Origin of the sequence: Pseudomonas sp. A-RE-19 (genome assembly GCF_019956555.1) — a bacterium.
Taxonomy (GTDB): Bacteria; Pseudomonadota; Gammaproteobacteria; order Pseudomonadales; family Pseudomonadaceae; genus Aquipseudomonas.
The window spans coordinates 113,115-342,292 of the sequence record NZ_JAHBDQ010000011.1 but is presented as its reverse complement, the minus strand read 5'-3'; the positions used below and the strand labels follow the sequence as shown (position 1 = coordinate 342,292).

Genomic DNA, 229,178 nt, shown 5'->3' with positions numbered 1-229,178 from the left:
TTTTTCCTCGGTTTTTTGTATCTTTTTCCACTGCGCTCGTGGCCTTTCCTGTCGCGTCTTGAGTTTGTCGCTTAGACGCTTTTGCGTCGAAACCGACCAAACAATCACGCTTTTCCTACTGATGGCTACACTCCTGAGAGGCTCGCCCACGCACCGTTCGGCTGTCGCAAGGAGGCTTGATGAATGATGAACTGCAACACCTGAAAAATCTTGGCAAGACGTCGGCGCAATGGCTGCATGCCGTGGGCATCCACAGTGCCTCGGACTTGCGTCGACTGGGAGCTGTGGATGCTTATCGGGCCGTGCGCACGCGCGGTTTTCGGGCGTCCAAGGTGTTGTTGTATGCGATTGAAGGCGCGCTGATGGATGTTCACTGGAACGACATTCCCGCCGAACGCAAGGAAGCCTTGAATAGGCAGCTGGACGCCATCTCCTCACGCCACAAGATTTGAACAGGTGATTTCGCTTGAGCACACCGCCCGAAGACCAATGATTGCAGGGCTTTCACCCAAGGAATGGGTGAGTAGCACAGAAACTGAAAATCAGCGGTTGACTTGATAATGAGAATCGATATTATTACCGCATCCGGTCGCGAGACTGGTCGATATTCTGAAAAGCCCTTGGTTCGGACTCTCAGATTATCTCCTCATCAGGCTAATCACGGTTATTTGACCCGGCTCTTGCCGGGTCTTTTTTTGCCTGTGGAAAACTCGCCCGGCTTTATTGATCTGACTGTTTGCCGAACTGTTTACGCATTTGCGCGCAGTAATCCTGCGCCGGCGTAGCAGGTGCATACCAGACGTAATCAGCCATGGCCGACGTGACCTCAGCGCCCTGCTCTGCCAGCATCAATACCGTGGGTGCCTCGGGCTCCCCCAAGTCCTGCACATGAATCGGCACCCCGACATCCTTGCGCGCGTGGTACACGCCGGCAAACAGCAGTGAAGGTGTCGGTGCGGCCAGTAATTGCTCGGCCATCCGCCGATCACGTTGCTGCTGGACGGCCAGCATCGCGGGCATCTGCGACTTAGGCAGCAAGCCGCAGTGGGAGTCGCTGATCTGGGCCAGCAACTCATCCCTGACTGATGAAGCGTTGGAGCGCGAACCGTTCAATGTCGGTGGTTTGGCATAGACCATACGGATTTCAGACGCGTCCATATTGGCCGCCAGCAACGGGTACGGCTGGGTCAGGGCAAAACGAACGATTGGCCCGTACAGACTCCAGTCCCAACCCGGTTGCCAGGCCAACGCACCGGACAAGTCGGTCGGCAGCGGTGAAGAATGCCGAACGTCATCGACACGATGTTGTTGATCCGGCGTGAGCATTTCCAACAACAGACTGCCTTGGGGCCGCCGCTCACCCAGCGCCTGCAATAACCACAATTGCAGTTGATGATGATCGCGATTGTCATGCTGTTCGCCGACGATCAACCGCGAAGGCTTGGCTAACCGTGCAAGCAGTTCCTGCGCCGTCAAGGTTTGACCGCTGCGCAGGTCCCGGATTTCACCGCTGACCGGCGGTGGCACCGACACATGCTGGCAGGCGCTCAATAACAGCGCAGCCAGAATCACCCTCACACGCATATTCTCACCTCAATGAAATGCTCAGCGGGCGATGATCAGCGGATGCCCACGCTCCGGGTGCGGCTGCACCAATACTTCCAGCCCGAACACGGCCTTGAGCGGCTCCGGGCGCAATACCTGCTCCGGCGTATCCAGCGCCACGGGATGCCCGCCTTCGAGCAGCAACAGACGATCACAATAACGTGCCGCCAAATTCAGATCATGCAGAATCACCAGCACTGCCGCGCCGCGATCGGCAAACTCACGCACCGCTTGCAGCGTGGTGTGCTGATGCAGCGGGTCGAGCATCGATGTTGGCTCATCGAGCAACAGCGTTTGCCCCGCCTCCCCCGGCCACAGCTGCGCCAGAACTCGTGCCAGATGCACCCGCTGACGCTCGCCGCCGGACAGTGCCAGATAGCTGCGACCACTCAGGTGCCGCGCATCGGCCGCGTGCAGCGCGGCGGCGACAATTTCGTCATCGCGGACCCGGCCGCTTTGAAAAGGCAGACGGCCCATGCCGACCACTTCTTCGACGCGAAAGGCAAAGTCCAGGGTCGACACCTGCGGCAACACCGCCAAACGTTGGGCTCGCTGCGCCCCGGCCCAATGCCTCAGCTCGCGCTCATCGAGCCAGACACTGCCGTGGTCCGCGTGCAATTCGCCGCAGAGGGCGCCAAGCAATGTGCTTTTGCCGGCACCGTTGGGGCCCAGCACGCCGAGGACTTCGCCCGGTTTGAGTTCAAGGGTGATGTGGGTGAGAACAATCTTTCGACCGCGCCGGATTTGCAGGTCCTGTGTTCGCAACATCAGGCGCGCCCTCTGAGCAGTAGATACAGAAAGAACGGTGCGCCGATGAAAGCCGTGACGATCCCGATCGGCAACTCGGCCGGCGCCAGGGCCAGTCGCGCCACCAGATCGGCAAACAACAAGAGACTGGCCCCCGACAATACCGACGCCGGCAACAGCACACGATGATCGGGGCCGGCCAGCAACCGCACCAGATGCGGCACCACCAGACCGACAAACCCGATCATCCCCGCCGCCGCGACCGCCGCGCCGACACCAAGGGCTGTGCAGAACACCAATTCGCGCTTGAGGCCTTCGACGTCGATCCCCAGATGACCAGCCTCCGACTCCCCCAGCAACAATGCATTCAAGGCCTTGGCCCGACGCGGCAACCACAGCGCCACACCGGCGCTCACCAGCAGTAACGGCCAAAGTCGCGAATAACTGGCGCCGTTAAGGCTGCCCAGGTTCCAGAACGTCAGGGTGCGCAGGGTCGCGTCATCCGCCAGATAGGTGAATAGCCCTACCGTCGAACCGGCCAGGGCAGTCAATGCGATACCCGCCAGCAGCATGGTGGCGACGTTGGTCTGGCCATTGCGCCGCCCCAGTCGATAGACCAGTGCTGTCACACCCAACCCGCCGAGAAACGCGCACACCGACAACAGATAAGGGCCGAAGGATTCTGGCAGACCGCCGAACACCGAACCGCCGACAATCGCGATGGCTGCGCCCAATGCCGCGCCACTGGACACCCCCACCAACCCCGGATCGGCCAGAGGGTTGCGAAACAAGCCCTGCATCGCCACGCCGGATAGCGCCAAAACGCCGCCCACCGCCAGGCCCAGCAAGGTTCGCGGCAAGCGGATCTGCCCGAGGATCAGCTCGGCCTGCTCCAGCCCGTCGGGCGCGATGGGCAACCCGATCAGCCGCAACGCCGCGCGCAATGTGTCGAGCAACGGCAAACTCACCGGCCCCAGCGCCAGCGACAGCCAGATCGCCAGCAAACACAACAGGCTCAGGCCAATGAACAACGCACGGGGTTTAACCAGAAGGATCATTGGCCGGTGGTACCGGGATAGAACCCACAGAGCGCGGCAACGCAGGTATTCAGGCGCATAAACAGCTTCCTTTAAAGGTTTCCCGGGCATCGAGAGGACAGGCCAAGTATCCTCGGCATCCGGCAATCGCCCTGTGGGCGAGCAGCCATTTGATGATTGCTTGCATTTGAACGTCAAGCTCGGACATATCGGGTCACGAGCCGTGGGACTTGAGGATAGACATGAAGTTTCTTTGCGCGGGTGCCGAATTGGCCGATGCCAGCAGTCGCGGTTTCGACGTCGACGGCCAGAAGCTCCTGGCCGTGCGCCGGGGCGGTCGAGTGTATGTGTATGAAAATCGCTGCCCGCACCGTGGCGTCGGACTGGAATGGAAGCCCGACCAGTTTCTCGACCCCAGCAACAGCCTGATCCAGTGCGCCACCCATGGCGCACTGTTTCTGATCGAAGACGGCGAATGCGTGGCCGGCCCTTGCGCCGGGCAATCCCTCACGACCATCCCCTGCCGCGAAGACGAGCAAGGGATCTGGGTCACGCTCTAGGGGGCGCTCAACAGCACATCCAGCCGCCGATCGACCACCATCTCTTCGTGGGTCAAGTGCACGCCATACGCCAGCACTTCGACCCCACACGCCACTGCCTCGCGTAACGCAGCCGCGTAGGCCGGGTCGATTTCTTCGGCAGGACGCACCGAGTCGATGCCGGTCAGGTTCACGCAATACAGCTGCACGGCACGAATCCCGTCCCGGGCCAGATGAGCCAACTCCCGCAAATGCTTGGCCCCGCGCTGAGTCACCGCATCGGGAAACGCCGCCACCAACGAGCCATCGAAGCCCAGGGTGACGCTTTTGACTTCCACATAGGCGGGCCCACTCGGGTAATCGAGACGGAAATCGATGCGGCTGCTTTCCTGACCGTAGGCCACTTCGCGCTTCAGTTCGGTAAAGCCGTTCAGCTCAGTGATGACATTGGCCCGCAACGCCTCCTCGATCAAACCGTTGGCGCGCCCGGTGTTTACACAAAACAGTCGCCCCTGCGGGGTTTCGCCGACTTCCCAGGTGCCGGGCAACTTGCGTTTGGGGTCATTGGAACGGCTGAACCAGACCTGCCCGCCTTCGACCTGGCAATTAAGCATGGAGCCGGTATTGGGGCAGTGAATGGTCAGCAACTCGCCGCCAACGGTTTCGATATCGGCGAGAAAACGTTTGTAGCGACGAATCAAGCGACCTTCTTCGAGGGGAGGATGAAAACGCATCAGCCTTGCCAGCTCCGCAAACCACGAGCGATGCGCTCAACCGCTTCCTGCAAGCGTGGAAGACTTTGGGTGTAGGCAAACCGCACATGATGCCCGGCCAGATGGCGCCCGAAATCCAGACCCGGCGTGATCGCAACGTGCTCGGTTTCGAGAAAATGCTGGCAAAAAGCGAAGGCATCACCGCCGAACTTGCTGATATTGGCGTATAGGTAGAACGCGCCTTCCGGCTCCACGGCGATATCGAAGCCCAATTCCCGCAGGGCTGGCAGCAGGAAATCCCGACGTCGACCGAACTCGGCGCGGCGCTCTTCGAAAATGCGGATGGTGGCGGGTTCGAAGCAGGCCAACGCGGCGTGCTGAGCCATGCTTGGCGCGCTGATGTAGAGGTTCTGGGCGAGTTTTTCCAGCTCACCCACCGCCGCTTCAGGCGCGACCAGCCAACCCAGGCGCCAGCCCGTCATGCCGAAATACTTGGAAAAACTATTGAGCACAAATGCGCTGTCATCGATTTCCAGCACGCTGGCCGCGTCCGTGCCGTAAGTCAGGCCGTGGTAGATCTCGTCGACCACCAAATGACCGTCGCGAGCCTTGATTGCGGCAGAAAGTCCGGCCAATTCGTCGCGGGTCAGGATGGTTCCGGTCGGGTTCGCCGGCGATGCCACCAGGGCGCCGACGCTGTCATTATTCCAGTGACGCGCAATCAGCTCCGGGGTCAGCTGATAACGCACGTCCGGCCCCACCGGCACCAGTTGTCCCGCGCCTTCCACCAGCCGCAGGAAATGCCGGTTGCACGGGTAACCCGGGTCTGCCAGCAGCCAGTGTTTGCCCGGGTCCACCAGCAAGGCGGTGACCAACAGCAACGCACCTGAACCGCCGGGCGTGATGAGGATGCGCCGCGGATCGATGTTCAGCCCATAACGCTGCTGATAAAAGCCGGAAATGGCTTCACGCAGCTCGGGAATGCCACGGGCGGCGGTGTAACGGGTCTTCCCCGCTGTCAGCGCAGCCTGACCGGCCTGGATGATCGGTTCGGCCGTGATGAAGTCCGGCTCGCCGATTTCCAGATGAATCACGTCATGACCGGCCGCTTGCAGCTCGTTGGCCCGCGCCAGCAGGGCCATGACGTGAAAAGGTTCGATAGCGCGACTGCGCGCACTGTAGGACAGAGCCATTAGCCTTCCTTACAACGAGGAAAAGAATCGATTCTACTCAAGCACAGGAACGAGCGAGAACCTGATACGGTCATAGGCCTTATAACACTGGTTTCAAACGGTTCAAGCGTATGTCCCAGGTTTGACTAAAATCAATAATTGATCAGGTCTCCGGAGCCACCAGACAAGGCTTTGCAAACTTTTGCAAGCACCGCAGATCGCGGGCTCGACATCCGGGAGTAGCGCGGTCCGATTTGATCTGGTAAGTTCGCCCGCTTGCAGCCGCAGGGCCGGCAGGTGTCGGTGATGGAGCAATCCTGCGCAATGGATTACAAGAGTAGAGGCGGTCCATTTCATGCCCACCCAAGCAAAGCAACAACAGAACCAGTCGATCAGCGGCTTCGAACCCTACAAAGAAGTGAAGGGCGAAGAGTACATGGGCAAGCCCATGCGCGCTCACTTCACCAAGATCCTGAACAAGTGGAAACAGGACTTGATGCAGGAAGTCGACCGTACTGTTGATCACATGAAAGACGAAGCGGCCAACTTCCCCGACCCGGCAGACCGTGCCAGCCAGGAAGAAGAATTCAGCCTCGAATTGCGCGCCCGCGACCGCGAGCGCAAGCTGATCAAGAAAATCGACAAGACCCTGCAATTGATCGAAGACGAAGAATACGGCTGGTGCGAGTCCTGCGGCGTCGAAATCGGCGTCAAGCGACTGGAAGCCCGCCCTACCGCCGACATGTGCGTCGACTGCAAGACCCTGGCGGAAATCAAGGAAAAGCAAGTCGGCAAGTAATCCTGGCGACTTGAACGAAAAACGGAGCGTGCGAACGCTCCGTTTTTTGTTTCTGAATTTCACCTCGGCAGAAAACCTGTGGGAGCGAGCCTGCTCGCGAATGCGGTGTGTCAGGCAACGCTAATGTTGGAGCTGATGGCCCCTTCGCGAGCAGGCTCGCTCCCACAGGGACTTGCGCACGACCAGAGAAAGTAACATTCGTCCATGACTGCCACGACTTCCCCTCTCTACATCGGGCGTTTCGCTCCCACACCCAGCGGGCATCTGCACTTCGGTTCGCTCGTCGCAGCGTTGGCCTCCTACCTCGACGCCCGTTCGGTCGGCGGCCGCTGGCTGGTGCGCATGGAAGATCTCGATCCGCCACGAGAAGAGCCCGGTGCTCAGGTGGCGATTCTCAAGGCGCTGGAAAGCTACGGGTTCGAGTGGGATGGCGATATGGTCCGACAGAGTGACCGGCACGCTGCCTATGATGAAGTCATCAATCGCCTGTTCAATCAGGGGCTGGCCTACGCGTGTACCTGTTCGCGCAAGCAACTGGAGCCGTATCACGGCATCTACCCCGGGTTCTGCCGCAACGCGGGGCACGGCACCGAGAACGCGGCGATCCGCCTGCGTGTACCGGAGCTGGAATACCACTTCATCGATCGGGTGCAGGGCGAGTTCCGTCAACACCTGGGCCGGGAGGTCGGCGATTTCGTGATCCGCCGCCGCGACGGGCTCTACGCCTATCAACTGGCGGTGGTGCTGGACGACGCCTGGCAAGGCATCACCGATATCGTGCGCGGCGCCGACCTGCTGGATTCCACGCCGCGCCAACTCTATCTTCAAGAACTGCTTGGCCTGCCGCAACCGCGTTACCTGCACATCCCGCTGATTACCCAGCCGGACGGCCACAAACTCGGCAAATCCTACCGTTCGCCGCCGTTGACCGAAGATCAGGCCACGCCGCTGTTACTGCGCGCACTGCGGGCGCTGGGGCACAATCCTGTTACCGAACTGAATGACGCTACACCACGGGAAGTGCTCGATTGGGGCATCGCCCACTGGGATGCATCGCTGATCCCGCGCACACTGACACTGCCCGAAGCACAACTGCAGTGATGCCACTTGCAGTGGCGCGCCCATCCGTTACCATCGCCGCACGTTTTCGGGCACACGCATAAAAAAGAGAGGCCGGGATGTACATCTATCGCTTGGTCCTGCTCCTGGTAGTGGGGATTTATCTGTTCTCCCCAGCCATCATGGATTGGTGGATCGACGCCACTGGCGCCTGGTATCGCCCATATTTGCTCTGGCTGATTCTGATCGTCGTGACCTTCATCCTGCAGAGCCAAAAAGATGCCGATGAGCTTTAGCCTGACCCAGATGATCCTGATCAGCGCCGCGTACCTGGCGGTGCTGTTCGGTGTGGCCTGGATCAGTGAACGGGGCATGATCCCCCGGGCGATCATCCGCCACCCACTGACGTACACCCTGTCGCTGGGCGTTTACGCCAGTGCCTGGGCGTTTTACGGCACGGTGGGCCTGGCCTATCAGTACGGCTACGGTTTTCTGTCCAGCTACCTCGGGGTTTCCGGGGCGTTTCTGCTGGCACCGGTGCTTTTGTACCCGATCCTGAAAATCACCCGCACCTATCAACTCTCGTCCCTGGCCGACTTGTTTGCGTTCCGTTTCCGCAGTACCTGGGCCGGTGCGCTGACGACGATTTTCATGCTGATCGGCGTGCTGCCATTGCTGGCGTTGCAGATTCAGGCAGTGGCCGATTCCATCGGCATCCTCACCCACGAACCGGTGCAGCATCGCGTGGCCCTGAGCTTCTGCGCGCTGATTACGCTGTTCACGATTTTCTTCGGCTCGCGCCACATCGCCACCCGCGAGAAACATGAAGGCCTGGTGTTTGCGATTGCCTTCGAGTCGGTCATCAAGCTGATCGCGATTGGCGGCGTCGGCCTGTATGCGCTGTATGGCGTGTTCGACGGTCCGCAACAGCTGGAACTGTGGCTGCTGCAAAACCAGACCGCCCTCGCCGCCCTGCACACGCCCTTGCAGGAAGGCCCGTGGCGCACGCTGCTGCTGGTGTTCTTCGCCTCGGCGATCGTGATGCCGCACATGTACCACATGACCTTTACCGAAAATCTCAACCCGCGCTCGCTGGTCAGTGCGAGCTGGGGCTTGCCGCTGTTCCTGCTGCTGATGAGCCTGGCGGTGCCGCTGATTCTCTGGGCCGGGCTGAAACTCGGCGCCACGACCAATCCGGAATATTTCACGCTGGGCATCGGCATCGCCGCCAACAACAAAGCCCTGGCGCTATTGGCCTATGTCGGCGGGTTGTCGGCGGCCAGCGGCCTGATCATCGTCACCACGCTGGCGCTGTCGGGGATGGCGCTGAACCATCTGGTGCTGCCGCTCTATCAGCCGCCGGCCGAAGGCAATATCTACCGTTGGCTGAAGTGGACCCGCCGGGCGCTGATCGTCGCCATCATCATGGCCGGTTACGGTTTCTACCTGATGCTGGGCGCCGAGCAAGACCTGGCCAACCTCGGCATCGTCGCTTTTGTCGCCACGTTGCAGTTCCTGCCGGGTGTGTTGTCGGTGCTGTACTGGCCGACCGCCAACCGTCGCGGCTTCATCGCAGGTCTGCTGGCGGGAATTCTGGTGTGGCTGGTGACCATGCTGCTGCCGCTGGTGGGCAATCTGCAAGGCTTCTACATTCCGCTGCTGAACATGATCTACGTGCTGGACGACACCAGTTGGCACATGGCAGCAATTGCCTCGCTGGCCGCCAACGTGCTGATGTTCACCCTGATCTCACTGTTCACCAACGCCAGCCCCGAAGAGGCCAGCGCCGCCGAAGCCTGCGCCGTGGACAACGTGCGACGTCCGCAACGCCGCGAATTGCATGCCGCCTCGCCGCAGGAATTCGCCACGCAGCTTGCAAAACCATTGGGCGCCAAGGCTGCACAGAAAGAAGTCGAACAGGCGCTGCGCGATCTTTATCTGCCGTTCGATGAACGCCGCCCATATGCCTTGCGTCGTTTGCGTGACCGTATCGAAGCCAACCTGTCCGGCCTGATGGGGCCGAGCGTGGCGCAGGACATGGTGGAAACCTTCCTGCCCTACAAGGCCGGCGGCGAAAACTACGTCACCGAAGACATTCACTTCATCGAAAGTCGGCTTGAGGATTACCATTCGCGCCTGACCGGTCTTGCCGCCGAACTCGATGCCTTGCGCCGCTACCACCGCCAGACCCTGCAGGAATTGCCGATGGGCGTGTGCTCGCTGGCCAAGGATCAGGAAATCCTCATGTGGAACAAAGCCATGGAGGAGCTGACCGGGATTGCCGCGCAGCGGGTGGTCGGTTCGCGCCTGAGCACCATTGCCGATCCGTGGAAAGAGCTGCTGCAAGGCTTCATCAATCTGCCCGACGAGCACCTGCACAAACAGCACCTGGCCCTCGACGGCCAGACCCGCTGGCTGAACCTGCACAAAGCGGCGATCGACGAACCGCTGGCGCCGGGCAACAGCGGTTTGGTATTGCTGGTCGAAGATTTGACCGAAACCCAGATGCTCGAAGACAAACTGGTGCACTCCGAACGCCTGGCCAGCATCGGCCGACTGGCGGCCGGCGTGGCCCATGAAATCGGCAACCCGATTACCGGCATTGCCTGCCTCGCGCAAAACTTGCGTGAAGAGCGTGAGGAAGACGCCGAACTCAAGGAGATCAGCGGGCAGATTCTCGAGCAGACCAAGCGCGTGTCACGCATCGTTCAGTCGCTGATGAGCTTCGCCCACGCCGGCAGTCATCAGCACAGCGACGAGCCCGTCTGTCTGGCGGAAGTGGCCCAGGATGCCATCGGCCTGCTGGCCCTGAACCGGCGCAATTTCGAAGTACAGTTCTACAACCTGTGCGACCCCGATCACTGGGTCGAAGGCGACCCGCAGCGGCTCGCTCAGGTATTGATCAATCTGCTCTCTAACGCCCGCGACGCCTCGCCTCCAGGCAGCGCGGTGCGCGTCAAGAGCGAAGCCGGCGAACACACGGTCGATCTGATCGTCGAAGACGAAGGCAGCGGTATTCCCTCGAACATCATGGACCGACTGTTCGAACCTTTCTTCACCACCAAGGATCCTGGTGAAGGCACCGGTCTGGGCCTTGCACTGGTCTATTCCATCGTTGAAGAGCATTATGGACAAATCACCATCGACAGCCCGGCTGATGTTCAAAGCCAACGCGGCACCCGTATCCGGGTGACTTTACCGCGTCATGTCGAAGCGACGTCCGCTGTGAACTGAGACCGTCGAGAGTATCGAATCAATGCCGCACATTTTGATCGTCGAAGACGAAACAATTATCCGCTCCGCCTTGCGCCGCTTGCTGGAACGTAACCAGTACCAGGTCAGCGAAGCCGGATCCGTGCAGGAAGCACAAGAGCGTTTCAGCATCCCCACATTTGACCTGATCGTCAGCGACCTGCGCCTGCCGGGCGCGCCTGGCACCGAGTTGATCAAACTGGGCCAGGGCACTCCGGTGCTGATCATGACCAGTTACGCCAGCCTGCGTTCGGCCGTCGACTCAATGAAGATGGGCGCGGTGGATTACATCGCCAAGCCTTTCGATCACGACGAAATGCTCCAGGCCGTCGCGCGAATCCTGCGGGACCGGCAATCGGCGCAAGTCAGCGGTGAGCCGGTCGTCGGTAAAGCGACCAATGGCGCCGCGAAAAACGGTGTCGACAATAGCAATGGCGAAATCGGCATCATCGGCTCCTGCCCGCCGATGCAAGACCTGTACAGCAAGATCCGCAAAGTCGCGCCGACCGATTCCAATGTCCTGATCCAGGGCGAATCCGGTACCGGTAAAGAACTGGTAGCACGCGCCCTGCACAATCTCTCCAAGCGCGCCAAGGCACCGATGATTTCGGTGAACTGCGCGGCCATCCCGGAAAGCCTGATCGAGTCCGAACTGTTCGGCCACGAAAAAGGCGCGTTCACCGGTGCCAGCGCCGGGCGTGCCGGCCTGGTGGAAGCGGCGGATGGCGGCACCTTGTTCCTCGATGAAATCGGTGAACTGCCACTGGAAGCCCAGGCCCGCCTGTTGCGGGTGTTGCAGGAAGGTGAAATCCGCCGGGTCGGCTCGGTGCAGTCGCAGAAGGTCGATGTACGCCTGATCGCCGCGACCCACCGGGACCTCAAGAGCCTGGCGAAGATCGGCCAGTTCCGTGAAGACTTGTATTACCGCCTCCACGTAATCGCCCTGAAACTGCCGGCCCTGCGCGAACGCGGCGCGGACGTCAATGAAATAGCCAATGCATTCCTCGCGAGGCAGAGCGCTCGGGTCGGTCGCACCGATCTGAAATTCGCCGCCGATGCCGAGCAGGCGATTCGGCATTATTCGTGGCCCGGTAACGTTCGCGAACTGGAAAATGCGGTCGAGCGCGCAGTGATCCTGTGCGAAAGCCCGGAAATTTCCGCCGAGCTATTGGGCATCGACATCGAACTCAGCGATCTGGAAGACGATGACTTCATCGGCCTGGCACCGCAACAAGGCAACGGTGCCGGTAACAACAGCCATGAACCGACCGAAGACCTGTCCCTGGAAGACTACTTCCAGCATTTCGTTCTCGAGCATCAGGACCACATGACCGAAACCGAACTGGCCCGCAAACTCGGGGTCAGCCGCAAATGCTTGTGGGAACGTCGTCAGCGCCTGGGCATCCCGCGACGCAAGACCGGGGTGGCCAGCGAAAGCTGAACCGCGCCTGTCGGATGTGCGGGTAACACATGACATTGTGAAAAAACTGTTACCTCAATCTTTTCACGTAACAGAAGCCGGGGCTTACGGTAACGAAGCCCCGGTTTTTTTGGGCCTCGAAAAACACCATCAGCCTGCCTAACCCCTTGTTTTACTAGGCCTCACAAAAGTTGGCACGCACCCTGCTATATGTTTAGTACAAGAACAATAACAAGCAATGCACAAGACAATAAAAATAAGACGAATCGACTCACGCACAATAAAAACAAGACGGCGAGAGGCGTAGCTAACTGATTCTTTTGGAGAGGCGTTGTATTTGGGGCGTGCCCCACGACCAGGCCGAGAATAATAAAAACTGTCCTAAGACAGTGCCTGAACTGGTTGGATCGCAAGATCATTGCAGCACAGCGACCAAAGCAATCCGTTTGCTCTTGGCTCCCGATTGGGAGGGTCATGAAGGAAAACTTCATGACGAGGGCGCTCAACAAAAACAAGAAGCCCGAAACCAATAATAAAAATAGAGCATGCAACTACTTCTTGGGGAGCTTCGGCTCCCCTTGTGGTTTCTGCGATTCGAAAAACCTCTCAAATCTGCCCACTTTGTGGCTTGAAGCTTGCGCCTTACAGCTCATATCTGCTGTGTCCTACACCATCCCCTGACTAAATGCTAGAATCCCGGCCCATCATGCGGTCATTCTTCGTTATGGCCGAACATTCCTTCAAACAGTGCATCCCATGCTGAAGAAGCTGTTCCAGTCATTCCGTTCTCCCAAGCGTCATACGCAACACATCCGCAGCACGCCTGAAGTGCTCAACAGCGGCCAACATTCGCTGCAAAAGGCGCAATTCAGCCGTTACGCGGTCAACATCGTCGAACGCCTGCAGAACGCCGGTTACCAGGCTTACCTGGTCGGCGGCTGTGTGCGCGACATGCTGCTCGGCATCACGCCGAAAGATTTCGACGTCGCCACCAGCGCCACGCCTGAACAAGTACGCGCCGAATTCCGCAACGCGCGGATCATCGGTCGTCGCTTCAAGCTGGTGCATATCCACTTTGGTCGCGAAATCATTGAAGTCGCGACCTTTCGCGCCAATCACCCGCAAAATGACGAAGAGGAAGACAGCAACCAGTCTTCCCGCAACGAAAGCGGGCGCATCTTGCGCGATAACGTCTACGGCACCCTGGAAGAAGACGCGCAACGCCGCGACTTCACCATCAACGCCCTGTATTACGACCCGGTCAGCGAGCGCATCCTCGACTACGCCAATGGCGTACACGACATCCGTAATCACCTGATCCGCCTGATCGGCGATCCGAAGCAACGCTACCAGGAAGACCCGGTGCGGATGCTGCGGGCCGTGCGGTTCGCTGCCAAGCTGAATTTCGGCATCGAAAAACACAGCGCCGTGCCGATCCGCGAACTGGCGCCGATGCTGCGCGAGATCCCGTCGGCCCGTCTGTTCGAGGAAGTGCTCAAGCTGTTCCTCTCCGGCCATGCCGCGGACACCTTCGAGATGCTGGTCGACCTGCAGTTGTTCGACCCGTTGTTCCCGGCCAGTGCGGCAGCGCTGGAGTACAACCCGACCTACACCCACACGCTGATCAGCGAAGCGTTGATCAACACGGACCTGCGGATCAAGCAGAACAAACCGGTCACCCCGGCGTTCCTGTTTGCCGCCCTGCTCTGGCCTGCCCTGCCGGCTCGCGTGTTGCGCCTGCAAGAGCGCGGCATGCCGCCGATTCCGGCGATGCAGGAAGCCGCTCATGAGCTGATCGCCGAACAGTGTCAGCGCATCGCCATTCCGAAACGCTTCACCATGCCGATTCGCGAGATCTGGGACATGCAGGAGCGCCTGCCACGGCGCAGCGGCAAACGCGCCGACCTGTTGCTCGACAACCCGCGATTCCGTGCCGGTTATGACTTCCTGCTGCTGCGTGAAAGCGCAGGCGAACAGACCGATGGCCTGGGCGAATGGTGGACCGATTATCAGGACGCCAACGACAGCGAACGCCGGGACATGATCCGCGACCTCAGCGGCAAGGACGACGGTACCGGCGCTCCGCGCAAACGTCGCCGCAGCGGCGGTGCCAAGCGCAAACGCGCGGCCGGCGCACCGAGCGCCACGGGCGAGTAAGCCATGGAACGCATCTACATCGGCATGGGCAGCAATCTGGCTGACCCCGCCGAACAGTTGCGCAGCGCTATCGAGGCGTTGTCGCAGTTGCCGCAGACCCAACTGGTCGGCGTTTCAGCGTTTTATCAAAGCGACTCGCTGCTGCCCGGCCAACCGCGTTACACCAACGCGGTCGCCGCCCTCGACAGCAGCCTCGCACCGCTGGACCTGCTTGATGCACTGCAAGCCATCGAGAACGGGCAAGGCCGTGAGCGCCTTGAACGCTGGGGCCCACGCACACTGGATCTGGACATCGTGCTGTTCGGTGATCGCCTGATCGACGAGCCGCGCCTCAAAGTCCCCCACTACCACCTGCAGGAACGGGCCTTTGTGCTGTATCCGCTGGCCGAGCTGGCACCGGCGGATCTGCGCCTGGCCGATGGCCGCACCCTCACAGCATTACTCGCCGCCTGCCCGTTCGTCGGGTTGGAACGCATTTCTCACGCCTGACAAATACTCCTTGTGGGAGCGAGCCTGCTCGCGATAACGGACTGGTATTCAACAATGATGTTGACTGAATGACCGCTATCGCGAGCAGGCTCGCTCCCACATTGGTTTTTTGTCGGACAACAATCTGCAAATCATCCTTGCCAACCTGCTGAATCGCATCAGTAACGTCGGTAACACCCCACACGTAACAATGCGGTAACACACGCAATTGACTTCCCGGGTTCTCCTCACGACTATAGGCGTCCCGCTGCCGCCAACGCGGCGCCAAAGGGCGCAATCCAGGCCTTACAAGCACCACGAAAGAAGGTGCGCCTGTATAAATGACGAATCACGCGCGTTACTCGCAGTAGTTTCCACAGCGCCTGTAATGAGGATTTTTTTCATGCCAGCCATCACCCTGACCACGCTCCAGAGCCTCAAGCAGAAAGGTGAAAAGATCACCATGCTGACCTGCTATGACGCGACCTTCGCCCACGCCTGCAATGAGGCCGGGGTCGAAGTGCTGCTGGTGGGCGACTCCCTCGGCATGGTTTTGCAAGGTCACGACAGCACCCTGCCGGTGACCACAGCTGAAATGGCCTACCACGTGGCAGCCGTCAAACGCGGCAACGCCGATGCCCTGATCCTCGCCGACCTGCCCTTCATGGCCTACGCCACCCTCGAACAAACCATGACCAACAGCGCCCTGTTGATGCAGGCCGGTGCGCACATGGTCAAGGTTGAAGGCGCATTGTGGCTCGCGGACTCGATCCGTCTGCTGGCCGAACGTGGCATCCCGGTGTGCGCGCACATGGGGCTGACACCGCAATCGGTCAACATCCTCGGTGGCTATAAAGTCCAGGGCCGCAACGAAAACCAGGCGCGGCAGATGCGTGCCGACGCGATTGCCCTGGAACAGGCCGGTGCGGCGATGTTGCTGCTCGAATGCGTGCCTAGCGAGCTGGCCGAAGAAATCACTCAGGCAGTGAAGATCCCGGTGATCGGTATTGGCGCCGGCAATGGCACCGACGGCCAGGTGCTGGTACTGCACGACATGCTGGGCTTGTCCATTACCGGCCGCGTGCCAAAATTCGTAAAAAACTTCATGACTGGCCAACCCAGCATCCAGGCTGCCCTGAGCGCTTACGTCACTGAAGTCAAAGCGGCGACTTTCCCAGGTATCGAACACGGATTCTCTGCATGAACACCGTAAAAACCGTACGCGAACTGCGGGCCGCCGTGGCCCGTGCCCGTAGCGAAGGCAAGCGCATCGGCTTCGTGCCGACCATGGGCAACCTGCACAGCGGGCATATCGCGCTGATTACCAAAGCCACCCAACGGGTGGATTTCGTGGTCGCGAGCATTTTCGTCAACCCGCTGCAATTCGGCGCCGGCGAAGACCTCGACAAGTACCCGCGGACCCTGGCCGCCGATCAGGAGAAACTGCTCCAGGCCGGGTGCCATCTGCTGTTCGCGCCAACCGTCGAAGAAATGTACCCCGACGGCATGGCCGGTCAGACCCGCGTCAGTGTTCCGCAACTGTCCGAAGGCCTGTGCGGCGCCAGCCGTCCGGGGCATTTCGAAGGAGTGGCGACCGTAGTCAGCAAGCTGTTCAACATGGTCCAGCCGGACCTGGCGATCTTCGGCCAGAAAGACTTCCAGCAACTGGCGGTAATTCGCGCCCTGGTGCACGACTTGAACATGCCGATCCAGATCATCGGCGAACCCACCGTGCGTGCCGCCGACGGCTTGGCGCTGTCGTCGCGTAATGGTTTCCTCAGCGAAGAACAGCGGGCCATCGCGCCAGTGGTCTATCGCACCCTGACCCATATTGCCGATGCGATCAAACAGGGTGAGCGGGATTACCCGACGCTGCTCAACGAGCAGATCAAGCAACTCGAAGCCGCCGGTCTGCGGGCGGATTATCTGGAAATTCGCCATGCGCTGACGTTGCGTCCGGCGACGGCGGAAGATCGGGATCTGGTGATTCTGGTGGCGGCGTTCCTGGGCACGACGCGGTTGATTGACAACCTGCATCTGAATCTCGACGCCTCCGCCTGAACACCGCAAAACAAATGTGGGAGCGAGCCTGCTCGCGATAAGGGAATGACATTCAACATCTGAGTTGGCTGGCAGTCCGCCATCGCGAGCAGGCTCGCTCCCACATTGGATCTGCGACAGCTCTTACATCGTATTGCTGCCACTAAAGCCTTCGGGCAAACTGCCCGCCGTTCGATTCCGACCTGGGGAAACACTCATGCACGCCATCATGCTCAAGGCCAAACTGCATCGCGCCGAAGTCACCCATGCTGTACTCGATTACGAAGGCTCCTGCGCCATCGACGGCGAATGGCTGGACCTGTCCGGCATCCGTGAGTACGAACAGATCCAGATCTATAACGTCGACAACGGCGAACGCTTCACCACCTACGCAATTCGTGGCGAAGAAGGTTCGCGCATGATTTCGGTCAACGGTGCCGCGGCGCACAAGGCCAAGGTCGGTGACCGTGTGATCATCTGCGCTTACGCTCATTACAGCGAAGCCGAACTGCTCAATTTCAAGCCACGCATGCTCTACATGGCACCGGGTAACGAGCTGAGCCACACCAGTAATGCCATTCCGGTTCAGGTCGCCTGATCGAGTCGCCCCCCCCTCAGCCTTCCGTTTGTCGGACCGCTCCCTGTTTAAATGTTAAAAAAGTACCGGGAGCAGGTCAGACAAAGTCAAGACAGATTGCAGCGCGAGGTTTACTGTATTCGCCCTGCGCCAAAAATCGTGTCGACGCAGTTGACCGGACGCCCACCCGCGGCTCTCCGGGATTTTTCGTGTTAAAAAGGCCGTTCAAGTAAAAAGGAAAACCGCAGCGATGGCGTACTACCGCACCCCTCACGACGTTACCGCTCTGCCCGCCTGGCAAGCGCTGAATGACCACCGCCAAGCCATGCAGGATTTCAGCATGCGCGAAGCCTTTAATGCCGATCCGCAGCGCTTTACCCAATTCACCCTCAGCAGCTGCGGCCTGTTTCTCGACTACTCCAAGAACCTGATCAACGCCGAGACCCGCAATCTGCTGGTGGGCCTGGCCAACGAAGTCGACCTCAAGGGCGCGATCAAAGCGCTGTTCGAGGGCGAAATCGTCAACTCTTCCGAAGGCCGTCCCGCCCTGCACACCGCACTGCGCCGCCCGGTGGGCGACAAGCTGTCGGTCAACGGCGTCAACGTGATGCCCGACGTGCACAAGGTGCTGAACCAGATCACCGACCTCGTGGGCCGCATCCACGACGGTTTGTGGCGCGGTTACACCGAGAAGCCGATCACCGACGTGGTGAACATCGGCATCGGTGGTTCGTTCCTCGGCCCCGAGCTGGTGTCCGAAGCGCTGCTGTCCTACGCCCAGAAAGGCGTGCGCTGCCATTACCTGGCGAACATCGACGGCAGTGAGTTCCACGAACTGACCATGAAGCTGCGCGCCGAGACCACGCTGTTCATCGTCTCGTCGAAATCCTTCAACACCCTCGAAACCCTGAAAAACGCTCAGGCCGCACGCGCCTGGTACCTGGCGCAGGGCGGTTCGGAAGCCGAGCTGTATCGTCACTTCATCGCCGTTTCCAGCAACAACGCGGCAGCGGTGGCGTTCGGTATTCGCGAAGAAAACATCTTCCCGATGTGGGACTGGGTCGGCGGGCGTTACTCGCTGTGGTCGGCTATCGGTCTGCCGATTGCCCTGGCCATCGGCATGTCGAACTTCAAGGAACTGCTGTCCGGTGCCTACACCATGGACCAGCATTTCCAGAGCGCGCCATTCGAACAGAACATGCCGGTGCTGCTGGCGCTGCTCGGTGTCTGGTACGGCAACTTCTGGGGTGCGCAAAGCCACGCGATCCTGCCGTACGACCACTACCTGCGCAACATCACCAAGCACTTGCAACAGCTGGACATGGAATCCAACGGCAAGAGCGTGCGTCAGGACGGCACGCCAGTGTCCACCGATACCGGCCCGGTCATCTGGGGCGGCGTCGGCTGCAACGGTCAGCACGCTTACCACCAGTTGTTGCACCAGGGCACCCAACTGATCCCGGCCGACTTTATCGTGCCGATCGTCAGCTTCAACCCGGTGTCCGACCACCACCAGTGGCTGTACGCCAACTGCCTGTCCCAAAGCCAGGCACTGATGCTCGGCAAGACCCGCACCGAGGCCGAAGCCGAGCTGCGTGACAAGGGCATGAGCGAGGACGAAGTGCAGAAGCTGGCGGCACACAAGGTGATCCCGGGCAACCGTCCGAGCAACACCCTGGTGGTCGAACGCATCAGCCCGCGTCGTCTTGGCGCGCTGGTGGCGCTGTACGAACACAAAGTCTTCGTGCAAAGCGTGGTCTGGGGCATCAATGCCTTCGACCAGTGGGGCGTGGAATTGGGTAAAGAGCTGGGCAAAGGCGTCTATAACCGTCTGGTCGGCAGCGAAGAAGCCCCGGCCGATGATGCCTCCACCCAAGGCCTGATCAACTACTTCCGCGGTCGTCACCGCGGTTGATTTGACGCCACACCCTTGTGGGAGCGAGCCTGCTCGCGATAGCGGTCTGACATTCAAATTAATGTTGAATGTTTTGCCGCCATCGCGAGCAGGCTCGCTCCCACATTGGTTTGCGTTGGTCACAAACTTTTCGGCCGGCACCTTCCACACCGATCGGCAGCTGACTTGAACCCTTCCCCCACTCGGCGCATCTTTATTACTTGTCGCAACAAGAATAAGGAACCGTCATGTTCGATATCAGCACGTTCCCCAAAGCCGATGCCGTCCGCCGGGCCGCACAGTTAAGTCAAGACGACTATCAACGCCTGTACCGCCAATCCATCGAGCACCCCAGCACCTTCTGGGCCGAACAGGCCACACGCTTTCTTGATTGGAGCGCGCCGTGGCAAACCGTCCAGCGTTACGACCTGAAAACCGGTGAGGCGAGCTGGTTCGCCGGCGGGAAGTTAAACGTCAGTTACAACTGTATCGATCGTCACCTGGAAAAACGCGGCGATCAAACCGCGATCATCTGGGAAGGCGATGACCCCGCCGAATCTGCCCGGATCACCTACAAAAAACTCCATCACAACGTCTGTCGACTGGCCAACGTGCTTAAAAGCCGTGGCGTGAAAAAAGGCGACCGCGTGTGCATCTACATGCCGATGATCCCCGAAGCCGCCTACGCCATGCTCGCTTGTGCGCGGATAGGCGCGATTCATTCGGTGGTATTCGGCGGATTCTCCCCGGATTCGCTGCGTGACCGGATCCTCGATGCCGATTGCCGCACCGTGATCACCGCCGACGAAGGCGTGCGTGGCGGTAAATTCGTGCCACTCAAAAAGAACGTCGACACAGCACTGCAAAGCTGTCCCAACGTGAACACCGTGATCGTGGTCGAACGTACCCAAGGCCAGATTAACTGGGTCGACGATCGGGACATCTGGTACCACCAGGCCTTGCGCGACGTCAGCGACGACTGCCCGCCGGAGCCGATGGACGCCGAAGACCCGCTGTTCATCCTCTACACCTCCGGCAGCACCGGCAAACCCAAAGGCGTGCTGCACACCACCGGCGGCTATCTGTTGCAAGCGGCCATGACCTTCAAGTACGTGCTCGACTACCGCGACGGTGAGGTTTTCTGGTGCACCGCCGATGTCGGCTGGGTCACCGGCCACAGCTACATCGTCTATGGCCCGTTGGCCAACGGGGCGACCACGCTGATCTTCGAAGGCGTGCCGAACTACCCCAGTACCTCGCGCTTCTGGCAGGTGATCGACAAGCACCATGTGAATATTTTCTACACCGCACCAACCGCGCTGCGTGCACTTATGCGTGAAGGCCCCGAGCCCTTGAAGGAAACGTCCCGCGAGAGCCTGCGCTTACTCGGCACCGTCGGTGAGCCGATCAACCCGGAAGCCTGGGAATGGTATTTCAATACGGTCGGCGAGCAGCGCTGCCCGATTGTCGATACCTGGTGGCAGACCGAAACCGGCGGCATCATGATCAGCCCGCTGGTCAGCACTCAACGGCTCAAACCCGGTTGCGCCACCCAACCCATGTTCGGTGTGCAACCGGTATTGCTCGATGAACATGGCAAGGAAATCAAAGGCGCCGGCAGCGGCATACTGGCCATCAAGTCCAGTTGGCCGGCGCAGATCCGCAGCGTCTACAGCGACCCGAAACGGATGATCGAAACCTACTTCAAGCCCTACCCCGGCTACTACTTCACCGGCGACGGCGCACGCCGTGACGAAGACGGCGACTACTGGATCACCGGGCGCATCGACGACGTGATCAACGTCTCCGGGCACCGTATCGGCACGGCCGAAGTGGAAAGCGCGCTGGTGCTGCACGACAGCATCGCCGAAGCCGCCGTGGTCGGTTACCCCCACGACGTCAAAGGCCAGGGCATCTATGCCTTCGTCACCCCCATGAATGGCACCGAACCCAACGACGAACTGAAGAAACAATTGCTGGCGCATGTCAGCAAGGAAATCGGCAGCTTCGCCAAACCGGACTTGATCCATTGGGCCCCGGCCCTGCCGAAAACCCGTTCGGGCAAGATCATGCGACGGATCTTGCGCAAGATCGCCTGCAACGAACTGGACAGCCTGGGCGACACCTCCACCCTCGCCGACCCGAGCGTGGTGCAAGGGCTGATCGATCAACGCCTGAACCAATGAGCTCGTGTTGTGCATCCCTTGTAGGAGCGAGGCTTGCCCGCGAAGACGGCGGCACAGTTAACATTAATGTCGCCTGACACACCGCTTTCGCGGGCAAGCCTCGCTCCTACAGGTTCTTCATCGTCCAAGCTGTTAAACTCCCGCGCCCCCCATTCCCTCCTGCAAGGCGCCCAGCATGTCTTCCTTGAATCAGGCGCTGCGCGCCGCCCTCGATCATCGTCAGGACCTGCTCGCCGAGCTGCATCAGCAAGGCACCGATTGCTATCGCCTGTTCCACGGCAGCCAGGAAGGCGCCGGCGGCCTGACCATCGATCGCTACGGCCCGCAACTGCTGGTGCAGAGTTTTCACCAGGCACTGGAGCGTGACGCCCTGCTGCAACTGCACGAGACCGTCAATCAACACCTGGGCCTCGACACCCTGCTGGTCTACAACGACCGCTCCCGCGGCAACTCACGCATCGACCGCGAAGACACCGTCTACCGCGCCGACGAGGCCGCCCTGCAAGATTTGATCGGCCACGAATGGGGTCTGAACTATCGGGTTCGCGGGCGCCACGCCGGCCAGGACCCGTTGCTGTTTCTCGACCTGCGCAACGCTCGCGGCTGGGTCAAGACGCACAGCAAAAACAAAAGTGTGCTGAACCTGTTTGCCTACACCTGCGGTGTCGGCCTCAGTGCCGCGGCCGGTGGGGCGAGCGAGGTGTGCAACCTGGATTTTGCCGAAGGCAATCTGGCGGTCGGTCGTGAGAACGGTCTGCTCAATCCGCAATTGCCGACGATGCAATTCATCCAGTCCGATTATTTCCCGGCGATTCGTCAATTGGCCGGTCTGCCGATCAGCCAGCGCCGCGGGCAGAAACTGCCGAGCTATCAACGTCTGGACCCGCGTCAGTACGATCTGGTGCTGCTTGACCCTCCGGCCTGGGCCAAGAGTGCGTTCGGCACGGTCGACCTGTTGCGCGACTATCAGAGCCTGCTCAAACCAGCGCTGCTGACCACCGCCGACGATGGCGTGCTGATCTGCTGCAACAACCTGGCGAAGGTCAGCATGGACGATTGGCGCGAGCAGGTTTTGCGCTGTGCGGAGAAGGCCGGGCGCCCGGTGCGTGAGTGGAGCGTGCTGACGCCGGGCAGCGATTTCCCGTCGATGGATCAGCAGCCGCCACTGAAAACGCTGATCCTGCAGCTCTGAAAATCCGCACCGATAATCAGACAAGTCCTATAAAGCGTGGTTGCTTCGGAACCGTAAACGCATGCCATACTCCAAGGCACTCCGATTACGACAGATGAAGCCGCACATGCCCAAAGGATTGATTCGCGCTATCGGCGCCTTGTTGACTGCCCTGGCTCTTTACAGCCTGTTGGGTTTTCTGATTTTGCCGGGCATCGCATTGCGGGTTGCCAATCAACAATTGGCCAACTACGCCACGACGCCCGCCACGATCCAGCGCATCGAACTCAACCCGTTCAGCCTCGAAGTCACCCTTTGGGGCCTGGTCATCGGCGAGCCGGGCAAGGAACAAGTGGGCTTCGAACGCCTCTACGCGAATCTGCAGATCGACAGCCTGTGGACCAAGGCGCTGCACCTGTCCGATATCGAACTGGACAAACCCAAGACTGAAATCCTCTTCGGCAAGGACGGCAAACTCAACCTGCTCGGGCTGTTCAAAATCCCCGCCAGCGAGCCGACCCCGACCGACCCGAACGCCAAACCGTTCCCGCTGCGCGTGGAGCGGATCAAACTGGCCAGTGGCTCCGTACATTTCGAGGATGCACGGCCCAGCGAACCCATCGAATTTCTCTACGACAAACTCGATTTCGAACTGAAGAACCTCAGCACCCTGCCCGAAGACAGTGCCGACATGACGTTGGTGGCCGTCGGCCCGGGAGGTGGGCAGCTCAACTGGACCGGTAACTTCAGCCTGATACCGATCGCCTCCGAAGGTAAGCTGAAAATCACCGATGGCAAGATGAAGTCCTTTTGGCCCTACGTGCGCGATGCTGTGCCACTCGTGCTCGAAGACGGCGTCGTCAACCTCAGCACCGACTACAAACTCAACCTGGACAAGCAAACCGAACTGCTGCTGAACAATGTCGCCGTCAGCGTCGCGCCTTTCGCCATCAAGGCTCCGGACGGTCGACCACTGGCGAAGCTCGAACGGCTGGACATCAGCGACACCACCGTGGATCTGGCCAAACAGCAAGTGGTGGTTGGCAAGATCCGCAGCCAGAAACTGGAAACCTGGGCCGCCCTCGAAGCCGATGGGCAACTCGATTGGCAAAAACTGTTCGCCAGCCAGCCATCCAAAGCGACCGCAAAAGCCAATGCCGAGCCGACCAGCGCACCAGCGGCGGCCGATTCGCCGAAGCCTGAACCGACTGCGCCAGGCAAGCCCTGGCAGGTGCTGCTCAAAGACGTGCAACTGCGCAATTATCAAGTGCACCTGGCCGACCGCAAGGCACAACCGGAGGTGGCGCTGGAGCTGGGCCCGCTGAACCTCGACCTGCAAAATTTCGACAGCCTCAATGGCTCGCCTTTCAACCTCAAGCTCGACACCGGCGTGGGCAAGCAAGGCAAGATCACAGCGGACGGCGTGGTCAATCTGGCCCCGATCAGCGCCAAACTGAATGTGCAGACCAGGGACATCGACCTGCGCGTCGCCCAGTCCTACATCAACCCGTTCATTCGCCTTGAACTGCGCAGCGGCATGCTGGGCAGTGATCTGGCGGTCGACCTGAAAAGCACCGATCCGTTGGCGTTCAGCGTCACCGGCCGCGCCCAGGTCGATCAACTGCACACCCTCGACACCCTGAAAACCCGCGACTTCCTCAAGTGGCAACAGTTGGTGCTCGAAGGCCTGAACTATCAGCACGGCGACAGCCTGTCGATCGACAAGGTCAACCTGTTCCAGCCCTATGCGCGCTTCATGATCAACGATGACCGCACCACCAACATCGATGATCTGCTGATCCCGCAACCGGCCGACTCCGGCGCCACAACCGCCCCGGCCAAACCGGCAGCCGGAAAAGCAAAACCGCTGGGCATCCACATTGGCGGTATTGCCATCAATGACGGTTCGGCAAACTTCGCCGACTTCAGCCTGACCCCGAACTTCGCCACGGCCATTCAACAGCTCAACGGACAGATCGGCCCCATCGACAGCCGGCAGGCAAAACCGGCCGGTGTCGACGTCAAAGGCAAGGTTGACCGTTATGCACCGGTGACTATCAAGGGTACGGTCAACCCGTTCGACCCGATGGCCAGCCTGGACATCGCCACCAGTTTCAAACGCGTGGAACTGACCACCCTGACACCTTATTCCGGCAAATTCGCCGGTTACCGTATCCGCAAGGGCCGGCTCAATCTCGACCTGCATTACAAGATCACCAACGGCCAGCTCCTGGCCGAAAACAAAGTGGTGGTCGAGCAGTTGCAACTGGGTGAAAAGGTCGACAGCCCGGACGCCGTGAGCCTGCCGCTGAAACTGGCGATTGCCTTGCTCAAGGATGTCGACGGCAAGATCTCCATCGAGCTGCCCGTGAGCGGCGACCTGAACAACCCGCAGTTCAGCGTCATGCCGATTATCTGGCAGACCCTGCGCAACCTGATCGTGAAAGCCGCCGCAGCGCCATTCAAAATGATTGGCGGTCTGGTCAGCGGCGGTGGTTCGGAAGATCTGGGCAGTGTGGCGTTCGCACCGGGTTCAAGTGACCTGAGCAAAGACGCCGAAGCGGCGCTGGACAAACTCTCCCAAGCGCTCAAGGAACGTCCGGCCCTGCGCCTGGAAATCGAAGGCACCGCCGCCAAGAGCAGCGATGGCCCACTGATTGCCGAGCAACGCCTGGAGCGGGAATACCAGTACAACTACTACAAAATGCTCCAGCGCCGTGGTGACAAGGTGCCGGCCCAGGCCTCATTGCTGCAAGTGCCGGACAGCGAAAAAGGCCCGCTGCTTGAAGGGATCTACCGCACACGCCTGAAGACCCAGCCTCCAGCCGAATGGAAAGATCTGGGCAAGGAAGAACGCAGCAAAAAAATGCGCGAAGGCGTGATCGAGTTCTGGAGTTCCAGCGAAGTACTGTTGCGTCAACTGGGCCAGGAACGGGCCAGTAGCATCAAGGATTATCTGGTGGACAAGGGTCAATTGGCCGATGACCGCGTGTACTTCGTCGACGCCAGCCTCGGTGAGGCAGAAAGCGATGGCCGCGTTATTACCCCCTTGCATCTGGATGCCGAGTGATGGGCGCGCGCTGGCTTCTGAATCTGGCCCTGATGCTGGCTGCCGGTCAGGCAGCGGCGGCCGATACCTTACGCTGTGGCAGTCAATTGATCAGCGTAGGGGACAGGTCCGGCGAAGTGCTGCAGAAATGCGGAGAGCCCATTGCCCGCGACGTGTTGGGCTACAAGCGTAGCGCCAATCGGCGCGAAGAGTTTCAGGTCGAGGAATGGACCTACGGGCCCAACAGCGGGATGTACCAGTACCTGCGCTTTGAGGGGAATCGGTTGGTTCAAATCACCAGCAAGCGTGGGAATTGAATCCACCACAATCCAATGTGGGAGCGAGCCTGCTCGCGATAGCGGTCTTATATTCGACGTGTGTGTCGAATGGAAGTCAGCAATCGCGAGCAGGCTCGCTCCCACAGTTGTTTTTGCGTTGTTCCCAATAGAACAGGCCCCGACACGAATGCCGGGGCCTGTTATGGCCACGTCCTTGTGGACTTTCGCATGAACTCTCAAGTCGCGGCAGACGTATGACTCGGCCCGCCTACCGCGCCTTCTCCCGGTCCAGGCGAGAAGCCTTGCCTTACTCGGCTTTCAGGCCGTCAGCGGATACCGCTTTGACGCCTTTGATTTTCTTGGCGATAGCCACCGCGATTGCTTTTTGAGCGTCAGTCACCGCAACGGTGGACGACAGCGATACTACGCCTTTGTTGGTTTCGACTTTGATGTCGGTGCCTGGAATGCCTTTTTCGGTCACCAGGTCTGCTTTGACTTTGGTCGTGATCCAGGTATCGGAAGTAGCCTCTTTGGCTTTGGTCACTTCACCGGAGGCCAGCACCATAGGGGACTGGGTGGTTTGGGTGGTCTGCGCCATTGCAGCGTTGGCCATGGTCAGGGTCAGCGCGGTAGCAGTAGCAGCAGCAATAGCGAACTTCTTCATACGAGTAACTCCTGTTTTTCTGGAAAGTCTGCTGCGTGTCTTGTCAGCAGGGTTATCAGGGATAGTGCGAACGCTGTGCCAACTGCCAGTCAAAAATTAAATCCTTGTAAATCAATTACTTAATCAAAAACGTAATTTTCGGAATCATGCAAAATGCATGACTTCGAAATTATCTACATGCAACTTGCGGGTTTTAACACAGGCCTAAGGCCATGAATTGTCGGGGGTTTTCTTGATTATTGAGTCGCGCCCCAAATGACGAGCAAAAAAATGCCCCGCGTCGTGAAACGCGGGGCATTGGCAGAATGACAATGGATCAGGCGCCAGAAGCGCCGGTGCAGCCTTTAGGCGCGTATTCCTGATCGACCGTCGTTGCACACGTCCAGCCACCGGCGAGTGTGCGTGTAAGCGTAATGGTTTTGCTCAGCACCGGCCCCGGTGCGTTGAGAATCGTGCAGCCGATAGTGCCCGCACCGGAAGAGGCGGTACCCGATGCCGTAATTGTGCAATTACCCGTGGTCGCCGTACCACCAATCAGATCAAGAGTAGGGTTGGTGCCTTGGTTGATGATGTCTTCGAAAGGCACCTTCAGTGCCGATATTTCCGCAAGGCCGGCGGTAACCTTCGCCCGCGCCTGGTACTTCGAATACTGCGGCAACGCAAACGTCGCCAGAATCCCGATGATCGCCACCACGATCAGCAACTCGATCAAGGTAAAACCTTTTTGATTGTTCATAGACAGGCTCCATGCATGAGTCGGAATCTCATGATCTGAATAAGGCACAGCACAGGTCATGCCAAGCCGCGCGCGCCCTTGCCTGCTGGGCGCGAGATCACGGTAAAGACCTTTCCTACTCCAAGGATCCGCACTATCTGACACTTTTTGTCACCTCATGCAGGCTGGTTTGGTTCCGCTGCTTGACTAGGCTATAAGTCATTAACTGTCCGCGTCCGGTAACCCAATGAATGACATTGCCCTTAGCGGTCTCGCCAAGCAATTGGTACTGGCCGAGCTGATCACCGACCAAGGTGCGCAACAGGCGTATCAGCAAGCCCAACGCAATCGAATCTCGCTGGTCAGCTATCTGGTGCAGAACAAATTGCTGAAGAGCTGGCAGATCGCTGAAGTGGCCTCGGAGCATTTCGGCATGGCCTTGCTGGACCTCAACTGCCTGGACAAGGAAACCCAACCTCGTGGGCTGGTCAGTGAGAAGCTGATCCGTCAGCACCACGCCCTGCCCCTCTGGCGGCGTGGCAACAAGCTGTTCGTGGGGATTTCCGACCCGACCAATCATCAAGCCATCAATGACATCCAGTTCAGTACCGGGCTGAGCACCGAAGCCATTCTGGTGGAAGAAGACAAGCTCAACGACGCCATCGAGAAATTCTTCGACCACCACTCCACCGGCCTGGAAGACATGGCCGATGTCGACCTCGACGGGCTGGACATCGAGTCGGTCGATGAGCAGAAACAGGATTCCATCGCAGGCCAGGATGCCGATGACGCACCCGTGGTGCGCTTCGTCCATAAGATGTTGCTCGATGCGATCAAGAGCGGCTCTTCCGACTTGCATTTCGAGCCCTACGAGAAAAGCTACCGGGTGCGGATGCGCACCGATGGCATGCTGCGGGAGGTCGCCAAGCCGCCGACGCAACTGGCCAATCGCATTGCTTCGCGGCTGAAGGTCATGGCCAGCCTCGATATTTCCGAACGACGCAAACCCCAGGACGGGCGAATCAAGATGCGTCTGTCCAAGACCAAGTCCATCGACTTTCGGGTCAACACCCTGCCCACGCTGTGGGGGGAGAAGGTGGTGATCCGGATCCTCGATCCGTCCAGCGCACAAATGGGCATCGACGCCCTCGGCTACGAGCCCGAGCAGAAAGACCTGTACATGGCCGCCCTCAAGCAGCCACAGGGGATGATCCTGGTGACCGGTCCCACCGGCTCAGGCAAGACCGTGTCGCTCTACACCGGTCTGAACATCCTCAATACCGTCGACATCAACATCTCCACTGCCGAAGACCCGGTAGAAATCAACATGGAAGGCATCAATCAGGTCAACGTCAATCCCAGGCAGGGAATGGATTTCGCCCAGGCGTTGCGCTCGTTTCTGCGTCAGGACCCGGACGTGATCATGGTCGGCGAAATCCGCGACCTCGAAACCGCCGAAATCGCCATCAAGGCTGCCCAGACCGGGCACATGGTGCTTTCCACCCTGCACACCAACAGCGCCGCGCAAACCCTGACCCGCCTGCACAACATGGGGATTCAGGGGTTCAACATCGCGACCTCGGTCAGCCTGATCATCGCCCAGCGCCTGGCGCGCAAACTGTGCCACTGCAAGAAACCCATCGACATCCCCCGCGAGGCACTGCTCAAGGAAGGTTTCCCCGAGGAACGGATCGGCTCATTCACGATCTATGAACCGGTCGGTTGTGATCAGTGCAACGGCGGTTACAAAGGGCGAGTAGGGATTTATGAAGTGGTAAAGAACACCCCAGACCTGCAACGGCTGATCATGGCCGAAGGCAATTCACTGGAAATCGACATCCAGATGCGTAAGGACGGCTTCAACGACCTGCGTACTTCGGGCCTGCTCAAGGCCATGCAAGGCATCACCAGCCTTGAAGAAATCAACCGGGTCACCAAGGACTGAACATGGCGGTCAAAGCAGCGAAAATCAGCGTGTATGCCTGGGAGGGTACGGACCGCAAGGGCACGAAAGTGAACGGTGAGTTGACCGGGCAAACCCCCGCGCTGATCAAGGCCCAGTTGCGCAAACAAGGCATCAACCCGGGCAAGGTGCGGAAAAAATCCACGTCCATTTTCAGCATGGGCAAACGCATCAAGGCCCTGGACATTGCCCTGTTTACCCGGCAAATGGCGACGATGATGAAAGCTGGCGTGCCGTTGCTGCAATCGTTCGAAATTATCGGTGAAGGCTTTGATAACCCGAACATGCGCAAGCTGGTGGACGAAGTGAAACAGGAAGTCGCGTCCGGTAACAGCTTCGCCGCTTCCCTGCGCAAAAAGCCCCAGTATTTCGATGAACTGTACTGCAACCTGGTGGATGCCGGCGAGCAGGCCGGCGCCCTGGATACCCTGCTGGAACGGGTGGCGACCTATAAGGAAAAGAGCGAAAGCCTCAAGGCCAAGATCAAGAAAGCCATGACCTACCCGCTGGCCGTGGTGTTTGTCGCGATCATTGTGACCGGGATTCTGCTGGTCAAGGTTGTGCCGCAATTCGAGTCGGTGTTCTCGGGATTCGGCGCCGAACTGCCGGCATTTACCGTGATGGTGATCGGCTTGTCGGAATTCCTGCAGGCCTGGTGGTGGATGATACTCGGTGCCCTGGTTGCGGCGATCTTCGGCGTACGCCAAGCCTTTAAAAAGTCGCAAGGCTTTCGGGACAAGATGGACACCTGGCTGCTGAAACTGCCGTTGGTGGGTTCGCTGATGTACAAGTCCGCCGTCGCTCGTTACGCCCGCACGCTGTCGACAACATTCGCTGCCGGGGTGCCACTGGTCGAAGCCCTGGATTCAGTGGCTGGCGCCACCGGCAACATCGTTTTCAAGCGTGCGGTCCTGCGTATCAAGCAAGACGTTTCGACCGGCATGCAGCTGAATTTTTCCATGCGCACCTCCGGCATCTTTCCGAACATGGCGATCCAGATGACCGCCATTGGCGAAGAGTCCGGTGCACTGGACGACATGCTCGACAAGGTCGCAAGCTTCTACGAGGCCGAGGTGGACAACATGGTCGATAACCTGACCAGTCTGATGGAGCCGTTCATTATGGTGGTGCTCGGGGTTATCGTCGGCGGCCTGGTGGTTGCGATGTACCTGCCTATCTTTCAACTCGGCTCAGCGATCTGATATGTCCTTGAACGAATTTCTGAGCCTCAACCCGCGGGCCTTCGTGATCACAGCATTGGTGATCGGCTTGCTGATCGGCAGTTTTCTCAACGTGGTGGTCTGGCGCCTCCCGAAAATGCTTGAGCGCGAGTGGCGCCTGCAGGCCCATGACGTACTGGACTTGCCACCCGAAGCGCCTGGCCCGGCTTACAACCTGATACTGCCCCACTCCGAGTGTCCCCACTGTGGCCATCGGATTCGCGCATGGGAAAACATTCCCGTGCTCAGTTATCTGTTTTTACGCGGGCGGTGCTCGAACTGCACGGCGCCGATCAGCAAACGTTACCCACTGACCGAACTGGCCTGCGGCTTGCTGTCGGCGCTCATTGCCTGGCATTTCGGTTTCGGCTGGCAAGCCTGCATGGTACTGGTGCTGAGTTGGGGGCTGTTGGCCATGAGCCTGATCGACGCCGAACATCAGCTGTTGCCGGATATGCTGGTGCTGCCGTTAATGTGGCTGGGGTTGATCGTCAACAGCTTCGGGCTTTTCGTATCGCTGCATGACGCGCTCTGGGGCGCAGTAGCTGGCTATATGGCGCTGTGGACGGTGTTCTGGCTGTTCAAGCTGATCACCGGCAAGGACGGCATCGGCTACGGTGACTTCAAGTTATTGGCGATGCTCGGCGCCTGGGGCGGCTGGCAGATCCTGCCGCAGACCATCCTGCTCTCATCGTTGCTGGGCGCCGTTATCGGGGTGATTTTGCTGCGCCTGCGGGATGCAAAAACCTCGACACCGCTGCCCTTTGGTCCCTATCTGGCCATTGCCGGCTGGATTGCCTTGCTCTGGGGTGGTCAAATAACCGGCTTCTATTGGCAGTTTGTCGGTTTGAAATGAATACCCCTGTGGAAAAACCCTGGATTCTCGGCCTGACCGGCGGCATCGGCAGCGGCAAAAGCGCGGCCGCCCAACACTTCATCGACCTGGGCGTGCACGTGGTGGACGCCGATCATGCGGCGCGCTGGGTGGTGGAACCCGGTCGCCCGGCACTGGCGAAAATCGCCGAGCACTTTGGCCCCGGCGTGTTGCAAGCCGACGGCCAACTGGATCGTGCGGCCCTGCGCAAGCTGATCTTCGAGGTGCCGGAGGAACGCCGCTGGCTCGAAGCGCTGTTGCATCCGCTGATCGCCGAAGAAATCGCCCACCATCTGGCCAAGGCACAATCGCCTTACGCGATTCTGGTTTCGCCGCTGCTGATCGAATCCGGGCAGTACGCCATGACCCAACGGGTCCTGGTGATCGACGCCCCGGAACAGCTACAGATCGAACGCACCCTGCAGCGTGACCAGACCAGCGAACAACAGGTCCAGGCGATCCTCAAGGCCCAGTCCAGCCGACAGGACCGCGTGAGCCATGCCGACGATGTGGTGGTCAACGACCGCGACCTCGCCTGGCTGCACAGCGAGGTCGAACGCCTGCATCACTTTTACCTTACTTTGCGTGGAGGCCAGTCATGAGCCAAACCCCAACCGTCGAATGCCCAACCTGCGGCGCCCCTGTCGAATGGAGCCCCGAGAGCAAGTTCCGGCCATTCTGCTCGGACCGGTGCAAACTGATCGACCTGGGCGCCTGGGCGTCGGAAGAACACAAGATCCCGGTGAGCCCGGATGCCGAAGACGAACTGTTCAGCGAAGACTTCGACCCGCGTCACTGATCCCGACCATCAAGGCCGCATAAAGCCGTAGTCCTGGCCCTCGTCGAGGTTCTCGGCGAGAAACCGCAACTCATCGGCCAGGTCTTCGACATTGCGTACCGCCTTGCTCTGCTGCACCACCGCACTGAGCAAGGCGCGCAGGCTGAGTCCTGGATCAAAACCCACCTCTTGCGCCACATCCAGACTCTGACGCAACTCCTGCCTTGCCCACTCGTAGACACTCATTTCGATGCTCCTGAAGGTTTTCCGGAGCATGGATTCGTCAACGATTTTTGGATTTGATGTGGATCAAGATTTGGGATCGTCGTCTTTCCAGGGCGCCGAAAGATAGCGCGTGCGATTGAACGTCTCCAGCCACTCTGGGCAAAACACCACCAAAGCGCTGACCACCATGCCATTGATAAAAGCTTCCGGAAAAATCAGCAGCCATAGATAACCGACAAAGTCCTCCAGCCAATACGGCATCGCAAAACGCTCATCGAACCATAGCAACCACAGCGCAAGCAGCAGGCACAGCAACGCCGACAGCGCTGCCGCAAAGAAACCGGAAACGAAGATATACACAAAGGGATTACGTGGTTGCGCGCGTTCCACCAGCATCGCGCAACACTCGGTGACCAGCACCGGCAGCAGAATCAGTAGTGCGCCGTTGACCCCGACAGCGGCCAGATCCTGACGTCCGAGCAGCACCAGCCCGAGCTGCGCCACCAGCCCACCGACAATCGCCAGGGGCCAATCCAGCAATAACGTCACCGCCGTCATGCCGATGAAGTGATAGGACACGCCGGTATCGAAATCCCGTCGCACCAACCACAACATGAACAGCGCGAACACCGTGCCGAACAACAGATGCTGGCGGCGGCTGTCGCTGAACAACTCGACCCAGGGCGCCCGACAGACTGCCCAGATCATCACCGGCACGTAAATCAGCCAACCCACGGTGAGGCTTTGCGGTGACAACAGTTCGGCACCGATCATGGGCGAACCTTCTCCGGCATCCGGCCCCCTATAAGCGCGAGACTGAGTGACCATACTGTTCTATATTTCACGCCTTTCTCCCCTCGTGACTGCCCTCAGTCTACACCGGCGATTCTGACTGCCCGTGTCGCGTTTCTACACTGGCATGGCGATACCAATGCTCACGCTGGTGATCTATGAACGCAAAGAGGGTAGCCGGGGCGTCAGGCCCAATGCCGTGGATCGTTCATCACCGCGTCATGTTCGGCGAACAGCTTGGGCAGTTCGACCTTGAGAAAGGCCACCCAGGTCCGAACCTTGGCATCGAGAAAACGCCGCGACGGATACAACGCATAGACATTGCGTTGACGGGGGCGCCACGCTGGCAGCAGGCGCAGTAACGTGCCGTCGCTCAACGGGCGCGTTGCGGCATAGAACGGAATCAGGCTGATGCCCATGCCGGCCTCTGACGCCTTGACCATTGATTCGGCGACGTTGCACTGAAAGGTCTTGGCCGGGCGGACGGCATACTCCTCATGGTCGTCCTTGAACACCCATTGATCGCTGTACAACGGGTCGAGCATGCGCAAGCACTGATGATCGTTCAGCGCCTGCGGTGTGTCCGGCACGCCCCGGCGCTGCAGATAATCCGGGGAGGCACAAGGCACGCTGTAAATCTGCCCGATGGCCTGGGCGACCAATTGCGAATCGGCCAGTTCGTGGGCAATCGAAATCACCACGTCATGCCCGTCCTCCATTGGATCGGGATTGCGCTGCGACAGGGTCAGCTCGAACACCACATCGGGGTACAGCTCGCTGTAGCGGGCGATCAACGGCGTGATCAGCACGCCCAGGCCATTCATGCTGTGCACCCGCAACCGTCCACTGGGTTTGAGATGGGCGCCGCGCGCTTCTGCCGTTGCCTCCTCCATGTCTTCGAGTATATGCCGGCTGCGCAGCAAGAATCGCTCACCGGCCTCGGTCAGGCTCAACCTGCGGGTGGTGCGTTGCAGCAGGCGTGCTTGCACATACTGCTCCAGGTCCGCCACCAATCGCGACACTTGCGCGGTCGACAAATCCAACGCATCGGCGGCGGCGGTAAAACTTGCGCTGTCCACCACGCGGACGAACACCCGCAAGTTATTGAGCAGATCCATAAGCCCTCCAGGGGCGGTGACTGTTACGTTTCATGTAAGGCTGCATCTGGCGCTGGCCCCTTTATCGGTCGCGGGCAAAGCCTAGAATTGAGCCATCGGAATCAACACGGAGTAGGGAAAAATGAAAACCTTGATCAGCCTGTTTCTGACCCTCGCCGCCACCTCGGCCATGGCCGCCGGTAACGAGCCAACCGCTGCCACCTCGTACAACCCGGCGCAGCCGCTGGACATCGCCAAGGTGGTTTCAGTGACGAACACCGCCACCGCCTGCGGGGTCGTGCCAGCGACCATGGAGTACGTCGATCATCAGGGCCAGAGCCATCGCGTGACGTATGAGGTCATGGGTAATTGCACCACTGATCTGTGATCGCGGGCTCATAACAGCTTCCACGTGTAGCTGAGGATCAGGCGGTTTTCGTCGATATCACTGCGGTAGTTGGAGCGCGCCATGACGTTGCGCACGCGGATCCCGAGGCCTTTGAGGCTGCCGCTTTGTAATACGTAGCCAAGATCGAGATCGCGTTCGCGGTCCTTGCCTTCAAACCCTTTGCCGGTATCGACGTTATTGCCAGTGATGTAACGCACGGTACTGGTCAGCCCCGGCATACCGAGGGCCGCGAAATCGTAGTCATAGCGCGCCTGCCAGGAACGTTCATCGGTGTAGGCGAACTCGTAGGTTGGCACCTCGTTGCCCAGCGGTGAGATGTTGGCAAACACCCGCGGGAAGGGGCTGTCGCCGAACATGCCCTGATAGCCGACATAAAACGTGTGGCCGCCGCGCTTGGCCGACAGCAAGGAGAAGAACGCCTGGTTGTCGATGTTGCCCAGTAATTTTTTGCCGTCTTCGCGCGAGTCGTAATAGCCAAGGTTGGCGCCCAGGATCCAGTCGCCCAACGGCTCGCTGTGCTTGAAGCCGAGAAAGCGCTGGTTGTAGATATCTTCCAGTTGTCCGAACCAGGCGCTGACCGAACTGCGCTTGTCATTGAAGGCGTAGTCGGCGCCGGCGAAGTTGAAGCCATCGCTGCTGACCTGACGCTGCGGTACATGACCGAGCATGGCTTGCATCTTTTCGTCGCCAGCCTCGTTGCGCAGGCTGGTCGAACTCAAGTGGCCACCCTGCAAGGTCAGGCCATCGATCTCACTGGAACTGATACTTGCACCCTGATAACTGGGCGGCAGCAGACGGATATCGCTGAAGGCCAGCACCGGCAGGTTGGGTTGCAACTCACCCACTTTCAACTCGGTCCTGGAGTAACGCACCTTCAGCGCACCTTCCAGACGGCTGTAATCATTCGCCGCACGTCCGTCATCGCGCACCGGCAGCAAACCGGTATTGACCCGATCCGGGCTGCTGTCCAGCTTGAGGCCAAGCAAGCCAATGACATCCACACCAAAACCGACCGGGCCCTGGGTATAACCGGATTTGACGTTGAGGATAAAGCCCTGCGCCCACTCTTCGGCCTTCGACTGCTTATTGGCCCCGACGATGTCGGAAAAGTCCCGGCTGAAGTAGTAATTGCGCGCTTGCAAGGTGGCGGTGGTGTCTTCGATGAAGCCGCCCTCGGCGGCCATCACGCCGCCGGAAAAACCCGAAGCGACAGCCAGGGACAACACTGAACCGGTTGCTGGAAGAATCTGTTTCATCGCTGTTCTCTTATTGTTATTGATTGGCAGATTGAAGTGCTCCACCCGCAGCGGATTCGCCGCGACACGGCATGACGCCGCGCCGTCTCCTGCCCGGTTCAAGCGCTGGTCGGCGCCAACGTCCGGGCAACACCTTTGGCGCTGCGCTGATTGCTGATGGCGAACACGGTCATGGCGAGAGCCGCCACCGCACCGGGCAAGGCAAAGGCCATGAAGTTCAGTTGCAGCGGCAGGCTGATCCCCAGCAAGGCGCCGCCCAGCAGTGGGCCGACGATGGCGCCGTTGCGACCGATACCCGACGCCCAGCCCAAACCGGTGGAGCGAATGGTCATGGAGTAGAACTGCGCGGCGCAGGCGTACAACAGAATCTGCGAGCCGATAGTAGTGGCGCCGGCAAGGGCGATCAGCAGGTACAACACCGGCATCGGACTGTTGAAGCCCAGCAAGGTGATCGATACCGCAGCAATCACGAAGAACACCGCCAACACACGCGGCAGGTTGAGCCTGTCACCCAGTACGCCACCGCCGACCGCGCCGAAAATGGCGCCGAAATTAAGCACCAGCAGGAACGACAGACTCGAGCCCAGGCTGTAACCGGCGTTGGCCATCAGTTTCGGTAGCCAGGAACTCAAGGCGTAAACCATCAGCAAGCAGCAGAAAAACGCCAGCCACAGCATCAGCGTGCGCAACGCACGACCTTCGCGGAACAGCTGCAGCACCGGGGTGCCGGTGCCCTTCACTTCACTCATGTGCAATTGATCACTGGCGTGCGCAACATAAGCCGGGTCAACCCGTTCCAGAATGTTGCGCGCCTCTTGATTGCGCCCCTGACGCAGCATGAAACCCACCGACTCGGGCAGGAAGTACATGATCAACGGCAATAACAGCAACGGCAGCAATGCCACGTAAAACACTGACTGCCAGCCGAAACTCGGGATCAGCACGATACCGAGCCCCGCCGAGAGCATGCCGCCCACCGAATAGCCGCTGAACATGATCGCCACCAGCGTGCTGCGGATTTTCTTCGGCGCGTACTCGTTCATCAATGCCACGACGTTGGGCATCACTCCGCCAATGCCCAGACCGGCAATGAACCGGCAGAGGCCAAACTCGGTGGGGTTACGGGCAAATCCATTGAGCACGGTAAAACCGCTGAAAAGCATCACGCACAGGGTGATGGCTTTTTTGCGGCCGATCTTGTCCGACAGTGGGCCGAAAAACAGCGCGCCGAACATCATCCCGAACAGTGCATAACTTCCCAGCGCGCCGGCTTGCAGGGGACTGAGCCCCCAGTCTTTCATCAGCATCGGCAACACCACGCCGTAGATCACCAAATCGTAACCGTCGAAAATGATGATCAGGGCACACCAGAACAACACCATCCAGTGAAAGCGGTTGAATCGTGCGTTGTCGATAACCTCATGTACGTCAATCTTGCGCATGGCATCTGTCTCTTGTTGTTGTTTTTTTAAGAGTCGGTAAAGCGGCTAACGTCCGTACAGCCGAGGGTAGAGAGGCCGGGTACGGGGCAATATCCGCTTTGCGCAGATCGTTATCCGTTTTGTGCAAGGCCCTGAACCGGGCGCTGGGAGGGGGGCGGCGAACATGCGTTCGTCCTGGTGCTCGCCGACGAGGTCTGCGGCGCAGACTGCATGGCGAACGGATCACGCTGCAGGCGTGTGTCACGCAAATGACACAGTTCCATTGCGGGCAGTCACGAGAAGCGGCAAACGGCCAACGCACGTCTATGCTGGACATACCGAACGCGCGCATTGGCCACTATCGACAGGAGATCATCAATGGATCCCACGCCCATTCTCGAAAAGGTTTTTTCCCGAAACCTGCTCGATGTGCTGATTCGTGCAGGACTGATTGCCGTTCTGGTGATGTTCTGCTTTCGGATATTCAGCCCGTTCCTTGATCTGATGCTCTGGTCGGTGATCCTGGCGATCACCCTCTACCCATTGCAAGTCAAGTTCAAAAGCACGCTGGCAAATAAAGACGGGTTCACCGCGACGCTGATTGTATTGATCGCCATCATTATTCTTATGGTGCCTGTTTATCTGTTGGGAGCCTCGATTGCGGAATCGGTGGACAGGGTCATAACCATGGTCAAAACCGACAGCTTCCAAATTCCGCCGCCCTCCGATACGGTAGCCAGTTGGCCACTCGTGGGAAAACCTCTTTATAACTTATGGGCGCAAGCCATCGCTGACCTGCCCCAACTGATACAGAGATTCATACCGCAGATCAAAGGCGTCAGCCTCTCCCTGCTAAGCAAACTTGCAGGTGTCGCCATGGGGCTCCTTTTATTCGTCTTCGCCCTGATTATTGCCGGTATTTTTTTAGCGTATGGTGAAAGCGGCCACCGCAGCGCGGTGCACATCGTTTCGCGCTTCTGCGGTCCGGCCAAGGGGCCGAAAATCGCCGATCTGTGCACCGCCACCATTCGGGCAGTGGCGTTGGGGGTAGTCGGCATCGCCCTCATCCAGATGCTGTTGGTGGGCATCGGCTTTGTGTTCATGGGCATCCCCGGTGCCGGGCTTCTCGCCTTGGCGGTGCTGCTGCTTGGCATCATGCAATTACCGGCGACCCTGATTACCATTCCGGTCATCGTCTTTGTGTTCGTGAACCAAGGTGCCAGTACGGCGACCATTGTGTTTGCCATCTATGTCTTCGTCGCAGGATTGGTCGATAACGTCCTCAAACCGCTGTTACTGGGTCGGGGTGTCGATGTACCGATGCCTGTGGTGCTGATCGGTGCCTTGGGCGGCATGGTCACGGGCGGTATCCTCGGTCTGTTTATCGGCCCTGTGATACTCGCAGTCGGCTATCAGCTGTTCTGGGAATGGGTCGATCAAGTGCAAGATCCCGGGCCGGACAACCAGGGACAGACCTGACACGACGGCAGAGGATATTCCCATGCTGTTGAATCTACTGGCCGGTCTTCCCGTGATGGTGTTCTGCCTGATAATGCAGGCCATTTTCGTGACTATATGCCTGCGTCAATACGTGTATTTCAGGCATTCCCGACCACCTGAAACGCAATGGCTGAATATCCTGTTGTTGTCGATGGTCATGCTGCTGATGCTGTTCAGTAATTTCGTGCAGATCGCCATCTGGGCCGCGCTGTTCATGCTGCTCAACGAATTCGACGAGTTCACCACCGCGCTGTATCACTCGGCGGTCAATTTCGCCACGCTCGGCTACGGCGACATCGTCATGTCCGCTCGCTGGCGTCTGCTTGGCCCATTGGAGGCCGCCAACGGAATTCTGATGTTTGGTGTCTCCACCTCGGTGATGACTGCGGCGGTGATGGATGTCATAAAGCTCAACGTGGACAGGCTACAAAAACGTGAACGTCCATAGGCATGCGCCGATCATGGCAGGGCCTTCTCCAGCGCCTCACGCAATTGTGCCGCCGTGGCGTATTCGTACTCACCCACCAATTGACCGTTCCTGAGCTGCAGCCACAGCACTTTATCCACGGGCCCGGGGTAGCGCGGCGCCACGCGACCATCACGGTCAAGCATCACTCGGTAGGAATAATCGCGCATGGCCGGTACAGCGAACATTTTCGCGATCAGTCGAGGCATGCGCTGGATGTCCGCGACAAATACCGCGTGCCGAGCCTCCAGGTAGCCCTTGGGCTGGCCCTGCAGCGCCGCGTCGACCAGTTTGGCGGCGTCCATGCTGCGCGCCACCAGCAGCGTCTGAGTCTGATTATCGAGCGTGAAGGCCTGATCGAACTGATCAAGTAAGGTCCACGGCGCCAGGTGCTCGCCAACCTCCAGCGCCTGGGCCCAAAGAGGCAGAAGACTGAGCAATAACACCGGCCAATATTTCACGTTCTACTCCTCATGCGAGCGCAAATGCGTAATGGCCATCAGTCTACACCGCCCGTTCCGAGTGCCCAGTGCTCCTGTTTACCGTTTCACGCTTTCTGCTTGTCGCAAATGAACGCTAAGCTTGGGCCTATGGATGACTCAGATTATTTACGCCTGCTGACCATTGCGGCCGAGCAAGCCAACACGTTCCTTTCCAATGCCCGCAAATGGGAGCGTGAGCGTTGGGTTTGCCAGCGCCTGCTGCAAGGTCTGAACATTCCCTATCGCGTCGACGAATTTGCCCCCGCCGGAGAACCGCCGGACGTGCTGTTTCGCGACGCGAATTTCGAGGTGTTTTTCGTGCTCGACGAGGGCAGGCGCCTCAACGACGAATGGCGCGATGAGCTGCAACGCCGACGCAGTGCGTTTTCCTTGAGCCAGCTGGTGCGTCGCGAGGCCAAACCCCGGCGCATTCCGGCCAATGAGTTTCTGCTGAGACTGGCACCGACCTTGCGCAAAAAAGCCCACAACTACAAAGAACGCGGCATGGACCTGGGGGACCTGGACATCATCGCCTTCGCCAGCCTCAAACGCGAAGTGCTGGACCTCAACAGTCACTTTCCACCGCCCACCGAATATTTGCGTCAAGGCTGGCGCTCCTTGTCGCTGGTCGGCCCGACTTTCGCCCGAGTGCTATTCGCCCACCCGGACGCCCCGGATTTTCTGCGCGGTAACCTGGGTCGCAGTATTGTTTTCGACGTCGGGATCAGCCTGTGAGTCCATTGCGGGAGCTGATCGCCGAGTGTTACAACGTGGAATCATTCACCTGGACGATCCGGTGAGCGTCGAGCCCCTGCCGGCCAGCGTTTATGCTCTGTTCAATGCGGGCCAGCTCGTGACATCGCGCCATTCTGTAGCTTCTACACATTCAGTAACGTCTACCTGACGAGGCCCAATATGACCAGCCGCCTGAACCCGGACGACCAGAAGCATGTCGAAGAGTACCTGCAACTGTCCCAGCACCAAGTCGAGCGCCGGCCTTTCCGGCCGTGGATGCTCCTGGTGGTGGTGTTGGCAGTGACCATTGGTCTCGGTCTGTTGAGCCGACTGATCAGTTACCTGACGCTATGAGCTGCATCGCGCTCGCTCGGGTAACTGCACCGATTTCTTTTAGCCTTGCGAGATATCCCCATGACTCATCGTATTGTCATCGTTGGCGGCGGCGCCGGCGGTCTGGAGTTGGCTACCCGTCTGGGTAAGACTCTGGGCAAGCGCGGCACGGCCAGTGTAATGCTGGTCGACGCGAACCTGACCCACATCTGGAAACCGCTGTTGCACGAAGTGGCGGCAGGTTCCCTGAACTCTTCCGAAGACGAACTCAACTATGTTGCCCAGGCGAAATGGAACCACTTCGAGTTCCAGCTGGGGCGCATGAGCGGACTCGATCGCACACAGAAAAAAATCCAGTTGGCCGCCACCTATGATGAGGCCGGTCTGGAACTGGTGCCGGCGCGCGAAGTGTCTTACGACTCGCTGGTGATTTCCGTCGGCAGCACCACCAACGATTTCGGCACGCAAGGCGCGGCGCAGCACTGCCTGTTCCTCGATACCCGCAAACAGGCCGAGCGCTTCCATCAGCAACTGCTCAATCACTATCTGCGCGCCCACGCCGGGCAGACCGACAAGGTCGAACAGATCAGCGTAGCCATCGTCGGCGCCGGGGCCACCGGGGTCGAACTGGCGGCAGAACTGCACAACGCCGCCCATGAACTCGCGGCCTATGGCCTGGACCGAATCAAACCGGAAAACATGCACATCACCCTGATCGAAGCCGGACCACGGGTGTTGCCAGCCCTGCCGGAACGGATCGGCGGGCCTGTGCATAAAACCCTGGAGAAACTCGGGGTCAACGTCATGACCAATGCCGTAGTCAGCGAGGTGACGGCAGACAGCTTGATAACCGCCGATGGCAAAGTGATCAGTGCAAGCCTGAAAGTCTGGGCCGCCGGGATTCGTGCACCGGGTTTCCTCAAGGACATCGATGGTCTGGAAACCAACCGCATCAACCAGCTGCAAGTGTTGCCGACCCTGCAAACAACCCGCGACGAGAACATCTTCGCCTTCGGTGACTGTGCGGCTTGCCCACAGCCGGGCACTGATCGCAATGTGCCGCCGCGCGCTCAGGCAGCGCACCAGCAGGCATCGTTGCTGGCCAAATCGCTGAAACTGCGGATCGAAGGCAAAACCCTGCCGGAGTACAAGTACACCGACTACGGCTCGCTGATCTCGCTGTCGCGTTTTTCGGCTGTGGGTAACTTGATGGGCAACCTCACCGGTAGCGTGATGCTCGAGGGCTGGCTGGCACGGATGTTTTACGTGTCGCTGTACCGCATGCACCAGATGGCGCTATACGGCGCGTTCCGCACGGCAATGCTGATGCTGGGCAGCAAGATTGGGCGCGGGACTGAGCCGCGACTGAAGCTGCACTAAGATTTTCGGCGTTATTCAGGGCCTCTTCGCGGGCAAGCCTCGCTCCTACAGCGGATCTGTGGGAGCGAGGCTTGCCCGCTAAGCCCGCCTCGGTCCAACTTCCAGACACTTCTGTGTCTCACTGTATCTCCCCACTGATTCCATCCCTTCACTTACAAAGCCCCCCTTGCGCGACACAGTAGCGATACACCATGCCCGCTAAATGGCCACACCCGAGCAAGGCACTGCCTGCTTCGGTCATCGCCGCACTTGCGTGGCGTCCTTCATCGAGCGGTTGTGTCGTGCAACCCAGGAGATTTGTAATGTCCCGTACCACTACTCTCAGCAAAAACACCGTTGGCCTGCTCGGCGCTGTCCTGGCCGGTGGCATGATGTTGTCCGGTTCCGTATTCGCTTCGCAGCCTCTGACTCAGGGCTACCTGCTGGCCTCGGCTGAACAGGCCGTGAAGACGCCTGAAGGTAAATGTGGCGAAGGCAAATGCGGTGATGCCTCAATGGCCAAAACCGATACCGATGGGGACGGCAAAGTATCCCGCGCGGAATTCCTGAAAGTGGCCCCCAAGGCCGACTTCGACAAGATCGACACCAACCATGACGGTCAAATCGACGAACAAGAGGCTTTCAATAACGTGAAAGCGAACTACGAAGCCAATGGCAAAAAAATGCCGAAGGGCTTGTTCGAGCACCTGAAAGACAATAGCTAAGTCTCTCAAGACCAGGCCCTGCTTCTCCATCGAGAAGCGGGGCTTATTGCATTTACGGCGGACAAAAAAAATCCCCGTATCTTTCGATACGAGGATTTTTAATATGGTCGGGGTAAGGGGATTCGAACTCCTGACATCCTGCTCCCAAAGCAGGCGCGCTACCGGACTGCGCTATACCCCGGTAAAAAAAAGGCACCCTTTGAAAGGCGCCTTCTTCGATCAGCGCTTTTGGCCTCTGATCTTAAGATTCGATTCCAGCGTTAACTGGTTTCAAAAATGGTGGGTCGTGTGGGATTCGAACCTACGACCAATTGGTTAAAAGCCAACTGCTCTACCAACTGAGCTAACGACCCAAAAATGGTCGGGGTAAGGGGATTCGAACTCCTGACATCCTGCTCCCAAAGCAGGCGCGCTACCGGACTGCGCTATACCCCGGTTTGAAATTGGCTCCGTGACCAGGACTCGAACCTGGGACCCAATGATTAACAGTCATTTGCTCTACCGACTGAGCTATCACGGAACTACATATTTCAATTTACAACAGTGAAGCTTTACTGCGTTCTCTTCGACTCGTTCGCATCGCTGCGTTCGTGTGTCTGAGGCGCGCTATTCTACAATCTTCAACACCTCTGTCAACCCCCTAAATTGCTTTCAAGACAATGATTTGCAACTTATTTTCAGATTCCTGCTTGGGGAGCGGAAACCCTTGGGGTGACTTACTGCGGGGCGCACTTTACAAGCCTTTTCCTTTGAGTTCAACAGCCTGGCGAAAAAAAGGCCTCGCGATGCGAGGCCCTCTTTTATTGCACTGCCGCCTAGCGTCAGACGAAAACGATTTCGTCGTTTTCCACGACACCTTTGGCGGTATCGCCGGGCATGAACCGACCCGACAGAATCAGCTGCGCCAGCGGGTTCTCGATCCAGCGCTGGATCGCTCGTTTGAGCGGCCGTGCGCCGTATACCGGGTCGTAACCGACAGCGATCAGCTTATCCATCGCCTCCGGACTCAGCTCAAGCTTCAGCTCGCGCTCTGTCAGGCGGCTACGCAGGCGACCCAACTGGATCTCGGTAATGCCGGCGATCTGATCCCGAGCCAACGGCTCAAAGATCACCACTTCATCGACCCGGTTGATGAACTCCGGCCGGAAGTGCGTGGAAATCGCATCCATCACCGCCGCGCGTTGCGCCTCACGATCACCGACCAGTTCCTGGATCTGCACCGACCCCAGGTTGGAAGTCATGACGATCACGGTATTTTTGAAATCCACCGTACGGCCATGGCTGTCGGTCAAGCGGCCATCTTCAAGCACTTGCAGCAAGATGTTGAAGACGTCCGGGTGGGCCTTCTCGACCTCGTCCAGGAGGATTACCGAGTAAGGCTTGCGACGCACTGCCTCGGTCAGGTAACCGCCCTCTTCATACCCTACATAGCCTGGTGGCGCGCCGATCAAGCGAGCAACGGAATGTTTCTCCATGAACTCGGACATGTCGATCCGCACCATCGCCTCTTCGGTATCGAACAGGAACTCGGCCAGCGCCTTGCACAACTCGGTTTTACCGACACCGGTCGGGCCGAGGAACATGAACGAGCCGCTCGGGCGATTCGGGTCGGACAACCCGGCGCGGGAACGCCGCACCGCGTTGGAGACCGCGATCACCGCTTCGTCCTGGCCGATCACACGTTGGTGTAACAGGCTTTCCATCTTCATCAGCTTTTCGCGCTCGCCTTCGAGCATTTTCGACACCGGAATGCCGGTCCACTTCGACACGACCTCAGCGATCTCTTCTTCAGTCACCTTGCTGCGCAGCAACTGGTTTTCGCTTTTGCCGTGCTGGTCGACCATTTGCAGGCTGCGCTCCAGGTCCGGGATCACCCCGTATTGCAGCTCGGCCATGCGATTCAGGTCGCCTTTACGGCGCGCGGCTTCCAGTTCCTGACGAGACTGTTCGATTTTCTGCTGGATCTGCGCAGAACCCTGTACTTCGGCTTTCTCCGAGTTCCAGATTTCTTCGAGGTCCGAATATTCACGCTCGTGACGAGCGATTTCTTCCTGCAGTTTTTCCAGACGTTTCTTCGCCGCGTCGTCGCTTTCTTTCTTCAGCGCCTGGGATTCCACCTTCAGCTGAATCAGACGACGCTCCAGACGGTCCAGCACTTCCGGCTTGGAGTCGATCTCCATGCGGATGCGGCTGGCGGCTTCGTCGATCAGGTCGATGGCCTTGTCCGGCAACTGACGGTCGGTGATGTAGCGATGACTGAGCTTGGCCGCGGCGATGATTGCGCCGTCGGTGATCGCCACCTTGTGGTGAACCTCGTAACGTTCTTTCAAGCCACGCAGGATGGCGATGGTGTCTTCTTCACTCGGCTCATCCACCAGGACTTTCTGGAAGCGCCGCTCGAGGGCCGCGTCCTTCTCTATATATTGGCGATACTCGTTAAGCGTGGTCGCGCCGACGCAGTGCAGCTCACCGCGGGCCAATGCCGGTTTGAGCATGTTGCCAGCGTCCATCGAGCCTTCGCCTTTACCGGCGCCGACCATGGTGTGCAGTTCGTCGATGAACAGAATGATCTGCCCTTCCTGCTTGGACAGTTCGTTGAGCAGAGACTTGAGGCGTTCTTCAAACTCGCCGCGGTATTTGGCGCCGGCAATCAGCGCCCCCATGTCCAGAGACAGCAGGCGCTTGCCTCTCAGGCCATCCGGCACTTCGCCGTTGATGATGCGCTGGGCCAGACCTTCGGCGATGGCGGTTTTACCCACCCCAGGTTCACCGATCAGCACCGGGTTGTTCTTGGTGCGGCGTTGCAGGACCTGAATGGTGCGGCGAATTTCGTCGTCACGGCCAATCACCGGATCGAGCTTGCCCTCTTCGGCGCGCTTGGTCAGGTCGATGGTGTACTTGTCCAGTGCCTGGCGTGATTCTTCGTGGTTGGCATCATTGACTGCCTCACCGCCACGCAGGTTGTTGATCGCGTTTTCCAGGGCTTTCTTGCTCACGCCCTGGCCCAGCAACAATTTGCCGAGCTTGCTGTTCTCGTCCATCGCGGCGAGCAGCACCAGTTCGCTGGAGATGAACTGGTCGCCCTTCTGCTGGGCCAGACGATCGGCCTGATTGAGCAGGCGCGCCAGATCCTGCGACATGTTCACATCGCCGGTGGGATTCTGGATTTTCGGTAGCTGATCGAGTGCTTTGGTCAGCTCTTTACGCAGGCTGTTGACGTCGAAACCCACCTGCATCAGCAGGGGTTTGATCGAACCACCCTGTTGCTCAAGCATGGCCTGCATCAAATGCGCCGGTTCAATGGCCGGATGATCGAGGCCGACGGCCAGGGATTGGGCGTCGGACAAGGCTAACTGCAACTTGCTGGTTAAACGGTCTATACGCATGGGTCACCTTCCTTTTGAGCAGGCCGGACCTATAAACATCCTGAATGAAGAAGCCTGCCAGATACCTCACTAGATGTGGTCGATTCTGGAAGATTCAAGCGTCGTACAGTTGATGTAGATCAGAGAAGTCTAGCGTTCGATCCAGACTAAAGAGGCAAACCGGCCGGTGCGTGGACTGCGGCGGTAAGAAAAGAAACGTGGATCGTTCACGGTGCAGAACCCGCCGCCGTAGACAGCCGTTACACCGCGAGCGGCCAGACGCAAACGCGCCAGCTCATAGATGTCGGCCATGAACTTGCCGGCATTCTGGCTCGGCACAAAGGCTTTGGCGGCTTCAGGCAATTGCTGGACGAAGGTTTCGCGCACTTCCGGGCCGACTTCAAAGGCTTGTGGGCCAATGGCCGGGCCGAGCCAGACCAGCACTTCGGCAGGTGGCACGGCCAGACTGTCGAGGGTTGCTTCGAGCACACCCGCTGCCAATCCGCGCCAACCGGCATGGGCTGCCGCAACGCGGGTGCCGGCACGGTCGCAAAACAGCGCGGGCAAACAATCGGCGGTCATCGCCGCGCAGGCGATTCCGGGTGTTGTCGTCCAGCTGGCGTCAGCGGTGGCCGTAATGCCTGGGTCAGCATGGGCCACGACAATGCCGTGAACCTGCTTTAACCAGGCGGGCTGAATAGCGAAGTGATCGGTGAGGCGACGGCGGTTTTCGGCGACAGCTTCGGGGCTGTCGTCGACATGATCGCCCAGGTTGAGGCTGTCGAACGGCGCCAGACTGACGCCGCCCGCACGGGTGGTGACGCAGGCTTTCACCCCGGCAGGCGCAGGCCAGTCGGGAATCAGCCAGTCACTCATCCGATGAACGCCTCGCGGTCTTGCTTGAGCAGCGACAGCAACCAGACGAAGTCGTCGGGCAGTGGCGATTCCCAGCTCATGCGTTTACCGGTGGTCGGATGGTCCAGCTCCAGGAACCGCGCATGCAGCGCCTGACGCGGGAAATTCTTCAGGGACTCGACCATGGTCACACTGGCGGCCGGCGGAATACGGAAACGACCGCCGTAGGCAGGATCTCCGACCAACGGGTAGTTGATGTGCGCCATGTGCACGCGAATCTGGTGAGTACGACCGGTTTCCAGCTTCACCCGCACATGAGTGTGGGAGCGGAAACGCTCGAGCACGCGGTAATGGCTGACGGCTTGCTTGCCACCTTCCATCACGGCCATGCGCTGGCGTTGCTGGCCGTGACGACCGATCGGCGCGTTGATCTTGCCGCCGGCCGTCACCACCCCGATCACGATGCATTCGTAGATCCGGCTGACGCTACGGCTCTGCAATTGCGTGACAAGCTGTGTCTGCGCCTGAATGGTCTTGGCCACCACCATCAGACCAGTGGTGTCCTTGTCGAGGCGATGAACGATACCGGCGCGGGGCACATTGATGATGTCCGGCACGTGGTGCAGCAAGGCGTTGAGCAAGGTGCCATCGGCGTGACCGGCGGCAGGATGCACCACCAGGCCCGCAGGCTTGTTGATCACCAGGATGTCGTCGTCTTCATAGACGATGTCCAGGGCAATGTCTTGAGCGATCCATTCGCCCTGAGCTTCCTGCTCGGCGGTAAGCTCAAGAATGGCGCCACCATGAACGATGTCTCGCGGGCGGATAACCGCCCCATCCACAGTCAGGCGGCCGTCTTTGATCCAGGCGGAAAGGCGCGAGCGCGAGTGCTCAGCGAATAATTGTGCGGCGACTTGATCGAGGCGTTGGCCGCCCAATTCGGACGGCACCTCTGCGCGAAGTTCAATTTTATCGGACATGCTCAGACTAGGCGTCGGCACAGCCTTTGGTTTCGGCTGCGCGCTTGTGGTTAAATACGGCGTCTTTTGCCCCGAGGCTTTTCAACGGGGCGCTCATCATAACAGGACGGCCCCGCCCAAGACAGCGGCCGTCATAGGGACGCAAGCCGCCATGCAAGTGAAACACCTGCTGCTGATCGCCATCCTCGCATTGACCGCTGCTTGCTCATCGAAGGAAGTCGTAGACGAAAACCTGAGCGAAGTCGAGCTGTACCAGCAGGCTCAGCACGATCTGGACAACAATAGCTACACCAGCGCCACAGCCAAGCTGAAGGCCCTGGAGTCGCGTTATCCGTTCGGTCGCTATGCCGATCAGGCTCAACTCGAGCTCATCTACGCCAACTACAAGAACTCCGAGCCTGAGGCTGCCAAGTCCGCGGCCGAGCGTTTCATTCGTCTGCACCCGCAGCACCCGAACGTCGATTACGCCTACTACCTCAAGGGCCTGACCTCCTTCGACCAGGACGTCGGCCTGCTGGCGCGCTTCCTGCCGCTGGACATGACCAAGCGTGACCCGGGTGCCGCTCGCGACTCCTACAACGAGTTCGCCCAGCTGACCAGCCGCTTCCCGAACAGCCGTTACTCGCCGGATGCCAAGCAGCGCATGATCTACCTGCGCAACCTGCTGGCTTCCTACGAGATTCACGTTGCCGACTATTACCTGACCCGTCAGGCCTATGTCGCCGCCGCGAACCGTGGTCGTTACGTGGTGGAAAACTTCCAGGAAACCCCATCGGTCGGTGACGGCCTGGCGGTGATGACTGAAGCCTACCAGCGTCTGCACCTGGACGAACTGGCCGCGACCAGTCTCGAAACCCTGAAGCTCAACTACCCGAACCACCCAAGCCTGGTGGACGGTCAGTTCGTGCCATCGGTGGCCGAAGCCGACAACCGTTCGTGGCTGAGCAAGGCCACCCTGGGCCTGATCGAATCCCGTCCGCCGCTGCCGCCAGGCGAAACCCGCGCCAACCAGGACGTGCAGAAGCAGTTCCAGGATGCCAAGGACGCGATTCCGAGCGAGCTCAAGCCTAAAGATGAAAACGGCGATACGATCAAAGAAGAGGAACATGATTCCGAAGCCAACAACACCGACCGCTCGTGGTTCAGCTACATGACCTTCGGCGTGTTCGACTGACGCTGACGTGTTGTGCCGAAAAGGCGCCTTTCGAGGCGCCTTTTTTATTACCGGATTTCAGGGCTGAACGTATTGCGCTGTGCGCCCGACCCGTCCTTGGCTAAACTGCCAATTCATTCGTCAAAAAGCAGCTCACCATGCTTCGTTTATTGTTCTGGATCGCCCTGATTGCCGCTGCGGTATGGTTCTGGCGCAAGTTCAAGGGTTCGGCTTCGGTCGCCAACACGCCGCGCGAGCAAGACGCTGCGCCCATGGTTCGCTGTGCTCATTGCGGCGTACACCTGCCCCGCGACCGCGCGCTGAGCCTTCAACAACAGTGGTATTGCAGCCAGGCTCACCTTGAGCAAGGCCCCGGCTCCAGTGATCGCTGAGACGCCCAGTCCCGGCCACAAACAGGCCCAGCGACTGCTGCGCCTCTATCACCTCTACCGCTTAAGCATCGGCATCACCCTGGTTCTGTTGATCTCCAGCAACATGGACAACCAATTGCTGAAGTTCGCCGATGACGATCTGCTGCGCAACGGCAGTTGGTTGTACCTGGTGCTGAATATCTTGCTGGTGGTCTTTCTGGAGAACACCTGGCGCCCGGCGCAGTTATTCAGCCTGGCGCTGGTCGATGTCCTGCTGTTATGCGGCCTGTTCTATGCCGCTGGCGGCATGCCCAGCGCCATCGGCAACCTGTTGATCGTGTCGGTGGTCATCAGCAACACCCTGCTGCGCGGGCGCATCGGCCTGCTGATTGCGGCAGTGGGTGCCCTCGGCATCGTGGGTTTGAGCTTCCTTCTGAGCTTCAGCCACCCCATCAGCCCTAACGATTACCTGCAAATCGGCACCCTCGGCGCCCTGTGTTTTGCCGCGGCATTGCTGGTACAAGGCTTGATCCGAAGACTGGAAGTCAGCGAAACCCTGGCCGAGCAGCGGGCCAGCGAAGTGCTCGGCCTCGAAGCCCTCAACGCACTGATCCTGCAACGCATGCGAACGGGCATTCTGGTGCTCGACGACCAACGGCGCGTGCAACTGGCCAATCACAGCGCCTTGACCTTGCTGGGGCAGGAAAACCTGGATGGCCAGTTGATCGACGATCATTCGATGCCGTTGGTCAAGCGGCTCCAATTATGGTTCAACAATCCGACTTTGCGCCCGCAAAGCCTGAAAATCGCCAGCAATGGCCTGGAACTGCAACCGAGCTTCATTGCCCTGAACCAAAGCCCGCATCACCAGACGCTGGTTTTTCTTGAAGACCTCGCCCAAATCGCTCAACAGGCCCAGCAACTGAAACTCGCCGCCCTCGGTCGCCTGACGGCCGGTATTGCCCATGAGATCCGCAATCCACTGGGCGCCATTAGTCATGCCGCCCAGTTACTGCAGGAATCCGAGGAACTGAACGGCGCGGATCGGCGTCTGACACAGATTATTCAAGACCACTCTCAGCGAATGAATCGGGTAATTGAAAACGTCCTGCAACTGTCCCGCCGCCAGCAAACCGTGCCGCAACGGCTTGATTTGAAGCCGTGGCTGGAGCACTTCGTCGCCGAAACCCGCGAAGAGGCGACCGAGCATCAGCAGATTCACCTGCGCATCGGCTCGGGAAACTTCAAAACCCTGATGGACCCGAATCAGCTGACCCAGATTCTCGACAATCTGTTACACAATGCCTGGCGCCACAGCGCCCTGAACCACGATCGGGCGCAGGTCTGGCTCGAGTTGTTTATTGACCCGACCAGCCAGTTGCCGACCCTTGAAGTCCTGGACGACGGCCCTGGCGTGGCGCCGGAGCAGCGCGCGCACTTGTTCGAACCGTTCTTCACCACCAGTAGCCAGGGCACTGGCCTGGGGCTTTATCTGTCCCGTGAGCTGTGCGAAAGCAATCAAGCCCGCCTAGACTTCAAACCACGCCAAGGCGGCGGCTGCTTTCGCATCACCTTTGCTCACGGACGGAAACAAAGTTGAACATGAGCCCACGGCAAAAAATCCTGATCGTCGACGACGAACCGGATATCCGCGAACTCCTGGAAATCACCCTGGGACGGATGAAACTCGACACCTTCAGCGCCCGCAACCTCGCAGAAGCGCAAGCACTGCTGGCACGGGAGACATTCGACCTGTGCCTGACCGACATGCGCCTGCCCGACGGCACCGGTCTGGCGCTGGTGCAGCACATCCAGCAATGCTATGCACAAGTGCCGGTAGCAATGATTACGGCCTACGGTAGCCTGGAGACAGCCATCAACGCGCTCAAGGCTGGCGCCTTCGACTTTCTGACCAAACCGGTCGACCTCACCCGCCTGCGCGAACTGGTGATCAGCGCACTGAGTTTACCTGCGCCAGGCGGCGCCAGCAGCACCATCGACCGTCGGCTGCTGGGTGATTCATTGCCCATGCGCAGCCTGCGCAAACAAATTGACAAGCTGGCCCGCAGCCAGGCCCCGGTGTACATCAGCGGCGAGTCCGGCAGCGGCAAAGAGTTGGTCGCCCGACTGATCCATGACCAAGGCCCACGCGCCACTCGACCATTCGTACCGGTGAACTGTGGGGCGATTCCGTCTGAATTGATGGAAAGCGAATTTTTCGGCTATCGCAAAGGCAGTTTCACCGGCGCCATCGAAGACAAACCCGGGCTGTTCCAGGCCGCTCAGGGCGGCACTTTGTTCCTTGATGAAGTGGCTGACTTGCCGCTGGCGATGCAGGTCAAACTGCTACGGGCGATTCAGGAGAAAGCCGTTCGCAGCATTGGCGGTCAGCAGGAAACCGTGGTTGATGTGCGCATTCTCTGCGCGACGCACAAGGACCTCAATGCCGAAGTCGCCGCCGAACGCTTTCGACAGGATTTGTACTACCGCCTCAATGTGATCGAGTTACGGGTGCCGCCCTTGCGCGAACGCCGCGACGACATTGAGCTTCTGGCCAACAATATGCTCAAGCGACTGGCGACCGGTACTGGCCAACCCGCAGCAAAACTCCACCCGCAAGCCCTCGATGCACTGAAAAATTATCGGTTTCCAGGGAACGTGCGGGAATTGGAGAACATGCTCGAACGAGCCCACACCTTGTGCGAGAACAAACAGATCGAAGCCAGCGACCTGCGCCTGGCTGAAGGTAACTGCAACCCGGACGGCGACGTGCCGGACCTGACGCAGATCGACAACCTGGAAGCCTACCTGGAAAACGTCGAACGCAAACTCATCCTCCAGGCCCTGGAAGAAACCCGCTGGAACCGCACGGCGGCGGCTCAGCGGTTGAATCTGTCGTTTCGGTCGATGCGTTACAGGCTCAAGAAACTGGGTTTGGATTGAGGGCCTCTTCGCGGGCAAGCCTCGCTCCTACAGGTTTTATGTGTGCCGCATGATTTGCGGCACGACACATACTTGCAGGAGCGAGGCTTGCCCGCGAAGGCGATCTGACCGACAACAAAGATAGTTCGGTCAGAACCGCCCGACTGGCGCATACGGCGCAGGGTCGATAATCGGCGCCCGCCCCAGCATCACATCCGCAAACAACTGACACGACGCAGGTGCCAGCACCAACCCGTTGCGGTAATGCCCGCAGTTGAGCCAGAGCCCGTCAAAGCCCGGCACCCGACCGATATAGGGAATCCCTTCCGGCGACCCCGGTCGCAACCCGGCCCAATGCCCGACCACTTCGGCATCCGCCAGCGCCGGAATCAATTCCACCGCCGACGCCTTCAGGCTTTCCAGCGCAGTGTCGGTCGGTGTCTTGTCGAAGCCTTCATGCTCCAGCGTACTGCCGATCAGAATGTGCCCATCGCGCCGAGGAATGGCATAACGCCCTTTGGCCAGAACCATGCTTGGGAGGAAATCCGCCGCGCACTTGTAGAGAATCATCTGGCCTTTGACCGGCTCGACCGGCAGGTCCAGGCCCAGGCTTTTCAGCAACTCTCCACTCCAGGCCCCCGCGGTCAAAACCACCTCATCCCCCGTGATCGCCCCCATCGAGGTCTGTACCCCGACCACCGCAGCGCCTTCACGGATAAACCCGCTGACCTCGCACTGCTCGTGAATCGTCACGTTCGGCAGCGCCAGTAACGCGGCCTTCAGGGATTTCACCAGCCGTGGATTACGCACGTTGGCCACATCGGCCATGTAGATCGCCCGCGAAAAACCGGCACCCAGTACCGGCACCGCATTGTGTGCCGCAGAGATATCCACAGCCCGCAAAGGACGATTTTCCCGTTTGGCCCAGGCGAGCGCCTCGGCCTCGTCATCCAGGTCCAGCCAGTACAACCCGGTGGTATGAACTTCAGGATCGACACCGGTGCTCGCGAACAAGCGCTCCGCCAGTTGTGGATAAAAATCCTGGGACCAATGAGCCAGTGCAGTGACCGCCGGGCTGTAGCGCCAAGGGTAGAGCGGCGAAACGATCCCGCCACCGGCCCATGACGACTCTTGACCGACATTCGAGCGATCCAGCAGCACAACGCTCTGTACTTCGGACGCGAGATTGAAGGCCGTGAGCAGGCCAATCACCCCGCCGCCGACAATCACTATTTGCTGTTGACTGCTCATGTTCTGATCCAAATGTTAAAGAGACAGAGGGCGCAAAAGGCACCCGAAAAAGAAACTCAGCGACCCCAGCAACTCTTGGTGGTCTGGCCAGCCGTCGCATTGACCATGCTTCTGACGCCCGTGTTGGTAAGCGTGAAATCACCGCACTTGTCACTCGCCATGCTCGATCCGGCCTTGCGTGTAGCCGTCAGCAGGAAGGTCTGATCGGTCAGGGTCGGGGTGATGGTGTAGAAGTCATTGCCCGCACTCAGGCCGGTAGCGTTGGTGTAGACGTTATTCTTCGAATAGAAACGCTCCAGAATCTGCGCCTGCTCGGAAAGCAGCCCGGCCACTTCGGTGCGGCGGCCCTTATTTACGTACTCGGTGAGACTCGGGTAGCCAATGGTGATGACGATCCCGATGATCGCAATCACGATCATGATTTCGATCAGGGTAAAACCTCGGTTGGATCTGCGCATGCCTCACTCTCACTTACTGTATTTGTCGCCACATGATGCGACGGCTGCCGCCGCCGGATTTTTCCACCAGCGTGCTGACGCTGCCGCTGGAGTCATTCACAACCTTGCGAGTCGCGCCGTTGACGATGGCATTCAAGGTCGGAATGCCGCCGGTAAAGACCACCCCGCTGGACACCGTATCGGTGCTGTCGACCACTCCGTCGGCATTGGTGTCGAGCACTGCATAATTGAGCATCTTACCGCTGAATGCGTCGAGTTCGACCAGTTTGCCAGTGCCGAAGCCGGCGCAGGGGTCCGTGGTATCCAGACTGGCCGTGGTGAAAATGATCCTCCCGAGTACCAGATTGGCCTGGTTGATCACCCGCTCCCCCGTCAGCACGTTGTTGTAGACCAGCGGCAAGTACCAGCCTTTCACTGCCGGGTAAGTCACTTCGTTCTGGCTGGTGGTGATGAATTGCCCGGTGCTGCCCGAGAACACGCCGGTCACCGCCTGCGCCTGCAAACTGGAAGTAGTGATTTGCCCGGTGCCCCCCTCCGCATCCCATACCGCGTAGAACGCCTGTAAATCCTTATTGGTCTTATCGGCAGTTTCATTGAATTTGCCGGTGCCGAAAAACACTTCCTTGCCGCCCAATGCATGATCGGCCAGCAACGGTTGCGCGGTGATCGGCTGGGTCGCACCACCGGCAGTGGTGAACAACGGCTTGCCGGAAAACGCTACGCCCCAGGTGTCAGTGGTGGTGCCACTCAAATCGAACTTCCACAACCGTCCTTTGAGATCACCACCATAGGCGGCCTGCACCACATTCTGCGAATTGACCCTGAGCTTCACCGACGACAGGCCATTGGTGGTTTCGGTGCTGTCGACCACGATTTTCTTGATCAACGTGCCGTCGCGAATATCCACCACATACAGCGCTGCCACCCCGGAGTTGCTGCCATAGCCGTTGGAGATGAACGCGGCCCAGCGACCATCGGCCAAGCGTGCCACTTCCGGGCGCGCATAGGCATAACCCAGATCATTGAAATCGTTCGCCGCACTGGCCGTGGCCGGCGCACTGATTTCCCACAACGCCCTGATCACGTTACCGGCCGAGGCGTCGAACAGTTGCAGCGCATAAAAGGTTTTGCCGCCCGCGCCTGTTCCACCGATGGCCAGGGTTTTCCAGGCGCTGTCGAGTTGGGCATCGAACACGCCGAGCTGACCATCGACCAGATATTTGTGGCTCACACCATTGATGTAAGTGGGGTCAGCGATGTAGCGCAGTGATGGCAGCGCACTGGAGGGCATATAGGCGTAGCGCCTGACTCCGTTGGCCGAATTGATGACGCTTACAAAACCGTCGTTGGCATTCACCACCAGGCTGGAGCTCATGTTGGCGGCTTTGGTGGTCAGGTAGGCGCTGTAGGTGGTATCCCCCGCCAGATCGGACGCAGTTTTGTCCGTGGGGGCGGCGAGCACGAGAGGCGAATTGATGATGTCGCCAAGCAACACGCTGCGCGTTTTCAATCCGGTTTTGTTGGTGCCTTTGCTCCACTCCACCAGATCGCCGCCCGTGATCCCGATGGGCAAGTTCTGGCTGAGGGATGTCTGCTGGGCCGGGGAGAAATTGCTGTAGGCCAGGGTGACGACGGCGTTGGTCAGGGTATTCCAGGACTGGTAAGTCGGCGCCGTGGCACCGGGCACGATGGTGGTATCGGTCGTCCACAGCACCGCGGCTGTGTTTACCGCGCCCGCCGAGGTGAAGCCAAAGGACTTGATGGTGCCGCGCCAGTCCTTGGGGTCGTAGCTGGTCTGGAAGTAGCTCGTGTTGCTGCTCAGGGTCGTGCCGCTGGCAATGCCGCTGCCACCTGACCCGGCCTTGGCGGTGATGTCGCTCAGGGCCGAGGACAGCGCATTGTTGAGTCCCGCGCCGTCAGTCGCCTGGTAGTACTTGCCCTGGCCATAGGTCGCTGCGTCCGCCAACATCTGGTTTGCTGCGGTGAAACCCACGGTATAGGTATTCATGTTCTGCCGGGAAAAATCCAGGGCATCCCAGCTTTTGCCCGCGGCATCGGTCCCCGTGGAGCGCATGTCGATGTCGAAGGCAAACTTGGCAATGTCATCCAGGTAAAAGGTATCGCCCTCATCGTCACCGAAAGGATCGGCGCCATCGTTACTGCTGATACCGTCCCAGTTCGGTAACCGGATGCCACCCAGCGGATCGTCAGTCGGAAAGGTATGGTCAAAGGTCGGCAAACCACCGGTGATTACCACGCCGTAATTTCTCTGGCAGCGATACTGAATCGGACTGGTGTAGGTGGTAGGCGTCGAGTTGTTGTATGGCGCCATGCCACGGAAGTAGCGGGTGATCTCGTAATAGGCTTCAGCCAGCGGCGTATTGGCTTGCGCGCTCAGCCCGTCGATTCCGGCGATCAGATCGTTGTAGTTGGCATCGGCCTGAGCCTGGGTCACGGTACCGCTGACAGCCGACAAATCACTGACCGAACGGGAAATGTAACCGCCGTCATTCTTATGGTTGCCGACCGCCAGGTTGAACGTTGCCAGGCCAATGCGCAGCGAACGGTTGCCGGTCACCAACGCCTTGGAAACGTTGCGCGCCACATTCATCCGGTAATCATTGGGGATCGAGCCATCGGTGAAATCCCGGTCGGAATTGTTGGCCAGGCTAATCAGATACGACAAGTATTTCGCCGAATAAAGAGTGTCCTCGCTCCCCACCGGATCGGGAAGCTTGAGGCAAAGCGAATCCAGACCGAGAAGGCTGTTTCTATAAAAACCGTACCATCCCGCCTTCGAACATGTCCCATGATTCAAACTCGACAGGGCAATATTGTTATCGGTCATGTCAAGGTCCCGACCTTTCAAGCACGAGCCATTCGAGAGGCAAATCGTCACCGGAGTACGTGCGATCGTCGGGTCGAAGCCTGCCGCCCACATAATGCTGTTCATACTTCCCGAGTCGTCGAGTAACAGCATCACGTTGGGCGCCACGGCGGCGGCGTTCAACAGCGGTGAATCCGAGGGCGTGAAGGCGTAAGTCGGCGCAGCCAGATAAAGGCTCAACACCGCGCCGCAGAACAACTGCAGCAACCAACGGCGCCAGCCTGTGCGGGTCTCAGTACTTCGCATAGATACTCTCCACCACACTGCGCGAGTTGCCCACGATGCCCACGGCTGTCACCCGGTATAGCGTTGCCGATGTATTGCTCGGCACGTTCACGGCAGTCAGGGTGGTGCCGATGTTCTGCACCCCGTAAAAGCCGTTGCCGGAGGCGATCCAGGTCACCCCCGAGATGGAATTGAACCCGGCGGCGGTGATGATCGATGCCTCGGCCGGTGGCGCGCATTGGCTGGTACCGCTGCAAACCGGCAATGCATAGGTATTCAGTTGCACCGCGCTTTCGCCAACGCGCAACGCGGCCTCCGCACCTTGGAACGACTGGTTGCGCAGGGTCACGCTGCCGGCCATTTTTTCCTGCAACGTAGCGCTCTGCATCGACGAAAGACCGATTAACGTCAGCACCAGGAGAAACACCAGGCTGACCAGCAATGCCATGCCGCGCTGAGCGTGAGGGGTCATGGGAGCAATACTCATCGGCCCTCTCCTCATGGCAACCGGTTGCGCAAGGCGGCAACCACGTTGAAGGTTTGATTGCGTACCCGGTTGTTCGGGTCGGTGAGGGTCAGCGTGAGCCGCACACTGCGAATTCGCGCCGGATCGGACGGGTTGCTGCTGTAGCTGGAGGCGGCTGTATCGGTGGCCGAGCTGGCGAGGCCGAAGCTCACGCCGAAGGCACTGACGTTGTTCACCAGCACCTGCTGCGTCGGCGTGCCGGCACCGGAGCCCATCAGCAATTGGTTGTTGCTGAAGCTGTAGACCAACCGCCGGATCGGAAATGCCATCTGCCCCGACGTCGGAATGCGCGCACCCGAGTAGGCCGTCGCGGTGTTGCGGCAATCGGAAATGACCGTCCAGGTCGGCACCCCGCCACCGCCGCCGACATCGGCGGTGACCAGCGTCAATTTAAGATTGGCATTGTCCCAACCGATCGGTGTGATCTGGCCGGCGTTGAAATCCCCTGCCGAGCTGGCGTCGGTGATCGTCCCAAGGCAACCGAACATGCCGACCATGCGGATTTCCTGAATCATCTTGCTCAGGACGAACCGTGCATCTTCCTGCATGCCGGCGGCGGTGTTCTGGCTAACGTAGGTGTTTTTAGCCGCGATGAAAATCTGTGCCACCCCCAGAACCACGATCAGGCTCAACGCCAGGGCGATCAACAACTCAACCAGGCCGAAGCCTTTGCTGGCTATGGTCATGGTGTCGTCACCGGATCGATGGCAGCGCGACTGGTGAGAATGAAACTGCGACGCGAGTCGGCGGTATTGGCGCCGCGTGAGTCATCCCAGGTGATGGTGATGGTGTACACCCGCTGGTTCAGGGTGATGCTGCCGGTTGCCGAGGCGCCACCGAAATTGACGATATTGGTTGTGAAGTCGTAGAGGTCCTGATCCCGGGCCACGCTCAGGTTGCCCGAGGTCGGTGGCGTGACGGTGTAATCGGCGCCTGAGTTGGCCCGGATACGGTCCATCATGTCGTAGGCGATAAAACTCGCCTGACTGGTCATCCGCGAGCTGTCGGTATACTTCAGCGCATTGAGCTGAATCGCTGCTGCGCCCAACAACCCCACAGCCAGAACCAACAACGCGACCAGTACCTCGATCAGCGTCATGCCCTCCTGTGCACGCTTGCTCCAACCCCTCATCCGCAACTTCCACCCAATAGAATTCGTCCGTTCAAACACACATTCAGCGTCCTGCTCTGCGCCCCCAATACATAACTGATCACGACCGCCGTGGATGGCGCCGCCAAACCACCCAGATTGTTGAAATCAATAGCCGTCACCCCTGAGGTTAGCGTCAGAGTGGCGTCACTGCTCATCGCTGGAACAACCCGCAATATATTGGCCGGATTGCCAGTACCGTCATAAACGGTCAATTCACCGGTCCAGACACTGCCACCGGCTGTCGGGCGAAGCCGGGTGGTAATGCCCCGGTCGATCGCCTCAAGCCGTGCGTAATTGAGCGCGCGTTGCAGGTCGCCGACCTCGGTATCGGCCTTGGTGCTTTGCACCGAGCGGGTAAACGCCGGAACGGCCAAGGTGATCAGGATCAGAAATACCCCAAGCGTGATCAGCAGCTCGATCAGCGTGAAACCTTTTGTACGATGATCCATCGATGCGCTCCGTTGCCGTCGGCTATACCTGCTTCTACACGCTAGAACATTCGACCGGCGGATGTACGGTTGTTTTGCCATTACTCGCGCAGGGATCGCGCGGGCTGCAGCACTCCAGGGAGGGAAATGACATGCATCAGCAAGGTTTCAGCCTGATCGAACTGCTCATCGGACTGACAATTGTCGGGATTGTTCTGCAACTGGTCAGCCCGGGGCTCAAAGCACTGACAGAATCGAACCATCGGCAACAGGCTGCCGAGTCGCTGATCAGTGGGATCCGACACGCCAGAACCCTGGCCATCACCCACAACCAGAGCGTGGTCATTCATGGCATCAACGGCGACTGGAGCCAAGGCTGGCGGATCATTCTGGACATCAGCGGCAAAGGTCCGGAGGACAGCAGCAATCCGCTACTGGTCGAGCGCGCGAGTGATGCGCGGACGCCGATTGTCGGCAATTGGTGGGTCAGGCGTTTTGTGCGGTTCAGCAGTCTGGGGGAACCGCTGATGCCCGACGGGGCATTTCAGGCAGGGAGACTGCACATTTGCGCGGCTCGCGAGCCAGTCAGCCAGCTCCAGGTAGTGCTGGCGGCGAGCGGTCGAGTGCGCCTGGCCAACGATAAGGCTGAGCAGGCGCTGTGTCGAAAGGCGAAAAGTGTTACAGCAGCGAACGCACACGCAGCTCTTTAGGCATGGAGAAGGTGATGTTCTCCTCGCGGCCGGCCAGTTCATCGGCCCCGGTGGCGCCCCAGGCCTGCAATTGCTGGATCACGCCACGCACCAGCACTTCCGGGGCGGAGGCACCGGCGGTGATGCCAATACGCTCGACACCGTCGAACCAGCTTTTTTGCAGGTCTTCGGCGCCATCGATCAGATAGGCCGGGGTGGCCATGCGTTCGGCCAGCTCACGCAGACGATTGGAGTTGGAACTGTTCGGGCTACCGACCACCAACACCACATCGCATTCGTCCGCCAGCTGCTTGACGGCGTCCTGACGGTTTTGCGTGGCATAGCAGATATCGTCCTTGCGTGGACCGCCGATGGCCGGAAAGCGCGTACGCAAGGCGTCGATAACACGACTGGTATCGTCCATGGACAGGGTAGTCTGGGTGACGAAGGCCAGTTTCTCAGGGTTGTTCACCTGCAACGCGGCGACGTCTTTCTCGTCCTCGACCAGATAGATCGCGCCACCATTGCTGCCATCGTACTGGCCCATGGTGCCTTCGACTTCCGGGTGACCGGCGTGGCCGATGAGAATGCATTCACGACCGTCGCGGCTGTAACGCGCGACTTCGATGTGCACCTTGGTTACCAGCGGGCAGGTCGCGTCGAACACTTTCAGGCCACGGCCTGCGGCTTCGGTACGCACGGCTTGAGAAACGCCGTGGGCGCTGAAGATCACGATCACATCGTCCGGCACCTGATCCAGTTCCTCGACGAAGATCGCCCCGCGGGCGCGCAGGTCTTCGACGACGAATTTGTTGTGGACCACTTCGTGGCGCACGTAGATCGGTGGCCCGAAGACTTCCAGGGCGCGGTTGACGATTTCGATCGCCCGGTCCACACCGGCGCAGAAGCCACGGGGGTTGGCGAGTTTGATTTGCATGCTGTGCCTCGTGTCTTGCGCGCAAGAAGTTAGAACATTGCAGGAGCAGAGCTTGCTCGCGAAAGCGGGGTGTCAGTCAACATTGATGCTGAATGTGATGACGCCTTCGCGAGCAAGCTCTGCTCCTACAGGTGACCGTATTCGGCCTGTTACAGCGCTTTGACGTTGATGATCTCGACGTCAAAGGTCAAGGCTTTACCGGCCAGCGGATGGTTGAAGTCGATGGTCACCTCGGCGTCATCGAATTCTTTCACCACACCGGGCAGCTCAGTATTGGCCGCATCATTGAAGATCACCAGCAAGCCAGGCGACAGCTCCATATCCTTGAACTGCGAGCGCGGGATGATCTGTACGTTTTGCGGGTTGGGCTGACCAAAGGCGTTTTCCGGCTCGATGGTCAGGGTGCGCTTGTCGCCGGCCTTGAAGCCGAACAGCGCTGCTTCGAAACCTGGCAACAGGTTGCCGTCGCCAACCTTGAAGGTCGCCGGGGCTTTGTCGAAGGTGCTGTCGACGGTGTCGCCATTCTCCAGGCGCAATGCAAAGTGCAGGGTGACTTCCGTGTTCTGGCCGATGCGTTGCTCAGCCAATACCTGTTCAGTCATGAACGGCTTCTCCGGTCTTTTTACTTTTGAACATATCCAGTGCAAGCATCACGGCACCGACAGTAATTGCGCTGTCGGCAAAGTTGAACGCCGGGAAATACCAGCGGGTCTGCCAATGCACCAGAATGAAATCGATCACATGGCCCAGGGCAATGCGGTCGTACAGGTTACCCAGCGCACCACCCAGCACCAGCGCCAAGGCGACCGCCAGCCAGGTTTCGTTGCGCCCCAGGCGTTTGAGCCAGACCACCAGCACCGCACTGACCACCACCGCGATCAGGGCGAACAGCCAGCGCTGCCAGCCGGAGCTGTCTGCCAGGAAACTGAACGCCGCGCCTGTGTTGTAGGCCAGGGTCCAGCTGAAGTAATCGGGGATCACCACGATTTGCTGGTACATGCTCAGCGAGCTTTCGAAGTAGAACTTGCTGGCCTGGTCGATGACCAGGACCAGCAAACTCAACCAGAGCCAGCTCAGCCGTCCGAAACGGCCAGCAGCATTAGGCATAGTGACGAACCTCGCCAGCGCCGCTGATGTTATCGACGCAACGACCGCAGATTTCCGGATGCTCCGGGTTCACGCCAACGTCTTCACGGCAGTGCCAGCAACGGGCGCACTTGGCATGGCTCGACTTGACCACTTGCAGTTTCAGACCGCCGACTTCGGTGACCACGGCATCGGCCGGCGCCTGAACGAACGGCGCAACGGTAGCGGTCGACGTGATCAGCACGAAGCGCAGTTCGTTGCTCAGCTTGGCCAGGTCGGCGCTCAGCGCCTCTTCGGCGAACAGCGTCACTTCGGCTTGCAGGTTGCCACCGACGGCCTTGGCCGCGCGCTGGATTTCCATTTCCTTGTTGACCGCCACCTTCACCGCCATGATCCGCTCCCAGTAGGCGCGGTCCAGCTCGAAGCTTTCCGGCAATTCGGTCAGGCCTTCGTACCAGGTGTTGAGCATCACAGACTCGTTACGCTCGCCTGGCAGGTACTGCCACAGCTCGTCGGCGGTAAACGCCAGGATCGGCGCGATCCAGCGCACCAGCGCTTCGCTGATGTGGTACAGCGCGGTTTGCGCCGAACGACGGGCCTTGCTGTTGGCGCCAGTGGTGTACTGACGGTCCTTGATGATGTCGAGGTAGAAACCGCCCAGCTCCTGCACGCAGAAGTTGTGGATCTTGGAGTAGACGTTCCAGAAGCGGTATTCGCCGTAGTGCTCTTGCAGCTCGCGTTGCAGCAGCAGGGTGCGATCCACGGCCCAACGGTCCAGCGCCAGCATTTCTTCGGCCGGCAGGATGTCGGTGGCCGGGTTGAAACCGGTCAGGTTGGAAAGCAGGAAGCGCGCGGTGTTACGGATGCGCCGGTAGGCGTCCGCACTGCGTTGCAGGATCTGCTCGGAAACCGCCATTTCACCCGAGTAGTCGGTAGAAGCGACCCACAGACGCATGATATCGGCGCCCAGGGTGTCGTTGACCTTCTGCGGCGCGATTACGTTGCCCAGGGACTTGGACATCTTGCGACCGGACTCATCAACGGTAAAACCGTGGGTCAGCAGCTCGCGGTATGGGGCATGGTCGTCGATGGCGCAACCGGTCAGCAACGACGAGTGGAACCAGCCGCGGTGTTGGTCCGAGCCTTCCAGGTACAGGTCGGCACGCGGACCGGTTTCGTGGCCCATCGGGTGCGAACCGCGCAGGACGTGCCAGTGCGTGGTGCCCGAGTCGAACCAGACGTCCAGGGTGTCGCTGATCTTGTCGTACAGCGGCGCCTCTTCACCGAGCAACTCGGCGGCATCCATCTTGAACCAGGCTTCGATGCCTTCGACTTCGACGCGCTGGGCAACGATTTCCATCAGCTCGACGGTGCGTGGGTGCAGCTCACCGCTTTCCTTGTTCAGGAAGAACGGGATCGGCACGCCCCAGTTGCGCTGGCGGGAGATGCACCAGTCAGGACGGTTGGCGATCATCGAGTGCAGACGCGCCTGGCCCCAGGCCGGAACGAATTTGGTCTCTTCAATGGCTTTGATCGCCCGCTTGCGCAGGGTTTCGCCGGTTGCAGGCTCTTTGTCCATGCCGATGAACCACTGCGCGGTGGCGCGGTAGATCAGCGGAGTTTTGTGACGCCAGCAGTGCATGTAGCTGTGTTCGATAATGGTGGTATGCAGCAACGCACCGACTTCGGTCAGCTTGTCGACGATGGCCGGGTTGGCTTTCCAGATGAACTGGCCGCCAAAGAACTCCAGCGATGTCGCGTACACGCCGTTGCTTTGCACCGGATTGAGGATGTCGTCGTTGACCATGCCATAGGCTTTGCAGGTCACGAAGTCGTCTACGCCATAGGCTGGCGCGGAGTGAACCACGCCGGTGCCCGCGCTCAGTTCGACGTATTCAGCCAGGTAAACCGGCGACAGACGATCGTAGAACGGGTGACGGAAGTTGATCAGTTCCAGTGCTTTACCGGTGGTGGTCGCAACGACCGAACCTTCCAGGCTGTAACGGGCCAGGCACGACTCGACCAGCTCTTCAGCCAGTACCAGCAGTTTGTCGCCGACGTCGACCAGGGCGTAGTTGAATTCCGGGTGGACGTTCAGTGCCTGGTTGGCCGGGATGGTCCACGGGGTGGTGGTCCAGATCACGATCGAGGCGGGTTTGCCCAGCGATGGAAGACCGAACGCGGCGGCCAGTTTGGCTTCGTCGGCGATCGGGAACGCCACGTCGATGGTCGCGGATTTTTTGTTCTCGTACTCGACTTCCGCTTCAGCCAGGGCCGAACCGCAGTCAAAGCACCAGTTCACAGGCTTCAGGCCTTTGAACACGAAGCCGCCCTTGACGATTTCCGCCAGGGCGCGGATTTCACCGGCCTCGTTTTTGAAGTCCATGGTCTTGTACGGGTTGGCGAAGTCGCCCAACACGCCCAGACGGATGAATTCGGACTTCTGGCCTTCGATCTGCTCGGTGGCGTAGGCACGGCACAGTTCGCGGGTCTTGTCCGCGCCCAGGTTCTTGCCGTGGGTCACTTCGACTTTGTGCTCGATCGGCAGACCGTGGCAGTCCCAGCCCGGCACATAAGGCGCGTCGAAACCCGACAGGGTTTTCGAGCGGATGATCATGTCCTTGAGGATTTTGTTCAGCGCATGACCGATGTGAATCGTGCCGTTGGCGTACGGAGGACCGTCGTGCAGGACGAACTTCGGACGATCCTTGCCAATCTCGCGCAACTTACCGTACAGGCCAATGCTGTCCCAGCGCTGCAGAATCTGCGGTTCGCGCTGAGGCAGGCCGGCCTTCATTGGGAAGGCGGTGTCCGGAAGGTTTAGCGTGGCTTTATAGTCGGTCATTTAAGGCTCTTCATTAGCGATTGGCGCTAGGTGCGACAGGGCACGGGCGGCGGCGACATCCGCATTGATCGCCGTCTTAAGCGCCTCCAGAGAGGCGAAACGCTGCTCTTCACGCAGCTTATGGTGGAAAACCACCGTCAAACGCCGGTCATACAGATCGCCGGCAAAATCTAAAAGGTGCACTTCGAGGTGGGCTTTGCCATCCCCTTCGACCGTTGGCCGCACGCCGATATTGGCGACGCCTGGCCAGGTCTTGCCGTCGATGTCGACGTTGACCAGATAAACCCCGGACAGCGGCACACGACGACGCTTGAGTTGTATGTTGGCGGTCGGCGTACCGAGCTGGCGCGCCAGCTTCTGGCCGTGCAGGACTCGCCCGGCAATCCGGTACGGACGACCGAGTAACCGCTCGGCCAAGGCAAAATCCGCAGCGGCCAGGGCGTTACGTACCTGAGTGCTGCTGACCCGAATGCCGTCCAGTACGACGGTCTGCGCCGCTTCGACGGTAAACCCCTGAAGGACGCCAGCCTGTTGCAGGAAATCGAAATCCCCTAGCCGGTCGCAGCCGAAACGGAAATCGTCGCCAACTTCCAGATGCTGCACACCGAGGCCGTCCACCAGAATAGTATCGACGAATTCACTGGCACTGAGCTTGCTCAGCCGCTGGTTGAATGCCAGGCACAGCACCCGGTCGACACCTTCTTCGGCCAGCAACTGCAGCTTATCCCGCAGGCGGGCCAGACGGGCCGGGGCGGTGTCCGGGGCGAAGAACTCTCGCGGCTGCGGCTCGAAAATCACCACGCAGCTGGGCACGCCCAACTCGAGCGCACGCTCACGCAGCCGGGCCAGGATAGCCTGGTGACCACGGTGAACACCGTCAAAGTTGCCAATAGTGGCGACACAGCCCCGATGCTGGGGGCGCAGGTTGTGGAGGCCTCGAACCAGCTGCATAACGCGCTTCTTGCTCATAAAGTGGTCGATTATAACCACACCCGGCGGCCGACGACAGGCAACACCGTAACCCAAAGTGATCGAGCCGACAAAACCGCCGGCCCGCCCGTGTTTATCGAGGCAAAAGCCTCAGCTCAACGCTTTGCGATTGAAGTCGCGCAAACGGAAGCCCATCAACAGCAACATGCCGAAATACGCCACCACGCCGGCGACCACCAACGCGCCCAGGCGCAACAAGCGCTCAAGCATATTCCCCTGCCCCCAGGCCGGCATAAAGTGCATCACGCCCAGCAATACCGCGGACATTACCGCCACCGCCACCAGCAGCTTGAAGCCGAACTTCGCCCAGCCCGGCTGCGGCTGATACATCTGCTGCTTGCGCAGTTGATAGAACAGCAGCCCGGCATTGATGCAGGCGCCAGCGCTGATGGCCAGGGCCAGACCGGCGTGAGCCAATGGACCGATCAACACCAGGTTGAACAACTGGGTAACGATCAGGGTGAAAATCGCAATCTTTACCGGAGTCCGGATGTTCTGTTGCGCATAAAACCCCGGCGCCAGCACTTTGATCACGATAATTCCCAGCAAGCCGACGGAATAAGCGATTAACGCACGCTGAGTCATGGTCGCGTCGAAAGCGCTGAACTGACCGTACTGGAACAGCGAAACCGTCAGCGGCTCAGCCAGGATCCCCAGCGCAAGGGAGCACGGCAATACCAGCATGAAGCACAGGCGCAGCCCCCAATCGAGAATCCGCGAGTACTCGTGGCGATCCTGGCTGGCATAAGTCTTGGCCAGGGTCGGCAGCAGAATCGTGCCCAGCGCTACACCCAGCACGCCGGATGGCAATTCCATCAGGCGGTCGGCGTAATACATCCAGGACACGGAGCCGGCCACCAGAAACGAGGCAAATATGGTGTTGATGATCAGCGAAATCTGGCTCACCGAAACGCCGATAATCGCTGGCAACATCTGTTTCATGACCCGCCAGACACCGCTATCGCGCAGGTTCAGGCGCGGCAGCACCAACATGCCGATTTTTTTCAGGTGCGGCAGCTGAAACAGCAATTGCGCCAGACCGCCCACCAGAACGGCCCAGCCCAGCGCCATTACAGGCGGATCGAAGTACGGTGTCAGGAACACCGCAAAGATGATCATGCTGACATTGAGCAGGGTCGGCACGAAGGCCGGCACCGAGAAGCGGTTCCAGGTGTTGAGGATCGCTCCGGCCAACGAAGACAGGGAGATCAGCAATATATAAGGAAAAGTGACCCGTAGCAGGTCGGAGGTCAGCTCGAATTTTTCCGGGGTAGTGGCGAAACCCGGCGCCGTGGCCCAGATAACCCAAGGCGCGGCGAGCATGCCCAATCCAGTGACCAGCGCCAGCACCAGCGTCAGCAGGCCCGAGACATAGGCAATAAACGTTCGCGTCGCCTCCTCGCCTTTCTGGCTTTTATATTCGGCCAGAATCGGCACGAAAGCCTGGGAAAACGCCCCTTCGGCGAAGATCCGCCGCAGCAGATTGGGCAGTTTGAAGGCGATAAAGAAGGCGTCGGTCGCCATCCCGGCGCCAAATGCACGCGCGACAAGGGTGTCACGAACAAACCCCAACACCCGGGAAAGCATCGTGATAGAGCTGACAGCGGCCAACGATTTGAGCAGATTCATTGAAAGAGTTTTTGCCTGTCGATAAACAGCAGGCGAACAACGCGCCCACTTATGCGATACTCCGCGCCGCAACAGCACAGAGCCAAAGCTCGCGAGTTTACAGGTCGCACGCCGGAAAGAAATATCCCGGCGCTCCATACCTGCCACTTAGCGGATCGTTTCAACCGCCCTTGACAAGACATCAACTCATCGGCATGATTCGCGGCCTATTTTGTTTGCTATTTCCTAAAAAGTCTTTCGAGGAGCTCGACGGTGGCCAACACACCTTCCGCCAAAAAACGTGCAAAACAGGCTGAGAAGCGTCGCAGCCACAACGCCAGCCTGCGTTCCATGGTTCGTACCTACATCAAGAATGTAGTTAAAGCCATTGACGCAAAAGACGCTGCCAAAGCTCAAGCTGCTTACGTTCTGGCTGTGCCAGTTATCGACCGTATGGCCGATAAAGGCATCATCCACAAGAACAAAGCTGCTCGTCATAAGAGCCGCCTGAATGGCCACGTAAAGGCCCTGAACGTTGCCGCTGCTGCCTAAGCGACACGCTCATTAAAAAACCGACCTCAGGGTCGGTTTTTTATTGCCTGCGCTTTATCAAATACACCGCAAAAAATGTGGGAGCGAGCCTGCTCGCGATAACGGCCCGACATTCAGCACCCACGTTGGCTGTATGTCCGCTATCGCGAGCAGGCTCGCTCCCACATTTGGATCTTCGCTAACTTACTGAGCGTGCGTCCACGGCAGAATCGGGATAGCCGTCACCGCATTCTGCGGGCTACCTTCGATCAAGCGATCACTGTAGACCAGATACACCAGCGTATTGCGCTTCTTATCGAGGAATCGCACCACCTGCATGGTCTTGAATACCAGCGAGGTGCGCTCCTTGAACACCTCCTCACCATCCTTGAGCTCGCCCTTGAAGTTGATTGGCCCAACCTGACGGCACGCGATAGAGGCCTCAGCGCGATCTTCGGCCAAGCCCAGACCACCCTTCACACCGCCCGTCTTGGCGCGCGACAGGTAGCAGGTCACGCCATCCACTTTCGGATCATCAAATGCCTCGACAACGATACGGTCGTTCGGGCCGACGAACTTGAACACCGTCGACACCTGGCCAATTTCCTCGGCCGAGACCAGCAGCGGCATCGCCAACAACAAGCCCAACAATCCTTTTGCCACACGCATTCAGGTATTCCTTCAGACCAGAATCAGGTTATCGCGGTGAACCAGTTCCGGCTCAGCCATGTACCCCAACAGACCGATAATCGCCTCAGACGACTGACCGATAATTTTTTGTGCCTCGAGAGCACTGTAGTTAGCCAGGCCGCGGGCGATTTCACGACCGTCCGGCGCCACGCAGACCACCATTTCGCCACGACGGAAACTGCCCTGGACCAGTTTGACACCCACCGGCAGCAAACTTTTGTTGCCCTGGGACAACGCCGTCACTGCCCCCGCATCCAGCACCAGCGTGCCTCGGGTTTGCAGATGCCCGGCCAGCCACTGCTTGCGCGCTGCCAGCATACCGCGCTCAGGTGACAGCAAGGTGCCGATGCGCTCGCCCGCTTTGAGACGATCCAGCACCCGCTCCAGACGCCCACCCACGATGATGGTGTGCGCACCGGAACGGGCCGCCAGACGCGCGGCACGCAATTTGGTCTGCATGCCGCCACGACCCAGCGCACCACCCGTGCCACCCGCGACCGCATCCAGCGCCGGATCATCGGCACGCGCCTCGTAAATCAGTTTGGCGTCGGGATTGTTGCGCGGATCAGCGTCGAACATGCCGTCGCGATCAGTGAGGATCACCAGCAAATCGGCTTCGACCAGGTTCGCCACCAGCGCCGCCAACGTGTCGTTGTCGCCGAAACGGATTTCGTCGGTGACCACAGTGTCGTTCTCGTTGATCACCGGAATCACCTTGAGCTCGACCAGCGCGCGCAAGGTACTGCGAGCATTGAGGTAGCGCTTGCGATCGGACAAATCATCGTGAGTCAGGAGAATCTGCGCGGTATGCCGGCCATGCTCGGCGAAGCTCGACTCCCAGGCCTGCACCAACCCCATCTGACCGATGGCGGCAGCCGCCTGCAACTCGTGCATCGCACTGGGTCGCACCGTCCAGCCCAGACGACTCATGCCCGCCGCCACTGCCCCGGAGGACACCAGCACCAGCTCGACGCCCGCTTCGTGCAGGGCAACCATCTGCTCGACCCAGACACCCATTGCCGCGCGATCCAGGCCTTTGCCGTCCGCCGTCAGCAAAGCGCTGCCGATCTTCACGACCCAACGCTGCGCACCTGTCACCTTGCTCCGCATCATCTTCAACCTTAGCTTGAGGGCAGCGCGACCTGGCACTGCCCGTGACGTTATTCGTGGTTCTTCGTGACCAACAGTCGACTTCCAGATACTAAAACGCCGCTCCAGTGAGCGGCGCTTAAGTTTATCGCAACGAATCAGTCACGCACGTAAATGATTTCCGGACCGTCTTCGTCATCCACATCTTCTTCGTCCCAATCGTCATCACCGATGTCATGGACCGACTTCACGCCGCTGCGACGCAGGGCACGCTGATCGTCCAGCGCCTGCAACTGGGCGCGCGCTTCATCTTCGATGCGCTGATCGAGCTCGGCCAGCTCTTCCTTGTAGGCCGGGTCGTTAGCCAGACGATCGGCACGATCTTCCAGATAACGCATGATGTCATGGCAAAGACGCTCGGTGCCTTGCTTGGCGATCGCGGAGATCACGTAGACCGGACCGGTCCACTCCAGACGATCAACGATTTCCTTGACGCGAGCGTCGTGCTCTTCTTCAAGGATCTGGTCGCATTTGTTCAGCACCAGCCAGCGATCACGCTCAGCCAGGGACGGGCTGAACTTGGTCAGCTCGCTGACGATTACTTCAGCGGCATCCGGGGCACTGGTGTCATCCAGCGGCGCCATATCGACGAGGTGCAGCAGCAGACGGGTACGCGACAAGTGCTTGAGGAAACGAATCCCCAGGCCTGCGCCGTCGGATGCACCTTCGATCAGGCCCGGAATGTCCGCAACCACGAAACTCTTCCAGCGATCGACGCTGACCACACCCAGGTTCGGCACCAGAGTGGTGAACGGGTAGTCGGCGACTTTCGGCTTGGCGGCCGATACCGAGCGAATGAAGGTACTTTTGCCGGCGTTCGGCAAACCGAGCAGACCGACGTCCGCCAGCACTTTCATTTCCAGCTTCAGGTCACGCTGCTCGCCCGGCTTGCCTGGCGTAGTCTGGCGTGGCGCGCGGTTGGTACTGGATTTGAAACGGGTGTTACCCAAACCGTGCCAACCACCGTGAGCCACCAGCAACTTTTGACCGGCCTTGGTCAGGTCGCCGATCACTTCCTGAGTCGCGGAATCGATGACAGTAGTGCCGACCGGAACGCGCAGCACCAGCTCCTCACCTTTCTTGCCGGTGCAGTCAGTGCTGCCGCCGTTGGAACCGCGCTCGGCATCGAAGTGCCGGGTGTAACGGTAGTCCACCAGGGTGTTGAGGTTTTCGTCGGCGATCATGTAGACCGAGCCACCGTCACCACCGTCACCGCCGTTCGGGCCGCCGTTTTCAATGAATTTTTCGCGACGGAAGCTCATGCAACCGTTGCCGCCGTCCCCGGCCTTCACTCGAATCGATACTTCATCAACAAACTTCATAACAAAACGCCTCTCGCCATACGGACGAGCCGAAAAAACCTAGACATAAGACTCTTGCAAAAATGAGCGCAGCGACCTCAATCAACGACCGCCAATACAGCGCTGGAGCCCATCACAAACAGCTTTGCAAGAGACTCACCCCACAAACGAAAAAGCCCCGTCGCAAGACAGGGCTTTTCCAGCAACTACGTAATTATGCCGCGACGACGTCAGTCTTCGGGACAATGCTTACGTAACGACGACCGAAGGCGCCCTTTACTTCGAACTTGATCACGCCGTCGATTTTAGCGAACAGAGTGTGATCCTTGCCCATGCCAACGCCGTAGCCAGCGTGGAATTGGGTGCCGCGCTGACGCACGATGATGTTGCCCGGAATGATAACCTGGCCGCCATACATCTTCACGCCAAGGCGTTTGGCTTCTGAGTCGCGACCGTTACGGGTACTACCACCAGCTTTTTTGTGTGCCATGAGTTCAATTCTCCTAGTGAGGAATTAGGCTGAAATTAAGCCTGAATACCGGTGATTTTGATCTCGGTGTACCACTGGCGGTGGCCCATACGCTTCATGTGGTGCTTACGGCGACGGAACTTGATGATGCGGACTTTATCGTGACGACCTTGGGAGATCACTTCAGCCACAACGGTAGCGCCAGGAACAACTGGAGCGCCGATATTCACGTCGTCGCCATTGGCAACCAACAGAACGCGATCAAAAGTAACGGATTCGCCGGTAGCGATTTCCAGTTTTTCGATCTTCAGGTATTCACCTGGAGCAACTTTGTACTGCTTGCCACCAGTAACGATTACTGCATAAGACATGGTATTTCTCCGATAATCCTGCTCACCCAGCTCTTTATAAGAAGAGGTATTGGCTGGCATGGCTGCATAAGGCTGGAAGGCCTGTTTGCAATTGCGTAAGGCAGGTGCTGCCCAGGAAGTTCAGGGTGCGCGATTGTACGCAAGCTGCTTGAGCGTTGCAAGTGGCCGTCCATCGTACCTTGACAGGCCCGGACGTGGGTCCTAGCATGCCGCGCAACCCTTCTGGAGCAACTGTCGCTGATGCAACCCCAAGCTTTCTACCGCGCGGTGGCGGACGATTTTAGCGCCGTCGACGGCATCATCAAGAAACAGCTGACTTCCCGAGTGCCGCTGGTATCAAAAATCGGCGACTACATTACCTCGGCTGGCGGTAAACGTCTGCGTCCATTGCTCGTGCTGCTGTGCGGCAAGGCATTGGGCCGCGAAGGCGATGACCTGCGCCTGCTGGCCGCGACCATCGAGTTCCTGCACACCGCCACCCTGCTGCACGACGACGTGGTCGACATGTCCGGCATGCGCCGTGGCCGATCGACCGCCAACGCCATGTGGGGCAACGCCCCGAGCGTGCTGGTGGGCGACTTCCTGTATTCGCGCTCCTTCGAAATGATGGTTGAACTGGGCTCCATGCCAGTGATGAAGATCCTTTCGCAAGCCACGCGCATTATCGCCGAAGGCGAAGTGTTGCAGCTGTCGAAGGTCCGCGACGCCAGCACCACTGAAGAAACCTACATGGAAGTCATCCGCGGCAAAACCGCGATGCTCTTCGAAGCCTCGACCCACAGTGCCGCGGCCCTGGCCGGTGCCTCGCCGGAACAGAGCGAAGCGCTGCGTACCTTCGGCGATCACCTGGGGGTGGCCTTCCAGTTGGTTGACGACCTGCTGGACTACCGTGGCGATGCCGAGACCCTGGGCAAGAACGTCGGTGACGATCTGGCTGAGGGCAAGCCGACTCTGCCGCTGATCTACACCATGCGCGAAGGCACTCCGGAGCAGGCCGCACTGGTTCGTCAGGCGATCCAGAAAGGTGGCATCGAAGACCTGGAAAGCATTCGCGAAGCCGTCGAAGCGTCCGGCTCGCTGGATTACACCGCGCAACTGGCTCGCGACTACGTTGCGCGTGCGATCAAGTGTCTGGAAGCCCTGCCTGCCAGCGAATACCGCGATGCGTTGGTGGAATTGAGCGAATTTGCGGTCGCCCGTACGCACTGATATTCACAGCAAGATCAAAAGATCGCAGCCTTCGGCAGCTCCTACAGGGTTTTGTGTACACCCGTAGGAGCTGCCGAAGGCAGCGATCTTTTGATCTTTTGCTGTCAGCCCCCTCCAGCAACAAAACCCTATATAATGTGCGCTTTTTAGCCATCCTGAATCCAAGGAGCTTTAGTGAGCACGTTGCCACCCTGCCCAAAATGCAATTCCGAATACACCTACGAAGACGGCGCACAGCTGATCTGCCCGGAGTGCGCCCATGAGTGGTCCGCCAGCGGCGAAGCCGAAGCAACCTCCGATGACACCGTGAAAAAGGATTCGGTCGGCAATGTCCTGCAGGACGGCGATACCATCACCGTGATCAAGGACCTCAAAGTCAAAGGCACGTCGCTGGTGGTCAAGGTTGGCACCAAGGTCAAGAACATCCGCCTGTGCGATGGCGACCACGACATCGACTGCAAGATCGACGGCATCGGCCCGATGAAGCTCAAGTCCGAGTTCGTCAGAAAAGTCTGAGCCTGCTGTATTCCATCCCGCGCCCGGCGTGGGATGGTGCTTCCCCCTTCCCCGCATCACCCAATATTCCCGCGCAGCAGTCAAACGCCAGTCGTTTTGATGCCCAGCACCTTCCCCGCAGAAAAAACCCAAACCGCCAATAGGCCCTTGCTATTTGACGAATAAGAATTATTCTCATTGAACCCCTTCAATGGAGATGAGACTCATGACTTATTTGATCGATGCCTGGCTGGACCGCCCACACCCTTACCTCAGAATCCTGCATCGGGAAACCGGGGAAGTCTGTGCGGTGCTTGAAGAAGAAGCCTTGAATGAGCTGCAGGATCAGGGTGATCTGGACGTCAATGGTTTGAGTTCCAGCGAGCCGGTGGTGCTCAAGGAACTGGTGCGCAATCTGTTTCTGTTCTGCTATGCCCGGGCGTTGCGCCCGACGAGTGAGCTGCACCACAAGATCGAATTATGAGTAACGCTGCAAACCCTGTAGGAGCGAGGCTTGCCCGCGAAGAGGCCATAACATTCAACATCATCGTTGAATGACACACCGCCTTCGCGAGCAAGCTTCGCTCCTACAGGGACATGCGTTATAGAACGTCGAGCAATTCGACGTCGAATACCAGTACGCTGTGCGGCGGAATGCTGCCAACGCCTTGAGCGCCGTAAGCCAGTTCGCTTGGCACGTACAGACGCCATTTGCTGCCGGCGTTCATCAGTTGCAGAGCTTCGGTCCAGCCAGCGATAACGCCACCCACCGGGAATTCAGCAGGCTGACCACGATCGTAGGAGCTGTCGAATACAGTGCCGTCGATCAGGGTGCCGTGGTAGTGAGTACGCACCTGATCTTCACGGGTTGGCTTGGCGCCCTCGCCTTGAGTCAGTACTTCGAATTGCAGACCGGAAGCCAGCGTGGTGATGCCTTCACGCTTGGCGTTTTCAGCCAGGAAAGCCAGACCTTCGCCAGCAGCAGCTTCAGCCTTGGCTGCCGCTTCGGCTTGCATGATCTCGCGGATCACCTTGAAGCTGGCGGACATTTCTTCCTGACCCACACGGCTCGGCTTGCCGGCGAATGCGTCGGTCAGACCCGCCAGGATCGCGTCCAGGCTCACGCCCGGTGGCGGGTTGTCACGCAGTTGGTCGCCCAACTGACGGCCAATGCCGTAGCTGACGCGGGTTTCGTCGGTGGACAGATTTACTTCGGACATGACACTGCTCCGCTGTGCGGACGGCCCTGGAACTTGCCGTGCGTGCACAGCGCATCCCGGAGCGCCCGGAATCAAAAGGGCGAGCAGACTAGCACAGATGCCGTCACGTTTGAGCTGCGTCAGCGCTGTTACATAGAACGGAAGGTGCTTGGTAATTTCGGACTTTCCTCGGCGCTGGCACCGCACATTTCATCATGAGCCGAGGTATGTACAACGTTGAACGACTTGGGACAGGCGTGAAGCACTTCACGCGCATGCTCGACCGAGCGCAGCTTCAATGTCTCGCCGCTGGCATCGAGCACTGGATGCGCCGCGCCATGCATCCGAGCCTCCAGCACGTAGAACACGCCTTCCATCGAGATCAGGTTCAGCTCATCGATCTTTCCGGCGAGGGCATACGCATTCAACTCTTGCAGGTTCATGAGCGTACCTCACGCAGTGGCGAGCCAGGATCTCTACATGGATATGCCTCGACGCGCCAAAGCACAAGCCACAAACGACACCGCCTGTCTATTTCACACCGTTTCTTGTAGGAGCGAGGCTTGCCCGCGAAGGCGTTGTATCAGACAACACTTATGCCGACTGACACGGCCTCTTCGCGGGCAAGCCTCGCTCCTACAAAGGCGGTGCAGATCAATGCTTGGTCAGCTTGTCCAGATAGCCCATGGCAAACGCCGACACCACAAACGTCATGTGGATGACTACGTACCACTTCAAATGCTCGGGATCGACGTTCTTGGCATCCATGAAGATCCGCAGCAGGTGGATGGACGAAATCGCCACGATGGAAGCCGCGACTTTCATCTTCAACGAAGACGAATCCATGGTGCCCAGCCAATTGAGCTTTTCCTTGCTGTCGTCGATATCCAGCTGGGAAACGAAGTTCTCGTAACCGGAGATCATCACCATCACCAACAAGCCGCCCACCAACGCCATGTCGATCAGCGACAGCAGCACCAGAATCAGATCCGATTCGGCCATCGAGAACACGTTAGGGATGACGTGGAAGACTTCCTGGAAGAATTTCAGTGCCAACGCCAGCAAACCCAGGGACAAACCGAAATAGATCGGCGCCAGTAACCAGCGGGAGGCGTACATTGCATTTTCGACAAAGCGTTCCATTAAATCTCACACAAGGGGCTGGAAATGGCGGCGAGTATAACAGCCACCCGTTACACCCAGAAACCGCCGGGAAATCCGCAACCTGCGTGTGTGTGACAAAGTTTTTCTGCTAGTGTCGAGACCATGACAGGTCAGCGACATCGGACAGGAAAACTGGAAAATGGATGTGCGATTGCCTTTAACGAGTGCCGGACTTTGCCTCGCGCTGCTGCTCGGCGGTTGCTCACCCAGCGATGAGAAGCGTCAGGTCAGCCTCGAAGAAAAGACCGCACAGTTCGAAAAATCCCTGGACGCGATCAAGGATCCGAAACTCAAGGACGCCGTGGCCGAACTCGGCGGCTCGTTGCTGTTGCTCGAACGCGCACAGCTCAAGCTCGACAATAAACCGGTGGTCACCGAATACGGCGAAGACGCCCTCGCCGTGCTCAAGCATTACCCCTCACCCCAGGCGCTGGTCGACACTTACCTCAACGGTCTGTTCGTGCTGCACAAGGATTCCAGCTCGGATTACCTGACTGACTTGCAACCGGTGTTTCCCTTCAATTTCAACATTCCGGGAGCATTTCTGTTTCCACATGGCCTGGAATGGCAATCGGTGACTCTGAGCAACAAGCGCGTCATCGCCTTCCAGCCAGAATGGTCGGAAACCGATCCCGGTATTCAACTGAGCCCATCGAGCTCCAACCTGACCAACCCCGATGATTTGACGGTGACTTACCCCTTCATCGAAGGCCTGAATGTGGATAAGAAGAGCCTGCCACAACCGGTGAGCCTGCAAGGCGCAGTGGAAGTCATCGCGCCGCGCCGGCTCTACAGTTTCAACCTGACGAAAAAGGACGTTGGCCAGACTCGCACCAACGACACACTCAGCGTCACGCTGCTGAAACTGGCCGATAATTACGCCGAAATCGAATTCAGTAACAGCGCGCCACTGGCCCCCGAGGTCCGCGATACACCGCTCAACCCGGTGATCGTTCAGGCCCGGGACGTCACCGGGCAATTTCTCTCGCGCTCCGGCGCGATCAACGAAACGGCCGCGCAAATTGCGTTCTATCAAAAACAACTGGCGCAGATGCAACAGCAGAAGGCCTGGAGCGAAGCGTTCGAAAAACAGCTCGACGAGGATCAACGAGCGTTTGAAAAGCAACAGACCCGGCATTACAGCAAGGTGTACTTCAACGGGTCGATCGAGACCCTGGAAGTCAACCTGCTGGATTTTTCGGCGGTCACGGTAACCCGCAAGAACCTTGACCTGCCTGTACGTCGCTTCGACCCACACACCACGGAAAAAACCATCCAGCCCCTGGCCTTGCCCGTGGTGGTGTATGACGACCAGGCCGCTACCTGGCTCAAGGGCGCGACGCTGAGCGAGGAGCAACTGAAAAAGAGCATCAGCATCAATCAGTCGATCGATGACCCGAGCGCCGCGCGCATCGAGTTCGACCACCCCAGAAGCTTCAATGACGAACTGCTCGGCACGTCCTTCAACCCCGGTGAAAGCCCGCTGACGTTTTTTACCCAGGACGCCAAGGGCCGGCGCGATGGGCCGATCGAGCTGCCACCGGAGGCGTATCAGGTCGATCCGCTGCACGGCACCATCACTTATGATCTGAACCTGTTTCCGGAAACGCCGGCCTACGCCGTGGGCTCGATGCCACTGTTCCTGGCGACCGTCGACAAGCAAACGTACGACGCCCGCCAATTGCCCAAAGGCCTGGAGTTCAAAGGAAATGCATTGGTGGTTGATCTGAAGCGGTTCCCCGCTCAGGACTGGCGTTTTTTTACCAAGGATGACAGCGGTAATTATCTGAAAGAAATTCTTTCGGTCAGTCACGACGCGAGCGCTGAAGGCCCGGCCTTATTCGGCGTGCATTATTTCTATGGCCCCCCCACACACCTGGAAACCTATCAGCGAACCAATCTCACCACCGTGCAATATGGATTCGAGGTCAAACTCGACAAGGCTGAGCCAGACAACCTTGGTCAGTAACCCGTTCAGTGCTCCGGCCGAAACTCGAAGCCGCCGAGATTGCGGCAACGCCCCCCGTTGATCTCTCGCAACTGGGCTTGCAGATGCAGGCACCAGATTTGCGGATCATCGGCCAGCTCGTAGCCATGCAGCGTCAGACTTTCAACGATGGTATCGAGGATCGATTCAGCCACGACAGGCCCACGGAACGGCCCCTGCGCCTTGATGGCTGAAGGTTGTTCGCCGGCCATTCCGGCGGCGAAGAGCAAGGTCCACATACCCGTATCTCCCGCCAGCGGACGGATCGCACATTCGATACGGGTCACAAGGCCCAGGCATTGACGGGTGAGGCAGAGGTTGCGCGACATGGCGGCGACCCTCGGTAGATCCGGTATTCAGCCTCCACGGGAAGGCTGTCTCGATCCAGTGATTACTGTCGATATCCTTGAGCAGATAATAGAAGAAAAGTCTGGCTCGCACGCGAACCGAGACCAGAAGGTGCCGAGTGGTCACTGTGTGAATATTGACGCCAATTTGACGGCGCTTTTATTTGCACTGAACACCAAACCCTGTGGGAGCGGGCTTGCTCGCGAAGGCGGCATAACAGTCGACATAAATGTTGAATGTCAGTCAGTCTTCACGAGCAAGCCCGCTCCCACATGGGGGGTTGCGTCAGGCGGGCTTGATTTCCAGCATTGCTTCCTGTGCCAACTCCTTTTCGGCTTCCTTGAGGTCTTCCTCGCTGATCATTTCCGCGATCACCCGCAAGCGCTCCACTACCCGTGCGTTGATGCTGCCTTCAGGGAATTCGCCATTCTCATTCGGCGCACCAGCCGGCTCGCCGACCAACAGGCTCAGGGCTTCGTCGGCCTGGCGTACCGCGTAGACATGGAACTGCCCCGCGCGCACTGCCGCCAGCACCTTCTCGTCGAGCATCAGCGTGGCGACGTTGGCGTGAGGAATGATCGCCCCTTGTTCACCGGTCAGCCCACGGGCTTCGCAGAGTCGGAAGAAGCCTTCGATCTTCTCGTTGACGCCCCCCACCGCCTGCACTTCACCGAACTGGTTGATCGAACCGGTAATCGCAAAGCACTGCTTGAGCGGGGTTTTCGACAAGGCCGAGATCAGCGTGCACGCCTCTCCCAGGGAGGCACTGTCGCCGTCGACATAACCGTAGGACTGTTCCAGGGCGATACTCGCGGAAATCGCCAGCGGGAATTCCTGGGCATAACGGCTGCCCAGATACCCGGTGAGGATCATCACGCCTTTGGAGTGGATCGGCTGGCCAAGGTTGACCTCGCGCTCAATGTCGACGATACCGCTGCCGCCCGGATAAACCGTGGCGGAAATCCGCGCCGGAATACCAAAAGCCGAGTCGCCGACTTCCAGTACCGTCAGCCCGTTGCACTTGCCAACAGCCGCGCCGTCGGTATCGATCAGAATGATCCCGGCCAGCATGTCATCGAGAATCCGCGCCGAAACGCGTCCGGTACGGGTGGCCTTGGCCTTGAGTGCACGCTCGATGTGCCCGGCGTCGGTCATCTCGTCACCCGCCAGGTCGCGAATGAAATCCGCCTCGCTGACCAGCTGGAACAGATCGCCAATCCGCGCCGACAAACGCCCTTGATGTTCGGCCAGACGCGCGCTGTAAGTCGCCAGACGCGCCACCGCATCGGCGGTCAGCGGTGCCATGCCTTCCTCGGACGTACGGGTTTTGAGCAGCTGGGCGAACTGCTCCAGGCTCTCATCGACCATCGGGATGTCTTCGTCGAAATCCACCAGGACGCGGAACATCTCCTGGAAGTCCGGGTCGAGGTCTTGCAGCGTGTAGTAGAGCTGCCGCGCACCGATGATGACGACCTTGACCTGCAACGGAATGTTTTGCGGTGTCAGCGTCACGGTGGCCAGACGGCCCAGCTCACCCAGTGGCGATTCCATTTTCAGCTTGCGTGATTGCAGGGCGCGCTTGAGCGCATCCCAGACAAAAGGCTCGCTGAGCATTTTTTCCGCTTCGAGGATCAGGAAACCGCCATTGGCCCGGTGCAGCGCACCTGGTCGCAACTGCCGATAGGTGGTGTAGAGCGCGCCTTGGTCGGTGCTGTATTCGATGCGGCCAAACAGGTTGTCGTAGGTTGGGTGCGGCTCGAAGACCACCGGCGCACCGCCGCTGAACGGATGGCCGACCACCAGGCTCGGGGCGTATTGCTCTTCCAGCAATTTGCGGGCGATGGCGTCGGTCTTGCTGTCGTCCACCAGTTGCTCGACCACTGTCTTGAGCAGGTACACCTGCATCGCTTGCAGGTAACCGCAAACGCCCGCGTTTTCCGCGTACTTTTCCGACAGCGGCGCGAGCAATGGCTGCAAGGCCAGGGTAATGGTTTCTTCGTTGAGCTGACGCAGTTGATTACTCGACTCACGCTTCCATTGCGGCAGGCTGGCGAGCTCTTCGTTCAACCGCTCTTCCAGCCCGGAAATGTCGTCGTGGAAACGTTCACGCTCGGCTTCCGGCAACTGGGCAAATTCCGCCTCATCCAGTGCCTTGCCTTCGCTCATCGGCGTGAAGGCGATGTTGCTGCTGTCGCGATAAAGCGCGACCTCTTTTTCCAGCGCCAGACGCTCGATCACATCCAGTGCACGGTCATAACGCTGGTTGAAAGCGCGGTCGATGGCGCTTTTTTTCTGTTGATAGGACGGGTGCTCGAACACCGCCGGAAAGGTCGCCAGCAGGTTGTCGATCAAACCGTTGATGTCACCGATGAACGCCCCGGCAGTGCCCGACGGCAACTCCAGGGCGCGAGGTTCGCGAGGCTCATCGAAATTATTGACGTAGACCCAATCCGCCGGGGTCTGCAGGCGCTTGCCTTCGGCCTTGAGGTAGCGTTTGACGAATGAAAACCGGCCGGTGCCGGGTTCACCCATGACAAATACGTTGTAACCGGGGCGTGGCATGGCCACACCGAACTGCAAGGCTTCGACCGCACGTTCCTGGCCAAGCACACCGCGGAAGGGCTCCAGATCATTGGTGGTAGAGAAGCTGAACTGTTCAGCGGAAAACGGACGGGTCAGCGCTTCAGGCGCTAGACGCAAGCTGGCAGCAACAGGATCAGGCATCGGGCTTCCTTACATCAGGCGGGGCAGATAGCGGCATTCTGGCGCTGCCCATACCTCACTTGCAAGGCGCGCGCTCAGACAAAGCGTCAACCCCGGGCCGAGCAGCTCAAAATCAATGTTTTCAAGGAATGTTTGGCAAAAAATCACGGAACCCCCGGAACGTGCCTAAACTCCAAACTGCGCGGCTGGAACCAGCGGGCGTTCTCAATTGGTTACCCCGCCGCGGGAAAACTAATTGAGAACGCCCCCTGAACCGGCCCACTGGCACCATTAGGGGCCAGCACCTTGTCCATTGGTATGCACACAAAGAGAACTTAGCTATGAAACGGATTCTTCTCGGTACTCTCTTCACCGCTGTATCCATCAACGCCATGGCTCAGGCGCCAGGCGGCCCGGATTGTGGCTGGGGCAACATGCTGTTCGAAGGTCAGCGTGGTACTCCGGCTCACTTCCTGGCCTCCACCACCAACGGCACTTCCGGTAATGCAACCTTCGGTATGACCTCGGGTACCAACGGTTGCGCAACTAATGCGTCGCTGACCTACGGCGGCAAATCCTGGTTCGCCATGAATGGCATGATGAATGAGCTGTCCGAAGACATGGCCAAGGGTCAGGGCGAAGCGCTGACCACTTACGCCGTGGTACTGGGCGTGGCGCCGGAAGACCGTGCGCATTTCGCCGCGGTGACCCATCAGCACTTCCAGCAGATCTTCAGCAAAGCTGACGTGACCGCTGAAGACGTGCATACCAACACTCTGGCCGTATTGAAGAACGATCCTCGCCTGGCCAAGTACGCCACTCAAGCTTAAGCTCGACCCCGCCCCGCTCCTTTCGGGGAGCGGGTTTTGTTTTTTGGACCTGACCCCTTATGGTCTTTGTTTTCTTCGAGTTCAAGTAGCCTCTTATGCTCAAACGCCTTGCCTGGCTGGCGCTCTGTGTCTGCGCCCCGCTGTCCGCCGCGCCATACATCGACAATCAACGTTTGCAGCAACTGGCCAATGACCCCTTCTGGATTTCCCTGGGTCATTACGAAACCGCCAAGCTCGGCGGCTGGCGCAGCTATGTCAGCGACAAGAAGTTCTTCCTCGCCCCCGATGGCAACGAACACCCCGAGCATGAACTGGCGGCGACCGTGCGGGCACTGTACGCCCCGGCCAGTGCCGGTGAGCAGCACGCGCAATGTGTTTATCCGGCCCGCACCCGCTGGCTGAAGGCGCAACTCGAGCTGACCGATCTGCCGACGCCGGACTGCGCTGAGTTCAAACAATGGTTCAAGGACGTTTCACCCCACAGCGCGGTGATGATTTTCCCGGCGGCCTACCTGAACAGCCCGTCGTCGATGTTCGGCCACACCTTGCTGCGCATCGATCAGGCCGATGTGCAGAGCGACAAGACATCGCTGCTCAGTTACGCGATTAACTTTGGCGCCTACATCGAAGGCTCGGACAACAGCATTCTGTACGCCTGGAAAGGCTTGATGGGCGGCTATCCGGGTCTGTTTGCCCTGGTGCCGTATCAGGAAAAACTCTCCGAATACCGTAGCCTCGAGAACCGTGACCTGTGGGAATACCGCCTGAATCTGACCCCGCAAGAAACCGAGCGCATGGTCGAGCACGTCTGGGAACTCAAACAGATCCAGTTCGACTACTTTTTCTTCGACGAAAACTGCTCCTATCGCCTGCTTGAGCTGCTGCAAGTGGCGCGGCCGAGCCTGCATTTGACCGAACAATTCCCGTTGACCGCTATCCCTACCGACACGGTCAAAGCGGTGAAAGAAGCCGGGCTGGTGGAGTCGATCGAGTATCGACCGTCCCGTGAGCGTGAACTGCTGAGCCGTGCAGAACCGTTGAATGCTGAAGAACAAGACTGGGTGCTCAAAGTCAGTGCCGACCAGAAGCAATTGCAGGCCCCGGCGTTCAAGGCTCAACCTCGCGACCGGCAGGCGTTGATCATCGATGCGGCTTATCGTCTGGAGCGTTATCGCGCCAACGGCCAGGAACGGGACCCGCAACGGGCTCAGCGCAGTTTCGAACTGCTGCGCGCGATCAATCAAAACCCGCCCCCGGAACTGGACATTGCGCAACCTGGCTTGCCCGAGGACGGTCACGAATCGCGCACCTGGCAGGCCGGCCTCGGCACCCGTGGCGATCGCGCGTTCGGCGAATACGGCCTGCGGATGGCCTATCACGACCTCAATGACAACGCTGAGAGCTTCCCTCTCGGCGCACAGATTGAAATTCTGCAGATGAAACTGCGTCAGTACGAAGGCAATGACTGGCAGTTGCAGCAACTGGATCTGGCGACCATCCGCTCACTGACTCCGCGCAACAAACTGTTGCAGCCCTTGTCGTGGCAAGTCACTGGCGGCCTGGAGCGCGTGCCGGGCAAGCATGATGACGAAACCCTGGTCAGTCATGTCAACGGTGGCGGTGGCGGCACCTGGCAACTGGGTGACGACATGCTCGGTTTCGCCTTGGGCACCGTGCGTGTGGAGCATAACAATGACTTCGCGGGCTTCATCGCCCCGGCGGCGGGCTTTAACAGCGGCCTGCTGTGGAAAAACCCGCTGGGCAATTTCAGCCTGGAAGCCAAGGGTGATTACTTCACTAATGGCGAAGTGCGCCGTAGTGTGAGCCTGAATCAGCAGTGGGAATTGTCGCGTAATCTGGGTGTGCGCCTCAGTGCCCAACGCGAGTTCAGCCACCTGGCTTCACCCGAAAACGAAGTGATGCTTGAGGTGAAGTGGTATCACTATTGAGCTGACACATCACTACCCTGTGGGAGCGAGCCTGCTCGCGATGAGGCCATCACATTCACCATCCATGCTGCCTGCTCCACTGCAATCGCGAGCAGGCTCGCTCCCACAAGGGATTTTCGCTACCCGACAGATTAATCACTGCCCTTTCACAGACACTCGACAAATCCGCTTCTAGACTTCCCTTACAGGCCGTTGAACGGTCCAGGAGTCCAAGATGTGGCGTTGCGTGGGTATGTTGGGTTTGTTGGTGTTGATCATGGGGTGCCAGTCGACCCATGAAGATCTGATCAGCAAGGGTTATCCACCGGCATTCGCCGACGGCTTCGATGATGGTTGCAGCAGTGGCCGGCAAGCCGCCGGAGCGATCACCGGGGAATTTCGCAAAGACGTCCCGCGTTACCTCAAGGACAAGCAATACGCCGAAGGCTGGACCGATGGCTTCCGTCAGTGCCAGGCCATGCGTGATAACGAGGATCGCTACGACTACAAGGACCGCCATTGGGACGAGCGTGAACGGGCCTGGCAACAAGAGAAAGACCGGGACGCCGCGCGAGCCTATCGCTCGCAATAAGTCGTTTACAGACATTCGTCGAAACTTAAAGCCTGCGACCATGGCCCAAACCCTATTACGGGAGAACAGAATGAGTCGCGCCTTCGTCAATGAAGATAACGCCGCCGCACAAGCCGACCAGCCCGTCGAACGACAGGTCAGCGCGCAGCCCAATTACGTCACGCCCGCCGGTCTGGCGCAGCTTCAGGCGAAAGTCGCCGAGCTGCAAAACCTGCTGGATGAGGAAAGCGCCAAAGGTGAACTGGCCGATAAACAGCGCCAGGCCGACCTCGATCGCGACTGGCGCTACTTCAAGCAGCGCCTGCAAAGCGCCCAGGTGGTCGCACAGGCTTCCTCGACCAACAAAGTGCAGATTGGCAACTGGGTGACCTTTGCCGACGAACACGATCATGAGCAACGTGTGCAATTGGTCGGAGAAGACCAGGCGGATGCCGCCCATGGGTTGATCAATTGGAGCTCGCCGCTGGGGCGGGCGTTGCTCGGGGCGCAGGTGGGCGATGAGGTGTTGTGGAAGCGGCCGGCGGGGGATTTGGTGATTGAGGTGTTGACCATAGAGGCCGGGTAAGTTCGATGACGCCGCGATCTCGCCTGTAGAAGAACAAAAAACGGAGCCCGAAGGCTCCGTTTTTTCTATGCGACCAACCTGAAATCAGGCCAGTTTCTTGTGCCGTACACGGTGCGGCTGGGAAGCCGCTTCGCCGAGGCGCTTCTTGCGATCGGCTTCATACTCGGTGTAGTTGCCTTCGAAAAACACGGCTTGCGAGTCGTCTTCGTACGCCAGGATGTGAGTCGCGACTCGGTCAAGGAACCACCGATCATGGGAGATCACAATGGCGGCGCCCGGGAAGTCCAGCAGGGCTTCTTCCAGGGAACGCAGGGTTTCAACGTCGAGGTCGTTGGACGGTTCGTCGAGCAGCAGGACGTTGCCGCCCTCTTTCAGGGTCAGGGCCAGGTGCAAGCGACCACGCTCACCACCGGACAGGTCCTTGACGAACTTCTGCTGATCACCACCCTTGAAGTTGAAGCGACCCACGTAGGTGCGCGACGGGATCTCGTAGTTGCCGATGCGAATCTGGTCGGAACCGTCGGAGATCTGCTGGAACACAGTCTTGCTGCCATCCAGGTCTTCACGGCTCTGATCGACGCACGCCAGTTGCACGGTTTCGCCGACTTCGATGCTGCCCGAATCCGGCGTTTCCTTGCCCATCAGCATGCGGAACAGGGTCGATTTACCGGCACCGTTACCGCCGATCACGCCAACGATGGCGCCTTTAGGCATGGAGAACGACAGGTTGTCGATCAACACACGATCGCCGTAGCCCTTGCTGACGTTCTTGAACTCGATGACCTTGTCACCCAGGCGCGGACCGGCCGGGATGTAGATCTCGTTGGTTTCGCTGCGCTTCTGGAATTCCTGCGATTGCATTTCTTCGAAGCGTTGCAGACGAGCCTTGGATTTGGACTGGCGGGCCTTGGCGCCTTTGCGCACCCACTCCAGTTCTTCCTTCATGGCTTTTTCATGAGCCGATTGCTGCTTGGATTCGGCGGCCAGACGATCGGACTTGGCTTCGAGCCAACCCGAATAGTTGCCCTCGTACGGAATACCGGCGCCGCGGTCGAGCTCGAGGATCCAGCCGGCGACGTTATCCAGGAAGTAACGGTCGTGCGTGATCGCAACCACGGTGCCCGGGAAATCGTGCAGGAAGTGCTCCAGCCAGGCGACGGAATCGGCGTCCAGGTGGTTGGTCGGTTCGTCGAGCAGCAGCATGTCCGGCGCGGACAGCAGCAGGCGGCACAGGGCCACACGACGCTTTTCACCACCGGAAAGATGTTCAACCTTGGCATCCCAGGCCGGCAGACGCAGCGCATCGGCGGCGACTTCCAGTTGGCGATCCAGGTTGTGACCGTCGCTGGCTTGCAGGATGGCTTCGAGCTTGGCCTGTTCTGCCGCCAGTTTGTCGAAGTCGGCATCCGGTTCAGCGTAGGCCGCATAAACCTCGTCCAGGCGCGCCTGAGCGTCCTTGATCACGCTGACCGCTTCCTCGACCACTTCACGCACGGTCTTGGTCGGGTCCAGGATCGGTTCTTGCGGCAGGTAGCCAATGTTCAGGTCCGGCATCGGACGGGCTTCACCGTCGAACTCGGTATCGACGCCAGCCATGATTTTCAGCAGCGTGGACTTACCCGAACCGTTGAGACCGAGTACGCCAATCTTGGCGCCGGGGAAGAACGACAGCGAAATGTTTTTCAGGATTTCCCGCTTCGGCGGAACAACTTTGCCCAGCCGATGCATGGTGAAGACGTATTGAGCCATGGAGAACCTTGGGTCAGTGACTGATGAATGATTGGAGCGCAGGCGATGCCCGGCCAGGCCATGCGCGTCGTTCGTTTGATGGGTATCAAGGCGTGCGCGCTGAAAAAAACCTGATTCTAGGAGCTGGAACGCTCCTGCGTAACCGGCAAAGCTACCTTATTGATAGGAGGCAGTCCAGCCGAGCGGGACTGGCACTTCGCCACAACTCAAGGCATGCTAGCCGCCCTTCGGGCGTCCGGCTTATAGTGCACGTCGCGCCAGTCCAGCCAAACCGCAGGATTACAGTTTGTCCAATGTCTCTCCGCCATCGTCCGCGAGCGCACTCAATCCTGCGACCGGCTCGCCCCTGCGCGGAACCTTGAAGGGCGCGCTGGCGACTCTCGTGCTGTTGCTGCTCGCACTGCTGTTCTGGCAGCTGCTGGATCAGCTTCGCGAAACCCAGAAAAACCAGCGCCAGTACACCATCGACTACTCCGCCGATCTGGCTGCGCAAGTCAGCCTCAACATGGCGCTCAATGCCCAGATCGCCCTTAATCTGCTACCGATCATCGAACAACCGCAAAGCGCCGACGAACAGCAGGCGTTGCTGCGCAAACTGCAACAATCGCTGCCCGACCTGCGCAGCCTGGCGCTGCTCAGCCCCTCCGGAAAAATCCTCAGCGACAGCGCCGCCGACAGCCAGGACGCCAACTACCTGAGCGAACTGGTTCAGCGCAGCCGCGCCCAGGCCCACTATTTCAGCAATGCCGATGACGGTTCGGTGGTACATCTGCTCCTGCATCAGGCCAGCGGCAGCACCCGCGGCTATTGGGCCCTGCGCCTGACGCCGACGTTTTTCTCCTCACTGACCAAACAGCGCGACGTCGGCATCCGCCCCCTGTGGCTGGTGGAAAACCGCATCAATCATCAGATCATCAGCCGCGATGACGCCCAGCCCTCGGCCAAACCGGCCGTGTTGACACCCGATGAACTGGCCAACAGCGTGCTGACAGTCCCCCTGAGCAGCAGCGATTGGCAACTGCGTGGGTTGTTCGACCGGCAACGGGTGATCGAACAACTGTTGCCGGCCTTCATCGGCAAATGCCTGCTGGGCCTGGCCTTTTCCCTGTTGCCGTTCATCGCGCTGCTGAACATTCGTCGCCGTCAACGTCAATTGCATGAGGGTCGCCGACGCTATCAGGACATTTTCGAAGGCACCGGCGTTGCGCTGTGCGTGCTCGACCTGTCGGGGCTCAAAAGTATTTTCGACAAGGCTCAGCTCAATAGCAGCGGGCAATTGAAAGCCTGGCTCGAGACACCGGAGCAACGCCAGCAACTGCTGCAGGAACTGCGCATCACCGAGGTCAACCAGGTTGCCCTGCAACTGCTCAACGTCAACTCCTGCGATCAGGCCTGGAAGCTGCTGATCGACGGCTGCCCATTGGACTGCACGGCCATCGGCAATCAAGTGCTCGAAGCGGTGCTCAACCAGCAGAAACAGCTTGAGCTGGAAATCAAGCTCCAGGACGCCAATGGCCGCGACCAGCACGTGTGGCTGGTATTGCGCCTGCCGGAAGATCAGGCCGACTACAAAGCAGTGATCCTGAGCATCAGCGACATCACCAGCCGCAAGCTCATCGAGCTCTCGCTGCTGGAGCGTGAAGGGTTCTGGTCCGACGTGGTGCGTACCGTGCCGGATCATCTGTATGTGCAGGACGTGATCAGCCAGCGGATGATCTTCAGCAACCATCACCTGGGGCAGACGCTGGGTTACAACCGCACCGAACTGCACCAGATGGGCGAGTACTTCTGGGAAATCCTGCTGCACCCCGAAGACGCCGACTATTACCACCGTTCGCGCCAGTCCCAGCGTCACGCGGGTTACACCCAGTTGCTGCAATGCCAGCTGCGCTTCCGTCATCGCGACGGCAAATGGCGGCGTTTCGACATTCGCGAACAGGCCCTGGCGCGGGACAAGCACGATCAGGTCACGCGCATCATCGGCGTGGCCAAGGACATCACCGAACAGATCGAAGCCAGCGAGTCCCTGCGCGATAGCGAGCAACGCTACCGCATGCTCGCCGAAAGCATCAGCGACGTGATTTTCTCCACCGACAGCAAGATGGCGCTCAACTACGTCAGCCCCTCGGTGCAAGCCGTGCTGGGCTTCGACGCCGACTGGATATTCCAGAACGGCTGGCAATCGACCATCGCCAACCCGCAACAACTGAGCGGCATCTACAGCCTGATGGACCGGGTCAGCAAAGCGCTGGATAAACCCGATCAACTGGCGCTGCTGCGCAGCCAGGTGCAGACCCAACTGTTTTTGTTCGACTGCCTGCGGGCCGATGGACGCAAGATCCCCATCGAGTTGCGTCTGGTGCTGGTCTGGGACGAGCACGGTGCCTTCGAAGGCGTGCTCGGGGTCGGCCGCGACATCAGCCAGCAACGTCGGGCCGAGAAAGACTTGCGCATGGCGGCCACGGTATTCGAACACTCGACCTCGGCGATTCTGATCACTGACCCGGCCGGCTACATCGTCCAGGCCAACGAAGCGTTCAGTCGCGTCAGCGGTTATGCCGTGGCCCAGGTCCTCGACCAGTTGCCGAACATGCTCACCGTCGATGAGCAGCAGGAAGCCCATCTGCGCTATGTGCTCAAGCAATTGCATCAGCACAGCACCTGGGAAGGTGAAGTCTGGCTCAAGCGACGCAATGGCGAGCATTACCCGGCCTGGGTCGGGATTACGGCGGTACTCGACGATGAAGGCGATCTGGCCAGCTACGTGTGTTTCTTCAGCGACATCAGCGAACGCAAGGCCAGTGAGCAACGGATTCACCGCCTGGCCTATTACGACGCCCTGACCCACCTGCCCAACCGCACGCTGTTCCAGGATCGCCTGCACACCGCGCTGCAATCGGCTGAACGGCAGAAGTCCTGGGTGGTGCTGATGTTCCTCGACCTGGACCGTTTCAAGCCGATCAACGACTCCCTGGGCCACGCCGCCGGCGACCGCATGCTCAAGGAAATGGCCACGCGCCTGCTCGGTTGCGTCGACGATGACGACACCGTGGCACGTATGGGCGGCGATGAATTCACCTTGCTGCTGCAACCGCGGGTCAACCGGGAGATTGCGCTGAACCGGGCGATTCATGTGGCCGAACAGATCCTCGCCAGCCTGGTGAAACCGTTCGTGCTGGAAGGCCGCGAGTTCTTTGTCACCGCCAGTATCGGCATCGCCCTGAGCCCTCAGGATGGCAGCGAACTCAGTCAGCTGATGAAGAACGCCGACACCGCGATGTACCACGCCAAGGAACGCGGCAAGAACAACTTCCAGTTCTATCAGGCCGACATGAACGCCAGCGCCCTGGAGCGTCTGGAGCTGGAAAGCGACTTGCGTCATGCCCTGGAGCAAAACGAATTCGTGCTGTACTACCAGCCGCAATTCAGCGGTGACGGCAAACGCCTGACCGGCGCCGAAGCCCTGCTGCGCTGGCGCCATCCGCGACGCGGTCTGGTGCCGCCGGGGGATTTCATTCCGGTGCTCGAAGAACTCGGGCTGGTGGTGGATGTCGGCGACTGGGTAATCGGCGAAGCCTGCCGTCAGCTCAAGAGCTGGCATCAAGCCAAGGTGCGGGTGCCGAAGGTCTCGGTGAACATTTCAGCCCGGCAGTTCTCCGACGGGCAACTCGGCACGCGGATCGCCACCATCCTCAAGGAAACCGGCCTGCCGCCGGCGTGCCTGGAGCTGGAGCTGACCGAAAGTATTCTGATGCGTGAAGTCAGCGAGGCGATGCAGATCCTCGCCGGGTTGAAAAATCTGGGCCTGAGCATCGCTGTGGATGACTTCGGCACCGGCTATTCATCGCTCAACTACCTCAAGCAATTCCCCATCGACGTGCTGAAGATCGACCGCACCTTCGTTGATGGCCTGCCGTCCGGCGAGCAGGACGCACAAATCGCCCGGGCGATCATCGCCATGGCCCACAGCCTCAATCTGGCAGTGATCGCCGAAGGCGTGGAAACCCACGAGCAACTCGACTTCCTGCGTGAGCATGGTTGCGATGAGGTTCAGGGGTATCTGTTTGGACGACCGATGCCGGCGAGTCGGTTCGAGGCGCAGTTCAGCAATGATGCGTTGTTCATGTTTGACTGAGTTTTTTGGGTGCCTCAGATGACGCCATCGCGAGCAGGCTCGTTCCCACATTTGGAATGCGTTCCCCTGTGGGAGCGAGCCTGCTCGCGATGAGGCCAGCAAGATCACCGCTGATGCCCTCATGAACACCACTTGTCTGCGACATGATGTCCTTTCATATGCCATCTAAAACCCATTGGGTTAGAATGCCTCCCTTTTCTGCCCCGATCCTTGAGGACCGCCATGTTCAGCCGTGATTTGACTATTGCCAAGTTCGACGCCGACCTTTTTGCCGCCATGGAGCAAGAAGCTCAGCGCCAGGAAGAACACATTGAGCTGATCGCTTCGGAAAACTACACCAGCCCTGCAGTAATGGAAGCTCAAGGCTCGGTATTGACCAACAAGTACGCCGAAGGCTACCCGGGCAAGCGCTACTACGGTGGTTGCGAGTTCGTCGACGTGGTTGAGCAACTGGCCATCGACCGTGCCAAAGAACTGTTCGGCGCCGATTACGCCAACGTTCAGCCACACGCCGGTTCGCAAGCCAACAGCGCCGTTTACCTGGCCCTGCTGCAAGCAGGCGACACCATTCTGGGCATGAGCCTGGCCCACGGTGGTCACCTGACCCACGGTGCCAGCGTTTCCTCCTCCGGCAAGCTGTACAACGCCGTTCAGTACGGCATCGACGCCAATGGCCTGATCGACTACGACGAAGTCGAGCGTCTGGCGGTCGAGCACAAGCCAAAAATGATCGTGGCCGGTTTCTCTGCCTACTCGCAGATTCTGGACTTCCCGCGTTTCCGCGAAATCGCCGACAAGGTTGGCGCCTACCTGTTCGTCGACATGGCTCACGTGGCGGGTCTGGTCGCCGCTGGCGTCTACCCGAACCCGGTTCCTTTCGCTGACGTCGTGACCACCACCACCCACAAGACCCTGCGCGGTCCACGTGGCGGCCTGATCCTGGCTCGCGCCAACGCCGACATCGAGAAGAAGCTGAACTCCGCAGTATTCCCGGGCGCCCAGGGTGGCCCGCTGGAGCACGTGATCGCTGCCAAGGCGATCTGCTTCAAGGAAGCGCTGCAGCCTGAGTTCAAGACCTACCAGCAACAAGTGGTGAAAAACGCCCAGGCCATGGCCGGCGTATTCATCGAGCGCGGTTTCGACGTGGTGTCGGGCGGTACTCAGAACCACCTGTTCCTGCTGTCGCTGATCAAGCAGGAAATCTCCGGCAAAGACGCCGACGCCGCACTGGGCAAAGCGTTCATCACCGTGAACAAGAACTCGGTACCGAACGATCCACGCTCCCCGTTCGTCACCTCCGGTCTGCGTTTCGGTACACCGGCAGTGACCACTCGCGGCTTCAAGGAAGCAGAGTGCAAAGAGCTGGCCGGCTGGATCTGCGACATCCTGGCTGACCTGAACAACGAAGCGGTGATCGACGCCGTTCGTGAGAAGGTCAAGGCCATCTGCAAAAAGCTGCCGGTATACGGCGCTTGATTGCACCGCTAAACCGTAGCAATGAAAAAACCGGCCAGTGATGGCCGGTTTTTTTTCGTCTGCCATAGAGGCCATAAAGATCAAAAGATCGCAGCCTTCGGCAGCTCCTACAAAGGCTGCGAAATCACGGTGTACGCGGTTTATGTAGGAGCTGCCGAAGGCTGCGATCTTTTGATTTTCAAGAGGCTCACTCCACCGGTCAGACCGGTCATGCCAATTTCGCTATTCCCCCTTGTAATCCTGAAAAAATCCAGCGTAGACTGCGCCTGCACTGGACATACCGGTAAGACCACAATAATTAAGTCCTGAATCTGATGCGCTCGCGCACGGCAGCCAGGACACCGACCAGGATTCCTCCCATGCTCAGATGGTGCTCGCGTTCAATCTTCCTCCAAGTGGTTCTCGGACTGGTGCTCGGCATCGTCTGCGGGCTGACCCTTCCTGAATACTCCGCCCAGCTCAAACCGCTGGGCGACGGTTTCATCAAACTGATCAAGATGCTCATTGGCCTGATCGTGTTCTGCGTAGTGGTCAGCGGCATCAGCGGTGCCGGCGACCTCAAGAAAGTCGGCCGCATCGGCCTCAAGTCGGTGATCTACTTTGAAGTGCTGACCACCATCGCCCTGGTGATCGGTCTGGTGTTCGCCTTCAGCACCGGTATCGGCAGTGGCGCGAACATTCATCTGGAACAGCTCTCCGCCGCGGACATAGGCGACATCGCCCAGCGCGGTCAGCACATGCATACCACCACGCAGTTCCTGATGGACCTGATTCCGACTTCGGTGATCGGCGCCTTCGCCGATAACAACATCCTGCAAGTCCTGCTGTTTTCGGTGCTGTTCGGCAGTGCGTTGAATCTGGTGGGCGAAGCGGCGTCGGGTATTTCCCGGTTGATCAATGAGCTGAGCCACGTGATCTTCCGCATCATGGGCATGATCGTACGCCTGGCGCCGATCGGCGTGTTCGGGGCGATTGCCTTCACCACCAGCAAATATGGCCTGGATTCGCTGCAACACCTGGGCAGCCTGGTCGGCCTTTTTTACCTGACCTGCACGGCATTCGTGGCGCTGATTCTCGGCCTGGTAATGCGCCTTTCGGGCCTGCGGATGTGGCCTCTGCTCAAGTACCTGCGCGAAGAACTGCTGATTGTCATGGGCACCGCCTCTTCCGACGCCGTGCTGCCACAAATCATGCGCAAGCTTGAGCACCTGGGCATCGGCAGCTCCACAGTCGGGCTGGTGATTCCGACCGGGTACTCGTTCAACCTTGATGGTTTTTCGATCTACCTGACCCTGGCCATCGTGTTCATCGCCAACGCCACCGGCACGCCGCTGGCCATGACCGACTTGCTGACGATTCTGCTGGTGTCGTTGATAACCTCCAAAGGCGCCCACGGGATTCCCGGTTCGGCGCTAGTGATTCTCGCAGCGACACTGACGGCGATCCCGGCAATTCCGGTGGTCGGTCTGGTATTGGTGCTGGCGGTGGACTGGTTCATGGGCATCGGCCGGGCGCTGACCAACCTGATCGGTAACTGCGTTGCCACCGTGGCCATCGCCCGTTGGGAAAAAGACATCGATATCCAACGCGCGAACAAAGTGCTGTCGGGCCAGCAGGGTTATACCTTCCAGCCGAGAAAGCCTGTCGGCCCGGCGCATCAACAGGAATTCTGAATAATCGCCGTGCCTGCCTGAGGGCAGGCACGGTCATCAATCGTTATGGATGCTCATGGAGCGAACAGTGATCACCACATCAACCGTCGTCAATTCAGTCGTAGAAAAACTTCGGGCCGCTCTGGCCCGTGGTCAGTGGCGCTCCGGCGAGATGCTGCCAGGGCAGCGTGAGCTGGCCGAACAACTGGGCATCAGCCGCCCGAGCCTGCGTGAAGCGGTGATCGTGCTGGAAACCCTCGGGCTGGTGCGCTCCATGCCGGGCAAAGGCGTGGTGGTGCTGGAAGCCAATCTCAACGACAGCCAACGCCACGACAGCGCGGTCGCCGGGGCTAGCCTGGAAGACGTGCTGCAACTGCGTTACACCCTCGAGCCATTCATTGTCGGCCTGGTGGCGCAGTCGATCAGCAGCAAGGAAGTCGGGCAACTGCGCCTGACCCTGATGGACATGCGCGAAGCGCTCGAGGCCAATGACAGCGAAGCCGGCGTGAACGCGTACATCGCATTCCACGAAGAGCTGTTCACGTTGACCTCGAACCCGATTTTCCAAAGCGTGGTGCAACAGACCAGTAATGCCCTCAAGCAAAGCGCCGATGTGCTGCGCAATTCGCCGGAGCACCTGGCGGAACGCCTTGAAGAAAACGAAGCCGTGGTGCGCGCCATTCGCAGCAAGAACAGCGCCCAGGCCAGCGCCGAGATGCGTCGGCACATCCTTCGGGAAGGCCAACGGATGGGCATCGAATTGAACATCCCGGACGACCACCTCGCCAGTTGACCCCCCCTCTTCGAACTGGAGACAGGCCATGAACAGCTTCGCCTCACCACAGATATTCACTGCCCTGCCCTTCTCTCGAACGGACACCGGGAAGCCGCCAGCGGATGATCTCTATTCACGGATCTTCGACGCCATTCTCGAACAGCGCATCCATGCAGCCAGTCGTTTTACCGAAGACAGCCTGGCGCAGATGTTCAGCGCTCGACGCAGTGACATTCGTGGCGTGCTGACGCAGCTGTCCCATCAGCAGATCATTACACTTCGGACCCATCATCGTCCCCGAGTCGCCGCGCCCGATGCCGAGCAGATTCGACAGACGCTGCATGCGCGACGACTGACCGAAACCACGCTGGTTCGACTGGCCTGCCAGCAACCTCGTCCGCAAGACTTGAAACGCCTGCGTGCCCTGATCAATAGCGAACGCCAATGCACGACGCGTGGTCCGGCCATTCGATTATCAGGGGAATTTCATCTGCAACTGGCCGAAATGGCGGGGAACGCACCGCTGGCGCATTTTCTCGGCAGCCTGGTGCCGCTGACTTCGTTGGCGATTGCACAGTATGACGCTCAGACCGGTGATTATTGCGGCTGGCAGGCGCATAGGGAGATTGTCGACGCAGTGGAGCGTGAGGATGTTACGACGGCCGAGAGATTGATGACCCGGCACCTGGATAATCTTGAGGAAGCACTGCTGAATTCTGGATCGGTAATCAGCCAGAATCGTGTTGCCGGTTAGATCGCCATCGCGAGCAGGCTCGCTCCCACATTTGAAATGCATCCCCCTGTGGGAGCGAGCCTGCTCGCGAAAGCGGCATCAGGCTCGCTGAAAATATCGGGGCTTATTCTGCCGCGACCCGCGCAAACCCCTCACGAATCTTCTCTTCCGGCAAATCATCGGCAATGAACACGATCACGCTTTCGCGCGTGTCATCGTCCGCCCATTCGGTATCCCAGTCGAAACCGTACAACTTCAGCACGCCCTGAAACACCATGCGTCGCGGCTCACCAAGAATGTTCAAAACACCTTTGTAACGCAGCAGTTGCTTGCCATGGTCTTCCAGCAGTTCGTTCATGAACTCACTGAGCTTGTCGATATCCAGCGGTTTGTCGGTACGCAGCACCAGGCTGGAAATTCGGTCGATGGACGGTGCCTTGCTCACTGGACGCAGACTGACGCCACCGCCGAGATCGGCATTGAGGTTGAAGCCGCGCACGTCGAGCAGTTCGGCCAGATCAATCTTGCCGTGCTCGACCACGCGAATCGGCGCGCGGCGATTGATGCGGCTCAGACGCTCGCTGAGGGCGGTGAAGGTCGGCTCGTCCACCAGATCCCGTTTACTCACCAGCAAGCGGTCGGCAAAACCGATCTGCGCCTGGGCGATGGTCTGGGTCAGGTGGTGTTCGGCATGCTTGGCGTCGACCAGGGTGATGATGCCATCGAGGATGTAGCGCTCGCGCAGCTCTTCGTCGATGAAGAAGGTTTGCGCTACAGGGGCAGGATCAGCCAGACCGGTGCATTCGATCACCAGGCGATCGAAGGCGATTTCGCCGCTGTCCAGGCGCTCGAGCAGCAGGTACAGCGCCTTGGTCAAATCGGTGTGAATGGTGCAGCAGACGCAGCCGTTGGACAGCGTCATCACTTGCACCGGCTCGTCACCCAATAGCTGGGTGTCGATGCCGGCGTCACTGAATTCGTTTTCGATCACGGCGATTTTCAGTCCGTGCTCGGCTTTGAGCAGGTGGCGCAGCAGTGTGGTCTTGCCGGCGCCTAGAAAGCCGCTGAGGATCGTTACCGGAATGGGAGAGGACAAACGGGTTCTCCTGTTTCACAAAGTTAAAAAACAACACAAAACAAATGTGGAAGCGGGCTTGCTCGCGAAGAGGTCGTGTCAGTCGACATTAATGTTGAATGACACACCGCTTTCGCGAGCAAGCCCGCTCCCACAGGGATTGCATCAGCCAGGCTGTTGCATCAACAGCACTTCGGCCCACCCTTGCCACCGTAACGAGCCTCTTGGCGCTCCCGAAAGAACGCCTCGTAGCTCATCACCGGTTTGTCCGGGTGTTTGGTTTGCATATGCTCGACGTAGTTGTCGTAGTCGGGCATGCCGACCATCAGGCGCGCGGCCTGACCGAGGTATTTACCGAGGCGACTCAGGTCATTGAACATGGTGCAATCCTCAATTACGCGTCCGGCTGAGCCTGGAACGGCGATTCTTTATCCGTACGTTCTTTGGTACCCCAGGAGGCAATGCCGACCTTGAGCGCATAGAACAGGATGCTGAATACCACGAACAGGAACAGCGCGGTCAGCGTTGCATTGGTGTAGGCGTTGTAGATCACGTGCTGCATCTGCTCGATGCTCTTGGCCGGGGCCAGAATCTGCCCATTGGCCAATGCATCGCTGTATTTCTTGGCCAGCGACAGGAAACCGATGGCCGGGTTGGCGTCGAACAGCTTGATGAAGCCTGCGGTGGTGGTGCAGATCAGCAGCCACACCGCTGGCAGCATGGTGACCCAAATGTAGCGTTGGCGTTTCATTTTGATCAGCACGACGGTCGCCAGCATCAGCGCGATACCGGCCAGCATCTGGTTGGAGATACCGAACAGCGGCCACAAGGTGTTGATGCCACCCAGCGGGTCGATCACGCCCTGATACAGCAGGTAACCCCACATCGCCACGCAACCGGCGGTTGCGATGAGGTTGGCGGTCCAGGATTCAGTGCGTCTGAGCGCCGGCACGAAGGAGCCGAGCAAGTCCTGCAGCATGAAACGTCCGGCGCGGGTACCGGCGTCGACGGCGGTCAGGATGAACAGCGCTTCGAACAGGATCGCGAAGTGGTACCAGAACGCCATGGTGTTTTCACCCGGCAGGACACTGTGCAGGATCTGTGCGATACCAACCGCCAGGGTCGGCGCACCGCCGGCACGCGCCAGGACGGTGGTTTCACCGATGTCCCTGGCCACCGCTTGCAGCGCTTCCGGGGTAATCGCGAAGCCCCAGCCGCTAACCGCTTGTGCCACCGCCACCACGTCACCACCGACGATTGCCGCCGGACTGTTCATGGCGAAATACACGCCCGGCTCGATCACCGAAGCAGCGACCATCGCCATGATCGCCACAAAGGACTCCATCAACATGCCGCCGTAACCGATGTAACGGGCGTTGACTTCGTTATCCAGCAATTTCGGTGTGGTACCGGACGCAATCAGCGCATGGAAACCCGAGACCGCGCCACAGGCGATGGTGATGAACAGGAATGGAAACAGACCGCCCTTCCACACCGGCCCGGTGCCGTCGATGAACTGGGTCAATGCCGGCATTTTCAGCTCGGGCATGGTGATCAGGATGCCGATGGCCAGCGCAACGATGGTGCCGATCTTGAGGAACGTTGACAGGTAGTCACGGGGAGCGAGAATCAGCCACACCGGCAGTACCGCCGCGACGAAACCGTAGCCGATCAGCATCCAGGTGATCTGGACCCCAGTGAAGCTGAACGCCTTGGCCCAGACCGGGTCAGCGGCAATCTGCCCGCCCAGCCAGATCGAACCCAGCAACAACGCCACACCGATAACCGAGATTTCACCGATGCGGCCCGGGCGGATGTAGCGCATGTAAATGCCCATGAACATCGCGATCGGGATGGTCGCCATCACCGTGAAAATACCCCACGGGCTTTCGGCCAGGGCCTTGACCACGATCAGCGCCAGCACCGCGAGGATGATGATCATGATCAGGAAGCAGCCAAACAGCGCGATGGTCCCGGGGATGCGGCCCATTTCCTCACGAACCATATCGCCCAGGGAGCGGCCGTTGCGGCGGGTGGACATGAACAGCACCATGAAGTCCTGAACCGCACCGGCCAGCACCACCCCGGCAATCAGCCACAACGTACCGGGCAGGTAGCCCATCTGCGCCGCCAATACCGGCCCGACCAGCGGCCCCGCGCCAGCGATGGCTGCGAAGTGGTGGCCGAAGAGAATGTGTTTGTTGGTCGGCACGTAGTCCAGACCGTCATTGTTGAGCACGGCGGGTGTAGCCCGACGCGGATCGAGTTGCATCACATTGTTAGCGATGAACAGACTGTAGTAACGGTAGGCAACCAGATAAATGGCCACGGCAGCGACCACGATCCACAAGGCGTTGATCGCCTCGCCTCGGCGCAATGCCACGACCCCCAGGGCGCACGCTCCCAGGATTGCCAGCAGCAGCCAGGGTATGTGGCGTAGCAGGCTATTATTATTTTTCATTTTATGATTCCAGCCAGAGTGGACAAGAAAGACAGCCGTCTCGAGTTTAGCGCTACTGGCCTCAAAGACCACCCCCAACGTTGGTCTAGACCCTGTCTTGCTGGCAGGCTTTAACAATGCGGGTCTATAGTCAGCGGACATTCAGAGGATTGCACCATGAGTGAACACCTTGCTGATCGCCGCCGCTTCAAACGTATTGCGTTCGATGCCCGATCCGAGCTGAGCCAAGGAGAATTCATCTGGCCGGTGAAGTTGATCGACTTGTCGCTCAAGGGGCTGCTTATCGAGAAGCCCGAGCCGTGGCTGGGTAATCCAGACTGGCATTTCCTGGTTGATATTCATCTTAACGAGGACGTCGAGATCAAGATGGATGTGATGTTGACCCACGATGACCATGGTCAACTCGGGTTTGTCTGCAAACACATCAGCCTGGAATCGATTGAACGCCTGCGGCGGTTGATCGAGTTCAACCTGGGCGATCCGCGGGAGCTGGAGCGTGAACTGGGCGCACTGATCGAAATCTGATCGCTTTTGTAGGAGCTGCCGAAGGCTGCGATCTTTTGATCCTGGTGCCTTCAAATATGCTGAACATCAAGATCAAAAGATCGCAGCCTTCGGCAGCTCCTACGGGGGATTGTGATTATTCAAACAATGCGTCGAGCGCCTGTTCCAGGCGGGTCACGGCAATAATCTGCAACCCCGGCGGCGCCTCTTTCGGCGCGTTGCCCTTAGGCACGATGGCGCGCTTGAAGCCGTGCTTGGCCGCCTCTTTCAAGCGTTCCTGGCCACTTGGCACCGGGCGCACTTCACCCGACAAGCCGACTTCGCCGAACACCAGCAGATCATGGGGCAACGGCCGGTTGCGCAAACTGGACATGACCGCCGCCATCAAGGCCAGGTCAGATGCCGTTTCCAGCACCTTCACCCCACCGACCACGTTGAGGAACACATCCTGATCGTGAGTCGGGATGCCGCCATGGCGATGCAAAACCGCCAACAGCATGGCCAGTCGATTCTGATCCAGACCGAGCGTTACCCGGCGTGGGTTGGCCAGATGGCTGTCGTCCACCAGCGCCTGGACTTCCACCAGCATAGGTCGGGTGCCTTCCCACGTGGCCATGACCACGCTGCCCGGGACTTCTTCCTGGGCGCGAGTCAGAAAAATCGCCGAGGGGTTGGAGACTTCTTTCAGGCCTTTGTCGGTCATGCCGAACACACCCAACTCATTCACCGCACCGAAGCGGTTTTTCACCGCTCGCAGCAGACGCAGGCGCCCATCGGATTCGCCTTCGAAATACAGAACGGTGTCGACCATGTGCTCCAGTACTCGAGGGCCGGCCAGCGCACCTTCTTTGGTGACATGGCCCACGAGGAAAATCGCCGTGCCGCTTTGTTTGGCGTAACGCACCAGCAGCGCCGCACTTTCGCGCACCTGGGAAACGCCACCCGGTGCCGATTGCAGTTGCTCGGTGAAAATCGTCTGGATCGAGTCGATCACCATCACCTTGGGCTTTTCCTGCCGGGCGGTGGCGATGATGGTTTCAATGCAGGTTTCGGTCATCACCCGCAGTTGATCCTGAGGCAAGCCCAGGCGCCGGGCACGCATGGCCACTTGCTGCTGAGACTCTTCGCCGGTGACATACAGCGCCGGCATGCTCTTGGCGAGGTTGCACAAGGTTTGCAACAAAATGGTCGACTTGCCGATCCCGGGATCACCACCGATCAACACCACCGAGCCATCCACCAGGCCACCGCCCAGAACGCGATCCAGCTCGCTGGACGCTGTGGAAAAACGCGGAATTTCTTCGACGCTGACTTCGGCCAGGGTCTTGATCTGCGCCTGCTGGCCGGTCCACCCGGTGCGACCACTGGGGGCTGCGGCACCGCCGCTCTCGACCATGGTTTCGGTCAGGGTGTTCCAGGCTCCGCACTCGCCGCACTGGCCGGCCCACTTGGGGAAGGTTGAGCCGCACTCGGTGCAGCCGTACATGCGCTTGGCCTTGGCCATCTGAACTCCCGGCAAAAACCGCGATGATAGCTCAGCTGGCGCGGATCAGCGCGGCGCCGCCGTGCGGATTTCACCGCTGGCCAGACGCGCGGCACTGTTGCCCAGCGGATCTTCGGCGTTCATGTCCGCGCCTTCGGCTTTGAGGGCGTCCAGCAACTCGACGCGCTTGAACAAGCCGGCGTACATCGCTGCAGTCTGCCCCGCGCCATTGCGCTGGTCGGGACTGCAATGGGCGGCCAGCAAGGTCTTGGCGATCTGCACTTCGCCTTTGAAAATCGCGCCCATCAACGCCGTGTTGCCGCGTTGATCCTGGGCACAGGCGTCCGCCCCGGCAGCGAGCAAACGCTCCACTGCGGCACTCTGCCCATGATAGGCGGCCAGAATCAGCGCGGTGTAACCCTTGCTGTCGCGGGTATCGAGGGAATAACCGACCTCGATGAAGGTCTCGAGCATGGGCACATCACCGCGTCGAGCGGCATCGAAATAGTAATCCTGCAATTGGGCTCTCAGCGCTGCGGAGTCCTTCGAGACTTGCGCATCAGGCCCGGCGAACACGCTGAACGACACGCACGCCAGAAACACAGACAGATAAAAACGCATGGCGAGACTCCTTGATCAGACGGGACCTCACATGAGGCCCCGCTTCAGGCAGATGGATCAGTCGACCAGTTTGGCCGCCAGTGCCTTGACCCGAGCCAGATCACCTTTGGCGACTTTGGTCACCCCGGTCCCGTATTCCGGGTCAGCCTTGTAAAGGAACGAGAGGATGATGTGCTTGCTCTCGTCATCGGTGGTGGCCAGCGAACCACCAAAGCTGTCGATCAGGTCCTGACGCTCCTTTGGGTTGAACGAGCGATACAGATCGCCGGCCTGCTTGAAGTTCTGCTCACGCTGAATCTTCGTCTGCTGCGTGCTGCCCGACAGGGCCGACTGGCTGTAACGTGCAGTTTGCGGCTCTTCACGGGGCAGCAAGCGACTTGGCTGGTAATTCACGCCCGTGCTGCTGGCGCCGGTATTCATTGCGCCATCCTGATTACCGTTGTTCACGGCAACCTTCGGTGCGTTGATCGGCAACTGCAAAGCGTTGGCCCCCAGGCGATACAGTTGAGTATCGGCGTACGAGAACACGCGTCCTTGCAATAAGCGATCTTCCGACGGCTCGATACCCGGAACCAAATTGGCCGGGGCCATGGCCACTTGTTCGGTTTCCTGGAACACATTCGCCGGATTACGGTTCAACACCATTTGTCCAACTTTTCGCTCAGGAACTCCGGGCCATATCTTGGTCGCGTCCAATGGATCGAAATCAAACTTGGACAAATCTTGAGGATTCAGAACCTGGATGTACAAGTCCCACTTCGGAAACTCTCCTTTATTGATATGAGTAACCAAATCGTTAGTCATGTGACTGTAGTCTTGACCTTGAACATGGGTGACTTCTTTAGGGTCGAGGTTTTTTATCCCCTGCAAACTTTTCCAGTGAAACTTTACATAGTGCACATCGCCTTTGGCGTTAACTAACTTGTAGGCATGCACACCATTGCCGTCCATCTCCCGATAACTGGCTGGCGTACCGGAGTTGGAATACAACTCGGTCAAGGTCCGAGTGGCTTCCGGAACATGGGAGAAGAAATCGAAACGGCGGGAATCGTCGTCAAGGTTGGTGCGAGGGTCCGGTTTGAAGGCGTGGACCATGTCCGGAAACTTGATCGCATCACGGATGAAGAAGGTCGGGAAATTGTTGCCGACCAGGTCCCAGTTGCCGTCTGCGGTGTAGAACTTGGTGGCGAAACCACGCGGGTCACGCAGGGTTTCCGGCGAATGGTTGCCGTGAACCACTGCGGAAAAACGCACAAAAACCGGTGTGCTCTGGCCACCGGCGAACACCTTGGCCTTGGTCAGGTCACTGAGATCGTCGGTCACGGTGAACGTGCCATGGGCGCCAGTGCCACGGGCGTGTACCACGCGTTCAGGAATGCGTTCACGGTCAAAACGCTGGAGTTTCTGGATCAGTTGTACGTCTTGCAACAGCACCGGCCCGGTCGCGCCGGCAGTTTGCGAGTTTTGGTTGTCGCCGACGGCGGCACCGTTGTCGCGGGTCAACGTCGCCGCGTTGACAGAGAAGGACAGCAGGCTGGCGGTCAAAACGCCAAGGGTGCGACGGAGGGGAAAAGCCCCGCGGCCAAGGGGAGTTGTCATGGAAGTTTCCTCTGGTTTTATAAGGCGCATCCAGGTGCGCTTCACAGAGGCTAGTGACCCGAAGACCAAAACATAAATAGAAATCCCGCACCGGGCCGATAGCGAAAAGGTTCTGGAAGGCCCGGTCTAGAGCGGGTATTCGCGCGCGAAGGGTGGCACTCTGTAAACTAATTGCCAGAAGATGTGTCGATAACAGCGAGCATCGTAAGGCGGTGTTTCGAGCAAGAGCCATCCTGCTGATTTACACTGCGTTCACCAACCTCATCTGTAACAAGGAAATAACCTATGGGCGTGATAAGTGAGTTCAAGGCCTTCGCGGTCAAAGGTAATGTGGTCGACATGGCCGTCGGTATCATCATCGGCGCAGCCTTCGGCAAAATCGTTACGTCGTTTGTCGGCGACGTGGTGATGCCGCCAATCGGCTTGTTGATCGGTGGGGTCGATTTCAGTGACCTGGCCATTACGCTCAAGGCCGCCGACGGTAATATCCCGGCGGTGGTGCTGGCCTACGGTAAGTTCATCCAGAGCATGATCGACTTCATCATCGTCGCCTTCGCGATTTTCATGGGCGTCAAGGCCATCAACCGTCTGAAACGCGAAGAGGCCGTTGCACCCACCCTGCCGCCGGTTCCGACCAAGGAAGAAGAGCTGTTGAGCGAGATCCGCGACCTGCTCAAGGCCCAGAACAACCGGCCCTGATGGCTGACTACCCCAGAAACGGCGCCTTCGAGGCGCCGTTTGTTTACCAGTAGTTTTCCACCGCCACTTGACCGGGTCGTCGACTGAGGCTCAAGTGCATGTCCCTCTGTTTGAGCAACTTGCGCGTGTCATCGATCATCTGCGGGTTACCGCAAAGCATCACTCGCGAATGCTCGGCCGTCAGCGCCACACCGGCCGTCCGTTCCAGCTCGCCGTTTTCTATAAGCCTGGTGATCCGCCCATTCAAGGCACCTGGATGCTGCTCGCGGGTGACAGTGGCAATGAATTGCAGCTTATGCGCGTATTCGGCCAGATAGTCGCGCTGCGCCAGCCCCGCAATCAGCGCCTGATACGCCAGCTCCCGCGCTTCGCGCACGCTGTAGACCAGAATGATGCGTTCGAATTTTTCCCAGACCTCGAAGTCCTGCAGGATCGACAGAAACGGCGCCAGGCCCGTGCCTGTGGATAACAGCCAGAGGTCACGGCCATCGACAAAGCGATCCAGCGTCAGATAACCAAAGGCCTGCCGGTCGACCAGCAACGTATCGCCGACTTCCAGCCGACTCAGTTCGCTGGTGAACTCCCCTCCTGGCACAACAATAGAGAAGAATTCGAGGAACTCGTCATGGGGTGACGAGACCATGGAATAAGCCCGCCATACCGTGCCGCCGTCGGCCTTGGTCACGCCCAGCCGGGCGAATTGTCCCCCGCGAAAACGAAAGCCTGGATCCCTGGTAGTCCGCAGGGTGAACAGATTTGGCGTCAACGGCTGAACGTCAAGCAACGTTTGGCGAGTGAATTTTTCGGCACTGGCAGTCATAGGTTGCTCCATTAACAGAATGACCTCAGTGTCCCGCAAAGCAAGCAACGTAAACACCGATGATTTGTAATGTCTTTAGAAGCGGACAATCAAACAGTCCAACAATTAGAATAAATACTTGAATGAGGAACGGTCTCACCGCAATAACAATGCTAAGAACCAGTGATGCAGTTATGCGCTTTTTCAAGAGCGAAAAAATCCAGCACGAACGTACGAATTCTCCTACACTCGTGAACGTGCCGGATCTTGGATCCAATAAGCACCACCTTAAGGAAGCCCGCCTGGAGTTATCAAATGAAAGTGTGGAAGGAGTCACAGTTAACGCAGCTTTCTTATGCCCAGAAAATAGAGACCGCGTATGAGCTGTCCCTCAATTTCGTTAAGAATCTTGGCTTTAATTTCTGTGCATTTTCAATAACATCCCAACTAAGAGGTATACCGCGCGATACGATTCACCTGAACAATTACCCCCTCGAATGGAACACAACATATGAACAGGAACATTTCAGCGAGGTCGATCCAATACTAGCCCATTGCAATCATTCCGAATTGCCGATTCTTTGGCAGGAAAATGTCTTCGCAACGGCACCTATGCAGTGGCAAACGCAAAAAAAAATGGGATTGCAGTATGGCTGGTCCCAGTCCGTTCACGACCAGAGTGGGCTTTGCAGCATGCTGAGCCTGGCCAGAAGCCATTGCCCGATCAGCGCCTATGACCTGTATAAAAATCTGGGCTATGCATTGTTCATCGGTCGTCACCTGCACCAGCTCGTCGCGAAAGATCTGCCTGTGCCCCCGAAGCCGAACACCGTGCATCTGTCATCGCGAGAAGTCGAGGTGTTGAAATATTCAGCCGACGGCAAGACGGCGTGCGAAATCGCCATCATCCTCAGCCTGAGTGAAAGCACGGTGCAGTTCCACATCCGGGGCGCCATCCGCAAACTCGGCGTCAACAACAAGATTGCCGCGGTGATCAGAGCAGCAAGAGAGGGCGTTATCTGAAACTGTCTGAATCAGGTAATCCCTACGGGCAATCCATACGAAAAAAAAGTACCATTCGCGATCCATCTTGAGTGATGCCGTGTGAAATTACGCGACGAAGTCCGCTCGGATGGTTGCGCCCGGTAACGTCCCTGAGCGTCGGGCCCCGTTGATACTCCTTCGTTGACTACCCAGAGCCCCCGCCTCATGCCTCTGCTCGAAACCCCCTTCGCTCAACTCGATCTGATCCGCCAGCCAGAACAGCAGAACGAACCGCTGCAAGCGTTCGATGCCGCAGACGAATACTTGCTCAATCATCTGGCCGGGCAACAACCGGCAGCCGATACCCGAGTGCTGGTGCTCAACGACAGCTTCGGCGCTTTGGCCGCCAGCCTGGTGGGCAAGGTCCGGGTGACCAGCAGCGGTGATTCGTTTCTGGCCTTTCAGGGACTGGAAAAAAACCTGATACGCAACGGCCAGGCGTTTGATGCGGTGCCGAGGGTGCCTGCCAGCGAAGCGTTAATCGGGCCGTTTGACCGGGTGTTGATCCGGGTACCCAAAACATTGGCCTTGCTGGAAGAGCAACTGATCCGCCTGCAGGGTCAATTGGCTCCCGGTGCTCAAGTGATTGCAGGCGCGATGGTCAAGCATCTGCCACGCGCTGCGGGCGATCTGCTGGAGCGCTACATCGGCCCGGTACAAGCCTCGCTGGCCGTGAAGAAGGCTCGGCTGCTGATCGCCACGTCCGAAGCCAAAGCCCCCGCTGCATCCCCCTACCCGACCCGCTATCGACTCGACGAGCCGGCTATCGAACTGCTCAATCACGCCAATGTGTTCTGCCGCGAAGGGCTGGACATCGGCACGCGGGCCTTTTTGCCGCACTTGCCGAAGAACCTCGGCGCGGCGCGGGTTGCCGATCTGGGGTGTGGCAATGGTGTACTGGCGATTGCCAGTGCCCTGCAAAATCCTGAGGCTCATTACACACTGGTGGATGAGTCGTTCATGGCCGTGCAATCGGCCGCTGAAAACTGGCGCGCGGCGCTGGGTGATCGTGACGTGATCGTGCGGGCCGGGGATGGTTTGGCTGAGCAGGAACCTCAATCCCTGGACGTGGTGCTGTGCAATCCGCCGTTTCACCAGCAACAAGTCGTCGGCGATTTCCTGGCCTGGCGGATGTTTCAGCAGGCGCGCGAATCATTGGTGGTGGGCGGCGCGCTGTACATCGTCGGCAATCGTCATCTGGGTTATCACAGCAAGCTGGCGCGGTTGTTCCGCGGCGTCGAGCAGGTAGCCGCCACCCCCAAGTTCGTCATTCTCAAAGCTCGCAAATAAACACGGGCAAAAAAAACCCTCCATCGCGGGAGGGTTATAAATCCGTGCAGCAAGGCAACGGGATGGGAATTTCAGTGAGTGCTCAAACCGGCGGCATTCATGAACATGCGCATCAGGGTGGCCACAATGAACAGTGCCACGACGCTGCCGGTCCAGATCATCGCCAGCCAGCCGAGTCGCTGCCAGAGCGGCTTTTTCTCGGCAGCTTCGATTTCCTGCAACGTAGGTTTGCCAGCCATCATCGCTTTCTCCTCTGGAACGGCGCCGGTATCAATCCCGCGCCGTAGTCGCTAGTGGTAACCATCTTCGTGGGTGACCTTGCCGCGGAACACGTAGTAGCTCCAGAAGGTGTAACCCAGGATGAACGGGATGATGAACAGCGTGCCCACCAGCATGAAGCCCTGGCTTTGCGGCGGTGCGGCGGCGTCCCAGATGGAGATCGACGGCGGCACGATGTTCGGCCACAGGCTGATACCCAGACCGCTATAGCCGAGGAAGATCAGCACCAGGGTCAGCAGGAATGGCGTGTAATGCGCATTGCGGGCCACCGCGCGAATCAGACCGTACATGGTCACCAACACCAGAATCGGCACCGGCAAGAACCAGAACAGGTTCGGCAGGGTAAACCAGCGTGCAGCGATCTCGGCGTGGGCCAAGGGCGTCCAGATGCTGACGATGCCAATCACCGCCAGCACCACGAAGGCCAATGGCCGTGCCAGATCATGCATCTGCTCCTGCAACTTGCCTTCGGTCTTCATGATCAACCAGGTGCAACCGAGCAGTGCATAAGCCACCACCAACGCGGCGCCGCAGAACAGGGTGAACGGCGTCAGCCAATCAAGTGAACCACCGGCAAACTGACGATTGACCACCGGCAACCCATCGATGAACGCCCCCAACGCCACACCCTGGAAGAAGGTTGCGGCGATCGAGCCACCGATGAAGGCCTTGTCCCAGAGGTGGCGCTTGTCGTCTTTGGCCTTGAAGCGGAACTCGAAGGCCACGCCACGAAAAATCAGCCCGATCAGCATAAAAATCAGCGGCAGGTACAACGCCGAGAGCACCACCGAATAGGCCAGCGGGAAGGCGCCGAACAAGGCCGCGCCGCCCAATACCAGCCAGGTTTCATTGCCGTCCCAGACCGGTGCGACGGTGTTCATCATGACGTCACGATCAGTCTTGCCCTTGATGAACGGGAAAAGAATCCCGATCCCCAGGTCGAAGCCATCCATGACCACGTACATCATGATGCCGAAGATGATGATCACGGCCCAGATCAGCGGAAGATCAATACCCATGAGTCAAATCTCCTTGTTCAGGCTGTGGTTGTGATCGCCGTCACCATTGTCGTCGGCTGCGGACAGCGGACGGGCCGGCGTGCGTTTCTGGCCAGGACCACCTTCATTGGTTTCCTTGCCTTCGTCGATCTTCGGCCCTTTGCGCACCAGCCGCATCATGTAGCCAAGACCGGCACCGAACAGCGCGAAATAGACCACAACGAACATGATCAAGGTGATGCTCATCTGCACGAAGCTGTGCCCGGAGGACGCATCCGCCGTGCGCATCAGCCCATAAACCACCCACGGCTGACGACCGATTTCTGTGGTGAACCAGCCAGCAAGGATTGCAATCAGGCCGGACGGGCCCATCCATAGCGCCAGGTACAGGAACGGACGCGAGGTATACAGTTTGTCGCGCTTGCGCAGCCACAGGCTCCACAAACCGGTGAAGATCATCAGGAAACCGAGGCCGACCATGATCCGGAACGACCAGAAGACGATGGTCGAATTCGGCCGGTCTTCAGGCGGGAACTCCTTGAGCGCCGGCACCTGTTTGTCCAGGCTGTGGGTCAGGATCATGCTGCCCAGGTACGGAATCTCGACAGCGAATCGGGTCTTCTCGGCTTTCATGTCCGGCCAGCCGAACAGAATCAGCGGCGTCGGTTCGTCGCCGACATTTTCCCAGTGGCCTTCGATCGCAGCGATTTTCGCAGGCTGATGTTCAAGCGTATTCAGTCCGTGGAAATCACCGATGACAGCCTGAATCGGGGCAACGATCAGCGCCATCCACATCGCCATCGAGAGCATGGTGCGGATCGCCGGGTTGTCCTTGCCGCGCAGCAAGTGCCAGGCTGCCGAGGAGCCGACGAAGAAGGCGGTCGCAACGAATGCCGCCGTGGCCATGTGCATCAAGCGGTACGGGAACGACGGGTTGAAGATCACTGCCAGCCAGTCCACCGGAATGACTTGCCCGTTGACGATTTCGTAGCCTTGCGGGGTCTGCATCCAGCTGTTGGACGCCAGAATCCAGAAGGTCGAGATCAGGGTGCCGATGGCGACCATGACCGTCGCGAAGAAGTGCAGCTTGCGTCCGACCTTGTTCCAGCCGAACAGCATGACGCCGAGGAAACCGGCTTCGAGGAAGAAGGCCGTGAGCACTTCATAGGTCAGCAACGGCCCGGTCACGGAACCGGCGAAGTCCGAGAAGCGGCTCCAGTTGGTGCCGAACTGATAGGCCATGACCAAACCGGAAACCACGCCCATGCCGAAATTGACGGCAAAGATCTTCGACCAGAAATGGTACAGATCGCGGTAAGTGTCGTTGTGCGTCTTCAACCACAGACCTTCGAGCACCGCCAGGTAACTCGCCAGGCCAATGGTGATGGCCGGGAACAGGATATGGAACGAAATGGTGAACGCGAACTGCATCCGGGCGAGATCAAGTGCCTCCAAACCGAACATAAGTCTTCCTCTGTCAGGTAATACCGGCTGAAGGCTTGCGGCCTACACCCACTGCCCCCACGGATATGGAGTGTGGCGAATTCGGATTCGTTCTTTTTCTACCATCATCACAACGTAGGGAATCTGGCCATCTGGCCGCCGGATCATTTCCACGAAGGGTCTTGATCTGGATCAAGCAACGTTGAAAGAGTAGTCGCATTTTTGCCGATGGACGGTGTGGTCTTTTGCCGCGTGACAGGTTGCCTCATGGGTTTGGTCATGAGCTGCAATGCATTCCCCGTGGGAGCGAGCCTGCTCGCGAAGCGGTGTGTCAGTCACATGGGTATCAACTGATACGGCGCCATCGCGAGCAGGCTCGCTCCCACAGGGGGGGGCCGCGCTTTCGAGATCGGTGTCTAGCTAACTAAATTTTTCGCACTGGCAACCTCCGGTTATAGCTTGGTGATAATCTCGCTCTTCCCCTCGCCCAGACCTGCCTTCAGATGCCCAGCCAAGCGCCCCTGCTGTTACGTCATCACCGCCCCTTTATTGCGTTCTGGCTGGCTCGGGTATTTACCGCCAGCGGTTTTCAGATGCTGACAGTGGCCATCGGCTGGAATCTGTATCAATTGACTGGCAACGTGCTCGATCTGGGTCTGGTGGGTTTGGTGGAATTTGCCCCGCGAGTGTTGTTCATGCTGCACACCGGGCATGTCGCGGACCGCTATGACCGGCGCAAGGTCGCGGCGATCTGCCAGGCCCTGCAAGCGCTGATCGCCTTGTCACTGGCCATCGGCAGCGCGACCGACCATGTCACCCGTGAAATGATCTTCATCCTCGCGTTCGTGCTCGGTGCCGCCCGTTCCTTCGAAATGCCGACCACCCAGGCCTTGCTGCCGAGCATCGTGCCCAGCGCATTGTTCCCCCGCGCGGTTGCCGCCGCACAGTCGGCCCAACAATCGGCCACCATCGTCGCCCCGGCCCTCGGCGGTTTGCTCTACGCCTTCGGCAGCGTCTGGGTGTATGGCCCGACCGTGATTCTCTACCTCATTGCCTGCCTGTTGACGCTCAATTTGCCCGCACGGCAAGCGCCGCTGAACAAAGGCAAGGCGACCCTGGATTCGCTGCTGGCAGGCATCCGCTTCATTCGCAGCCGTCCGGACATTCTCGGGGCGATTTCCCTGGACCTGTTTGCCGTCCTGCTGGGTGGCGCGACCGCGCTGCTGCCGGTGTTCGCCAAAGATATTCTGCTGACCGGTCCCTGGGGGCTGGGTTTGCTGCGTTCGGCCCCGGCGGTGGGTGCGCTGCTGATGTCGCTGTTTCTGGCGCGATTTGCCGTGGAACGCAACGTCGGGCGAGTGATGTTCACGGCCGTGGGCGTATTCGGCGTGGCGACCATCGCTTTCGGCCTGTCGACGTCGTTCTGGTTTTCCCTCGCCGTGCTGGTGGTATTGGGTGCGGCGGACATGATCAGCATGGTGATCCGCGCCTCGTTCGTGCAGCTGGAAACCCCCGACGAAATGCGCGGTCGGGTCAGTGCCGTGAATGGTTTGTTCATCGGCGCGTCGAATCAGCTAGGCGAGTTCGAGTCCGGCCTGACGGCCCACTGGTTCGGCACTGTGCCGGCAGTGGTCATGGGTGGCATCGGCACGCTGGTGGTGACCGGGGCGTGGATCAAACTGTTCCCGACCCTGGCCAACCGCGACCGCATGCATGTGCCGGTGGAAGAAGTCAGGGCATGACGCTGTCTGTCCAGAGCGCTCTCTAAACCAGCAACTCCCCCGCCACCGTCGACCGCGTGGCTTTGCCGCAGAGCTGCTCCACCAGCGTCAGCGCAAACTGCAATGCGGCGCCCGAACCCTGAGCAGTGATGCAGTTGCCATCGACCACCACCGGTTGATCCACGAAGTTACAACCTGACAGTTGATGGCTGACAGCGGGCAGGCAGGTCATGCGTCGCTGGCGCAAAACGCCAAAGGTTTGCAGCGCCAGCGCTGGAGATTCGGCAATACCGGCGAACAGGCGCCCGGCGGCGGCCTGGTCCTTGATCAATTGTTGCAGGGGTTGGTGGGCCGCCAAATGCTGCGCCCCCACGGCGCCGCCGGGCAGAACGATCAGGTCGAACGGCTGGGCCAGCAAATCCACCAACATCGCATCGGCGGTCAAGCGGGTGCCGCGAGCACACGTGAGCATGCGCCGTGCCTCGATGCTGGCCACCACCACTTCAACCTTGGCGCGGCGCAGTACATCGATCAGGGTCACGGTTTGCAGATCGTCTATGCCCTCGGCGAGGGTAATCAGGGCTCTAAAGGTCATGGGCGCGGTCCACAGGATGATCTTTAAAGCGTAGTCAGCTTTCCTGCCCCTTGTTCGAGCCCAGCCGTTACTTGATGTAAAGCTGCGTCGACATCGTGTTGCCCGGTGCGTTGATCGAGGTGTTGCTGAACGTGAAGGTGCCGTCCTGCTTGCCTGCCAGGTTGAAGATGTACAGATAGCCGACGGTTTTTTTCCCGGCGGAGCACTCGGTCAGGTTGCCGGTATCAAAAGCACAGATGGGGGTTCGGGTTCCATCCACTTCAAAACCGTCCAGCGCGACATGGGCCTCACGACCGTAGCCGACTTCCAGCACATACACCTTGATGTTTGGCCCCTTGTGGTCGCAGTGGGTCTGCGTCTGGCCGTCCGCGATATTTTCAAAACCACAGCCTGGCGATTCGACCTTGATTACCTTCACCTGGCTCAACGGTGGCGCCATGGCCGCAGAGGCTGTTTGCGCTCCGATGAAACAGGTGAGCAGCAACCCGAATGCCGCAATCACACGTTTATTCATGCAATACATATCTACCCCCAATACCAGCGCGCAGTATGGCTCACTTGGCCGTAAGGCAAAACATCGACGACGATCGCAGCCATAGCCCCACGCTGCTGGTATGATGCGCGGCTTTTTCCGACCCACAGAAAATACCCAGGCGCCTGCAGCGGCCTGTGCTTTGCTGTTGAGGTCGATACATTCACGGCGCCGGGCGCGCCACGGGGAGCAGACATGCTGGAAAGGCTGTTTCAACTCAAGGCACACAACACCAACGTGCGGACCGAGATTCTGGCGGGCGTCACGACCTTCTTGGCCATGGCCTACATTCTGTTCGTCAACCCGAGCATCCTCGGCGAGACCGGCATGGACAAGGGCGCGGTGTTCGTCGCCACCTGTCTGGCTGCCGCCATCGGTTCCACGGTGATGGGCCTGATCGCCAACTACCCGATCGCCCTCGCGCCGGGCATGGGGCTGAACGCCTTCTTCACTTACACCGTGGTCCTGCACATGGGCCACACCTGGCAAGTGGCGCTGGGCGCGGTGTTCATTTCGGCGGTGATGTTTTTCCTGCTGTCGATCTTCCGCATCCGCGAATGGATCATCAACAGCATCCCGCTGGCGCTACGTTCGGCGATTGCCGCCGGTATCGGCCTGTTCCTGGCACTGATCGCCCTGCACAACGCCGGCATCGTGGTCAGCAACCCGGCGACCATGGTCGGCCTCGGCGACCTGAAGCAACCGGCACCGATTCTCGCGACCCTGGGCTTTGCCCTGATCGTCGCCCTGGAGGCCCTGAAAGTCCGTGGAGCCGTGCTGATCGGCATTCTGTCGGTGACCATCGTCTCCATCCTGTTGGGCTTCAGCCCGTTCGGTGGCGTGATGTCGATGCCACCGTCCCTGGCCCCGACCTTTCTGCAACTGGACATCAAAGGCGCACTGGACATCGGTCTGGTCAGCGTGATCTTCGCGTTCCTGTTCGTCGACCTGTTCGACAACTCCGGCACCCTGATCGGCGTCGCCAAGCGCGCCGGCCTGATGGGCAAGGACGGCCACATGCCGAAAATGGGCCGCGCCCTGATCGCCGACAGCACTGCGGCCATGGCCGGTTCCTTGCTGGGCACCTCGACCACCACCAGCTACATCGAATCCGCGGCCGGCGTGAGCGCCGGTGGCCGCACCGGCCTGACCGCCGTTGTGGTGGCGATTCTGTTCCTGCTGGCGCTGTTCTTCTCGCCATTGGCGGCCAGCGTTCCACCCTTCGCCACCGCGCCTGCATTGCTGTTCGTCGCCGTACTGATGACTTCCGGCCTGGCCGAAATAGACTGGGACGACATCACCGTCGCCGCACCGGTCGTGGTCACTGCCCTGGCCATGCCGTTCACTTATTCCATCGCCAATGGCATCGCCTTCGGTTTCATCTCCTGGACTGGCATCAAGTTGTTGTCCGGTCGCGGCCGTGAATTGAATTCGGCGCTGGTGATTCTGTCGATTCTGTTCGTGATCAAGTTGGGTTGGTTCAACGCATGACTTTCGATTCCCAGGCTTACGCCGTTCAGCTCGAAGAAAAGGTCACGCGCCTGCGTGACCTGCTGGCCCCGTTCGGTGCGCCCGAACCTGCGGTGTTCGATTCGCCGCTGAAAAACTTCCGCCTGCGTGCCGAATTCCGCCTGTGGCGCGAAGCCGGCGAGCGCCACTACGCGATGTTTTCCCAGGAAGACAAACGCACGCCGATCCTGATCGAAGAGTTCCCGATCGCCAGCCTGCGCATCAACCAGTTGATGCCGCAGCTCAAGGCAGCATGGAAAGCCAGTGCCGCCCTGAGCCACAAGCTGTTCCAAGTGGAGTTCCTGACCACCCTGGCCGGCGATGCGATGATCACCCTGTGCTATCACCGCCCGCTGGACGAACACTGGCACGCGGCGGCGTCGAAACTGGCAGCCGAGCTGAATGTCAGCATCATCGGTCGCTCGAAGGGCAAACGCGAAGTGATCGGTCACGATTACGTGGTCGAGAAACTTGACGTCGGCGGCCGTACCTTCAGCTATCGCCAGCCGGAAGGCGCGTTCACCCAACCCAACGGCACCGTGAACCAGAAGATGCTGAACTGGGCTTACGACGCCCTCGGTGATCGTTCCGACGATTTGCTGGAGCTGTATTGCGGTAACGGCAACTTCACCCTGCCTCTCGCTACCCGTGTACGCAAAGTGCTGGCCACCGAAATCAGCAAGACCTCGGTCAACGCCGCGCTCAGCAACCTGAGTGAAAACGCGGTGGATAACGTCACGCTGGTGCGTTTGTCTGCCGAAGAACTGACCGAAGCCCTGAACGAAGTTCGCCCGTTCCGCCGCCTGCACGGCATCGACCTCAAGAGCTACGAATTCGGTAGCGTGTTCGTCGACCCGCCCCGCGCCGGCATGGACCCGGACACTTGCGAACTGACCCGACGCTTCGACAACATCCTCTACATTTCCTGCAACCCGGAAACCCTGGCCGCCAACATCGCCCAACTGCACGACACCCACCGCATTACCCAATGCGCGATGTTCGACCAGTTTCCGTGGACCCATCACATGGAATCCGGAGTGTTGTTGACCCGTCGTTGATTGCAGCCTCCACCTACAAATCAGCCGTCCACTGGACGGCTTTTTTGTGGGCGATCAAAGCGCCGCATCGGCCTTGCGCGGGCGCCCCCCCTTCTTGCCATTGGCCCGCGCAGCCTCGGCCTTCGCCGCACTGCTCTGACGACCATTGCGCGATGCGATCAACGAGGCAGCCATATCCATCAGCGGTTTGCTCGCCGAAATCAGACCGGCGATGGACACCTGCAGATCCTTGTCTTCATGACAAAGCGCGGCGCCGGCGAAACCGACTTTCAGCCCGGCGAAATCCTCGGTCTCAAAACCATCGAACTCCGGATAGTTTTTCACCGGCAACAACACACCGCTGCCATCCTCAAAACCGACGGCGAGACATGGATCAAGAAAGATCACCGTCGTCGCATTCAATCCGGCACGACGGCGCGCATCACCACGCTCGATCGCTTCGTCCAGAGCGCCTTCGGTCACGGGGTGATCGACCTGCATTTTTGCGCTTATCGTTTTCATAATTCGATCTCCACGCCTTCTGGTGCTCCCATCAGGCTCAGCAGGGTCTTGTTACTCTCAGGTTCATAGCGAGCCGAACCGATCATGTAAGTCGTGCTGGCAATCCTCTTCATCACAACCACTTCATTGCCCTGCCAATCCCATAACTGATTGTCGAGGCAGGCCGTCTGCAATTTGCTCCACCAGATGTCACGGGCTCGCCGTAAATGGGCAGGTTACCTGAGCGCCTGACGCAATCCCTCAAGCACAGCCAGAGGAGGTCGATGCGAATGAGGGACGACATCCCACAGCTCGACGCCGTTGTGCCAGAAGCTGAACGTGAAGCGTGCACTCCATTTGCCTGCATCGACGTGGACGTGTGGCGGGCAATGCTCATCACGCAACATGACCACCAGCGAAAACCCTTTGTAGCGGCATACATTCATGCTAACCCATCCGTTAGGTTATTGAGTTCGAGGATTCGCCATTCCTTGAAGAATCCGATAACTGGCACTGATCGCTTGATCAACCGGCCACGTTTGAGCCTAGCGTTCCAGGTCGATAGGGCTCTGCCGATCAAGGCAAAAAAGAGTAAGCAATCCTTTCATTACCAACATTGGCCGGTGCTGAACCCGGCCCTGTATTTATGCGCTCTAATTTGATAAATACAGACTCAGACACTTCATTTGATTCCCGGTGTAATCAATCATGCAGCGGCATTTTGACGATCTTCAATTAGGCAGCATCGAACTGTTCTGCCTGGCCGCCGATGCTGGCAGTTTTACTGCCGCGGCTCTGGTGGCGGGCGTAACCCCGGCCGCCGTCAGCCGCTCTGTATCGCGCATGGAAGAACGCCTGGGCGTGCGTTTGTTCGCGCGCACCACCCGCAGCGTCAAGCTGACGGACAGCGGCCGACGGTATTACGAGGAGTGTCGCCAGGCCCTCGCGCAGCTGGTCGAGGCCCAGCGCGAAGTCATGGGTCAGCAGCAAGAACCTTCCGGCACTTTGCGCATCAGCATCCCCACGACCTATGCCCATCATCGAATCCTGCCCTTGCTGCCCGCGTTTCGGGCGCGCTTCCCCGCCGTGAAAGTCGAGGCGCATATCAGCAATCGCAACATTGATTTCGTCGGCGAAGGCTATGACATGGCGATCCGCGTGCGGGCCATTCCGGATTCCGGACTGATTGCCAGGCCGTTGGAGGACGCCGCGCTGGTGATGATTGCCAGTCCCGACTACCTGAAGCATGCCGGTATCCCACAGACCCTGAACGACTTGGCGCACCACGAATGCATTCAGTACGAACTGCCCAGCAGTGGACGGCGGATTGCCTGGCTGTTCAACGACAACGGCGTGCCACTGGAGATCCTGGCCGAGGGCAACTACTGCTGTTCCGATGACGTATTGGGCGGCGTGACGCTGGCAAAAAACGGCGCCGGTTTGTTTCAAACCTATCGCTTTATCGTCGAAAACGAACTGGCGGACGGTTCGCTGGTGGAAGTGCTCAAGCCCTATGGCGGACGCTCCCGCCCTTTCACTCTGCTGTATCCGCAAAGCCGTCATGTGCCATTGCGGCTAAGGGCATTTATCGACTTTCTGGTTGAGCATCTGCCCCGCTGAATAGATCGCACCTGTAGGAGCCTGTCCGATCACCGCACAAATAATCCACGCCTGACACCCTCTTCAATTGACCTTATTAACCAGTTAGTACAATTTCTCCCCACAGGCTGAAACCCTCGGCCAATGCCAAAAATAATATGTGGAGAGACCCGATGCCCCCTATCGTTCTGGTGCTCAACGGCCCGAACCTGAACCTGCTCGGCACCCGTGAACCGGCGACTTATGGCCATGAAACCCTGGCGGACATTTCAGCGCTGTGCGGTCGCGCTGCCGAAGAGTTCGGCCTGACAGTTGAGTTTCGCCAGACCAACCATGAAGGCGAACTGCTCGACTGGATTCATGCCGCCCGTGGCCGTTGCGCCGGGATCGTCATCAACCCGGCCGCCTGGACTCACACCTCGGTCGCCATCCGCGATGCCCTGGTCGCCAGCGAACTGCCGGTGATCGAAGTGCATTTATCCAACGTCCATGCCCGCGAACCTTTCCGGCATCACTCCTTTGTTTCGGCCATCGCCACGGCGGTCATGTGCGGTTTCGGCAGCCACGGCTATCGTTTGGCGCTGGAGCATTTCAGCCAACGTTTGAAAGGTTAAGCGTCATGACACAGAACACCGTGGTACTGGCCGGGCTGATCGGCGCCGGCATTCAGGCTTCCCGCACCCCCGCGTTGCACGAGCACGAAGGCGATGCGCAGGGGTTGCGTTACCTGTATCGGTTGATCGATCTGGATCAATTGAAACTCGACAGCGGCGCCCTGCCCGACCTGCTGATGGCCGCTGAACGGATGAACTTCACCGGGCTGAATATCACCTTCCCGTGCAAGCAGACGATCATCCCGTTGCTTGACGAACTGTCGCCGGAGGCCCGCGGTATTGGCGCGGTGAACACGGTGGTGCTGAAGGACGGCAAACGCATCGGCCACAACACCGATTGCCTGGGTTTTGCCGAAGGTTTTCGCCGTGGTCTGAAGGACGTTGCCCGTGAGCGGGTGGTGCAAATGGGCGCCGGTGGCGCAGGCGCGGCGGTGGCCCACGCGCTATTGAGCGAAGGCGTACAACTGCTGAGCATTTTCGACGTGGATCAAAGTCGCGCTCAGTCGCTGGCGAACAACCTCAATCAGCATTTTGGTTTTGGTCGCGCCGTGGCCGGTCATGACTTGCCAGGCACGCTGGGGCAGGCTGACGGCTTGGTGAATACCACGCCAATGGGCATGAAAAAACTGCCGGGCACACCCGTGCCGGTGGAGTTGCTTCGCCCGCAGTTGTGGGTGGCGGAGATCGTTTACTTCCCGCTGGAAACCGAACTGCTGCGCAACGCCCGCGCGCTGGGTTGCCGAACCCTGGATGGCGGCAACATGGCGGTATTTCAGGCGGTGAAGGCGTTTGAACTGTTCAGCGGCGTGGTGCCGGATGCCCAGCGGATGCTGGCGCATTTTCAGAGCATGAATGGTTGAAGATCAAAAGATCGCAGCCTTCGGCAGCGCCTACACGGTAATCGGCGTTTAACCGATCCTGTAGGCGCTGCCCGCAGGCTGCGATCTTTTAAGGGACCTACAAATCAAGCCTGCAGGTATCGCAAAACCGACTCGCAGATCATCTCCCGATGACGCTGCTTGATGTTTTCATCCGGCAGGTCGATCTGAAAGATCTCACCGAAGGTATGACGGTTCGACACACGATAGAAGCAAAACGAGCTGATCAACAGGTGCACATCCAATGGATCGAGGTCGGTGCGGAATACACCTTCTTCAGAGCCACGACGCAAAATCTCGCCCAGTGAATCGAGGATGGTGTTGTTCATCGCCTTGATCGCATCGGAGCGCTTCACATACTCGGCATTGTGAATGTTCTCGATGCTGACGATACGCACGAAATCGACATTGCGATCATGGTGATCAAAGGTGAATTCGACCAATCGCCGAATCGCTTCCACCGGCGCCAGTTCGACCAGGTGCAGACGGTTTTCGGTGCTGCGGATATCCCCGTAGAGTTTCTCCAGCACCTCCACGTAGAGCTGCTCCTTACTGCCGAAGTAGTAATAGATCATGCGTTTGGAGGTGTGGATGCGCTCGGCGATCGCATCCACGCGCGCACCGGAAAGCCCCTGCTGGACGAATTCGACAATAGCCTCTTGAAGGATGTTCTCGCGGGTCTTTTCCGGGTTGTTCTTGCGACTCTTGCGAGGCTCGGCAATTGGCTTGTCGGGCGCTGCGGATAGTTCTGGAATTATTGTCATTGCGGGCTCACGGCCATCACTGCACAAGCAGGCGATTATGGGCTGCCGCGCACAGTGAAGGAAGCCACGATGCAGCGGTTTTGTGCCCGTGTTTACGATTTTCCTACAACTTTGCCTGACGTACGCCACCACTTCGCGATTTGGCCATGGCCGCCAGTCGCACGGCCACGTTGGCCGCGCCGTAACCCGCGTAGCCATTTTTGCGCTGGATGATTTCAAAGAAGAACCGCCCTTCGAACGGCTCGGTGTACACATGAAACAGCTCACCGCCCTGGGCATCGCGGTCATAGAGCACGTTGAAATAGGCCAGTTCACTGAGGAACTCATCATCGAAATCAAACCGTGCGGCGAGGTCATCGTAATAGTTGAGCGGGATGTCCAGCAGCGGCACGCCAGCGGCCTTGGCGCGGCTGACTTCGGCAAAGATGTCGTCGCAATCGAACGCGATGTGATGCACGCCGGAACCGCGATAACTCGACAGCGCGTGTGAGATGGCAGTGTTGCGGTTCTCGGAGATGTTCAGCGGCAAGCGGATCGAACTGCAACGGCTGCGCAACGCACGGCTCTTCACCAAACCATACGGGTCGGGCAACACCACTTCATCGTCGGCTTCGAAATCCAGCAGGCTCTTATAGAACAGCACCCAACTGTCGAGGCTGTCGGCAGGCAGCGCCATTGCCATGTGGTCGATGCGTTTGAGGCCACCGCTGGCCATGGCCGTCGATTGCAGATTGAAGTCGGTGCCATAGACGTCGGCGTCCTGGTCCACCAGGTAAATCAGGCTGCCATCCGGCGCACGCACCGCTGCCAGTTCAAGTTCATTGGGGCCAACGAGTCCGCGATAGGGCTGGCCCTTGTACGCAACCGCGCGGGCCAGCGCACTGGCGCTGTCCTTGACCCGCACGGCGGTGGCGCACAGCGACGGGCCGTGAGCCTCAAAAAAACTGTGGGCGAAGGAGTAAGGCTCGGAGTTGAGGATCAGGTTGATATCGCCCTGACGCAACAGGCTGACGCTCTTGGAGCGGTGTTGCCCGACCTTGACGAACCCCAGGCGCTCCAGCCAATGGGACAGCTTGGCGCCGAGGCTTTCGTCCACTGCGAATTCAAGAAACTCGATGCCGTTGTATTCGCTGGCGCTCGGGGTATCGAACAGAATGTCGCGATTGGCCGCCGGCGTAGCTTCCTGCTCCAGACGCTGACGGGTTTTCTCTTCCAGATACAGCAACGAACGCAAACCGTCGGCGGCGTTAGCCCGTGGCGGTGCGGCGCGGAAGCCGTCGTTGAAGATCTCCAGCGACAGCGGCCCGGTGTAGCCACTCTTGATGATCGGCGCGAGAAAACCCGGCAGGTCGAATTCGCCCTGGCCCGGGAAGCAGCGGAAATGCCGGCTCCACTCCAGCACGTCCATCGCCAGGATCGGCGCATCGGCCATTTGCACGAAGAAGATCTTGTCACCGGGAATTTCGGCGATGGCGCTCGGGTCGCCCTTGAGCGACAGCGTATGAAAACTGTCCAGCAACACGCCGAGGTTCGGATGATCGGCCTGGCGAACGATGTTCCACACCTGTTGCCAAGTGTTCACATGCCGGCCCCAGGCCAGCGCTTCGTAACCGATCCGCAGACCACGAGCACCGGCCCGTTCGGCCAGCAGGCGCAAGTCGTCGACCAGAATCTGCTCATCACCGATGGAGTCGGCCAAGGCGTTGCTGCACACCAGCACCAGATCGGTGCCCAGCTCCTGCATCAAATCGAACTTGCGCTCGGCCCGCTCCAGATTGCGCGGCAGCCTGTCGCGGCGGCAACCTTCGAAATCCCGAAAGGGTTGAAACAGCGTGATGGCGATCCCGAGATCGGCGCACATCTGTTTGATTTCCCGCGGGCTGCCGTCGTAGTAGAGCAGATCGTTTTCGAAAATCTCCACACCGTCAAAACCGGCGGCGGCGATGGCTTCGAGTTTTTCCGGCAGGGTACCGCTCAAGGAAACGGTGGCAATGGAACGCTGCATGTGTCGACTCCCGGTGGTGGGGACCATTTTGTTAGGGGCATTGCACGCTTTACGTAGGGGTAGCGTTTGTCTTGGGCAAATTATTGGCTTGACGAATCCACACAGCAATTCAAAGTGTACTACCCGGTTAGTTTTGCGGGCGATTATCGAACACAATGGCGGTTGGCGAATTGACGATTTTTCGTCCACTGCGCAACATCGACAGCACATTGAGTCCGGTCATGAACCCATGGACTCGGTTACCAAAGACCCTGAACACCACATAAAAATTTCAAAAAACGGGTACACGCTCATGCGCTCATTCAACGCCTTGTTTGCTTGCTCCACCGCCCTCACGCCGCACCTGGCCTCCATCCGAACCTTGCGCCCTCTCGGCCGAACCGTGCCGCTCGCTGAATAACCGTTGTCGTCTGTCCGACGAAAACACCTCAGCCGATCAATCACACCCGCGCCTGCCGCCATCGATTGATCACGCGCCCTTGAAGTCCCGACAAGCCTCGCTTGTCAGTCATTGAACGGATGGCACACACATGTTTCCTTCTCAAAGCTCTCAAACGGAAAGCTCCCGCATGGCTGCGGCCCAAGGCATCGCCACTGGCGGTATCGGCGACAAAATCCGCGGCGCCATGGCCGTCGGCAAAACCCGTTGGGGGATGCTGGCGCTGGTGTTTTTCGCCACCACCCTGAACTACATCGACCGCGCCGCCCTGGGCGTCATGCAGCCGATCCTGGCCAAGGAAATGAGCTGGACGGCGATGGATTACGCCAACATCAACTTCTGGTTTCAGGTCGGCTATGCCATCGGCTTTGTGCTGCAGGGCCGGTTGATCGACCGGGTCGGCGTCAAGCGCGTGTTCTTCTGCGCGGTGCTGCTCTGGAGCCTGGCCACCGGCGCTCATGGCCTGGCCACTTCGGCGGTGGGTTTCATGGTCTGCCGGTTCATTCTCGGCCTGACCGAAGCGGCGAATTACCCGGCTTGCGTGAAAACCACCCGGTTGTGGTTCCCCGCCGGCGAGCGCGCAGTAGCGACTGGCATCTTCAACGCCGGGACCAACGTCGGCGCGATGTTCACGCCAATGCTGTTGCCGCTGATCCTCCACGTCTGGGGCTGGCAAGCCGCGTTCCTGTGCATGTCGGCACTGGGCGGTATCTGGTTGCTGTTCTGGGGTCTGAAGTACTTCAACCCGGAAGATCATCCGAGCGTTAAACAATCGGAACTGGACTACATCCAGAAGGAAGTCGAGCCGGAACAGACCCGCGTACCGTTCTCGCGAATCCTGCGCATGCGTGGCACCTGGGCCTTCGCCCTGGCCTACTCGATGACCGCGCCGGTGTTCTGGTTCTACCTGTACTGGCTGCCGCCGTTCCTCAATCAGCAATACAACCTGGGGATCAACGTGACCCAGATGGGTATCCCGCTGATCATCATCTACCTGACAGCTGACTTCGGCAGTGTCGGCGGCGGCATCCTGTCCTCCTTCCTGATCGGTCGCGGGATCAACCCGATCAAGGCGCGGCTGATGTCCATGTTCCTGTTCGCCTGCTGCATCATTGGCGTGATCATGGCGGCCGGCTCGAGCAGCCTGTGGGTCGCGGTGTTTGCCATCTCCCTGGCCATCGGTGCGCACCAGGCCTGGACCGCGAACATCTGGAGCCTGGTGATGGACTACACGCCCAAGCACATGATGAGTACGGTGTTCGGTTTCGGCGGGATGTGCGCGGCAATCGGCGGGATGTTCATGACCCAATTGGTCGGCCACATTCTGACGATCACCAACAACAACTACACCGTGCTGTTCACCATGATTCCGGCGATGTACTTCATCGCGCTGACCTGGATGTACTTCATGGCGCCGCGCAAGATTCCGACCGTCACCGAGTAAACGCCCTTCCTCCGGCAGGCCTGATTCCAGGCCTGCCTCCCTCCTCTTGTCGACGACTCTGTTGCCAGGCTGCTGCTAACCCGCTGCAACAAATCACCGCGATCCCGATCACCGTGGTCAGGGTCGGCGTGTGAGAAAACAGCAACCAGCCCAGCAAACCGGCAAAGACAATCTGGCAATAGCCGAACGGCGCCAACAACGCGGGCGCGGCGTGACGGAAGGCCTGAGTCAGAAACAGATGCGCCGTCATCCCGCACGCCCCCAGCGCCACCATCAAAAAACCATGAGCCAGGCTTGGGACTTGCCAGAAGAACGGCACCAGCGCGCTCATCACCAACGTATTGCAGAGCCCGGCGAAAAAGTTACTGGTGGTCGGGCTATCGATTTCGCTGAGCTTGCGGGTGAGCAATTGATAGAAACAGAAAAACAGGGCCGAGCAGAACGGCAGCAACACTGCAGGCGTGAACAGTTCGCCGCCGGGATGGACAATGATCAACACCCCGATGAATCCGCAAATCACCGCCAGCCATTGGCCGCGCGTCACCTGTTCACCTAGCAGCGGCACCGACAGCGCCGTCACCAATACCGGTGCGAGAAAATTGACCGCCGTGGCTTCGGCCAACGGGATGAACAGCAAACCGGTCGTGAACAGCAAACTGGTCCCCAGCAGGCACAACGCCCGCAACAGTTGCAGTAATGGCCTTTTGGTCCGTAGGACACGCAACCCGGACTGCGGCAGAAAAATCCCCGCCATCAGTAACGTGTGAACCACATAGCGGGCCCAGACCACCATGATCACCGGATAGAACCCCGAGAGGTATTTCGACAATGCGTCGTGACTGGAAAACAGGAAGGTGGCAACGACGATCAGCAGAATCCCTTTGAAGGGCTGATTGACACCGGAAAGCGGAGTGCTGAGGGTCATGGGGTATTCCCTTGGGAACTTGAGATCAAAAGCTTCGCGGGCAAGCCTCGCTCCTACAGAATTATTGTTGGGGCTGAACTCCAATAATTTAGAACCTGGTTCCAGATTCTCACATGAGCAAAAGCGGATAGTGTTCGATCAGCGCACAGATTCGTATCGCCAAGCACAAATTAAATGTGAGAGTGGTTTAACCGAACAACTCCGACACCAGACTCGCCGCCGACAACTCCTCTGCAAACTTCAACAACAGTGGCGCCAGTTCATGCAACCGCGCCCCCGGCATCCGCGCACTCGGCCCGGCGATGCTGAGTACGCCGATCACCCGGCCATCACCCGGATGCCGCACCACCGCTGCAATCGCCGACGTGCCTACCGCTGAACTTTCCTCGACCCAGGCATAGCCCTGCTCCCTGGCCAGACGCAGGCGTTCGAGCAATTCGATGTTGGAGCGCGGTGCATTCGGCCCGAGGTCCTTGGGCCGGTCGACGCCCTGGCGCTCCACCATCGACAAGGCCTCGGCATCGCTCATGCACGCCAGCCACGCATGCCCCGACGCGGTGTAAAACAACGGTGCATCGCGGCCCATGTCCGGGTCGTAACGCAAGCCGGATCGGGCGCCCTGGGACTTGGCGATCCAAATCTGCCTCTCCCCTTCGATCACTCCAAGGCGCACCAGCTCACCGGTTTCATGGGCCAGGCGATCAAGCACCGGTTGAACGATATCCGCACCGCTACTCGACAGGTAGCGGAAACCCAGGGCCACCAACTTGGTCGACAGGTGATACCGCAAATTTTCTGGATTCTGCCGCACATAGCCCAGTCGAATCAGCTCGGCGAGCAAGCGATGGGTCGCGCTTTTCGGGATATCCAGTTGCTCTGCCAGCGTCTGCATCGGCAGGCCGCGAGAGTCACTGGTGAGGCTTTCCAATACGCTGAAAACACGTTCGATCTGACTGCCGGCCATGGGAGGTTCCACATGAAATTTGCCCGATTCTAGAAGACAACTCGCTGAATGCGAAATCTGGAACCCATGTCCGACAACCGCCCCCTTTGCACGCCAAAAGCATGTGGGTTTCACGACCCCTTACACATTTCACCCACACATTTTTGCCAGCGCGGTTATTCATAGACGAGGCGATACAGGCCCCATCAATCCATGAGAGACCGCAAACATGTTATGGAACAGAGCAAGACGCAGCGACAACGTAAATGACACCCGCAAGGGCAAGGATGCCCGCAAAACGACAGGGCAAATACTGGGCGCCTCAGTGGCCGTCGCCACCCTGGCAGGCACAGGACTGTATTCAACGATGAGTACAACGCCGGATGACGCCCCCACCCGGTCAGACACACCTCTTCAATCCGCTGCCAGGGTTGCTGAAGACCCCCAGCTGATGTTCATCCAGTCCGTACTGGGCGATACCGAAGACACCTGGAAACAACTTTTTGCGCAAACCGGCCGGCATTACCCGGACCCCACACTGACCCTGTTCAGTGAAAGCGTGACCTCGGCGTGTGGCTTCGCAAACTCGGCCAGCGGCCCGTTCTATTGCCCGACCAATCGCCAGGTGTATCTGGACCTGGCGTTCTTTCGCATCATGGCACAACAGTTTTCGGTGATCGGTGACTTCGCACAGGCCTACATCATCGCTCACGAAATCGGCCATCATGTGCAGCTTGAACTGGGGCTCTCCGAGCCTTTCGAGACAGCAATGACAGACAACCTACCTGTCATCGGCGATGGAGGCCTGGAAGTTCGAGCCGAACTGCAAGCCGATTGCCTGGCCGGCGTCTGGGCGCACCATGCACAGAAACGCCACGACTGGCTGGAACCCGGTGATGTCGACGCGGCCCTGCATGCCGCAGCCCAGTTTGGTGACGATTACCTGCAACAATCCCGCAACGCCACGATACGGCCCGAAACGTTCAGCCACGGCACTTCCGCGCAGCGGGTGAACTGGTTCAAATCCGGTTTCGTCGCCGGTCGCATCAACGCCTGCGATACCTTTGCTGCGCAGGACCGGTGATCACCTCGCGAGACGAAACAGCCAAGGTCGACGAACCCTCGTCACTCAGGACTGTCAGACGACCGGACTGGCGCCGCTCTTACTCACCAGCAACACTCATCACCATGTTCAACGAGGATTCCCCCCATGCTTTGGAAAAAAGGCCGACGCAGCGACAACGTGCTTGATGCTCGTGGCGATGATGTCGGCGGTGGGGGTGGCGGGATGCGCTTCGGTGGAGGCAAGGGCCTGAGCCTGACGGCAATCTTGTTGATCGTCGGGATCGGCTGGATCACCGGCCAGGACCCGATGCAGATCCTCGGCCAATTGACCGGGCAGATGAGCGAACAATCGGCCCCGACCACCACCCAAACCCGCAAGGCGCCGCCGGCCAATGATGAAGGGGCCGAATTCGTGCGCTCGATCCTCGGTGATACCGAAGACACCTGGGGCGCGATTTTCCAGCAGGCCGGCCGTGAATATAAAGACCCGACCCTGGTGCTGTTCAGCAACCACATCAACTCGGCCTGTGGTCTGGCGACGTCGGCGACCGGCCCCTTCTATTGCCCCGAGGATCAGAAGGTCTATCTGGACATGAGTTTCTTTCAGGAGATGTCCCAACGTTTTTCCGCCGCAGGGGATTTTGCTCAGGCCTACGTAATCGCTCACGAAGTCGGCCACCATGTGCAAACGCTGCTCGGCGTTTCGGCGAAGATTCAGACCGCTCGCCAGCAAGGCCGGCGGATGGAAGGCGACGGCGGTTTGCTGGTGCGCCAGGAACTGCAGGCCGATTGCCTGGCCGGGGTCTGGGCCAACAATGCGCAAAAACGTCTGAACTGGCTGGAACCCGGTGACATCGAAGAGGCCTTGAATGCTGCCAACGCGATCGGCGACGACCGTTTGCAACAGCAAGGTCAGGGCCGCGTGGTACCGGACTCCTTCACCCATGGCACTTCGGCCCAGCGGGTTCGCTGGTTCAAGGCCGGATTCGCACAAGGCCAGGTCGGCCAGTGCGATACCTTTGCAGCGAAGAATCTGTGATGCGTACGTGGCTGCTGGCTCTGTTGATTACCTGCGCAAGCACCCAGGCCGCCGAGCAGGAGGGCAAGGCGATCAGTTCCTCGCGTCTGCTGCTGAGCGCCGGCGAAATCGCGGTGAGCATCGGCCCGACGCCGGAAAAAATCGAACGCGTGCTGATCATCATCCATGGTCGATTGCGCAATGCAGACACCTATCGCCAAAGCGCCGAGCATGCAGCCGAGCAGGCCGGACAAAGCGCGAACACGTTGGTACTCGCCCCGCAGTTTCTCAACGAAACCGACGTTGCGAGCCATCCGGTGTCTGACAGTGTTTTACGCTGGCAAGGCAATGACTGGATGGCCGGCGGCTTATCCACCGCACCGTTTACGCTGAGTTCCTACGCCGCCCTCGACGAAATCGTCACTCGGCTGGGCGATCGACGACAGTTTCCCGATGTGAAACAAATTGTCATCGCCGGTCACTCTGGCGGCGCTCAAGTGGTTCAGCGTTATGCCTTGCTGGGTCACCCTCAACCCGCTCTCGATACGGAAGGCGTGAAAGTGCGCTATGTGATCGCCAACCCTTCGTCGTATGCCTACTTCAATGAGCAACGGCCAGTGGCGTTCAGCCATGCGGGATGCCCGAATTTCAATCGCTGGAAGTATGGGCTGGCGGATCTGCCCGCTTATGCCAATGGGCAAACGCCTGCGCAACTCGAAGAAAACTATGTCAAACGTGACATCGTTTATTTACTCGGCCAGCAGGACACTGATCCGAATCATCCGGCGCTGGATAAGAGTTGTGAGGCCAAGGCTCAGGGCGCGTCTCGACTGCTTCGTGGGCGCAACTATTTCAATTATCTGAAACGGCGCCATCCTCAAGGATTGAGTCAGCAACTGATCGAAGTGCCTGGGGTCGGGCACAATGGGGACGGGATGTTTACGTCGCCTGAGGGGCAGAAGGCGTTGTTCGGTCAGTGAGTTTTTGTGGTGCCTGATCTGACGCCTTCGCGAGCAGGCTCGCTCCCACAGTAGATCTGCGCCGGATGCAAATTTGCATTTCATGGAGATTAAAATGTGGGAGCGAGCCTGCTCGCGATGGGGCCTTCAAGCCAGCAACATTTCTCGCAACGCCACGCAATCGGCTGCATGCCAATCCGTCAATTCCGGCCACGGATTATCCGGCAGATTCACCAACACCGTCCGCGTCCCCGCCGCCCGACCGCAATCCAGATCAAAGCGGTAATCACCGACCATCACCATTTCGCTCGCCGGCACTTTCCAGGCTTCGGCCAGTTTCAGCAAACCACCGGGATGTGGTTTGGGCGGTGCTTCATCGCGGCCCAGTACATCTTCCACCGCAAAGCAGTCAGCCAGGCCGATGGCCTCCAGCGTGACATGGGCCAGCTCGCGAGCATTGCGCGTGAGAATGCCCAGACGATAACCACGTCCGGCCAACTCACGCACCAGTTCCACCGCACCCGGCGCCGGTTTCGAACCCAACGCCAGATCCCGCTCGTGCTCCAGCAGCCACGCGTGTTTGGCCGCTGCTTCATCAGCCGGCAACGCAGCGAGGTGGGTGAGGATGTCGTCTTCGGCGGGAATCGCCAACGCCACGCGAATCGCCGCGAAGTCATGCACGGCCACCGTCAGCGTGCCGTCCATATCGAACACCCAGTGCCGCACCTCGGCCAGGCTCATGCCCAATCCTTGCGATGGCGAATCAGGCCTTCCTGAGTGACCGAAGCCACCAGTTGCCCGGCACGGTTGAACACGCTGCCACGGGAGAATCCGCGCGAATTGCCGGCCCATGGACTGTCCATGGCATACAGCAACCAGTCATCGGCGCGCAGGTCGGCATGGAACCACAATGCGTGATCAAGGCTGGCGACCTGCATGTCTTTCTGCCAGACCGATTTGCCATGGGGCAGCATCGAGGTGGTCAGCAGACCGAAGTCCGAAGCGTAGGCCAGCAGGTATTTGTGCAACGCCGGGGTATCGGCCAAGGCACCGTCGGCACGGAACCAGACGTACTTGACGGGATCGGCAGGTTGCGGGTTGTAGGGGTCTTTTTCGGTCACCGGTCGGACTTCGATCGGTTTCGGGCACAGCAGTTTTTCGCGCATGTGCTCAGGAATCAGGTGCGCGCGCTGCTGGGTGAGCTCCAGCTCCGACGGCAGGTTTTCCGGGCCGACCACTTGCGGCATTTCGCTCTGGTGCTGGAAGCCTTCTTCGTCGTACTGGAACGAGGCACTGCACGTAAAAATCGGGTTGCCCTTCTGGATCGCCGTCACCCGGCGCGTACTGAAACTGCCGCCATCGCGCACCCGGTCGACCTGATACACCACCGGCAATTTGGCATCGCCCGGGCGCAGGAAATAACCGTGCATCGAATGCACATGGCGCGCCGCTTCGACGGTCTGACTGGCCGCCGACAGGGACTGGCCGAGTACCTGGCCGCCGAACAACTGACGAAAACCCAGGTCCTGGCTGCGGCCACGGAACAGGTTTTCTTCAATCGGTTCCAGGGTCAGCAGGTCTACCAGATCTTCCAACACTTGGCTCATTCAGACTCTCCTCACACAACGCAATGCCGCGCAGTCTGGGCTGCGGCGGTCGATTCAGTTTATGGCCCGGTTCAACATGAGGGCCATTGTAAACGTCCGCGCCTGCTTATCCATGCAAGGTTTGCAGCCATTGCTCACGGGTGATGCGGTACAACACGTGCGCGCGCAGCGGATGATCGGCTGCAAGCCGCGGGTGCTCGAAATCATCGGCGGGGGCATGGTGCATGCCGATCGCTTGCATGACTTTCTCAGATGGCAGATTGGTTTTGGTGGTGAATGCGACGATCTCTTGCAGCGCCAACCGATCAAACCCGCAGCGCAAAGCGGTCCACGCCGCTTCGCTGGCATAGCCCAGGCCCCAATGCTCGCGCGCCAGGCGCCAGCCGATTTCGGTAGCCGGGGTGAATGGCGCGTCGAAGCTGACCACGCCCAGGCCGGTAAAACCAATAAAGGCGCCGGTGTCTTTACGTTCCAACGCCCAGAGGCCGAAACCATGCTCGGCAAAATGCCCGCGAACCCGCCCGATCAGCGCAGCACTTTCCAGTCGACTCAACAGTGCCGGAAAATAACGCATCACCTGTGGATCGGCGCACATCGCCGCAAACGTCGGCAAATCCTCGTCACGCCACTGCCGTAACAGCAGTCGCGCGCTTTCGAGTTCCAGAATCGGCTCCATCGTGCCCCCTCTTTCATGCCCCAAGTCTACATCGCTGGTAGGATCCTTCACTCATTCCTACATGCCTTCCTGTATAAATCAGCCATGCCCCTGCCATTGATCTACCACGAAGACTACAGTCCCGAGTTCCCGGCGGATCACCGCTTCCCCATGGACAAGTTTCGCTTGCTGCGCGATCACCTGGTGGACAGTGGCCTGACCCACGACGCCGACCTGCTGCGCCCGGACCTCTGCCCCGCGGAGATTCTCGCCCTCGCCCATGACCCTGCGTATATCGAACGTTACATGGGCGGCGAATTGTCCCGTGAAGACCAGCGACGCCTCGGCCTGCCCTGGAGCGAAGCGCTGGCCCGGCGCACGGTGCGGGCGGTCGGCGGCTCACTGCTGGCGGCGGAACAGGCACTGGAGCATGGTTTGGCCTGCCATCTGGCCGGCGGCACTCACCACGCGCACTACGATCATCCCGCCGGGTTCTGCATCTTCAATGACCTGGCGGTGATCAGCCATTACCTGCTGGAAAGTGGCCGGGTGAATCGCGTGCTGATCTTCGACTGCGACGTGCATCAGGGCGATGGGACTGCACGAATCCTGCACAACACCCCGGAGGCAGTGACCGTTTCCCTGCACTGCGAAAAGAATTTTCCTGCACGCAAAGCCGAAAGTGACTGGGACATTCCGTTGCCGATGGGCATGGGCGATGCCGATTACCTGAAGGTGGTGGACGATGCACTCAACTATTTGCTGCCGCTCTACCAACCGGATCTGGTGCTGTATGACGCCGGTGTCGATGTGCATAAGGACGATGCTTTGGGCTATCTGAAACTGACAGACGAAGGCGTCGCCGCTCGCGATGAAAGCGTGATGCGTCATTGCCTGGGCCGGGATATTCCGCTGGTCGGTGTGATCGGCGGCGGCTACAGCAAGGACCGCAAGGCCTTGGCGCGTCGTCATGGAATCCTCCATCACAGCGCCCAACGGGTGTGGCAGTCATCAGGTTGTCATTGATGTGTGGGTCTTTACCCACAATGCCTGTGGAACTGCCTGTGGATAACCTGAGTGAAAGGGCCTGCAGGCCATGCGGAATATAGGCTACAGAACGGTGGTTGTTTTTTAACCAGCCTTTTGAAAACACCCATGATCCCTGTGGGAGCGAGCCTGCTCGCGATGAGGCCCTCACAGTCGATATCGATGTCGACTGATCCATCGCTATCGCGAGCAGGCTCGCTCCCACAGAGGGCAGCACTGGTAGAATGCCCGCCCTATTCCGCCAAACCGCAGCGCATTCCATGACCCAGCCCTCCACTTCCCTCCCCCCTCATGTCGCCATCATCGGCGGCGGCCCCGCCGGTTTGATGGCGGCTGAAGTGTTGAGCCAGGCCGGGATCAAGGTCGATCTGTACGACGGCATGCCTTCAGTGGGGCGAAAATTCCTCCTCGCCGGGGTCGGTGGCATGAACATCACCCACTCCGAGGCCTACCCGGCATTTCTCTCGCGCTATGCCGAACGGGCACCGCAGATTGCGCCGTTGCTACGGTCCTTCGGCGCCGACGCTTTATGCCAGTGGATTCATGACCTGGGCATCGAAACCTTTGTCGGCAGCTCTGGCCGGGTGTTTCCTACCGACATGAAAGCCGCGCCCCTGTTGCGCGCCTGGCTCAAACGCCTGCGTGATGCCGGCGTCGTTATCCACACCCGCCATCGCTGGCTCGGTTGGGATCACAACGGTGGCTTGCGCATCGACAGCCCCGAAGGCGAAAAAACCGTTCAACCCGACGCGACCCTGTTGGCCCTCGGCGGCGGCAGTTGGTCGCGTCTCGGTTCGGACGGTGCCTGGATGCTGCCGCTGGAACAGCGCGGTGTAGGACTGGCGCCGTTGCAACCGAGTAATTGCGGCTTCGAGGTGCAGGCATGGAGCGAGTTGATGGTCAGCAAATTCGCCGGCAGCCCGCTGAAAAACATCGCCATTGGCCTCAATGACGACATGCCACGACTCGGGGAATGCGTGATCACCGCCACGGGGATTGAAGGCAGTTTGATCTACGCCCTGTCGGCACCGATCCGCGAAGCGATCAATCACCACGGCGCGGCGACCATTCACCTCGACCTGTTGCCGGGCAAGCCTGTGGATAAAATCCAGTCCGCACTGAGCAAACCTCGCGGCTCCCGTTCCATGTCCAAACACCTGCACAGTCAGCTTGGCCTTGATGGCGTGAAAGCGGCGTTGTTGCGCGAGCTGACACCGGCCGACTGCTTTGCCGATCCGGCATTGCTGGCCAAAGCGATCAAGGCATTGCCGCTGACACTGGTGAAAACCCGGCCATTGGACGAAGCCATCAGCAGCGCGGGGGGCGTGATGTTCGAGTCGATGGATGAACGTCTGATGCTCAAGCAACTGCCCGGGGTGTTCTGCGCGGGGGAAATGCTCGATTGGGAAGCGCCGACCGGCGGCTATCTGCTGACCGCGTGTTTTGCCAGTGGGCGTGCGGCGGGGTTGGGGATGGTGGAGTGGTTGCGGCGCAAGGATTGAAGACCGAGGCGCGTCCTTCGCGAGCAGGCTCGCTCCCACACTGGATCGTCATGTAGCGCAGATCAAATGTGGGAGCGAGCCTGCTCGCGATAGCGGCGTATCAGACGCAGCGGGTAATCAAGGCTTACGCTTACGCGGCCCGGTATTGAACACCGGTACTTTACGCACAGGCTTGATCGACGGCTCCGGCGCCGAGGCATCACCGCTCTCGACCCATTTACCCAGGTTGCGCTTGCCGCCACTGGAGGTCTTGGGCTTCTTCGGTTTTTTCGGCTTCTTGATCACCTGACCGCTGGCATCGGTATCCGGCACGCGGTGCTCAGGCTCGAAATCCTGTTCCATCTGACGACTCAACGTCTGACGGGTCAATGTCTCGATGGCCGACAGCAAATTCACCTCATCGGCACACACCAGCGAAATAGCCTGCCCGGTTGCGCCCGCACGGCCGGTACGACCGATGCGGTGGATGTAGTCCTCCGCCACGATCGGCAGGTCGAAGTTGACCACCAACGGCAAATCTTCGATATCCAGACCACGCGCTGCCACGTCGGTGGCTACAAGGATCTGCACTTCGCTGGCCTTGAAACGATCCAGCGCCCGTTGACGGGTCGCCTGAGGTTTGTCGCCGTGGATGCCGTCAGCGTTGATGCCCAGGCCCTGGAGTTTTTCCACCAGCGCGTCTACGCCGTTACGGGTCTTGGCGAATACCAGCACCTGCTTCCACTTGCCCTTGCGCATCAAGTGAACGAACAGCTCCGGCTTGCGCTTCTTGTCCACCGTCACCACCCACTGTTTAACAGTGTTGGCTGCGACGTTGCGCGGGCTGACTTCGATGGTCAGCGGGTCGTTGAGCATTTGCCCGGCCAGGGTGCGGATGGCGTCGGAGAAGGTCGCGGAGAACAGCAGCGTCTGACGCTTCTTCGGCAGCGCCTTGTAAATGTTCCCCAGCTCTTCGGAGAAGCCCAGATCGAGCATGCGATCGGCTTCGTCCAGCACCAGGGTTTGCAACTGGTTGAACTTGAGCGCGTTCTGGCGGAACAGGTCGAGCAAGCGGCCCGGGGTCGCCACCAACAGGTCGACGCCTTTGCGCAACTTCATCATTTGCGGGTTGATGCTGACGCCGCCGTACACCGCGTACGTGCTCAACGGCAGATTCTCGGCGTACTGGCGCACGCTTTCGTGAACCTGCTCGGCCAGTTCGCGGGTCGGCACCAGGATCAGCGCACGCACGGAGTTGGCGCTGACTTTCGGCCCTTCCATGGCCAGCAATTGCAGCAGCGGCAAGGCGAAACCGGCAGTCTTGCCGGTGCCGGTCTGGGCCGCGGCCATCAGGTCGCGACCGGCCAACACCGCCGGAATCGCTTGAGTCTGAACCGGCGTCGGGGTCTGGTAGCCGAGCGTCTCGAGAGCGCGCAGCAAGGGTTCGATCAGGCCAAGGGTGGCGAAAGTCATGGGAGTACCGTAGGAAAATTCAGCGCGGTTGTGCAAAACGAGTGTGCAATGGCGCGCAGTTTACCCTAATTCGCGCGGGATTCTGTCGGCACCACTACGGCAGGCCGATCTGCACCCCGGCGCCACTGCGGCAACCCGATCAGCACCACGGCACTGATGATCACCGCCATGGCCAGCGCTTCCTCGATACCGATGCTCTCGCCGACAAACACGATACCCAGCAACACCGCCACCGCCGGGTTGACGTAGGCATAACTGGTGGCCGCTGCCGGACGCACGTGCTTCAACAGGTACATGTAGGCGTTGAAGGCGATGATCGAACCGAAGACGGTCAGGTACGCCAGCGCCGCCCAGCCTTCGATCGGCGGCAGACTTTCCAGGTGCTCGCCACTCACCGCGCTGCCGATCAACAACGCCACGCCGCCCACCAGCATTTCCACGGCACTGGCCATCGGGCCCTGAGGCAACGGCAGGTGTTTGCTCCACACCGAACCGAATGCCCAGGACGCTGCCGCGAATACCAACAACGCCGCACCCAACGGGCTCGATTGCAGGTTTGAACCGAGGTTGAGCATGGCGATGCCGATCAGCCCGAGCACAATCCCGGCCCATTCGAGACGGGTATTACGCGCGCCCCAGAAATATCCACACAGCAAGGTAAACAGCGGCACCGTCGCCACCGCCAATGCGGCAACGCCGGAGGCCACGCCCGTATGCTCGGCGACGCTCACTGCACCGTTACCGCAAGTGAGCAGCAGAATGCCGATGATCCCCGCCGCTTTCCACTGCGCCCAAGTGGGTGCCGGTGCCCCGCGCCAGCGCAGGAACGCGTACATCAACGTACCGGCGATGACGAAGCGGATACCGCCGAGCAACAACGGTGGCCAGTACTGCACGCCGATTCGAATCACCAGATAGGTCGATCCCCAAATTACGTACAGCGCGAAAAAAGCAGCGATCAGCGGTAAGGAAAAACGGCGTATGCCAGGCATGGGCAGCTCGAGAACAAGACAAGGAGAGCAGCTATTCTAGAAAGGCCACCGGCGAAAAATAAGTTACAAAACCTGTTTATAGCGCCGGTACACTTTTCAAAACACGGTGTTCAACGCTATAAACCGTGCTTTCGAAAGTCAGTCTTTTTCAGGAATGCCATGATGGACAAATACGACCGCATGCTCCTCAGCGCTCTGTTGGAAAACGGTCGTGCGTCCTACGCCGAACTGGCGCGCAAGGTGAACCTGTCCGCTCCGGCGGTGGCCGAGCGGGTGGCCAAACTTGAAGCCTGCGGGGTAATCACCGGCTACCAGGCGAAAGTCGACATGTCCAAAATCGGCCTGCCGATCCAGTGCGTCATCGAACTGCGCCTGAACCAGCACGGCAACCAGAAAGCCTACGACGAACTGATCAAAATCCCACAGCTCACCGAATGCCATCGCGTCACCGGCGACCCCTGCGTGATCATGCAAGCGGCGGTGGGCTCGATGCCGGAGCTGGAAGAGTTGATCAACCGGATCGCCACGTTCGGGTTCAGCAAGACCTCGATCGTGCTGTCCAGCGCCATCGAGAAGCGCGTGCCGTTGGGGCAGTTGGAAGGGAATGGGAAGTAGTTCTCCTGTAGGAGCTGTCGAGTGAAACGAGGCTGCGATCTTTTGACTTTTAAGATCAAGATCAAAAGATCGCAGCCTCGTTTCACTCGACAGCTCCTACAGGGGTTCAGTGGTGTTTCTGTCAGAACCCGCGATGCCGCTTCAGATGCTCATTGATCTTCGCCGCCGGCACTTTCTGCAAACTGCACAACAAATCATGGGACAACTCCCGCAGCCCGTGCTTTTGCCGCAGTTCTTGCGCCAGATGTGCCGTCAGGTTGGCGGCCATTTCCGCATCGGCCATGGCCCGGTGAGCCTTGCCGGTATCGGGCAGGCTGGCGAACGTGGTGAGGGTGCCGAGTTTGTGATTCGGCGCGGTGGGCATCAGGCGGCGGGCGAGTAACAGCGAGCAGGCAAAGTTCTGCAGGCGTGTGCGCTTGATTCGCCCGAGCTCGTAGTCCCAGAACTTCTGGTCGAACGCAGCGTTGTGGGCCAACAGCGGGGTGATGCCAACGAATTCGTTGACCTCATTCATCACCTGCTCGGCCGAGGGCGCGGTGCGCAACATGGCGTTGCTGATGCCGGTCAGTTGTTCGATGAAGGCCGGCACCCGCACGCCCGCGTTCATCAGGCTTTGGTAACGCTCGACGATGCGCCCCTGTTCAAGGATCACCACGGCAATTTCCGTGGCCCGGCAGCTGCTGCTCGGGGAGATCCCGGTGGTTTCAAAGTCGATGACTGCTATGCGTTCCAAACCTGGTTCAACTCCGTAAAAATCAATTCTTGAGCAGCAACGCGCCTTCGATCGGCACGTAACGGCTGGCGGCGCGGATCAGCGAGTTGGCCGTGAGACCCGGCACGCCATAGGCCACCGCTTGCACCCCGTGCTTGCTGATGATGCGTTCCAGCAGCATGTCGAAATCACCGTCGCCGGAGGCCAGCACCACTTCGTCGACATGGTCGGCGGCATCCATGATGTCGAGGGTAATGCCCACGTCCCAGTCGCCTTTGGCCGAACCGTCGCTGCGCTGGATGTAGGGCTTGAGCTTCACGATGAAACCGAGGTTGCGCAGGATCTGCTGAAACTGCTGCTGCTTGCTGTCGCCACGATCGATCGCATAGGCATAGGCCTCGACGATCTGCCCCTCTTTACTGACGTCAGCCCACAACGCGGCGTAGTTGAAGTGGCAACCATAGGCCTGACGCACGGTGTAATAGAGATTCTGGACATCGGCGAACACTGCGATTTTTTTCACCGTACATCCTCTTGGGCGTGCCGAAGCGCGGGCAGGATCAGGCACCAGGCCCGAAAAGTTGCCCAGTATGCCAGCCCGAAGGATTGTTCCGCGAATAATCGGCCGTGTGGCGAGGGAGCTTGCTCCCTCGCCACAGATGTATCAGACGAAGGAATCGTCGTCGCCGAAGAACGATGAGCTGTCATCGCTGTAATCGGCGTCGGCGAACCCGCCTTGATCGCTGGAGTTGTCCGCCACGCGCTGATCCTCGCCCCAGCCGTTGCCGCTGTCGCTCTGGTCGTTGACCCGCGCCGGCTCTTCCTTGATGACTTCAACCACTTCCGGTTGCTGATTGTGGTGAAACAGGCTGCTGATACCTTGCGCCAGCATCACGCCACCCGCCACGCCCGCTGCCGTTTTCAACGCGCCACCAAGGAAACCGCTGCCGACAGGTTGTTGCGGTGCGTAATTCTGTTGAGGCGGCGCCCCGAAGTTCTGCTGAGCAGCCGGCGCTCCGAAGTTTTGCTGCGGCTGCGAACTGAACGATGGCCGCCCTGGCTCACGCCAGCCGCCATTAGAAGGGGCTGCGCCTTGAGTCGGCGCAGGCTGCGCGTCACGGGGGGCACCACCGAAGATGCTCGACAAAAAGCCGCCGCTGCTGGGTGCCGGCGCCGCTGCCTGCGCCTTGGCCGATTGCAGTTCAGCCTGCAATTGCTGGACTTGTTGGGTGAGTTGCTTGTTCTGTTCGTCGAGGCTCTTGATGGCTGCCTCTTGCACCAGAATTGCCTGGGTCATGAAATAGCCCGCCGCTGGTTGGCGAGTCAGGTGTTCCTTGATCCGCGCCTCGGCTTGGGCGTCGCGCGGGGCTGAATCCGTTTCGGCCTGTTGCAGCCGGGAAAACAGTCCATCGATCAGGGTTTGTTCTTCGCTGTTCATGGCGACCTCGTAGATTGCCGGGAATATCGTCGCCCTCATCCACCGTGGATAAGGTGCTCACCAGTAATGGGGCTGATACAGGATGTTTCAATGACCTTTACCGAACGTTTACGTTTGCGCCCCTGAGGGTTTCATCGGTTAAAGTGAGGCACTGCTTTCAATCTGCGATACCGACTGATGAATTCGTTCGATGTGCTGCGTGACTCTCTGTATTTCTTCAAGCGCAATCTGAGCCAGATCGTGCAGCTGTGCCTGCCGCTGGTGATCCTCGAGGCGCTGCTGCAACAAGTGGTCGATCACTCCACCGAACCGGACAGCTTTCCCGGCATCAGTGTGATTGTCGGCTTGCTGGTGTATCCGCTGTACACCGCCGCGCTGATCCTGTTTCTCGACGCCCGCAGCCGTGGCGAATCACCGCGCATCCGCGACCTGCTGGCGACCTCTGCCACCTTGTGGCCACGTTTCGCCGTGCTGACTGCCCTCAATACCCTGCTGATCCTGATCGGCCTGTCGCTGTATTTCCTGCCGGGCATCTGGCTGATGGTGACGCTCGCATTCGCTGAATACCTGCTGGTGCTGCGCGGCCTGGCACCGCTGGCGGCGATGAAGGAAAGCCTGCGCCTGACCCGCGGGCATTTCCTGCGCATTCTGGTGTGCATTCTCTGCGTGATGGGCCCGCTGTGGGTGCTCAAGGGGGCGACGCTGGCGGTTTACCCCGACCCGCAGAACCCGGTGATTTCGCTGCTGATCGACAGCGCCCACAGCTTCCTGCAACTGTTCACCAGCGTGGTGCTGTTCCGCTTGTTCATGCTGATCGGCGATGTGCCCGAGAAATCTGATGAGCGGCTCTGACCGCTCTACCCTTGGGCTTGGGCGCTGCTCTCGGTTATGCTCGGGGTCAATTTTGTAACGCTATAAGCCGAGCCATGACCCGTCTACTGCGCTACACCCTGCTGGGCCTGCTGATTGCCATCGGCCTGATTGCATCGCTGATCTACAGCCTGACCTGGCGCCCCGAAGCCAAGGAAGCGCTGCCGGTCAGTTGCAGCGCCCAGGCGCCGACACTGGTGCCCGGGCAGGCACTGAAGGTGATGACCTGGAACGTCCAGTACCTGGCAGGCAAGCGCTACGTATTCTGGAATGATCTGGCCGCGGGGGATGACGAGAGCCCTACACCTGAAGACATGGCCTTCAGCCTCGACGAAGTGGCGCGGGTCATTCGCGACGAGCAACCGGACATCGTGCTGTTGCAGGAGCTCGATGACGGCGCCAAGGCCAGCGACTACCAGAACCAGCTCAAATTGCTTCAGGATCGGGTCACCGACTTGTATCCATGCACAGCCCAGGCCTTCGACTGGAAAGCCGACTTCGTGCCTGAACCGCACATCTTCGGCAGCGTTGGCCGGCAATTGGCAACCCTGAGCCGCTACCAGATCGAACACGCCGAACGCCTGCAATTACCGGTCGCACCGGCCAATTTCATCAGCCGTCAGTTCAAGCCGAAAAACGCCTTGCTGGTCACTTACCTGCCATTGCACAACGGCGGCCAGATGGCCGTGCTCAATACCCATCTGGACCGCGCCCCCCAGCCCGACGAAACCTTGCAAACCCAGGTGACGGCCGTGGCCAAGGTCCTCGACAAGTACGAAAGCCGCGGCACGCCATGGTTGATCGGTGGAGATTTCAACCTGTTGCCGCTGGGTCAGTATCGACGCCTGCCTGCCGAGCAACGCACGCCCTACTCCGCCGACAGCGCGCTGCATGTGCTGTGGGACAAGTACCCGATGATTCCCAACAACAACGAAGCCAGCGGTATCGATCGGGCGCAATGGCTGACCCATTACCCGAACGATCCGGGCTTGAACGGCCCGGACCGGACTGTCGACTATCTGTTTTACAGCCCACACATCAAACGCGTCGAGGCGCGGGTAAGGCAGGACGATACGTTGCGCATTTCCGATCACTTGCCGGTGATTGCGCGGTTTCTGTTGCCGGCAGCGCCCTAGATTTGCGGCGCAAGTGAAAAAGATCGCAGCCTTCGGCAGCGCCTGCATTTGAATGCGATCCCCTGTAGGAGCTGCCGAAGGCTGCGATCTTTTGATCTTCAGCTTTTACGCGGCTTGATCCGCGCAGTCGCCTCGGCCACCAGTGGATCGTCCGGCCAATAGTGTTTCGGATAACGCCCCTTCAAATCCTTCTTCACCTCGGCGTAGGTGCTGCGCCAGAAGTTCGCCAGGTCCTGCGTCACCTGCACCGGCCGCCGCGCCGGGGACAGCAGATGCAATTTCACCACCTGCCGGCCACCAGCAATGCGCGGCGTCTCGGCCAGGCCGAACAACTCTTGCAAACGCACCGCCAGAATCGGCGGTTGCTCACTGTAATCCAGGCGAATCGATGAGCCCGACGGCACACTCAAATGATGCGGCGCCAGCTCTTCGAGCCGTTGCGGCAGCGGCCACGGCAGCAGATTGTGAACGATGCTCGACAGGTCCAGATTGGCGAAGTGACTGAGCCGCGAGACTTTACCCAGATACGGCATCAACCAATGTTCGAGACTTTTGAGCAGTGCAGCGTCGCTGACATCCGGCCACTCGCTTTGCCCCTGACTGTTCAGGTCCAATTGGCGCAACAACGCCACCCGCGCTTGCCACTGACGCAGCTCCGGGGTCCAGGGCAACAGCTCCAGACCTTTGCGTCGCACCAGATTCACCAGCGCCTGGCTGCGAGCGGTTTCGTCGAGGCCGGTCAGCGGCTCACGACCAAGAATCAACTCGCCGACCTTGCGCTGACGCTCGGCCCGCAGCACGCCTTCACGCTCATCCCAATCCAGTTGATCGATGCAACGCACCTGCTCGGCCAGCACTGAATCGAACAGCGCCGGATCGAAATCCGTCGCCAGATAAATCCGTTCTTCACGTTGGCCCTGACGACTGCCCAGGTCGGCGATCACCAGCCACGGTTGTTTCATCAAGCTGTCCGCTTCGGCGAACAGCGCGGCACGACCGTTGGCCAGTCGATATTCAGCGCCACCGGCCCGTCGCTGTTGGGCGACCCGATCCGGATAAGCCAACGCCAGCAACGCGCCGAGCCAGCGCGGATGCCCGGGATCGCTGACCGGCTCCGTCGCTTTGCCACGCAGGTAACCGCGATACTGCCGCGCCAGTTGCCGGGCCCGTTGCACGCCGCCCTGCGCACCTCGAGCGGCCCGTTCTTCACCGGACAGCAGCACCAACCGACTGTGCAGGTCCGCGCCAGCGCCACGCAAGATATCCCGCTCACCGAGCAGTGCCGCGACATCGCAGGCCATGTCGGCCAGACCGAGCGCCTGACCACGCAACAGCAAATGGGCGATCCGTGGATGGGCCGGCAGTTCAGCCATCGCCTGACCGTGACGGGTCAGCGCTTCACCCTCCAGCGCGCCCAAACGTTCAAGCAGATCCTGAGCCTGTGCATAAGCCGCTGCGGGCGGGATATCCAGCCAAACCAATTGACCCGGCGTCACGCCCCAACGACCGAGTTGCAAGGCCAGCCCGGCCAGATCCGCGGAGAGAATTTCCGCACTGGCATAAGCCGCCAGTTGCTCGTGCTGATCCTGCGACCACAGGCGATAACACACGCCGGGCTCCAAACGCCCAGCCCGCCCCGCGCGCTGCGTGGCGCTGGCGCGAGAAATGCGCTGCGTGTCGAGGCGAGTCATGCCGCTGCCTGGGTCGAAACGCGGCACTCGCGCCAGACCGGCATCGATCACCACGCGCACGCCGTCGATGGTCAGACTGGTCTCGGCGATGTTGGTGGCCAGCACCACTTTGCGCTTGCCCGCGGGCGCCGGCTCAATCGCCGCACGCTGGGCCGTCAGATCCAGTTCGCCGTGCAACGGGCACAGCAACACCGGTGTGCCCTCACCCAGCGCATCGATCAATTGTTGATGCACCCGACGAATCTCCGCCTGCCCCGGCAGGAACACCAGCAGGCTGCCGGTTTCATCATTCAGCGCGTCGAGGATGGTCTGCACCACCCTGGGCTCGATAAATTCACCGGGCTGAAACGGCCGGCTCCAGCGCATCGCCACCGGGTACATGCGACCTTCGCTGCGCAGGATCGGCGCATCGTCCAGCAACCCGGCCAGGCGTTCGCCTTCCAGGGTTGCCGACATCAAGAGGATTTTCAGCGGTTGATCGTCACGAAACAGCTCCCGACCATTCAGACTCAGGGCCAACGCCAGGTCGGCGTCGAGGCTGCGCTCGTGGAACTCATCGAAAATCAGCAAGCCCACGCCTTCCAGTGCCGGGTCATCCTGCAAGCGCCGGGTGAGGATGCCTTCGGTCACCACTTCGATGCGCGTTCTGGGGCCGACTTTGCTGTCGAGACGAATGCGGTAGCCCACGGTTTCGCCGACTTTCTCGCCCAGCTCACTGGCCAACCGCTCCGCCGCCGCCCGCGCGGCCAAGCGGCGCGGTTCGAGCATCAGAATGGTCTGCCCGGCCAGCCACGGCTCGTTGAGCAAGGCCAATGGCACGCGGGTGGTTTTACCGGCGCCGGGCGGTGCTTCGAGCACGGCTTCATGCCGTGTAGCGAGGGCTTCACGCAGGGCGGGTAAAACTTCATCAATCGGCAAAGAAATCATGCTGGCTCCCAAACAGAGCCGCGAGTATAACGGCGTTCGTTGCGGTCCTAATTCATATCGACGATGCTTCGTTCCCAGATGACTCAGGAGATTTAATATGCGTGCTTCCTTTCGCTTGATCGGCGGTGTACTGGTCGCGACCTTGCTGACCCAAATGACCGCCTGCGGCTCGATTTTCTACCCGGATCGCCGCGGCCAGATCGACGGCAAGATCGACCCGGCCATCGCCGCGCTGGATGCCGTGGGCCTGCTGTTCTATATCATTCCGGGCCTGATTGCCTTTGCGGTGGACTTTGCGACTGGCGCCATCTACTTCGAGCCCGGCCGGACCGCCCAGGTGGCTCCGGAAAAACTCAAGGAAGCCATCGGTGCCGACGGCAAGGTCGATAACCACAAGTTGCAGACTATTCTGGAAAGTGAACTGGGCCGCAGCTTCCCGCTGGACGATCCACGCCTGATCCAGCACAAGGGCAGCACCCAGCAACTGGCCATGTTTGGCCTGCAGCCGGCCGCATAATTCATGCAGGAAGGAACCCTTAAAGGAAAAGCCGCACCTATGACCTCCAGCTCCGACCACGCCCGCCTGCTGCGGCTGGCGACGCGCGCCTCGGTGGCGGTGGCGTGCACGTTGATCGTCGCCAAAGCCATCGCCTGGTGGTTGAGCGGCTCGGTGAGCATGCTCGCCGGGCTGACCGACTCGGCCCTCGACGGCATCACTTCGCTGCTCAACCTGTTGGCCGTGCACTATGCCTTGCGCCCGGCCGACGACGATCATCGTTATGGGCATGGCAAGGCCGAATCATTGGCGGGCATGGCGCAGGCACTGTTCATCGGCGGCAGTGCGGTGCTGATTACCTTGCAGGCGATCGAACGGCTGAAACATCCAGAGCCGGTGGGTGCGCCGTGGCTCAGCATCGGGGTCATTGTGTTCTCCCTCGTGCTGACCGTCGCCCTGCTGATATTGCAGCATCGGGTGATCAAGGCCACCGGCTCCAACGCCGTGCGCGCCGACTCTTTGCATTACCGCTCGGACCTGCTGCTCAACGGCAGCATACTGGTGGCCCTGGTGCTGGCCGGGTTTGGCTGGCATCAAGTCGACCCTTGGTTCGGCCTGGGGATCGCCGCTTACATCCTCTGGAGCGCCATTCACATCGCCCGGGAAAGCTTTGCAGTGCTGATGGATGAAGAACTGCCACCGGATGTCAGCCGCCACATGCTTGAACTGGCCTGCAGCGTGCCGGGCGTGCTGGGTGCCCACGATCTGCGCACACGGATCTCCGGCAACCATTGGTTCGTACAGTTGCATCTGGAGTTGCCGGGGGAATTGACCCTGTCAGTCGCCCACGGCATCAGCGATCAAGCCGCCGATGCGATTCACGCCGCCTACCCGCGAGCCGAAGTGCTGGTGCACGCCGACCCGCAGGAAGTGGTGAGTCCCGCCGGGGCTCAGTAACTCACCTGATAACCGCGACTGCTCAGGCAGTTGCCCTGGGCCTGTCGGTAAGCTTGCACCACCGACGGATCCGGCTGATAGGTGACGGCGCGCGGATCGAAGCCACTCTGCTCCACGGCCCAGCGATAGCACTCGTAACCGTCCTGATTGACCTGTTCCGGCGACTGGCCGTTGGCCGGATACGCCACCACGTCGTAGCCATTGCTGACCGGTTGCGGCTGCACGGGGGGCTCGACCACGACGTAATCCTGAGTGCTCTCCTGATAGACGTAATACGCGCCGGCCGCCAGGAACAACAACGCGCCGCCGATCCACACTTCACGTGCGTAATCGGGCAAGTAGCTGACCCGGATCCCGCGCGGCGGCTGAACCACCACGTAACGCGGGCCTTGCGGGCGATACCAGTAACCGCCGGAATAGAAATAATCCTGGCCACGATACGGCACGCGGAAGTTGCGGTCCGGGAAGCGATCAATCACTTGCCCTGGGCGATATTGCGGGCCGGGGCCCCAGCCATTGCCGTGCCCATCCGGGCGACCGGGCCAGCGCCGGTCATCGTGACGCGGGCCCGAACTGCCGGTTTGCCAGTGCTGGTTGTCATTGTTGCGCCGCGGTTCGTCCTGATAGTAGCCATGCCGGGGTTCCTGGGTCTGGCGCACGGTATCGGGCCGGCCCTGAATCGGCAGATTGTTACCGGGTTGTTGCGGCGGTCGATCCTGAGCATTGGGATCGTGCAACGGTCGGCCCTGAGCATTGGGCTCATGCAACGGCCGGTTCTGCCACTGACCGCCCTGGTTCTGGCCGTTGTGCTCGAACTGACGGCTGTTGTCGCCACGAATGATTTCGTTGTTTTGCGGACGAGGCTGATTGTTACCGCCATGGCCCTGGCCATTGCCCTGATGATCCGGCCCACGTTGTCCACCATCGGGACCACGGTATTGCGGCTCATCGGCAAGCGATTGCGCAGTGACACTCACACATAGCAAACCAACACCGGCCAAACGCCAGATGCGCGACTTCATGCTTTTCCTCACTGCGGGTTAGGGCCTGTACGTAAGACTGGGAAAGCGCAGGCCGGTTCTGTTACAGGTTATCAGTCACGCCATTTATTTATTGAGGGCGAGCAACAAATTGCAGGCAATAAAAAAGGGAGACCCGTCGGCCTCCCCTTGAGAACTTCGTCCGTGCTCGACGCTTATGACGTCGGCTCACCTCACGCCGTCTTCTGGACAGTGTGTAGCTCGGGGGCCGACACATCCCCGGTGGGGGTGGCGGCCGCAGCTGGCCTGATTGGGCGAGCCGCACTGGACTGTTTGTCCGAGCAGTGATTCTGGTGATAAGAATAGGCCCGGAGCAGCGGCAGAGGATTGCGAAGATTGCTCAAATAAACATCACTTGCGCAATTTTTAACTCAGGATAGATAATCTGCCGCAATAGTTATGACAAAGGCCTGATTGATGAGCAAACTCGACCGATACGACCTGAGCATTTTGGCGGAATTACAGCGTGACGCGCGCATCTCCAATCAGGAGCTGGCCGAACGTATCGGCCTGTCGCCTTCGCCTTGCTCGCGGCGGGTCAAGCAACTGGAAGACGACGGTTACATCACCCGCCAGGTCGCCTTGCTGGACCGCAAAATGCTCGGCCTGAGCCTGACCGCCTACGTGCTGATCGGCATGGACCGCCATACACCCGAGCGTTTCGAGAACTTCGAAGCGGCCATTCGCACCTTGCCGCAAGTGCTGGAGTGCAGCTTGGTGACGGGGATGGATGCAGATTATCAGCTCAAGGTGGTGGTACCGGACATGGATCATTATCAGAAGCTACTGCTTGGGCATCTGACCCGGATTGAAGGGGTGACCAGTGTGCGGTCGAGTTTTGTGTTGAACCAGGTGCTCAACAGCACCGAGTTGCCCCTCACTCACCTGCGCAATTGAGACCCGCTTCTGTAGGAGCTGTGTAGGAGCTGTCGAGTGAAACGAGGCTGCGATCTTTTGATGTTGTTTTTAAAGAGCAAGATCAAAAGATCGCAGCCTCGTTTCAGTCGACAGCTCCTACAAGAGCGGACCCGGCGTCTGTCAGGGCGACGAATGACTGCGACACACCGACGCAGGTCAATGCCCCGTCAATCTCCCTTGGCGTATACTCGCCCCGCCCTTTTTAGCCCCACCCGCGCTGGAGATGTTCAATGGATCCTGCAGTACTCGAAGAGTGGATGATGACTGGCCTGGTCAGCATCCTGATCATTTTCATGGGATTCATCGTCTGGGATCTGGCAAAAAAATCCAAGGCAGGGCGCTTCGGCTCGTTCATTCTGTTCTTTGTACTGGGGCTGGGCGTGGCCGCATTCGTGATCAAAAGCGTGGTAATCGGTCTGATCGAATCCGGCACTCTATAAGCGCGCCGGCACTTCCTTCCACTGGCCTTGATCGAGCCCTTCGATCGTCCAGTCGCCGATTCTGACCCGCACCAGACGCAACGTCGGCAAGCCGACCGCCGCAGTCATGCGCCGTACCTGACGGTTGCGGCCTTCGCGAATCACCAATTCCAGCCAACTCGTCGGCACGCTTTTACGAAAGCGCACGGGCGGATTGCGTGGCCATAGTTGCGGTTCATCCAGTTGTCGTGCTTCGGCCGGCAATGTCATGCCATCGTTCAGCTCGACGCCATCGCGCAAGCGCTGCAACTGCTCGGCGCTCGGTTCGCCTTCCACTTGCACCCAGTACGTCTTGGCCAGTTTGTGTTTCGGGTCGGCAATCCGTGCCTGAAGCTGGCCGTCGTTGGTCAGCAGCAGCAAGCCTTCACTGTCACGGTCCAGCCGCCCTGCCGGGTAAATCCCTGGAATCTCGATGTAATCCTTGAGCGTCGCCCGCCCCTCGCCGTCGCTGAATTGCGTCAGCACATCGAAAGGCTTGTTGAACAGGATCAGTTTCGGCTCGGCCGGTGGCGCTTTGGCGACACGGCGCGGGGCTGAAGAGGATGGCGCAGGCTTCACGCCAGGGCGGCGGGAAGCGGGACGTGGAGGACGAGACATGGGAAAAGGAACATCTAACGGTCAGGGCTGCTAATGCTAGGGCGTGCCATCGATTATTTCCACCGCAGTGGAAATAATCGATGGCACGCCCTGCCCTGACCGCCAAATGACCACGACAAACCGTTAGCGGAACGGCGGTTCGTCGAAGCTGCGCAGTTTGCGCGAGTGCAGCGAGTTGAGCTCGGTGCGCAGCAGATCCACCGCTTCGATGCCGATCTTCAAATGCTGGCTGACCGCGCGTTCATAGAAGGCGTTGGCCGAACCCGGCAATTTGATTTCGCTGTGCAGGGGTTTATCCGACACACAGAGCAACGTGCCGTACGGCACCCGCAAGCGATAGCCCTGGGCGGCAATGGTGCCGCTTTCCATGTCCACCGCCACGGCGCGGGACAGGTTGATCAGCGGACGCTCCTGCGCCCAGCGCAACTCCCAATTACGGTCGTCGTAAGTCAGTACGGTGCCGGTGCGCAGACGCTTTTTCAGCTCGTCGCCCTTCTCACCGGTGATGTTGGCCGCCGCTTGCTGCAACGCCATCTGCACTTCGGCCAGCGCCGGAATCGGAATGTTCGGCGGCACGACCCGGTCGAGAATCCCGTCGCGGCGCATGTAAGCGTGAGCCAGCACGTAATCGCCAATGGTCTGCGACTGACGCAAGCCACCGCAGTGACCGATCATCAGCCAGCAATGCGGACGCAGCACCGCCAGGTGGTCGGTGATGTTCTTGGCGTTGGACGGGCCGACGCCGATGTTCACCAGGGTCACGCCATGGCCGTCGCTGGCGATCAGGTGATAGGCCGGCATCTGATAACGATGCCAGACCACGCCCGCGGCAATCGCCGAGGCTTCGCCGTGGTCCATGCTCTTTTCGATGATCACGTTGCCCGGCAACACCATGCGCACAAAACGCGGATCGTTGCGCAGTTGCTCCAGGCCATGAACGATGAACTGGTCGACGTAGCGGTGATAGTTGGTCAGCAGAATCCACGGTTGCACATGGCGCCAGTCGCTGCCGGTGTAATGCACCAGTCGGCGCAGGGAGAAGTCCACCCGCGCGGCGTCGAACAAGGCCAATGGCAGCGGGTCGGTGTTTTCCCAGTCGTACAAGCCATCGGCGATGCCATCGGTGGCGGCCGACAAATCGGTGCTCGGGAACACCCGCGCCAGTACCGCCGCGGTGACGCCGGAGCCGGCCAGTTCATCGCCCTGTTCGACCACGTACGGATAAGGAATGTTCTGCTGACTGACGCCGACTTCCACGGTCACGGTGAAGTCGTGCATCAACGGGACGAGTTGTTCCAGCAGGTATTTGCGGAAGGCGCGGGGATGGGTGACGGTGACGCTGTAGGTTCCCGGCAGTTGAACCTTGGCATAGGCGCGAGTGGTCTGTGGGACTTCGCCCTGGCAAAGGTAGGTCAGACGCAACTCGGGATAACGAAACAGAGCACGCTGCTCAGCGTCCGGCTCGACGCGATCCTTGAGATAGCGCTTGAGCGCCTGATTCAGCGCAGTGGTTGCACGCTCGTGCAGGGCAGCAAGCCGATCCACGGCTTGCTCGGCGGTTTGAACGACAATAAACGCTTCGGTCACGATCAGCTTCCTGTGTTCTGACTTGCAGACCCTCATCTTGCCTGCATCGTCGCTTCACGGGAACAGTGGCGTGTTGGTTGTACATCAATGGCGAAGCGCAGAGGTCCAATGTGTGGGAGCGAGCCTGCTCGCGATGGCTGAGTAACATCCGACATTGAAGTCGACTGTCACGCCGCTATCGCGAGCAGGCTCGCTCCCACATTGGCTCGGTGTCAATCACAACCCTTGCGGGGTCGAGCGAGCCACAATCGCTTCCACATCCAGCCCGCGTGGCAATGTTCCATACACCCGGCCGGCCGAGCCGAGGCGGCTGGCGATGAAGGCATCGCTGACCGCTGTGTTACCAGCCTCCAGCAACAACTTGGCCTGAAGGGCCAAGGCGATATCTTCGGTGAGCTGACGGGCGCGGTATTGAATGTCGCCAGTGTCCTTGAACGCCGCCTGCAATTGGCTGATGTGCGTGGCCAGACGTTTATCGCCATGACCATTGCCCAATTCGCTGAACAGCACATCGAGCACACCCGGCTCTTTCGACAGCGCGCGCAACACGTCGAGGCATTGCACGTTGCCGGAACCTTCCCACGTCGAGTTGACCGGGGCCTCACGGTACAGTCGCGGCAGGATGCTTTCCTCGACATAACCGGCGCCGCCCATGCATTCGGCAGCCTCATTGATCATCGCGGGCGCGCGCTTGCAGATCCAGTATTTGCCCACCGCCGTCACCAGCCGGGCGAATTTCGCTTCGTGGTCGTCATCCAGATGATCCAGCGCCCGGCCCATGCGCAGGCTGAGTGCGAGGGCGGCTTCGCTTTCCAGGGCCAGGTCGGCCAGCACGTTCTGCATCAAGGGTTGTTCACTGAGCAGCTTGCCGCCTACCTTGCGGTGGGCGCAGTGATGACTGGCCTGGGTCAGCGCCTGGCGCATCAGCGCGCTGGAGCCGACCATGCAATCGAAGCGGGTCATGGCGACCATTTCGATAATGGTCGGAACGCCCCGGCCCTCTTCGCCGACCATCCACGCCAGGGCCCCACGGAACTCCACCTCGCTGGAGGCGTTGGACCAGTTGCCGAGTTTGTTCTTCAGCCGCTGTATGTAGAACTGATTGCGCGTGTCGTCCGGGCGATGGCGCGGCAGCAGGAAACAGGTCAACCCTTTGTCAGTCTGGGCCAGGGTCAGGAAGGCGTCACACATCGGCGCCGAACAAAACCACTTGTGGCCCACCAGTTCATACGCCTGACCGGGACCGCTGGCACCGACCGGATAAGCCTTGGTGGTATTGGCCCGCACATCGGTGCCGCCCTGTTTCTCGGTCATGGCCATGCCGATGGTGACCCCGGCCTTGTGGGCCATGCCGACGTTGCGCGGGTCGTATTCGGTGGCGAGGATTTTCGGCAACCATTGTTCGGCAAGGTCCGGTTGCAGACGCATCGCCGGCACACTGGCGAAGGTCATGGTCAGCGGGCAACCACTGCCGGCCTCGGCCTGGCTGTGCAGGTAACTCATGGCGGCGCGGGCGACATGGGCGCCGGACTGCGGGTCGGTCCAGGGCAACGAGGTCAAACCGTGCGCGACCGCGGTACGCATCAACTCGTGATAGGCCGGGTGAAACTCCACCAGGTCGATGCGATGACCATAACGGTCATGGCTGACGAACACCGGTTTGTTCTGATTGGCCGCAAAACCCGCCTCCATCAGCGGCCCGCCGGCCAATGCGCCGTAAGCGTCGATCCGCGACTCGGCCCAACCGGCATCGAAACGCCGCGACCACTCCTGCAACGGCAGGTCGATGCGATAGAGGTTCGTGCCGTCCAGCGACGGTGGCTGGTTGGTGACTTCGTGGGTTTCGGCGAACTGATGCAGGTTCATGACGGGGCTCCTTTGGTCAGCCAAGGGACTTTCAGTTAAGCACCGCCCCGAGGTTGAACAAAGTGGCATATCTGCCTAACTGTCGGCGCTTTCGCCTTGCCCTGGACAGAGCACCCGCCGATAGAGCGCCGCCTGCAAATCTTCGAATTTCACCGGTTTGTTCAGGTAGTCGACCGAAGTGCCGCCAGGGCAGCAGGCTCGGTCCGCGCTCAGGGCAATCATGAACACGGGTAATTCGGCGTAACCCGGCAAGGCGCGGATCCGGCTGCAGATCGAGGCACCGTCCAGTGGCGGCAGCTGACAGTCGAGCAGCACCGCATCAACGGTTTCACGCTGCAAGTGATCAAGCGCAGCGATGCCACTGTCGGCGGTGCGCACCCGGAACCCCAGCTTGAGCAACATGCCACGCATCACCAATTGATTGATGCCGTTGTTATCGACCAGCAACACCGTGCAGTCCTGAGGCAATCGCAGGCCGGCGGCTTGCCGGGTGATCGAGGGCTCGGATTCCACCACCGGCAGCTCGAACTCGACATCCAACTGAAAGCGACTGCCGCGACCCGGTTCCGAGCGGTGGCTCAGGCGCCCGCCAAGCAATTCGACCAGTTGCCGACAGATCGCCAGGCCAACCCCCAGACCACCGTATTCACGGGTCATCGAGCCGTCGAGCTGGAAGAAGCGCTGATACAACGTGGCCGCCCCCAAATCGGTAAAGCCAATGCCGGTGTCGATCACCGCAAAGGACAGCGCCAGCCGCTCGGGCTCCACCGGTTTGCCCGTCACCCGTAGCGCCAACCCACCGACCCGGGTGAATTTGATCGCGTTATCCAGCAGGCATTCCAGGCATTGCGTCAGCTTGCTGCTGTCGCCGTGCAAACGATCCGGCAGCCCGGGCGTTATTTCGACCTTGAAGTCCAGCGACTTGCTCGACGCATTGCCATCGAACTGCACGCGCAGAGCCTCGACCACGCTGCGTAAACTGAACGTGGCCGGATAGACCTTGAGCTTGCCGGCCTGCAATTCGGTCAGGGTGAGGATGCCGTTGACCATGCGCATCATGTCCCGCGCCGAACCGGCGGCCGTTTGCTGATATTGCTCCAGCTCAGGGTTCATCTCGACGGTCTGCATCAGCTCCAGCGAACCGATCACACCGTTCATGGGCGTGCGCAATTCATGGGTCAGGGTGGCGAGGAATTCGTCCTTGAGCTTGTTACTGTGAGCCAGTTGCTGGTTCAGTACTTCAAGCTTTTGACCGGCATCGAACAACGTCTGTGCCTGTTGCTCACGCATGGAGTTGATGCGATCGGCCAGGGCCAGGGACAGCAGCGCCACTTCGATCGCCGAGCCGATCTGGCTGGCGTACATGGTCAGGAACACGTTCGGCAAATAACCCAGCACCATCATCGTGTTGACGATGCCACCGAGCAGGAACGCCGACCAGGCAATGATGAAATACCGCGCCACCCGCAATCCGCGCCACCAGGCGAAAATCCCGGCGGCGAAAATCACTATGGTAAAGACCAACGCCAGCATCGTCGCCAGACGCAAGGCCAGGGCGTAACTGGTCATCAATGACAACCCGACCACCAGCGCACTGAACGCAATCAGCCCCAGCAACAATCGGTCGAGCCAGCGACTGTGGGTGGCCGTCTGCAAGAAGCGGCGGGCGAACTGGCTGCCGAACAACCCTGAACAGCCGATGAAAAACGGCGTCGCGGCGTTGGCCCACCAGGGATTGTTCGGCCAGAAATACTCCACTGCCGCGCCATTGACCGACAGCTGATACAAACCGAACGAGGCGATATAGACGATGTAATAGAGGTAGCTGGTGTCGCGCACGCTGAGGAAGATGAACAGGTTGTAGACCAGCATCCCCAGCAACACGCCATAAATCAGCCCCAACACGTAGAGCCGGATCGGCTGCTCTTCGAGGTAAGCGGTGCTCGACCACAAGGTGACGGGCGCCTGAACCGACCCATCGCTTTGCAGACGCAGGTAAACGGTTTGCGCCTGCTCGGGCGTGAAGTTCAGATTGAACAGGTAGTTGTTCTGGCGGATCTCGCGACTGGCGAACGGCAACGCATCGCCGGTCTGTCGGACCAGTTGATAGTCACCGCCAGCGTCGGGCAAATAGAGATCAAGGTGATCGAGGGGCGGATAGGCCAGCTCCAGCAGCCAGGTCCGTTGCACCGCAGGGTTGGTCGGACGGTATTGCAGGTCGATTTTCAACCAGAACGCCGAACGCGAATAACCGGCGTTGAGGGTGGCTTTATCGTGGAGCTTGAAGTGTCCGGCCGCAGCTTGCGCACGAACATCAGCGATAGTCGCCTGACCGCCCGCGTCTTCATAAATCTGCATCGTTCGACCCAGGGGAAGGCTCTGGGTGAACTCGTCGAATTCGACGGCGCTCGCCAGGAGGGGCAAGCACAACAGCAACATCAGCAAATAGCGCATTTAAGCCCCAGCGTGGCCTGTCCGGTTCTGTCAGGAAGCCCCCCATTCCTTTTGAGTAGACGTAAAACCGGTATTACCTGTTATTGGTTTGGATCCACTCTAGCATAGCCGTTGGTGGCCATTGAACACCATTGAAATTTTTCCTACAAAGGCTCTAGAACAAGCGTTCCAGCTCTATATATTGAGTTAGAGCTGTAGGCTTGGTCAGGTGCCTGCGCGTGCGCCAGAAAAGATCGCAGCCTTCGGCAGCTCCTACAGGTGTACACAAAACTTTGTCGGCGCTGCCGAAGGCTGCGATCCTTTGATCTTTCCAGCACTCGCATACCGAAAAACATGTTTGGTGGTAAGCTCGCGCACCATGAATATCTACAGCTCTCGCCCCGTTGTCCTCTGTCTCTCCGGCCACGACCCAAGTGGTGGCGCCGGCTTGCAGGCAGATATCGAAGCCCTGCTCGCTCAGGGTTGCCATGCGGCTCCGGCCGTCACCGCCCTGACCGTGCAAGACACCGTCAACGTCACTGACTTTCGCGTTCTCGACCGCGAGTGGGTGCTGGCCCAGGCCAACGCTGTGCTCAACGACTCCGAAGTCGCCGCCGTCAAACTGGGCATGCTCGGTTCCCTGGAAATGGTCGACACCGTGGTCGAACTGCTCTCGGCGCACCCGCATTTGCCAGTGGTCTGCGACCCGGTGCTGCGCGCCGGTGGTGGCGGACGACTGGGCAAGGACGAAGTCGGCTACGCCATGCGCGAGCGCCTGCTGCCGCTATCGATCATTGCCACCCCCAACCTTCCCGAAGCCCGCATCCTCGCCGAACTGCCCGAAGGCACCGCGGACGAATGCGCTGAAAAACTCCTGCCGTTCGTCAAACACCTGCTGATCACCGGCGGCCATGGCGATGAACACGAAATCCACAATCGTCTGTACAGCCGCGACGGTCGCCGCGAAACCTTTACCTGCCAGCGCTTGCCCGGCAGCTATCACGGCTCCGGATGCACGCTGGCCAGCGCCCTCGCCGGTCGCCTGGCGCAGGGCGAACACCTCGTCAGTGCCGTACAGAGCGCGCTTGACTACACTTGGCGCACCCTGCGTGATGCGGAACAACTGGGCAAAGGCCAGTTCGTACCGCGCCGCCTGCCGCTGGATTTCTGTTCGTAACGCCATGAGGCTTGTCCGATGAAACTACGTGGCCTGTACGCCATTACCGACAGCCAGTTACTGGCCGGTAAATTTCTTTCGTACGTGGAGGCGGCGCTCGAAGGCGGCGTCACCCTGTTGCAGTACCGCGACAAAAGCAGCGACGAGGCCCGCCGCCTGCGTGAGGCCGAAGCCCTGCGCGACCTGTGCGAACGCTACAAGACCCAACTGATCATCAACGACGACGCCGAACTGGCCGCGCGCCTGAACGTCGGCGTACACCTGGGCCAGACCGATGGCCCGCTGATGCCGGTTCGGGCATTGCTCGGTCGCCAGGCAATCATCGGCTCGACCTGCCACGCGCAACTCGAACTCGCCGAACAAGCCGCCAAAGAAGGCGCGAGTTATGTCGCCTTCGGCCGCTTCTTCAATTCCAACACCAAGCCCGGCGCGCCGGCCTGCAGCCTCGAACTGCTCGACCAGGCCCGCAGCAAACTGCACCTGCCGATCTGCGCGATCGGCGGCATCACCCTGGACAACGCCGCCCCGCTGGTGGCCCACGGGGTCGATCTGCTGGCGGTGGTCCATGGCTTGTTTGGCGCCGACAGCACGGCTGAAGTCACGCGCCGTGCCCGCGCCTTTAACGAATTGTTCAAATCCTGATTTTTGAGAGCCCGATCATGTCTCGTTCCGAAACCCTGTTTGCCAATGCCCAAAAACACATCCCCGGTGGCGTGAACTCGCCGGTTCGCGCGTTCAAGAGCGTTGGCGGTACGCCGTTGTTCTTCAAACACGCCGAAGGCGCCTACGTCACCGACGAAGACGACAAGCGCTATGTGGATTACGTCGGTTCCTGGGGGCCGATGATTCTTGGCCACAGCCACCCGGACGTGCTGAACGCGGTGCGCAAACAGCTGGAACACGGCCTGTCCTACGGCGCCCCGACCGCGATGGAAACCGAGATGGCCGACCTGGTCTGCTCGATCGTGCCGTCGATGGAAATGGTGCGCATGGTCAGCTCCGGCACCGAAGCAACCATGAGTGCCATCCGTCTGGCCCGTGGTTTCACCGGTCGTGACAGCATCATCAAATTCGAAGGCTGCTACCACGGTCACTCCGACAGCCTGCTGGTCAAGGCCGGTTCCGGCGCCCTGACCCAAGGCGTGCCGAGCTCGGCCGGTGTACCGGCGGCATTCGCCAAACACACCCTGACGCTGCCGTTCAACGACATCGATGCGGTAGAAACCATGCTCGCCGAAGTCGGCCAGGATGTGGCATGCATCATTGTCGAGCCCGTCGCCGGCAACATGAACTGCGTACCGCCAGCGCCAGGTTTCCTCGAAGGCCTGCGGACCCTGTGCGACAAACACGGCGTGGTGCTGATTTTCGACGAAGTGATGACCGGTTTCCGCGTCGCCCTCGGCGGTGCGCAAGCCCATTACGGCGTCACGCCGGACCTGAGCACGTTCGGCAAGATCATCGGCGGCGGCATGCCGGTTGGCTGTTTCGGCGGCAAACGCAACATCATGGAGCAAATCGCACCACTGGGACCGGTCTACCAGGCAGGTACGTTGTCGGGTAACCCGCTGGCGATGGCGGCGGGCCTGACCACTCTGCGCCTGATCAGTCGTCCGGGCTTCCACGCCGAGCTGAGCGATTACACCAGCCGCCTGCTCGACGGCCTTCAACAGCGCGCCGATGCCGCCGGCATTCCGTTCGTGACCACCCAGGCCGGCGGTATGTTCGGTCTGTATTTCAGCGGCGCCGACGACATCGTGACCTTCGATGACGTGATGGCCAGCGATGCCAAGCTGTTCGGGCGGTTCTTCCACCTGATGCTCGAAGGTGGCGTGTACCTGGCGCCAAGTGCCTTCGAAGCCGGCTTCACCTCGATTGCCCACGGCGAAACCGAGCTGAAACTGACCCTGGATGCCGCCGAACGCGCATTCGCCGCACTGAAATAAAGCTGCGACGCTGACGTTGGCGATTGCCAGCGTCAGCTTTCACCTACATTCGCGCCATTTTTCCTACTCATCTGCCAATAATCCCCCGCAAAGTGGGCGATATAATCCCCGCGCAGCAGAAAAACGAGTAAAGACTTTGTAAGGTTGGCCTCGCTTATTTCATAATGCGCGCTTATTGGATCCCTCGACGGGTCCGCGCGCCCCTCAGAGGTAAGTCGATTCCCATGAACCGCACCGGCCGCACCCTTGCACTGGGCTGCCTGTTGCTCCTTCAGCCCCTGCTCGCGCTCGCACAAGCAGGCGGCAACTCGTTGTTGATCCCGGCGATGGGTCGCTGCACCCTCAATACTCAGCCACAAGACCTGACGCAAGCGCTCGCCGCCTGTCAGAAAGCGTCGGATGAAGGGGATGCGCAAGCGCAATACGAGTTGGGTGAGTTCTATTACGAAGGCAAAAACGCGCCGCGCGACCTCAATCAAGCCCTGAGCTACTTCGAAAAAGCCTCGCTGCAAGGCCACGCCCAGGCGCAATTCAAACTCGGCACCATGTTTTTTCACGGCGAAGGCGTACCGGCCAATAACGTTCAGGCCTATATCGTGCTGAAAATGGCCGCGGTCAATGGTGCCGAAGACGCGCTGGACACTGCCGACGAAGTCGCCGAAAAAATGTCCCGCGAAGATCTGGAAGTCGCTACCCAGGTGCTGGGGCAAATTTTCCGTAAATACCTGATGGAATTGCAGAGCGCCGATGGGCGTACGCCGTTTTCGCCACTTCCCTGATTTCTGTGTTGTTCTGACTGCCCCAATCGCGAGCAGGCTCGCTCCCACAGTTGATCTGCGGCCTACACAAATATTGTGTTCACAGACGATCCATTGTGGGAGCGAGCCTGCTCGCGATTGGGGCGACTCGGTCTAAGGCTTACTTCTCAGGCATCGGCATCGGAAACGGCATGACATTGCCAACCGCGCCGCGGGCTTCGCTGATTTTCGGCGTGCCGAGGCGCTCGACCTCGTCGATGCGCACGATCGAATGCATCGGCACGAAACTGCGCACAACGCCCTCGAACTGAGCCTTGAGCTTCTCTTCACTCGGATCGACGACCACTTGCGTGCGCTCGCCAAAGACGAACTCTTCCACTTCCAGGAAGCCCCACAGATCACTTTGATAAATCTGCTTGGCGTACATTTCGTACACCTGGCCCTGATTGAGGAAAATCACCTTGTAGATTGGAGCTTCACGTTTGGTCATGGTGGGCGGGTAACACATCGGGGATAAAAATGAGGGCGCGAACTATAGCATAGCCACCAGACGCGCAGCGGTAGGAACCTTGGGACATGTTCCCTATAATGCGCGGTTCTTTGAATCACGTGAGACTGGGGTCCATGGCCAAGAAGCTTTACATCGAAACCCACGGTTGCCAGATGAACGAGTATGACAGCTCGCGCATGGTCGATCTGCTGGGCGAACATCAGGCCCTGGAAGTTACCGCCCGCGCTGAAGACGCCGACGTGATCCTGCTCAACACCTGCTCAATCCGTGAACGCGCCCAGGACCGGGTGTATTCCCAGCTCGGCCGCTGGCGCGAACTGAAACTGGCCAACCCGGACATGGTCATCGCCGTCGGCGGTTGCGTGGCCAGCCAGGAAGGCGCGGCCATCCGTGATCGCGCTCCGTACGTCGACGTGGTATTCGGCCCGCAGACCCTGCACCGCCTGCCGGAAATGATCGACGCCGCGCGCCTGACCAAGCTGCCGCAAGTCGACGTCTCGTTCCCGGAAATCGAAAAGTTCGACCACCTGCCCGAGCCGCGCATCGACGGGCCGAGCGCTTACGTGTCGGTCATGGAAGGCTGCAGCAAGTACTGCACGTTTTGCGTGGTGCCTTATACACGCGGTGAAGAAGTCAGCCGACCGTTCGACGATGTGATTGCCGAGATCATTCACCTGGCCGAAAACGGCGTACGCGAAGTGACCCTGCTGGGGCAGAACGTCAACGGTTATCGCGGCACCACTCACGACGGTCGCCTGGCCGATCTGGCGGAACTGATCCGGGTAGTCGCCGCCGTCGATGGCATCGACCGGATTCGCTACACCACCTCGCACCCGCTGGAATTTTCCGACAGCCTGATCCAGGCCCACGCCGATGTGCCGGAACTGGTGAAACACCTGCACTTGCCAGTGCAATCGGGCTCGGACCGGATCCTCGCCGCGATGAAACGCAACCACACCGCGCTGGAGTACAAATCCAAGCTGCGCAAGCTGCGGGCCGCCGTGCCGGGTATCTGCATCAGTTCAGACTTCATCGTGGGCTTCCCGGGCGAGACCGAAAAAGACTTCGAACAGACCATGAAGCTGATCGAAGACGTCGGTTTCGACTTTTCCTACTCGTTCGTCTATAGCCAGCGCCCGGGCACTCCGGCCGCCGATCTGGCCGACGAAACGCCGGAAGAGCTGAAAAAAGAACGCCTGAACGCCCTGCAACATCGCCTGAACCAGCAAGGTTTCGAGATCAGCCGACAGATGGTGGGTTCCATTCAGCGGATTCTGGTAACCGATTATTCGAAAAAAGACCCTGGCGAACTGCAGGGCCGGACCGAGAATAACCGTATCGTCAACTTCCGCTGCGACAATCCAACCCTGATCGGCCAGTTCGCCGACGTGCGCATCGATGCCGCGCAACCGCACTCGCTGCGGGGCTCGCTGATCCAATAATCACCACAAACCTGTAGGAGCGAGGCTTGCCCGCGAAGGCAGACTGACATTCAACCTATGAATCGTCTGTAATGCCGCCTTCGCGAGCAAGCTTCGCTCCTACAGGACGGTGATCGGCATTGCATATTTAAGAGCTTTCGCACCCAGGCGACTGGCGCTATCCTTTATTCATCATAATTGCCCCAGGGCGGCTAAATACGACCTTGAACGCACCCATAGAACCACATCGTTTTATCCTCGAGCCTTTTGAAGCTCGCCGCTTCGCCAATTTGTGCGGGCAATTCGACGAGCATCTGCGCTTGATCGAACAGCGCCTCGCTATCGAGATCCGCAACCGCGGAAACCAGTTCGAACTGATCGGCGAGCCCAAGCACACCACCTCCGCGGAAAACCTCCTGCGCCGCCTGTACCGGGAAACCAAGGGTACCGAGCTGTCGCCGGACATGGTTCACCTGTTCCTGCAGGAATCGGCCGTCGAGGAACTGGACAACCATTCCCCCGCCGAACCGTCCGTCGCCTTGCGCACCAAGAAAGGCATGATTCGCCCTCGCGGCTTGAATCAGCTGCGCTATGTGAAGGAAATCCTCGGTAACGACATCAACTTCGGCATCGGCCCGGCCGGTACCGGCAAGACCTATCTGGCCGTTGCCTGCGCGGTAGACGCGCTGGAACGCGAGCAGATTCGCCGCATTCTGCTGGTCCGTCCGGCGGTTGAAGCGGGCGAAAAGCTCGGCTTCCTGCCCGGCGACCTGTCCCAGAAAATCGATCCGTACCTGCGCCCGCTCTACGACGCACTCTACGAAATGCTCGGTTTCGAATACGTGGCCAAGCTGATCGAGCGCCAGGTGATCGAAGTCGCGCCGCTGGCCTACATGCGCGGTCGCACCCTGAACAACAGCTTCATCATCCTCGACGAAAGCCAGAACACTACCGTCGAGCAGATGAAGATGTTCCTGACCCGGATCGGCTTTGGCTCCACGGCAGTCATCACCGGTGACATTACCCAGGTCGACCTGCCGAAAGGCACCAAGTCCGGGCTGCACCATGTGATCGAAGTCCTGAAAGACGTGCCGGGTATCAGCTTCACCCACTTCATGCCCAAGGACGTGGTGCGCCATCCGCTGGTGCAACGCATCGTCGAAGCCTACGAGCGCTTCGAAAATCGCGTAGCCGACGAACCGGCGAAGTTCTCCTCCAAGGACACCCGCCCCGATGCTTGAGCTTGATCTGCAACTGGCTACCGAAGCATCTGCCCCAAGCGAAGCCGAGTTCCGCCAATGGTGCGAACTGGCCCTGCGCCAGCGCACTGCCGACTCCGAAATGACCATCCGTTTGGTCGACGAAGAGGAAGCCCGCGAACTGAACTCCACCTGGCGGCAAAAAGACTACGCCACCAACGTTTTGTCGTTCCCGGCCGATGTCCCCGATGAGTTTCTCGATATTCCCCTGCTGGGCGATCTGGTGATCTGTGTAGCGGTGGTCGAGCGCGAAGCGGCCGAACAAGGCAAGGAATTAAAGGCCCACTGGGCGCATCTGGTCATTCACGGCTGCTTGCATCTGCTTGGTTACGACCATATAGATGACGAGGAAGCCGAAGAAATGGAAGCACTGGAACGAACGTTGCTTGCAGAATTGGGTCATCCGGACCCTTATGCGGACGACGAAACAGACACATCCCCTATCGTTACAACAAAGGATTCAGAGTAATCGCTATGAGCGAAGATCGATCGAGCAACGGGCAGAAGTCATGGCTGGGTAAGCTCACCCAGGCTTTTGCCCACGAGCCGAAGAACCGCCAGGAGCTGCTGGAGCTGCTGCGCGATGCACACCAAAACAAGTTGCTGGACAGCGAGGCGCTGGCCATTGTCGAAGGCGCCATCCAGGTTGCGGACCTGCAAGTACGGGACATCATGGTCCCGCGTTCGCAGATGATCAGCATCAAGGCGACCCAGACACCTCGCGAGTTCCTGCCGGCCGTGGTCGACTCGGCCCACTCCCGCTATCCGGTGATCGGCGAAAGCCACGATGACGTGATGGGCGTGTTGCTGGCCAAGGACTTGCTGCCGTTGATCCTCAAAGAGAACGGTGACAGCTTCAACATCAAGGACCTGCTGCGTCCGGCCACATTCGTGCCCGAGTCCAAGCGCCTGAATGTGCTGCTGCGCGAGTTTCGCGCCAACCACAACCACATGGCCATCGTCATTGACGAATACGGCGGTGTGGCTGGCCTTGTGACCATCGAAGACGTGCTGGAACAAATCGTCGGCGACATCGAAGACGAGCATGACGTCGAAGAAGACAGCTACATCAAGCCGCTGCCCAGCGGGGACTTCCTGATCAAGGCCCTGACGCCGATCGAGAACTTCAACGAGTTCTTCGACAGCGAATTCTCCGACGACGAATTCGACACCGTCGGCGGTTTAGTGATGAGCGCGTTCGGGCACTTGCCAAAGCGCAACGAAATCACTGAAATCGGCGCCTATCGCTTCCGCATCCTGAACGCCGACAGCCGTCGGATTCACTTGCTGCGTCTGTCACCTATCGCCCGGTAATTCTAAGGATTGAAATGCGTCGTATGACCCGTCCCGGCTGGCCCGGTAATCTGCTGGCCGTGGCGGCTGGTGCACTCACCACCCTGGCCCTGACACCGTTCGATATCTGGCCGCTGGCATTGCTGGCGGTCGGTTTCTTTTACGCCGGTTTGCGCGAACTGAGCCCCCGTCAGGCCTTGGGCCGTGGCTGGTGTTTCGGTTTCGGCCTGTTTGCCGCGGGCACCAGCTGGATCTACTACAGCATCCACAACTTCGGCGGCGCTTCGGTGCTGCTGGCCGGCTTCTTGATGCTGCTCTTCACTGCCGCAATTGCCTGGTTCTTCGCCCTGCCCGCCTGGATTTGGGCGCGCTGGTTGCGCCGTAACGAAGCGCCACTGGCCGATGCCTTGGCGTTTGCAGCGCTGTGGGTGGGTCAGGAAGCCTTTCGCGGCTGGTTTCTGACCGGTTTCCCGTGGCTCTATTCCGGTTACAGCCAGCTCGACGGCCCATTGGCCGGGCTCGCCCCAGTCGGCGGGATGTGGCTGATTTCCTTCTCCCTGGCCCTGACGGCTGCGCTGATCTACAACGCTGTGCGATTGGTCGGTACTGGCCGCAAAGGCTTTATTGCCGCTGGCGTGTTGCTGCTGGCCGGCCCGTGGGTGATCGGCATGGCACTCAAGGAGCATGCCTGGACCAGCCCGTCCGGTGCGCCGCTGAGCGTCGCGGCAATTCAGGGCAACATCGAACAAAGCATGAAGTGGGATCCCGCGCAGCTCAACGCGCAACTGGCGCTGTACCGCGACATGAGCTTGAGCTCCAAGCGAGTCGACCTGCTCATATGGCCTGAAACGGCGGTGCCGGTGCTCAAGGAGTCCGCTGAAGGCTACTTGAACATGATGGGAAGCTTCGCGGCAGAGCGTAAATCCGCGCTGATTACCGGCGTGCCGATTCGCCAGGAAGTCCATCACGAGAAGCGCTATTTCAACGGTATTACCGTTGTCGGTGAAGGCGATGGCACGTACCTGAAGCAGAAACTGGTGCCGTTCGGCGAATATGTTCCATTGCAGGAAGTCTTGCGTGGCCTGATCGCCTTCTTCGACCTGCCGATGTCCGACTTCGCCCGTGGCCCGTCCGATCAAGCGCTGCTGCAAGCCAAGGGTTATCAGATTGCGCCGTTCATCTGCTACGAAGTGGTCTACCCGGAGTTCGCCGCCGGCCTCGCCGCCCGCAGCGATCTGCTGCTGACCATCAGCAATGACACCTGGTTCGGCACCTCCATCGGCCCCCTGCAACACTTGCAAATGGCGCAGATGCGCGCACTTGAAGCCGGGCGCTGGATGATTCGCGCCACCAACAACGGCGTGACCGGCCTGATCAACCCGTTCGGCCAGATCACCGCCCGGATCCCGCAGTTCGAACGCGGCATTCTGTATGGCGAAGTGGTACCGATGCACAACCTGACGCCGTATCTGCAATGGCGTTCATGGCCGTTGATCATCGTTTGTCTGCTGCTGTTTGGTTGGGCGCTGGTTGCGAACAGAATGGCGAAAACTGTCTGATTTCTTGACCTTTTGTGGCGAGGGGTAGGCCCCCTCGCCACAAAATCAGCGATAAAACATCAAATACCCGATCTGCCCCACCGCCTCATTCATCAACTGCCCTGATTGCCAGATCGACTTGAATTCCGGCATCCAGCCGCCCAGCGGCCGGGCATTGTCCACGCCCAGGAAACCCACTGGCGCGGGCACCACCTCAAACCCGGCCTGCTGAAAGCTCCAGACTGCCCGGGGCATGTGCCAGGCTTGAGTCACGACCACCACACGCTTGATCCCTTCCGGCAACAACACTTGGGCGCTGAACTGTGCGTTTTCCCAGGTCGTGCGGCTTCGCCCTTCCTGCCAACGCACCGTCACGCCGAAATCATCGAGCAACGAATCGGCCATCAGCTTCGCTTCAGTCGGTGGCGTGCCGTAATGCAGGCCGCCGCTGGTCAGAACCGGCAAGCCAGAAGCCTTGGCCAGACGCGCTGCATAGCGCTCGCGCTCCAGGCCTACACCGGTCGGCTGGTCGACGCCCCAGGCCGGGTCGCCCCGCTCGCGCCCCGAACCCAGCACCACGATTGCATCGGCTTGCTGACCCAGGGTGGTCCATTGCTCGCGCGTCAGCGGCGGCTCGCGTTCCAGGGCCCTGGCGCTCCATTCCACCACGATTGGCAGGCTCATCAACCAGAAGCCACCCATGCCCAGGACGAAGCACAAGCCAGCCAGCTTCGGTCTGGATCGGCGCCACCACCAGGCGAGCGCCAGTAGCAACAAAAGAATGCCGGGCGGCAATAGAAGTTGTTTAACGAAGTAACGAAAAGGCATCGGGCATCTCCTTAGATGCCCGAAGCCTAAGTGGGTTAACGCAATGCGACAACAAATGCGAAAGGACTTTGTTTTAGAAAACCATGGGTCATGGCTTCAAGTGCCCTTACTTGAATTGCAAAGACCGGACCTTTACCGCGTCTCTGCCGGGTGCCTTATCCTTGAGCCAGACGATCTTGGCCGAACGTGGTGCGTCGAGTTGCTTCATTGCAGCCGACAAACATCCCTGCGTCTCACGCTCACTACGGTCCAGATACGCCTTGACCAATTCAAACTCTGCGGGGGTCAAACCACGCAGTTCCAGCTCCAGGGGGCGCTCATCACGAAGCCGTCCAGCGGTTTTGGCCGCGTCCAGTGCCATTCCCAGACGGTCTATCAGTCTTTCGTATAGCTCCGGTTTTGTGACTTTTCGTTGTGACTCAACCATCCCTCACCTCATTGAAGATAAGACTCACTCCCCTTCTAGAGCTTAGCTTCGTTGCACAAACCGGCTGAGTGCCGCGACCAACGGCCCTCGGGACGGGCATTGCCGCCTTCTTGCGTGTAATCAGGGTTTCCCTCGGTAGAGCGCGGTCATGTATGCTACGGCGCTTCCTGTAACTCCACTTCCGGCTCGTCTGGGCATCGAAACGCCAATTTGGCGTGATCACCGTCCAGCGTCGCATTGAAGAGGATTAGGCCACCCCTATTCAGTTCAAAAGTAGCCATGCACGAACAATATCAGCCCCGTGAAATCGAAGCCGCCGCCCAGTCGTTCTGGGACGAGCAAAAGTCCTTTGAAGTCAGTGAACAGCCAGGCAAGGAGACGTTCTACTGCCTGTCGATGTTCCCTTACCCCAGCGGCAAGCTACACATGGGGCACGTGCGCAACTACACCATCGGCGACGTGATCTCCCGCTACCAGCGCATGCAAGGCAAGAACGTCCTGCAACCCATGGGTTGGGACGCCTTCGGCATGCCAGCGGAAAACGCCGCGATGAAGAACAACGTAGCGCCCGCCAAGTGGACCTACGAAAACATCGCCTACATGAAAAGCCAGCTGCGCAGCCTGGGCCTGGCGGTGGACTGGTCGCGCGAAGTGACCACCTGCAAGCCCGATTACTACCGCTGGGAACAATGGCTGTTCACTCGCCTGTTCGAAAAAGGCGTGATTTATAAAAAAAGCGGCACCGTGAACTGGGACCCGGTCGACCAGACCGTTCTGGCCAACGAGCAAGTGATCGACGGTCGCGGCTGGCGTTCCGGCGCGCTGATCGAGAAGCGCGAAATCCCGATGTACTACTTCAAGATCACCGCTTACGCGGATGAACTGCTGGAAAGCCTCGACGAACTGACGGGCTGGCCTGAACAGGTCAAGACCATGCAGCGCAACTGGATCGGCAAATCCCGTGGCATGGAAGTCCAGTTCCCGTACGACGTCGCCTCCATCGGCGAAACCGGTGCGCTGAAAGTATTTACCACCCGTCCGGACACCCTGATGGGCGCAACCTACGTTGCAGTGGCCGCCGAACACCATCTGGCTGCCCTGGCCGCGCAAAACAACCCTGAGCTGCAAGCGTTCATCGCTGAATGCAAGGGCGGCAGCGTCGCCGAAGCCGACGTCGCCACTCAAGAGAAAAAAGGTCTGCCGACCTCGCTGTTCGTCGAGCACCCGCTGACGGGTGAGAAACTCCCGGTGTGGGTCGCCAACTACGTGCTGATGCATTACGGCGATGGCGCGGTCATGGCTGTTCCGGCACACGATGAACGTGATTTCGAGTTCGCCACCAAGTACAACCTGCCGATCAAATCCGTGGTGCGCACAAGTGCAGGTGACACCAACCCGGCCCCTTGGCAGGATGCGTACGGCGAGCACGGCACGCTGATCAACTCCGGCGAATTCGACGGCCTCGACTTCGCAGGCGCCTTCGACGCCATCGAAGTGGCGCTGATCAAGAAAAACCTCGGCGCCTCGCGCACCCAGTTCCGTCTGCGCGACTGGGGCATCAGCCGTCAACGCTACTGGGGCTGCCCGATCCCGATCATCCACTGCAATACTTGCGGTGATGTGCCGGTCCCGGAAGATCAGTTGCCTGTCGTATTGCCGGAAGACGTGGTTCCAGACGGTGCCGGTTCACCCTTGGCGCGCATGCCCGAGTTCTACGAGTGCTCGTGCCCGAAATGCGGCGCACCGGCCAAGCGTGAAACCGACACCATGGACACCTTCGTCGAGTCCTCGTGGTACTACGCCCGCTACGCCTCGCCGCACTATGAAGGTGGCCTGGTAGAAAAATCGGCGGCCGACCACTGGCTGCCGGTGGATCAATACATCGGTGGTATCGAACACGCCATTCTTCACCTGCTCTACGCGCGCTTCTTCCACAAGCTGATGCGCGACGAAGGCCTGGTGAGCTCCAATGAGCCGTTCAAGAACCTGCTGACCCAAGGCATGGTGATCGCCGAGACTTATTATCGTCGCGAAGCCAACGGCGCCTACACCTGGTTCAACCCGGCGGACGTCGAACTCGAACGCGACAGCAAGGCCAAGGTCATTAGCGCCAAGCTGATCGCAGACGGCCTGCCGGTGGAAATCGGTGGCACCGAGAAGATGGCCAAGTCAAAGAACAACGGCGTTGACCCACAGTCGATGATTGACCAGTTCGGCGCAGACACCTGCCGCCTGTTCATGATGTTCGCCTCGCCGCCTGACATGAGCGCGGAATGGTCTGACTCCGGAGTAGAAGGTTCGCACCGCTTCCTCAAGCGCGTCTGGCGTCTTGCTCAAGCGCACGTTACTCAGGGCCTGCCGGGCAAACTGGACGTCGCCCGCCTGAACGACGAGCAGAAAGCCATTCGCCGTTCGATCCACCAGGCCATCAAGCAGGCCAGCCACGACGTCGGCCAGAACCACAAATTCAACACCGCCATCGCCCAGGTGATGACGCTGATGAACGTGCTGGAAAAAGCCCCGCAAGGCACCGAACAGGATCGCGCACTGATTCACGAAGGTCTGGAAACCGTGGTCCTGCTGCTGGCACCGATTACCCCGCACATCAGCCATGAGCTGTGGCATCGTCTGGGGCACGCCGATCCGGTGATCGATGCCGGTTGGCCGGTACTGGACGAAAGCGCCTTGGTACAGGACAGCCTGCAACTGGTGATTCAGGTCAACGGCAAGCTGCGCGGCCACATCGAAATGCCCGCCAGTGCCAGCCGCGAAGAAGTCGAAGCCGCCGCACGGGCCAATGAAAACGTGCTGCGCTTCGTCGATGGCCTGACTATTCGTAAAGTGATCGTAGTGCCCGGGAAACTGGTCAATATCGTCGCCAGCTAAATTGGATCGGGCGCCAGGTCATGCCAGGCGCCGAGTAAAACCTTTCGGGCCGCACGCTCGGCCCACATGGTTTCAAGGGGAGCAACAACGATGATCAAACGCAATCTGCTGGTGATGGGCCTCGCGGTCCTGCTGAGCGCCTGCGGTTTTCAGCTGCGCGGTACCGGCACCACCGAACTGGCGATCAAGGAACTCGACCTGAGCGCCCGCAATGCCTATGGCGAAACCGTGACGCAACTGCGTCAAGTGCTGGAAAGCAGTGGCGTCAAGGTTTATAGCGGCGCGCCTTACAAGCTGTATCTGGCCGATGAACAGGAAAGCCAGCGCATCCTCAGTTATGCCGGTGCCGGCCGTACTGGCGAGTACCAGGTGAACACCATACTGAACTACGACATCCGTGGTCAGGGCAACCTGACACTGCTGAGCGATAAGCTTGAAGTGCAGAAGGTGTTCATCCACGACGGCAACAATCTGGTGGGTTCCGACCAGGAAGCCAACGATGCCCGCCGCGAGATCCGTCGCGAACTGGTACAACGCATGATGCTGCGCCTGCAACAGCTGACCCCGACTCAGCTGGAACAGCTGCAACAGACCGCCGATGCCAGGGCCAAGGCTGAAGCCGCCGCGCTGGAAGCAGCGCAAAAGGCTGAAGCGGCGACTCCGCGTCAGTCGCCCGTCGAACTGCCGAAGCAATAAGACTTACGGGGCGCTCAGGCGCCCCGTTCGCCCTGACTTATGAAACTCGCCCCCGCCCAACTCGGCAAACACCTGCAAGGCGCCCTCGCGCCGGTCTACATCATCAGTGGTGATGACCCGCTGCTGTGTCAGGAAGCCGCCGACGCCATACGCACTGCTGCCCGCCAGCAAGGTTTCGATGAACGCCAGGTCTTCGCCGCCGACGCCAGTTTCGACTGGGGTACGCTGCTGCAGGCTGGCGCCAGTATGTCGCTGTTCGCTGAAAAGCGTCTGCTGGAACTGCGCCTGCCTTCCGGCAAACCCGGTGACAAAGGCGCCGCCGCGCTCATCGAGTACTGCTCGCGCCCGGCCGAAGACACGGTGCTGCTGATCAGCTTGCCCAAGCTCGACGGTAGCGCGCAGAAGACCAAGTGGGGCAAGGCACTGGTAGAAGGTCCACAGACTCAGTTCGTGCAGATCTGGCCAGTGGATACCAACCAGTTGCCAAGCTGGATCCGGCAACGCCTGTCCCAGGCCGGGCTTTCCGCCAGCCAGGACGCCGTGGAACTGATTGCCGCTCGGGTCGAGGGCAACCTGCTGGCTGCCGCTCAGGAAATCGAAAAGCTCAAGCTGATGGCCGAAGGTGGCCAGATCACGGTCGAAACCGTGCAAGCGGCGGTGGCTGACAGTGCGCGTTTCGATGTCTTCGGCCTGACCGACGCGATTCTCAACGGTGAAGCCGCTCATGCCTTGCGCATGCTCGAAGGATTGCGCGGCGAAGGCGTCGAACCACCGGTGATTCTCTGGGCGCTGGCACGGGAGCTGCGTCTGCTGGCCAACCTCTCGCTGCAATACAGCCAGGGCGTGCCGCTGGACAAAGCCTTCAGCCAGGCCCGACCGCCGATCTGGGACAAACGCAAACCGCTGATGAGCAAGGCGCTGCAACGCTACTCGGCGCAACGCTGGGCGCAGTTGCTGCTGGAAGCGCAGCGCATCGACGCACAGATCAAAGGTCAGGCGGCGGGCTCGCCGTGGATGAGCCTGAGTCGGTTGACGCTGTTGATGGCCGGGCAAAGATTGTCGTTGCCTGCCGAGTAATATTTTTGACCGCATAACGGCTATTCGCGGGCAAGCCTCGCTCCTACGGAACACATTGTCGGTTCGACACGAGACCTGTAGGAGCGAGGCTTGCCCGCGAAGGCATCCGAAAGGTCCTACACAATGTAGGGACTAGACAGAACCCCAACTTCGGCAGATTATTCCCCCCGCAAAACCACTCACTTGCGAGACCATCATGAGCAAAAAGCCATCAAAGCATGGCCCCAACAAGGCCAAATCCATCATCGCCCAGCCACTGTTCCGCAGCCGTCAGGAACGAGCCGGCAAGGGCAAAGGCAGCTACCGCCGCGAAGCCTTCCAGTCTAATAGCTGGGAGGCTTCTTACTTTCTGGCGGCCTGAAAGGCAAGCCATCGCTCAACATGTTAAGGTCTGCACCTGATTCGTATCCTCTGGACCTGTGCATGCCCCTCTGTCTTTCCCGTCGTTGGCACCTTCGCCAACTGATAGCTGCCTCCAGCCTCGTTCTGCTTGTCGCCTGCGCGGAAAAACCCACCGCCGCCGACGCCCAACCGCTTCAGACCCGTACCGTTGCAACAGCCCCTGCGGTCATACCACCGGTGGTTCCGACGGGTGAGAGTCTCGACATCCAGCCGACCCAGACCTTTGCCGAATGGCAAGCGGGTTTTCGCAAAGATGCCCTCGCCGTCGGCATTCGCGCCGACCTGTTCGACCGCGCCTTTGCCAATGTCAGCCTGGACGATAGCGTGATCCGCGCCGACCGCAGCCAACCGGAGTTTACTCGCCCGGTGTGGGAATACCTCGATGGCGCGCTGTCGCCGCTGCGGGTGCGCAAAGGTCAGGCACTGGTCAGCCAGTACGCGGACATCCTGCAAAGTATCGAACAGCGCTACGGGGTCGACCGTCAGGCACTGGTCGCGGTGTGGGGTATGGAGAGTAACTTCGGTCAGTTCCAGGGCAACAAGTCAGTGATCAATTCCCTGGCGACCCTGGCTTATGAAGGTCGACGTCCGGGCTTTGCTCATGCGCAGCTGATTGCTGCCCTGCAAATCCTGCAACAGGGCGATATCGAGCCTGAGAAAATGCTCGGTTCCTGGGCCGGTGCCATGGGCCAGACCCAGTTCATCCCGACCACCTACAACACCCACGCCGTGGACTTCGACGGCGATGGCCGCCGCGACATCTGGGGCAGCCCGGCCGATGCACTGGCCTCGACCGCGCACTACCTGCAAAGCTCCGGCTGGCAGAAAGGTCAGCCGTGGGGCTTTGAAGTGCAGCTGGCAAGCGGCTTTAATTACGCCTTGGCCGATGGTGCAATTCGCAAGAGCGTGGCCGAGTGGCGACAACTGGGGGTCACCTTGACCAATGACGGCCAGGTCCCTGCAGGCTCCGAACACCTGTCCGCCGCCCTGCTGCTGCCGGCAGGCTATCGCGGCCCGGCGTTCCTGATCTTCGATAACTTCCGCGCGATCCTCAAGTACAACAACTCGTCGTCCTACGCTTTGGCCGTGAGCCTGTTGTCCGAGCGTTTCAATGGCGGCGGCCTGATCAACGGCCTATGGCCAAAAGATGACTTGCCGCTGAGCCGTACCGAGCGAATCGAGCTGCAAAACCTGCTGAGCGCCCAGAACTACGACGCGGGAACCGCCGACGGGATTATCGGCGCCAACACCCGTAAGGCAATCCGCAACGCCCAGCAGTCGTTTGGCTGGCCGGCGGATGGTTATCCGACGCACAAGTTGCTGGAAGGGTTGCGTAGCCGCTAAAAGCAAAAGATCGCAGCCTTCGGCAGCTCCTACAGGCGCACACAAAACCCCGTAGGAACTGCCGAAGGCTGCGATCTTTTTTTGCGCCGCGTTATTACCTGATCACCACATCCTGCTCCAACACCAACACCTTGTTCCCCGCATCCAGCCTGACCAGCGCGCCCATCGGCAGTGTCAGGTTCGGGTCGCAATGCCCGCTGCGCCATCCGGCCAGCACGGGTATGTGCAACGGTGCGAAGACTTGCTTGAGCAAGCGCTCCAGCGCAGCCACATCCACCCCCGCCACATCCCCCACCAGAACCCCGCGCAGCTTGTGCAACGTGCCGGCCAGACGCAAATGGGTCAGCAGCCGGTCGATGCGATACAGCGGCTCGTTAATGTCCTCGATAAACAGGATGGCGCCCTCGGCCTCGATCTCGTAAGGCGTGCCCATGGTCGCGGCGATCATCGACAGATTGCCCCCCAGCAAACGCCCGTGAGCGATGCCTGGCTCAATGGTTGTTAATGGATAGGCCGCCGGATGCGCGAGCACGCTGTCCGCCCTTACCTGCCCGCGCAGCATGTTGAAAAACGAGGACTCGGTGGGTTTCTGCTTGTCACCCAGCAGGTCGGCGTTGAGCATCGGGCCGTGAAAAGTCACGAAACCCGCGTAACGGCTGATAGCCAGATGCAACGCAGTGACGTCGCTGTAGCCGATGAACGGCTTGACGTTGCGGCGCAGTAATTCGAAATCGATACGATCGAGCAAGCGCGGCGTACCGTACCCCCCACGCAGGCAGATAATGGCGTCGACCTCGTTGTCGGCAAAGGCCGCATGCAAGTCATTGAGCCGCACATCGTCGCTGCCGGCCAGATAGCCATCTTTCTCGTAGACACCGGGAAATACCCGCAGCGAATAGCCACGAGCACGCATCCAGGCAATGGCTTTATCGGTGTCCAGTGCTGCGGGGCCGGCGGGCGCGATTACGCCAATCAGCCCTTGCGATGGCAAGGCCGGAACGGGAGCGTGCGGACAAAGCGTGTGGGTCGGTCGAACAGTCATCCATGATTCTCCCTGTGTGAATGCTTCAGCACACAGTAGTCAGGAACGGGAATAAACAGAAGAGGGTCAGTCGCCCCACGGCTTGCAGGAAAAGACTGTAATTGCCGTGGGCATTGCAAAAAAAGCCCGCAAGGCTGAAAGCCTTGCGGGCCCTTTTTTGTGTTTCTCACTGCTATCAGGACGACATCAGCTCGGCCTTGACCAGTTTCGCCTGTTCGTCGGCGTGGTACGAGGAACGTACCAGCGGGCCGGAAGCGACGTTCTTGAAGCCCATCTTGTAACCTTCCTCGGCGAACCAGGCGAAGGTATCCGGGTGCACGAAGCGCTGGACCGGCAAGTGGCTGCGGGACGGTTGCAGGTACTGGCCCAGGGTCAGCATGTCGATGTCGTGTTCGCGCATGCGCTTCATGACTTCGATGACTTCTTCATCGGTTTCGCCCAGGCCCAGCATCAAACCGGACTTGGTCGGAATGTGCGGCATCATCTGCTTGAAGCGTTGCAGCAGGGTCAGCGACCACTGGTAATCCGAACCCGGACGCGCAGCCTTGTACAGGCGCGGCACGGTTTCCAGGTTGTGGTTGAACACATCCGGCGGCTCGGCGGCGGTGATTTCCAGCGCGACGTCCATGCGGCCACGGTAGTCCGGGACCAGGGTCTCGAGCTGCACGTTCGGCGACAGCTTGCGGATTTCGCGGATGCAGTCGGCAAAATGCTGGGCTCCACCATCACGCAGGTCGTCGCGGTCTACCGAAGTGATGACGACGTACTTGAGTTTCAGGTCGGCGATGGCAATGGCCAGGCTTTCCGGCTCATTGACGTCCAGTGGCTTCGGACGGCCGTGGCCGACGTCGCAGAACGGGCAACGACGGGTGCAGATGTCACCCATGATCATGAAAGTCGCGGTGCCGCCAGAGAAACACTCGCCCAGGTTCGGGCAGGACGCTTCTTCGCACACGCTGTGCAGCTTGTGTTTGCGCAGCAGGGCCTTGATGCGGTCGACTTCCGGGGAAACCGGGATGCGCACGCGGATCCAGTCGGGTTTCTTCGGCAGTTCAGTGGTCGGGATGATCTTCACCGGGATGCGTGCAACCTTCTCGGCGCCGCGCAGCTTGACGCCGGCTTCAACCTTGGCACGCGGGGCCGGACGCTCAGTGACATCGAGCGTCGGGATCATGGTTTGCACTGCATCAGTAGTCATATCAGTCGATTCCGCCCGTTAGGGTCGTCTGCTCAGCATAGTCGAGGTGTTTGACGAGCTGCGCGCGCAGCCGGGCACTTACCTCGGCAAATTCAATCGGTCCTGCGTGATCGCGCAGCTGGGTCATCGCCAGCCCGGCGTAGCCGCAGGGATTAATCCGTCGAAACGGTTCCAGGTTCATATCCACATTCAGGGCCAGGCCATGAAAGGAGCAACCGTGGCGGATTCGCAAACCCAGAGAAGCGATTTTCGCGCCGTCGACATAGACACCTGGCGCATCCGGCTTGGCCACGGCGGTCACGCCGTAGCTGGCCAGCAGTTCGATCAGGCATTGCTCCATGCGGCTGACCAGGTCACGCACGCCGAACCCCAGCTTGCGCACATCCAGCAATAGATAAGCCACCAGTTGGCCGGGGCCGTGATAGGTCACCTGACCACCACGATCGACCTGCACCACCGGAATATCTCCCGGCAGCAGCAGATGTTCAGCCTTGCCGGCCTGGCCCTGGGTGAACACCGGCGGGTGCTCCACCAGCCAGATCTCGTCGGCGGCATCACTGCCGCGTTCGTTGGTGAAGCGTTGCATGGCATGCCAGACGGGCTCGTAAGCCATCTGGCCAAGTTCGCGAAAGCCCAGCGTGCCGGACATCACAGCACCATGTGCACGAAGCCGGTAGCCCGCAGTTCGCTGTTGATGTTGTACAGCTGGTCCTGGTCGGTGGCGACGATGTGCAACTGAATCGTGGTGTACTTGCCGTTGGTGCTTTGGCGCTCGTCCACGCGATCATGGTTGATCGTCGCGTGTTTCTTGACGATCTCGATGATCTTGTCTTTGTTGCCTACACCCGTATCGCTGATCACCTTAACCGGGTAATCAACGTTGGGAAATTCGATCTTAGGCGCCTTTACTTCGGTATCGGTCATGGCGTAACGGCCTCGTAAGCGTAAGCCGTGGCGACAGCATGGCCCAACGCCGGATCAGCGCGGGGCCATGCAGATGCACACTATCAGTTGAACAAGCCGTAGAAGAATAGACGGATGCTATCCCACATGCGGCGGAAGATACCACCCTCGTCGACCGCGTCCAGAGCGATCAGGTCGGCGCTGTGCACCACCTTGTCGTCCAGTTTCACTTCGACTTTACCGATCACGTCACCCTTGGCGATAGGCGCAACCAGTTGCGGGTTCATGGTCATGCTGGCGGCGAGCTTTTTCAGCTGGCCTTTTGGCAGGGTCATGGTCAGGTCTTGAGCCAGGCCGGCCTTGACTTGATTGGTGGTGCCTTTCCAGACAGGTGCCTGAGCCAGCTCGGCGCCTTTCTGATAGAAGGTCTGGGTTTCGAAGAAGCGGAAACCGTAGGTCAGCAGCTTCTGGGTTTCAGCTGCGCGGGCTACATCGCTGTTGGTGCCGAACACCACGGCGATCAGGCGCATGCCATCACGTACGGCCGAAGACACCATGCAGTAGCCGGCTTCGTCGGTGTGACCGGTTTTCAGGCCATCGACAGTCTTGTCGCGCCACAGCAGCAGGTTGCGGTTAGGCTGCTTGATGCCGTTCCAGAAGAACTCTTTTTGCGAGTAGATCGCGTAGTGAGCCGGGTCTTCGTGAATGATCGCGCGAGCCAGCACTGCCATGTCGTGAGCCGACGAGTAGTGCTCAGGGTTTGGCAGGCCGGTCGGGTTCATGAAGTGGGTGTTGGTCAGGCCCAGGTCGGCAGCGGTTTTGTTCATCAGGTCGGCGAACGCGTCTTCGCTGCCGGCGATGTGCTCGGAGAGCGCAACGCTGGCGTCGTTACCCGACTGGATGATGATGCCGTGCAGCAGGTCGTTGACGGTAACCTGCGAGCCGACCTTGATGAACATCCGCGAACCGCCGGTACGCCAGGCGTTCTCGCTGACGGTCACCGGATCGTTTTCGCCGATCTGGCCACGACGGATTTCCAGCGTCGCGATGTAGGCGGTCATCAGCTTGGTCAGGCTGGCCGGTGGCAGACGCTGGTCACCGTTGTTCTCCACCAGCACGTTGCCGCTGCTGGCATCCATGAGTACATAGGCTTTGGCGGCCAATTGCGGTGGCGACGGCATCATCTCGACCGCGAAAGCGGCAGGCGAGAGGAGCAGCGGGACTAGAAGGCACAGGCGTTTGGCAAAGGTGGTGATGTTCATCCGTCTCTCGAAATCGCTAATGGAAACTGCCCAAGGGCAAAACTAATCAGACAACTCCCTAAAAAGTTGTCGCGTGTTCAGTTGTTCACTCTGTAACCCTTGCCGGGCTTTTGTTCTTCAACGAGCCAACAACCCGGTTCACCCCCCAAAACCGCAAGTGAACCGTCAATCAAGTACTACGTATTACTCGGCGCTGACCAGGCTCGGCGAACCGAGATTGGCCAGGCGCACGCTGTTCTGCACCTGCTGGACTTCACCCGGCGAGCCCATCGGCCCCAGGCGCACCCGATGCAGTGTCTGCTGGTTACGCACGATCGAGCTGATGAACACCGGAGCGCTCACCATCCCGCTGAGCTTCGATCTCAGGAGTTCTGCAGCGTCCGGGTTGGCGAACGCGCCCACCTGCAGATACTGGCCAGAGGCTGGTACAGAAGCGTTTTTTTTTGCATCGATCTGCACCGGCACAACAGCCGCGGCGTGTTGCTGCGGCGGTGGCGTCCATTGCTCGATAGTGCCGGTGGAGGCCGTCACGGTCGGTGCGGCATTTTGCGCCACTTGTGGCTCGTTGAGCATCAACGGTGCCGGGCGCCCTTTCTGTGCCCACCATTCTTGCGGGTCGATACCTTCGACCTTGACCCGCGCCGTGCCGGTTTCGGCGTAGCCGAGCTTCTTGGCGGCAGCGTAGGACAAGTCGATGATTCGGTCCGAGTAGAACGGCCCGCGGTCGTTGACCCGCAGAATCACGGTCTTGTTGTTGTCCAGGTTAGTCACCCGAACGTAACTCGGCAGTGGCAAGGTCTTGTGCGCGGCGCTCATGCCGTACAAGTCATACACCTCGCCGTTGGCGGTGTTCTGACCGTGGAACTTGGTGCCGTACCACGACGCCGTGCCCGAAGCGACGTAGCGCTTGGACTCTTGCAGCGGGAAGTAAGTCTTGCCCAGCACGGTGTACGGGTTGGCTTTATAAGGACCTGAGTGCAGGGTCGGCGTGGCATCCGGAATGCGCGATACATCGACATCCCACCAGGGTGCGCCATCCTTGTGCGCCCGGTTGATATCCAGGCCAGGGGCCGAACGAACGGCGGTGGAAGATTTCTGAGTCGGCGAGCGGCTGGTCGAACAACTGGCGACCAGCACCGCCAACGCGGCGAATGCCATGAGCTTCAGGGGTTTATTCATAGGCAATGCCCGCATTACTTGACGCCCCGTGCTTGGACCAGCTGTTCAGACAGTTGATGTACGGCCATGGCGTACATCACGCTGCGGTTATAACGCGTGATCGCGTAAAAATTCGTCAGGCCCATCCAGTATTCAGGGCCATTGTCACCTTCCAGGCGGAAAGCCGTGACCGGCATATCATCGCGCAGCGCATCATGACTCGACCACCCCAGCGCCCGCAACTCCCCGACGGTTTTCGTCGGCTCGATGCCATCGGTCAAACCCTCATCCACCTGATCGCCACGCACATCGGCGCGGCTGACCACAGGTTCCCCGGCGACCCAGCCGTGACGCTTGAAATAACTGGCGACACTGCCAATGGCATCGTCGGGGTTGGTCCAGATATTAATGTGGCCGTCACCGTCGAAATCCACTGCATAGGCGCGAAAACTGCTCGGCATGAATTGCGGCAAGCCCATGGCCCCGGCGTAGGAACCTTTGAGGGTCAATGGGTCGACCTGCTCTTCACGGGCCAGCAGCAGGAATTCACGCAATTCCTTGCGGAAGAATTCGGCACGGGGAGGATAGTCGAAACCCAGGGTCGACAAGGCATCGATCACCCGGAAATTTCCGGTATTGCGACCAAAAAAGGTCTCAACACCAATGATCGAAACAATAACCTGCGCCGGCACGCCGTATTCCTGCTCCGCACGAGCCAGTATCGCCTCGTGCTGACGCCAGAAGTCCACCCCACGGGCGATGCGCGCGTCGGTGATGAACATCGGGCGATATTCTTTCCACTGTTTAACCCGTTCGGCGGGTTTGGAGATGGCGTCCAGAATCGACTGCTTGCGCTCGGCTTCACGGAACACGCCCATCAGCTGTTCACCGGCAAAGCCATAGTCGCGGGTCATTTCACCGACGAACTCGGCCACCTGGGGTGAGCCTTCGTAATCGCCGGCCCACGCTTGCTGCGCGGTACCAAGGATGCTTACCAGGCCGACCCACGGTGCGTATCGAGTCGCCCAGCCACGCATTACTTGCATTGAAATCTTCACCTTATTCAAACCTGTGCGATCCACTTGCGATGGGTATGGATCGACATCAAAACCCCAAACGCTGACAGTAGCGTCACCAGCGAGGTCCCTCCGTAGCTAATGAACGGCAACGGCACCCCCACAACCGGCAACAGGCCACTGACCATACCGATGTTGACGAAAACGTAAACAAAAAACGTCATGGTCAGGCTGCCCGCGAGCAATTTGCCGAACAATGTCTGAGCCTGGGCGGTAATCACCAGCCCGCGACCGATCAACAGCAGGTAAATCAGCAGCAATGCGCAGATGCCCACCAGGCCGAACTCTTCCCCCATCACCGCAATAATGAAGTCGGTGTGGCTTTCCGGCAGGAAGTCCAGGTGCGACTGGGTGCCGAGCAGCCAGCCTTTGCCGAATACGCCGCCGGAACCGATGGCAGCCTTCGACTGAATGATGTTCCAGCCAGTGCCCAGCGGATCGCTCTCCGGGTCCAGAAACGTCAGGATTCGCTGCTTCTGGTAGTCGTGCATGATGAAGAACCACATCGCCACGGCCACCGGTACGGCGGCGGCGATCACGCTGAGGATCCAGCGCCAGCGCAGGCCGCCCATGAACAATACAAACGCACCACCGGCGAGAATCAGCAGCGAGGTGCCGAGGTCTGGCTGACGTACGATCAATATGAACGGCAACCCGATCAGGAACAGACTGACCCCCACATGCTTGAGCTGTGGCGGCAACGTGCGCTTGGACAAGTACCAGGCGATGGTCGCGGGCATCAGGATTTTCATGAATTCCGAGGGCTGGAAGCGGATCACCCCGGGAATGTTGATCCAGCGCGTGGCACCCATGGCGTTGTGGCCCATGACATCCACCACCACCAGCAACAGCACGCCGAGCACATAGCCGACCGGCACCCAACGGGCCATGAAGCGCGGTTCGAACTGGGCGATGACAACCATCGACACCAGGCCGATACCGAACGAAGTGGCTTGCTTGGCCAGCAGATCCCAGCTCTTGCCGCTGGCCGAATACAGCACGAACAGGCTGCCGGCGGCGAGGGTCAGCAGCAGGATCAGCAATGGGCCGTCGATGTGCATGCGCTGCAACAGCGTCGCACGGCGACGCATCACATCCTCACTGGAGAGGATGCGGTCAAAATTACTCTTCACGGGCCGTAGCCTCCGCACTGATAGGGCTGGCGTATTCGGCTTTCAGTCGGCCGTCCTGGTCCAGGAGCCAGGCGTCCATGACTTGCCGCACCACCGGCGCGGCGACGCCGGAACCGGACTCGCCGTTCTCGACCATCACCGACACTACGATTTGAGGGTTGTCGGCCGGCGCGAAGCCGACGAACAAGGCGTGGTCGCGGTGGCGCTCCTGCACCTTGGAGCGGTCGTACTTCTCACCCTGCTTGATCGCGACCACCTGGGCCGTACCACTTTTGCCGGCAATCCGGTATTGCGCGCCGATCGATGCCTTGCGCGCCGTACCCCGGGCACCGTGCATCACCTGCTGCATGCCGTGATTGACCTTGGTCCAGTCGGACGGGTCGCGCAGGATGATGTCGGGCATCGGATTTTCATCCTTGGGCTTCTCGCCTTCGACCGTCTTCGCCAGGTGCGGACGGTTCCACACCCCTTTGTTGGCCACCAGCGCCGTGGCCTGGGCCAGTTGCAGTGGAGTCGACTGCATGTAGCCCTGGCCGATCCCCAAAATCAGCGTCTCGCCCGGGAACCACGCCTGGCGACGGGTTGCACGCTTCCACTCCCGGGAAGGCATCAGCCCCGGCGACTCTTCGAACATGTCCAGGGAAACCTTCTGACCGATGCCGAACTTGCCCAGGTAGCTCGACAGCCGATCGATCCCCAGCTTGTGGGCCAGGTCATAGAAGTAGGTGTCGTTGGATCGCATGATCGCCGTGTCCAGATCCACATAGCCGTCGCCGGTGCGGTTCCAGTTGCGATATTTGTGATCGTAATTGGGCAGCATGTAGTAGCCGGGATCGAAGACCCGGGTCGATGCGGTGACCACACCCGAATCCAGGCCGGCAATCGCCACCGCCGGTTTAATGGTCGAACCCGGCGGATACAGACCGCGCAGCACCCGGTTGAACAGTGGCCGGTCGATGGAATCGCGAAGCTCGGAGTACGCCTTGAAACTGATGCCGGTGACGAACAGGTTCGGGTCGAAACTAGGCTGACTGACCATCGCCAGCACTTCGCCGGTTTTCGGGTCCAGCGCTACCACGGCGCCACGACGACCACCGAGCGCAGCTTCGGCGGCTTCCTGCAATTTGATGTCCAGGCTCAGGACGATGTCCTTGCCGGGAATCGGATCGGTACGCTTGAGCACGCGCAATACGCGGCCCCGAGCGTTGGTCTCGACTTCTTCGTAACCCACCTGACCGTGCAGCTCGGGCTCGTAGAACCGCTCGATGCCGGTTTTACCAATTTGATGGGTGCCGCTGTAACTCACCGGATCGAGCGACTTGAGCTCTTTCTCGTTGATCCGCCCCATGTAACCCACCGAGTGCGCAAAGTGCGCACCCTGCGGGTAATGACGCACCAGTTGCGCGACCACTTCCACACCGGGCAAACGGAACTGATTCACCGCGATGCGGGCGATCTGTTCTTCAGTCAGCTCGAACAGGATCGGCACCGGCTCGAACGGCCGGCGCCCCTGACGCATGCGTTTCTCGAAGATCACCCGGTCCTCGGGCGTCAGCTCCAGCACTTCAACGATTACGTCGAGCACTTGCTGCCAGTCGCCGGAACGTTCGCGGGTCATGCTCAGACTGAAGCTGGGCCGGTTGTCGGCCACCACCACGCCATTGCGGTCGAAGATCAACCCGCGAGTCGGCGGAATCGGCTGCACATGGACGCGGTTGTTTTCCGACAGGGTCGAGTGGTACTCGTACTGGATCACCTGAAGGAAATACAGCCGCGCGATCAGCACGCCAATCAGCGTCACCACCGCAATAGCCCCGAACACGACGCGGCCACGCACCAGACGGGCGTCTTTTTCGTGGTCCTTGATGCGGATCGGCTGGGACATGAGGGCAGAACTACTTGTGGTAAGGGTGGCCGGACAGCACTGTCCAGGCACGATACAGCTGTTCGCCGATCAGAATCCGCACCAGTGGGTGCGGCAACGTCAACGGTGACAACGACCAGCGTTGATCCGCCCGGGCACAGACTTCCGGCGCCAGCCCCTCGGGGCCGCCGACCATGAAATTCACTGTGCGCGAGTCCAGCCGCCAACGATCGAGTTCGACCGCCAGCTGCTCGGTGCTCCAGGGCTTGCCGTGGACTTCGAGGGTGACAATGCGCTCGTTCGGCCCGACCTTGGCCAGCATGGCTTCGCCTTCCTGACGGATAAAGCGCGCCACGTCGGCGTTCTTGCCGCGGGTGTTGAGCGGAATTTCCACCAGTTCCAGCGCCAGCTCGGACGGAAGACGCTTGGCATATTCATGCCAGCCTTCTTCCACCCATTTGGGCATGCGTGAACCGACGGCGATCAGTCGCAGTCGCACAGCGGTCCCTTATTGCTGGTCTTTGTTGAGCTTGATGAAATGCTCATGGGTGTTTTCCGGGCTGTGGTGAGCCGCGTTCAGAGCACGGCTCTGCTCTGCACCGGACCACAGACGCTCCAGGTCGTAAAACTGGCGAGCCGAGGCCGTCATCATGTGCACGATGACATCGTCCATATCCAGCAACACCCAGTCGCTGTCGCCCTTGCCTTCTTCGCCCAACGGCTTGACGCCCTTGGCCTTGACCGCCTCGCGAACCTTATCGAGCATCGCGCCGATCTGGCGGTTGGAAGTACCGGTAGCGATGATCATGAAGTCAGTGATGCTCTGCTTTTCACGAACGTCGATCACCTGAATGTCCTGGGCCTTGACGTCTTCCAGGGCCGCTACGGCAACCTTGACCAGCTCTTCACCGAGGAGTGCCGGGCCGGCGACTACCGTTTCTGGCAGCGGAGCGCTCTTGAACGTGCCCTTGCGCTTTACTTTGCTTACGTCTTTGTCAGTCATATAAAACTCGTTTTGCTCGTGTGTTCGGGTGGCTCAATACACGTTGTTATCACGTGCCTTGAAACACTCCCATTCAGTTCGGCGCACGGTAGAGTCCGTGCGCATCGATGTAGGCCAGGACCGCGTCAGGCACCAGGAAACGTACCGACTTACCGCTGGCCAGCAGTTGACGGATCTGGGTGGCGGATACCGCGAGCGGCGTCTGCCAGACGAATGCAATCTGTCCGCTCGGCCCTTTGAGGGCCAGCGGGTCGCTCACCGAACGCGCTGCCAGCAGGTTGCGCAAGGCATCCGGCGGTTCGCTGTCGGCATCCGGGCGTTGCAGCACCAGGATGTGGCAATGCTGGAGCAACTCTTCCCAGCGGTGCCAAGTGGGCAGGCCGCAAAAAGCGTCCCAGCCCAAAAGTAGAAAAACCTGGTCTGAGGCGGCCAGTTCAGCGCGCATCAGTTCCAGGGTGTCGATGGTGTAGGACGGTTTGTCCCGCTGCAATTCGCGGGCGTCCACTACCAACGGTGGCACACCGGCCACCGCGCACTCGACCATCGCCAGACGGTCCTTCGCCGACACCTGCGGCGTTCCACGATGGGGCGGCCTGGCACTGGGTGTCAGACGCAACTCATCGAGTGCCAGCGATTCGGCGACTTCCAGCGCACTACGCAAATGGCCGATGTGCACCGGGTCGAAGGTCCCGCCCAGTACGCCAATGCGTCGAGGCTGGGGCTCGCTGGCGGTCAGTTGGGCTGACGGGTCGAAGTCGCCCAAGTCAGACCGACTCCTGGCCGCGCAACTGACCGTCACCGACCACGATGTACTTCTCGCAGGTCAGACCTTCGAGGCCCACCGGGCCGCGGGCGTGCAGCTTATCAGTAGAAATGCCAATCTCGGCACCCAATCCGTACTCGAAGCCATCGGCGAAGCACGTCGGGGTATTGATCATCACCGAGGACGAATCGACTTCAGCCACGAAACGCCGGGTGTCGGCCAGGTTTTCGCTGACGATCGAGTCGGTGTGATGGGAGCCGTACTTGTTAATGTGCTCGATGGCCTGATCCAGCCCGTCGACCACGCGGATCGAGAGGATTGGCGCCAGGTATTCGGTGTGCCAGTCTTCTTCAGTCGCTGCAACGGCCTCGATGATCGCCCGGGTGCGCTCGCAACCGCGCAGCTCGACGCCTTTTTCGCGGAACTGTGCAGCCATCGACGGCAGGAATTCCCTGGCGACCGCTTGATCTACCAGCAAAGTTTCCATGGCGCCACAGATACCGTAACGGTAAGTCTTGGCATTGAACGCAATGCGCTGGGCCTTTGGCAGATCGGCGTGGGCACTGACGTAGACGTGGCAGATGCCGTCCAGGTGCTTGATGACGGGCACGCGGGCATCGCGACTGACCCGTTCGATCAGGCCACGGCCGCCACGGGGCACGATGACGTCGACGTATTCGGGCATGGTGATCAGCGCGCCGACGGCGGCACGGTCGGTGGTTTCGACCACTTGCACCACAGCGGCCGGAAGATCGGCCTCGGCCAGGCCGCGCTGGATGCAGGCGGCGATGGCACGGTTGGAATGAATCGCCTCGGAACCGCCACGCAGGATGGTCGCGTTGCCAGACTTCAGGCACAGGCTGGCGGCATCGATGGTCACGTTTGGTCGTGATTCATAGATGATCCCGATCACGCCCAACGGCACGCGCATCTTGCCGACCTGGATGCCAGACGGCCGATGACTCATGTCACGGATCGCGCCGACCGGGTCCGGCAGTGCCGCGACCTGACGCAAACCGACGATCATGCCGTCGATGCGCTCCGGGGTCAGTGCCAGACGCTCCAGCAGCGCCGGCTCAAGACCATTGGCGCGGCCAGCCGCCAAGTCCAGCTCATTGGCTGCCGTCAGCTCGGCGCGCGCAGCGTCCAGCGCATTGGCAGCCGCCTGCAATGCGCGGTTTTTCTGCGCGGTGCTGGCACGGCCGATTACGCGGGAAGCTTCGCGGGCGGCGCGACCCAAACGGGTCATGTAGTCAAGAACGGACTCAGTCATGGTCTGCAATGGTCTTTGCTAAGGTCTTGGTAAAGAGTAAAGCGGCAGATTATAGCTGTCGCGTCCCGGGACTAACAGCGGTGACAGGCGGATGGTCGAAATGGAGGGCAATTTGCCGACGTTCAGCCGGGATTAAGCCGCCTATTGCTATCATCAAGACTCAATCAGCCCTGATAAACGCTGTTCATCATGACTAATCTGACTGTTCGTGCGTCCGCTACGTGCCCGCCCAAGGCGCTGCCGGATGCGTTTTTCGACCGAGATGCCCAAACGCTGGCCCGGAATTTACTGGGAAAAATCATTCGTCATCGGGTCGGCGACCTGTGGCTCAGTGCCCGAATCATCGAGACCGAAGCCTATTACTGCGAAGAAAAAGGCAGCCACGCCTCCCTTGGCTACACAGAAAAACGTAAGGCTTTGTTTCTGGATGGCGGCCACATCTATATGTATTACGCCCGCGGCGGCGATTCCTTGAACTTCAGCGCTCAGGGGCCGGGCAATGCCGTACTGATCAAATCAGCCTATCCATGGGTCGATGAACTGAGCGGGCCGGCAAGCCTGGCGCAGATGCTGCTGAACAACCCCGATGCTCAGGGCCGCCCTCGCCCCTCGCAAAAGCTGTGTGCCGGGCAGACCTTACTGTGCAAGGCGCTGGGACTGAAGGTGCCGGTCTGGGATGCCAAGCGCTTCGATCATGAGGTGTTGCTGGTGGAAGACCGGGGGCCGGCGCCCGGCCACATCATCCAGACCACACGCCTGGGCATTCCCCACGGGCGCGACGAACATCTGATGTACCGTTTCGTCGACGCGGCTTATGCGCCGTATTGCACGCGCAACCCGCTGCGCCGGGGGCAAGTCGAAGGTCGTGATTATTTTTTGTTGTCCTGAATAATGGAAAATCCATTGTGGGAGCGAGCCTGCTCGCGATAGCAGACTGACCGTCGAAGTAGATGTCGCCTGACACTCCGCTATCGCGAGCAGGCTCGCTCCCACATGGGATCTGTAGTGCTTTGTAGATTGTGTTCGTCCCTTGGGACCGATTGATTATTCGATGGAGTTGTTTTTATGGGCCCATGGCTCGATAGCGTGACCGGTTGGTTGACGGTCAATCCTCAATGGCTGGCCGCCGCGGTATTCATAGTAGCCTTCGTGGAATGCCTGGCAATTGCCGGGCTGATTGTGCCCGGCACAGTGTTGCTGTTTGCTGTGGCGGTGCTGGCCGGCAGCGGTGCGCTGTCATTGGGTGAAACGCTGCTGCTGGGTTTCCTCGGCGGTGTGCTGGGCGATATCGTTTCGTATTTCCTGGGTCGCCATTTCCACCAGAACATCCGTCGCCTGCCAGGGTTGCGCCATCACCCGGAATGGATCGCGGGTGCCGAGGCCTACTTCCAGCGCTATGGCATCGCCAGCCTGTTGGTCGGCCGCTTTATCGGTCCGTTGCGGCCCATGCTGCCCATGGTCGCCGGGATGTTCGACATGCCGTTCCCACGCTTCGCCGTCGTCAGCCTGCTGGCCGCCGCGGGCTGGAGCGTTGCCTATCTGCTGCCCGGCTGGGCCACGGGCGCGGCCATTCGTTTGCCGTTGCCGGAGGGTTTCTGGCCCGAGGCCGGGGTCGTCGCGGGCAGTATCGCGGTCATGGTGGGGCTGAGCATCAACAGCAGCCTGCGTCGTCATCGCAAGGCCACGGTATTGATTGCCAGCCTGAGCTTGCTGATCCTGGCCGGGCTATTCATCGGCTATCCGCACCTGACCGCTCTCGATCAAGGGCTCATGGCTCTGGTGCAGGAACATCGCAGCCCGATGCTAGATGAAGCGGCTGTGGTCTTCACCCTGATCGGCGAATTCCGCAATATGCTGATCTTCAGCGCCCTGCTGACAGCCTTGCTATTGCTGACGCGACAATGGCGGCACGCGATCTTCGCCGGCAGCACCCTGCTGTTCACCGCACTGGGCAACACCGCGACCAAACACTTTTTCGCCCGCGTACGCCCGGAAGTGCTGAGCGATCCACTGACCAGCTACAGCATGCCCAGCGGCCATGCCTCGGGCTCTTTCGCACTGTTCCTGACCCTCGCGGTACTGGCCGGCCGCGGACAACCGCCGCGAATGCGCCTGACCTGGTTACTGGTGGGCTGCTTGCCGGCACTGACCATTGCCTTGTCGCGGGTATACCTGGGCGCGCACTGGCCGACCGATGTGCTGGCCGGCGCGATGCTGGCAGCATGCGTGTGTGCGGCCAGCCTGTGGCTGAGCCAGCGCCAGACACCGCTCAACGCCATGCCGCCAAAAATCTGGTGGCTGGTATTACCGTCATTGGTGGCGTTGTTCGGGTTCTTCGTGCTGAGGCACATGCCGCATGCGATGTTGAGATACGCGTACTGAAGATCAAAAGATCGCAGCCTTCGGCAGCTCCTACAGGGTGTACGCCAATTTAATGCAGGAGCTGCCGAAGGCTGCGATCTTTTTAGCGCACGTCAGGCAAACAACTCACCCTGCAACTCATCCAGCAGCGCTTGAATCGCATCCAGCCGCTGCTGCGGATCATCCAGTTGCAACAGATCAATCTTGTCCACCTCGGCAAACGGCAACAGATACGCCAACTGGTTGGCCAGGGACTGTTGCCCGGTGGCTTCGGTGCCCATGTTCAGCGCTTCGACCATCGGGTGTTCCGCCAACGCCTTGAGCAACGCAACCAGATCGGCGTCGTCATCCTGCAGCGGTTGCTCGGGCTCGTCTTCCAGCCACTCGACCTCGGCGACAATCAACTGATCGCGCTGCACTTCGGTGCGCACAACATGGAAACGCCGCCCACCCTTCACTCGAATGCCCAGCAGGCCGTTGTCCTGCTGATGGAAATCGGTGATCAGCGCTTCGCACCCCACCCGTGCGTAGCCTTCAGGGGCGATGCCGACTTCTTCGCCGTCGAGGATGCACACCACGCCGAAGCCGCCGCCCTGTTTCATGCAGCGACCGATCATGTCCAGGTAACGCGCCTCGAAGATCTGCAAGTCGAGGATGCAGTCTGGAAACAGCACCGTGTTCAGCGGAAAAAGCGGCAGACTCATAGACATTTCCTTACACCACCATCGACACCGCCAGCGGCAGGAACACCGCCGTGGCCACGCCCATCAGACTCATCGCCAACGCCGCGAAAGCGCCGCACTCTTCACTTTCCTGCATCGCCACCGCAGTGCCGACCGCGTGCGCCGTCATGCCCAGCGCCATTCCGCGTGCCTCAGGGCTGTGGACACCCAGCCTTGTCAAAAGACTCGGCCCGAAGATCGCCCCGATCACTCCGGTGATCAATACGAATACTGCCGCCAGCGCCGCGACACCACCGATCTGCTCCGCCACCAGCATGGCAATCGGCGACGTCACCGATTTGGGCGCCATGGTCATCAGGATCATGTGTTCGGCGCCGAACCACCAGCCCAGCAATACGCCCATGCCCGTGGCGATCACGCCACCTATCACCAGCGTAGTAAATATCGGCCAGAACAACTGCCGGATCCGTCGCAGGTTGAGGTACAGCGGCACCGCCAATGCAACCGTGGCCGGCCCGAGCAAGATGCTCAGGATCTCGGTGCTCTTGCGGTACTCGGCGTAGCTCAGGCCGCAACCGACCAGCACACCGATGACCAGCAACATGGAGACCAGCACCGGTTGCAGAAAGATCCAGCGGGTTTTCTCGAATGCCGCCAGCACCAACTGATACGCACCCAGCGTCACGCCGATGCCGAACAACGGATGATGAATCACCGACGACCAGGCGCCGTGCCAATCGAACATCATTGGCCGTCCTCACGGTGAGCATGACGCTTGACCAGGCGCTGCATCAGCACGCCGGCGAAGGCCATGGACAGCAGCAGCGACAACACCAGCGCACCGGTGATCGCCCAGAAATCCGCGGCAATATCGGCGGCGTAAACCATCACCCCCACCGCTGGCGGCACCAGCAGCAACGGCAGGTAACGCAGCAGACTGCTGGCCGCCAGGTTCAGCGGCTCGCCGACTTGACCGCGGATAATCAGATACCCCAGCAACAGCAGCAGGCCAATGATCGGCCCCGGCAGCACCGGCAAAAACAGATGGTTGAGGGCGGTGCCGAGCAATTGGAACAGCACCAGCCAGGTCAGGCCACGTAACAACATCCATCATCTCCCACGCGCGCTCCCCACAAAAAGGGACCGAGCATTATAAGCATGCCAACGCTATGGATCAGCATTCGCCATAAGCATGATTAGTTGACCTGAGCAATTGGCCATGTTGATCTAAAGTGGTTCGCAGGGCGGTCGAATCCCGCCACTCGAAAACTATAAAACCGATGAACCCAAGGAGAGTCTCAATGCCCTATGTTCCAGTTGCAGAGCTCAAAGATTATGTCGGCAAGGAACTCGGATGTTCCCAATGGCTCACCATCGATCAGGAACGCATCAACCTGTTCGCAGAAGCCACAGGCGATTATCAGTTCATCCATGTCGACCCGGTCAAAGCCGCGCAAACACCGTTTGGCAGCACCATCGCCCATGGTTTTCTGTCGTTGTCGCTGATCCCCAAATTGATGGAAGACATCCTCATCCTGCCCGAAGGCGCGAAGATGGTGGTCAACTACGGCCTGGACAGTGTGCGTTTCATCCAGCCTGTGAAGGTCAACTCCAGGGTTCGACTCAAGGTCGACATGAACGAGGTCATCGAGAAGAAACCTGGCCAATGGCTGCTCAAGGCCACCGCCACGCTTGAAATCGAAGGGTCGGAAAAACCGGCGTATATCGCCGAGCCACTGTCCCTCTGCTTCGTGTAAAACATCCCGGATGCGAAGCGGCTCACGCTGTTTCGCGCCGTGTCTGCGCCGTGTCCCTATAAATGCGACACATAGCTGCGGCATACTCCGTCGCCTAATTGCCCGGATCCCGCTATGCGCTCACTTGCACTCCTTGCTCTGACCCTGTTGCTCACCGCTTGCGGCGATGGCGAATCGCTGCTGCCCCCCGATGCCCGCCTGCCGGACGGCGGACGCTATCGCGGTGATCTGGTCAACGGCTTGCTGCAAGGCGAGGGTCGCATCGATTACCCGAACGGCAGCTGGTACGCCGGCCACTTCGACAAAGGCCAATGGCATGGCCAGGGTGAATGGCACGGCAGCAACGGCGAAGTCTATCGCGGGCAATTCCAGCAAGGCCTGTTCGACGGCCAGGGTACGCTGACCACCACTGGCAGCAGCTACACCGGCGGTTTCAAGGCCGGTAGACGCGACGGTGAAGGCACCCTCAAAGAAAACGCCATGACCTATCGTGGCGAGTTCAAGAGCGATCAATATTCAGGGCTCGGCCGTCTGGAACTCGAAGACGGCAGCCAGTACCAGGGACAATTCGCCCACGGCAAACCCAACGGCGAGGGCCAGCGCAGCGATGCCAGTGGCAATCAGTTCACCGGGCACTTCGTTGATGGTCAGCTGGAAGGCAACGGCACCTTCAACAGCGCCGATGGCGATATCTATGTCGGCGGTTTCAAGAACAATCAACTGCACGGCAAGGGCCGCTACGAAAACGCCGATGGCGATGTCTGGCTTGGTCAGTTCAAGGAAGGCGCGCTGAACGGCAAGGGTGAGTTGATCGGTGCCGACGGCAGTCACTACATCGGGCAGTTCAGCGACTGGCGTTTCACCGGCCAGGGCCGCTTGAACCTGGCCGATGGCAGTTTTTATATCGGCCAGTTCGAGGGCGATAACTATCAGGGCCAAGGCACTCTGGTGCTGACCGATGGCACGGTGCAGAGCGGCACCTGGATCAATAGTCAACGCGTGCGCGATGCCGACGGCAAGTTGCTGCCCGACACCCTCGAACTCGGCTTGCTGGCCCAGGGCCGCTTGCTCGATGAGGCGCTGGCCGACGTGCCAGCCTCGACCCCGGCGGTCGAGTTGTACACCTTGACCCTGGGCGGTGATGGCAAGCAGAGCGTGTTCCTGCGCGAGTCCGACTACGTCGCCAACATGCTCACCAGCCGTTTCGGCGCCTTCGGCCAGATCCGTCTGGTCAACCATCGCGACCACCTCGGCGACCGGCCGATGGCCACCCGGGAAAACCTGCGCCGCGCCGCCCAGACCCTGGCCGAGCGCAGTGGCCCGGAAGATTTGCTGTTCATTTACCTGACCAGCCATGGCTCCAGTGAACACGAACTGGTACTCGACCAGCCACGCATGGAACTGGCCGACCTGTCGGCCGACGAACTGGCCACCGTCCTCGCGCCCCTGAAAAAGCGCGACAAGGTCATTGTGATTTCGTCTTGCTATTCCGGCGGTTTCATCCCAGCCCTCAAGGACGAACGCACCCTGATCATGACCGCCTCGCGCGCCGACCGAGTGTCTTTCGGGTGTTCGGAAGAAGCCAACTTCACTTATTTCGGCGACGCGCTGTTCGCCCAGGCGCTGAATCAGACCGACGATCTGGAGCAAGCCTTCAAACTGGCCAAGGCCACCGTGGCCGAGCGTGAACTGGCCGACGGCTTCGAAGCCTCCGAGCCGCAGATCTGGGCGCCGAAAACCGTTCTCAGCCACTGGCAACTATTGCGCAAACAGCAAGCACGAAAGGCACTGCAAAGTGTCTCTATCAGCAAGGATGAAAAGAGCAACTAAGCTGAACAGTATCAAGGGGGAATTACTATGTACTTGACGCCTCAGCATGTATTGCTTGCCGGAGCTACCGGGTTAACCGGTGAGCATTTGCTTGACCGTCTACTCAACGAGCCAACGATTACACGAGTGTTGGCCCCCTCACGCCGGCCATTGGCCGAGCATCCTCACCTGGAAAATCCGGTCGGCGACCCGACGGTGTTTTTGCCGCAATTGAACGGTCGTGTCGACATTGCCTACTGCTGTCTCGGCACCACGATCAAACAGGCTGGCTCCGAAGAAGCGTTTCGCGCGGTGGACCTGGACATGGTGGTGGCCTTCGCCAAACGTGCACGGGAAATGGGCGCGCGGCACTTGATTGTGGTCAGTGCCTTGGGAGCCGATCGCAGATCCTCGATTTTCTACAATCGGGTCAAAGGCGAGATGGAACACGCATTGCGCGCGCAGAATTGGCCGCAACTGACCATTTGCCGGCCGTCGCTGTTGTTGGGCGACCGCGCCGAGCCGCGACTGGCGGAGAAAGTCGCTGGTCCGTTATCGCGCCTGATCCCTGGCAAATACCACGGCATCGAAGCTTGCCAACTGGCCCGCGCCATGTGGCGCCTGGCGCTGGAGGAGCAGGATGGCGTGCGGATTGTCGAGTCGGATGAGTTGCGCAAGTTAGGCAAGTAATCTTGCGGCGCCTGATTGGACGCCATCGCGAGCAGGCTCGCTCCCACATTTGATTGGCGGCGTTCACCTATTTTGTGTCCACTGAAGATCTTATGTGGGAGCGAGCCTGCTCGCGATAGAGCGCGAAGCGCTCTCCTACATTCCGCCAGTCGCCTGAAAACTCACGCCAATCACCGTCAACAACGACAGCGGCAACAGCAACGTGTCGAGCAAGGCACTGGCCGGCAGATCAACACCGGGGTAGCTCGGCGCCTCTGCGCCGAATCGGTCCATGGCGCAGCACCCGCCATTCATCGCATACAAATCCAGACGCGTTCCCGAATACACCACCGGCGCTCCAGGCTTGGCGGCGTCGAGTGTGCGCGCCGTGGCGCAGCCGGCCAATTGCAAAACCAGCAGAAGGATCAGCAGCTTATTCATCGCTGCTCAAATGGTGCTCGCCCCAACGCGGCAGCATGTCTTGCGGGATGTTCAAACAGTTGAGAATTCGCGCCACGACGAAGTCGATCAAGTCATCGATGGTCTGTGGCTGGTGATAGAAGCCCGGCGACGCCGGCAGAATGGTCACGCCCATGTTCGACAGCTTGAGCATGTGCTCCAGATGAATGCTCGAATACGGCGCCTCGCGCGGCACCAGAATCAGCTGGCGACGCTCCTTCAAGGTCACGTCGGCAGCCCGTTCGATCAAGTTGTTGCAGGCCCCGGTCGCGATAGCCGACAAGGTCCCCGTGGAACACGGCACCACCACCATCGCCGCTGGCGAGCCAGAACCCGAAGCCACCGGCGACATCCAGTCTTCCTTGCCATACACCCGAATCTGCCCGGCAGCAGCGCCGGTGTATTCAGTGAGGAAGGCCTGCATCATTTGCGGTTTGGACGGCAGCGAGACATCGGTCTCGGTGGCCATCACCAGTTGCGCGGCCTTGGAGATCAGGAAGTGCACTTCGCGGTCTTCGCGCACCAGGCAGTCGAGCAGACGCAAGCCGTACTGGGCACCCGAAGCGCCGGTCATCGCCAGTGTGATGCGTTCCGGGCCGTTGTTCATTGCAGCGCCTCGGCCAGTTTGCCGTGCAGACCGCCGAAGCCGCCGTTGCTCATGATCACCACGTGCGTGCCGGGCTGGGCCTGGCTCTTCACGCGCTCGATGATGCCTTCCAGCGAATCGCTGACAATCGACGGCACGGTGCACAACGCCGCAGTGGCGCCCAGATCCCAACCGAGGTTGGCCGGCGAATACCAGATCACCTGATCGGCATCGACCACGCTCTCCGGCAAGCCATCGCGGTGAGCGCCGAGCTTCATGGAGTTGGAGCGCGGCTCGATGATCGCGATCAAGGGCGCGTCGCCAATGCGTTTGCGCAGACCGTCCAGGGTGGTGGCGATGGCGGTCGGGTGATGAGCGAAGTCGTCGTAAATCGTGATGCCACGCACTTCCGCAACTTTTTCCATTCGGCGCTTCACGCTTTTGAACGCGCTCAGTGCCTCAATGCCCATCGACGGCACCACGCCGACGTGACGCGCGGCGGCCAAGGTGGCCAAGGCGTTGGCGACGTTGTGTTGACCGGTCATGTCCCACTCGACCACGCCTTGAGCGACACCCTCGAACATCACTTCGAACTTCGAACCGTCTTCGCTGAGCAGTTTGACCTGCCACTGACCGCCCGCACCGGTGGTTTGCACCGGCGTCCAGCAGCCCATGTCGATAACACGCTGCAAGGCCGGCTCAGTGGTCGGATGGATCACCAGGCCTTCGCTCGGGATGGTCCGCACCAAATGGTGGAACTGCCGCTCGATGGCTGGCAGATCGGGGAAGATGTCGGCGTGATCGAACTCAAGATTGTTCAGGATCGCCGTGCGCGGGCGGTAATGGACGAACTTGGAGCGCTTGTCGAAGAACGCGCTGTCGTATTCGTCGGCTTCGATCACGAAAAACGGCGTGCCGCCCAGACGCGCCGACACCGAGAAATTCTGCGGAACGCCGCCGATCAGGAAACCCGGGCTCATGCCCGCATGTTCCAGGACCCAGGCGAGCATGCTGCTGGTGGTGGTCTTGCCGTGAGTGCCGGCGACGGCCAGTACCCAGCGGCCTTGCAATACGTGATCCGCCAGCCATTGCGGGCCAGAGACATACGGCAGACCTTTATTCAGCACGTATTCGACGGCCGGGTTACCGCGGGACATGGCATTACCGATCACCACCAGGTCCGGGGCCGGATCGAGCTGCGCCGGGTCGTAACCTTGGGTCAACTCAATGCCCTGGGCTTGCAGCTGAGTGCTCATCGGTGGATAGACGTTGGCATCGGAGCCGGTCACGTGATGGCCGAGCTCTTTGGCCAGAACCGCCATCGAACCCATGAAAGTGCCGCAAATACCAAGAATATGAATGTGCATAGTCGACCTCGTAAAACATGGCCGCAGGTTAGCGTAGGGAGGGGAAAATCGCACCTTGTGTTTCAAGACCACAGCCTTTGTAGGAGCGAGGCTTGCCCGCGAAGGCGTCCTCAAGTACGCCAAAAGCTTCGCGGGCAAGCCTCGCTCCTACGGGGGTATGGTGTACCTAACGGGCGATACCGTGTTTGCGCAGCTTTCTATAAAGCGTATTACGGCTGACGCCCAGCTGTTCGGCGGTGTGGGTCATGTGCCAGCGCTGCTGCTCCAGCACCGTCAGCAACGCCAACCGCTCGGCATCGTCCAGCGGGTACTCGGACGGTTCCTCAACCGCCGACACGGTCACCGGCCGAGCCTGGCGAATCATCGCCGGCAAATCCCCCAGCCCGATCCGCCCGCCGTCGCACAGCGCCGCCAACGTGCGCAGCACATTGCGCAACTGCCGCACGTTCCCCGGCCAGGCAAAATCCAGCAAGGCCTGCCGCGCCGGAGCATCGATCAGCACCGTCTCCCCGCCCGCCTCTTCAGCGAGCAAAAAGTCGAGCAACTGCGATTTATCAGAACGTTCACGCAACGCCGGCAATGCGACCTCCAGCCCATTGAGCCGGTAATACAAATCTTCGCGGAAACTGCCGTCCTGCACCCTTTCAAGCAGATTGCGGTGAGTGGCGCTGATGATCCGCACATTGACCGACTCCGGCTCACCGCCAATCGGTACCACCTGACGGTCTTCCAGCACTCTTAATAGCCGGGTCTGCATGCTCAGCGGCATGTCACCGATTTCATCGAGGAATAAAGTCCCGCCATCGGCCTGCTGCAACTTGCCGCGCATGCCCTCCTTGCGGGCACCGGTGAAGCTGCCGCCGCGATAACCGAACAGTTCGCTCTCGATCAGGCTTTCGGGAATCGCCGCGCAATTGAGGGCGACGAACGTTCTTTCTGAACGTTGACTGGCCTGATGCACGGCCTTGGCGAAGGCTTCCTTGCCGGAACCGGTTTCGCCGTTGATCAGCAAGGGCACGTCCCGTTCAAACACGCGCAAGGCCTTGCGGAAATCCTCCTGCAACGCGGCATCGCCCAGGCAAATGCCTGACAGTCGAGGACGCTCGACCACTGCAGGGCTTTGCACCACCGGCACCGGAATACTGCGCGGCTGCCCGCGCAACACGGCAAACAGCCGCCGCCCGTCACGGGTGCGCAACGGCCAACTGGCGCTGGCACCAAGGCTCGCGCGGCCAAGCAGTTCATCCAGTGAGCAGTCGAAAAACGCCTCCACCGGTTTGCCCAACAGGCCGCCGCGAATATGCCCCAGCAGGTTCAGCGCGCTCTGATTGACCGCGCTGATCCGCCCCTCTCCGTCGAACGCCAGCAACCCTTCGCTGAACAGCCCGACGGATTCGGCCTGCAAGTGAAAACGCAGCAGCCATTGATTGTCGAAGTAACGCAGGAAATAGCAGCTCTCGATCATCTTCGCCGACAGATTGACCAGGGCCATCGTGTGGAACTGGCTCTGACGCGAAACCTCGTGACGCGCCGAAGACACGTCGAGCACCGCCAGCAGCTCGCCATGAGGGTCGAACACCGGGCTCGCCGAGCAAGTCAGGCCGGTATGACGGCCGCGAAAATGTTCGTCCTGATGGATGGTCAGGGACTGGCGCTCCACCAGGCAGGTGCCGATACCGTTGGTGCCTTCGCAGGCTTCGCTCCAGTCGGCACCCAGCCAAAGGCCGGCGCGCTCGAAAATCTTCCGTTCGGCGGGCGCGGTGACGCAGTTGAGGATCACCCCGCGGGCGTCAGTCAGCAGCACCGCGTGGCCGGCACCGGAAAGTTGCTGGTGGAGGCTGGTCATTTCGTTGCCGGCGATCTGCAGCACTTGCTGCAAGCGTTCGCGGCTTTCCAGCACACGGCCATGCTCCAGCACCGTCGGCGCCATGGTCAGGGCCGGGTCGAGGTGATAGTCCTCAAGACAACGCAGCCAGGAGCGGGCAATGGACGGGTCGCTGCCGGGACCGTGCAGGTGGGATTTACCCTGGGTCACGGTCAACACTTGCTGGGCATGGCGACTCAAATGGTTGTCGTGCATTTCTTATTATTCTCCCCGAGCGGTTTACACCGCCCCTACAGGGTATGCGGCTGCCATCAAAGGTGTGTAAAGAGCACCGAGCATCCTCCAGCCCGGCGTGCATTGCAATGCTGGCAAGACCGGCCGGTCACAGGTTGTGCCACAGACGGTACAAAGTGTCACCCGGGCTGTACCGCAAGCGTCACAAACGCCGCCAATCCGTCTGACAAAAAACGCGCAAGGCCTTGATTTACCTGACCTGCAAGGCAGTGGCCCGACCTTTGCTCTACGCTTATAGCAAGCGCACATGCGCCTCTCTTATAAGTACAAAAGCCAAGGAGAAATCATCATGCGTTACGCTCACCCCGGTACTGAAGGCGCTATCGTTTCGTTCAAGAGCAAATACGGTAACTACATCGGCGGCGAGTTCGTCGCGCCTGTCAAAGGTCAGTACTTCACCAATACTTCGCCAGTGAATGGCCAACCGATTGCCGAATTCCCGCGCTCCACGGCTGAAGACATCGACAAAGCCCTGGACGCTGCCCATGCCGCCGCCGATGCCTGGGGCGCCACGTCCGCCCAGGCACGCTCGCTGGTGCTGCTGAAAATCGCCGATCGCATCGAACAGAACCTGGAACTGCTGGCGATCACCGAATCCTGGGACAACGGCAAGGCCGTGCGCGAAACCCTCAATGCCGACATTCCGCTGGCCGCCGACCATTTCCGCTACTTCGCCGGTTGCATCCGCGCGCAGGAAGGCAGCGCCGCCGAGATCGACGGCAACACCGTGGCCTATCACATCCATGAACCGCTGGGCGTGGTCGGGCAGATCATTCCGTGGAACTTCCCGATTCTGATGGCCGCCTGGAAACTCGCCCCGGCCCTGGCCGCCGGTAACTGCGTGGTCCTTAAACCGGCCGAGCAAACACCGCTGGGCATTACCGTGCTCATGGAGCTGATCGGCGACCTGCTGCCACCCGGCGTACTCAACGTAGTGCAAGGCTTCGGCAAAGAAGCCGGGGAAGCCCTGGCCACCAGCAAGCGCATCGCCAAGATCGCCTTCACCGGCTCGACCCCGGTCGGCTCGCACATCATGAAATGCGCCGCCGAAAACATCATTCCGTCCACCGTGGAGCTGGGTGGCAAGTCGCCGAACATCTTCTTCGAAGACATCATGCAAGCCGAGCCGACGTTCATCGAGAAAGCCGCCGAAGGCCTGGTGCTGGCGTTCTTCAACCAGGGTGAAGTCTGCACCTGCCCATCCCGCGCCCTGGTGCAGGAATCGATCTACGACGAGTTCATGAAAGTGGTCATGAACAAAGTCCTGCAGATCAAACGTGGCGACCCGCTGGACACCGACACCATGGTCGGCGCCCAGGCGTCCGAGCAGCAATTCGACAAAATCCTTTCGTACCTGGAAATCGCCAAGGGCGAAGGCGCCGAGCTGCTGACCGGCGGCAAGGTAGAAAAACTCGAGGGCAACCTGGCGACCGGGTATTACATCCAGCCGACCCTGCTCAAGGGCACCAACAAAATGCGCGTGTTTCAGGAAGAAATCTTCGGCCCGGTGGTGAGCATCACCACCTTCAAGGACGAAGCCGAAGCCCTGGCCATCGCCAACGACACCGAGTTCGGCCTGGGTGCCGGCCTCTGGACCCGCGACATCAACCGCGCCTACCGCATGGGCCGCGCCATCAAGGCCGGTCGCGTGTGGACCAACTGCTACCACCTGTACCCGGCGCACGCCGCGTTTGGCGGTTACAAGAAGTCCGGCGTCGGGCGTGAAACCCACAAAATGATGCTCGACCACTATCAGCAGACCAAGAACCTGCTGGTGAGCTACGACATCAATCCGCTGGGCTTCTTCTAACTCGTCGCGATAGCGCGTAACGGCTTTCGCGGGCAAGCCTCGCTCCTACAGGTATCAGTGATCTGTAGGAGCATGGCTTGCCAGCGAAGGCGCCTCCACTGACACACCCTACATAGCCCTGCTGCTCTGGCACGGGCTTTGCGTGCCCGTACCACACGAAAACGCCATACCCGAAAGTCCAACAGATCAAACAATAAAAAAGACAGAGAGGACTTATGACTTCTACTACACAGCTCAAACCCACACTCGGCACCCTGCATCTATGGGGCATTGCCGTCGGCCTGGTGATTTCCGGCGAGTACTTCGGCTGGAGTTATGGCTGGGGCACCGCAGGCACCCTGGGTTTTCTCGTCACCGCCCTGATGGTGGCGACGATGTACACCTGTTTCATCTTCAGTTTCACCGAATTGACCACCGCCATTCCCCACGCTGGCGGGCCGTTTGCCTACAGCCGTCGGGCCTTCGGTGAAAAAGGCGGACTGATCGCCGGCATTGCCACCCTGATCGAATTCGTCTTTGCACCACCGGCGATTGCCATGGCCATCGGCGCCTACCTCAACGTGCAATACCCGGAACTGGACCCGAAGATCGCCGCTGTCGGCGCCTATTTCGTGTTCATGGGCTTGAATATCCTCGGCGTGAGCATCGCCGCCACCTTCGAATTGGTGGTCACCGTGCTGGCGGTCGCCGAATTGCTGGTGTTCATGGGCGTGGTTGCACCGGGCTTCAGCTTCAGTAACTTCGTGCTGAACGGCTGGTCGGGCTCCAATGAGTTCACCATGGCCTCGATTCCTGGCATCTTTGCGGCAATCCCTTTCGCGATCTGGTTCTTTCTCGCCATTGAAGGCGCGGCCATGGCCGCCGAGGAAGCCAAGGATCCGAAACGCACAATTCCCAAGGCCTACGTCAGCGGCATTCTGACCCTGGTGTTCCTGGCCATCGGCGTCATGGTGATGGCTGGCGGCGTCGGCGACTGGCGCCAACTGTCGAACATCAACGACCCGCTGCCTCAAGCGATGAAAGCCGTGGTCGGTAACAATTCGAGCTGGATGCACATGCTGGTCTGGATCGGTCTGTTCGGTCTGGTGGCGAGCTTCCACGGGATCATTCTTGGCTATTCGCGACAGTTCTTCGCCCTGGCTCGCGCCGGTTACCTGCCCAAAGGCCTGGCCAAACTCTCGCGGTTCCAGACGCCGCACCGGGCGATTCTGGCCGGCGGCGTGATCGGCATCGCAGCGATCTACAGCGATGGCCTGGTCAACCTGCAAGGCATGACACTGACGGCAGCGATGATCACCATGTCGGTATTCGGCGCTATCGTGATGTACATCATCAGTATGCTGAGCCTGTTCAAATTGCGTAAAACCGAGCCGAACCTGGAACGCACCTTCCGTGCACCGGGCTACCCGATCGTACCGGGGATCGCGCTGTTTCTGGCCGTGGTATGCCTGGTGGCGATGGCTTGGTTCAACACCTTGATCGGGTGTGTGTTCCTCGGGTTCATGGCGGCCGGTTACCTGTATTTCCAACTGACGGCCAAGCAGCGTTCCGACGCGCCGGCGGATGCGATGCTCGAGGGCGTCTGAGTTGCACCGGCGCCGGGCCTGTCGCTTGGCGCACGCCCTATTTGGGGTCGGCAACCCCATCCTGTAGGAGCGAGGCTTGCCCGCGAAGAACGATAACGCGGTGCATCAGGAAAATCGCGTCATGGCCTTCGCGGGCTAGCCTCGCTCCTACAGGTCATCATTTAATCAGGAGGACACCGTCCCATGGCCGCATTTGCCCATACCGTCGGCGCCCAGACCTACCGCTTCGACAGCCTCAAGGACGTCATGGCCAAAGCCAGCCCGGCGCGTTCCGGGGATTTCCTGGCCGGCGTTGCCGCGCTCAACGACGGCGAGCGCGTGGCCGCGCAGATGGCCCTGGCTGACATTCCGCTGACTCACTTCCTGCAGGAAGTGCTGATTCCTTACGAGACCGATGAAGTCACCCGACTGATCATCGATACCCATGACAAGCAAGCGTTCGCTGTGGTCAGCCACCTAACCGTCGGCGGCTTCCGTGACTGGCTGCTCAGCGATGCGGCTGACGAACAGAGCCTGCGTGCCCTGGCTCCCGGCCTGACCCCGGAAATGGCCGCCGCCGTGTCGAAGATCATGCGCGTGCAGGATCTGGTGCTGGTGGCACAGAAAATCCGCGTGGTCACGAAATTCCGCGGCACCCTGGGCCTGCGCGGCCGACTCTCGACGCGCCTGCAACCCAATCACCCCACCGATGAACCGGCCGGCATCGCCGCGAGCATTCTCGACGGCCTGCTGTACGGCAACGGCGACGCGATGATCGGCATCAACCCGGCCACCGACAGCATCGCTTCGATCTGCGCCATGCTGGAAATGCTCGATGCGATCATCCAGCGCTATGACATTCCGACCCAGGCCTGCGTCTTGACCCACGTCACCACCTCCATTGAGGCGGTCAATCGCGGTGTTCCGCTGGACCTGGTGTTCCAGTCGATTGCCGGCACCGAAGCGGCCAACGCGAGTTTCGGTATCAACCTCAACGTCTTGCAGGAAGGCTATGAAGCAGGCTTGAGCCTGAATCGCGGCACACTGGGCCAAAACCTGATGTATTTCGAGACCGGTCAGGGCAGCGCGTTGTCGGCCAACGCCCACCACGGCCTCGATCAACAGACCTGCGAAACCCGCGCCTATGCCGTGGCGCGCCATTTCAAACCGTTTCTGGTGAACACCGTCGTAGGTTTCATCGGCCCGGAATACCTCTACAACGGCAAACAGATCATCCGCGCCGGTCTCGAAGATCACTTCTGCGGCAAACTCCTGGGCGTGCCCATGGGTTGCGATATCTGTTACACCAACCATGCCGAAGCCGACCAGGACGACATGGACACCCTGCTGACCCTGCTGGGCGTGGCCGGAATCAACTTCATCATGGGCATCCCCGGCTCCGACGACATCATGCTCAACTACCAGACCACCTCGTTCCACGACGCTCTCTACGCCCGGAAAACCCTGGGCCTGAAACCGGCGCCGGAGTTTGAGCAATGGCTGGCGAACATGGGCATCTTTACCCAGGCAGGTGGCAAAATTCACTTCGGCGACAACCTGCCGGCGGCCTTCCGTCAGGCTATGGCGCAACTGGGATGAGTATTGAGATGGATAAACCGCCTGTCGATCCGCAAAACCCGTTGCTGGAACTGCGTCGCCTGACCCCTGCGCGAATTGCGCTGGGTCGCACCGGCACCAGCCTGCCCACCAGCGCGCAACTGGATTTTCAGTATGCCCACGCACAGGCCCGGGATGCGGTACACCTGCCCTTCGACCACGCGGGCCTCAGTTCGCAACTGAGCGAGCGTGGACGTGAGCATTTGCTGCTGCACAGTGCCGCCACGGACCGAAACAGTTATTTGCAGCGCCCCGATCTGGGCCGCAAGTTGAATGATGAGTCGGCACGGATACTGCGCGATCACGCGCAGGCCCATCCCGGCGGGGTGGATCTGGCCGTGGTGGTGGCCGACGGCCTCTCGGCGCTGGCCGTTCATCGCCACACCTTGCCGTTCCTGGCACGCATGGAAGAACAGACAGCCGCTGAGGGCTGGTCGCTGTCGCCGGTGATTCTGGTGGAACAAGGCCGGGTTGCGGTGGCTGACGAGATTGGTGAGCTACTGGGTGCAAAAATGGTGGTGATACTGATCGGAGAACGCCCCGGTTTGAGCTCGCCAGACAGCCTGGGGTTGTATTTCACCTATAATCCAAAAGTCGGACTGACGGACGCCTATCGCAACTGCATCTCGAATGTCCGGCTCGAAGGCTTGAGTTACGGTATGGCGGCACACCGTTTGCTGTACTTGATGCGTGAAGCCTGTCGGCGGCAGTTATCAGGGGTCAGTCTGAAGGACGAAGCCCAGGTTCAGACGCTGGAGTCGGACTCAGGTGTGGACCTGAAGGGTAATTTCCTACTGAGCCCGTCGGATGCCTGAACCGTTTCCGCATTGCGTTTGTATTCAGGTTTCAGGCAGGATCGATGCACGGACGCCAGGGTTTCCCGTCGTCGTCACCACGTAAGACAGCCACTTGAAGACGAGACCTACCATGCGGATTATTCAAGCGACCCTCGAACATTTGGACCTGCTGACCCCGTTGTTCGTCAAATATCGCGAGTTTTACGGGTCCCTGCCGTACCCGGACTCCTCCCGGGCGTTCCTCGAAAAACGCCTGCGACGCAAGGAATCCGTGATCTATCTGGCCCTGCCCGACGACGACAACAGCAAACTGTTGGGCTTCTGTCAGTTATATCCGAGTTTTTCGTCTCTTTCGCTGAAACGTGTATGGATTCTCAACGACATTTACGTCGCCGAAGACGCCCGCCGCCAGCTGGTGGCCGATAACCTGATCCGCACCGCGAAAAAAATGGCCAAGGAAACCAATGCTGTACGCATGCGTGTTTCCACCAGCAGCAACAACGATGTCGCACAGAAAACCTACGAATCCATCGGGTTCAAGGAAGACACCGAGTTCAAGAACTATGTGTTGCCGATCAGCGAGGGGCTTTAGGTCCTCAGAAAGATCGCAGCCTTCGGCCGTTCCTACAGGATTGAGGTCGCCCCAGCCAATGTAGGAGCTGTCGAAGGCTGCGATCTTTTTCCACATATGCCGCAACACATCGACATTCCCTGCTACAAACTCAACGCGTTTTTCACGTCTCGCCCCGTATAATGCCGAGCTTCAAGGCTCGTAAGAAAAACTACATCCACCTGTAGTCCTACGCGAAGCCATCCGCACAGGCCTGCCGAGTCAGGCCATCACCACAGGTGCTTTCCATGGATTTCAACCCGATCGACATTATTTTGCATCTCGATGTTTACCTCGAGATGCTGGTGACTAACTACGGGGCATGGATCTACGCCATTCTGTTTCTGGTGATTTTCTGCGAAACCGGTCTGGTAGTGATGCCGTTCCTGCCGGGGGATTCTTTACTCTTCATCGCGGGCGCCGTGGCGGCCGGTGGCGGCATGGACCCGGTATTGCTGGGTGGTCTGCTGATGCTGGCAGCGATTCTTGGCGACAGCACCAACTACCTGATCGGCCGAACTGTCGGCGAACGGCTGTTCAGCAACCCGAACTCGAAGATCTTCCGCCGCGATTACCTGCAGCAAACCCATGATTTCTACGACAAGCACGGCGGCAAAACCGTGACCCTGGCGCGTTTCCTGCCGATCATTCGCACCTTTGCACCGTTCGTCGCCGGCGTTGGCAAAATGCCTTACCCACGTTTCTTTGCCTTCAGCGTCCTCGGCACCATCCTCTGGGTGGGTGGCCTGGTCACCTTGGGTTACTTCTTCGGCAATGTGCCGTTCATCAAGAAAAACCTGTCGCTGTTGGTGGTGGGCATCATCCTGCTGTCGCTGCTGCCAATGATCATCAGCGTAATCCGCAACCGCCTCGGTCATGCCACGTCCAAGGCCGAACCCCGCTGACCCACGATGTGGTTCCTGAGCGCCTGGCGGCGTCGACGCACCCTGGCCAGGCATCCGATTGCCGACGATATGTGGCAGCGGGTGCGCCATCACCTGAGTTTTCTCGATGGCATCAGCGCTGCCGAAGACCAATGGCTGCGTGAAGCCTGCGTGCTGTTCCTGCAAGACAAGCACTTGACCGCCCTGCCCGGCGTCGAACTTCATCAGGAGCAACGCCTGCTGCTCGCCGCCCAGGCCCAATTGCCGCTGATGCATCTGGACGATCTGAACTGGTATCAGGGTTTCCACGAAATAATCCTTTACCCGGACGACTTCCTGAGCCCCCAACGCCATCGCGATGCCAGTGGCGTCGAACACCAATGGGACGGCGAACACAGCGGCGAAGCCTGGCTGCAAGGCCCGATCATCCTCGCCTGGCCCGGCGTGATGGCCAGCGGTGGCTGGGAGGGCTACAACCTGGTGATCCACGAACTCGCGCACAAGCTCGACATGCTCAACGGCGACGCCAACGGCCTGCCGCCGCTGCATGCGGACATGCGCATCAGCGACTGGGCCCGGGTCATGCAAGAGGCCTACAACGACCTCGACCGCCAACTGGACCATAACCCCGACGCTGAAACCGCCATCGACCCGTACGCGGCGGAAAACCCCGCCGAGTTCTTTGCAGTCACCAGCGAATACTTCTTCAGCGCCCCGGATTTGCTGCACGAGACTTATCCACAGGTCTATGAGCAGCTGAAGCTGTTTTATCGTCAGGATCCACTGGCGCGTCTGCGGCAACTTCTGGCCGAGAACCCGGTCTATCAGGCACACGACTAAGGTCTACACGACCTCTGGCACATAGCAACGGTGGCGGAATATGCCTATAATCGCCGCCACTTTTTGGTCAATCCGGCCAAGTGTTTTTGGTCAACTAACGGGGGCACCGCCCAATGAGCTACAGCAAGATTCCGGCTGGCAAAGACCTGCCGAACGACATCTACGTCGCGATCGAGATCCCGGCCAACCACGCGCCGATCAAATACGAAATCGACAAAGACAGCGACTGCCTGTTCGTTGACCGTTTCATGGCCACCCCGATGTTCTACCCGGCCAACTACGGTTACATCCCGAATACCCTGGCCGACGACGGTGATCCCCTCGACGTGCTGGTCGTGACCCCTTACCCGGTGGCTCCAGGTTCGGTGATCCGCGCGCGTCCAGTCGGCATCCTGAACATGACCGACGATGGCGGCGGCGATGCCAAAGTGATCGCGGTACCACACGACAAGCTGTCCCAGCTGTACGTCGACGTGAAGGAATACACCGATCTGCCACCTCTGCTGATCCAGCAGATCGAGCACTTCTTCGCGAACTACAAAGATCTCGAAAAAGGCAAATGGGTGAAGATCGAAGGCTGGGCCGGTGCAGACGCCGCCCGCGACGCGATCACCAAGTCGGTTGCTGCCTATAAAGGCTGAGAGCTGCAGTAAGCTTCCAGCTGCTGCAAGAAAAACCCCGGTTGATCCGGGGTTTTTTGTGGGCGCTCGCAAAGACGTCTTTAACCATGCGTTTACCACGTCTGGGCCTGGGTTTTTTCTTGTTTAATTTTTACCAAAAGCGTCTTACATCCGGTCTTAAATTTCCCTCGCAATTTGAACGGGGCGTTTATTCAAACCCCCAGCCCGCGCCAGTAGACTCGTGTTTATGAAAAAGAACACTAGCGGCCCACGATTCAAAGCCCTCCTCGAAGCTGCGAACATCACAACGACAGGATTTGCCGCTTTCTTCGACACGGAAGCGCAAAACATCCATAACTGGTACACCCGTGGTGTGCCCGCCTATCGCATGGAAGAAGTCGCCAGACTCCTGTCTATAAACAGCGACTGGCTGAAAACCGGCGAGGGCCCGAAAGAATCCTCACGCCTGCGCGTGCTCGATGAATCAGGCAACACCTTTGATGCCCAGGCCATCCGCGGCATCTACACGGTGATCGAGTCCATCGACGTCGAGCTGCCCTTCTACAAAGAAACAGCCACCGCGCCAGGTTCCAATAAAACCCATGTCATCGAAGACCCCAGCCAATCCATCCGCCTGCCCCGCAGCCATCTCGACTCCCTTGAAATCAATCACGCTGATGCCATCTGCACTCACATGATCGGCAACAGCATGGCCGAGAAGATTGAAGATGGCTCTACCCTCGCCATCGATCGCGGGCTTACTCAGGTTATCGATGGGGAAATTTATGCCATCGAGCACGACGGGATGTTGCGGATCAAGTACCTGCATCGGATGCCGGGGAATGCGCTGCGTCTTCGAAGTTACAACAGAGGCGAGTATCCCGATGAGATCTTCAGTGCCGAGCAGATTGATAAGCAGAACATCAGGGTATTGGGGTGGGTGTTCTGGTGGTCAACGCTTAACAAACGCCGGCCGCCGGTGCCGTTCCTGTAAGCATCCTGGTAATCAACCCGGCATTACACATGCCAGGGCGATGAATCATTGCGGCCTCAGTAAAGCCCAGATCGCTCTACCCGGCACATCCCACTGGGAATTTTGCAAAAAAATCAGTATGCTGCGCCCCACATTTGCGCATCGACCCTCCCAAGGCTCAGATCGCACCGACAAGGCAGATCACTTTCTCGCCAAGTCCCACAGCCGGACGCAAGATCCGGGTGTACGTTTTGAAGGCTGGCGCGGCTTACCAAAAATGAGCCAAGCCAGTCCCCGAGAAGCCGGCCACAAGCCGGCTTTTTAATTGTCCAAAATAATCCTACCCCATCCGAGAATCCACCTGATAGCTTAGCTATTCCGGGGGGTTCAGGCATTCCCCTGTCCGATGGCGTTCAATGCCATTTGACCTCATCCGACGATGAAGTGGGGGGACAGGTGGGGGGACAAAAGGGACGACAGGGGCAATCCAATGGGTAAGCTGAATCCGAAACAAGTCGAAAACCTAACAGAACCCGGCACCTATGAAGATGGTGATGGGCTTCGCTTGGTCGTCAAACCTACCGGGCGTAAATCCTGGCTGCTTCGCTTTCAACTGGCAGGCCGTCGCAGAGAAATGGGCCTTGGTTCATTCCCTGAGGTGAGTCTCAAGAAGGCCAGACAAGATGCCAGCACCAAACGCACCCAATTGAGTGATGGCATAGACCCATTAGCCGCTCGCGACATAGAGCGCGCTGCTCAACGAGAAGTCCTGCGTGCAAGTGAAGCCAAGCAACTGAAGTTCGAGACACTCGCAACGGAATACCGTGATGCTCACGGCGCCAATTGGTCGGAGAAATGGCGTAAAGGCTGGCTGCGAAAGCTTGAGCTCTACGCGTTTACCCACATCGGCAAGATGTCTGCTGAAGAGATCGGAACTACCCAGGTGCTCAAAGTGCTGCAACCCATCTGGGCAACCAAAACCAGAACTGCCGACGAAGTACGTGGACAGATTGAACAGATTCTCGACGCAGCCAAGGCACGCAACCTGCGACAGGGCGAGAACCCAGCTCGCTGGCGCGGGCACTTAGACAATCTGTTGAGCCGTGCTGAAAAGAAGAAGGCTCGGAAGCGCGAGCACTTTGAAGCTTTGCGCTGGCAGGATGTACCGGAGCTGATGAAAAAGCTCAGAGCAAACTCAATACCTCCATCTTGGGCCGCTCAACTGCTGATCATGACCAGCGCACGCGCCCACATGGTCAGGTTCGCTCGTTGGGATGAGTTTGATCTAGAGGCTGGAACTTGGTCACTGCCAGATGAACGAATGAAAATGCGAGTAGCGTTCGTAATTCCGCTTGCCGAGGAAGTTGTAAGACTGGTGAAGAGCATTCCGCGAGATGAGGGGAGCGCCTTTCTATTTCCAGGCCAGGGCAAGACAGGGGTCATGCACGCAAACGCGGTACGAACGCTCCTGCATGGCATGGGGTACGGGCACATCACCCGACACGGCTTCCGATCTTCCTTTCGGGACTGGGCTGGGGAATGTACCCATTACCCACGCGAGGTATGCGAAATGGCGCTGGCACATGACGAACGCGACCAGACTGAAGGCGCCTATTCTCGCTCCGATTTTCTCGAAAAGCGCCGTGCGTTGATGAACGATTGGAGCAACTTTTTAACCACTCCCACAAGCGCCGCCAAATTTTGAGCTTGACCCATGCCTACGTTACCCGCCATCCCAAAATAAGGATATTTAAGCGGAGGTATCGAACGACACACGACGACGACTACGACTACGACTACGCCTACGCCTACGCCTACGATAAAGAACCACACAATGACAAAAACGACGGCACCACTTTTTTCAACGATCCAGCTCGCAACGAACATGAATGAAAGCATCGGCAACACCAGCATTGGTGAAGCCATCGCGAGAAACCACCGATTACTCCTGGAACATTTTTTCGAGCCGCTGCTTCACCGCGACGTACAGATCAAGCTGCTTAATGGCATCAGAGCGGTTACAGGCGATATTGAACTACAAGCGAAGCTTGAACAGGCGTGGGACGGGGAAGTCAATGAATACGACAAAGAAGTCAAAACCGTTCTCAAACACGTTCAATATGCGAGCCTATACATTGAATTGGCCAGGGCCGCTGATGCTGGTATGAAACATGTTCGCGCCTGGGCCTTCATCAACCATGCAAGCCTCATGGTCGGAGAGATTTTAGAACAATCAGTAGCCATCCAAAGTCGCGCTGAAGTTGAAAAACGCTCTCATCAAAACAGCCAGAACGGCCAAGGCCGAAACAAGTCCACTTTGCTGGTTAAAGAAGAAGCCGCGAGGTTGCTAGAAAATTTACGACCGGAAGCAGGATGGTTGAGCAAGCGTAAGGTCGTAACCGAGCTTGAGAAACCTTTGGAAAAATTCATCGAGCAAAACAGCATCCTTACCCCACGCATTTCAAATATTGAAAGATGGCTAACTGAATGGCTACGCGGAGACGAACTCGTCAATCCTGCCTGGGAAAAGAATAAGCATGTGAAGGCCCGGTGACGTTTAAATATAGATTTCAGGCCATAGCACGTTCTGCACAGAGCATCGGCCCTCAGTGCGGATGAGAGCCTTTGGTGGCGGCACCTGTGTTACGCGCTTGCTGATAAACTAACCGCTCTTGGTCTACCGCGCGCATCTTTTGAATTCGGTCGTTCCATTTTCCCCATGCCGCGCCCAACCGCTTGAAGCTTCATATAGAGATCAATCTTGGTCAGGTAGAGCACCGCCTTGCCTAACCCATCCCGCATCAGGCTATCCCGGTGATCGACCATACCGATCCCACAGCTCTTGTAGCGCGATTTGTCCGCGTTACAGTTGTAATACACGCCTCGGCCTTTAGTAATCACATTGAGCCAATACTGGCCAATTCGCTTTACCAGCGTTCCATCCTCCCGAACCTTGGAGCCATCAAAGAAAAACATCATGTGATAATGGAAGCCTTTGTCCGCCCCATGCTCCAGCTTCCAAATGTAGCCCACCATATCGCCAAACAGCTTGTTCGACCTGGTGTTCTGGAACAAATGCTCTCGATCGCGCTTGGCTTCAGCCTGTGTCGTCTTGGAGAACTCTTTACGGTAGCCCAGATCAACCCTCAGTACCAACAATCTGGAATAGCGCTCAAACAATGCATCTACATACTCCGTCAGCTCCTTGTAGTTTTTATTGCCTGAACGCTGGTAATTTTTAAGCTTGGACTGGAACTGCTTAGATCTAGCCTCTTGGCGGATCCTATTGACACAACCGTTAAACAATATCAGCAACACCTTGGCATCACCGTATAGTACCGCTCGCCTGTGCGACAAATACGTGTGATGCAAGCCCGCATCTGCAATCTGCCTGACGACCAAGTCGATATATGGCTCAAACCTATACAGCTTACCGAACCGCTCATCACTGAAAACATGCATCCTTACCAATTTACGTAATATATCACCCGCAGCATTAAACTTCAGAGCGTTACCACCCTCCGTGTCAACATACTCAAATGCATCCCCCTCCGACTTGATAAGCTGCTGAGCCAGAAACGATGCTCGTTTCAGCTCACAGACCAAACCGATATCTAAATCGCCTTGTATGTCACCGCTCTCAAGCGTCATACGACACGTACTCAAGAGCGCATTACAGCGCTCTTGATTAGACACGCTTACGTAGCCCTTCATACGATTAAGCACTCAATAGTTTTACGTTGATTACTGATTGACTTGCCTTTAATCAAGTCAATCCATTCTTCTGTATTTTCTTCAGGCATACCTCTCAACCAGATGAATAAGCCACACCAATAACATTGAACCACATTACTAGAATAGCCATTAGCAATTGAAAGAAAGATACTTCTAATACAGCTAATAACATATAAGCCAAAAATATTCAGACAAGCAGAGTCCAATCAAAGCACTGCCAGTAGCGCACCTCGCAACAAAATATTAATTAAAATTCTATACAGAGTTAGTGTTCGAATTCAGCGCAAAAATAGTCAGAAAAATTTCAGCCTACTCACCGGTGAAGAGGCCTTCGAATGATTAGCACGCCTCCTTGGCAGACATGCGCTGCTCAATCCATGTGGTGATTTCGGAGTCGATCCAGCCAATGGCCGAGGCCCCTAGCTTGATCGGTTTGGGGAACGTAGCGTCGTACCTCGGCGACTGCACGTCCATGCGATCATAAATCGTTGACCGCCCAAGGCCGATACGCTCGGTCAATTGCTTAAGGCGCAATATCCTCGGGTAGAAAACCGTTTGGGTGTTTGTCACTTGGCTGCTCGTTATGTGTTTGGGAGTGATGCGACTTTAAAGCGAGCGTGCCGCAACAATAAGACCGGCAGCGACAAGTATTTTTTTCCTGAGAATTGGCATACTCCTCAAATGTGGAAACACGCTACCCGCCTCACGATCCGTGGAAGAGGTCTCTGCCCCACTCGTTCGACGTTGCCCTTATGCATCTATACCGTCAATTCGTCTGACGTGCCTGTAAGATCTGGCGGTGGTTTATGGGTTTTACTCCGCGGCCCCTGCTTCTTTTTCGTGAATACTGCTCTAGAGGACCGGACACATCATTGGCCATTCAAGTAGTTTTCCATCGGCGCATCGATTGGCAAAAACGCTTCGCACGCACCCCAAAATCCCCGCCTAAAAGGAGTTTTCTGAACCGTAGGAACTAACTCAGTAGCTGAGGAACCAACTCCGCATAGCCTTTGGCTGCCAACGCTTCTAGTCCCCGCCACCAAAACGATATTGAAACTAATTTCATAACTACATCACCACACTGAATATCCCTATGGAACCCACACCATGTTATTTCAGTGCCCTTGCTGTACCTCCATAAAAATTGCCTACCTCCAACCGGCCATGAAGATTGCCGCCCTCGTGGGTACTGTCGTCGGTGCCACGCACGGAGCAAGCACAGCGCTCATCGATAAACCAATAGGCTCGACCGCAGGCGCTATCAGTCCGCTAGGCATCAAACTTGGACGCCTCTCAGGTGCCGTACTTGGCGGGCTCGCCGGGAGCGTGGGCGGCTGCGCGCTCGGCGCTCAGCTCGGCGAAAAGCTGGATCGCCATGCGCTGGCCAACAACCTCTGTCTGGTCTGCGGGCATCGCTTCAACCTGCCTACTTAATCAGCACCCTATCCCTAATCATCCCCGCTCGTGCTGCGCTCTGCGCAATGGTTATGCCGACCGTTACCCAAAGGATCACTCATGGCTCATCTCATTGAACAAATGGCTTATGTTGGTGCTACGCCCTGGCATGGCTTGGGCTCTGCCCTGTCACCGAATCAACCTCTGGAAGTCTGGCAACGCGAAGCCGGCATGAACTGGCAGATTCAGGACAGCCCGGTTCATTTCAAAGCTGATGCCGCCGGTCATCTAGGCACCATTCACTCGTTCCCGGAGCAAAAGGTGCTGTACCGATCCGACACTAAAGCACCTTTGTCGGTGGTCTCGCATCGCTATCAAGTGGTCCAGCCCCGTGAAGTTTTGGAGTTCTACCGAGAACTGACGGAAGTCTCAGGCTATGCACTTGAAACCGCTGGAGTGCTCAAAGGTGGTCGTAAGTTCTGGGCACTCGCCAGAACAGGCCAGGCGACAATCCTAAGGGGCAAGGATCAAGTCAACGGTTATCTGCTGCTGGCGACTTCGTGCGACGGCACATTGGCTACCACTGCGACCCCCACCACCGTTCGCGTGGTCTGCAACAACACCCTGAGCATCTCCCTGAACGGCGCCACCCACGCCATCAAAGTGCCGCACAGCACGCGTTTTGATCCGCAAACCATCAAAAAACAACTGGGCATTGCCGTCTCGCGATGGGACGAATTCATGTATCGGATGCGCGCCCTCGCCGAACGCAAAGTTCAGACGAAAGAAGTCATCGGCTTCTTTATGGAAGTGCTATGCGACACCGGACCGCATGACCCCATTCCAAATGTATTGCCCAACAAACGAGCTATGGAGAAGGTACAAAGCCTCTACGAAGGTAAAGGCCGAGGATCTGAAATGGAGTCCGCTCGCAGAACAGCATGGGGCTTGCTGAATGCCGTAACTGAATATGTGGATCATGAACGACGCGCTAAGAGTTCTGAGTATCGAATGGATTCGGCATGGTTTGGGCAAGGCGCAGTAATCAAACAGAAGGCACTCGATGCAGCCTTACAACTCGTTGCGTAAACCATCAAACAAGCATCGCCGAGCGCTCTCCCCTAATGGGGCGTTCGGAATCATTTAATCCCAGCACCGCCCCTTCAGTAACTGCGCCACCCACCCTCTTATGCTTTCACGCGTTCGGATAGGAATCCCAGCATGAAATATCCCAAGCTCAAATCCGATGAAACGACCGACAGCTATGCCCTGGAATCACCGCTCGCCGAGGCGGACGTCATACAGATGGCTCAACAACTCGCTATGTATCGTCTGTCAAAAGGACGTGCATTGACTGAACGCAGACTCGTATTCAGCCACCTACAAACTCTGCTGCAGTTTCATGATTACGAAGCCTTTGCTTTGTTACTGCTCGATACAGAGCACCGGGTTATTGGTTTCAGAGAGCTATTTAGCGGCCCTCTGGAAGGCGGCAGCGTGTATCCACGGGAAGTGGTGAAAATAGTACTGGAACACAACGCTGCGGCTGTGATCTTGGTTCATAACAAACCCTCTGGCATCCAAGAGGTCAGCCAAGCCGATCGCGCACTCACAACTCCTCTTAAAAAAGCTCTGCATATGGTTGGCACCCAGATTTTGGATCACGTTGTGGTGGCCCATGAAGGCTGCAAATCAATGGCAGAGCGAGGGCATCTGTAAGCGGAGCGTATGAGCCAATTTCGGAAGATGGCACCTAAAACTCTTACCGAGCCAAATCACTTAAAACAAGGAGACTCCCATGGCATTGATACGTTTCTTGATCACACTTTTTACCTTCATCGGCGTGCTGGCCAGCGCTTCAGCAGTAGTGTTGACTGTAATCCTAATATTGCGATTCCCGCCGATCCTAATCGCCGTTGGCCTAGCTTTATTGCTCTTTCAATGGCTTCTCAAGCACCACTCCAGCTTCGAATAAACGGCAGAAGCCGGACAGGAGGCAGACACGCCTCCTGCAGGCATAAATTCATTTTTTTATCTGATCAAACGAAAATCCAAGCTCTTTTTCTGCGGGATCTACCGTGCCTCCTTGTTCGGCGCACCTCGCGCGAACGTCAGGAGTAATTCCCGCGTCGCACTTTCGCGGACGCAAGGGCGGGCACCATGCGAGTTTTGCTGCTCAGCGCTTCTTTTAATTAATTGAGCTACGCACCAGTCGACGAACGTGCCTTGTACGAATCGCCCCAAGACCAATACTGTATATAATCACAGCATCCGACTCACGCCTTCCAAAAACACCTGGATATAACTGCTTACTCTTCAATACACTCCCTAAGCTAGCGCCTGGATTAGGCCTGCATAGGGCTGCGCTGAGGAGAGATTGATCGGATTTCAGACCGGCTGAAGGAGCTCAACAATGTGGGTACCACCAAGCGAAGCCCCAGGCTTAGCCGATGAAATATTTCTGGATGAATTCAACGACATAAGTGAATCTTGTAATTTCAAACCAAGCCAGCCGCCAGGCAGCCCAAGCGATTGCGTTTGCTTGCGGCGCAATCCTTTATCCATCACTATTGCCCCCTCAACGCCTACCGAGCTACCTCTAGTCAACTTGCCGAGTAAACCTCAAGCATCGGTGGCGAAAAAAGACCACCATCGTGCTGCCTATATAGGCGATAGCCAAGGGCTTCGCGAGACGCTCCCTACCCTGAAAACGACCGTATCCGGGCAGGAGCCCATGAAAAATATCGAAACCCTCCCCCCGTTACCCGCCCACGGGCAACCTTTGATGTTTGCAGATCTTTTTGCGGGGTGTGGAGGCTTGTCCCTCGGCCTCTCGCTCGCAGGGCTAAATGGCGTTTTTGCCGTCGAACGCGACAAAATGGCCTTTTCCACGCTGTCGGCGAACCTGCTAGAAGGGCGTGACGTGCCCGTCCGCCAGTTCAAATGGCCCTCTTGGCTGGAAAGAAAGGCCTGGGGTATCGATGAAATTCTTGAACAGCACCCACTTGAACTTTCCAAACTTAAGGGCAAAGTGCATGTGCTTGCAGGAGGCCCTCCCTGCCAAGGATTCAGCTTCGCAGGGAAGCGACTAGAGTCCGATCCACGAAACCAACTGTTTGAGAAGTACGTGGAAATGGTCAAGGCCATTCAGCCTGCAGCCATTGTCCTGGAAAACGTACCTGGCATGAAGGTCGCGCATAAAGCCAAATCTTGGAAAGACCTTGGCATACAAGTGAAGCCCCAATCCTACTATGACAAGCTTGTTGAAAGCCTGGACCGGGTCGGCTATCAGGTCCTCGGTCGAATAGTAGATTCCTCACTCTTCGGAGTTCCCCAGAAGCGCCCACGCTTAATCGTAATCGGGATTCGCAAGGATCTCGCTCGTCATCTTCGTGGCGGCGCCACCCGAGCCTTCGAGCTATTAGAGGAGGCAAGGCTGAAGCAACTGCAAGAGCTTGGCCTTCCAGAAACCGTCAGCGCTTCGGAGGCCATTTCTGATCTGGAAATAAAGCACGCAGGGACCAGACCATGCACCGATCCCTCTTCTCGCACCGGCTTTCAAGAGCTTGCATATAAGGGGCCTCGGACACCTTACCAAACCCTCATGCAACAGGGAGTGGACGGTTCCATGGACAGCGTACGATTAGCAAAACATAAGCCCGAGATCAGTGAACGGTTCATGAAGATCATTCAGGACCCAGAGTGCACCAAGGGTGGTTTAATGAGCTTGGCGCAAAGGGAAAAATATGGTCTCAAGAAGCACCGCATATGCCTAATGCGAGCAGAAAATCCCGCACCAACAATCACAACGTTGCCCGACGATGTGCTCCACTACAGCGAGCCCAGAATACTGACCGTCCGAGAGTCTGCACGCCTCCAGTCGTTTCCCGACTGGTTCCAGTTCCGCGGTAAATTTACTACAGGTGGCAGCCGACGAACTAAGGAATGCCCGCGCTACACGCAGGTGGGCAACGCTGTCCCTCCCTACCTCGCGAGAGCCATTGGGCTAGCTATCAGGTCGGTACTAGATGAAGCCGTGGCGGCCTCTAGCCAAGAAGCGGTCACTGAAGTAGAACAAGAGACCTTGGCTATAGCTTAAAACTTAGGACTTAGGACTCGAGGGAAATGGATGGCACCCAACTGGAAGGACCGCGCGACCTCGCTACCCTTGTCGTTTGGGCCGGCCATCCTTCGGATCGACAGCGGCCAAAGGAACAAGCAACTGCTTAGGGGAAGCCATCTTTCCCAGCTCCAACTCTGTGCAATTTAAATCGACCTGGCTCACCGAAAGGTCGCAGCAGCTCAAGCAATTGTATTCAAGGGATAACATGGAATTTGAAAGGCAAGATGAATTGCTTTACCCAGAGGGTCTGATCAACTGGTCTGGGGCCAAGAAAGGAGGAGTCAGGCAGCCCTTTCAAGAAGAGTCCGGAAGGCCGGTAAAAGAGCAACTAAAAACCCCTCTAGTAGAAAAACTGTCGAGCTGGGTTGGCTCAGTTATCGCAGGCACCCCTGGAACTCCTTCGGCCGTCTTACTGGTCGGCGGGCCCGGAAATGGGAAAACTGATGCGGTTGAAGGGGCCATCGAGACTTTTGATCGGTTAAGCGGTGCGGGTGGGCAGCTGTTGGCTAAGTTCTCGAATCAGTACAAGAACCCATCAGGGTCCCTCCCCCCTCGCCGAACCGAGGTTGAATTCGACGGAATCGTACCTGATGGTAGTGGCATGATTCCTGTTATCCGGTTGGTGCAAGACGCCACTGAAAAAGACCCGGCGCAACCAGGTGAGACAGCAGAGTCGCTGCTGCTAAAAGAACTGCGGGCAATTAGGTACGGTGAGTACAAAGGTATTTACATCGGCTGTGTAAATCGCGGGATTCTGGCAAACACGTCAGCGCTTGCCATCCGAACCGGCGACACAGAGATGGCTTCATTTATCGCAAGAATCGTCTCCGCCGTGAGTGGAGGCGTAGATGCTCCAGCTTGCTGGCCCCTTCAAGAAAGCAACCTTGCATTGTGGCCCATGGACGTGGACTCTTTGGTTGCCCCCCGAGATGGCGATTCAGGCAGCACAGTTGCACATCGAGTACTAGAAAAGGCACTGGCCGAGGAAAAGTGGAAGCCAGCGTGCAACAACAAGGCAGACTGCCCGTTTTGTCAAAACAAAACTTTGCTGGCTAGCGAAAAAGCTCGCGATAACCTGATCCAATTTCTTTACTACTACGAGCTCGCATCTGGCAAACGATGGACGTTTCGCGATTTGTACTCACTGGTGTCTCACCTTTTCATTGGGGAACCAGGATCCTTGACGATCGACGGCAAGTCTTACGCGCCTTGCGACTGGACGGCCAAGATGCTGCAACTGGAGGCAAAGGGCCCCAGCACTTTGGCAGGAGCTCGTGCTCGCTACTTGTTGACCTCTCGGCTATATCATCACCGACTGTTCTCCAACTGGCCCCGACTAGCCTCAGGCAAGCATCTCGAGGCTTACCAAGCAGTGTTCCCAGGGTCAAAGGTCCCAGACCAGCTTGACGAAAAAGCCTTCAACATGGCGAAGTATCATTTCGGGTCTCTCAAAGCCCTAGCCGAGAAAGAACACACTGCTATCAGTGAACTTCTGTCAGGTGATTTCGCCACCTTCTTGGATCCCGCGCTCTTATACGGCGAACAGAAGATGTATACCGAGGCGAAGGATGGAAAGATAGTTACCGTCAACGATGTGGATGAGCACTTTAGTCTCTCCATAAAAGACGGACTGGAGTTGGTATCTAGCCGTCTGGCACCAAGCGAGCGCAAGCTACTTGCACAGCTATCAGAAGCAGACGAAGCCTTGATGGACCAACACCATCCCGCCAAGGTCTCCAGACAAGTGCGGCGGCTACAGTCCTCCATGAGACAGTTCGCAGGAAGGCTGGCAAAACGGAGCCTCGGATTAAAGTACGGGGTATCCAAGGACGTAAAGCTATTCGCGGATTACGCCGGTTTGTACCAGAGCGATTTTCAACATGAAAACCTCGAAGACCTAGTCGAACAATTAGTAAACGAAGACAGGCGTTTTTTCAAAATCCCCCTATCTACGACTTTTGGCCAGCCAGTAGCACACTGGGACAGGGAAGTGTCGCTACGTGTTCGCAGCGTCAAAACCTCAATGGAAATGTTCCAAGGAAATGTTTCCCGGCCGGCAAACCGCTTCCCATTCATCAAGGTTCACAACCGGTATGTACCGGTCACTTTTGCGCTGTACAAGGCTCTCGTGGAGCTAGAGGAAGGACTAGACCCCGCCTCCCTTCCACAGGAGGTTTTTGCCCTGTTCGACGAAGTGAAATCGGTAACTGCTGGCCAGATAGCAAGGGACAAGAATTTCGTAGACGGTAATGTTGACCTGACTATAGGTCAGGAGACCTACGCGTTGAAAGTAGGCAATACTATCCGGTTCAGGGGGTAAGTCGATGGATAAGTTAAAGGACTATTTGAGCGACCCCTGGCAGAAGTCTAGTTTGCACAAGACTTACAAAGGTAGCTTCTTGCACTTGACTCCTTCACCCGAAGTCACAACGGGTGAAATCCTACTCGCGTCCTTATATAGGAATGTAGGATTCGTCGATAACAAAGCTGTGGGTGAAACCGTCTGGGTTCTTGGAACACCTTTCAAAAAACAGCTGGCAACTGGGAGGCGTCCGGATAATGCGCAAAGCGAGGTGGCGTTCGATACCAAGCTATGGAACACGGTGGTAAACCGGGTAATCGCGACGCCGAATCTCTCGGGACAATCCCGCCAGCGTGGAAACCAAATCGCCCCGCTTGTACCCGACGCCACCCTATATTCCATGTCAGCGCGGCTCAAGGGCCACCCATGGAACCCGGGTAAGCTCGTGGCAAGAATGATTGCCCTTGGTAGCGATGACTACGGCGCAGCCCTGGCAACCTGGCAGAAACTTTTCTACAAGCTAAGCGTCACTTCGGAAGAAGATGATGTTTGGGCCAGGATGCTGCAGTCAGAATTCGAGTCCTGGCGTGTAGAAAAGATAAGTGATGCCTGGCAAATGCCGAGCGAGTTCCCTCAGGATGAAGGCACCTTTCCCAGCCCGTTAAACCTTGATTGCCCAGCCAAGCGCTTTGTTGAAGATCTCCATGTGGTGCTCGATTTAAAGCAGGACCTTACCCGTAGGCAATGGGTAAGCATGTTGGAATCTTTGTGCCGGATAGGAACCGCCGCTCACGTTACCTGGTGTTGCCACGCCAACAACAAATGCTGCGAACTTATAGAGGAAGCGTTGCGTCTAGGGAAGCGCCGTAGCGAGTATGAAGTGGCTGAAAAGCTCTCAACAGGTAAAGGATTTTGGAGCCTTGGCCAACTCACAGCGAAACCGATAAAGGAGGCGGCACGTCATTACATCGAAGGCCGTGGCGCCCTGAATCTGTTGCTGCATATGCTGGAGCAGGCAGGTTTTGATATGTCGCAGGTTAACCTAGGGTCCACTGCCGAGATTGCCGAAACGCTGGATTATCTAGCCCAGCATCGCGGTAAGTTTGACTTCAGACTGTATCTTAATAACTTCAACCAAATAATAGAAAGCGACCCCAAAGTTGCCGAATGCAAGAAGGGCTCGTCGAAGAACGTGTTGGAATTCCTAGAACACGTTGCTCGGCAACGCATAACTTCCGAGGCCGGACTCGAGGGTTATGATCAGGGGTACTACATGGAGAAGCGCGGCAGCCACTCAAACTCGCCGCGCGTTGTTGGTCTCGGCCCCCTGTCGACGTTGTTGATGGTCCATTGCGCAGCCAATCGGGTAACAGGCCCCTGCACTGTTCAAAATTTGTGTCAGCAGCTGGCCGGGTACGGTATCAGCGCCGAAATGGCCCTAGGGAAAGGTGAAAGCTTGAACAAGAGACTGAGAGATATGTCCATCGCCATCGATAGCCCCGATGCTGAAGGTGGCATGGTTATCGCTAGCCCCTTGGCGAAAGCCGGCAAAGAAGGAAACTAAAGTGATCGGTGACTTTATTGGCTATCTGGTATCGAAGATACGAGCAGAAGCTGGACACTTTATCTCGTCGGAAAGTAACAACCTGAGGGTCACATTCTCTGCCCCTCCAGCCGGCATTCTCGACGAGATCTACGACAGATTCGATGCAATGGGTCCCCGTTTGGAGCTTGAATCTGACGGCCATGTAATGCTGGTGCCCGTATTGCGAGTTCAAGAAGGGATTGAAGACCCTTCACACCAGAATACCACCCGGTGTTCGAGTAACCATGTCGTGGCGATTAGAACCTCATATGGCTCTTACTTGGCACTTTCGACCATCAATTCCCCCCCGTTGCTATCTACAGATACCACAGCGAACAAACTGGGTTTGAATCGGGTAAATCACGTGTCTTTCTCTACATGGAGAGAGGAACCCTTCGTACAGGATGTCTTCGAGGCAGTCTTGAGCCGGTTTAAAGATGTGCCCTTACTGGAGAAAGAGCTGGCCTGGAAAGCTCTAGAGGAGGCCTTCATCGAGTCTGCACAGGCCGGGGACATGCAGGAGCCTTGGGAGTTGCTCCGGGCCTTGTACGATTTGGGGGGGAATGGAAAAACCAGCCGGGACCTATGTCACGCCCTTGGAGTACCCAAGCTTGAAAACGGGGAATCTCCCGAGCCAAATATAAACTACGACATTGCCAACTACATGCAGACTCATGGCTTCACGGCCGGTATCCACTTGTTGCAAGAGGATGCGAGCTCAGAGGAGGTTTCCGAAGCCCTAAAACTTTTGAGTCAGGACTTCGTGATGCTATACCGGACGCCGCAGAGATTCGTCACCCGCCCGCTCGGAAACTACGCCAAAGCCGGGAATGCTGAAGGGGTGCAATGGTGGCACGTACTGTCGCAATCCGTGTGGATTGAGCTGCTTAATCAGGAAGAAAGTAAAAATCTGGGCACGCTCAAGGTTACCTGTGCCAATGAGTTGTTCCGCTCCACCTTGACTAGCCAATTGGCAGTTGTAAAAAGTTCGCCCCAATTTCTACTCAGAGTTGACGAAGAGTTGCTGGGCGAGGAACTCTCCGTGTACCGAGCCTCAGGTCGGAAAACCCTTGAGCTGATTCAGACGATTACCATTAGTGATCTTGAAACTCAGTGGGATGATAGTTTGTGGCCTTGTGATCATGAACAGTACGTTCGCTATGAATTCATCTGCAATAAGCAGGAGAAGCCTGCCACATTCAAACTAATATCACTGGAGTCCTATCTTCCTGCAGTGGTACTAAACTGCCGATCAGCCCAGAAATTAACTTCTTTTAAAAAGAAAAGGGTAGGCCGTGGAGCGAAGACCACCAATCAGTACGAATGTGAATTGGTGACCAACGGCACAGGCACCCAGACTATCGAGTTTTTCTACCGTAATGCCGTGAGCTTGCCTGACAGCATTCGCGGTCAATTCGGCGAGGGGGTAAACGCTAGCGAAGTGGTTTGGCCAATGACAATCTCCGAGGTACAAGAGGGCCACGCATTAGCCGTTATTGAGATTACCGAAGATTGTCAGGTCAGCTTCGAGATGACCCTTCCCGAGTTAGACGGGCCGACCACCTATGTTCTTAATATCAGTGCCAACGAATTTACGGCCAAAGGGGCCTCTAGCGAGTTCGACAGATTAGTCACCAACAACTGCACCCGCTCTGAAAACGTAGCCAAGACGGATGTCGAGCAATCCATGTTGACTCTCCTAGAGCAATGGATTTTAGAGAGCGAGGATTCATACCAACCATTGGTTATTGGCCCCGGCTTTAAGGAGAGCTGGCATCAACCAGATTGGACCGTGCAGCCTCGTATTTCCAACCTTCACCTGTCCCTAGATCCACGCCCAAGGACGGACGAGCTGGCCCCTCCTTCCGGTTACCTGCAAGCCCGGAAGCAAGCACGAGAGCTTCTAAAGGAACTTTGCGACGTTAAAGGATGCACTATCGAGGCACTCAGCCTGGGCCAGCTCATGCTGGATAAGGATAACCGCAGCATTATCGAGCGCTACGTATGCGAGTACGCAGACTGGCTATCGGCGCCTAACTCCCTGGCAGCCTGGGCAGATCTGATCACGGTTCACAAGGCTCAGCAACAAAGCCACTTTCTAGACTCCAAACCACTCGCAGTACTGCTGTCCCCTTTTCACCCGGTTCGGTTAGCTTGGCAATGCAATGCCCAGCAACTCATGCAGGATTCGATCAATGCAGGGTTACCCTGTCCGGTTGCCGGGATCATCGAGCCATACAGCTTTCCCGATTGCCTGGCTCTGAAGTGCAGGGATATGGACGGCCGCTTTAATCCAGCAGGGTTCGTCGCCGTTAAGAGCTCATCGGATTACTGGTCAGTTCTATGGCGGGCCGATCTTATAGCCGAGGTGAGCAAAGGCAATTATGAAGGGGTATTTGGCAATGACCTGGGGTTGAAGATCGAGGGAATGGTAAATGGTTTCAATAGGCAGCAGGTGAAGCGCTCCTTAGACGAAATCCGTCACCTCTACCCTGCCAAGTCCACTCTCCGGATTTCCCTGCATAGCGACTCATCTGGGTACAGCTCCTGCAATGATGGAATAGATGAGTGGTGCCTGGAGAATCTTGGGCCGGACGCCGACGAATGGTCTCCTGCCCATGGTTTAACACTTCAGATCATAGATAAGAGACCTCGGGAGGAGCAGCCTAGGCCAGCAGTGCTTGCTTCCCTAACAGAGCGCTCAGGCACCAAGATTAGGTGGTATACCAATAGCAAAGGAGATCACGCTGAGCGGGATCTTTCCATCGTCGACCACTTGCAGACCATGGACCAAGAATTCCGCAAAGACGGCGTACTCTCCCCTGTTGATCCTACCTGCGTATCCCGCGTTAGCATCAAGAAAAACGCCGCTGCCTATAGACAGTACTTATCTCTATCCAGAGCTGGCCAGTTCGTTAGTGAATCAACTGGTGACCTATTACAAGATAACCTGTCCCGAGCCCTGGAATTGCTCGAATCGGCTTGCGTCAATGACGCCCAGTTTGACAGCCTCAGCTTCGCACCCAACTTACAAACTTTGAACAACTCATTGAGGGATACGCGCTATAGCGCAATCTCTTCTTCTGCCGTAGACGCTACCTGCTTCCACAGCCCTGGCAAAGACGCATACCTCTGGGACTTCGAACTGCCGCGTTACGCGCCAGGTGCGGGGCAATCGAGTGGATTCTATTTGGTGGCAAAGCAGTCACCAACCATGGTCACGGCAGTGAGGAACGTGCTGAAACAGCTCCCCGGCACAAGGAACGTCAGCGACGAACAAGTGGCTTCACTGCTTGACGAGGTTTCTCGGCGGGGGATCCCGACTCTAAAACGGCTTACCAGCGGAGGCTCTGCAAGCCTGGGTGAAGTAGGTATGCTGATAGCTGCACGCTTGCTTCAGTCAGACTTCCAAAACGGTAGCGAAGGCAAGGGACTGGTTCCCGCAATTGGTAACCGCATGGTGAATCTTGTGATCCCGGCGGACGTATTCCAGCCGCGTTTCGACGAGCTACGCAAAGCCCTGGGTGCGGAGACTAGGGAAAGGCCAGACTTGCTTGTTTTAAGCATTGCCTTCGGCATAGATGCAGGGGACGAGTTACTCGAACCGAATGCCCTCAAGATCACGCCAATCGAGGTGAAGGCTCGCTCCACCGAAATGACAGAAAGACAACGTGACGAAGCGTTAACGCAGGCTAAATCGTTCGCCGGATTTCTCAATAGTTTGAAAGAACGCGGGAAAGATTCTGCCCTTTGGGGAATTGCTTACCGTGATCTGATAGCCAGTTGGCTGGACTATGGCTTCCGTGTATACGGTGAAACTGAAGTGGCTCAGGCTACTCCTCGCTGGGTTCAGTATCACCAGCAAACTATCGCCAGATTGATGTCGAATAAGCTCGAGATTGAACTCGACCCTGAAGGGCGCCTGATATCTATTGAGAACACTTCCAAGAGCCGAGTGATGTGCACAGGGAAAAGTCCTCTAAAAAACACTGCTGTCCTCGGCTTAGAGTTAGCTGGAGCCCTGTTGGCTGGGAATCAGCCACAGGTGGTTGCAGACATGGTGAAGCAGGTAGGTAACTGGGACCTGCTGGCAGTCAGCAACTCGACTGCGGAAGTAATAATCGAGGAAAAAACCCAGTATCTCGGAGATAAAAAAGAGATCCACGGGTTAGCAGAAGAGGCCTCCGGACTTAGTGAGAATTTGTCCGAGCCAAACGAATCATCCTCGCAGTTAGGGGAAACCGTTCTTACAAGTAATGAGTCTGAAATCACTATTCCGGAAGCTGGCGCCGGACTTAATTTCAAAATTGGCAGCACTAAGGATCTCATTGGAAGCAAGGAAGTCATTTTTCACCCAGGCAACACTGAGCTAAACAATATCAACATAGGAGTAGTAGGCGATCTAGGGACTGGAAAAACCCAGCTACTAAAATCATTGGTTTACCAGATGGTAAAACAACCAGAGCAAAACCGAGGAGTGGCTCCTAAGATCTTGATTCTGGACTACAAGCGGGATTTCAGCGATACGGAAGATAGCTGCCAGTTCATTAACAAGGCTAAGGTTAAGGTTGTTTCTCCATACAAGATACCACTGAACTTATTCGCGACGGATGGAGACAACTCCAACCGGACGATGCTCGACAAAATCGGCTTCTTCCGAGACATCCTGCGCAAGATCTTCTCAGTGAACGCGCCGGTTCAGGATAAAAATCTCAAGGAGGCTATCAAGACGGCATATCAACGCGCGAGGGAGGACGAGGGACGTGATCCTACTATCTACGACGTTTTCAAACACTACGAGGCGATCGTCGATAAGCCTGACTCCGTGACCGGAATCATCAGTGATATGGTGGACTACGAGATCTTTGAAGATGATCCGACCAAAATCGTTAGCTTCGACGAGTTTTTCGAAGGGGTTGTGGCTATCGACTTGAAAGACCTCAGTGATGAAAAACTGAAGAAAATGGTAGTTGTTATTTTCCTTAACCTCTATCTCGATTACATGTTGAAGGTAAAAAAGAAGCCTTTTCTGGGTAAAGATCCACAAACACGCTTCATCGACTCCTACTTGTTAGTGGACGAGGCCCACAACATTATGCCTTACGAGTTTGAAGTGCTAACTAAACTCTTGGTACAAGGCCGAGCCTTTGGAATCGGTGTAATACTTGCCTCCCAGTATTTTAGTCATTTCAAAACAACACGAACAGATTATCTAGAACCTATCGGGAGCTGGTTTATCCACCAAGTGCCAGGATTAACGGCGAGAGATCTGGATAAAATAGGCCTACCGGCTGCCTCTGACAGCATGGTAAATCGCATATCAGGTCTAGAAAAATTCAACTCCCTCTGCAAGACACTTGATTGGAGCGGCGAGTTCATTGAGGAGGTGCCCTTCTATCAACTTGACTAACTGGCAAGTGGGAGGAGCAATAAACTGGCCTCTTGATTTGCACACCTCAGTCGCTCGCCATAACGCCGTTCGACTTGAGGTGTTATTTGAATATGTGTAAGTCTTATAAGTCTTTCGATGCTTCAGAAGAGGTGATTCGTGAACTGCCTTTCTACGAACTGGTCAAGGAAGGGAATGGAGGCCTTGCCGAGGAGATTTCAAACTGGAAGTCAGATATGACCGACTTCCTCTCTCCTAAAGAGCGGTCAGAAAGGATGGCCCGAATCAAAGGGAGTAACACCCGCCCAGAAATAGCGCTGCGCAAGGTGCTACATAGTCTCGGCCTACGCTACCGCCTGAATGGGTTAGGCTTGCCCGGCAAGCCCGACCTTGTGTTTCCCCGGTACAAGACGGTGGTTTTTGTGCATGGATGCTTCTGGCACCGACATTCCAACTGCAACATTGCCACGACACCGAAAAGCAACACAGCATTTTGGGTGGAAAAGTTTGAGAAGAATGTCGCTCGGGATAATCGGGTGACATCGTCTCTAAAGGCAGCAGGATGGAAAGTATTCATCGTTTGGGAATGTGAGGTGGGGTCTACCAAAAAAGCTAACGCCACCGGAAAGCGACTTGCAAACTTAATACGAGCGGAATAGGAGAGTACTTACCTAATCAAAGATAAGATCATTTCGATAAAAACCACTTACAGAGCAATTATTTGCGAAATTTTATTAAAAACCTATTATCAAGCACCCACTCTAACCGGCAATTATATTTTCTTTTAATTCAATTGCATCTTGAAGATTTTTACCGAACTCCTTTCGATCAATGGAATGGTGAGCACGACGATGACAATTAGGACAAAGTGCAGCAACATTTGAAGGTAAATCTGGTCCTTCATCGGCAAGCCGAGTGAGATGGTGCACTTCAAGAAACCCCCGTCCATCTGGACGAATGAATGGAGCCAAGGACCCGCACGCTTCGCATTGCCCATTTGATCTAAGCGATGCGTAGAGGTGAACTGCAGCACTTCTAGACCTATACTCCGTCAGATTTATCCGAGGCTCGATTTTACTGGAGTTCAACGACACTAGCCGATACTGCATCTCCCGCAAATAACTGGATGATTCTAGATCCAGATCATTTTGCTCACTATAATAATTATACTTCTCTTCACCAATAGGTAGAAGGCGAAAACGCCATAGCTTATCACCCTGACGACTGCCATTAATGGGCACAAACTGCTCAAAACCTGAGACATTAAACTGCCCACAATAGGAAAATAATTTCCCATAAGTCCCTCGATCAGCCACTTCTCTCGCCGTGGGCTCTCTTGTCGTAAAGAGTAGAACTGAAAATTTTCCAGAAGAGAGCTTGGAGTTCGCGGCATTACTCAGAGATTGATCACCCATGCGGCCTTGGCCAAAATACCACCAAGTACCGTCAGAGAGTCGCTCATCCGAGTAACCAGCTTTCTTACCGCCTCGGCCTCCTGATGTACAAATAAGACATCCTGCCTCCTCCTTCCCCCAAAGAACACCTGACTGCGCTTGTCTGCTACCTATGAATTCAAGGAGACGGGATCTTTCATACTCTTGACCAATGAAAAAGGGGGACATTTTCACTCCAGAACCACACATCAAGTTGTATCAACATACGCGAAGACAGAGCCGGACTATAGAGAAAACATCAATACGCCACCATACGAGAATCAACATCTCCCGGAAAATCAGAAAGCTTCTGCGATGCTCCGAGGTAATAAGGCTTAGTCACGCGATGACCCGCCACCTCAGGAAAATTGGTATGGTCGCGGTAGGGATTAGAGTTACCTGCCACCCCACGCACAGATCCGTACGTGCGGAACTACCGCATACGGCTCCTGCCTCGGGTTTGTGACGCGAAGCGATCCTCAGGGTAAGGATGTGCATTTCTGGGTCTAGGTATGTAGAGATCGGCAAGGCGTCCGTAACGAGACCATTGAAGCCGATTGCGCTGGCTGCGACGTTTGAGGGCTTGCAGCCATAGACGGCATACCGCCAGACGAAAACCACCAAGACGTATCAGGTTTCCCGGCACCGCGTCGTAATTGAAGTATCCCGTGACCACCCGAGCAAGCCACTAACCCACGACTCGAATAGACTCATGACGTCGGCGCTTCAGCTCATCCGGATAGCCAGCAGCATCGCACGCATCCGCTTCTTTGCCGTCAGTCGAGGATTTGAAAACCACCATTTCTGTTGGCGCTACTACCAAATGCCCGAACAACAAGGCCCGATCGCTTCTGATCGGGCTAATCCGTTGAAGAATATTTTCGCATGGCCAGCGGTTCACAGCTGTCGTCGGTGTCTATCTGAGGCCTGATCTGGCTACAAGGAACTACTCCTCACTTACTTCCGAGTCCAAGCATGCCTTAACATCGACCATATGCACGTGTGTGAAATAGAGAGGTGTCACGTCACCACCCAAGGCTATCTCGATCTCGTTACTTTCAGCATTGGCGACGAGGTCATGCATTGAATTACGTTGTTCGTTGGCATACAGGTACGCAGCAGCGTGGTTTGGACAAAGTGCAAGGTAAGCCTCTCGGTAGCGCTTGGGCGAATCAATCAGGAGCTCTACTGCCTCGAAATAATACGCTCCTGTAGGTAATTTGAACGGAAGCTCGCCCTTGCATGCCTGGCAAACCATTTGTCCGTTCGAGTTGGTGTACTGATCAGCAAGATAAATCTTCGCCGCTGCCTTTGCCTCAGCAACTCCTATTTGCACAGAACGCTGCCGCTGCGCGGAAGTCTTTTCTGGGGTCTTCGTGGCCTCATCCCCCACACGTTTCTGACGAAGCTCAGAGTTTTGAACAAGTCGCTCCGGAAGCTCAACTGGATCAGGATCGAATTTTGTCGCCGATTCCAAGATGCGCAGCTGCAATGCGACCGGAAGCCTGTTGAACGCTTGAGCCCGCTCCAGGTCCTCTTCCGAGTTAAACCCAAGCTCAGTGCGGTGCGCAGAACGAATAACATTGTCAGCAACTCGTTTCTTGTCATCTGTCCCGAACTCGACAAGTTCAAGCCATTTGAACCCGGCATCGACCGGGAAGCCCTCCGGTAATCGCGAGGCATTGGCGGCACTTGGCTTGACGAAGGTACCGTCTATTTGTGGAACCCACGCTAGGTTTCGGAGCCACCAGACGAGTTGCGAGTCGGCATAGCGTGCACCGCTGCTCTCATTCTTCCGATAGCAGGCACGAAGCGCATGAGAGCTCGCATGACACATAGCCGTCCACACCAACCTTGAGCCATACATTGTCTGCGTCATCAGCATGTCGTAGGCTCGCTGGGTCAGTGTGAAATCACGGTTTATGGGCGATGTAAATCTTTCGCCGGCAACTTGAATCAGATACGAGTGGTACCTCGCGTTCTCCTTGCAGGTTGTCTCGACGTAGAGCCCATTGAGCTCTCGCTCAACACCAGCGAACTCGAAGAACTTGACCAGCTTGTCGAGTTCGATCGGTTGATCCTTGTACCAAGCACTAAGTGGCCATCTCCTAGCTCTATCGTCCTTGATGGATTCATAGAAGACATGAAGTCCAGTATTTACGAAGGGTGCGTCTAGGTATGCATGCTTTGCCTGGCCCCACTCAAGGTCGGGTGAGTCAACCCGAAATATACATGCATCAGCTATCATCTGTCGGCTTTGCGAGTTCTTCTCAGCGAACGCCATGAGTCGTTTGAGGTCCGCCAGGTAGGCCTTGTCAGAAGGAGCTTCTCCTTCTGGACCATAGCGAGACTGGAGAAGAAGTGTGATTTCTTCAAGCTCGCCGGGAACCTTCACACCGATGCTGGTGAGGAACTTCCGCGCTTCTGACTGCTGCCCCTTCTTAGTTCCTATCGTGAATACATCCTCATCGACTCGAGGCAAGGGATCCTTTGCACTGGCTGGGCCTGTCTGAAAGTAGGCCCCCTGCGGTAGATGATAAGTACCATCGACCATGCGAACTATCCGAGTCTCATCCAATGAGAAGTAGTCATCTTCCTCCCCGCAGTACTTGTTTAGAATGGCATATAGTGCTTGATGCCATTCTGGTGACTTGGAACCTAGCCAATTCAGTACCTCTGGGTCGACCCGCGCATTGGTCCAATAGTAAGAGGTAACGCGCGCACGTGCCTCAAAGAAGTCCTTTAGGTCCTCGACATCCCAAGTTGGAATGCCAAGACTGCTCAGAAATTTGTCCTGGTTCTGATTCCTCTGGGCCGCACCAATGGCCCATGTTGGTTTGTCTTGCCGCTCAGTCACAAAGGCAAGGTCTTCATCGGAAAGCAATGCTTTGATCGATGCCCGTGACTGCCAAAGCCGCGAGCTGGGCGCAAAGCCTCCGGCGTACGTAGGCACAAGCGCTTGGGATTTCATCTCATCTACAATGGCCGTGCGAATCACCTTATATCGGTCTGCCACCGGGTCATCGTTGTTCGGAAGTACTGCTAGGAAGTCACCGGTGAGAAGCCCCATGTTCTTTATTGAATGAAGTGCCCGCGCGCTCAGCTTCGCGAGTTGGTCAATGAGCGGGGTGTTCTCCGGTGAGTTCTTGATGCTTGCTCGGCTCAGCTCCGGTATGAAGGGGGCGTGCAAGTGATATCGAAGACCAGAGGACTCCTTTTCCGCTGGAAAGAAAACTGAAACCTTCCCCTTGACTGCGGGAGCAATACGCAACTGCTCTGCAATCGACCTGGTTTGGTCGAAGGAGCTTTGCTCACTACGGAAAACCAACTCGAATGCGACAGCGACGCTCTGATGCTCAACACCATCAACCGGAGCCGTGAACTGATGGACATTCTCGACAGGGGCGGAAAATCTAAGCCAGTGAGAGCTGTAAACGTCACAACCGTCGATTTGCTTCAGCACCTCAATGTGTGACTCTGAGTGCTCATTTCTTCGTACAGCGCCTTCCTGACTGCCAACCTTCCACCGAATCAACTGAAGATTGCTCAGAAACAGTAGGGTCGTCTCAGACAGCTGCTCCAAGCCCGACTTGACCTCTTCATAGGCATCTTTGACGTTCTTCTTCGGGGTGTTGAAT

General features: G+C 58.8%; 208 protein-coding genes, 4 tRNA genes and 1 pseudogene (1 of these 213 only partly in view). 110 read left to right on the top strand and 103 right to left on the bottom strand.

Annotation, left to right across the window (positions count from 1 at the left end; translation table 11 throughout):
- The first annotated feature begins 179 nt into the window (after positions 1 to 179).
- A complete protein-coding gene (locus KGB14_RS09740) occupies positions 180 to 452 on the top strand; it encodes a TfoX/Sxy family protein (protein ID WP_223486019.1) in 273 nt (90 codons plus the stop codon).
- A 268-nt stretch (positions 453 to 720) separates the two neighbouring features.
- Here the strand turns inward: KGB14_RS09740 and KGB14_RS09735 are convergent, their stop codons facing one another.
- The 3 genes from KGB14_RS09735 to KGB14_RS09725 are packed head-to-tail and all read right to left on the bottom strand — an operon-like array spanning position 721 to position 3,356.
- Positions 721 to 1,584 (bottom strand): ChaN family lipoprotein, encoded by an 864-nt coding sequence (locus KGB14_RS09735; RefSeq protein ID WP_223486017.1) that lies wholly within the window; start codon positions 1,582 to 1,584, stop codon positions 721 to 723.
- Between the two features lie 21 nt (positions 1,585 to 1,605).
- Entirely contained in the window at positions 1,606 to 2,373 is a 768-nt protein-coding gene (locus KGB14_RS09730) for a heme ABC transporter ATP-binding protein (RefSeq protein ID WP_223486015.1), read from the bottom strand.
- Entirely contained in the window at positions 2,373 to 3,356 is a 984-nt protein-coding gene (locus KGB14_RS09725; RefSeq protein ID WP_223486061.1) for a FecCD family ABC transporter permease, read from the bottom strand. Before KGB14_RS09725 ends, KGB14_RS09730 begins: the two co-directional genes overlap by 1 nt.
- 275 nt (positions 3,357 to 3,631) lie before the next feature.
- Between KGB14_RS09725 and KGB14_RS09720 the strand changes: the two genes are divergently transcribed.
- Entirely contained in the window at positions 3,632 to 3,949 is a 318-nt protein-coding gene (locus KGB14_RS09720; protein WP_123361264.1) for a Rieske (2Fe-2S) protein, read from the top strand.
- Here KGB14_RS09720 and sfsA read toward each other — a convergent pair.
- The gene (sfsA, locus tag KGB14_RS09715) at positions 3,946 to 4,662 is read right to left on the bottom strand and encodes a DNA/RNA nuclease SfsA (RefSeq protein ID WP_223486012.1); all 717 of its coding nucleotides are present in this window, start codon (positions 4,660 to 4,662) and stop codon (positions 3,946 to 3,948) included. The two genes, KGB14_RS09720 and sfsA, sit on opposite strands and share 4 nt — an antisense overlap.
- Positions 4,662 to 5,834, bottom strand: a complete 1,173-nt coding sequence (locus KGB14_RS09710) for a pyridoxal phosphate-dependent aminotransferase (RefSeq protein ID WP_223486010.1) — start codon at positions 5,832 to 5,834, stop codon at positions 4,662 to 4,664. The genes sfsA and KGB14_RS09710 overlap by 1 nt, the downstream gene beginning before the upstream one ends.
- 334 nt (positions 5,835 to 6,168) lie before the next feature.
- On the opposite strand from KGB14_RS09710, the gene dksA reads away from it, so the two are divergent.
- The 15 genes from dksA (at position 6,169) to KGB14_RS09635 (ending at position 26,202) form a co-directional block, all read left to right on the top strand.
- Positions 6,169 to 6,612, top strand: coding sequence for an RNA polymerase-binding protein DksA (gene dksA, locus KGB14_RS09705; protein WP_030130357.1), 444 nt, complete (start codon positions 6,169 to 6,171; stop codon positions 6,610 to 6,612).
- A gap of 204 nt (positions 6,613 to 6,816) precedes the next feature.
- Entirely contained in the window at positions 6,817 to 7,713 is an 897-nt protein-coding gene (gene gluQRS / locus KGB14_RS09700; RefSeq protein WP_223486008.1) for a tRNA glutamyl-Q(34) synthetase GluQRS, read from the top strand.
- A 77-nt stretch (positions 7,714 to 7,790) separates the two neighbouring features.
- A complete protein-coding gene (locus KGB14_RS09695; protein WP_003176118.1) occupies positions 7,791 to 7,967 on the top strand; it encodes a hypothetical protein in 177 nt (58 codons plus the stop codon).
- Positions 7,951 to 10,905 carry a sensor histidine kinase gene (locus KGB14_RS09690; RefSeq protein WP_223486006.1) on the top strand — a complete coding sequence of 985 codons (2,955 nt, stop codon included), beginning with the start codon at positions 7,951 to 7,953 and terminating at the stop codon, positions 10,903 to 10,905. Before KGB14_RS09695 ends, KGB14_RS09690 begins: the two co-directional genes overlap by 17 nt.
- 22 nt (positions 10,906 to 10,927) lie before the next feature.
- Positions 10,928 to 12,364 (top strand): sigma-54-dependent transcriptional regulator, encoded by a 1,437-nt coding sequence (locus KGB14_RS09685; protein ID WP_223486004.1) that lies wholly within the window; start codon positions 10,928 to 10,930, stop codon positions 12,362 to 12,364.
- Positions 12,365 to 13,099: 735 nt separating this feature from the next.
- Positions 13,100 to 14,500 carry a polynucleotide adenylyltransferase PcnB gene (locus KGB14_RS09680; RefSeq protein WP_223486001.1) on the top strand — a complete coding sequence of 467 codons (1,401 nt, stop codon included), beginning with the start codon at positions 13,100 to 13,102 and terminating at the stop codon, positions 14,498 to 14,500.
- 3 nt (positions 14,501 to 14,503) lie between these two features.
- Complete coding sequence (folK, locus tag KGB14_RS09675; protein WP_223485999.1) at positions 14,504 to 14,989, top strand: 2-amino-4-hydroxy-6-hydroxymethyldihydropteridine diphosphokinase; 486 nt, start codon at positions 14,504 to 14,506, stop codon at positions 14,987 to 14,989.
- Positions 14,990 to 15,371: 382 nt separating this feature from the next.
- On the top strand, positions 15,372 to 16,172 hold the full coding sequence (gene panB, locus KGB14_RS09670; RefSeq protein ID WP_223485997.1) for a 3-methyl-2-oxobutanoate hydroxymethyltransferase: 801 nt from the start codon (positions 15,372 to 15,374) through the stop codon (positions 16,170 to 16,172).
- Positions 16,169 to 17,029 carry a pantoate--beta-alanine ligase gene (gene panC / locus KGB14_RS09665; RefSeq protein WP_223485995.1) on the top strand — a complete coding sequence of 287 codons (861 nt, stop codon included), beginning with the start codon at positions 16,169 to 16,171 and terminating at the stop codon, positions 17,027 to 17,029. Before panB ends, panC begins: the two co-directional genes overlap by 4 nt.
- 196 nt (positions 17,030 to 17,225) lie before the next feature.
- On the top strand, positions 17,226 to 17,606 hold the full coding sequence (panD, locus tag KGB14_RS09660) for an aspartate 1-decarboxylase (RefSeq protein WP_003228271.1): 381 nt from the start codon (positions 17,226 to 17,228) through the stop codon (positions 17,604 to 17,606).
- A gap of 229 nt (positions 17,607 to 17,835) precedes the next feature.
- Entirely contained in the window at positions 17,836 to 19,500 is a 1,665-nt protein-coding gene (gene pgi / locus KGB14_RS09655) for a glucose-6-phosphate isomerase (RefSeq protein ID WP_223485993.1), read from the top strand.
- Positions 19,501 to 19,727: 227 nt separating this feature from the next.
- Positions 19,728 to 21,665, top strand: a complete 1,938-nt coding sequence (gene acs, locus KGB14_RS09650) for an acetate--CoA ligase (RefSeq protein WP_223485991.1) — start codon at positions 19,728 to 19,730, stop codon at positions 21,663 to 21,665.
- Between the two features lie 175 nt (positions 21,666 to 21,840).
- Positions 21,841 to 22,857, top strand: a complete 1,017-nt coding sequence (locus tag KGB14_RS09645; RefSeq protein WP_223485989.1) for a class I SAM-dependent rRNA methyltransferase — start codon at positions 21,841 to 21,843, stop codon at positions 22,855 to 22,857.
- 94 nt (positions 22,858 to 22,951) lie between these two features.
- Complete coding sequence (locus tag KGB14_RS09640) at positions 22,952 to 25,906, top strand: DUF748 domain-containing protein (RefSeq protein ID WP_223485987.1); 2,955 nt, start codon at positions 22,952 to 22,954, stop codon at positions 25,904 to 25,906.
- On the top strand, positions 25,906 to 26,202 hold the full coding sequence (locus tag KGB14_RS09635) for a DUF2845 domain-containing protein (protein ID WP_223485985.1): 297 nt from the start codon (positions 25,906 to 25,908) through the stop codon (positions 26,200 to 26,202). The genes KGB14_RS09640 and KGB14_RS09635 overlap by 1 nt, the downstream gene beginning before the upstream one ends.
- A 268-nt stretch (positions 26,203 to 26,470) precedes the next feature.
- Here KGB14_RS09635 and KGB14_RS09630 read toward each other — a convergent pair whose 3' ends face one another.
- Positions 26,471 to 26,827 (bottom strand): BON domain-containing protein, encoded by a 357-nt coding sequence (locus KGB14_RS09630; protein ID WP_223485982.1) that lies wholly within the window; start codon positions 26,825 to 26,827, stop codon positions 26,471 to 26,473.
- Positions 26,828 to 27,143: 316 nt separating this feature from the next.
- Positions 27,144 to 27,563 (bottom strand): pilin, encoded by a 420-nt coding sequence (locus tag KGB14_RS09625; RefSeq protein ID WP_223485980.1) that lies wholly within the window; start codon positions 27,561 to 27,563, stop codon positions 27,144 to 27,146.
- A 226-nt stretch (positions 27,564 to 27,789) separates the two neighbouring features.
- On the opposite strand from KGB14_RS09625, the gene pilB reads away from it, so the two are divergent.
- Genes pilB through yacG form a run of 5 tightly spaced genes read left to right on the top strand, consistent with a single transcriptional unit; the run spans position 27,790 to position 32,398 of the window.
- Complete coding sequence (gene pilB / locus KGB14_RS09620) at positions 27,790 to 29,487, top strand: type IV-A pilus assembly ATPase PilB (protein WP_223485978.1); 1,698 nt, start codon at positions 27,790 to 27,792, stop codon at positions 29,485 to 29,487.
- A gap of 2 nt (positions 29,488 to 29,489) precedes the next feature.
- Complete coding sequence (locus tag KGB14_RS09615; protein WP_223485976.1) at positions 29,490 to 30,707, top strand: type II secretion system F family protein; 1,218 nt, start codon at positions 29,490 to 29,492, stop codon at positions 30,705 to 30,707.
- Between the two features lies 1 nt (position 30,708).
- Entirely contained in the window at positions 30,709 to 31,581 is an 873-nt protein-coding gene (locus tag KGB14_RS09610) for a prepilin peptidase (RefSeq protein ID WP_223485974.1), read from the top strand.
- On the top strand, positions 31,578 to 32,201 hold the full coding sequence (gene coaE, locus KGB14_RS09605) for a dephospho-CoA kinase (protein ID WP_026346004.1): 624 nt from the start codon (positions 31,578 to 31,580) through the stop codon (positions 32,199 to 32,201). Before KGB14_RS09610 ends, coaE begins: the two co-directional genes overlap by 4 nt.
- Positions 32,198 to 32,398, top strand: a complete 201-nt coding sequence (yacG, locus tag KGB14_RS09600) for a DNA gyrase inhibitor YacG (RefSeq protein ID WP_223485972.1) — start codon at positions 32,198 to 32,200, stop codon at positions 32,396 to 32,398. Before coaE ends, yacG begins: the two co-directional genes overlap by 4 nt.
- A 9-nt stretch (positions 32,399 to 32,407) precedes the next feature.
- Here the strand turns inward: yacG and KGB14_RS09595 are convergent, their stop codons facing one another.
- The 3 genes from KGB14_RS09595 to KGB14_RS09585 form a co-directional block, all read right to left on the bottom strand.
- Positions 32,408 to 32,623 carry a hypothetical protein gene (locus KGB14_RS09595; protein ID WP_008015127.1) on the bottom strand — a complete coding sequence of 72 codons (216 nt, stop codon included), beginning with the start codon at positions 32,621 to 32,623 and terminating at the stop codon, positions 32,408 to 32,410.
- Positions 32,624 to 32,686: 63 nt separating this feature from the next.
- A complete protein-coding gene (locus tag KGB14_RS09590) occupies positions 32,687 to 33,376 on the bottom strand; it encodes an energy-coupling factor ABC transporter permease (protein WP_223485970.1) in 690 nt (229 codons plus the stop codon).
- Between the two features lie 203 nt (positions 33,377 to 33,579).
- Positions 33,580 to 34,512, bottom strand: a complete 933-nt coding sequence (locus tag KGB14_RS09585) for a LysR family transcriptional regulator (protein WP_223485968.1) — start codon at positions 34,510 to 34,512, stop codon at positions 33,580 to 33,582.
- Between the two features lie 121 nt (positions 34,513 to 34,633).
- Here KGB14_RS09585 and KGB14_RS09580 point away from each other — a divergent pair, with 121 nt between their 5' ends.
- Positions 34,634 to 34,879 carry a DUF2790 domain-containing protein gene (locus KGB14_RS09580; RefSeq protein ID WP_223485966.1) on the top strand — a complete coding sequence of 82 codons (246 nt, stop codon included), beginning with the start codon at positions 34,634 to 34,636 and terminating at the stop codon, positions 34,877 to 34,879.
- Positions 34,880 to 34,887: 8 nt separating this feature from the next.
- Here KGB14_RS09580 and KGB14_RS09575 read toward each other — a convergent pair whose 3' ends face one another.
- Complete coding sequence (locus KGB14_RS09575; protein ID WP_223485964.1) at positions 34,888 to 36,156, bottom strand: OprD family porin; 1,269 nt, start codon at positions 36,154 to 36,156, stop codon at positions 34,888 to 34,890.
- Between the two features lie 98 nt (positions 36,157 to 36,254).
- Positions 36,255 to 37,598 carry an aromatic acid/H+ symport family MFS transporter gene (locus KGB14_RS09570; protein WP_223485963.1) on the bottom strand — a complete coding sequence of 448 codons (1,344 nt, stop codon included), beginning with the start codon at positions 37,596 to 37,598 and terminating at the stop codon, positions 36,255 to 36,257.
- A 357-nt stretch (positions 37,599 to 37,955) separates the two neighbouring features.
- On the opposite strand from KGB14_RS09570, the gene KGB14_RS09565 reads away from it, so the two are divergent.
- Both KGB14_RS09565 and KGB14_RS09560 read left to right on the top strand, forming a co-directional pair.
- Positions 37,956 to 39,056, top strand: a complete 1,101-nt coding sequence (locus KGB14_RS09565; protein ID WP_223485961.1) for an AI-2E family transporter — start codon at positions 37,956 to 37,958, stop codon at positions 39,054 to 39,056.
- A gap of 22 nt (positions 39,057 to 39,078) precedes the next feature.
- A complete protein-coding gene (locus KGB14_RS09560) occupies positions 39,079 to 39,525 on the top strand; it encodes a potassium channel family protein (protein ID WP_223485959.1) in 447 nt (148 codons plus the stop codon).
- Between the two features lie 11 nt (positions 39,526 to 39,536).
- Here the strand turns inward: KGB14_RS09560 and KGB14_RS09555 are convergent, their stop codons facing one another.
- Complete coding sequence (locus KGB14_RS09555) at positions 39,537 to 40,004, bottom strand: FAD/FMN-containing dehydrogenase (protein ID WP_223485957.1); 468 nt, start codon at positions 40,002 to 40,004, stop codon at positions 39,537 to 39,539.
- 129 nt (positions 40,005 to 40,133) lie between these two features.
- On the opposite strand from KGB14_RS09555, the gene KGB14_RS09550 reads away from it, so the two are divergent.
- The 4 genes from KGB14_RS09550 to KGB14_RS09535 all read left to right on the top strand — a co-directional run bounded on the left by KGB14_RS09550 (position 40,134) and on the right by KGB14_RS09535 (position 43,177).
- Positions 40,134 to 40,760: a DUF1780 domain-containing protein gene (locus KGB14_RS09550; protein ID WP_223485955.1), complete on the top strand. Its 627-nt coding sequence runs from the start codon at positions 40,134 to 40,136 to the stop codon at positions 40,758 to 40,760.
- Between the two features lie 180 nt (positions 40,761 to 40,940).
- Entirely contained in the window at positions 40,941 to 41,114 is a 174-nt protein-coding gene (locus KGB14_RS09545; RefSeq protein ID WP_008154890.1) for a DUF3094 domain-containing protein, read from the top strand.
- 60 nt (positions 41,115 to 41,174) lie between these two features.
- Positions 41,175 to 42,473, top strand: a complete 1,299-nt coding sequence (locus KGB14_RS09540; RefSeq protein WP_223485953.1) for an NAD(P)/FAD-dependent oxidoreductase — start codon at positions 41,175 to 41,177, stop codon at positions 42,471 to 42,473.
- Between the two features lie 302 nt (positions 42,474 to 42,775).
- Positions 42,776 to 43,177: an EF-hand domain-containing protein gene (locus KGB14_RS09535; protein ID WP_223485951.1), complete on the top strand. Its 402-nt coding sequence runs from the start codon at positions 42,776 to 42,778 to the stop codon at positions 43,175 to 43,177.
- Between the two features lie 104 nt (positions 43,178 to 43,281).
- On the opposite strand, the gene KGB14_RS09530 is transcribed toward KGB14_RS09535, so the two are convergent.
- The 7 genes from KGB14_RS09530 to rluD all read right to left on the bottom strand — a co-directional run bounded on the left by KGB14_RS09530 (position 43,282) and on the right by rluD (position 48,377).
- Positions 43,282 to 43,358, bottom strand: a tRNA-Pro gene (locus KGB14_RS09530).
- A gap of 96 nt (positions 43,359 to 43,454) precedes the next feature.
- A tRNA-Lys gene (locus tag KGB14_RS09525) sits at positions 43,455 to 43,530 on the bottom strand.
- Between the two features lie 5 nt (positions 43,531 to 43,535).
- A tRNA-Pro gene (locus KGB14_RS09520) sits at positions 43,536 to 43,612 on the bottom strand.
- Between the two features lie 9 nt (positions 43,613 to 43,621).
- Positions 43,622 to 43,697 (bottom strand) — tRNA-Asn (locus KGB14_RS09515).
- A 301-nt stretch (positions 43,698 to 43,998) separates the two neighbouring features.
- Positions 43,999 to 46,563 (bottom strand): ATP-dependent chaperone ClpB, encoded by a 2,565-nt coding sequence (gene clpB, locus KGB14_RS09510; RefSeq protein ID WP_223485949.1) that lies wholly within the window; start codon positions 46,561 to 46,563, stop codon positions 43,999 to 44,001.
- A gap of 129 nt (positions 46,564 to 46,692) precedes the next feature.
- A complete protein-coding gene (pgeF, locus tag KGB14_RS09505) occupies positions 46,693 to 47,418 on the bottom strand; it encodes a peptidoglycan editing factor PgeF (protein ID WP_223485947.1) in 726 nt (241 codons plus the stop codon).
- Complete coding sequence (gene rluD / locus KGB14_RS09500) at positions 47,415 to 48,377, bottom strand: 23S rRNA pseudouridine(1911/1915/1917) synthase RluD (RefSeq protein ID WP_223485945.1); 963 nt, start codon at positions 48,375 to 48,377, stop codon at positions 47,415 to 47,417. The genes pgeF and rluD overlap by 4 nt, the downstream gene beginning before the upstream one ends.
- Positions 48,378 to 48,528: 151 nt before the next feature.
- Here rluD and KGB14_RS09495 point away from each other — a divergent pair, with 151 nt between their 5' ends.
- The 4 genes from KGB14_RS09495 (at position 48,529) to KGB14_RS09480 (ending at position 52,844) form a co-directional block, all read left to right on the top strand.
- Positions 48,529 to 49,551, top strand: coding sequence for an outer membrane protein assembly factor BamD (locus tag KGB14_RS09495; protein ID WP_223485943.1), 1,023 nt, complete (start codon positions 48,529 to 48,531; stop codon positions 49,549 to 49,551).
- A 137-nt stretch (positions 49,552 to 49,688) separates the two neighbouring features.
- Positions 49,689 to 49,922, top strand: coding sequence for a PP0621 family protein (locus KGB14_RS09490; protein ID WP_223485941.1), 234 nt, complete (start codon positions 49,689 to 49,691; stop codon positions 49,920 to 49,922).
- Positions 49,912 to 51,501, top strand: coding sequence for a sensor histidine kinase (locus tag KGB14_RS09485; protein ID WP_223486059.1), 1,590 nt, complete (start codon positions 49,912 to 49,914; stop codon positions 51,499 to 51,501). Before KGB14_RS09490 ends, KGB14_RS09485 begins: the two co-directional genes overlap by 11 nt.
- 2 nt (positions 51,502 to 51,503) lie before the next feature.
- Positions 51,504 to 52,844 (top strand): sigma-54-dependent transcriptional regulator, encoded by a 1,341-nt coding sequence (locus tag KGB14_RS09480; protein WP_223485939.1) that lies wholly within the window; start codon positions 51,504 to 51,506, stop codon positions 52,842 to 52,844.
- Positions 52,845 to 52,973: 129 nt separating this feature from the next.
- Here the strand turns inward: KGB14_RS09480 and thiO are convergent, their stop codons facing one another.
- Genes thiO through KGB14_RS09445 form a run of 7 tightly spaced genes read right to left on the bottom strand, consistent with a single transcriptional unit; the run spans position 52,974 to position 59,772 of the window.
- Complete coding sequence (gene thiO, locus KGB14_RS09475; RefSeq protein ID WP_223485937.1) at positions 52,974 to 54,074, bottom strand: glycine oxidase ThiO; 1,101 nt, start codon at positions 54,072 to 54,074, stop codon at positions 52,974 to 52,976.
- 56 nt (positions 54,075 to 54,130) lie between these two features.
- Positions 54,131 to 54,532 carry a type IV pilin protein gene (locus tag KGB14_RS09470; protein ID WP_223485935.1) on the bottom strand — a complete coding sequence of 134 codons (402 nt, stop codon included), beginning with the start codon at positions 54,530 to 54,532 and terminating at the stop codon, positions 54,131 to 54,133.
- Positions 54,533 to 54,545: 13 nt separating this feature from the next.
- A complete protein-coding gene (locus KGB14_RS09465) occupies positions 54,546 to 57,665 on the bottom strand; it encodes a pilus assembly protein (protein ID WP_223485932.1) in 3,120 nt (1,039 codons plus the stop codon).
- Positions 57,652 to 58,131: a PilX N-terminal domain-containing pilus assembly protein gene (locus tag KGB14_RS09460; RefSeq protein WP_223485930.1), complete on the bottom strand. Its 480-nt coding sequence runs from the start codon at positions 58,129 to 58,131 to the stop codon at positions 57,652 to 57,654. The genes KGB14_RS09465 and KGB14_RS09460 overlap by 14 nt, the downstream gene beginning before the upstream one ends.
- An 11-nt stretch (positions 58,132 to 58,142) precedes the next feature.
- Entirely contained in the window at positions 58,143 to 58,856 is a 714-nt protein-coding gene (locus KGB14_RS09455) for a PilW family protein (protein ID WP_223485928.1), read from the bottom strand.
- On the bottom strand, positions 58,853 to 59,302 hold the full coding sequence (pilV, locus tag KGB14_RS09450; protein WP_223485926.1) for a type IV pilus modification protein PilV: 450 nt from the start codon (positions 59,300 to 59,302) through the stop codon (positions 58,853 to 58,855). Before pilV ends, KGB14_RS09455 begins: the two co-directional genes overlap by 4 nt.
- Positions 59,299 to 59,772, bottom strand: coding sequence for a GspH/FimT family pseudopilin (locus KGB14_RS09445; RefSeq protein WP_223485924.1), 474 nt, complete (start codon positions 59,770 to 59,772; stop codon positions 59,299 to 59,301). Before KGB14_RS09445 ends, pilV begins: the two co-directional genes overlap by 4 nt.
- Positions 59,773 to 59,903: 131 nt before the next feature.
- On the opposite strand from KGB14_RS09445, the gene KGB14_RS09440 reads away from it, so the two are divergent.
- On the top strand, positions 59,904 to 60,461 hold the full coding sequence (locus KGB14_RS09440) for a GspH/FimT family pseudopilin (protein WP_223485922.1): 558 nt from the start codon (positions 59,904 to 59,906) through the stop codon (positions 60,459 to 60,461).
- Here the strand turns inward: KGB14_RS09440 and ispH are convergent.
- The 6 genes from ispH to murJ form a co-directional block, all read right to left on the bottom strand.
- Positions 60,430 to 61,377: a 4-hydroxy-3-methylbut-2-enyl diphosphate reductase gene (gene ispH, locus KGB14_RS09435; protein ID WP_033054296.1), complete on the bottom strand. Its 948-nt coding sequence runs from the start codon at positions 61,375 to 61,377 to the stop codon at positions 60,430 to 60,432. The two genes, KGB14_RS09440 and ispH, sit on opposite strands and share 32 nt — an antisense overlap.
- 149 nt (positions 61,378 to 61,526) lie before the next feature.
- Complete coding sequence (fkpB, locus tag KGB14_RS09430; protein ID WP_223486057.1) at positions 61,527 to 61,964, bottom strand: FKBP-type peptidyl-prolyl cis-trans isomerase; 438 nt, start codon at positions 61,962 to 61,964, stop codon at positions 61,527 to 61,529.
- A gap of 7 nt (positions 61,965 to 61,971) precedes the next feature.
- Entirely contained in the window at positions 61,972 to 62,484 is a 513-nt protein-coding gene (gene lspA, locus KGB14_RS09425) for a signal peptidase II (protein WP_223485920.1), read from the bottom strand.
- Positions 62,477 to 65,308, bottom strand: coding sequence for an isoleucine--tRNA ligase (gene ileS, locus KGB14_RS09420; protein WP_223485918.1), 2,832 nt, complete (start codon positions 65,306 to 65,308; stop codon positions 62,477 to 62,479). Before ileS ends, lspA begins: the two co-directional genes overlap by 8 nt.
- Positions 65,309 to 66,259 carry a bifunctional riboflavin kinase/FAD synthetase gene (gene ribF / locus KGB14_RS09415; protein ID WP_223485916.1) on the bottom strand — a complete coding sequence of 317 codons (951 nt, stop codon included), beginning with the start codon at positions 66,257 to 66,259 and terminating at the stop codon, positions 65,309 to 65,311.
- Positions 66,260 to 66,388: 129 nt separating this feature from the next.
- Positions 66,389 to 67,927: a murein biosynthesis integral membrane protein MurJ gene (gene murJ, locus KGB14_RS09410; RefSeq protein ID WP_223485913.1), complete on the bottom strand. Its 1,539-nt coding sequence runs from the start codon at positions 67,925 to 67,927 to the stop codon at positions 66,389 to 66,391.
- A gap of 252 nt (positions 67,928 to 68,179) precedes the next feature.
- Between murJ and rpsT the strand changes: the two genes are divergently transcribed.
- Positions 68,180 to 68,458, top strand: coding sequence for a 30S ribosomal protein S20 (gene rpsT, locus KGB14_RS09405; protein ID WP_007901883.1), 279 nt, complete (start codon positions 68,180 to 68,182; stop codon positions 68,456 to 68,458).
- Positions 68,459 to 68,641: 183 nt separating this feature from the next.
- Here the strand turns inward: rpsT and KGB14_RS09400 are convergent, their stop codons facing one another.
- From KGB14_RS09400 to rplU, 5 genes are all read right to left on the bottom strand, one after another.
- Positions 68,642 to 69,106, bottom strand: coding sequence for a CreA family protein (locus KGB14_RS09400; protein ID WP_223485911.1), 465 nt, complete (start codon positions 69,104 to 69,106; stop codon positions 68,642 to 68,644).
- Positions 69,107 to 69,118: 12 nt separating this feature from the next.
- Complete coding sequence (gene proB / locus KGB14_RS09395; RefSeq protein ID WP_223486055.1) at positions 69,119 to 70,237, bottom strand: glutamate 5-kinase; 1,119 nt, start codon at positions 70,235 to 70,237, stop codon at positions 69,119 to 69,121.
- Between the two features lie 137 nt (positions 70,238 to 70,374).
- A complete protein-coding gene (gene cgtA / locus KGB14_RS09390; protein WP_223485909.1) occupies positions 70,375 to 71,598 on the bottom strand; it encodes an Obg family GTPase CgtA in 1,224 nt (407 codons plus the stop codon).
- A 193-nt stretch (positions 71,599 to 71,791) separates the two neighbouring features.
- Positions 71,792 to 72,067 carry a 50S ribosomal protein L27 gene (rpmA, locus tag KGB14_RS09385; RefSeq protein ID WP_007901871.1) on the bottom strand — a complete coding sequence of 92 codons (276 nt, stop codon included), beginning with the start codon at positions 72,065 to 72,067 and terminating at the stop codon, positions 71,792 to 71,794.
- 35 nt (positions 72,068 to 72,102) lie between these two features.
- Positions 72,103 to 72,417, bottom strand: a complete 315-nt coding sequence (gene rplU, locus KGB14_RS09380) for a 50S ribosomal protein L21 (protein WP_007901869.1) — start codon at positions 72,415 to 72,417, stop codon at positions 72,103 to 72,105.
- Between the two features lie 240 nt (positions 72,418 to 72,657).
- On the opposite strand from rplU, the gene KGB14_RS09375 reads away from it, so the two are divergent.
- The 3 genes from KGB14_RS09375 to KGB14_RS09365 all read left to right on the top strand — a co-directional run bounded on the left by KGB14_RS09375 (position 72,658) and on the right by KGB14_RS09365 (position 74,605).
- Positions 72,658 to 73,626: a polyprenyl synthetase family protein gene (locus KGB14_RS09375; protein ID WP_223485907.1), complete on the top strand. Its 969-nt coding sequence runs from the start codon at positions 72,658 to 72,660 to the stop codon at positions 73,624 to 73,626.
- A gap of 174 nt (positions 73,627 to 73,800) precedes the next feature.
- Complete coding sequence (locus KGB14_RS09370) at positions 73,801 to 74,142, top strand: zinc ribbon domain-containing protein YjdM (RefSeq protein ID WP_090325292.1); 342 nt, start codon at positions 73,801 to 73,803, stop codon at positions 74,140 to 74,142.
- 205 nt (positions 74,143 to 74,347) lie between these two features.
- Positions 74,348 to 74,605: a hypothetical protein gene (locus KGB14_RS09365; RefSeq protein WP_223485905.1), complete on the top strand. Its 258-nt coding sequence runs from the start codon at positions 74,348 to 74,350 to the stop codon at positions 74,603 to 74,605.
- A gap of 118 nt (positions 74,606 to 74,723) precedes the next feature.
- On the opposite strand, the gene KGB14_RS09360 is transcribed toward KGB14_RS09365, so the two are convergent.
- From KGB14_RS09360 to KGB14_RS09350, 3 genes are all read right to left on the bottom strand, one after another.
- Positions 74,724 to 75,341 (bottom strand): FKBP-type peptidyl-prolyl cis-trans isomerase, encoded by a 618-nt coding sequence (locus tag KGB14_RS09360; RefSeq protein ID WP_007901858.1) that lies wholly within the window; start codon positions 75,339 to 75,341, stop codon positions 74,724 to 74,726.
- A gap of 128 nt (positions 75,342 to 75,469) precedes the next feature.
- A complete protein-coding gene (locus KGB14_RS09355) occupies positions 75,470 to 75,763 on the bottom strand; it encodes a DUF6482 family protein (protein ID WP_223485903.1) in 294 nt (97 codons plus the stop codon).
- 211 nt (positions 75,764 to 75,974) lie between these two features.
- A complete protein-coding gene (locus tag KGB14_RS09350) occupies positions 75,975 to 76,463 on the bottom strand; it encodes a TIGR00645 family protein (protein WP_223485901.1) in 489 nt (162 codons plus the stop codon).
- A gap of 160 nt (positions 76,464 to 76,623) precedes the next feature.
- Between KGB14_RS09350 and KGB14_RS09345 the strand changes: the two genes are divergently transcribed.
- Positions 76,624 to 78,453: a hypothetical protein gene (locus tag KGB14_RS09345; protein WP_223485899.1), complete on the top strand. Its 1,830-nt coding sequence runs from the start codon at positions 76,624 to 76,626 to the stop codon at positions 78,451 to 78,453.
- 5 nt (positions 78,454 to 78,458) lie between these two features.
- Here the strand turns inward: KGB14_RS09345 and KGB14_RS09340 are convergent, their stop codons facing one another.
- Both KGB14_RS09340 and KGB14_RS09335 read right to left on the bottom strand, forming a co-directional pair.
- On the bottom strand, positions 78,459 to 78,800 hold the full coding sequence (locus KGB14_RS09340) for a hypothetical protein (protein ID WP_223485897.1): 342 nt from the start codon (positions 78,798 to 78,800) through the stop codon (positions 78,459 to 78,461).
- 304 nt (positions 78,801 to 79,104) lie between these two features.
- Entirely contained in the window at positions 79,105 to 81,543 is a 2,439-nt protein-coding gene (locus KGB14_RS09335; protein ID WP_223485894.1) for a Lon protease family protein, read from the bottom strand.
- A 320-nt stretch (positions 81,544 to 81,863) separates the two neighbouring features.
- Here KGB14_RS09335 and KGB14_RS09330 point away from each other — a divergent pair, with 320 nt between their 5' ends.
- From KGB14_RS09330 to KGB14_RS09315, 4 genes are all read left to right on the top strand, one after another.
- Positions 81,864 to 82,352 carry a DUF3015 domain-containing protein gene (locus KGB14_RS09330; RefSeq protein WP_223485892.1) on the top strand — a complete coding sequence of 163 codons (489 nt, stop codon included), beginning with the start codon at positions 81,864 to 81,866 and terminating at the stop codon, positions 82,350 to 82,352.
- Positions 82,353 to 82,447: 95 nt separating this feature from the next.
- Positions 82,448 to 84,301, top strand: a complete 1,854-nt coding sequence (locus tag KGB14_RS09325; RefSeq protein ID WP_223485890.1) for a DUF4105 domain-containing protein — start codon at positions 82,448 to 82,450, stop codon at positions 84,299 to 84,301.
- A 214-nt stretch (positions 84,302 to 84,515) separates the two neighbouring features.
- Positions 84,516 to 84,872 carry a hypothetical protein gene (locus tag KGB14_RS09320; RefSeq protein WP_223485888.1) on the top strand — a complete coding sequence of 119 codons (357 nt, stop codon included), beginning with the start codon at positions 84,516 to 84,518 and terminating at the stop codon, positions 84,870 to 84,872.
- A 70-nt stretch (positions 84,873 to 84,942) separates the two neighbouring features.
- Entirely contained in the window at positions 84,943 to 85,437 is a 495-nt protein-coding gene (locus KGB14_RS09315; RefSeq protein ID WP_223485886.1) for a GreA/GreB family elongation factor, read from the top strand.
- Positions 85,438 to 85,521: 84 nt separating this feature from the next.
- Here the strand turns inward: KGB14_RS09315 and ettA are convergent, their stop codons facing one another.
- Positions 85,522 to 87,186 carry an energy-dependent translational throttle protein EttA gene (ettA, locus tag KGB14_RS09310; RefSeq protein WP_223485884.1) on the bottom strand — a complete coding sequence of 555 codons (1,665 nt, stop codon included), beginning with the start codon at positions 87,184 to 87,186 and terminating at the stop codon, positions 85,522 to 85,524.
- 286 nt (positions 87,187 to 87,472) lie between these two features.
- Between ettA and KGB14_RS09305 the strand changes: the two genes are divergently transcribed.
- The 5 genes from KGB14_RS09305 (at position 87,473) to KGB14_RS09285 (ending at position 95,978) form a co-directional block, all read left to right on the top strand.
- The gene (locus tag KGB14_RS09305; RefSeq protein ID WP_223485882.1) at positions 87,473 to 91,321 is read left to right on the top strand and encodes a bifunctional diguanylate cyclase/phosphodiesterase; all 3,849 of its coding nucleotides are present in this window, start codon (positions 87,473 to 87,475) and stop codon (positions 91,319 to 91,321) included.
- Between the two features lie 222 nt (positions 91,322 to 91,543).
- Complete coding sequence (glyA, locus tag KGB14_RS09300) at positions 91,544 to 92,797, top strand: serine hydroxymethyltransferase (protein WP_223485880.1); 1,254 nt, start codon at positions 91,544 to 91,546, stop codon at positions 92,795 to 92,797.
- A 359-nt stretch (positions 92,798 to 93,156) separates the two neighbouring features.
- Complete coding sequence (locus KGB14_RS09295; RefSeq protein WP_223485878.1) at positions 93,157 to 94,470, top strand: C4-dicarboxylate transporter DctA; 1,314 nt, start codon at positions 93,157 to 93,159, stop codon at positions 94,468 to 94,470.
- A gap of 67 nt (positions 94,471 to 94,537) precedes the next feature.
- On the top strand, positions 94,538 to 95,242 hold the full coding sequence (locus tag KGB14_RS09290) for a FadR/GntR family transcriptional regulator (protein WP_223485876.1): 705 nt from the start codon (positions 94,538 to 94,540) through the stop codon (positions 95,240 to 95,242).
- Positions 95,243 to 95,270: 28 nt separating this feature from the next.
- Complete coding sequence (locus KGB14_RS09285) at positions 95,271 to 95,978, top strand: GntR family transcriptional regulator (RefSeq protein WP_223485874.1); 708 nt, start codon at positions 95,271 to 95,273, stop codon at positions 95,976 to 95,978.
- 103 nt (positions 95,979 to 96,081) lie between these two features.
- On the opposite strand, the gene yjiA is transcribed toward KGB14_RS09285, so the two are convergent.
- From yjiA to KGB14_RS09270, 3 genes are all read right to left on the bottom strand, one after another.
- Entirely contained in the window at positions 96,082 to 97,053 is a 972-nt protein-coding gene (gene yjiA, locus KGB14_RS09280; protein ID WP_223485871.1) for a GTPase, read from the bottom strand.
- A 161-nt stretch (positions 97,054 to 97,214) separates the two neighbouring features.
- A complete protein-coding gene (locus tag KGB14_RS09275; RefSeq protein WP_007937254.1) occupies positions 97,215 to 97,412 on the bottom strand; it encodes a YbdD/YjiX family protein in 198 nt (65 codons plus the stop codon).
- A gap of 14 nt (positions 97,413 to 97,426) precedes the next feature.
- Positions 97,427 to 99,493, bottom strand: a complete 2,067-nt coding sequence (locus tag KGB14_RS09270; RefSeq protein ID WP_223485869.1) for a carbon starvation CstA family protein — start codon at positions 99,491 to 99,493, stop codon at positions 97,427 to 97,429.
- A 156-nt stretch (positions 99,494 to 99,649) separates the two neighbouring features.
- Here KGB14_RS09270 and KGB14_RS09265 point away from each other — a divergent pair, with 156 nt between their 5' ends.
- Entirely contained in the window at positions 99,650 to 100,018 is a 369-nt protein-coding gene (locus KGB14_RS09265; RefSeq protein WP_223485867.1) for a PilZ domain-containing protein, read from the top strand.
- A gap of 115 nt (positions 100,019 to 100,133) precedes the next feature.
- On the opposite strand, the gene radA is transcribed toward KGB14_RS09265, so the two are convergent.
- The 3 genes from radA to katB are packed head-to-tail and all read right to left on the bottom strand — an operon-like array spanning position 100,134 to position 103,700.
- Positions 100,134 to 101,501: a DNA repair protein RadA gene (gene radA, locus KGB14_RS09260; RefSeq protein WP_007937264.1), complete on the bottom strand. Its 1,368-nt coding sequence runs from the start codon at positions 101,499 to 101,501 to the stop codon at positions 100,134 to 100,136.
- A 45-nt stretch (positions 101,502 to 101,546) separates the two neighbouring features.
- A complete protein-coding gene (locus KGB14_RS09255; RefSeq protein WP_223485865.1) occupies positions 101,547 to 102,101 on the bottom strand; it encodes an ankyrin repeat domain-containing protein in 555 nt (184 codons plus the stop codon).
- Positions 102,102 to 102,158: 57 nt separating this feature from the next.
- On the bottom strand, positions 102,159 to 103,700 hold the full coding sequence (katB, locus tag KGB14_RS09250) for a catalase KatB (protein ID WP_223485863.1): 1,542 nt from the start codon (positions 103,698 to 103,700) through the stop codon (positions 102,159 to 102,161).
- 285 nt (positions 103,701 to 103,985) lie between these two features.
- On the opposite strand from katB, the gene mscL reads away from it, so the two are divergent.
- On the top strand, positions 103,986 to 104,399 hold the full coding sequence (gene mscL / locus KGB14_RS09245; protein WP_223485861.1) for a large-conductance mechanosensitive channel protein MscL: 414 nt from the start codon (positions 103,986 to 103,988) through the stop codon (positions 104,397 to 104,399).
- A gap of 43 nt (positions 104,400 to 104,442) precedes the next feature.
- Here mscL and KGB14_RS09240 read toward each other — a convergent pair whose 3' ends face one another.
- Positions 104,443 to 105,219: a ferredoxin--NADP reductase gene (locus KGB14_RS09240; RefSeq protein WP_223485859.1), complete on the bottom strand. Its 777-nt coding sequence runs from the start codon at positions 105,217 to 105,219 to the stop codon at positions 104,443 to 104,445.
- A 294-nt stretch (positions 105,220 to 105,513) separates the two neighbouring features.
- Here KGB14_RS09240 and KGB14_RS09235 point away from each other — a divergent pair, with 294 nt between their 5' ends.
- A complete protein-coding gene (locus KGB14_RS09235) occupies positions 105,514 to 106,221 on the top strand; it encodes an autoinducer binding domain-containing protein (RefSeq protein ID WP_223485857.1) in 708 nt (235 codons plus the stop codon).
- Between the two features lie 186 nt (positions 106,222 to 106,407).
- A complete protein-coding gene (locus tag KGB14_RS09230) occupies positions 106,408 to 107,532 on the top strand; it encodes a methyltransferase (RefSeq protein ID WP_223485854.1) in 1,125 nt (374 codons plus the stop codon).
- Between the two features lie 71 nt (positions 107,533 to 107,603).
- Here KGB14_RS09230 and KGB14_RS09225 read toward each other — a convergent pair whose 3' ends face one another.
- From KGB14_RS09225 to KGB14_RS09215, 3 genes are read right to left on the bottom strand one after another with little or no spacing between them, the layout of a single operon-like run.
- Positions 107,604 to 107,771 (bottom strand): DUF2474 domain-containing protein, encoded by a 168-nt coding sequence (locus tag KGB14_RS09225; RefSeq protein ID WP_082239562.1) that lies wholly within the window; start codon positions 107,769 to 107,771, stop codon positions 107,604 to 107,606.
- Between the two features lie 51 nt (positions 107,772 to 107,822).
- Positions 107,823 to 108,830 (bottom strand): cytochrome d ubiquinol oxidase subunit II, encoded by a 1,008-nt coding sequence (cydB, locus tag KGB14_RS09220; protein ID WP_128874458.1) that lies wholly within the window; start codon positions 108,828 to 108,830, stop codon positions 107,823 to 107,825.
- Positions 108,831 to 108,833: 3 nt separating this feature from the next.
- Entirely contained in the window at positions 108,834 to 110,273 is a 1,440-nt protein-coding gene (locus KGB14_RS09215; RefSeq protein ID WP_223485852.1) for a cytochrome ubiquinol oxidase subunit I, read from the bottom strand.
- 482 nt (positions 110,274 to 110,755) lie between these two features.
- Between KGB14_RS09215 and KGB14_RS09210 the strand changes: the two genes are divergently transcribed.
- Positions 110,756 to 111,994: an MFS transporter gene (locus KGB14_RS09210; protein WP_223485850.1), complete on the top strand. Its 1,239-nt coding sequence runs from the start codon at positions 110,756 to 110,758 to the stop codon at positions 111,992 to 111,994.
- 22 nt (positions 111,995 to 112,016) lie between these two features.
- Here KGB14_RS09210 and KGB14_RS09205 read toward each other — a convergent pair whose 3' ends face one another.
- Both KGB14_RS09205 and KGB14_RS09200 read right to left on the bottom strand, forming a co-directional pair.
- Complete coding sequence (locus KGB14_RS09205; protein ID WP_223485848.1) at positions 112,017 to 112,568, bottom strand: DJ-1 family glyoxalase III; 552 nt, start codon at positions 112,566 to 112,568, stop codon at positions 112,017 to 112,019.
- Positions 112,569 to 112,635: 67 nt separating this feature from the next.
- Positions 112,636 to 113,091 (bottom strand): DUF4879 domain-containing protein, encoded by a 456-nt coding sequence (locus KGB14_RS09200; RefSeq protein WP_223486053.1) that lies wholly within the window; start codon positions 113,089 to 113,091, stop codon positions 112,636 to 112,638.
- Between the two features lie 204 nt (positions 113,092 to 113,295).
- On the opposite strand from KGB14_RS09200, the gene KGB14_RS09195 reads away from it, so the two are divergent.
- Positions 113,296 to 114,591: an NCS2 family permease gene (locus KGB14_RS09195; protein ID WP_223485846.1), complete on the top strand. Its 1,296-nt coding sequence runs from the start codon at positions 113,296 to 113,298 to the stop codon at positions 114,589 to 114,591.
- Positions 114,588 to 115,667, top strand: a complete 1,080-nt coding sequence (gene trmA, locus KGB14_RS09190) for a tRNA (uridine(54)-C5)-methyltransferase TrmA (protein WP_223485844.1) — start codon at positions 114,588 to 114,590, stop codon at positions 115,665 to 115,667. Before KGB14_RS09195 ends, trmA begins: the two co-directional genes overlap by 4 nt.
- Before the next feature lie 54 nt (positions 115,668 to 115,721).
- On the opposite strand, the gene KGB14_RS09185 is transcribed toward trmA, so the two are convergent.
- Together KGB14_RS09185 and KGB14_RS09180 are read right to left on the bottom strand one after the other, a co-directional pair.
- Positions 115,722 to 116,168 (bottom strand): DUF2442 domain-containing protein, encoded by a 447-nt coding sequence (locus tag KGB14_RS09185; protein ID WP_223485842.1) that lies wholly within the window; start codon positions 116,166 to 116,168, stop codon positions 115,722 to 115,724.
- A pseudogene (locus KGB14_RS09180) lies at positions 116,165 to 116,593 on the bottom strand (DUF4160 domain-containing protein). The gene KGB14_RS09185 and the pseudogene KGB14_RS09180 overlap by 4 nt, the downstream one beginning before the upstream one ends.
- 262 nt (positions 116,594 to 116,855) lie before the next feature.
- On the opposite strand from KGB14_RS09180, the gene KGB14_RS09175 reads away from it, so the two are divergent.
- The 3 genes from KGB14_RS09175 to KGB14_RS09165 all read left to right on the top strand — a co-directional run bounded on the left by KGB14_RS09175 (position 116,856) and on the right by KGB14_RS09165 (position 119,220).
- Complete coding sequence (locus KGB14_RS09175) at positions 116,856 to 117,767, top strand: LysR family transcriptional regulator (protein ID WP_223485840.1); 912 nt, start codon at positions 116,856 to 116,858, stop codon at positions 117,765 to 117,767.
- Positions 117,768 to 117,919: 152 nt separating this feature from the next.
- The gene (gene aroQ, locus KGB14_RS09170; protein ID WP_223485837.1) at positions 117,920 to 118,360 is read left to right on the top strand and encodes a type II 3-dehydroquinate dehydratase; all 441 of its coding nucleotides are present in this window, start codon (positions 117,920 to 117,922) and stop codon (positions 118,358 to 118,360) included.
- 5 nt (positions 118,361 to 118,365) lie between these two features.
- Positions 118,366 to 119,220: a shikimate dehydrogenase gene (locus KGB14_RS09165; protein WP_223485835.1), complete on the top strand. Its 855-nt coding sequence runs from the start codon at positions 118,366 to 118,368 to the stop codon at positions 119,218 to 119,220.
- 104 nt (positions 119,221 to 119,324) lie between these two features.
- Here the strand turns inward: KGB14_RS09165 and KGB14_RS09160 are convergent, their stop codons facing one another.
- Together KGB14_RS09160 and quiC are read right to left on the bottom strand one after the other, a co-directional pair.
- Positions 119,325 to 120,002: a TetR/AcrR family transcriptional regulator gene (locus tag KGB14_RS09160; protein WP_223485833.1), complete on the bottom strand. Its 678-nt coding sequence runs from the start codon at positions 120,000 to 120,002 to the stop codon at positions 119,325 to 119,327.
- Between the two features lie 103 nt (positions 120,003 to 120,105).
- Positions 120,106 to 122,007: a 3-dehydroshikimate dehydratase QuiC gene (quiC, locus tag KGB14_RS09155; protein ID WP_223485831.1), complete on the bottom strand. Its 1,902-nt coding sequence runs from the start codon at positions 122,005 to 122,007 to the stop codon at positions 120,106 to 120,108.
- 530 nt (positions 122,008 to 122,537) lie between these two features.
- Between quiC and KGB14_RS09150 the strand changes: the two genes are divergently transcribed.
- Positions 122,538 to 123,890, top strand: coding sequence for an MFS transporter (locus KGB14_RS09150; protein WP_411740778.1), 1,353 nt, complete (start codon positions 122,538 to 122,540; stop codon positions 123,888 to 123,890).
- Here KGB14_RS09150 and KGB14_RS09145 read toward each other — a convergent pair.
- Entirely contained in the window at positions 123,880 to 124,815 is a 936-nt protein-coding gene (locus KGB14_RS09145) for a DMT family transporter (RefSeq protein WP_223485828.1), read from the bottom strand. The genes KGB14_RS09150 and KGB14_RS09145 overlap by 11 nt on opposite strands.
- 187 nt (positions 124,816 to 125,002) lie before the next feature.
- On the bottom strand, positions 125,003 to 125,779 hold the full coding sequence (locus KGB14_RS09140; RefSeq protein ID WP_223485826.1) for an IclR family transcriptional regulator: 777 nt from the start codon (positions 125,777 to 125,779) through the stop codon (positions 125,003 to 125,005).
- 208 nt (positions 125,780 to 125,987) lie between these two features.
- Here KGB14_RS09140 and KGB14_RS09135 point away from each other — a divergent pair, with 208 nt between their 5' ends.
- The 3 genes from KGB14_RS09135 to KGB14_RS09125 all read left to right on the top strand — a co-directional run bounded on the left by KGB14_RS09135 (position 125,988) and on the right by KGB14_RS09125 (position 128,821).
- Entirely contained in the window at positions 125,988 to 126,842 is an 855-nt protein-coding gene (locus KGB14_RS09135; RefSeq protein ID WP_223485824.1) for a neutral zinc metallopeptidase, read from the top strand.
- A gap of 126 nt (positions 126,843 to 126,968) precedes the next feature.
- Positions 126,969 to 127,862: a neutral zinc metallopeptidase gene (locus tag KGB14_RS09130; protein WP_223485822.1), complete on the top strand. Its 894-nt coding sequence runs from the start codon at positions 126,969 to 126,971 to the stop codon at positions 127,860 to 127,862.
- On the top strand, positions 127,862 to 128,821 hold the full coding sequence (locus KGB14_RS09125; protein ID WP_223485820.1) for an alpha/beta fold hydrolase: 960 nt from the start codon (positions 127,862 to 127,864) through the stop codon (positions 128,819 to 128,821). The genes KGB14_RS09130 and KGB14_RS09125 overlap by 1 nt, the downstream gene beginning before the upstream one ends.
- Before the next feature lie 126 nt (positions 128,822 to 128,947).
- On the opposite strand, the gene KGB14_RS09120 is transcribed toward KGB14_RS09125, so the two are convergent.
- From KGB14_RS09120 to KGB14_RS09110, 3 genes are all read right to left on the bottom strand, one after another.
- Positions 128,948 to 129,541: an HAD family hydrolase gene (locus KGB14_RS09120; protein WP_123720503.1), complete on the bottom strand. Its 594-nt coding sequence runs from the start codon at positions 129,539 to 129,541 to the stop codon at positions 128,948 to 128,950.
- The gene (tesB, locus tag KGB14_RS09115; protein ID WP_223485818.1) at positions 129,538 to 130,407 is read right to left on the bottom strand and encodes an acyl-CoA thioesterase II; all 870 of its coding nucleotides are present in this window, start codon (positions 130,405 to 130,407) and stop codon (positions 129,538 to 129,540) included. The genes KGB14_RS09120 and tesB overlap by 4 nt, the downstream gene beginning before the upstream one ends.
- 106 nt (positions 130,408 to 130,513) lie before the next feature.
- Complete coding sequence (locus KGB14_RS09110; RefSeq protein WP_223485816.1) at positions 130,514 to 131,083, bottom strand: GNAT family N-acetyltransferase; 570 nt, start codon at positions 131,081 to 131,083, stop codon at positions 130,514 to 130,516.
- An 84-nt stretch (positions 131,084 to 131,167) separates the two neighbouring features.
- On the opposite strand from KGB14_RS09110, the gene KGB14_RS09105 reads away from it, so the two are divergent.
- Together KGB14_RS09105 and KGB14_RS09100 are read left to right on the top strand one after the other, a co-directional pair.
- Positions 131,168 to 132,088 carry a histone deacetylase gene (locus tag KGB14_RS09105; protein WP_223485814.1) on the top strand — a complete coding sequence of 307 codons (921 nt, stop codon included), beginning with the start codon at positions 131,168 to 131,170 and terminating at the stop codon, positions 132,086 to 132,088.
- Between the two features lie 281 nt (positions 132,089 to 132,369).
- The gene (locus KGB14_RS09100) at positions 132,370 to 133,611 is read left to right on the top strand and encodes a TIGR03862 family flavoprotein (RefSeq protein ID WP_223485812.1); all 1,242 of its coding nucleotides are present in this window, start codon (positions 132,370 to 132,372) and stop codon (positions 133,609 to 133,611) included.
- Between the two features lie 117 nt (positions 133,612 to 133,728).
- On the opposite strand, the gene KGB14_RS09095 is transcribed toward KGB14_RS09100, so the two are convergent.
- Together KGB14_RS09095 and yedA are read right to left on the bottom strand one after the other, a co-directional pair.
- On the bottom strand, positions 133,729 to 135,063 hold the full coding sequence (locus KGB14_RS09095) for a DEAD/DEAH box helicase (RefSeq protein ID WP_223485810.1): 1,335 nt from the start codon (positions 135,061 to 135,063) through the stop codon (positions 133,729 to 133,731).
- Between the two features lie 65 nt (positions 135,064 to 135,128).
- Positions 135,129 to 136,055: a drug/metabolite exporter YedA gene (gene yedA / locus KGB14_RS09090; RefSeq protein ID WP_223485808.1), complete on the bottom strand. Its 927-nt coding sequence runs from the start codon at positions 136,053 to 136,055 to the stop codon at positions 135,129 to 135,131.
- Positions 136,056 to 136,217: 162 nt separating this feature from the next.
- On the opposite strand from yedA, the gene KGB14_RS09085 reads away from it, so the two are divergent.
- Positions 136,218 to 136,670 carry an Lrp/AsnC family transcriptional regulator gene (locus tag KGB14_RS09085; protein WP_223485806.1) on the top strand — a complete coding sequence of 151 codons (453 nt, stop codon included), beginning with the start codon at positions 136,218 to 136,220 and terminating at the stop codon, positions 136,668 to 136,670.
- Positions 136,671 to 136,791: 121 nt separating this feature from the next.
- On the opposite strand, the gene KGB14_RS09080 is transcribed toward KGB14_RS09085, so the two are convergent.
- From KGB14_RS09080 to KGB14_RS09070, 3 genes are all read right to left on the bottom strand, one after another.
- The gene (locus KGB14_RS09080) at positions 136,792 to 137,403 is read right to left on the bottom strand and encodes a PolC-type DNA polymerase III (protein ID WP_223485804.1); all 612 of its coding nucleotides are present in this window, start codon (positions 137,401 to 137,403) and stop codon (positions 136,792 to 136,794) included.
- A 22-nt stretch (positions 137,404 to 137,425) separates the two neighbouring features.
- A complete protein-coding gene (locus KGB14_RS09075) occupies positions 137,426 to 137,905 on the bottom strand; it encodes an NYN domain-containing protein (RefSeq protein ID WP_030129509.1) in 480 nt (159 codons plus the stop codon).
- A 141-nt stretch (positions 137,906 to 138,046) separates the two neighbouring features.
- A complete protein-coding gene (locus tag KGB14_RS09070; RefSeq protein WP_223485802.1) occupies positions 138,047 to 138,820 on the bottom strand; it encodes a DUF2076 domain-containing protein in 774 nt (257 codons plus the stop codon).
- Between the two features lie 177 nt (positions 138,821 to 138,997).
- Here KGB14_RS09070 and KGB14_RS09065 point away from each other — a divergent pair, with 177 nt between their 5' ends.
- Complete coding sequence (locus KGB14_RS09065) at positions 138,998 to 139,672, top strand: YciC family protein (protein ID WP_223485800.1); 675 nt, start codon at positions 138,998 to 139,000, stop codon at positions 139,670 to 139,672.
- A gap of 74 nt (positions 139,673 to 139,746) precedes the next feature.
- On the top strand, positions 139,747 to 140,826 hold the full coding sequence (locus tag KGB14_RS09060; RefSeq protein ID WP_223485798.1) for an endonuclease/exonuclease/phosphatase family protein: 1,080 nt from the start codon (positions 139,747 to 139,749) through the stop codon (positions 140,824 to 140,826).
- A 98-nt stretch (positions 140,827 to 140,924) separates the two neighbouring features.
- Here KGB14_RS09060 and hrpB read toward each other — a convergent pair whose 3' ends face one another.
- On the bottom strand, positions 140,925 to 143,444 hold the full coding sequence (hrpB, locus tag KGB14_RS09055; RefSeq protein WP_223485796.1) for an ATP-dependent helicase HrpB: 2,520 nt from the start codon (positions 143,442 to 143,444) through the stop codon (positions 140,925 to 140,927).
- Positions 143,445 to 143,541: 97 nt separating this feature from the next.
- On the opposite strand from hrpB, the gene KGB14_RS09050 reads away from it, so the two are divergent.
- Positions 143,542 to 143,961, top strand: coding sequence for a polyribonucleotide nucleotidyltransferase (locus tag KGB14_RS09050; RefSeq protein WP_223485794.1), 420 nt, complete (start codon positions 143,542 to 143,544; stop codon positions 143,959 to 143,961).
- Positions 143,962 to 144,000: 39 nt separating this feature from the next.
- Positions 144,001 to 144,897, top strand: a complete 897-nt coding sequence (locus KGB14_RS09045) for a cation diffusion facilitator family transporter (protein ID WP_223485792.1) — start codon at positions 144,001 to 144,003, stop codon at positions 144,895 to 144,897.
- Here the strand turns inward: KGB14_RS09045 and KGB14_RS09040 are convergent.
- Positions 144,891 to 145,919 carry a DUF6515 family protein gene (locus KGB14_RS09040; RefSeq protein WP_223485790.1) on the bottom strand — a complete coding sequence of 343 codons (1,029 nt, stop codon included), beginning with the start codon at positions 145,917 to 145,919 and terminating at the stop codon, positions 144,891 to 144,893. The genes KGB14_RS09045 and KGB14_RS09040 overlap by 7 nt on opposite strands.
- Before the next feature lie 435 nt (positions 145,920 to 146,354).
- Between KGB14_RS09040 and KGB14_RS09035 the strand changes: the two genes are divergently transcribed.
- Together KGB14_RS09035 and KGB14_RS09030 are read left to right on the top strand one after the other, a co-directional pair.
- Positions 146,355 to 146,834 (top strand): Lrp/AsnC family transcriptional regulator, encoded by a 480-nt coding sequence (locus KGB14_RS09035; RefSeq protein WP_030129517.1) that lies wholly within the window; start codon positions 146,355 to 146,357, stop codon positions 146,832 to 146,834.
- A 251-nt stretch (positions 146,835 to 147,085) separates the two neighbouring features.
- Positions 147,086 to 147,295: a DUF2788 domain-containing protein gene (locus tag KGB14_RS09030; protein ID WP_007894445.1), complete on the top strand. Its 210-nt coding sequence runs from the start codon at positions 147,086 to 147,088 to the stop codon at positions 147,293 to 147,295.
- Here KGB14_RS09030 and KGB14_RS09025 read toward each other — a convergent pair.
- The 4 genes from KGB14_RS09025 to KGB14_RS09010 all read right to left on the bottom strand — a co-directional run bounded on the left by KGB14_RS09025 (position 147,290) and on the right by KGB14_RS09010 (position 153,838).
- On the bottom strand, positions 147,290 to 147,931 hold the full coding sequence (locus tag KGB14_RS09025; RefSeq protein WP_223485788.1) for a pseudouridine synthase: 642 nt from the start codon (positions 147,929 to 147,931) through the stop codon (positions 147,290 to 147,292). The two genes, KGB14_RS09030 and KGB14_RS09025, sit on opposite strands and share 6 nt — an antisense overlap.
- 123 nt (positions 147,932 to 148,054) lie before the next feature.
- A complete protein-coding gene (gene amn, locus KGB14_RS09020; protein ID WP_223485785.1) occupies positions 148,055 to 149,554 on the bottom strand; it encodes an AMP nucleosidase in 1,500 nt (499 codons plus the stop codon).
- Positions 149,555 to 149,734: 180 nt separating this feature from the next.
- Positions 149,735 to 151,384, bottom strand: a complete 1,650-nt coding sequence (locus KGB14_RS09015; RefSeq protein ID WP_223485783.1) for an acyl-CoA dehydrogenase family protein — start codon at positions 151,382 to 151,384, stop codon at positions 149,735 to 149,737.
- Between the two features lie 75 nt (positions 151,385 to 151,459).
- Positions 151,460 to 153,838 carry a hybrid sensor histidine kinase/response regulator gene (locus tag KGB14_RS09010; RefSeq protein ID WP_223485780.1) on the bottom strand — a complete coding sequence of 793 codons (2,379 nt, stop codon included), beginning with the start codon at positions 153,836 to 153,838 and terminating at the stop codon, positions 151,460 to 151,462.
- Between the two features lie 358 nt (positions 153,839 to 154,196).
- On the opposite strand from KGB14_RS09010, the gene KGB14_RS09005 reads away from it, so the two are divergent.
- From KGB14_RS09005 to KGB14_RS08990, 4 genes are all read left to right on the top strand, one after another.
- On the top strand, positions 154,197 to 154,994 hold the full coding sequence (locus KGB14_RS09005) for a hydroxymethylpyrimidine/phosphomethylpyrimidine kinase (RefSeq protein WP_030129523.1): 798 nt from the start codon (positions 154,197 to 154,199) through the stop codon (positions 154,992 to 154,994).
- 18 nt (positions 154,995 to 155,012) lie between these two features.
- Positions 155,013 to 155,636, top strand: a complete 624-nt coding sequence (thiE, locus tag KGB14_RS09000; protein ID WP_223485778.1) for a thiamine phosphate synthase — start codon at positions 155,013 to 155,015, stop codon at positions 155,634 to 155,636.
- 17 nt (positions 155,637 to 155,653) lie between these two features.
- Positions 155,654 to 156,937 (top strand): glutamate-1-semialdehyde 2,1-aminomutase, encoded by a 1,284-nt coding sequence (gene hemL, locus KGB14_RS08995; protein ID WP_223485776.1) that lies wholly within the window; start codon positions 155,654 to 155,656, stop codon positions 156,935 to 156,937.
- 224 nt (positions 156,938 to 157,161) lie between these two features.
- Positions 157,162 to 157,716, top strand: a complete 555-nt coding sequence (locus tag KGB14_RS08990) for a tetratricopeptide repeat protein (RefSeq protein ID WP_223485774.1) — start codon at positions 157,162 to 157,164, stop codon at positions 157,714 to 157,716.
- Positions 157,717 to 157,855: 139 nt separating this feature from the next.
- Here KGB14_RS08990 and KGB14_RS08985 read toward each other — a convergent pair whose 3' ends face one another.
- Entirely contained in the window at positions 157,856 to 158,185 is a 330-nt protein-coding gene (locus tag KGB14_RS08985; protein WP_007894425.1) for a DUF1820 family protein, read from the bottom strand.
- A gap of 134 nt (positions 158,186 to 158,319) precedes the next feature.
- Here KGB14_RS08985 and miaB point away from each other — a divergent pair, with 134 nt between their 5' ends.
- The 5 genes from miaB to lnt all read left to right on the top strand — a co-directional run bounded on the left by miaB (position 158,320) and on the right by lnt (position 163,738).
- Positions 158,320 to 159,648, top strand: coding sequence for a tRNA (N6-isopentenyl adenosine(37)-C2)-methylthiotransferase MiaB (gene miaB / locus KGB14_RS08980; protein ID WP_223485772.1), 1,329 nt, complete (start codon positions 158,320 to 158,322; stop codon positions 159,646 to 159,648).
- Between the two features lie 203 nt (positions 159,649 to 159,851).
- Positions 159,852 to 160,868, top strand: a complete 1,017-nt coding sequence (locus KGB14_RS08975; protein ID WP_223485770.1) for a PhoH family protein — start codon at positions 159,852 to 159,854, stop codon at positions 160,866 to 160,868.
- Positions 160,861 to 161,355, top strand: a complete 495-nt coding sequence (gene ybeY, locus KGB14_RS08970; RefSeq protein ID WP_223485768.1) for an rRNA maturation RNase YbeY — start codon at positions 160,861 to 160,863, stop codon at positions 161,353 to 161,355. Before KGB14_RS08975 ends, ybeY begins: the two co-directional genes overlap by 8 nt.
- Before the next feature lie 5 nt (positions 161,356 to 161,360).
- Complete coding sequence (locus tag KGB14_RS08965) at positions 161,361 to 162,200, top strand: HlyC/CorC family transporter (RefSeq protein ID WP_187678832.1); 840 nt, start codon at positions 161,361 to 161,363, stop codon at positions 162,198 to 162,200.
- Positions 162,201 to 162,214: 14 nt separating this feature from the next.
- Positions 162,215 to 163,738, top strand: a complete 1,524-nt coding sequence (lnt, locus tag KGB14_RS08960) for an apolipoprotein N-acyltransferase (RefSeq protein ID WP_223485765.1) — start codon at positions 162,215 to 162,217, stop codon at positions 163,736 to 163,738.
- A gap of 45 nt (positions 163,739 to 163,783) precedes the next feature.
- Here lnt and KGB14_RS08955 read toward each other — a convergent pair whose 3' ends face one another.
- Complete coding sequence (locus KGB14_RS08955; RefSeq protein ID WP_223485763.1) at positions 163,784 to 164,545, bottom strand: YdcF family protein; 762 nt, start codon at positions 164,543 to 164,545, stop codon at positions 163,784 to 163,786.
- A gap of 106 nt (positions 164,546 to 164,651) precedes the next feature.
- Positions 164,652 to 164,972 (bottom strand): hypothetical protein, encoded by a 321-nt coding sequence (locus KGB14_RS08950; RefSeq protein WP_223485761.1) that lies wholly within the window; start codon positions 164,970 to 164,972, stop codon positions 164,652 to 164,654.
- Positions 164,973 to 165,251: 279 nt separating this feature from the next.
- Between KGB14_RS08950 and leuS the strand changes: the two genes are divergently transcribed.
- The 5 genes from leuS (at position 165,252) to KGB14_RS08925 (ending at position 171,377) form a co-directional block, all read left to right on the top strand.
- Positions 165,252 to 167,858: a leucine--tRNA ligase gene (gene leuS, locus KGB14_RS08945; RefSeq protein WP_223485759.1), complete on the top strand. Its 2,607-nt coding sequence runs from the start codon at positions 165,252 to 165,254 to the stop codon at positions 167,856 to 167,858.
- 90 nt (positions 167,859 to 167,948) lie between these two features.
- Entirely contained in the window at positions 167,949 to 168,554 is a 606-nt protein-coding gene (lptE, locus tag KGB14_RS08940; protein ID WP_223485757.1) for an LPS assembly lipoprotein LptE, read from the top strand.
- A 39-nt stretch (positions 168,555 to 168,593) separates the two neighbouring features.
- Positions 168,594 to 169,631, top strand: a complete 1,038-nt coding sequence (holA, locus tag KGB14_RS08935) for a DNA polymerase III subunit delta (RefSeq protein WP_223485754.1) — start codon at positions 168,594 to 168,596, stop codon at positions 169,629 to 169,631.
- A gap of 196 nt (positions 169,632 to 169,827) precedes the next feature.
- Complete coding sequence (arfA, locus tag KGB14_RS08930; protein ID WP_003176285.1) at positions 169,828 to 169,992, top strand: alternative ribosome rescue factor ArfA; 165 nt, start codon at positions 169,828 to 169,830, stop codon at positions 169,990 to 169,992.
- Between the two features lie 62 nt (positions 169,993 to 170,054).
- A complete protein-coding gene (locus KGB14_RS08925; protein ID WP_223485752.1) occupies positions 170,055 to 171,377 on the top strand; it encodes a lytic murein transglycosylase in 1,323 nt (440 codons plus the stop codon).
- A 94-nt stretch (positions 171,378 to 171,471) separates the two neighbouring features.
- On the opposite strand, the gene KGB14_RS08920 is transcribed toward KGB14_RS08925, so the two are convergent.
- From KGB14_RS08920 to KGB14_RS08860, 13 genes are all read right to left on the bottom strand, one after another.
- Positions 171,472 to 172,419 carry an LD-carboxypeptidase gene (locus KGB14_RS08920; protein ID WP_223485750.1) on the bottom strand — a complete coding sequence of 316 codons (948 nt, stop codon included), beginning with the start codon at positions 172,417 to 172,419 and terminating at the stop codon, positions 171,472 to 171,474.
- Positions 172,420 to 172,594: 175 nt separating this feature from the next.
- Positions 172,595 to 173,617, bottom strand: coding sequence for a lipoyl synthase (gene lipA, locus KGB14_RS08915; protein ID WP_007946663.1), 1,023 nt, complete (start codon positions 173,615 to 173,617; stop codon positions 172,595 to 172,597).
- 1 nt (position 173,618) lies between these two features.
- Positions 173,619 to 174,266: a lipoyl(octanoyl) transferase LipB gene (lipB, locus tag KGB14_RS08910; protein WP_223485748.1), complete on the bottom strand. Its 648-nt coding sequence runs from the start codon at positions 174,264 to 174,266 to the stop codon at positions 173,619 to 173,621.
- Positions 174,266 to 174,541 carry a DUF493 domain-containing protein gene (locus tag KGB14_RS08905; RefSeq protein ID WP_003215438.1) on the bottom strand — a complete coding sequence of 92 codons (276 nt, stop codon included), beginning with the start codon at positions 174,539 to 174,541 and terminating at the stop codon, positions 174,266 to 174,268. Before KGB14_RS08905 ends, lipB begins: the two co-directional genes overlap by 1 nt.
- An 83-nt stretch (positions 174,542 to 174,624) precedes the next feature.
- Positions 174,625 to 175,782: a D-alanyl-D-alanine carboxypeptidase family protein gene (locus KGB14_RS08900; RefSeq protein WP_223485746.1), complete on the bottom strand. Its 1,158-nt coding sequence runs from the start codon at positions 175,780 to 175,782 to the stop codon at positions 174,625 to 174,627.
- Between the two features lie 183 nt (positions 175,783 to 175,965).
- Positions 175,966 to 176,976 (bottom strand): septal ring lytic transglycosylase RlpA family protein, encoded by a 1,011-nt coding sequence (locus KGB14_RS08895; RefSeq protein ID WP_223485744.1) that lies wholly within the window; start codon positions 176,974 to 176,976, stop codon positions 175,966 to 175,968.
- Complete coding sequence (gene mltB, locus KGB14_RS08890; RefSeq protein ID WP_223485742.1) at positions 176,976 to 177,986, bottom strand: lytic murein transglycosylase B; 1,011 nt, start codon at positions 177,984 to 177,986, stop codon at positions 176,976 to 176,978. Before mltB ends, KGB14_RS08895 begins: the two co-directional genes overlap by 1 nt.
- Positions 177,987 to 178,003: 17 nt before the next feature.
- On the bottom strand, positions 178,004 to 179,107 hold the full coding sequence (gene rodA, locus KGB14_RS08885; protein WP_223486052.1) for a rod shape-determining protein RodA: 1,104 nt from the start codon (positions 179,105 to 179,107) through the stop codon (positions 178,004 to 178,006).
- 31 nt (positions 179,108 to 179,138) lie between these two features.
- Entirely contained in the window at positions 179,139 to 181,034 is a 1,896-nt protein-coding gene (gene mrdA / locus KGB14_RS08880; RefSeq protein WP_223485739.1) for a penicillin-binding protein 2, read from the bottom strand.
- Between the two features lie 10 nt (positions 181,035 to 181,044).
- Positions 181,045 to 181,512, bottom strand: a complete 468-nt coding sequence (gene rlmH / locus KGB14_RS08875; protein WP_003185785.1) for a 23S rRNA (pseudouridine(1915)-N(3))-methyltransferase RlmH — start codon at positions 181,510 to 181,512, stop codon at positions 181,045 to 181,047.
- Positions 181,513 to 181,521: 9 nt separating this feature from the next.
- Positions 181,522 to 182,016 (bottom strand): ribosome silencing factor, encoded by a 495-nt coding sequence (gene rsfS, locus KGB14_RS08870; RefSeq protein ID WP_223485737.1) that lies wholly within the window; start codon positions 182,014 to 182,016, stop codon positions 181,522 to 181,524.
- 73 nt (positions 182,017 to 182,089) lie between these two features.
- Positions 182,090 to 182,779, bottom strand: coding sequence for a nicotinate-nucleotide adenylyltransferase (gene nadD / locus KGB14_RS08865; RefSeq protein WP_223485735.1), 690 nt, complete (start codon positions 182,777 to 182,779; stop codon positions 182,090 to 182,092).
- Between the two features lies 1 nt (position 182,780).
- Positions 182,781 to 184,052 (bottom strand): glutamate-5-semialdehyde dehydrogenase, encoded by a 1,272-nt coding sequence (locus KGB14_RS08860; RefSeq protein ID WP_223485733.1) that lies wholly within the window; start codon positions 184,050 to 184,052, stop codon positions 182,781 to 182,783.
- A 189-nt stretch (positions 184,053 to 184,241) separates the two neighbouring features.
- Here KGB14_RS08860 and KGB14_RS08855 point away from each other — a divergent pair, with 189 nt between their 5' ends.
- On the top strand, positions 184,242 to 184,940 hold the full coding sequence (locus tag KGB14_RS08855) for a DNA-3-methyladenine glycosylase (protein WP_223485730.1): 699 nt from the start codon (positions 184,242 to 184,244) through the stop codon (positions 184,938 to 184,940).
- Between the two features lie 177 nt (positions 184,941 to 185,117).
- Positions 185,118 to 186,434, top strand: a complete 1,317-nt coding sequence (locus KGB14_RS08850) for a bifunctional DedA family/phosphatase PAP2 family protein (protein ID WP_223485728.1) — start codon at positions 185,118 to 185,120, stop codon at positions 186,432 to 186,434.
- 92 nt (positions 186,435 to 186,526) lie between these two features.
- On the opposite strand, the gene KGB14_RS08845 is transcribed toward KGB14_RS08850, so the two are convergent.
- From KGB14_RS08845 to KGB14_RS08835, 3 genes are read right to left on the bottom strand one after another with little or no spacing between them, the layout of a single operon-like run.
- Positions 186,527 to 187,117, bottom strand: coding sequence for an LON peptidase substrate-binding domain-containing protein (locus KGB14_RS08845; RefSeq protein WP_223485726.1), 591 nt, complete (start codon positions 187,115 to 187,117; stop codon positions 186,527 to 186,529).
- A gap of 10 nt (positions 187,118 to 187,127) precedes the next feature.
- The gene (locus KGB14_RS08840; RefSeq protein ID WP_223485724.1) at positions 187,128 to 187,844 is read right to left on the bottom strand and encodes an LrgB family protein; all 717 of its coding nucleotides are present in this window, start codon (positions 187,842 to 187,844) and stop codon (positions 187,128 to 187,130) included.
- Entirely contained in the window at positions 187,841 to 188,203 is a 363-nt protein-coding gene (locus tag KGB14_RS08835; protein ID WP_223485722.1) for a CidA/LrgA family protein, read from the bottom strand. Before KGB14_RS08835 ends, KGB14_RS08840 begins: the two co-directional genes overlap by 4 nt.
- A gap of 194 nt (positions 188,204 to 188,397) precedes the next feature.
- Here KGB14_RS08835 and KGB14_RS08830 point away from each other — a divergent pair, with 194 nt between their 5' ends.
- From KGB14_RS08830 to KGB14_RS08820, 3 genes are all read left to right on the top strand, one after another.
- The gene (locus KGB14_RS08830) at positions 188,398 to 188,853 is read left to right on the top strand and encodes a MaoC family dehydratase (protein WP_223485720.1); all 456 of its coding nucleotides are present in this window, start codon (positions 188,398 to 188,400) and stop codon (positions 188,851 to 188,853) included.
- A 114-nt stretch (positions 188,854 to 188,967) separates the two neighbouring features.
- The gene (locus KGB14_RS08825; protein WP_223485718.1) at positions 188,968 to 190,683 is read left to right on the top strand and encodes a C13 family peptidase; all 1,716 of its coding nucleotides are present in this window, start codon (positions 188,968 to 188,970) and stop codon (positions 190,681 to 190,683) included.
- Positions 190,684 to 190,710: 27 nt separating this feature from the next.
- Positions 190,711 to 191,352, top strand: a complete 642-nt coding sequence (locus KGB14_RS08820) for an oxidoreductase (protein ID WP_223485716.1) — start codon at positions 190,711 to 190,713, stop codon at positions 191,350 to 191,352.
- Between the two features lie 135 nt (positions 191,353 to 191,487).
- On the opposite strand, the gene KGB14_RS08815 is transcribed toward KGB14_RS08820, so the two are convergent.
- The 4 genes from KGB14_RS08815 to KGB14_RS08800 form a co-directional block, all read right to left on the bottom strand.
- Positions 191,488 to 191,772, bottom strand: a complete 285-nt coding sequence (locus KGB14_RS08815) for a YceK/YidQ family lipoprotein (RefSeq protein WP_223485714.1) — start codon at positions 191,770 to 191,772, stop codon at positions 191,488 to 191,490.
- Positions 191,765 to 192,397 carry a flavin prenyltransferase UbiX gene (gene ubiX / locus KGB14_RS08810; protein WP_223485712.1) on the bottom strand — a complete coding sequence of 211 codons (633 nt, stop codon included), beginning with the start codon at positions 192,395 to 192,397 and terminating at the stop codon, positions 191,765 to 191,767. Before ubiX ends, KGB14_RS08815 begins: the two co-directional genes overlap by 8 nt.
- Positions 192,394 to 193,743, bottom strand: coding sequence for a UDP-N-acetylmuramate:L-alanyl-gamma-D-glutamyl-meso-diaminopimelate ligase (mpl, locus tag KGB14_RS08805; protein WP_223485710.1), 1,350 nt, complete (start codon positions 193,741 to 193,743; stop codon positions 192,394 to 192,396). The genes ubiX and mpl overlap by 4 nt, the downstream gene beginning before the upstream one ends.
- A 166-nt stretch (positions 193,744 to 193,909) precedes the next feature.
- Entirely contained in the window at positions 193,910 to 195,823 is a 1,914-nt protein-coding gene (locus KGB14_RS08800) for a sigma-54-dependent Fis family transcriptional regulator (protein ID WP_223485708.1), read from the bottom strand.
- A 328-nt stretch (positions 195,824 to 196,151) separates the two neighbouring features.
- On the opposite strand from KGB14_RS08800, the gene KGB14_RS08795 reads away from it, so the two are divergent.
- From KGB14_RS08795 to KGB14_RS08745, 11 genes are all read left to right on the top strand, one after another.
- Positions 196,152 to 197,672, top strand: coding sequence for an aldehyde dehydrogenase family protein (locus KGB14_RS08795; RefSeq protein ID WP_223485706.1), 1,521 nt, complete (start codon positions 196,152 to 196,154; stop codon positions 197,670 to 197,672).
- Between the two features lie 215 nt (positions 197,673 to 197,887).
- Positions 197,888 to 199,258 (top strand): ethanolamine permease, encoded by a 1,371-nt coding sequence (eat, locus tag KGB14_RS08790; RefSeq protein ID WP_223485704.1) that lies wholly within the window; start codon positions 197,888 to 197,890, stop codon positions 199,256 to 199,258.
- Positions 199,259 to 199,441: 183 nt separating this feature from the next.
- Positions 199,442 to 200,836, top strand: coding sequence for an ethanolamine ammonia-lyase subunit EutB (locus tag KGB14_RS08785; protein WP_223485701.1), 1,395 nt, complete (start codon positions 199,442 to 199,444; stop codon positions 200,834 to 200,836).
- Positions 200,837 to 200,844: 8 nt separating this feature from the next.
- A complete protein-coding gene (gene eutC, locus KGB14_RS08780; protein WP_223485699.1) occupies positions 200,845 to 201,669 on the top strand; it encodes an ethanolamine ammonia-lyase subunit EutC in 825 nt (274 codons plus the stop codon).
- Positions 201,670 to 201,781: 112 nt separating this feature from the next.
- Complete coding sequence (locus KGB14_RS08775; protein WP_223485697.1) at positions 201,782 to 202,243, top strand: GNAT family N-acetyltransferase; 462 nt, start codon at positions 201,782 to 201,784, stop codon at positions 202,241 to 202,243.
- Positions 202,244 to 202,509: 266 nt separating this feature from the next.
- Complete coding sequence (locus KGB14_RS08770; RefSeq protein WP_223485695.1) at positions 202,510 to 203,166, top strand: DedA family protein; 657 nt, start codon at positions 202,510 to 202,512, stop codon at positions 203,164 to 203,166.
- Between the two features lie 6 nt (positions 203,167 to 203,172).
- A complete protein-coding gene (locus tag KGB14_RS08765) occupies positions 203,173 to 203,985 on the top strand; it encodes a zinc-dependent peptidase (RefSeq protein WP_223485693.1) in 813 nt (270 codons plus the stop codon).
- A gap of 113 nt (positions 203,986 to 204,098) precedes the next feature.
- Positions 204,099 to 204,626 carry an inorganic diphosphatase gene (gene ppa / locus KGB14_RS08760; RefSeq protein WP_008052339.1) on the top strand — a complete coding sequence of 176 codons (528 nt, stop codon included), beginning with the start codon at positions 204,099 to 204,101 and terminating at the stop codon, positions 204,624 to 204,626.
- A gap of 226 nt (positions 204,627 to 204,852) precedes the next feature.
- On the top strand, positions 204,853 to 205,599 hold the full coding sequence (locus KGB14_RS08755) for a helix-turn-helix transcriptional regulator (RefSeq protein ID WP_223485691.1): 747 nt from the start codon (positions 204,853 to 204,855) through the stop codon (positions 205,597 to 205,599).
- Positions 205,600 to 206,068: 469 nt separating this feature from the next.
- Positions 206,069 to 207,283 carry a tyrosine-type recombinase/integrase gene (locus KGB14_RS08750; RefSeq protein ID WP_223485689.1) on the top strand — a complete coding sequence of 405 codons (1,215 nt, stop codon included), beginning with the start codon at positions 206,069 to 206,071 and terminating at the stop codon, positions 207,281 to 207,283.
- 129 nt (positions 207,284 to 207,412) lie between these two features.
- Entirely contained in the window at positions 207,413 to 208,132 is a 720-nt protein-coding gene (locus KGB14_RS08745) for a hypothetical protein (protein WP_223485687.1), read from the top strand.
- An 89-nt stretch (positions 208,133 to 208,221) separates the two neighbouring features.
- Here the strand turns inward: KGB14_RS08745 and KGB14_RS08740 are convergent, their stop codons facing one another.
- Together KGB14_RS08740 and KGB14_RS08735 are read right to left on the bottom strand one after the other, a co-directional pair.
- The gene (locus tag KGB14_RS08740; RefSeq protein ID WP_223485685.1) at positions 208,222 to 209,229 is read right to left on the bottom strand and encodes an inovirus-type Gp2 protein; all 1,008 of its coding nucleotides are present in this window, start codon (positions 209,227 to 209,229) and stop codon (positions 208,222 to 208,224) included.
- 423 nt (positions 209,230 to 209,652) lie between these two features.
- Positions 209,653 to 209,883 (bottom strand): helix-turn-helix transcriptional regulator, encoded by a 231-nt coding sequence (locus KGB14_RS08735; protein ID WP_223485683.1) that lies wholly within the window; start codon positions 209,881 to 209,883, stop codon positions 209,653 to 209,655.
- A 594-nt stretch (positions 209,884 to 210,477) separates the two neighbouring features.
- Between KGB14_RS08735 and KGB14_RS08730 the strand changes: the two genes are divergently transcribed.
- From KGB14_RS08730 to KGB14_RS08690, 9 genes are all read left to right on the top strand, one after another.
- Positions 210,478 to 210,747: a hypothetical protein gene (locus KGB14_RS08730; RefSeq protein ID WP_223486050.1), complete on the top strand. Its 270-nt coding sequence runs from the start codon at positions 210,478 to 210,480 to the stop codon at positions 210,745 to 210,747.
- An 81-nt stretch (positions 210,748 to 210,828) separates the two neighbouring features.
- A complete protein-coding gene (locus KGB14_RS08725) occupies positions 210,829 to 211,797 on the top strand; it encodes a DUF932 domain-containing protein (RefSeq protein ID WP_223485681.1) in 969 nt (322 codons plus the stop codon).
- A gap of 132 nt (positions 211,798 to 211,929) precedes the next feature.
- Positions 211,930 to 212,427: a JAB domain-containing protein gene (locus KGB14_RS08720; RefSeq protein WP_223485679.1), complete on the top strand. Its 498-nt coding sequence runs from the start codon at positions 211,930 to 211,932 to the stop codon at positions 212,425 to 212,427.
- A gap of 79 nt (positions 212,428 to 212,506) precedes the next feature.
- Positions 212,507 to 212,683, top strand: coding sequence for a hypothetical protein (locus KGB14_RS08715; RefSeq protein ID WP_223485677.1), 177 nt, complete (start codon positions 212,507 to 212,509; stop codon positions 212,681 to 212,683).
- 438 nt (positions 212,684 to 213,121) lie between these two features.
- Positions 213,122 to 214,807 (top strand): DNA cytosine methyltransferase, encoded by a 1,686-nt coding sequence (locus KGB14_RS08710; protein WP_223485675.1) that lies wholly within the window; start codon positions 213,122 to 213,124, stop codon positions 214,805 to 214,807.
- 229 nt (positions 214,808 to 215,036) lie between these two features.
- Entirely contained in the window at positions 215,037 to 217,151 is a 2,115-nt protein-coding gene (locus tag KGB14_RS08705) for a hypothetical protein (protein ID WP_223485672.1), read from the top strand.
- Positions 217,152 to 217,155: 4 nt separating this feature from the next.
- Positions 217,156 to 218,697 (top strand): hypothetical protein, encoded by a 1,542-nt coding sequence (locus tag KGB14_RS08700; protein WP_223485670.1) that lies wholly within the window; start codon positions 217,156 to 217,158, stop codon positions 218,695 to 218,697.
- 1 nt (position 218,698) lies between these two features.
- A complete protein-coding gene (locus tag KGB14_RS08695; protein ID WP_223485668.1) occupies positions 218,699 to 224,128 on the top strand; it encodes an ATP-binding protein in 5,430 nt (1,809 codons plus the stop codon).
- Positions 224,129 to 224,343: 215 nt separating this feature from the next.
- A complete protein-coding gene (locus tag KGB14_RS08690; protein WP_223486048.1) occupies positions 224,344 to 224,766 on the top strand; it encodes a very short patch repair endonuclease in 423 nt (140 codons plus the stop codon).
- A gap of 102 nt (positions 224,767 to 224,868) precedes the next feature.
- Here the strand turns inward: KGB14_RS08690 and KGB14_RS08685 are convergent, their stop codons facing one another.
- Both KGB14_RS08685 and KGB14_RS08680 read right to left on the bottom strand, forming a co-directional pair.
- A complete protein-coding gene (locus tag KGB14_RS08685) occupies positions 224,869 to 225,729 on the bottom strand; it encodes an HNH endonuclease signature motif containing protein (protein WP_223485666.1) in 861 nt (286 codons plus the stop codon).
- Between the two features lie 757 nt (positions 225,730 to 226,486).
- On the bottom strand, positions 226,487 to 229,178 hold the 3' portion of the coding sequence (locus KGB14_RS08680) for a sacsin N-terminal ATP-binding-like domain-containing protein (RefSeq protein ID WP_223485665.1). The gene runs 449 nt beyond the window's last position; 2,692 of the gene's 3,141 nt are visible here — the last part of the coding sequence; the start codon falls outside the window, past its right edge — the gene reads right to left on this strand; its stop codon occupies positions 226,487 to 226,489.

What these genes read in the sequence shown, in the direction of transcription:
- KGB14_RS09740 (WP_223486019.1), top strand. Translation starts at nt 180, where the DNA reads ATGAATGATGAACTGCAACACCTGAAAAATCTTGGCAAGACGTCGGCG.
- KGB14_RS09735 (WP_223486017.1), bottom strand. Translation starts at nt 1,584, where the DNA reads ATGCGTGTGAGGGTGATTCTGGCTGCGCTGTTATTGAGCGCCTGCCAG.
- KGB14_RS09730 (WP_223486015.1), bottom strand. Translation starts at nt 2,373, where the DNA reads ATGTTGCGAACACAGGACCTGCAAATCCGGCGCGGTCGAAAGATTGTT.
- KGB14_RS09720 (WP_123361264.1), top strand. Translation starts at nt 3,632, where the DNA reads ATGAAGTTTCTTTGCGCGGGTGCCGAATTGGCCGATGCCAGCAGTCGC.
- sfsA (WP_223486012.1), bottom strand. Translation starts at nt 4,662, where the DNA reads ATGCGTTTTCATCCTCCCCTCGAAGAAGGTCGCTTGATTCGTCGCTAC.
- KGB14_RS09710 (WP_223486010.1), bottom strand. Translation starts at nt 5,834, where the DNA reads ATGGCTCTGTCCTACAGTGCGCGCAGTCGCGCTATCGAACCTTTTCAC.
- dksA (WP_030130357.1), top strand. Translation starts at nt 6,169, where the DNA reads ATGCCCACCCAAGCAAAGCAACAACAGAACCAGTCGATCAGCGGCTTC.
- gluQRS (WP_223486008.1), top strand. Translation starts at nt 6,817, where the DNA reads ATGACTGCCACGACTTCCCCTCTCTACATCGGGCGTTTCGCTCCCACA.
- KGB14_RS09695 (WP_003176118.1), top strand. Translation starts at nt 7,791, where the DNA reads ATGTACATCTATCGCTTGGTCCTGCTCCTGGTAGTGGGGATTTATCTG.
- KGB14_RS09690 (WP_223486006.1), top strand. Translation starts at nt 7,951, where the DNA reads ATGCCGATGAGCTTTAGCCTGACCCAGATGATCCTGATCAGCGCCGCG.
- KGB14_RS09685 (WP_223486004.1), top strand. Translation starts at nt 10,928, where the DNA reads ATGCCGCACATTTTGATCGTCGAAGACGAAACAATTATCCGCTCCGCC.
- KGB14_RS09680 (WP_223486001.1), top strand. Translation starts at nt 13,100, where the DNA reads ATGCTGAAGAAGCTGTTCCAGTCATTCCGTTCTCCCAAGCGTCATACG.
- folK (WP_223485999.1), top strand. Translation starts at nt 14,504, where the DNA reads ATGGAACGCATCTACATCGGCATGGGCAGCAATCTGGCTGACCCCGCC.
- panB (WP_223485997.1), top strand. Translation starts at nt 15,372, where the DNA reads ATGCCAGCCATCACCCTGACCACGCTCCAGAGCCTCAAGCAGAAAGGT.
- panC (WP_223485995.1), top strand. Translation starts at nt 16,169, where the DNA reads ATGAACACCGTAAAAACCGTACGCGAACTGCGGGCCGCCGTGGCCCGT.
- panD (WP_003228271.1), top strand. Translation starts at nt 17,226, where the DNA reads ATGCACGCCATCATGCTCAAGGCCAAACTGCATCGCGCCGAAGTCACC.
- pgi (WP_223485993.1), top strand. Translation starts at nt 17,836, where the DNA reads ATGGCGTACTACCGCACCCCTCACGACGTTACCGCTCTGCCCGCCTGG.
- acs (WP_223485991.1), top strand. Translation starts at nt 19,728, where the DNA reads ATGTTCGATATCAGCACGTTCCCCAAAGCCGATGCCGTCCGCCGGGCC.
- KGB14_RS09645 (WP_223485989.1), top strand. Translation starts at nt 21,841, where the DNA reads ATGTCTTCCTTGAATCAGGCGCTGCGCGCCGCCCTCGATCATCGTCAG.
- KGB14_RS09640 (WP_223485987.1), top strand. Translation starts at nt 22,952, where the DNA reads ATGAAGCCGCACATGCCCAAAGGATTGATTCGCGCTATCGGCGCCTTG.
- KGB14_RS09635 (WP_223485985.1), top strand. Translation starts at nt 25,906, where the DNA reads ATGGGCGCGCGCTGGCTTCTGAATCTGGCCCTGATGCTGGCTGCCGGT.
- KGB14_RS09630 (WP_223485982.1), bottom strand. Translation starts at nt 26,827, where the DNA reads ATGAAGAAGTTCGCTATTGCTGCTGCTACTGCTACCGCGCTGACCCTG.
- KGB14_RS09625 (WP_223485980.1), bottom strand. Translation starts at nt 27,563, where the DNA reads ATGAACAATCAAAAAGGTTTTACCTTGATCGAGTTGCTGATCGTGGTG.
- pilB (WP_223485978.1), top strand. Translation starts at nt 27,790, where the DNA reads ATGAATGACATTGCCCTTAGCGGTCTCGCCAAGCAATTGGTACTGGCC.
- KGB14_RS09615 (WP_223485976.1), top strand. Translation starts at nt 29,490, where the DNA reads ATGGCGGTCAAAGCAGCGAAAATCAGCGTGTATGCCTGGGAGGGTACG.
- KGB14_RS09610 (WP_223485974.1), top strand. Translation starts at nt 30,709, where the DNA reads ATGTCCTTGAACGAATTTCTGAGCCTCAACCCGCGGGCCTTCGTGATC.
- coaE (WP_026346004.1), top strand. Translation starts at nt 31,578, where the DNA reads ATGAATACCCCTGTGGAAAAACCCTGGATTCTCGGCCTGACCGGCGGC.
- yacG (WP_223485972.1), top strand. Translation starts at nt 32,198, where the DNA reads ATGAGCCAAACCCCAACCGTCGAATGCCCAACCTGCGGCGCCCCTGTC.
- KGB14_RS09595 (WP_008015127.1), bottom strand. Translation starts at nt 32,623, where the DNA reads ATGAGTGTCTACGAGTGGGCAAGGCAGGAGTTGCGTCAGAGTCTGGAT.
- KGB14_RS09590 (WP_223485970.1), bottom strand. Translation starts at nt 33,376, where the DNA reads ATGATCGGTGCCGAACTGTTGTCACCGCAAAGCCTCACCGTGGGTTGG.
- KGB14_RS09585 (WP_223485968.1), bottom strand. Translation starts at nt 34,512, where the DNA reads ATGGATCTGCTCAATAACTTGCGGGTGTTCGTCCGCGTGGTGGACAGC.
- KGB14_RS09580 (WP_223485966.1), top strand. Translation starts at nt 34,634, where the DNA reads ATGAAAACCTTGATCAGCCTGTTTCTGACCCTCGCCGCCACCTCGGCC.
- KGB14_RS09575 (WP_223485964.1), bottom strand. Translation starts at nt 36,156, where the DNA reads ATGAAACAGATTCTTCCAGCAACCGGTTCAGTGTTGTCCCTGGCTGTC.
- KGB14_RS09570 (WP_223485963.1), bottom strand. Translation starts at nt 37,598, where the DNA reads ATGCGCAAGATTGACGTACATGAGGTTATCGACAACGCACGATTCAAC.
- KGB14_RS09565 (WP_223485961.1), top strand. Translation starts at nt 37,956, where the DNA reads ATGGATCCCACGCCCATTCTCGAAAAGGTTTTTTCCCGAAACCTGCTC.
- KGB14_RS09560 (WP_223485959.1), top strand. Translation starts at nt 39,079, where the DNA reads ATGCTGTTGAATCTACTGGCCGGTCTTCCCGTGATGGTGTTCTGCCTG.
- KGB14_RS09550 (WP_223485955.1), top strand. Translation starts at nt 40,134, where the DNA reads ATGGATGACTCAGATTATTTACGCCTGCTGACCATTGCGGCCGAGCAA.
- KGB14_RS09545 (WP_008154890.1), top strand. Translation starts at nt 40,941, where the DNA reads ATGACCAGCCGCCTGAACCCGGACGACCAGAAGCATGTCGAAGAGTAC.
- KGB14_RS09540 (WP_223485953.1), top strand. Translation starts at nt 41,175, where the DNA reads ATGACTCATCGTATTGTCATCGTTGGCGGCGGCGCCGGCGGTCTGGAG.
- KGB14_RS09535 (WP_223485951.1), top strand. Translation starts at nt 42,776, where the DNA reads ATGTCCCGTACCACTACTCTCAGCAAAAACACCGTTGGCCTGCTCGGC.
- clpB (WP_223485949.1), bottom strand. Translation starts at nt 46,563, where the DNA reads ATGCGTATAGACCGTTTAACCAGCAAGTTGCAGTTAGCCTTGTCCGAC.
- pgeF (WP_223485947.1), bottom strand. Translation starts at nt 47,418, where the DNA reads ATGAGTGACTGGCTGATTCCCGACTGGCCTGCGCCTGCCGGGGTGAAA.
- rluD (WP_223485945.1), bottom strand. Translation starts at nt 48,377, where the DNA reads ATGTCCGATAAAATTGAACTTCGCGCAGAGGTGCCGTCCGAATTGGGC.
- KGB14_RS09495 (WP_223485943.1), top strand. Translation starts at nt 48,529, where the DNA reads ATGCAAGTGAAACACCTGCTGCTGATCGCCATCCTCGCATTGACCGCT.
- KGB14_RS09490 (WP_223485941.1), top strand. Translation starts at nt 49,689, where the DNA reads ATGCTTCGTTTATTGTTCTGGATCGCCCTGATTGCCGCTGCGGTATGG.
- KGB14_RS09480 (WP_223485939.1), top strand. Translation starts at nt 51,504, where the DNA reads ATGAGCCCACGGCAAAAAATCCTGATCGTCGACGACGAACCGGATATC.
- thiO (WP_223485937.1), bottom strand. Translation starts at nt 54,074, where the DNA reads ATGAGCAGTCAACAGCAAATAGTGATTGTCGGCGGCGGGGTGATTGGC.
- KGB14_RS09470 (WP_223485935.1), bottom strand. Translation starts at nt 54,532, where the DNA reads ATGCGCAGATCCAACCGAGGTTTTACCCTGATCGAAATCATGATCGTG.
- KGB14_RS09465 (WP_223485932.1), bottom strand. Translation starts at nt 57,665, where the DNA reads ATGCGAAGTACTGAGACCCGCACAGGCTGGCGCCGTTGGTTGCTGCAG.
- KGB14_RS09460 (WP_223485930.1), bottom strand. Translation starts at nt 58,131, where the DNA reads ATGAGTATTGCTCCCATGACCCCTCACGCTCAGCGCGGCATGGCATTG.
- KGB14_RS09455 (WP_223485928.1), bottom strand. Translation starts at nt 58,856, where the DNA reads ATGACCATAGCCAGCAAAGGCTTCGGCCTGGTTGAGTTGTTGATCGCC.
- pilV (WP_223485926.1), bottom strand. Translation starts at nt 59,302, where the DNA reads ATGAGGGGTTGGAGCAAGCGTGCACAGGAGGGCATGACGCTGATCGAG.
- KGB14_RS09445 (WP_223485924.1), bottom strand. Translation starts at nt 59,772, where the DNA reads ATGGATCATCGTACAAAAGGTTTCACGCTGATCGAGCTGCTGATCACG.
- KGB14_RS09440 (WP_223485922.1), top strand. Translation starts at nt 59,904, where the DNA reads ATGCATCAGCAAGGTTTCAGCCTGATCGAACTGCTCATCGGACTGACA.
- ispH (WP_033054296.1), bottom strand. Translation starts at nt 61,377, where the DNA reads ATGCAAATCAAACTCGCCAACCCCCGTGGCTTCTGCGCCGGTGTGGAC.
- lspA (WP_223485920.1), bottom strand. Translation starts at nt 62,484, where the DNA reads ATGCCTAATGCTGCTGGCCGTTTCGGACGGCTGAGCTGGCTCTGGTTG.
- ileS (WP_223485918.1), bottom strand. Translation starts at nt 65,308, where the DNA reads ATGACCGACTATAAAGCCACGCTAAACCTTCCGGACACCGCCTTCCCA.
- ribF (WP_223485916.1), bottom strand. Translation starts at nt 66,259, where the DNA reads ATGCAGCTGGTTCGAGGCCTCCACAACCTGCGCCCCCAGCATCGGGGC.
- murJ (WP_223485913.1), bottom strand. Translation starts at nt 67,927, where the DNA reads ATGAATCTGCTCAAATCGTTGGCCGCTGTCAGCTCTATCACGATGCTT.
- KGB14_RS09400 (WP_223485911.1), bottom strand. Translation starts at nt 69,106, where the DNA reads ATGCGTGTGGCAAAAGGATTGTTGGGCTTGTTGTTGGCGATGCCGCTG.
- proB (WP_223486055.1), bottom strand. Translation starts at nt 70,237, where the DNA reads ATGCGGAGCAAGGTGACAGGTGCGCAGCGTTGGGTCGTGAAGATCGGC.
- cgtA (WP_223485909.1), bottom strand. Translation starts at nt 71,598, where the DNA reads ATGAAGTTTGTTGATGAAGTATCGATTCGAGTGAAGGCCGGGGACGGC.
- rpmA (WP_007901871.1), bottom strand. Translation starts at nt 72,067, where the DNA reads ATGGCACACAAAAAAGCTGGTGGTAGTACCCGTAACGGTCGCGACTCA.
- rplU (WP_007901869.1), bottom strand. Translation starts at nt 72,417, where the DNA reads ATGTCTTATGCAGTAATCGTTACTGGTGGCAAGCAGTACAAAGTTGCT.
- KGB14_RS09375 (WP_223485907.1), top strand. Translation starts at nt 72,658, where the DNA reads ATGCAACCCCAAGCTTTCTACCGCGCGGTGGCGGACGATTTTAGCGCC.
- KGB14_RS09365 (WP_223485905.1), top strand. Translation starts at nt 74,348, where the DNA reads ATGACTTATTTGATCGATGCCTGGCTGGACCGCCCACACCCTTACCTC.
- KGB14_RS09360 (WP_007901858.1), bottom strand. Translation starts at nt 75,341, where the DNA reads ATGTCCGAAGTAAATCTGTCCACCGACGAAACCCGCGTCAGCTACGGC.
- KGB14_RS09355 (WP_223485903.1), bottom strand. Translation starts at nt 75,763, where the DNA reads ATGAACCTGCAAGAGTTGAATGCGTATGCCCTCGCCGGAAAGATCGAT.
- KGB14_RS09350 (WP_223485901.1), bottom strand. Translation starts at nt 76,463, where the DNA reads ATGGAACGCTTTGTCGAAAATGCAATGTACGCCTCCCGCTGGTTACTG.
- KGB14_RS09345 (WP_223485899.1), top strand. Translation starts at nt 76,624, where the DNA reads ATGGATGTGCGATTGCCTTTAACGAGTGCCGGACTTTGCCTCGCGCTG.
- KGB14_RS09340 (WP_223485897.1), bottom strand. Translation starts at nt 78,800, where the DNA reads ATGTCGCGCAACCTCTGCCTCACCCGTCAATGCCTGGGCCTTGTGACC.
- KGB14_RS09335 (WP_223485894.1), bottom strand. Translation starts at nt 81,543, where the DNA reads ATGCCTGATCCTGTTGCTGCCAGCTTGCGTCTAGCGCCTGAAGCGCTG.
- KGB14_RS09330 (WP_223485892.1), top strand. Translation starts at nt 81,864, where the DNA reads ATGAAACGGATTCTTCTCGGTACTCTCTTCACCGCTGTATCCATCAAC.
- KGB14_RS09325 (WP_223485890.1), top strand. Translation starts at nt 82,448, where the DNA reads ATGCTCAAACGCCTTGCCTGGCTGGCGCTCTGTGTCTGCGCCCCGCTG.
- KGB14_RS09320 (WP_223485888.1), top strand. Translation starts at nt 84,516, where the DNA reads ATGTGGCGTTGCGTGGGTATGTTGGGTTTGTTGGTGTTGATCATGGGG.
- KGB14_RS09315 (WP_223485886.1), top strand. Translation starts at nt 84,943, where the DNA reads ATGAGTCGCGCCTTCGTCAATGAAGATAACGCCGCCGCACAAGCCGAC.
- ettA (WP_223485884.1), bottom strand. Translation starts at nt 87,186, where the DNA reads ATGGCTCAATACGTCTTCACCATGCATCGGCTGGGCAAAGTTGTTCCG.
- glyA (WP_223485880.1), top strand. Translation starts at nt 91,544, where the DNA reads ATGTTCAGCCGTGATTTGACTATTGCCAAGTTCGACGCCGACCTTTTT.
- KGB14_RS09295 (WP_223485878.1), top strand. Translation starts at nt 93,157, where the DNA reads ATGCTCAGATGGTGCTCGCGTTCAATCTTCCTCCAAGTGGTTCTCGGA.
- KGB14_RS09285 (WP_223485874.1), top strand. Translation starts at nt 95,271, where the DNA reads ATGAACAGCTTCGCCTCACCACAGATATTCACTGCCCTGCCCTTCTCT.
- KGB14_RS09275 (WP_007937254.1), bottom strand. Translation starts at nt 97,412, where the DNA reads ATGTTCAATGACCTGAGTCGCCTCGGTAAATACCTCGGTCAGGCCGCG.
- KGB14_RS09270 (WP_223485869.1), bottom strand. Translation starts at nt 99,493, where the DNA reads ATGAAAAATAATAATAGCCTGCTACGCCACATACCCTGGCTGCTGCTG.
- KGB14_RS09265 (WP_223485867.1), top strand. Translation starts at nt 99,650, where the DNA reads ATGAGTGAACACCTTGCTGATCGCCGCCGCTTCAAACGTATTGCGTTC.
- radA (WP_007937264.1), bottom strand. Translation starts at nt 101,501, where the DNA reads ATGGCCAAGGCCAAGCGCATGTACGGCTGCACCGAGTGCGGCTCAACC.
- KGB14_RS09255 (WP_223485865.1), bottom strand. Translation starts at nt 102,101, where the DNA reads ATGCGTTTTTATCTGTCTGTGTTTCTGGCGTGCGTGTCGTTCAGCGTG.
- katB (WP_223485863.1), bottom strand. Translation starts at nt 103,700, where the DNA reads ATGACAACTCCCCTTGGCCGCGGGGCTTTTCCCCTCCGTCGCACCCTT.
- mscL (WP_223485861.1), top strand. Translation starts at nt 103,986, where the DNA reads ATGGGCGTGATAAGTGAGTTCAAGGCCTTCGCGGTCAAAGGTAATGTG.
- KGB14_RS09240 (WP_223485859.1), bottom strand. Translation starts at nt 105,219, where the DNA reads ATGACTGCCAGTGCCGAAAAATTCACTCGCCAAACGTTGCTTGACGTT.
- KGB14_RS09235 (WP_223485857.1), top strand. Translation starts at nt 105,514, where the DNA reads ATGAAAGTGTGGAAGGAGTCACAGTTAACGCAGCTTTCTTATGCCCAG.
- KGB14_RS09230 (WP_223485854.1), top strand. Translation starts at nt 106,408, where the DNA reads ATGCCTCTGCTCGAAACCCCCTTCGCTCAACTCGATCTGATCCGCCAG.
- KGB14_RS09225 (WP_082239562.1), bottom strand. Translation starts at nt 107,771, where the DNA reads ATGGCTGGCAAACCTACGTTGCAGGAAATCGAAGCTGCCGAGAAAAAG.
- cydB (WP_128874458.1), bottom strand. Translation starts at nt 108,830, where the DNA reads ATGGGTATTGATCTTCCGCTGATCTGGGCCGTGATCATCATCTTCGGC.
- KGB14_RS09215 (WP_223485852.1), bottom strand. Translation starts at nt 110,273, where the DNA reads ATGTTCGGTTTGGAGGCACTTGATCTCGCCCGGATGCAGTTCGCGTTC.
- KGB14_RS09210 (WP_223485850.1), top strand. Translation starts at nt 110,756, where the DNA reads ATGCCCAGCCAAGCGCCCCTGCTGTTACGTCATCACCGCCCCTTTATT.
- KGB14_RS09205 (WP_223485848.1), bottom strand. Translation starts at nt 112,568, where the DNA reads ATGACCTTTAGAGCCCTGATTACCCTCGCCGAGGGCATAGACGATCTG.
- KGB14_RS09200 (WP_223486053.1), bottom strand. Translation starts at nt 113,091, where the DNA reads ATGTATTGCATGAATAAACGTGTGATTGCGGCATTCGGGTTGCTGCTC.
- KGB14_RS09195 (WP_223485846.1), top strand. Translation starts at nt 113,296, where the DNA reads ATGCTGGAAAGGCTGTTTCAACTCAAGGCACACAACACCAACGTGCGG.
- trmA (WP_223485844.1), top strand. Translation starts at nt 114,588, where the DNA reads ATGACTTTCGATTCCCAGGCTTACGCCGTTCAGCTCGAAGAAAAGGTC.
- KGB14_RS09185 (WP_223485842.1), bottom strand. Translation starts at nt 116,168, where the DNA reads ATGAAAACGATAAGCGCAAAAATGCAGGTCGATCACCCCGTGACCGAA.
- KGB14_RS09175 (WP_223485840.1), top strand. Translation starts at nt 116,856, where the DNA reads ATGCAGCGGCATTTTGACGATCTTCAATTAGGCAGCATCGAACTGTTC.
- aroQ (WP_223485837.1), top strand. Translation starts at nt 117,920, where the DNA reads ATGCCCCCTATCGTTCTGGTGCTCAACGGCCCGAACCTGAACCTGCTC.
- KGB14_RS09165 (WP_223485835.1), top strand. Translation starts at nt 118,366, where the DNA reads ATGACACAGAACACCGTGGTACTGGCCGGGCTGATCGGCGCCGGCATT.
- KGB14_RS09160 (WP_223485833.1), bottom strand. Translation starts at nt 120,002, where the DNA reads ATGACAATAATTCCAGAACTATCCGCAGCGCCCGACAAGCCAATTGCC.
- quiC (WP_223485831.1), bottom strand. Translation starts at nt 122,007, where the DNA reads ATGCAGCGTTCCATTGCCACCGTTTCCTTGAGCGGTACCCTGCCGGAA.
- KGB14_RS09150 (WP_411740778.1), top strand. Translation starts at nt 122,538, where the DNA reads ATGTTTCCTTCTCAAAGCTCTCAAACGGAAAGCTCCCGCATGGCTGCG.
- KGB14_RS09145 (WP_223485828.1), bottom strand. Translation starts at nt 124,815, where the DNA reads ATGACCCTCAGCACTCCGCTTTCCGGTGTCAATCAGCCCTTCAAAGGG.
- KGB14_RS09140 (WP_223485826.1), bottom strand. Translation starts at nt 125,779, where the DNA reads ATGGCCGGCAGTCAGATCGAACGTGTTTTCAGCGTATTGGAAAGCCTC.
- KGB14_RS09135 (WP_223485824.1), top strand. Translation starts at nt 125,988, where the DNA reads ATGTTATGGAACAGAGCAAGACGCAGCGACAACGTAAATGACACCCGC.
- KGB14_RS09130 (WP_223485822.1), top strand. Translation starts at nt 126,969, where the DNA reads ATGCTTTGGAAAAAAGGCCGACGCAGCGACAACGTGCTTGATGCTCGT.
- KGB14_RS09125 (WP_223485820.1), top strand. Translation starts at nt 127,862, where the DNA reads ATGCGTACGTGGCTGCTGGCTCTGTTGATTACCTGCGCAAGCACCCAG.
- KGB14_RS09120 (WP_123720503.1), bottom strand. Translation starts at nt 129,541, where the DNA reads ATGAGCCTGGCCGAGGTGCGGCACTGGGTGTTCGATATGGACGGCACG.
- tesB (WP_223485818.1), bottom strand. Translation starts at nt 130,407, where the DNA reads ATGAGCCAAGTGTTGGAAGATCTGGTAGACCTGCTGACCCTGGAACCG.
- KGB14_RS09110 (WP_223485816.1), bottom strand. Translation starts at nt 131,083, where the DNA reads ATGGAGCCGATTCTGGAACTCGAAAGCGCGCGACTGCTGTTACGGCAG.
- KGB14_RS09105 (WP_223485814.1), top strand. Translation starts at nt 131,168, where the DNA reads ATGCCCCTGCCATTGATCTACCACGAAGACTACAGTCCCGAGTTCCCG.
- KGB14_RS09100 (WP_223485812.1), top strand. Translation starts at nt 132,370, where the DNA reads ATGACCCAGCCCTCCACTTCCCTCCCCCCTCATGTCGCCATCATCGGC.
- KGB14_RS09095 (WP_223485810.1), bottom strand. Translation starts at nt 135,063, where the DNA reads ATGACTTTCGCCACCCTTGGCCTGATCGAACCCTTGCTGCGCGCTCTC.
- yedA (WP_223485808.1), bottom strand. Translation starts at nt 136,055, where the DNA reads ATGCCTGGCATACGCCGTTTTTCCTTACCGCTGATCGCTGCTTTTTTC.
- KGB14_RS09085 (WP_223485806.1), top strand. Translation starts at nt 136,218, where the DNA reads ATGGACAAATACGACCGCATGCTCCTCAGCGCTCTGTTGGAAAACGGT.
- KGB14_RS09070 (WP_223485802.1), bottom strand. Translation starts at nt 138,820, where the DNA reads ATGAACAGCGAAGAACAAACCCTGATCGATGGACTGTTTTCCCGGCTG.
- KGB14_RS09065 (WP_223485800.1), top strand. Translation starts at nt 138,998, where the DNA reads ATGAATTCGTTCGATGTGCTGCGTGACTCTCTGTATTTCTTCAAGCGC.
- KGB14_RS09060 (WP_223485798.1), top strand. Translation starts at nt 139,747, where the DNA reads ATGACCCGTCTACTGCGCTACACCCTGCTGGGCCTGCTGATTGCCATC.
- hrpB (WP_223485796.1), bottom strand. Translation starts at nt 143,444, where the DNA reads ATGATTTCTTTGCCGATTGATGAAGTTTTACCCGCCCTGCGTGAAGCC.
- KGB14_RS09050 (WP_223485794.1), top strand. Translation starts at nt 143,542, where the DNA reads ATGCGTGCTTCCTTTCGCTTGATCGGCGGTGTACTGGTCGCGACCTTG.
- KGB14_RS09045 (WP_223485792.1), top strand. Translation starts at nt 144,001, where the DNA reads ATGACCTCCAGCTCCGACCACGCCCGCCTGCTGCGGCTGGCGACGCGC.
- KGB14_RS09040 (WP_223485790.1), bottom strand. Translation starts at nt 145,919, where the DNA reads ATGAAGTCGCGCATCTGGCGTTTGGCCGGTGTTGGTTTGCTATGTGTG.
- KGB14_RS09035 (WP_030129517.1), top strand. Translation starts at nt 146,355, where the DNA reads ATGAGCAAACTCGACCGATACGACCTGAGCATTTTGGCGGAATTACAG.
- KGB14_RS09030 (WP_007894445.1), top strand. Translation starts at nt 147,086, where the DNA reads ATGGATCCTGCAGTACTCGAAGAGTGGATGATGACTGGCCTGGTCAGC.
- KGB14_RS09025 (WP_223485788.1), bottom strand. Translation starts at nt 147,931, where the DNA reads ATGTCTCGTCCTCCACGTCCCGCTTCCCGCCGCCCTGGCGTGAAGCCT.
- amn (WP_223485785.1), bottom strand. Translation starts at nt 149,554, where the DNA reads ATGAGGGTCTGCAAGTCAGAACACAGGAAGCTGATCGTGACCGAAGCG.
- KGB14_RS09015 (WP_223485783.1), bottom strand. Translation starts at nt 151,384, where the DNA reads ATGAACCTGCATCAGTTCGCCGAAACCCACGAAGTCACCAACCAGCCA.
- KGB14_RS09010 (WP_223485780.1), bottom strand. Translation starts at nt 153,838, where the DNA reads ATGCGCTATTTGCTGATGTTGCTGTTGTGCTTGCCCCTCCTGGCGAGC.
- KGB14_RS09005 (WP_030129523.1), top strand. Translation starts at nt 154,197, where the DNA reads ATGAATATCTACAGCTCTCGCCCCGTTGTCCTCTGTCTCTCCGGCCAC.
- thiE (WP_223485778.1), top strand. Translation starts at nt 155,013, where the DNA reads ATGAAACTACGTGGCCTGTACGCCATTACCGACAGCCAGTTACTGGCC.
- hemL (WP_223485776.1), top strand. Translation starts at nt 155,654, where the DNA reads ATGTCTCGTTCCGAAACCCTGTTTGCCAATGCCCAAAAACACATCCCC.
- KGB14_RS08990 (WP_223485774.1), top strand. Translation starts at nt 157,162, where the DNA reads ATGAACCGCACCGGCCGCACCCTTGCACTGGGCTGCCTGTTGCTCCTT.
- KGB14_RS08985 (WP_007894425.1), bottom strand. Translation starts at nt 158,185, where the DNA reads ATGACCAAACGTGAAGCTCCAATCTACAAGGTGATTTTCCTCAATCAG.
- miaB (WP_223485772.1), top strand. Translation starts at nt 158,320, where the DNA reads ATGGCCAAGAAGCTTTACATCGAAACCCACGGTTGCCAGATGAACGAG.
- ybeY (WP_223485768.1), top strand. Translation starts at nt 160,861, where the DNA reads ATGCTTGAGCTTGATCTGCAACTGGCTACCGAAGCATCTGCCCCAAGC.
- KGB14_RS08965 (WP_187678832.1), top strand. Translation starts at nt 161,361, where the DNA reads ATGAGCGAAGATCGATCGAGCAACGGGCAGAAGTCATGGCTGGGTAAG.
- lnt (WP_223485765.1), top strand. Translation starts at nt 162,215, where the DNA reads ATGCGTCGTATGACCCGTCCCGGCTGGCCCGGTAATCTGCTGGCCGTG.
- KGB14_RS08955 (WP_223485763.1), bottom strand. Translation starts at nt 164,545, where the DNA reads ATGCCTTTTCGTTACTTCGTTAAACAACTTCTATTGCCGCCCGGCATT.
- KGB14_RS08950 (WP_223485761.1), bottom strand. Translation starts at nt 164,972, where the DNA reads ATGGTTGAGTCACAACGAAAAGTCACAAAACCGGAGCTATACGAAAGA.
- leuS (WP_223485759.1), top strand. Translation starts at nt 165,252, where the DNA reads ATGCACGAACAATATCAGCCCCGTGAAATCGAAGCCGCCGCCCAGTCG.
- lptE (WP_223485757.1), top strand. Translation starts at nt 167,949, where the DNA reads ATGATCAAACGCAATCTGCTGGTGATGGGCCTCGCGGTCCTGCTGAGC.
- holA (WP_223485754.1), top strand. Translation starts at nt 168,594, where the DNA reads ATGAAACTCGCCCCCGCCCAACTCGGCAAACACCTGCAAGGCGCCCTC.
- arfA (WP_003176285.1), top strand. Translation starts at nt 169,828, where the DNA reads ATGAGCAAAAAGCCATCAAAGCATGGCCCCAACAAGGCCAAATCCATC.
- KGB14_RS08925 (WP_223485752.1), top strand. Translation starts at nt 170,055, where the DNA reads ATGCCCCTCTGTCTTTCCCGTCGTTGGCACCTTCGCCAACTGATAGCT.
- KGB14_RS08920 (WP_223485750.1), bottom strand. Translation starts at nt 172,419, where the DNA reads ATGACTGTTCGACCGACCCACACGCTTTGTCCGCACGCTCCCGTTCCG.
- lipA (WP_007946663.1), bottom strand. Translation starts at nt 173,617, where the DNA reads ATGACTACTGATGCAGTGCAAACCATGATCCCGACGCTCGATGTCACT.
- lipB (WP_223485748.1), bottom strand. Translation starts at nt 174,266, where the DNA reads ATGTCCGGCACGCTGGGCTTTCGCGAACTTGGCCAGATGGCTTACGAG.
- KGB14_RS08905 (WP_003215438.1), bottom strand. Translation starts at nt 174,541, where the DNA reads ATGACCGATACCGAAGTAAAGGCGCCTAAGATCGAATTTCCCAACGTT.
- KGB14_RS08900 (WP_223485746.1), bottom strand. Translation starts at nt 175,782, where the DNA reads ATGAACATCACCACCTTTGCCAAACGCCTGTGCCTTCTAGTCCCGCTG.
- KGB14_RS08895 (WP_223485744.1), bottom strand. Translation starts at nt 176,976, where the DNA reads ATGCGGGCATTGCCTATGAATAAACCCCTGAAGCTCATGGCATTCGCC.
- mltB (WP_223485742.1), bottom strand. Translation starts at nt 177,986, where the DNA reads ATGCAAGTAATGCGTGGCTGGGCGACTCGATACGCACCGTGGGTCGGC.
- rodA (WP_223486052.1), bottom strand. Translation starts at nt 179,107, where the DNA reads ATGCGTCGCCGTGCGACGCTGTTGCAGCGCATGCACATCGACGGCCCA.
- mrdA (WP_223485739.1), bottom strand. Translation starts at nt 181,034, where the DNA reads ATGTCCCAGCCGATCCGCATCAAGGACCACGAAAAAGACGCCCGTCTG.
- rsfS (WP_223485737.1), bottom strand. Translation starts at nt 182,016, where the DNA reads ATGACTGACAAAGACGTAAGCAAAGTAAAGCGCAAGGGCACGTTCAAG.
- KGB14_RS08860 (WP_223485733.1), bottom strand. Translation starts at nt 184,052, where the DNA reads ATGACTGAGTCCGTTCTTGACTACATGACCCGTTTGGGTCGCGCCGCC.
- KGB14_RS08855 (WP_223485730.1), top strand. Translation starts at nt 184,242, where the DNA reads ATGACTAATCTGACTGTTCGTGCGTCCGCTACGTGCCCGCCCAAGGCG.
- KGB14_RS08850 (WP_223485728.1), top strand. Translation starts at nt 185,118, where the DNA reads ATGGGCCCATGGCTCGATAGCGTGACCGGTTGGTTGACGGTCAATCCT.
- KGB14_RS08845 (WP_223485726.1), bottom strand. Translation starts at nt 187,117, where the DNA reads ATGAGTCTGCCGCTTTTTCCGCTGAACACGGTGCTGTTTCCAGACTGC.
- KGB14_RS08840 (WP_223485724.1), bottom strand. Translation starts at nt 187,844, where the DNA reads ATGATGTTCGATTGGCACGGCGCCTGGTCGTCGGTGATTCATCATCCG.
- KGB14_RS08835 (WP_223485722.1), bottom strand. Translation starts at nt 188,203, where the DNA reads ATGTTGTTACGTGGCCTGACCTGGCTGGTGCTGTTCCAATTGCTCGGC.
- KGB14_RS08830 (WP_223485720.1), top strand. Translation starts at nt 188,398, where the DNA reads ATGCCCTATGTTCCAGTTGCAGAGCTCAAAGATTATGTCGGCAAGGAA.
- KGB14_RS08825 (WP_223485718.1), top strand. Translation starts at nt 188,968, where the DNA reads ATGCGCTCACTTGCACTCCTTGCTCTGACCCTGTTGCTCACCGCTTGC.
- KGB14_RS08820 (WP_223485716.1), top strand. Translation starts at nt 190,711, where the DNA reads ATGTACTTGACGCCTCAGCATGTATTGCTTGCCGGAGCTACCGGGTTA.
- KGB14_RS08815 (WP_223485714.1), bottom strand. Translation starts at nt 191,772, where the DNA reads ATGAATAAGCTGCTGATCCTTCTGCTGGTTTTGCAATTGGCCGGCTGC.
- ubiX (WP_223485712.1), bottom strand. Translation starts at nt 192,397, where the DNA reads ATGAACAACGGCCCGGAACGCATCACACTGGCGATGACCGGCGCTTCG.
- mpl (WP_223485710.1), bottom strand. Translation starts at nt 193,743, where the DNA reads ATGCACATTCATATTCTTGGTATTTGCGGCACTTTCATGGGTTCGATG.
- KGB14_RS08800 (WP_223485708.1), bottom strand. Translation starts at nt 195,823, where the DNA reads ATGCACGACAACCATTTGAGTCGCCATGCCCAGCAAGTGTTGACCGTG.
- KGB14_RS08795 (WP_223485706.1), top strand. Translation starts at nt 196,152, where the DNA reads ATGCGTTACGCTCACCCCGGTACTGAAGGCGCTATCGTTTCGTTCAAG.
- eat (WP_223485704.1), top strand. Translation starts at nt 197,888, where the DNA reads ATGACTTCTACTACACAGCTCAAACCCACACTCGGCACCCTGCATCTA.
- KGB14_RS08785 (WP_223485701.1), top strand. Translation starts at nt 199,442, where the DNA reads ATGGCCGCATTTGCCCATACCGTCGGCGCCCAGACCTACCGCTTCGAC.
- eutC (WP_223485699.1), top strand. Translation starts at nt 200,845, where the DNA reads ATGGATAAACCGCCTGTCGATCCGCAAAACCCGTTGCTGGAACTGCGT.
- KGB14_RS08775 (WP_223485697.1), top strand. Translation starts at nt 201,782, where the DNA reads ATGCGGATTATTCAAGCGACCCTCGAACATTTGGACCTGCTGACCCCG.
- KGB14_RS08770 (WP_223485695.1), top strand. Translation starts at nt 202,510, where the DNA reads ATGGATTTCAACCCGATCGACATTATTTTGCATCTCGATGTTTACCTC.
- KGB14_RS08765 (WP_223485693.1), top strand. Translation starts at nt 203,173, where the DNA reads ATGTGGTTCCTGAGCGCCTGGCGGCGTCGACGCACCCTGGCCAGGCAT.
- ppa (WP_008052339.1), top strand. Translation starts at nt 204,099, where the DNA reads ATGAGCTACAGCAAGATTCCGGCTGGCAAAGACCTGCCGAACGACATC.
- KGB14_RS08755 (WP_223485691.1), top strand. Translation starts at nt 204,853, where the DNA reads ATGAAAAAGAACACTAGCGGCCCACGATTCAAAGCCCTCCTCGAAGCT.
- KGB14_RS08750 (WP_223485689.1), top strand. Translation starts at nt 206,069, where the DNA reads ATGGGTAAGCTGAATCCGAAACAAGTCGAAAACCTAACAGAACCCGGC.
- KGB14_RS08745 (WP_223485687.1), top strand. Translation starts at nt 207,413, where the DNA reads ATGACAAAAACGACGGCACCACTTTTTTCAACGATCCAGCTCGCAACG.
- KGB14_RS08740 (WP_223485685.1), bottom strand. Translation starts at nt 209,229, where the DNA reads ATGACGCTTGAGAGCGGTGACATACAAGGCGATTTAGATATCGGTTTG.
- KGB14_RS08730 (WP_223486050.1), top strand. Translation starts at nt 210,478, where the DNA reads ATGAAGATTGCCGCCCTCGTGGGTACTGTCGTCGGTGCCACGCACGGA.
- KGB14_RS08725 (WP_223485681.1), top strand. Translation starts at nt 210,829, where the DNA reads ATGGCTCATCTCATTGAACAAATGGCTTATGTTGGTGCTACGCCCTGG.
- KGB14_RS08720 (WP_223485679.1), top strand. Translation starts at nt 211,930, where the DNA reads ATGAAATATCCCAAGCTCAAATCCGATGAAACGACCGACAGCTATGCC.
- KGB14_RS08715 (WP_223485677.1), top strand. Translation starts at nt 212,507, where the DNA reads ATGGCATTGATACGTTTCTTGATCACACTTTTTACCTTCATCGGCGTG.
- KGB14_RS08710 (WP_223485675.1), top strand. Translation starts at nt 213,122, where the DNA reads ATGTGGGTACCACCAAGCGAAGCCCCAGGCTTAGCCGATGAAATATTT.
- KGB14_RS08705 (WP_223485672.1), top strand. Translation starts at nt 215,037, where the DNA reads ATGGAATTTGAAAGGCAAGATGAATTGCTTTACCCAGAGGGTCTGATC.
- KGB14_RS08700 (WP_223485670.1), top strand. Translation starts at nt 217,156, where the DNA reads ATGGATAAGTTAAAGGACTATTTGAGCGACCCCTGGCAGAAGTCTAGT.
- KGB14_RS08690 (WP_223486048.1), top strand. Translation starts at nt 224,344, where the DNA reads ATGACCGACTTCCTCTCTCCTAAAGAGCGGTCAGAAAGGATGGCCCGA.
- KGB14_RS08685 (WP_223485666.1), bottom strand. Translation starts at nt 225,729, where the DNA reads ATGTCCCCCTTTTTCATTGGTCAAGAGTATGAAAGATCCCGTCTCCTT.